This is a genomic window from Pseudomonas quebecensis (genome assembly GCF_026410085.1).
Taxonomy (GTDB): Bacteria; Pseudomonadota; Gammaproteobacteria; order Pseudomonadales; family Pseudomonadaceae; genus Aquipseudomonas; species Aquipseudomonas quebecensis.
Map to the genome: position 1 here is coordinate 4,544,650 of NZ_CP112866.1, position 229,128 is coordinate 4,773,777.

General features: G+C 60.8%; 208 protein-coding genes, 2 tRNA genes, 3 pseudogenes and 1 riboswitch (2 of these 214 cut by a window edge). Of the genes and pseudogenes, 107 read left to right on the forward strand and 106 right to left on the reverse strand.

Features of this window, described 5'->3' with window-relative positions:
- A protein-coding gene (locus OSC50_RS21225; RefSeq protein ID WP_096143229.1) for a heavy metal response regulator transcription factor crosses the window boundary here: on the reverse strand, window positions 1–94 show its 5' end (the start). 590 nt of this gene lie to the left of the window's left edge; only the first 94 of its 684 coding nucleotides appear in the window; the start codon lies at window positions 92–94; the stop codon falls past the left edge of the window.
- 257 nt (window positions 95–351) lie between these two features.
- On the opposite strand from OSC50_RS21225, the gene OSC50_RS21230 reads away from it, so the two are divergent.
- Window positions 352–798 (forward strand): DUF411 domain-containing protein, encoded by a 447-nt coding sequence (locus OSC50_RS21230; protein ID WP_103451573.1) that lies wholly within the window; start codon window positions 352–354, stop codon window positions 796–798.
- 50 nt (window positions 799–848) lie between these two features.
- Here the strand turns inward: OSC50_RS21230 and copD are convergent, their stop codons facing one another.
- From copD to OSC50_RS21255, 5 genes are all read right to left on the reverse strand, one after another.
- A complete protein-coding gene (gene copD, locus OSC50_RS21235; RefSeq protein ID WP_150688124.1) occupies window positions 849–1,784 on the reverse strand; it encodes a copper homeostasis membrane protein CopD in 936 nt (311 codons plus the stop codon).
- 2 nt (window positions 1,785–1,786) lie between these two features.
- Window positions 1,787–2,170, reverse strand: coding sequence for a copper homeostasis periplasmic binding protein CopC (copC, locus tag OSC50_RS21240; RefSeq protein ID WP_103451575.1), 384 nt, complete (start codon window positions 2,168–2,170; stop codon window positions 1,787–1,789).
- Window positions 2,171–2,239: 69 nt separating this feature from the next.
- Complete coding sequence (locus tag OSC50_RS21245) at window positions 2,240–3,187, reverse strand: copper resistance protein B (RefSeq protein WP_181004894.1); 948 nt, start codon at window positions 3,185–3,187, stop codon at window positions 2,240–2,242.
- A 10-nt stretch (window positions 3,188–3,197) separates the two neighbouring features.
- Window positions 3,198–5,060, reverse strand: a complete 1,863-nt coding sequence (locus OSC50_RS21250) for a copper resistance system multicopper oxidase (RefSeq protein ID WP_150688125.1) — start codon at window positions 5,058–5,060, stop codon at window positions 3,198–3,200.
- A gap of 148 nt (window positions 5,061–5,208) precedes the next feature.
- Window positions 5,209–5,418 (reverse strand): co-regulatory protein PtrA N-terminal domain-containing protein, encoded by a 210-nt coding sequence (locus OSC50_RS21255; protein ID WP_099455455.1) that lies wholly within the window; start codon window positions 5,416–5,418, stop codon window positions 5,209–5,211.
- Between the two features lie 285 nt (window positions 5,419–5,703).
- On the opposite strand from OSC50_RS21255, the gene OSC50_RS21260 reads away from it, so the two are divergent.
- The 6 genes and pseudogenes from OSC50_RS21260 to OSC50_RS21285 all read left to right on the forward strand — a co-directional run.
- Complete coding sequence (locus OSC50_RS21260; RefSeq protein WP_099455456.1) at window positions 5,704–6,099, forward strand: hypothetical protein; 396 nt, start codon at window positions 5,704–5,706, stop codon at window positions 6,097–6,099.
- Window positions 6,100–6,198: 99 nt separating this feature from the next.
- Complete coding sequence (locus OSC50_RS21265) at window positions 6,199–6,612, forward strand: hypothetical protein (RefSeq protein ID WP_150688126.1); 414 nt, start codon at window positions 6,199–6,201, stop codon at window positions 6,610–6,612.
- A 125-nt stretch (window positions 6,613–6,737) separates the two neighbouring features.
- Window positions 6,738–6,989 carry a DUF2933 domain-containing protein gene (locus tag OSC50_RS21270; protein WP_099455458.1) on the forward strand — a complete coding sequence of 84 codons (252 nt, stop codon included), beginning with the start codon at window positions 6,738–6,740 and terminating at the stop codon, window positions 6,987–6,989.
- 90 nt (window positions 6,990–7,079) lie between these two features.
- The gene (locus OSC50_RS21275) at window positions 7,080–9,350 is read left to right on the forward strand and encodes a heavy metal translocating P-type ATPase (RefSeq protein WP_099455908.1); all 2,271 of its coding nucleotides are present in this window, start codon (window positions 7,080–7,082) and stop codon (window positions 9,348–9,350) included.
- Between the two features lie 114 nt (window positions 9,351–9,464).
- Entirely contained in the window at window positions 9,465–9,737 is a 273-nt protein-coding gene (locus OSC50_RS21280; protein ID WP_099455459.1) for a heavy-metal-associated domain-containing protein, read from the forward strand.
- Between the two features lie 69 nt (window positions 9,738–9,806).
- Window positions 9,807–9,890: pseudogene (locus OSC50_RS21285) on the forward strand (DUF411 domain-containing protein); the annotation flags it as partial.
- A gap of 49 nt (window positions 9,891–9,939) precedes the next feature.
- Here OSC50_RS21285 and OSC50_RS21290 read toward each other — a convergent pair.
- The 4 genes from OSC50_RS21290 to OSC50_RS21305 all read right to left on the reverse strand — a co-directional run bounded on the left by OSC50_RS21290 (window position 9,940) and on the right by OSC50_RS21305 (window position 11,628).
- Window positions 9,940–10,218 carry a hypothetical protein gene (locus tag OSC50_RS21290; protein WP_099455460.1) on the reverse strand — a complete coding sequence of 93 codons (279 nt, stop codon included), beginning with the start codon at window positions 10,216–10,218 and terminating at the stop codon, window positions 9,940–9,942.
- Window positions 10,219–10,273: 55 nt separating this feature from the next.
- A complete protein-coding gene (locus tag OSC50_RS21295) occupies window positions 10,274–10,657 on the reverse strand; it encodes a hypothetical protein (RefSeq protein ID WP_099455461.1) in 384 nt (127 codons plus the stop codon).
- A gap of 90 nt (window positions 10,658–10,747) precedes the next feature.
- On the reverse strand, window positions 10,748–11,194 hold the full coding sequence (locus tag OSC50_RS21300; protein ID WP_099455462.1) for a hypothetical protein: 447 nt from the start codon (window positions 11,192–11,194) through the stop codon (window positions 10,748–10,750).
- A gap of 41 nt (window positions 11,195–11,235) precedes the next feature.
- Window positions 11,236–11,628, reverse strand: coding sequence for a DUF6957 family protein (locus tag OSC50_RS21305; RefSeq protein WP_224787153.1), 393 nt, complete (start codon window positions 11,626–11,628; stop codon window positions 11,236–11,238).
- Window positions 11,629–11,854: 226 nt separating this feature from the next.
- Here OSC50_RS21305 and OSC50_RS21310 point away from each other — a divergent pair, with 226 nt between their 5' ends.
- Window positions 11,855–12,346 carry an HTH domain-containing protein gene (locus OSC50_RS21310; protein WP_157767052.1) on the forward strand — a complete coding sequence of 164 codons (492 nt, stop codon included), beginning with the start codon at window positions 11,855–11,857 and terminating at the stop codon, window positions 12,344–12,346.
- Between the two features lie 403 nt (window positions 12,347–12,749).
- On the opposite strand, the gene OSC50_RS21315 is transcribed toward OSC50_RS21310, so the two are convergent.
- Window positions 12,750–13,217 carry a 3'-5' exonuclease family protein gene (locus OSC50_RS21315; protein WP_150688127.1) on the reverse strand — a complete coding sequence of 156 codons (468 nt, stop codon included), beginning with the start codon at window positions 13,215–13,217 and terminating at the stop codon, window positions 12,750–12,752.
- Between the two features lie 459 nt (window positions 13,218–13,676).
- Between OSC50_RS21315 and OSC50_RS21320 the strand changes: the two genes are divergently transcribed.
- From OSC50_RS21320 to OSC50_RS21365, 10 genes are all read left to right on the forward strand, one after another.
- Complete coding sequence (locus tag OSC50_RS21320) at window positions 13,677–14,009, forward strand: hypothetical protein (RefSeq protein ID WP_150688129.1); 333 nt, start codon at window positions 13,677–13,679, stop codon at window positions 14,007–14,009.
- A gap of 141 nt (window positions 14,010–14,150) precedes the next feature.
- A complete protein-coding gene (locus OSC50_RS21325) occupies window positions 14,151–15,140 on the forward strand; it encodes an aldo/keto reductase (protein ID WP_150688130.1) in 990 nt (329 codons plus the stop codon).
- On the forward strand, window positions 15,137–15,727 hold the full coding sequence (locus tag OSC50_RS21330) for a flavodoxin (protein ID WP_150688131.1): 591 nt from the start codon (window positions 15,137–15,139) through the stop codon (window positions 15,725–15,727). The genes OSC50_RS21325 and OSC50_RS21330 overlap by 4 nt, the downstream gene beginning before the upstream one ends.
- 24 nt (window positions 15,728–15,751) lie before the next feature.
- A complete protein-coding gene (locus OSC50_RS21335; RefSeq protein WP_150688132.1) occupies window positions 15,752–16,744 on the forward strand; it encodes an aldo/keto reductase in 993 nt (330 codons plus the stop codon).
- Window positions 16,745–16,803: 59 nt separating this feature from the next.
- Window positions 16,804–17,271, forward strand: a complete 468-nt coding sequence (locus tag OSC50_RS21340) for a (R)-mandelonitrile lyase (RefSeq protein ID WP_150688133.1) — start codon at window positions 16,804–16,806, stop codon at window positions 17,269–17,271.
- Window positions 17,272–17,495: 224 nt separating this feature from the next.
- A complete protein-coding gene (locus tag OSC50_RS21345) occupies window positions 17,496–18,272 on the forward strand; it encodes a carboxymuconolactone decarboxylase family protein (RefSeq protein ID WP_150688134.1) in 777 nt (258 codons plus the stop codon).
- 124 nt (window positions 18,273–18,396) lie between these two features.
- A complete protein-coding gene (locus tag OSC50_RS21350) occupies window positions 18,397–19,341 on the forward strand; it encodes an alpha/beta hydrolase (RefSeq protein ID WP_150688135.1) in 945 nt (314 codons plus the stop codon).
- 48 nt (window positions 19,342–19,389) lie between these two features.
- Window positions 19,390–20,442 carry an alpha/beta hydrolase gene (locus OSC50_RS21355; protein ID WP_266245767.1) on the forward strand — a complete coding sequence of 351 codons (1,053 nt, stop codon included), beginning with the start codon at window positions 19,390–19,392 and terminating at the stop codon, window positions 20,440–20,442.
- 81 nt (window positions 20,443–20,523) lie between these two features.
- Window positions 20,524–21,417, forward strand: a complete 894-nt coding sequence (locus OSC50_RS21360; protein ID WP_150688137.1) for a LysR family transcriptional regulator — start codon at window positions 20,524–20,526, stop codon at window positions 21,415–21,417.
- A gap of 311 nt (window positions 21,418–21,728) precedes the next feature.
- Window positions 21,729–21,800: a hypothetical protein gene (locus OSC50_RS21365; RefSeq protein ID WP_412070868.1), complete on the forward strand. Its 72-nt coding sequence runs from the start codon at window positions 21,729–21,731 to the stop codon at window positions 21,798–21,800.
- A 439-nt stretch (window positions 21,801–22,239) separates the two neighbouring features.
- On the opposite strand, the gene OSC50_RS21370 is transcribed toward OSC50_RS21365, so the two are convergent.
- From OSC50_RS21370 to OSC50_RS21380, 3 genes are read right to left on the reverse strand one after another with little or no spacing between them, the layout of a single operon-like run.
- A complete protein-coding gene (locus OSC50_RS21370; RefSeq protein ID WP_150688138.1) occupies window positions 22,240–22,695 on the reverse strand; it encodes a MaoC family dehydratase in 456 nt (151 codons plus the stop codon).
- Between the two features lie 16 nt (window positions 22,696–22,711).
- The gene (gene panB, locus OSC50_RS21375; RefSeq protein ID WP_150688139.1) at window positions 22,712–23,545 is read right to left on the reverse strand and encodes a 3-methyl-2-oxobutanoate hydroxymethyltransferase; all 834 of its coding nucleotides are present in this window, start codon (window positions 23,543–23,545) and stop codon (window positions 22,712–22,714) included.
- Window positions 23,546–23,559: 14 nt separating this feature from the next.
- Window positions 23,560–24,180 carry a LysE family translocator gene (locus OSC50_RS21380; RefSeq protein ID WP_150688140.1) on the reverse strand — a complete coding sequence of 207 codons (621 nt, stop codon included), beginning with the start codon at window positions 24,178–24,180 and terminating at the stop codon, window positions 23,560–23,562.
- A 133-nt stretch (window positions 24,181–24,313) separates the two neighbouring features.
- Between OSC50_RS21380 and OSC50_RS21385 the strand changes: the two genes are divergently transcribed.
- Window positions 24,314–24,769 (forward strand): Lrp/AsnC family transcriptional regulator, encoded by a 456-nt coding sequence (locus OSC50_RS21385; protein WP_150688141.1) that lies wholly within the window; start codon window positions 24,314–24,316, stop codon window positions 24,767–24,769.
- A gap of 145 nt (window positions 24,770–24,914) precedes the next feature.
- Here the strand turns inward: OSC50_RS21385 and OSC50_RS21390 are convergent, their stop codons facing one another.
- Window positions 24,915–25,427 (reverse strand): SRPBCC domain-containing protein, encoded by a 513-nt coding sequence (locus OSC50_RS21390; RefSeq protein WP_150688142.1) that lies wholly within the window; start codon window positions 25,425–25,427, stop codon window positions 24,915–24,917.
- An 87-nt stretch (window positions 25,428–25,514) separates the two neighbouring features.
- Here OSC50_RS21390 and OSC50_RS21395 point away from each other — a divergent pair, with 87 nt between their 5' ends.
- The 4 genes from OSC50_RS21395 to OSC50_RS21410 all read left to right on the forward strand — a co-directional run bounded on the left by OSC50_RS21395 (window position 25,515) and on the right by OSC50_RS21410 (window position 29,134).
- Window positions 25,515–26,423, forward strand: a complete 909-nt coding sequence (locus tag OSC50_RS21395) for a LysR family transcriptional regulator (protein WP_150688143.1) — start codon at window positions 25,515–25,517, stop codon at window positions 26,421–26,423.
- A 151-nt stretch (window positions 26,424–26,574) separates the two neighbouring features.
- Window positions 26,575–26,943, forward strand: a complete 369-nt coding sequence (locus OSC50_RS21400) for a hypothetical protein (protein ID WP_266245761.1) — start codon at window positions 26,575–26,577, stop codon at window positions 26,941–26,943.
- Between the two features lie 61 nt (window positions 26,944–27,004).
- On the forward strand, window positions 27,005–28,237 hold the full coding sequence (locus tag OSC50_RS21405; RefSeq protein ID WP_266245759.1) for a DUF3800 domain-containing protein: 1,233 nt from the start codon (window positions 27,005–27,007) through the stop codon (window positions 28,235–28,237).
- A gap of 27 nt (window positions 28,238–28,264) precedes the next feature.
- The gene (locus OSC50_RS21410) at window positions 28,265–29,134 is read left to right on the forward strand and encodes a hypothetical protein (RefSeq protein WP_266245757.1); all 870 of its coding nucleotides are present in this window, start codon (window positions 28,265–28,267) and stop codon (window positions 29,132–29,134) included.
- A gap of 262 nt (window positions 29,135–29,396) precedes the next feature.
- On the opposite strand, the gene OSC50_RS21415 is transcribed toward OSC50_RS21410, so the two are convergent.
- From OSC50_RS21415 to OSC50_RS21430, 4 genes are all read right to left on the reverse strand, one after another.
- On the reverse strand, window positions 29,397–30,161 hold the full coding sequence (locus tag OSC50_RS21415) for an SIR2 family NAD-dependent protein deacylase (RefSeq protein ID WP_266245756.1): 765 nt from the start codon (window positions 30,159–30,161) through the stop codon (window positions 29,397–29,399).
- 83 nt (window positions 30,162–30,244) lie between these two features.
- The gene (locus OSC50_RS21420; protein WP_266245754.1) at window positions 30,245–31,066 is read right to left on the reverse strand and encodes a site-specific integrase; all 822 of its coding nucleotides are present in this window, start codon (window positions 31,064–31,066) and stop codon (window positions 30,245–30,247) included.
- Window positions 31,067–31,433: 367 nt separating this feature from the next.
- Window positions 31,434–33,509 (reverse strand): AAA family ATPase, encoded by a 2,076-nt coding sequence (locus OSC50_RS21425; RefSeq protein ID WP_266245752.1) that lies wholly within the window; start codon window positions 33,507–33,509, stop codon window positions 31,434–31,436.
- 681 nt (window positions 33,510–34,190) lie between these two features.
- Window positions 34,191–35,111, reverse strand: a complete 921-nt coding sequence (locus OSC50_RS21430) for a DUF808 domain-containing protein (RefSeq protein WP_266245751.1) — start codon at window positions 35,109–35,111, stop codon at window positions 34,191–34,193.
- 351 nt (window positions 35,112–35,462) lie between these two features.
- On the opposite strand from OSC50_RS21430, the gene OSC50_RS21435 reads away from it, so the two are divergent.
- Window positions 35,463–37,382, forward strand: a complete 1,920-nt coding sequence (locus OSC50_RS21435) for an ATP-dependent nuclease (RefSeq protein WP_266245749.1) — start codon at window positions 35,463–35,465, stop codon at window positions 37,380–37,382.
- Complete coding sequence (locus OSC50_RS21440) at window positions 37,379–39,055, forward strand: UvrD-helicase domain-containing protein (RefSeq protein ID WP_105521879.1); 1,677 nt, start codon at window positions 37,379–37,381, stop codon at window positions 39,053–39,055. Before OSC50_RS21435 ends, OSC50_RS21440 begins: the two co-directional genes overlap by 4 nt.
- Before the next feature lie 264 nt (window positions 39,056–39,319).
- On the opposite strand, the pseudogene OSC50_RS21445 reads toward OSC50_RS21440, so the two are convergent.
- Window positions 39,320–39,643, reverse strand: a pseudogene (locus OSC50_RS21445) (calcium:proton antiporter); the annotation flags it as partial.
- Window positions 39,644–39,836: 193 nt separating this feature from the next.
- Between OSC50_RS21445 and OSC50_RS21450 the strand changes: the two are divergent.
- On the forward strand, window positions 39,837–40,790 hold the full coding sequence (locus OSC50_RS21450) for an adenosine deaminase (RefSeq protein ID WP_181080841.1): 954 nt from the start codon (window positions 39,837–39,839) through the stop codon (window positions 40,788–40,790).
- Window positions 40,791–40,839: 49 nt separating this feature from the next.
- Here the strand turns inward: OSC50_RS21450 and OSC50_RS21455 are convergent, their stop codons facing one another.
- From OSC50_RS21455 to vimR, 3 genes are all read right to left on the reverse strand, one after another.
- The gene (locus OSC50_RS21455; protein WP_181080842.1) at window positions 40,840–42,210 is read right to left on the reverse strand and encodes an MFS transporter; all 1,371 of its coding nucleotides are present in this window, start codon (window positions 42,208–42,210) and stop codon (window positions 40,840–40,842) included.
- 110 nt (window positions 42,211–42,320) lie between these two features.
- Complete coding sequence (locus OSC50_RS21460) at window positions 42,321–43,010, reverse strand: ArsR/SmtB family transcription factor (protein ID WP_266245745.1); 690 nt, start codon at window positions 43,008–43,010, stop codon at window positions 42,321–42,323.
- Between the two features lie 134 nt (window positions 43,011–43,144).
- Window positions 43,145–44,074 carry a transcription regulator VimR gene (gene vimR, locus OSC50_RS21465; protein ID WP_266245744.1) on the reverse strand — a complete coding sequence of 310 codons (930 nt, stop codon included), beginning with the start codon at window positions 44,072–44,074 and terminating at the stop codon, window positions 43,145–43,147.
- 104 nt (window positions 44,075–44,178) lie between these two features.
- On the opposite strand from vimR, the gene OSC50_RS21470 reads away from it, so the two are divergent.
- The 3 genes from OSC50_RS21470 to OSC50_RS21480 all read left to right on the forward strand — a co-directional run bounded on the left by OSC50_RS21470 (window position 44,179) and on the right by OSC50_RS21480 (window position 45,829).
- Window positions 44,179–44,472 carry a putative quinol monooxygenase gene (locus OSC50_RS21470; protein WP_253510303.1) on the forward strand — a complete coding sequence of 98 codons (294 nt, stop codon included), beginning with the start codon at window positions 44,179–44,181 and terminating at the stop codon, window positions 44,470–44,472.
- Window positions 44,473–44,496: 24 nt separating this feature from the next.
- Window positions 44,497–45,510 (forward strand): zinc-binding alcohol dehydrogenase family protein, encoded by a 1,014-nt coding sequence (locus OSC50_RS21475; RefSeq protein WP_253510301.1) that lies wholly within the window; start codon window positions 44,497–44,499, stop codon window positions 45,508–45,510.
- A 145-nt stretch (window positions 45,511–45,655) separates the two neighbouring features.
- The gene (locus OSC50_RS21480) at window positions 45,656–45,829 is read left to right on the forward strand and encodes a hypothetical protein (protein ID WP_181080847.1); all 174 of its coding nucleotides are present in this window, start codon (window positions 45,656–45,658) and stop codon (window positions 45,827–45,829) included.
- A 9-nt stretch (window positions 45,830–45,838) separates the two neighbouring features.
- On the opposite strand, the gene OSC50_RS21485 is transcribed toward OSC50_RS21480, so the two are convergent.
- Both OSC50_RS21485 and OSC50_RS21490 read right to left on the reverse strand, forming a co-directional pair.
- A complete protein-coding gene (locus tag OSC50_RS21485) occupies window positions 45,839–47,032 on the reverse strand; it encodes a multidrug effflux MFS transporter (protein ID WP_266245741.1) in 1,194 nt (397 codons plus the stop codon).
- An 85-nt stretch (window positions 47,033–47,117) separates the two neighbouring features.
- Window positions 47,118–47,309, reverse strand: coding sequence for a heavy-metal-associated domain-containing protein (locus tag OSC50_RS21490; protein ID WP_181080849.1), 192 nt, complete (start codon window positions 47,307–47,309; stop codon window positions 47,118–47,120).
- A 148-nt stretch (window positions 47,310–47,457) separates the two neighbouring features.
- Between OSC50_RS21490 and OSC50_RS21495 the strand changes: the two genes are divergently transcribed.
- The 3 genes from OSC50_RS21495 to cueR all read left to right on the forward strand — a co-directional run bounded on the left by OSC50_RS21495 (window position 47,458) and on the right by cueR (window position 50,504).
- The gene (locus tag OSC50_RS21495) at window positions 47,458–47,838 is read left to right on the forward strand and encodes a hypothetical protein (protein WP_181080850.1); all 381 of its coding nucleotides are present in this window, start codon (window positions 47,458–47,460) and stop codon (window positions 47,836–47,838) included.
- Between the two features lie 66 nt (window positions 47,839–47,904).
- A complete protein-coding gene (locus tag OSC50_RS21500; protein WP_266245739.1) occupies window positions 47,905–50,106 on the forward strand; it encodes a heavy metal translocating P-type ATPase in 2,202 nt (733 codons plus the stop codon).
- Entirely contained in the window at window positions 50,103–50,504 is a 402-nt protein-coding gene (gene cueR / locus OSC50_RS21505; protein ID WP_266245737.1) for a Cu(I)-responsive transcriptional regulator, read from the forward strand. The genes OSC50_RS21500 and cueR overlap by 4 nt, the downstream gene beginning before the upstream one ends.
- A gap of 383 nt (window positions 50,505–50,887) precedes the next feature.
- Here the strand turns inward: cueR and OSC50_RS21510 are convergent, their stop codons facing one another.
- On the reverse strand, window positions 50,888–51,787 hold the full coding sequence (locus OSC50_RS21510; protein WP_181080853.1) for a PA4780 family RIO1-like protein kinase: 900 nt from the start codon (window positions 51,785–51,787) through the stop codon (window positions 50,888–50,890).
- Window positions 51,788–51,921: 134 nt separating this feature from the next.
- The gene (locus OSC50_RS21515) at window positions 51,922–53,199 is read right to left on the reverse strand and encodes an acetyl-CoA C-acetyltransferase (protein ID WP_266245735.1); all 1,278 of its coding nucleotides are present in this window, start codon (window positions 53,197–53,199) and stop codon (window positions 51,922–51,924) included.
- Window positions 53,200–53,308: 109 nt separating this feature from the next.
- Between OSC50_RS21515 and OSC50_RS21520 the strand changes: the two genes are divergently transcribed.
- Both OSC50_RS21520 and OSC50_RS21525 read left to right on the forward strand, forming a co-directional pair.
- Entirely contained in the window at window positions 53,309–54,661 is a 1,353-nt protein-coding gene (locus tag OSC50_RS21520) for a 3-oxoacyl-ACP reductase (RefSeq protein WP_266245733.1), read from the forward strand.
- Window positions 54,662–54,663: 2 nt separating this feature from the next.
- Window positions 54,664–55,512: a MaoC family dehydratase gene (locus tag OSC50_RS21525; protein ID WP_181080856.1), complete on the forward strand. Its 849-nt coding sequence runs from the start codon at window positions 54,664–54,666 to the stop codon at window positions 55,510–55,512.
- 14 nt (window positions 55,513–55,526) lie between these two features.
- Here OSC50_RS21525 and OSC50_RS21530 read toward each other — a convergent pair whose 3' ends face one another.
- On the reverse strand, window positions 55,527–55,937 hold the full coding sequence (locus OSC50_RS21530; protein WP_181080857.1) for a response regulator: 411 nt from the start codon (window positions 55,935–55,937) through the stop codon (window positions 55,527–55,529).
- Window positions 55,938–55,997: 60 nt separating this feature from the next.
- Window positions 55,998–56,189, reverse strand: coding sequence for a Flp family type IVb pilin (locus OSC50_RS21535; protein WP_181080858.1), 192 nt, complete (start codon window positions 56,187–56,189; stop codon window positions 55,998–56,000).
- 332 nt (window positions 56,190–56,521) lie between these two features.
- Here OSC50_RS21535 and cpaB point away from each other — a divergent pair, with 332 nt between their 5' ends.
- Genes cpaB through OSC50_RS21575 form a run of 8 tightly spaced genes read left to right on the forward strand, consistent with a single transcriptional unit; the run spans window position 56,522 to window position 63,932 of the window.
- Window positions 56,522–57,454, forward strand: a complete 933-nt coding sequence (cpaB, locus tag OSC50_RS21540) for a Flp pilus assembly protein CpaB (RefSeq protein ID WP_266245731.1) — start codon at window positions 56,522–56,524, stop codon at window positions 57,452–57,454.
- Window positions 57,455–57,473: 19 nt separating this feature from the next.
- Window positions 57,474–58,691 (forward strand): type II and III secretion system protein family protein, encoded by a 1,218-nt coding sequence (locus OSC50_RS21545; protein ID WP_253510291.1) that lies wholly within the window; start codon window positions 57,474–57,476, stop codon window positions 58,689–58,691.
- Complete coding sequence (locus OSC50_RS21550) at window positions 58,688–59,881, forward strand: CpaE/TadZ family protein (protein ID WP_181080861.1); 1,194 nt, start codon at window positions 58,688–58,690, stop codon at window positions 59,879–59,881. The genes OSC50_RS21545 and OSC50_RS21550 overlap by 4 nt, the downstream gene beginning before the upstream one ends.
- Window positions 59,878–61,146 (forward strand): TadA family conjugal transfer-associated ATPase, encoded by a 1,269-nt coding sequence (locus OSC50_RS21555; RefSeq protein ID WP_266245729.1) that lies wholly within the window; start codon window positions 59,878–59,880, stop codon window positions 61,144–61,146. The genes OSC50_RS21550 and OSC50_RS21555 overlap by 4 nt, the downstream gene beginning before the upstream one ends.
- 11 nt (window positions 61,147–61,157) lie before the next feature.
- Window positions 61,158–62,039: a type II secretion system F family protein gene (locus OSC50_RS21560; protein ID WP_181080863.1), complete on the forward strand. Its 882-nt coding sequence runs from the start codon at window positions 61,158–61,160 to the stop codon at window positions 62,037–62,039.
- Window position 62,040: 1 nt separating this feature from the next.
- Window positions 62,041–62,928 (forward strand): type II secretion system F family protein, encoded by an 888-nt coding sequence (locus tag OSC50_RS21565; protein ID WP_253510285.1) that lies wholly within the window; start codon window positions 62,041–62,043, stop codon window positions 62,926–62,928.
- A gap of 12 nt (window positions 62,929–62,940) precedes the next feature.
- Window positions 62,941–63,651 carry a tetratricopeptide repeat protein gene (locus OSC50_RS21570; protein WP_253510282.1) on the forward strand — a complete coding sequence of 237 codons (711 nt, stop codon included), beginning with the start codon at window positions 62,941–62,943 and terminating at the stop codon, window positions 63,649–63,651.
- 11 nt (window positions 63,652–63,662) lie between these two features.
- Window positions 63,663–63,932, forward strand: a complete 270-nt coding sequence (locus tag OSC50_RS21575) for a DUF3613 domain-containing protein (RefSeq protein ID WP_253510280.1) — start codon at window positions 63,663–63,665, stop codon at window positions 63,930–63,932.
- A gap of 7 nt (window positions 63,933–63,939) precedes the next feature.
- On the opposite strand, the gene OSC50_RS21580 is transcribed toward OSC50_RS21575, so the two are convergent.
- Entirely contained in the window at window positions 63,940–64,716 is a 777-nt protein-coding gene (locus OSC50_RS21580) for a response regulator transcription factor (protein WP_253510278.1), read from the reverse strand.
- Window positions 64,717–64,830: 114 nt separating this feature from the next.
- Window positions 64,831–65,280, reverse strand: a complete 450-nt coding sequence (locus tag OSC50_RS21585; protein WP_181080868.1) for a prepilin peptidase — start codon at window positions 65,278–65,280, stop codon at window positions 64,831–64,833.
- Window positions 65,281–65,352: 72 nt separating this feature from the next.
- On the opposite strand from OSC50_RS21585, the gene OSC50_RS21590 reads away from it, so the two are divergent.
- A complete protein-coding gene (locus OSC50_RS21590) occupies window positions 65,353–65,796 on the forward strand; it encodes a TadE/TadG family type IV pilus assembly protein (RefSeq protein WP_181080869.1) in 444 nt (147 codons plus the stop codon).
- On the forward strand, window positions 65,793–68,528 hold the full coding sequence (locus OSC50_RS21595; protein WP_266245725.1) for a PAS domain-containing sensor histidine kinase: 2,736 nt from the start codon (window positions 65,793–65,795) through the stop codon (window positions 68,526–68,528). Before OSC50_RS21590 ends, OSC50_RS21595 begins: the two co-directional genes overlap by 4 nt.
- Here the strand turns inward: OSC50_RS21595 and OSC50_RS21600 are convergent.
- The 6 genes from OSC50_RS21600 to pbpC all read right to left on the reverse strand — a co-directional run bounded on the left by OSC50_RS21600 (window position 68,513) and on the right by pbpC (window position 75,331).
- On the reverse strand, window positions 68,513–70,459 hold the full coding sequence (locus OSC50_RS21600) for a TadG family pilus assembly protein (RefSeq protein WP_266245723.1): 1,947 nt from the start codon (window positions 70,457–70,459) through the stop codon (window positions 68,513–68,515). The genes OSC50_RS21595 and OSC50_RS21600 overlap by 16 nt on opposite strands.
- Before the next feature lie 87 nt (window positions 70,460–70,546).
- A complete protein-coding gene (locus OSC50_RS21605; RefSeq protein WP_181080872.1) occupies window positions 70,547–71,104 on the reverse strand; it encodes a DUF4136 domain-containing protein in 558 nt (185 codons plus the stop codon).
- 44 nt (window positions 71,105–71,148) lie between these two features.
- The gene (locus OSC50_RS21610) at window positions 71,149–71,751 is read right to left on the reverse strand and encodes a DUF4136 domain-containing protein (RefSeq protein WP_181080873.1); all 603 of its coding nucleotides are present in this window, start codon (window positions 71,749–71,751) and stop codon (window positions 71,149–71,151) included.
- Window positions 71,752–71,775: 24 nt separating this feature from the next.
- Window positions 71,776–72,525, reverse strand: coding sequence for a methyltransferase domain-containing protein (locus OSC50_RS21615; protein ID WP_181080874.1), 750 nt, complete (start codon window positions 72,523–72,525; stop codon window positions 71,776–71,778).
- Window positions 72,522–72,827, reverse strand: a complete 306-nt coding sequence (locus tag OSC50_RS21620) for a MazG-like family protein (protein WP_181080875.1) — start codon at window positions 72,825–72,827, stop codon at window positions 72,522–72,524. The genes OSC50_RS21615 and OSC50_RS21620 overlap by 4 nt, the downstream gene beginning before the upstream one ends.
- A gap of 161 nt (window positions 72,828–72,988) precedes the next feature.
- Window positions 72,989–75,331, reverse strand: a complete 2,343-nt coding sequence (gene pbpC, locus OSC50_RS21625) for a peptidoglycan glycosyltransferase PbpC (protein WP_266245720.1) — start codon at window positions 75,329–75,331, stop codon at window positions 72,989–72,991.
- A gap of 108 nt (window positions 75,332–75,439) precedes the next feature.
- Here pbpC and OSC50_RS21630 point away from each other — a divergent pair, with 108 nt between their 5' ends.
- Window positions 75,440–75,733 (forward strand): hypothetical protein, encoded by a 294-nt coding sequence (locus tag OSC50_RS21630; RefSeq protein ID WP_034095695.1) that lies wholly within the window; start codon window positions 75,440–75,442, stop codon window positions 75,731–75,733.
- Between the two features lie 76 nt (window positions 75,734–75,809).
- Here OSC50_RS21630 and OSC50_RS21635 read toward each other — a convergent pair whose 3' ends face one another.
- Window positions 75,810–80,711 (reverse strand): alpha-2-macroglobulin family protein, encoded by a 4,902-nt coding sequence (locus OSC50_RS21635; RefSeq protein WP_266245717.1) that lies wholly within the window; start codon window positions 80,709–80,711, stop codon window positions 75,810–75,812.
- Window positions 80,712–80,918: 207 nt separating this feature from the next.
- Here OSC50_RS21635 and OSC50_RS21640 point away from each other — a divergent pair, with 207 nt between their 5' ends.
- Both OSC50_RS21640 and OSC50_RS21645 read left to right on the forward strand, forming a co-directional pair.
- Window positions 80,919–82,265: an MATE family efflux transporter gene (locus tag OSC50_RS21640; protein WP_266245715.1), complete on the forward strand. Its 1,347-nt coding sequence runs from the start codon at window positions 80,919–80,921 to the stop codon at window positions 82,263–82,265.
- A 96-nt stretch (window positions 82,266–82,361) separates the two neighbouring features.
- A complete protein-coding gene (locus OSC50_RS21645) occupies window positions 82,362–82,685 on the forward strand; it encodes a hypothetical protein (RefSeq protein WP_266245714.1) in 324 nt (107 codons plus the stop codon).
- A gap of 115 nt (window positions 82,686–82,800) precedes the next feature.
- Here OSC50_RS21645 and speA read toward each other — a convergent pair whose 3' ends face one another.
- The 4 genes from speA to OSC50_RS21665 all read right to left on the reverse strand — a co-directional run bounded on the left by speA (window position 82,801) and on the right by OSC50_RS21665 (window position 86,924).
- Window positions 82,801–84,714, reverse strand: a complete 1,914-nt coding sequence (gene speA, locus OSC50_RS21650) for an arginine decarboxylase (protein WP_181080880.1) — start codon at window positions 84,712–84,714, stop codon at window positions 82,801–82,803.
- A 141-nt stretch (window positions 84,715–84,855) separates the two neighbouring features.
- A complete protein-coding gene (locus OSC50_RS21655) occupies window positions 84,856–85,227 on the reverse strand; it encodes a translation initiation factor Sui1 (RefSeq protein ID WP_266245712.1) in 372 nt (123 codons plus the stop codon).
- A 180-nt stretch (window positions 85,228–85,407) separates the two neighbouring features.
- The gene (locus OSC50_RS21660) at window positions 85,408–85,944 is read right to left on the reverse strand and encodes an NUDIX hydrolase (protein WP_253511980.1); all 537 of its coding nucleotides are present in this window, start codon (window positions 85,942–85,944) and stop codon (window positions 85,408–85,410) included.
- 2 nt (window positions 85,945–85,946) lie between these two features.
- On the reverse strand, window positions 85,947–86,924 hold the full coding sequence (locus OSC50_RS21665; protein WP_370694758.1) for a DUF2333 family protein: 978 nt from the start codon (window positions 86,922–86,924) through the stop codon (window positions 85,947–85,949).
- Between the two features lie 389 nt (window positions 86,925–87,313).
- On the opposite strand from OSC50_RS21665, the gene OSC50_RS21670 reads away from it, so the two are divergent.
- From OSC50_RS21670 to OSC50_RS21730, 13 genes and pseudogenes are all read left to right on the forward strand, one after another.
- Entirely contained in the window at window positions 87,314–88,984 is a 1,671-nt protein-coding gene (locus tag OSC50_RS21670; RefSeq protein WP_181080884.1) for a response regulator, read from the forward strand.
- 1,499 nt (window positions 88,985–90,483) lie between these two features.
- Window positions 90,484–90,999 (forward strand): annotated as a pseudogene (locus tag OSC50_RS26300) (methyl-accepting chemotaxis protein); the annotation flags it as partial.
- A gap of 235 nt (window positions 91,000–91,234) precedes the next feature.
- The gene (aroQ, locus tag OSC50_RS21680) at window positions 91,235–91,690 is read left to right on the forward strand and encodes a type II 3-dehydroquinate dehydratase (RefSeq protein WP_034095685.1); all 456 of its coding nucleotides are present in this window, start codon (window positions 91,235–91,237) and stop codon (window positions 91,688–91,690) included.
- 24 nt (window positions 91,691–91,714) lie between these two features.
- Window positions 91,715–92,170 carry an acetyl-CoA carboxylase biotin carboxyl carrier protein gene (gene accB / locus OSC50_RS21685; RefSeq protein WP_266245707.1) on the forward strand — a complete coding sequence of 152 codons (456 nt, stop codon included), beginning with the start codon at window positions 91,715–91,717 and terminating at the stop codon, window positions 92,168–92,170.
- Window positions 92,171–92,187: 17 nt separating this feature from the next.
- Window positions 92,188–93,549, forward strand: coding sequence for an acetyl-CoA carboxylase biotin carboxylase subunit (accC, locus tag OSC50_RS21690; protein ID WP_181080887.1), 1,362 nt, complete (start codon window positions 92,188–92,190; stop codon window positions 93,547–93,549).
- A gap of 209 nt (window positions 93,550–93,758) precedes the next feature.
- Window positions 93,759–94,637 carry a 50S ribosomal protein L11 methyltransferase gene (gene prmA, locus OSC50_RS21695; RefSeq protein WP_266245705.1) on the forward strand — a complete coding sequence of 293 codons (879 nt, stop codon included), beginning with the start codon at window positions 93,759–93,761 and terminating at the stop codon, window positions 94,635–94,637.
- A 30-nt stretch (window positions 94,638–94,667) separates the two neighbouring features.
- Window positions 94,668–95,909: a DUF3426 domain-containing protein gene (locus tag OSC50_RS21700; protein ID WP_266245703.1), complete on the forward strand. Its 1,242-nt coding sequence runs from the start codon at window positions 94,668–94,670 to the stop codon at window positions 95,907–95,909.
- Window positions 95,910–96,094: 185 nt separating this feature from the next.
- Complete coding sequence (dusB, locus tag OSC50_RS21705; RefSeq protein ID WP_034136704.1) at window positions 96,095–97,108, forward strand: tRNA dihydrouridine synthase DusB; 1,014 nt, start codon at window positions 96,095–96,097, stop codon at window positions 97,106–97,108.
- A complete protein-coding gene (gene fis / locus OSC50_RS21710; protein ID WP_003221275.1) occupies window positions 97,105–97,425 on the forward strand; it encodes a DNA-binding transcriptional regulator Fis in 321 nt (106 codons plus the stop codon). The genes dusB and fis overlap by 4 nt, the downstream gene beginning before the upstream one ends.
- An 81-nt stretch (window positions 97,426–97,506) precedes the next feature.
- The gene (gene purH / locus OSC50_RS21715) at window positions 97,507–99,114 is read left to right on the forward strand and encodes a bifunctional phosphoribosylaminoimidazolecarboxamide formyltransferase/IMP cyclohydrolase (RefSeq protein ID WP_181080891.1); all 1,608 of its coding nucleotides are present in this window, start codon (window positions 97,507–97,509) and stop codon (window positions 99,112–99,114) included.
- Window positions 99,115–99,291: 177 nt separating this feature from the next.
- Entirely contained in the window at window positions 99,292–100,584 is a 1,293-nt protein-coding gene (gene purD, locus OSC50_RS21720) for a phosphoribosylamine--glycine ligase (RefSeq protein ID WP_181080892.1), read from the forward strand.
- A 114-nt stretch (window positions 100,585–100,698) separates the two neighbouring features.
- Window positions 100,699–103,470 (forward strand): hybrid sensor histidine kinase/response regulator, encoded by a 2,772-nt coding sequence (locus OSC50_RS21725; protein WP_266245697.1) that lies wholly within the window; start codon window positions 100,699–100,701, stop codon window positions 103,468–103,470.
- Between the two features lie 99 nt (window positions 103,471–103,569).
- Window positions 103,570–104,166, forward strand: a complete 597-nt coding sequence (locus OSC50_RS21730) for a MarC family protein (RefSeq protein WP_003171467.1) — start codon at window positions 103,570–103,572, stop codon at window positions 104,164–104,166.
- Here OSC50_RS21730 and OSC50_RS21735 read toward each other — a convergent pair.
- The 5 genes from OSC50_RS21735 to cobG all read right to left on the reverse strand — a co-directional run bounded on the left by OSC50_RS21735 (window position 104,163) and on the right by cobG (window position 109,443).
- Window positions 104,163–104,942 carry a hypothetical protein gene (locus OSC50_RS21735; protein WP_253510252.1) on the reverse strand — a complete coding sequence of 260 codons (780 nt, stop codon included), beginning with the start codon at window positions 104,940–104,942 and terminating at the stop codon, window positions 104,163–104,165. The two genes, OSC50_RS21730 and OSC50_RS21735, sit on opposite strands and share 4 nt — an antisense overlap.
- A 224-nt stretch (window positions 104,943–105,166) precedes the next feature.
- Complete coding sequence (cobJ, locus tag OSC50_RS21740) at window positions 105,167–106,804, reverse strand: precorrin-3B C(17)-methyltransferase (protein ID WP_266245695.1); 1,638 nt, start codon at window positions 106,802–106,804, stop codon at window positions 105,167–105,169.
- Window positions 106,804–107,535 (reverse strand): precorrin-2 C(20)-methyltransferase, encoded by a 732-nt coding sequence (locus tag OSC50_RS21745; protein ID WP_181080896.1) that lies wholly within the window; start codon window positions 107,533–107,535, stop codon window positions 106,804–106,806. The genes cobJ and OSC50_RS21745 overlap by 1 nt, the downstream gene beginning before the upstream one ends.
- Window positions 107,535–108,161, reverse strand: coding sequence for a precorrin-8X methylmutase (locus tag OSC50_RS21750; protein ID WP_253510248.1), 627 nt, complete (start codon window positions 108,159–108,161; stop codon window positions 107,535–107,537). The genes OSC50_RS21745 and OSC50_RS21750 overlap by 1 nt, the downstream gene beginning before the upstream one ends.
- Window positions 108,154–109,443 (reverse strand): precorrin-3B synthase, encoded by a 1,290-nt coding sequence (cobG, locus tag OSC50_RS21755; RefSeq protein ID WP_286670854.1) that lies wholly within the window; start codon window positions 109,441–109,443, stop codon window positions 108,154–108,156. Before cobG ends, OSC50_RS21750 begins: the two co-directional genes overlap by 8 nt.
- Before the next feature lie 95 nt (window positions 109,444–109,538).
- On the opposite strand from cobG, the gene cbiE reads away from it, so the two are divergent.
- Window positions 109,539–110,744, forward strand: coding sequence for a precorrin-6y C5,15-methyltransferase (decarboxylating) subunit CbiE (gene cbiE / locus OSC50_RS21760; RefSeq protein ID WP_253510246.1), 1,206 nt, complete (start codon window positions 109,539–109,541; stop codon window positions 110,742–110,744).
- Window positions 110,741–111,475 (forward strand): cobalt-precorrin-6A reductase, encoded by a 735-nt coding sequence (locus OSC50_RS21765; RefSeq protein ID WP_266245692.1) that lies wholly within the window; start codon window positions 110,741–110,743, stop codon window positions 111,473–111,475. The genes cbiE and OSC50_RS21765 overlap by 4 nt, the downstream gene beginning before the upstream one ends.
- A 100-nt stretch (window positions 111,476–111,575) precedes the next feature.
- Here the strand turns inward: OSC50_RS21765 and OSC50_RS21770 are convergent, their stop codons facing one another.
- Window positions 111,576–111,827, reverse strand: a complete 252-nt coding sequence (locus tag OSC50_RS21770; protein ID WP_253510242.1) for a DUF6124 family protein — start codon at window positions 111,825–111,827, stop codon at window positions 111,576–111,578.
- Between the two features lie 1,117 nt (window positions 111,828–112,944).
- Between OSC50_RS21770 and OSC50_RS21775 the strand changes: the two genes are divergently transcribed.
- The 18 genes from OSC50_RS21775 to OSC50_RS21860 all read left to right on the forward strand — a co-directional run bounded on the left by OSC50_RS21775 (window position 112,945) and on the right by OSC50_RS21860 (window position 130,186).
- Window positions 112,945–113,232 carry an addiction module antidote protein gene (locus tag OSC50_RS21775; protein WP_253510240.1) on the forward strand — a complete coding sequence of 96 codons (288 nt, stop codon included), beginning with the start codon at window positions 112,945–112,947 and terminating at the stop codon, window positions 113,230–113,232.
- A 97-nt stretch (window positions 113,233–113,329) separates the two neighbouring features.
- Window positions 113,330–113,725 (forward strand): DUF2946 domain-containing protein, encoded by a 396-nt coding sequence (locus OSC50_RS21780; protein ID WP_253510238.1) that lies wholly within the window; start codon window positions 113,330–113,332, stop codon window positions 113,723–113,725.
- 47 nt (window positions 113,726–113,772) lie between these two features.
- The gene (locus OSC50_RS21785) at window positions 113,773–114,255 is read left to right on the forward strand and encodes a copper chaperone PCu(A)C (protein ID WP_253510236.1); all 483 of its coding nucleotides are present in this window, start codon (window positions 113,773–113,775) and stop codon (window positions 114,253–114,255) included.
- Between the two features lie 11 nt (window positions 114,256–114,266).
- Entirely contained in the window at window positions 114,267–114,668 is a 402-nt protein-coding gene (locus OSC50_RS21790) for a DUF2946 domain-containing protein (protein ID WP_181080906.1), read from the forward strand.
- Window positions 114,669–114,761: 93 nt separating this feature from the next.
- A complete protein-coding gene (locus tag OSC50_RS21795; protein WP_253510234.1) occupies window positions 114,762–116,822 on the forward strand; it encodes a TonB-dependent copper receptor in 2,061 nt (686 codons plus the stop codon).
- A 117-nt stretch (window positions 116,823–116,939) separates the two neighbouring features.
- Entirely contained in the window at window positions 116,940–118,316 is a 1,377-nt protein-coding gene (locus OSC50_RS21800) for a PepSY-associated TM helix domain-containing protein (RefSeq protein ID WP_253510232.1), read from the forward strand.
- A gap of 194 nt (window positions 118,317–118,510) precedes the next feature.
- On the forward strand, window positions 118,511–119,776 hold the full coding sequence (urtA, locus tag OSC50_RS21805; RefSeq protein ID WP_181080909.1) for an urea ABC transporter substrate-binding protein: 1,266 nt from the start codon (window positions 118,511–118,513) through the stop codon (window positions 119,774–119,776).
- Between the two features lie 75 nt (window positions 119,777–119,851).
- Window positions 119,852–121,354, forward strand: a complete 1,503-nt coding sequence (urtB, locus tag OSC50_RS21810) for an urea ABC transporter permease subunit UrtB (protein ID WP_253510230.1) — start codon at window positions 119,852–119,854, stop codon at window positions 121,352–121,354.
- On the forward strand, window positions 121,354–122,421 hold the full coding sequence (gene urtC / locus OSC50_RS21815; protein WP_253510228.1) for an urea ABC transporter permease subunit UrtC: 1,068 nt from the start codon (window positions 121,354–121,356) through the stop codon (window positions 122,419–122,421). Before urtB ends, urtC begins: the two co-directional genes overlap by 1 nt.
- On the forward strand, window positions 122,418–123,251 hold the full coding sequence (gene urtD, locus OSC50_RS21820; protein WP_253510226.1) for an urea ABC transporter ATP-binding protein UrtD: 834 nt from the start codon (window positions 122,418–122,420) through the stop codon (window positions 123,249–123,251). The genes urtC and urtD overlap by 4 nt, the downstream gene beginning before the upstream one ends.
- A 566-nt stretch (window positions 123,252–123,817) precedes the next feature.
- A complete protein-coding gene (urtE, locus tag OSC50_RS21825) occupies window positions 123,818–124,516 on the forward strand; it encodes an urea ABC transporter ATP-binding subunit UrtE (RefSeq protein WP_253510224.1) in 699 nt (232 codons plus the stop codon).
- Window positions 124,517–124,547: 31 nt separating this feature from the next.
- Complete coding sequence (locus OSC50_RS21830) at window positions 124,548–125,387, forward strand: urease accessory protein UreD (RefSeq protein ID WP_181080420.1); 840 nt, start codon at window positions 124,548–124,550, stop codon at window positions 125,385–125,387.
- Between the two features lie 85 nt (window positions 125,388–125,472).
- Window positions 125,473–125,775, forward strand: a complete 303-nt coding sequence (gene ureA, locus OSC50_RS21835; RefSeq protein ID WP_003171437.1) for an urease subunit gamma — start codon at window positions 125,473–125,475, stop codon at window positions 125,773–125,775.
- 9 nt (window positions 125,776–125,784) lie between these two features.
- On the forward strand, window positions 125,785–126,297 hold the full coding sequence (locus OSC50_RS21840) for a GNAT family N-acetyltransferase (protein WP_181080421.1): 513 nt from the start codon (window positions 125,785–125,787) through the stop codon (window positions 126,295–126,297).
- A gap of 5 nt (window positions 126,298–126,302) precedes the next feature.
- On the forward strand, window positions 126,303–126,836 hold the full coding sequence (locus OSC50_RS21845; RefSeq protein WP_253510222.1) for a GNAT family N-acetyltransferase: 534 nt from the start codon (window positions 126,303–126,305) through the stop codon (window positions 126,834–126,836).
- Complete coding sequence (locus OSC50_RS21850) at window positions 126,833–127,141, forward strand: urease subunit beta (protein WP_253510219.1); 309 nt, start codon at window positions 126,833–126,835, stop codon at window positions 127,139–127,141. Before OSC50_RS21845 ends, OSC50_RS21850 begins: the two co-directional genes overlap by 4 nt.
- Before the next feature lie 122 nt (window positions 127,142–127,263).
- Window positions 127,264–128,964 (forward strand): urease subunit alpha, encoded by a 1,701-nt coding sequence (gene ureC, locus OSC50_RS21855; RefSeq protein WP_181080424.1) that lies wholly within the window; start codon window positions 127,264–127,266, stop codon window positions 128,962–128,964.
- Between the two features lie 94 nt (window positions 128,965–129,058).
- Entirely contained in the window at window positions 129,059–130,186 is a 1,128-nt protein-coding gene (locus OSC50_RS21860) for a sensor histidine kinase (RefSeq protein ID WP_181080425.1), read from the forward strand.
- A 21-nt stretch (window positions 130,187–130,207) separates the two neighbouring features.
- Here the strand turns inward: OSC50_RS21860 and OSC50_RS21865 are convergent, their stop codons facing one another.
- Window positions 130,208–131,146, reverse strand: coding sequence for a DnaJ C-terminal domain-containing protein (locus OSC50_RS21865; RefSeq protein ID WP_181080426.1), 939 nt, complete (start codon window positions 131,144–131,146; stop codon window positions 130,208–130,210).
- A 239-nt stretch (window positions 131,147–131,385) separates the two neighbouring features.
- Between OSC50_RS21865 and OSC50_RS21870 the strand changes: the two genes are divergently transcribed.
- Window positions 131,386–132,654 carry an Hsp70 family protein gene (locus tag OSC50_RS21870; RefSeq protein WP_253510214.1) on the forward strand — a complete coding sequence of 423 codons (1,269 nt, stop codon included), beginning with the start codon at window positions 131,386–131,388 and terminating at the stop codon, window positions 132,652–132,654.
- Window positions 132,655–132,779: 125 nt separating this feature from the next.
- Here OSC50_RS21870 and OSC50_RS21875 read toward each other — a convergent pair whose 3' ends face one another.
- Window positions 132,780–133,793, reverse strand: a complete 1,014-nt coding sequence (locus tag OSC50_RS21875) for an AI-2E family transporter (protein WP_181080429.1) — start codon at window positions 133,791–133,793, stop codon at window positions 132,780–132,782.
- Window positions 133,794–133,920: 127 nt separating this feature from the next.
- Window positions 133,921–134,220, reverse strand: coding sequence for a PsiF family protein (locus OSC50_RS21880; RefSeq protein ID WP_181080430.1), 300 nt, complete (start codon window positions 134,218–134,220; stop codon window positions 133,921–133,923).
- Between the two features lie 121 nt (window positions 134,221–134,341).
- On the opposite strand from OSC50_RS21880, the gene OSC50_RS21885 reads away from it, so the two are divergent.
- Window positions 134,342–135,220, forward strand: coding sequence for a DMT family transporter (locus tag OSC50_RS21885; RefSeq protein ID WP_266245683.1), 879 nt, complete (start codon window positions 134,342–134,344; stop codon window positions 135,218–135,220).
- Here the strand turns inward: OSC50_RS21885 and OSC50_RS21890 are convergent.
- Complete coding sequence (locus OSC50_RS21890) at window positions 135,217–136,107, reverse strand: esterase/lipase family protein (protein WP_266245681.1); 891 nt, start codon at window positions 136,105–136,107, stop codon at window positions 135,217–135,219. The genes OSC50_RS21885 and OSC50_RS21890 overlap by 4 nt on opposite strands.
- 175 nt (window positions 136,108–136,282) lie before the next feature.
- Between OSC50_RS21890 and OSC50_RS21895 the strand changes: the two genes are divergently transcribed.
- Window positions 136,283–136,813 (forward strand): ferritin-like domain-containing protein, encoded by a 531-nt coding sequence (locus OSC50_RS21895; RefSeq protein ID WP_181080433.1) that lies wholly within the window; start codon window positions 136,283–136,285, stop codon window positions 136,811–136,813.
- Window positions 136,814–136,879: 66 nt separating this feature from the next.
- On the opposite strand, the gene OSC50_RS21900 is transcribed toward OSC50_RS21895, so the two are convergent.
- The 3 genes from OSC50_RS21900 to OSC50_RS21910 form a co-directional block, all read right to left on the reverse strand.
- The gene (locus tag OSC50_RS21900) at window positions 136,880–137,236 is read right to left on the reverse strand and encodes a hypothetical protein (RefSeq protein ID WP_266245679.1); all 357 of its coding nucleotides are present in this window, start codon (window positions 137,234–137,236) and stop codon (window positions 136,880–136,882) included.
- A gap of 366 nt (window positions 137,237–137,602) precedes the next feature.
- On the reverse strand, window positions 137,603–138,214 hold the full coding sequence (locus OSC50_RS21905; protein WP_266245677.1) for a hypothetical protein: 612 nt from the start codon (window positions 138,212–138,214) through the stop codon (window positions 137,603–137,605).
- 397 nt (window positions 138,215–138,611) lie between these two features.
- Window positions 138,612–140,681, reverse strand: coding sequence for an AsmA family protein (locus OSC50_RS21910; protein ID WP_266245676.1), 2,070 nt, complete (start codon window positions 140,679–140,681; stop codon window positions 138,612–138,614).
- Window positions 140,682–141,051: 370 nt separating this feature from the next.
- On the opposite strand from OSC50_RS21910, the gene OSC50_RS21915 reads away from it, so the two are divergent.
- Together OSC50_RS21915 and OSC50_RS21920 are read left to right on the forward strand one after the other, a co-directional pair.
- Window positions 141,052–141,456 (forward strand): hypothetical protein, encoded by a 405-nt coding sequence (locus OSC50_RS21915; RefSeq protein WP_181080435.1) that lies wholly within the window; start codon window positions 141,052–141,054, stop codon window positions 141,454–141,456.
- Between the two features lie 161 nt (window positions 141,457–141,617).
- Window positions 141,618–142,250: a TetR family transcriptional regulator gene (locus tag OSC50_RS21920; RefSeq protein WP_253510205.1), complete on the forward strand. Its 633-nt coding sequence runs from the start codon at window positions 141,618–141,620 to the stop codon at window positions 142,248–142,250.
- Between the two features lie 5 nt (window positions 142,251–142,255).
- On the opposite strand, the gene OSC50_RS21925 is transcribed toward OSC50_RS21920, so the two are convergent.
- Window positions 142,256–142,762, reverse strand: a complete 507-nt coding sequence (locus tag OSC50_RS21925) for a C40 family peptidase (RefSeq protein ID WP_181080436.1) — start codon at window positions 142,760–142,762, stop codon at window positions 142,256–142,258.
- 277 nt (window positions 142,763–143,039) lie between these two features.
- On the opposite strand from OSC50_RS21925, the gene ureE reads away from it, so the two are divergent.
- The 5 genes from ureE to OSC50_RS21950 all read left to right on the forward strand — a co-directional run bounded on the left by ureE (window position 143,040) and on the right by OSC50_RS21950 (window position 146,744).
- Entirely contained in the window at window positions 143,040–143,540 is a 501-nt protein-coding gene (gene ureE / locus OSC50_RS21930; protein WP_266245673.1) for an urease accessory protein UreE, read from the forward strand.
- On the forward strand, window positions 143,537–144,211 hold the full coding sequence (locus OSC50_RS21935; RefSeq protein WP_266245671.1) for an urease accessory protein UreF: 675 nt from the start codon (window positions 143,537–143,539) through the stop codon (window positions 144,209–144,211). Before ureE ends, OSC50_RS21935 begins: the two co-directional genes overlap by 4 nt.
- A 36-nt stretch (window positions 144,212–144,247) precedes the next feature.
- Complete coding sequence (ureG, locus tag OSC50_RS21940; protein ID WP_003188109.1) at window positions 144,248–144,862, forward strand: urease accessory protein UreG; 615 nt, start codon at window positions 144,248–144,250, stop codon at window positions 144,860–144,862.
- Between the two features lie 23 nt (window positions 144,863–144,885).
- Window positions 144,886–145,458 (forward strand): HupE/UreJ family protein, encoded by a 573-nt coding sequence (locus OSC50_RS21945; RefSeq protein WP_181080439.1) that lies wholly within the window; start codon window positions 144,886–144,888, stop codon window positions 145,456–145,458.
- 167 nt (window positions 145,459–145,625) lie between these two features.
- Entirely contained in the window at window positions 145,626–146,744 is a 1,119-nt protein-coding gene (locus OSC50_RS21950; RefSeq protein WP_266245668.1) for an AGE family epimerase/isomerase, read from the forward strand.
- Here the strand turns inward: OSC50_RS21950 and OSC50_RS21955 are convergent.
- The 9 genes from OSC50_RS21955 to amaB form a co-directional block, all read right to left on the reverse strand.
- Window positions 146,716–147,621 (reverse strand): cation diffusion facilitator family transporter, encoded by a 906-nt coding sequence (locus OSC50_RS21955; protein WP_266245667.1) that lies wholly within the window; start codon window positions 147,619–147,621, stop codon window positions 146,716–146,718. The two genes, OSC50_RS21950 and OSC50_RS21955, sit on opposite strands and share 29 nt — an antisense overlap.
- 203 nt (window positions 147,622–147,824) lie before the next feature.
- The gene (locus tag OSC50_RS21960) at window positions 147,825–148,589 is read right to left on the reverse strand and encodes an SDR family oxidoreductase (RefSeq protein ID WP_034095635.1); all 765 of its coding nucleotides are present in this window, start codon (window positions 148,587–148,589) and stop codon (window positions 147,825–147,827) included.
- 1,408 nt (window positions 148,590–149,997) lie between these two features.
- Entirely contained in the window at window positions 149,998–150,714 is a 717-nt protein-coding gene (locus OSC50_RS21965; protein ID WP_266245664.1) for an ABC transporter ATP-binding protein, read from the reverse strand.
- Window positions 150,711–151,586: an ABC transporter ATP-binding protein gene (locus OSC50_RS21970; protein ID WP_253510189.1), complete on the reverse strand. Its 876-nt coding sequence runs from the start codon at window positions 151,584–151,586 to the stop codon at window positions 150,711–150,713. The genes OSC50_RS21965 and OSC50_RS21970 overlap by 4 nt, the downstream gene beginning before the upstream one ends.
- Window positions 151,583–152,860 carry a high-affinity branched-chain amino acid ABC transporter permease LivM gene (gene livM / locus OSC50_RS21975; RefSeq protein ID WP_253510187.1) on the reverse strand — a complete coding sequence of 426 codons (1,278 nt, stop codon included), beginning with the start codon at window positions 152,858–152,860 and terminating at the stop codon, window positions 151,583–151,585. Before livM ends, OSC50_RS21970 begins: the two co-directional genes overlap by 4 nt.
- Before the next feature lie 3 nt (window positions 152,861–152,863).
- On the reverse strand, window positions 152,864–153,778 hold the full coding sequence (locus tag OSC50_RS21980; protein WP_003236186.1) for an ABC transporter permease subunit: 915 nt from the start codon (window positions 153,776–153,778) through the stop codon (window positions 152,864–152,866).
- Window positions 153,779–153,900: 122 nt separating this feature from the next.
- Complete coding sequence (locus OSC50_RS21985) at window positions 153,901–155,037, reverse strand: branched-chain amino acid ABC transporter substrate-binding protein (protein WP_181080445.1); 1,137 nt, start codon at window positions 155,035–155,037, stop codon at window positions 153,901–153,903.
- Window positions 155,038–155,411: 374 nt separating this feature from the next.
- Window positions 155,412–156,695, reverse strand: coding sequence for an L-pipecolate oxidase (amaA, locus tag OSC50_RS21990; RefSeq protein ID WP_181080446.1), 1,284 nt, complete (start codon window positions 156,693–156,695; stop codon window positions 155,412–155,414).
- Between the two features lie 141 nt (window positions 156,696–156,836).
- Window positions 156,837–158,327 (reverse strand): L-piperidine-6-carboxylate dehydrogenase, encoded by a 1,491-nt coding sequence (gene amaB / locus OSC50_RS21995; RefSeq protein WP_253510184.1) that lies wholly within the window; start codon window positions 158,325–158,327, stop codon window positions 156,837–156,839.
- Window positions 158,328–158,479: 152 nt separating this feature from the next.
- Between amaB and OSC50_RS22000 the strand changes: the two genes are divergently transcribed.
- From OSC50_RS22000 to nadE, 3 genes are all read left to right on the forward strand, one after another.
- The gene (locus tag OSC50_RS22000; RefSeq protein ID WP_181080448.1) at window positions 158,480–159,370 is read left to right on the forward strand and encodes a LysR family transcriptional regulator; all 891 of its coding nucleotides are present in this window, start codon (window positions 158,480–158,482) and stop codon (window positions 159,368–159,370) included.
- Between the two features lie 172 nt (window positions 159,371–159,542).
- Window positions 159,543–160,757 (forward strand): nicotinate phosphoribosyltransferase, encoded by a 1,215-nt coding sequence (gene pncB / locus OSC50_RS22005; RefSeq protein ID WP_266245660.1) that lies wholly within the window; start codon window positions 159,543–159,545, stop codon window positions 160,755–160,757.
- Between the two features lie 3 nt (window positions 160,758–160,760).
- Window positions 160,761–161,588, forward strand: a complete 828-nt coding sequence (nadE, locus tag OSC50_RS22010; RefSeq protein ID WP_266245658.1) for an NAD(+) synthase — start codon at window positions 160,761–160,763, stop codon at window positions 161,586–161,588.
- A gap of 105 nt (window positions 161,589–161,693) precedes the next feature.
- Here the strand turns inward: nadE and azu are convergent, their stop codons facing one another.
- Window positions 161,694–162,140, reverse strand: coding sequence for an azurin (azu, locus tag OSC50_RS22015; RefSeq protein WP_181080451.1), 447 nt, complete (start codon window positions 162,138–162,140; stop codon window positions 161,694–161,696).
- Window positions 162,141–162,473: 333 nt separating this feature from the next.
- Between azu and OSC50_RS22020 the strand changes: the two genes are divergently transcribed.
- Window positions 162,474–162,656: a hypothetical protein gene (locus tag OSC50_RS22020; RefSeq protein ID WP_266245656.1), complete on the forward strand. Its 183-nt coding sequence runs from the start codon at window positions 162,474–162,476 to the stop codon at window positions 162,654–162,656.
- A 45-nt stretch (window positions 162,657–162,701) separates the two neighbouring features.
- On the opposite strand, the gene OSC50_RS22025 is transcribed toward OSC50_RS22020, so the two are convergent.
- The 6 genes from OSC50_RS22025 to OSC50_RS22050 all read right to left on the reverse strand — a co-directional run bounded on the left by OSC50_RS22025 (window position 162,702) and on the right by OSC50_RS22050 (window position 173,541).
- On the reverse strand, window positions 162,702–163,592 hold the full coding sequence (locus OSC50_RS22025) for a transglutaminase family protein (protein WP_266245654.1): 891 nt from the start codon (window positions 163,590–163,592) through the stop codon (window positions 162,702–162,704).
- Window positions 163,592–166,078, reverse strand: coding sequence for a circularly permuted type 2 ATP-grasp protein (locus OSC50_RS22030; RefSeq protein WP_266245652.1), 2,487 nt, complete (start codon window positions 166,076–166,078; stop codon window positions 163,592–163,594). The genes OSC50_RS22025 and OSC50_RS22030 overlap by 1 nt, the downstream gene beginning before the upstream one ends.
- Before the next feature lie 94 nt (window positions 166,079–166,172).
- The gene (locus OSC50_RS22035; protein ID WP_266245650.1) at window positions 166,173–169,463 is read right to left on the reverse strand and encodes a transglutaminase family protein; all 3,291 of its coding nucleotides are present in this window, start codon (window positions 169,461–169,463) and stop codon (window positions 166,173–166,175) included.
- 188 nt (window positions 169,464–169,651) lie between these two features.
- Window positions 169,652–170,101, reverse strand: a complete 450-nt coding sequence (locus tag OSC50_RS22040) for a hypothetical protein (RefSeq protein WP_253510176.1) — start codon at window positions 170,099–170,101, stop codon at window positions 169,652–169,654.
- Entirely contained in the window at window positions 170,098–171,030 is a 933-nt protein-coding gene (gene ssp4, locus OSC50_RS22045) for an Ssp4 family T6SS effector (protein WP_181080457.1), read from the reverse strand. The genes OSC50_RS22040 and ssp4 overlap by 4 nt, the downstream gene beginning before the upstream one ends.
- A 207-nt stretch (window positions 171,031–171,237) precedes the next feature.
- Window positions 171,238–173,541: a YgiQ family radical SAM protein gene (locus tag OSC50_RS22050; RefSeq protein WP_181080458.1), complete on the reverse strand. Its 2,304-nt coding sequence runs from the start codon at window positions 173,539–173,541 to the stop codon at window positions 171,238–171,240.
- Window positions 173,542–173,747: 206 nt separating this feature from the next.
- On the opposite strand from OSC50_RS22050, the gene OSC50_RS22055 reads away from it, so the two are divergent.
- Window positions 173,748–177,680: a dermonecrotic toxin domain-containing protein gene (locus OSC50_RS22055; protein ID WP_266245647.1), complete on the forward strand. Its 3,933-nt coding sequence runs from the start codon at window positions 173,748–173,750 to the stop codon at window positions 177,678–177,680.
- A gap of 2 nt (window positions 177,681–177,682) precedes the next feature.
- Here OSC50_RS22055 and dnaB read toward each other — a convergent pair whose 3' ends face one another.
- The 7 genes from dnaB to rnr all read right to left on the reverse strand — a co-directional run bounded on the left by dnaB (window position 177,683) and on the right by rnr (window position 184,862).
- Window positions 177,683–179,080: a replicative DNA helicase gene (dnaB, locus tag OSC50_RS22060; protein ID WP_034095616.1), complete on the reverse strand. Its 1,398-nt coding sequence runs from the start codon at window positions 179,078–179,080 to the stop codon at window positions 177,683–177,685.
- A gap of 110 nt (window positions 179,081–179,190) precedes the next feature.
- Complete coding sequence (gene rplI, locus OSC50_RS22065; protein ID WP_003171376.1) at window positions 179,191–179,637, reverse strand: 50S ribosomal protein L9; 447 nt, start codon at window positions 179,635–179,637, stop codon at window positions 179,191–179,193.
- Between the two features lie 18 nt (window positions 179,638–179,655).
- Window positions 179,656–180,549, reverse strand: a complete 894-nt coding sequence (locus OSC50_RS22070) for a YybS family protein (RefSeq protein WP_181080460.1) — start codon at window positions 180,547–180,549, stop codon at window positions 179,656–179,658.
- Between the two features lie 36 nt (window positions 180,550–180,585).
- A complete protein-coding gene (rpsR, locus tag OSC50_RS22075) occupies window positions 180,586–180,816 on the reverse strand; it encodes a 30S ribosomal protein S18 (protein WP_002551829.1) in 231 nt (76 codons plus the stop codon).
- Between the two features lie 28 nt (window positions 180,817–180,844).
- Window positions 180,845–181,267 (reverse strand): 30S ribosomal protein S6, encoded by a 423-nt coding sequence (rpsF, locus tag OSC50_RS22080; protein WP_003236224.1) that lies wholly within the window; start codon window positions 181,265–181,267, stop codon window positions 180,845–180,847.
- Between the two features lie 200 nt (window positions 181,268–181,467).
- Window positions 181,468–182,232, reverse strand: coding sequence for a 23S rRNA (guanosine(2251)-2'-O)-methyltransferase RlmB (rlmB, locus tag OSC50_RS22085; RefSeq protein ID WP_181080461.1), 765 nt, complete (start codon window positions 182,230–182,232; stop codon window positions 181,468–181,470).
- Entirely contained in the window at window positions 182,229–184,862 is a 2,634-nt protein-coding gene (gene rnr / locus OSC50_RS22090) for a ribonuclease R (protein ID WP_266245643.1), read from the reverse strand. Before rnr ends, rlmB begins: the two co-directional genes overlap by 4 nt.
- 224 nt (window positions 184,863–185,086) lie before the next feature.
- On the opposite strand from rnr, the gene OSC50_RS22095 reads away from it, so the two are divergent.
- The 4 genes from OSC50_RS22095 to OSC50_RS22110 all read left to right on the forward strand — a co-directional run bounded on the left by OSC50_RS22095 (window position 185,087) and on the right by OSC50_RS22110 (window position 188,167).
- Window positions 185,087–185,173, forward strand: a tRNA-Leu gene (locus OSC50_RS22095).
- Window positions 185,174–185,351: 178 nt separating this feature from the next.
- Window positions 185,352–185,438, forward strand: a tRNA-Leu gene (locus tag OSC50_RS22100).
- Between the two features lie 144 nt (window positions 185,439–185,582).
- Window positions 185,583–186,608 (forward strand): extracellular solute-binding protein, encoded by a 1,026-nt coding sequence (locus tag OSC50_RS22105; RefSeq protein ID WP_266245641.1) that lies wholly within the window; start codon window positions 185,583–185,585, stop codon window positions 186,606–186,608.
- Window positions 186,608–188,167 carry an ABC transporter permease gene (locus OSC50_RS22110; protein WP_266245639.1) on the forward strand — a complete coding sequence of 520 codons (1,560 nt, stop codon included), beginning with the start codon at window positions 186,608–186,610 and terminating at the stop codon, window positions 188,165–188,167. Before OSC50_RS22105 ends, OSC50_RS22110 begins: the two co-directional genes overlap by 1 nt.
- A gap of 52 nt (window positions 188,168–188,219) precedes the next feature.
- Here the strand turns inward: OSC50_RS22110 and OSC50_RS22115 are convergent, their stop codons facing one another.
- The 12 genes from OSC50_RS22115 to OSC50_RS22170 all read right to left on the reverse strand — a co-directional run bounded on the left by OSC50_RS22115 (window position 188,220) and on the right by OSC50_RS22170 (window position 202,562).
- Entirely contained in the window at window positions 188,220–190,154 is a 1,935-nt protein-coding gene (locus tag OSC50_RS22115) for a methyl-accepting chemotaxis protein (protein WP_253510166.1), read from the reverse strand.
- Between the two features lie 140 nt (window positions 190,155–190,294).
- A complete protein-coding gene (locus OSC50_RS22120; protein WP_181080466.1) occupies window positions 190,295–191,584 on the reverse strand; it encodes an adenylosuccinate synthase in 1,290 nt (429 codons plus the stop codon).
- 54 nt (window positions 191,585–191,638) lie between these two features.
- Window positions 191,639–192,826 carry an ATP phosphoribosyltransferase regulatory subunit gene (locus OSC50_RS22125; RefSeq protein WP_181080467.1) on the reverse strand — a complete coding sequence of 396 codons (1,188 nt, stop codon included), beginning with the start codon at window positions 192,824–192,826 and terminating at the stop codon, window positions 191,639–191,641.
- Window positions 192,827–193,118: 292 nt separating this feature from the next.
- Window positions 193,119–193,985: a protease modulator HflC gene (gene hflC / locus OSC50_RS22130; protein ID WP_034095607.1), complete on the reverse strand. Its 867-nt coding sequence runs from the start codon at window positions 193,983–193,985 to the stop codon at window positions 193,119–193,121.
- Window positions 193,985–195,160, reverse strand: coding sequence for an FtsH protease activity modulator HflK (gene hflK, locus OSC50_RS22135; RefSeq protein WP_181080468.1), 1,176 nt, complete (start codon window positions 195,158–195,160; stop codon window positions 193,985–193,987). Before hflK ends, hflC begins: the two co-directional genes overlap by 1 nt.
- Before the next feature lie 96 nt (window positions 195,161–195,256).
- Window positions 195,257–196,558, reverse strand: coding sequence for a ribosome rescue GTPase HflX (hflX, locus tag OSC50_RS22140; protein WP_181080469.1), 1,302 nt, complete (start codon window positions 196,556–196,558; stop codon window positions 195,257–195,259).
- 12 nt (window positions 196,559–196,570) lie between these two features.
- On the reverse strand, window positions 196,571–196,831 hold the full coding sequence (hfq, locus tag OSC50_RS22145; RefSeq protein ID WP_003188059.1) for an RNA chaperone Hfq: 261 nt from the start codon (window positions 196,829–196,831) through the stop codon (window positions 196,571–196,573).
- Between the two features lie 91 nt (window positions 196,832–196,922).
- The gene (gene miaA, locus OSC50_RS22150) at window positions 196,923–197,894 is read right to left on the reverse strand and encodes a tRNA (adenosine(37)-N6)-dimethylallyltransferase MiaA (RefSeq protein WP_181080493.1); all 972 of its coding nucleotides are present in this window, start codon (window positions 197,892–197,894) and stop codon (window positions 196,923–196,925) included.
- Window positions 197,894–199,807, reverse strand: coding sequence for a DNA mismatch repair endonuclease MutL (mutL, locus tag OSC50_RS22155; protein WP_253510164.1), 1,914 nt, complete (start codon window positions 199,805–199,807; stop codon window positions 197,894–197,896). Before mutL ends, miaA begins: the two co-directional genes overlap by 1 nt.
- Entirely contained in the window at window positions 199,807–201,228 is a 1,422-nt protein-coding gene (locus OSC50_RS22160; RefSeq protein WP_181080471.1) for an N-acetylmuramoyl-L-alanine amidase, read from the reverse strand. Before OSC50_RS22160 ends, mutL begins: the two co-directional genes overlap by 1 nt.
- A gap of 15 nt (window positions 201,229–201,243) precedes the next feature.
- Window positions 201,244–201,714: a tRNA (adenosine(37)-N6)-threonylcarbamoyltransferase complex ATPase subunit type 1 TsaE gene (tsaE, locus tag OSC50_RS22165; protein WP_181080472.1), complete on the reverse strand. Its 471-nt coding sequence runs from the start codon at window positions 201,712–201,714 to the stop codon at window positions 201,244–201,246.
- Window positions 201,702–202,562: an NAD(P)H-hydrate dehydratase gene (locus OSC50_RS22170; RefSeq protein WP_253510162.1), complete on the reverse strand. Its 861-nt coding sequence runs from the start codon at window positions 202,560–202,562 to the stop codon at window positions 201,702–201,704. The genes tsaE and OSC50_RS22170 overlap by 13 nt, the downstream gene beginning before the upstream one ends.
- Window positions 202,563–202,625: 63 nt before the next feature.
- Here OSC50_RS22170 and queG point away from each other — a divergent pair, with 63 nt between their 5' ends.
- Window positions 202,626–203,690 carry a tRNA epoxyqueuosine(34) reductase QueG gene (gene queG / locus OSC50_RS22175; RefSeq protein WP_181080474.1) on the forward strand — a complete coding sequence of 355 codons (1,065 nt, stop codon included), beginning with the start codon at window positions 202,626–202,628 and terminating at the stop codon, window positions 203,688–203,690.
- On the opposite strand, the gene OSC50_RS22180 is transcribed toward queG, so the two are convergent.
- Together OSC50_RS22180 and orn are read right to left on the reverse strand one after the other, a co-directional pair.
- Window positions 203,687–204,304, reverse strand: a complete 618-nt coding sequence (locus OSC50_RS22180; protein ID WP_181080494.1) for a trimeric intracellular cation channel family protein — start codon at window positions 204,302–204,304, stop codon at window positions 203,687–203,689. The two genes, queG and OSC50_RS22180, sit on opposite strands and share 4 nt — an antisense overlap.
- A 180-nt stretch (window positions 204,305–204,484) precedes the next feature.
- Complete coding sequence (gene orn, locus OSC50_RS22185; RefSeq protein WP_034095596.1) at window positions 204,485–205,027, reverse strand: oligoribonuclease; 543 nt, start codon at window positions 205,025–205,027, stop codon at window positions 204,485–204,487.
- Between the two features lie 108 nt (window positions 205,028–205,135).
- Here orn and rsgA point away from each other — a divergent pair, with 108 nt between their 5' ends.
- Window positions 205,136–206,167, forward strand: coding sequence for a small ribosomal subunit biogenesis GTPase RsgA (gene rsgA, locus OSC50_RS22190; RefSeq protein WP_034111514.1), 1,032 nt, complete (start codon window positions 205,136–205,138; stop codon window positions 206,165–206,167).
- Window positions 206,168–206,233: 66 nt separating this feature from the next.
- Here rsgA and motB read toward each other — a convergent pair whose 3' ends face one another.
- Together motB and motA are read right to left on the reverse strand one after the other, a co-directional pair.
- Window positions 206,234–207,250: a flagellar motor protein MotB gene (gene motB, locus OSC50_RS22195; RefSeq protein ID WP_253510160.1), complete on the reverse strand. Its 1,017-nt coding sequence runs from the start codon at window positions 207,248–207,250 to the stop codon at window positions 206,234–206,236.
- A gap of 3 nt (window positions 207,251–207,253) precedes the next feature.
- Entirely contained in the window at window positions 207,254–208,105 is an 852-nt protein-coding gene (motA, locus tag OSC50_RS22200) for a flagellar motor stator protein MotA (RefSeq protein WP_181080476.1), read from the reverse strand.
- 167 nt (window positions 208,106–208,272) lie between these two features.
- Here motA and OSC50_RS22205 point away from each other — a divergent pair, with 167 nt between their 5' ends.
- The 3 genes from OSC50_RS22205 to asd are packed head-to-tail and all read left to right on the forward strand — an operon-like array spanning window position 208,273 to window position 211,560.
- Window positions 208,273–209,808, forward strand: a complete 1,536-nt coding sequence (locus tag OSC50_RS22205) for an HDOD domain-containing protein (RefSeq protein WP_181080477.1) — start codon at window positions 208,273–208,275, stop codon at window positions 209,806–209,808.
- A 57-nt stretch (window positions 209,809–209,865) separates the two neighbouring features.
- On the forward strand, window positions 209,866–210,684 hold the full coding sequence (locus tag OSC50_RS22210; protein ID WP_253510158.1) for a rhodanese-like domain-containing protein: 819 nt from the start codon (window positions 209,866–209,868) through the stop codon (window positions 210,682–210,684).
- 15 nt (window positions 210,685–210,699) lie between these two features.
- Window positions 210,700–211,560 (forward strand): archaetidylserine decarboxylase, encoded by an 861-nt coding sequence (gene asd / locus OSC50_RS22215; RefSeq protein WP_034095590.1) that lies wholly within the window; start codon window positions 210,700–210,702, stop codon window positions 211,558–211,560.
- 69 nt (window positions 211,561–211,629) lie between these two features.
- Here asd and serB read toward each other — a convergent pair whose 3' ends face one another.
- Window positions 211,630–212,844 carry a phosphoserine phosphatase SerB gene (gene serB, locus OSC50_RS22220; protein ID WP_181080479.1) on the reverse strand — a complete coding sequence of 405 codons (1,215 nt, stop codon included), beginning with the start codon at window positions 212,842–212,844 and terminating at the stop codon, window positions 211,630–211,632.
- Window positions 212,845–212,977: 133 nt separating this feature from the next.
- On the opposite strand from serB, the gene OSC50_RS22225 reads away from it, so the two are divergent.
- Window positions 212,978–214,510 carry an AhpA/YtjB family protein gene (locus OSC50_RS22225; RefSeq protein ID WP_253510156.1) on the forward strand — a complete coding sequence of 511 codons (1,533 nt, stop codon included), beginning with the start codon at window positions 212,978–212,980 and terminating at the stop codon, window positions 214,508–214,510.
- A 129-nt stretch (window positions 214,511–214,639) separates the two neighbouring features.
- Here OSC50_RS22225 and OSC50_RS22230 read toward each other — a convergent pair whose 3' ends face one another.
- From OSC50_RS22230 to OSC50_RS22265, 8 genes are all read right to left on the reverse strand, one after another.
- Window positions 214,640–215,350 carry a PqiC family protein gene (locus OSC50_RS22230; RefSeq protein WP_181080481.1) on the reverse strand — a complete coding sequence of 237 codons (711 nt, stop codon included), beginning with the start codon at window positions 215,348–215,350 and terminating at the stop codon, window positions 214,640–214,642.
- 177 nt (window positions 215,351–215,527) lie between these two features.
- Window positions 215,528–217,792: a DNA topoisomerase IV subunit A gene (gene parC / locus OSC50_RS22235; protein ID WP_253510154.1), complete on the reverse strand. Its 2,265-nt coding sequence runs from the start codon at window positions 217,790–217,792 to the stop codon at window positions 215,528–215,530.
- A gap of 73 nt (window positions 217,793–217,865) precedes the next feature.
- Complete coding sequence (locus OSC50_RS22240; RefSeq protein ID WP_266245627.1) at window positions 217,866–218,861, reverse strand: esterase-like activity of phytase family protein; 996 nt, start codon at window positions 218,859–218,861, stop codon at window positions 217,866–217,868.
- A complete protein-coding gene (gene parE / locus OSC50_RS22245; protein ID WP_181080484.1) occupies window positions 218,861–220,765 on the reverse strand; it encodes a DNA topoisomerase IV subunit B in 1,905 nt (634 codons plus the stop codon). The genes OSC50_RS22240 and parE overlap by 1 nt, the downstream gene beginning before the upstream one ends.
- Window positions 220,766–220,819: 54 nt before the next feature.
- The gene (locus OSC50_RS22250; protein WP_266245626.1) at window positions 220,820–221,428 is read right to left on the reverse strand and encodes a YqiA/YcfP family alpha/beta fold hydrolase; all 609 of its coding nucleotides are present in this window, start codon (window positions 221,426–221,428) and stop codon (window positions 220,820–220,822) included.
- A gap of 110 nt (window positions 221,429–221,538) precedes the next feature.
- Complete coding sequence (gene cpdA, locus OSC50_RS22255; protein ID WP_266245625.1) at window positions 221,539–222,354, reverse strand: 3',5'-cyclic-AMP phosphodiesterase; 816 nt, start codon at window positions 222,352–222,354, stop codon at window positions 221,539–221,541.
- A 97-nt stretch (window positions 222,355–222,451) separates the two neighbouring features.
- Window positions 222,452–222,901, reverse strand: a complete 450-nt coding sequence (locus OSC50_RS22260; protein ID WP_181080487.1) for a DUF1249 domain-containing protein — start codon at window positions 222,899–222,901, stop codon at window positions 222,452–222,454.
- Window positions 222,892–223,509, reverse strand: coding sequence for an NUDIX domain-containing protein (locus OSC50_RS22265; RefSeq protein ID WP_266245624.1), 618 nt, complete (start codon window positions 223,507–223,509; stop codon window positions 222,892–222,894). The genes OSC50_RS22260 and OSC50_RS22265 overlap by 10 nt, the downstream gene beginning before the upstream one ends.
- A gap of 193 nt (window positions 223,510–223,702) precedes the next feature.
- Between OSC50_RS22265 and OSC50_RS22270 the strand changes: the two genes are divergently transcribed.
- The gene (locus tag OSC50_RS22270) at window positions 223,703–224,449 is read left to right on the forward strand and encodes an RsiV family protein (RefSeq protein WP_181080489.1); all 747 of its coding nucleotides are present in this window, start codon (window positions 223,703–223,705) and stop codon (window positions 224,447–224,449) included.
- Here OSC50_RS22270 and cytX read toward each other — a convergent pair.
- Both cytX and thiC read right to left on the reverse strand, forming a co-directional pair.
- A complete protein-coding gene (gene cytX, locus OSC50_RS22275; RefSeq protein WP_266245623.1) occupies window positions 224,418–225,707 on the reverse strand; it encodes a putative hydroxymethylpyrimidine transporter CytX in 1,290 nt (429 codons plus the stop codon). The two genes, OSC50_RS22270 and cytX, sit on opposite strands and share 32 nt — an antisense overlap.
- Before the next feature lie 124 nt (window positions 225,708–225,831).
- Window positions 225,832–227,736 carry a phosphomethylpyrimidine synthase ThiC gene (gene thiC, locus OSC50_RS22280; protein WP_181080491.1) on the reverse strand — a complete coding sequence of 635 codons (1,905 nt, stop codon included), beginning with the start codon at window positions 227,734–227,736 and terminating at the stop codon, window positions 225,832–225,834.
- Between the two features lie 148 nt (window positions 227,737–227,884).
- Window positions 227,885–227,990: riboswitch (TPP riboswitch) on the reverse strand.
- A gap of 194 nt (window positions 227,991–228,184) precedes the next feature.
- Here thiC and OSC50_RS22285 point away from each other — a divergent pair.
- Window positions 228,185–229,128, forward strand: the 5' portion of a protein-coding gene (locus OSC50_RS22285) for a TolC family outer membrane protein (protein WP_181080492.1). 496 nt of this gene lie beyond the right edge of the window; only the first 944 of its 1,440 coding nucleotides appear in the window; it begins with the start codon at window positions 228,185–228,187; the stop codon falls past the right edge of the window.

Sequence of the window (229,128 nt, forward strand, 5' to 3'; positions counted from 1 at the left end):
TCACAACCCGGTCGACAGTGAAGCCAGCCTCCACCAGACCCTGCTGTAGGTATATTCCGATTTTGGGTTCGTCTTCTGCGACCAAGAGTTTCATGAGCGGGCTCCGGTTTTGCGGTGTTCTAGTGTGCTACCAATCTGACAACTGTGCGCAAGCTTACGTAAATGTAATTGCCTCAACAGCCAACGGTTAACTCCCAGTTACGACAGGCCGGCTTCCGATGACACCAGCTAGCGGGCGGCTTACAGAAATGTAATCGCGATCTGATTTTTTGCGCTTAACCTACGTGGCAGAGGGTGCGGATGCCAAAGGCATAAAGAGTGACCGCACTAAAACGTGATGAGGTGCATCGAATGTCCAAACGAAAGCTTTTGGTCGCTATGGGGTTGGTGATGTGTGGCATCGCGCAGGCCGCTGAGCCGCTCACAATTGACGTGCATCGTGACGCGAATTGCGGTTGCTGCAAGGAATGGGTCAAGCACCTTGAATCGAATGGATTCAAGGTAGTCGACCACGTAGAAAGCAATATGAGCGCTATTAAGCAAAGCTTAGGGGTGCCGCAGGAACTCGCGTCATGCCATACGGCTGTTATCGACGGCAAGTTTGTTGAGGGGCATGTCCCAGCTGATGAAATCAAGAAGCTGAGTGGTCGCTCCGAACTCGCGGGAATCGCAGTGCCAGGTATGCCCGCAGGTTCTCCCGGCATGGACTACGACCAGAACCATCAACCCTATCAAGTCCTGGGGGTTACCAAGGCGGGAGCGCAAGAAGTGGTTGCTGATTACCCCGTCAGCCGATAATCAGGCTCGGATCTGGGCGGCTTCGGGGTTGCTCAGATCTAGCTGCTAGCTCACCCTTGAGCCATATCGATTGAAGGGCTCAATGTTCCTAGCCACGCCACCAAGCAGACGATAACCACAGCACAGGTTGACTCAATAAGTACGCTTTTTCTCAAAGCAGTCGCTGCCAGGGAATACTCACCGGCCTCCACAGAGCGCTCGAGTGAAGGACTCAGGTAAAAACGATTGAGGGTAGCCAGCCCGATCATGCACCCAAAAAGCAGGATTTTTAAAAGCAGAAGGACGCCATAGGTGCTGGTTAAAACTTCTAGCAACGTCGGCCCGACAATGAAGAGATAGTTAGCGATGCCCGTGACTATGATCGTACCGACAATGAACGCGCCTGCTGTTTCGAAGCCCTTGAGCGCTCGTGACAGCACTCGTACGAGTTGCTCCGAATTAGACCTCCTAATGCTCAACATCAAGCCAAACGCCGCGAGAGCTCCGATCCAGCCGCCAGCGGCGAGAAGGTGCAGAATATCAGCCGTAAAGTGCCAGAATCGCTGAGTACCTTCGTCCATCGCCCCATGACCTGTCCACGCGAGCGTAGACAAAGCGATGCCGCCTGCCAAGGTCGCAACCCCGAGGCTCCATGTTGGCCATCGCGCGCTCTGACTTGCGACAAAAATCACCGCTGCCAGCGAGATCATGCGCGTCACCCAGCTATATCCAATCTCAGTCTCGTACAACATCATTTCCAGATGAGGTCGCAGCTCCACCCAGTCGGATGCGCCGCTCATATTTTTTGCCATGACGATGAAGGTGGCTATCGACAAAAACACACCAACAGCAGCGATGCCAGGTAGTAGCGACCCAAAATGCAACACCGCGCCTGATACGCGCTCTTTTCCCCGAAAGCTGTAAAGCCCGAAGACTGCTAGGCCGAACAGGAGCATCAGGTCTAAGTAGAGCGCGAATCGCAGTACCACATTTAATGAGTCGCTCATGCTTATTTCACTTTGAAAGTTACGGCGCCGGTGATCGGGTGGGTGTCGGATGAGACTGCTCGCCATTCCACTTTATAGGTGCCAGTTGTGAGAGGGGAGGCAGGAGTTACGACCATCGTTTTGGGATCACCGCCACCGGCCACGCTGGCTTTCACACCCATAGGTGAATTGGGCATGCCAGGCATGTCGGTCATGATCAACTTGGCTCCGGAAAACTGAGTGACCAGGTTTTCAGAAAAGTGCAGCTCAATCTTTGCCGGGGCTTGGCCGTTCTCACCTTCAGCAGGAGTTGAAGACAGCAGCTTCGGGTGGGCTTGGGCAACTGCACTGAGCAGTAAGCTGGATGAAAGAGCAACGGCCACAACACAGGATTTGAAAACAGACATGCAAGGCTCCTCACAGCGCTTAGCTGTTGTAATGAGGTTAGGTAATTATTTGGTGCCGCTAACTTCGATTTAGAACCACACTCGGACGCCGAGCACTAGGCGTGCTTCGTTATTATCTTCGCCTTCATCGCGGGCATAGTCTGCGGTTTTGCCGTAAGCCCGATTCCAAGTTACACCGACGTAAGGTGCGAATTGCGGACGGAATTCGTACCGGAGCCGCAAACCAATCTCACTTTCAGACAGCCCTGATCCAACTCCACGTTGGGGATCGTTTTTGCCATAGAAATTGAATTCTGCCGTCGGTTGCAGAATCAGCTTATTGGTAAGGAGAATGTCGTAGTCACCCTCCAACCGAGCAGCGGTCTGGCCACCTTCACCCAGATAAGCAGTAGCCTGGGCCTCGAAATTGTAGAGCGCAAGGCCCTGAATACCGAAAGCAGCCCACGTTTGTGGGTCGCCTGGTTTGAAGTCTTGACGAACCCCACCGACTAAATCCCACCAAGGGCTAATGGCGTGTCCCCATAAAGCGTGAACCTCAGCTTCTTCAGTCTTTCCATTGGTGCGCTCACCTTCGGTGCGCAACCAAAGGCGATCAACATCTCCCCCTATCCAACCTTGGGCTTCCCAGTTCAGCGCGCTTCCATCGTCAGCATCCTGCCATTCCAGCTTCTCAAATATAAAAAATGAGTTGAGAGCACTGTCATGGACTTCGTGACCACCAGGGGCGTTATAAACTGCGGCTCTGTCAGCATCGGTAAGTGGTGGTATCGGAGTCCGACTTTGAGTTTGTGGCTGCTTGGCGGGCTGCATACCCTCCATTTTGCTGTGATCCATGCCCTTCATCTGGCTGTGATCCATGCCCTGCATCTGGCCCTGATCCATACCCTGCATTTGGCTGTGATCCATGCCCTGCATCTGCCCAGTAGACTCAGCAGCTGCCGGCAAGGCAACACCAGCAGTGAGAGCGACCGTGAGCACAGCTGAGTGCATGCGAGTCCCGCTTAAGAAATTACTCATAGCCATCTCCTTATTCCTCCACGCGCACTTCACGGAACATGCCCATTTCCATGTGGTACAGGAGATGGCAGTGATAGGCCCAGCGTCCCAACGCATCAGCAGTCACTCGGTAGCTACGCTTTGATCCTGGCGGCATATCGATGGTGTGTTTGCGGACAAGGAATTGCCCGTTTTCATCTTCAAGGTCGCTCCACATCCCATGCAGGTGGATGGGGTGAGTCATCATGGTGTCGTTCACGAGAACGAACCGAACTCGCTCGCCGTACTTCAGTTTTAACGGCTCGGCGTCCGAAAACTTCACGCCGTTGAAAGACCAGGAAAACTTTTCCATGTGACCAGTCAAGTGCAGTTCGATGGTTCGACTTGGCTCACGTCCATCTGGATCTTCAAACGTGCTCTTTAGGTCAGAGTACGTCAGTACCTTTCGGCCATTTTCGCGAAGGCCCATACCGGGATCATCAAGCTTCGGCGATGTCGACATTGCTTGCATGTCGACGAGAGGATTGTTGGACTCTGTGGCTGGGTGCGACTGCATTTCTCCCATACCACTCATGCCATCCATGGACATATTGCTGTGATCCATTCCCTGCCTGCTGTCCATACCGGACATGCCTTGCACAGCGCCAGAGCTATCTTTCATGGCTCCACCGTCCATACCTGACATACCCTGCATCGAGTCGTCTCCCATACCGCCCATTTTGCTGTGATCCATTCCAGCCATATCGCCCATACCGGCCATCGCACCGTGATCCATACCGGCCATACCCATGTCGGCCATGGTTACTAGAGGTCGAGGGTCTAGCGCAGGTACTGGAGCAGTCATGCCAGACCGGACGGCCAAGGTGCCTCGGGCGTAACCCGACCGATCCATCGACTGCGCAAACAGTGTGTAGGCCTCTTGGGTGGGTTCGACGATCACGTCAAACGTCTCGGCAGTAGCGATTCTGAACTCATCCACGATTACAGGTTTGACGTACTGGCCATCAGCGGCCACAACAGTCATCTTCAAACCTGGGATACGTACATCGAAGTAGGACATGGCTGAACCATTGATGAACCTTAACCTAAGCTTTTCGCCAGGTTTGAAGGTGCCAGTCCAGTTGGAGTCTGGAGCCTGTCCGTTCATCAAGTAGGTGTACGTCGCGCCACTGACGTCCGCAATGTCAGTAGGGTTCATCTTCATCTCGGCCCACATCTTGCGATCAGCGACGGTTGCTGACCAACCTTTGTCAGCCACGTCATTGATGAAGTCACCCACTGTTCGCTTATGGGTGTTGTAGTAGTCCGCCTGTTTCTTCAGTGTTTTCATCAGCGAAGCCGGATTTTCATCCGTCCAGTCGCTAAGCATCACCACGAGGTCACGGTCATACTCAAATGGCTCGGGCTCTTTCGCGTCGATTACCAATGGGCCGTATACACCTACCTGTTCTTGGAAGCCGGAGTGACTGTGATACCAGTACGTTCCGTTCTGCTTGACCTTGAACTGATAGACGTACGTGCCATCAGGCTCAATTCCATGGAAACTAAGGCCTGGCACACCGTCCATGTTTGCCGGAAGGATAATTCCGTGCCAGTGGATAGAAGTCATATCCTTGAGGCGGTTCTTGACCCGCAAGGTCACGGTATCGCCCTCACGCCAGCGCAGCTGGGGCCCAGGAATCCCGCCATTTATGGTCATGGCCGTCCGGGAGTTCCCAGTGATATTTACCGGTGTTTCTCCGATGAAGAGGTCAAACTCTGTACCTGACAAGACATTGGCATCGCCCACTCTAGGGGCGGCCCAGATAGGGGTATGCCAGAGGCCTAAACCACCGAGAATCCCGCCTGCGGTGAGTCCTTTCACAAAGGTGCGCCGAGAGGTTTTGGCTTGCATACCGATTCATGTCCCGTCAGTCGGATGTTAGATGTGCGCACTGGGCGTGCCCCTAAGGGCTAACGCTAGACGAGCTAGTGCGCTTGATGTATCGGAAGATGCCATAAGCCAGCAAACGGGGTGATTACATTTCAGTAAGCTGGTTGGCTCAGCAATGGTGAGGCTGCTTTTCAGCCTTGAGCTTCTCTTGTGCAATATTTTCTTGCGCCTCAGCTCCGGGGGCAGACTTTCCGGTGGCCATTGCCGTCTGGCGAGCTTGTTCCATGCGCTCAACCGCACGGTCGCCGCCACCTTCGGCAAGGGCCAGGGACGATATAGCCAAACTGAGTGTAAGAATCACAACGTTGGTTGCTTTCATAGTGCATCTCCTTCAAGGAATTGACTCTCGTTGAAACCAGAGAGTTTGAGCGTCAGCTCGATGAGGATGATGAAGGGACGCACCTGTCAGCACGCTTAGCCAGTGATTACACTTTTGACAGCATACGGAGAAACTCAACATCTGAAAAATCGACTGGCGTCATGAAATTTGACCGCACCACAGAACCGACAGCCGGCTGCATAAATTGATATAGATCAACCGTGGCACTTCAATGTGGCGTATGTTGAAAAATCAAAATCCGCTAATCAGTACCGGAGATTCTCCATGTTCTGGTTTCGCCATCGTCAACCAACGTTCATACGCCTCGCCGTCGTGCTGTGGGTGTTAGCGTTTGGTCTGGCAGCGACCCAGGGATGTCTGGTACAGCCCAGCCACAATCCGGCTACAACTCATGTCTCGCTGAACACCGCGCAAGATTACGATAGCCACGACGCCCATGCCCTCGGTTGCCTTAAGCACTGCGCCGATGCGGCAATAGCCGTAAGTCCTTCGCTCCATCTTCAAATATTTGACCTGTTCAGTTGGACGTTTCTGCTCCTTATCCCAGCGTTGCTGATTTTGTATCCCGCCAATCCCTCCGCTTTTGCCTTTCATGCATTACGGCGCCCTCTACCGGCCAGACCTCCTTCCCGCCTGATTTTCGTCCGTTTCAACGATTAATCCGATCTTCTGCGCGCCAATTCTCGGCGCCCTGTCTGACTGCGCCAACCTGGCGCGGCTTGGTATTACCTGAGTTGTCCTAACCCTTTGGAGATTGCCATGCATACCACATTGAAATTTATCCTCGCCGCCCTGCTCGTGAGCAGCCCACTCATCGTCTCGGCAGTCGATGAGCATCACCCGGAGGGGCAGACCGCGCCCGCCAAGACAAGCGAAGCAGCTACGCCGATGCAAAACAATGTCATGACCGAGCAAATGCAAAAAATGCAGGCTGCACACGACAAGGCAGCCGCAGCCAAGACCCCAGCCGAGCGGCACGCCGCCATGCAGGAGAGCATGAAGACGATGAAGGACAGCATGGCCGTGATGCATAACAACTGTCATGGCAAGGGCATGGGCATGGGCATGGGCATGGACGGCAACGAAGACGGCATGGACATGGGAATGATGAACATGATGATGAAAATGATGGATCAGCAAACGAGCATGATGAACATGCCGATGAGCAAGTGACGCGCACAAGCCTGTAGGCAATGCAGCGACGGTTTTACTTTAGCCAATATGCCAAGGGTAAAACTGCCGCCCGTTGCACCTTTACGACGTATCACTAAACAGCACTCCCTCAGGAGTACAGAACCATGATGAATTCACCACATTCTGCTAACACCGCTCCAACATTTTGGAGGAGCAAACCCGGCATAGCGCTGGGCATGCTGCTGGTGATCGTGCTGTTCTATCTAGCAAGAGAACACTACGGCCATATGCTGGGCTTACTGCCTTACATGATTTTGCTGTTGTGCCCGCTGATGCATTTTTTCGGGCACCACCACGGTGGTCACAGTCATCACGGCGAAACCTCAGTCTCAACCAAAGATGCGAACAGGAGTTAGGTCATGCACACCCCTGAGGTTCGTCAAGAGCACGGCCCAATACAGAACTCAGAATCTCAACCCACCGGCTCCCATGACCCGGTATGTGGCATGACCGTCAGTAACGACAGCCAGTTCAGTACGGAATATGAGGGGCAAAACTACCGGTTCTGCAGCCAGAAATGCCAAACGACATTCAGGGCAGCGCCCGAGCGTTATCGAATATCTCAACTGAAAATCGAACAAATCCCCCAGACAACAGCAGAACCCTTAACGGGTGCCGCTGAATACACATGTCCCATGCATCCGGAAATTCGCCAGATCGGCCCCGGCGTCTGCCCTAAGTGCGGTATGACCTTAGAGGCGGTGATTCCCGACTTAGAGGAGGATGAGAATCCCGAACTTAAGGACTTCACCCGGCGCTTCTGGTGGACATTGCCACTGACAGTGATCGTCACCGTGCTGGCTATGGGTGGCCATGCCCTGGTGCTGTTCCATGGCACCACGCAAAATTGGGTCGAGCTGGGATTGGCTACACCCGTCGTGCTGTGGGCTGGCTGGCCGTTTTATGTGCGTGGTGTGCGTTCGGTGATTCAGCGAAGTCCGAACATGTGGACGCTAATCGGCCTCGGCACGGCGGCGGCCTTCCTTTACAGCGTCGTGGCCACCCTGACCCCCGATGTATTCCCCAGCAACTTCATGATGGAGGGCCGCATTGGTGTGTATTTCGAAGCGGCGGCTGTGATCATCTCACTGACCCTTCTCGGCCAGATGCTTGAACTCAAGGCTCGCTCGCAAACCTCGGCTGCCATCAAGTCGCTGCTTGGACTGGCACCCAAAACTGCCCGACGGATCAATGCCGATGGCACGGAAGAAGACATCCCTCTGACACACGTACACAGCGGCGACACGTTACGTGTGCGACCGGGCGAAAAAGTGCCTGTCGACGGTCAGGTGTTGCAAGGCGAAAGCGCTGTAGATGAGTCGATGCTCACCGGCGAACCGATACCGATCATGAAGAGAGCCGGCGACGCGCTGATTGGCGCCACTCTCAACATTCACGGCAGTCTGGTGATGCAGGCGCAGAAGATAGGGTCGGCGACCCTGCTCGCACAGATTGTGCAGATGGTTGTGCAGGCACAACGCTCAAAAGCGCCGATGCAACGGCTGGCAGATGTGATTGCCAGTTACTTCGTGATCGTTGTGATTGCTATCGCCGCGCTAACTCTACTCGGCTGGGGGCTGTGGGGGCCCGAGCCAAGTTGGGTGTTTGGACTGATCAACGCTGTCGCGGTCATGATCATTGCCTGTCCCTGTGCCCTTGGCCTAGCGACACCGATGTCAGTCATGGTTGCCACCGGCAAGGCTGCTGGCAGCGGCGTATTGTTTCGCGATGCCGCCGCCATCGAAAACCTGCGCAAGATAGACATCTTGATAGTCGACAAAACTGGCACCCTCACTGAAGGTCGACCAGCGTTCCATAGCGTCGAGGCCGTACCCGGATTTACTCAGGATGAAGTGTTGCGCCTGGCCGCAAGTCTCGATCAGGGCAGTGAGCATCCATTGGCCCACGCCATCGTCGAGCAGGCTCGTGCCGCAGGGCTAAAACTGGTGACACCTGAAACCTTCGAGTCAGCCTCAGGTATTGGTGTAAGCGGGCAGGTCGAGGGTCGCCGCCTGATGCTAGGCAATACCGCGTTGATGCAGGAGGCCGGCGTTTCCACAGAGAGCTTGCAAGAACATGCCGAGAAGCTACGCGGCGACGGTACGAGCATCATGTACCTGGCAGTCGATGGCGCCCTGGCGGGTTTGCTGGCTGTTGCCGACCCCATCAAACCCACCACGAAGCTGGCCGTCGAGCGTCTGCAGGCGGATGGCGTCAAGGTCATCATGGCCACTGGCGACGGCCTTACGACTGCTCGCTCGGTAGCTCGCCAGTTGGGCATCGAGGAGGTTCACGGCGAGGTCAAACCGCAAGATAAAGAGCGTCTGGTGGCATCTCTGCAACAAGCCGGACACCGGGTGGCGATGGCCGGCGACGGTATTAATGATGCCCCCGCACTGGCTCGCGCTGATGTAGGTATCGCCATGGGCACTGGCACTGACGTGGCAATGAACAGCGCTCAGGTCACCCTGGTCAAGGGGGATCTGCTCGGTATCCTGCGTGCTCGCAGCCTGTCAGTCGCAACGGTGAGAAATATGCACCAGAACCTGACCTTCGCCTTCCTTTACAACGCCATGGGTATCCCACTGGCTGCCGGCTTGTTCTTTCCACTTACCGGTCACCTTCTGTCACCGCTCATTGCCGCACTGGCCATGAGCGTGAGCTCGGCGTCGGTAGTATTCAACGCCTTGCGTCTGCGCCAGGCTTCCATTGATTGAGTGAAAACGACCGCTTGACCTTGCCATGGCAGCAAGGTTGAGGATAAGCCAACGCCGCAGAAAAGCCTCGTGCGTCAGTCTTTCCATGATCAATTTAGTTGTGAGGAGTCACCAATGAAAACTGTTGAACTGCAAGTCCAAGGCATGAGCTGTGGTTCGTGTGTCAAACATGTCACCGAAGCGCTGCGCCCACTTGAAGGAGTCAGTGACGTAACAGTGGATCTACAAGCCGGACGGGTGGAGGTCAGCGGCGATTCGGACAGTCAAGCGCTGCTTGCGGCCCTGGAGAACGCGGGCTATCCAGCACAGCTGGCGACAGTGGAAAGCGTAGCGAGTAAGAAAACCTCGGGCTGTGGCGGGAACGGCGGCGGTTGCTGCTGCCGGTAAGCATTATTTATAAACAGGAGAACTCCCATTAATGCCAGTCTGCGAATTGCTGCGTTCACGACACTACTCATGACCGGAGCGGCACAAGCCGCTGAAGTCATCGACGTTTACCGCGATCCTAACTGCGGCTGCTGCAAGGCAAACCATCTCCGCTCTATCGCTACCATCATGACGCTTTAGTCAAATGCTTGAAACGTCGTCATCAAAGGTCATCCTGCTCTTCCCGAATGTCGACTTCGCCCATCGCTCCTAGGTAAATCTTGCGACAAGGAAGCTTGGTGATGAGCCCGTTTTCGAAAAGCACCCTGGGAATATCCCCGAACAAGCTCGACACTTCCCATTTCTCTGTGAGCGGCTTCATTGCCTCTGCTATGAATGAATCGAGGTCGAAGTCCTGTGTTGCAACAAAGGGCCCAGCGCGGTCGTAACTCTCAAAAATGCCCGAGGCAATGCAGATGACTTCGCCTGCCTTGACGATCATGACGCCACCTCGAAGCCATTCAGGAGGCTTCGCCAGTTGAAGAAGACCACGACTATTACTGCAACCCTCGCGGGGTGAAGTGGTGCATCCCCTGTGAAAGCCGCAGAAACTCACGCAGACTTGCACGTCCATTGCCCCTCTGGAACGTGGCGATGACGTACCTAGAGTTCACTGTGGTCAGCACCCAAAATCGGCCCTCGCGCTCCGCCTTAATGACGTCAGAAGTCCGGATCGCGTGACCGTCGCCGAACCGTCCATATTGGTCTTTACGGTTGTGACCAAACACGACGCCTAATCCAGCACGAGCCTTTATGGATACTCCGCAGAGATAGGCTGTTATAGGTTTGTCGAAGCCTTGCGCTTGTGCTTTTAGGATTCGTGCGAGATCGAAATCTGTATGTCGTTTTCCATGAAAATTTACATCCAAAGTATTCAGCAAAATTGCACTCCTTTCGCAGCCCGTATGGCGTTACCAGGAAATCCACACGGAACCATCTGCGCTGATATCGTGCGGGATTTTTGGTAAATTTCAGGCTGTACGGATCATGTTCACGTGATAGACCGGACGGAGGTTGCTTAGCACATCACTGCTGAAGCCAGGTTGGTGAGAGCTGTGGTATTTGGAGCCGGTCTCCACCTCCAGCAGGCACACAGCACACTCGTTTTGGTCTTCACCAAGCGTCACTTTGGTCAGTTTCTCCATGCGCCAAACTCCCGTGCCATTCATGTGGGCAGGTGTGACTACTTGCACCTCTGTGATGACCGTCTCCGCGTCCTGGGCAATCAGCAGTTGCTGAAGCCGTGGTTCGCTGTCGATCATCAGAACCGCCTCTGAAATTCTGTCCTCGTACATGGCCTGGACAGTTACGTGATACCAGTGATTACGAAGCACTTTGGATACCTGATGCCATTGGTACTGACCCTCACCGAACATGCCCGGTAGGCCTAGCATGTCGGCGTCGTGTGTTTTAAACATCGTATGTCCTTAGCCTGAATGGGCTCCGATACAGAGCGCAGTTAGAAGAGGGAGAAAACGTCTTTCAGGCTTGCGAGCTGTTCATGACCAGGGCCAATCAACACGTAAACAGAGTTCCTGGTTTCGAACGCAACACCGTCGTGGAATCCGGTACACATGCTTGAACGAACCCAGTCGCCCCGTTCGAAACGGCCTTGGCTGTCCTCGGCCACGTTGTGAGCAAACAGGATCATCGGGAGCTGGCCAGCTGCATGGCATTTGAAGAGTTCGTCGCGAGTGACTTCAATGCGAAATATTGTCCAGTCGCGAACTAGGCAGTAAGGCTTTTTAGGGAATCGTTCAACTGCTAAAGCTCGAGCTTCAGAAGTACCCTCCAGGCCTTCAAGGGGCGTTCTTGACCCTTTCATAAAGTCGGGCTCTTGGACGCTAGCCATAGGGTTCACCTCAATTAATAACCCGGAAATTGACAATTCAATCCCGCTTGTTTGCGCTCGCCCCTCGCAAAGAGTCTCTCCGCATGCCAGTTGCGTTGGCTTGGAGACGTCAATCGGATCACGGGAAGCCAGCCTGAAAGTGCTGCTAGCACCATAATACGGATGATAGTCCGTGTTATGGTGCGACGCAATATGGCCTCATCCTCGATTTGCCTGGGGAAATGTCATGGAGGCCGCAGAAGCCCTTGCTGTAGTAGTACGAGCACTGCGTAGAAGAAAGGGTTTTGCGCAGGAAAACCTGATCACAATTGACCGTTCCTACTGGGGCCGGATAGAGCGTGGTGAAGTTAACATCACGATTGATGTGCTCATTCGTCTTGCAGCGCTAATGGAAGTTGAGCCGGCCTCACTCGTTCTCATGGCGACGTCGCTGCAATCTAATGAGCCGTTCGGGGAGGGCCTCAAACGCGTTTCCAAACAGATGAACAGAATTAGAAAAGAAAGTGTTGATCAGGAAATGGAGTCAATGGCACGAGCCGGAAAACTACCGCCTGGTCGACCCGTCCGATCCGATGCGGCGCGAAAGGCAGCGGAAGCTAATCGTTTGAGCAGCGCGGGCGTGTCTGTGTCAGAAATCGCAGAGAGACTGGAGCTGTCGAGATCGACTGTGCGCAGATATCTGAAAACAATCACGTCCAATCAAACTGATTCCGTATGATTTTCCAATGACCAGCTCCCGGCTAAAAATGTCACAGGAAGGACAGCTGTGGCGGGCTGCGGTAGCTACGTTACGCTGGGCTCGCCAAGAGCCTAGCGTCTCAGAGAATTAACTGCCGTCTTGAAGCCGAATGCAACGGACGTCTCCGTAAGATGTGCAAGGCTAATGTCCCCAATACGGCACATTAACCGTCATATTTTGGCTCAATGGCCCTATCCGGGCACATTAAGCTGAGCGAATAATGACGATGGCCTCTACTGCATGCACGGATAAGGTAGCGGAGATAACCTTCCGTGTTGTCCCCACAAATCAACTCGGAGACTTGCTCTGTCGTGCGCGCTGTTCATTTCATATTTCGCTCCACTCGATTGGCCCATCCAGACTACTGATTCACAGCCCCTTCTCAGGGTAACCCTTTCCCTGGATTGCTTTTGGTGAACATGCTAGCGATGATACGGGCATCAAGGAGAGCGTGATGCGGAAGCGGATCCCCGTCACTTGAGGCATCTAAAGTGGTTGCGTCGGAGGGGTAATTCCGGACGTTCCTTGGCCATTTACCATCGTCATATGCGAGTTCGCAGAAAAGCTCCCAGTCGTACTGTGGAGCGTCTGTGACAATCTCCAGGACTTCGTCGAACGAGGCTAGGAAATCGAGCAATGCAGTTCTTGCCCCAGTAATGGGTTGCGCATTGCCGCCTCCCCACAGCTGCGGAAGCACGATTTCCTTTACGAAATCACTGCAGTCTTCTTCTTTCCAAGCATCGAGCAATTCCACGTAGAATTCGCGCCCATCCTCAGCCACCAATGCGAGTGATATCAGCTTCGCAGCCGCTGAGAGCTTGGTAAACTCGCAATCAAGAAAGACCCTCACCTTGTTAGAACTCCGTAATGACTAGGGCTCGCTTGAATATGGCGCAGGAGGGGCAGCTATGGGAAATGGCCCTCGAGCATCTTGGCTCAGACGGACTCCTCCAAGCGGTCATAGAAATGTGGAGCCGCGCCGCCCCTCCACCCAGACCATTGGTTGAACACTTGTCCACCAATGAGGTGAGTCAGGACGTCTTGAGCATACTGAAAATTGCCCAGCAGCGGGTAGGTGCCATCGTGCCAGGTCGAACGCCTGATGCAGGCACAGTCACGCTGTACGCACGTCACGCTAGCAACTTAGTTGATGAGCTCATTACACTGCTGCCAAAGGTGAAGCTTTCGCAAGCCTTACGAGGCTCTTGTCTTGAAATCGAATTGGGGATTTGACGTCCGCGCTCGAACACCAGTCAGCAAAAATCTTATTAAAACTTGCCCAGCGAAATGCGTCCCTTTGAGATGTTTTATGAACTCTGATTTAACTGAAGAAGAAATGCGTCGTGCCCTATTCGGTACGCCTCAGCCCGAAGAGCAGTTGCCTGCTCCTCAAGTACAGGTGCATGTGCCAGAAGTAGTGCCTACAAAGCCAGCAGCTCCTCTAGTTAAGAAGAAAGCGGCAAAAGCTTTTACGCCTAGACTGAAGGTCACTCTCAGGGTTGGAAACGAATTTGAGGGGAAAATGACCGAGTTGATTCACGAGGCTGATACGTTGAGCTCGTTGCTTGCTGAACAAGAGGCCGTGAAGGTCGCTAGGAAGAAGTACAAGTATGTGGATGTTGTCTCGGTCAAGTCTATGTAGAGGCGCCAAGGCTTTCTCCCGTCAAGACAGTCTCTTTAAGACTTATGAGCAAACCTCATGAACCCTTGCTGATTTCCCCGTCTAGTCCATATTCGTAAGCTCGCTTACTGTTCTCTCAACGCAAAATGTCGGGAGATCGAAATGCACAAGCGCACGCTCGGAAACAGTTCACTTGAAGTGTCAGCTTTGGGCTTAGGCTGCATGGGCTTGAGCCATGGCTACGGCCCCGCTACGGACACCCAGCAAGCTATCTCATTGATTCGCTCGGCAGTTGATCTAGGTGTCACGTTCTTCGATACCGCCGAGTTCTACGGCCCCTATCTCAATGAGCAAGTTGTCGGCGAAGCGCTGGCGCCAGTTCGCGATCAGATCGTAATCGCCACAAAATTCGGCTTCGCCGTCGGCGCCGACAATACAAAGCAGACTTTGGACAGCCGGCCCGAACGTATTCGACTCGCCGTCGAGGGTTCGTTGCGTCGATTGAAAACCGATTATATCGATTTGCTGTATCAGCATCGGGTTGACCCAAACGTGCCCATCGAGGATGTAGCCGGTGTAGTAAAAGATCTAATTGGTGAAGGCAAGGTCAAGCACTTCGGTCTGTCGGAGGCTAGTGCGCAAACTATTCGCCGCGCCCATGCGGTACAACCGGTCACAGCGCTGCAGAGTGAATATTCCTTATGGTGGCGCGAGCCTGAGAAGGAGATTTTGCCGACACTTTGGGAGTTGGGTATTGGCTTCGTGCCGTTCAGCCCGCTAGGTAAGGGTTTTCTCACCGGCACCGTATCGGCAGAGGCCACTTACGGCAGTGACGATTTCCGCAGCATCGTCCCGCGTTTCAGCCAGTCGGCGCTGCAAGCCAACCAAGGGCTGGTGGTGTTGATCCGGCAGATCGCCGCGCACAAACAAGCCACCCCGGCGCAGATCGCGCTGGCCTGGCTACTGGCGCAGGCGCCTTGGATTGTGCCGATTCCGGGAACGACCAAACTGCATCGCCTTGAAGAAAACCTCGGCGGCGCGGACATCACGCTCGATGCGGGCGACCTCAAAGCGATTGATGTTGCATTGGCGCAGATCCGCATCGAAGGCGAGCGTTATCCCGAATCACTCAAGGAACGCGTCGGGCGATGAGCAACGATCACGACCCGCTGCGGCGTACGGTCATCGCCGCACTTGCGAGCGCGCCACTACTGTCGCTTGCTGACACGCAAACCACCAGTGAAGCACCGCGTTCAGGCTCTCGAATTCTGGTGGCGTACTTTTCTCGCTCAGGCAATACACGCGTGGTCGCCGGGCTGATTCAACGCGGCCTTGGTGCCGACCTCTTCGAGATTCGCCCGGCCCACGCATATCCCGAGGATTATCTGCAAACCGTGGAACAGGCGCGTCAGGAGCGTGACGAAGGCTTCGAACCCGAGCTGCAAGGCAAGGTTCGCGCCCTCAACGAGTACGACACGATTTATCTCGGCTTTCCGATCTGGGGTGAAACTGCGCCGCCAATCATCCGTGCTTTTTTGAGTGCTCACGACCTGACCGGCAAAATCCTCATTCCCTTCAACACCCACGGCGGTTATGGCTTGGGCAACAGCCGCAGCGTTCTCATAAAACATGCACCGAAAGCAAAAGTGCTGGACGGCTTTGTGATGGAGGGGGAGCAGGAGCGCAAGACCATGGAGCGCGTGAACGGTTGGCTGAGCGATCACCCCATCACGGGTTAATCGAATTCTTTACGGAGTGACATTATGAAAATCCGCACGCTGGGCAACGGCCTTGAAGTTTCCGCACTCGGCCTAGGCTGCATGAGCATGACCTCGGCCTACGGGCCACCAGCCGACAAAGCCACCATGATCAAGCTGATTCGTTCGGCGCACGAGCAAGGCGTCACGCTATTCGACACCGCTGAGGCGTATGGCCCTTTCGCCAATGAAGAGCTGCTGGGTGAAGCCTTACAGCCGATCCGCGAGAAAGTGGTGATCGCCACAAAGTTCGGCTTCGATATTGACTTGATCACTGGCGCACGTGGCGGCGGCACCAACAGCCGCCCGGAACACATACGCGCTGTGGCAGAGGCATCGTTGAAGCGTTTACGTACTGACTGCATCGACCTGTTTTATCAGCACCGCGTTGATCCGCAGGTGCCGATTGAAGACGTGGCCGGCGCCGTTAAGGATTTGATAGCCGAGGGAAAGGTCAAGCATTTCGGTCTATCCGAGGCGGGCGTGCAAACTATTCGCCGGGCACATGCGGTGCAGCCAGTGACGGCGGTGCAAAGCGAATATTCGCTGTTCTGGCGTGGCCCGGAACAGGAGCTCCTTGGCACACTGGAGGAACTGGGTATTGGCTTCGTTCCGTTCAGTCCACTTGGCGCAGGCTTCCTCACGGGGCAGATCGATCAGAACACCCAATTTGACGCGAGTGACTTCCGCAATTTTGTCCCCCGTTTTTCTCCTGAGGCGCGTAAGGCCAACCTGGCTTTGGTCGATGTAGTGAAAGCCGTCGCGCAACGCAAAAATGCCACGCCGGCGCAAGTGGCACTCGCATGGTTGTTGGCGCAAAAACCGTGGATTGTGCCGATCCCTGGCACAACCAAACAACATCGGCTGGAAGAGAATCTTGGCGCGGTTGAACTGCAACTGACGAATGACGATCTGCGCGTGATCAACCAGCAGATGGCCCAAATTCAAGTGCACGGTGAACGCTTGCCGGAGTCGGCGCTGAAGATGACCGGACTCTGAGTCTGCCCAACGCGGCTCCGTGTATGGAGCCGCTTCATTGCCTGACCGGAGTTGATCCAATGAACCGATTGATCGCACCACTTGTTGCTTTATCACTCATGACCGGAGAAGCCCAAGCCGCCAGCGAAATCCGCGTAACACCGAATGGCTCACAGCCCTCGATCCAGGGGGCGGCGCAAAACTTTACCGGCACGGTGCGCGTGGATGGTCTGTTCAAGGGAGAACTGCCAGCACGCATCGGCGGCGGCACGGTAACCTTCGAACCCGGCGCTCGAACTGCGTGGCACACCCATCCGCTGGGGCAAACGCTGATCGTCACTGCCGGCGTCGGCTATGTGCAACAAGAGGGTGGCGCGCGTCAGGAGATCCGTCCGGGCGACAGTGTCTGGATTCCACCGAACACCCGTCACTGGCATGGCGCCACGGCCAGCAACGGCATGACCCACATCGCCATCGCTGAAGCCGAGGACGGCAAGACCGTCACCTGGGCGGAGCAGGTCTCTGAGGCGCAATACGCTGGTAAATGAAGTTACGGAATGTGTCGAAGCTGCTCGCCCGGCATCTATGACGCAAACAGTCATTCGTCCTCTAGGCCCCGCACCAGAGGGGTCGCGCCGGGATTTCGGCGATTATCGTCACGAGGACTCATGATTTCTGCTCAGGAGTCCTTGCGCAATATCGGGGTTAATCGCCCCAAACTTCCTCCGTACGATCCAGCAACACCGCAACGACTCGCCATGGATAGAGCCTCATGATGACCAGTGACGCAAGCAAGACCAATGCCCTCTCCGCACTGTTGATGCTCTGTTTGAGCGCTGGTGCGATGTTCAGCGTGACCACTCAAGCCGCCGAGGCATCGCAAACCGTGACGATCTCATCCGCCAGCTCAGAATCACTGTCGACCCGACAGCAAGCGATTCCCCTGATTGCCGCGTTTATGGCGATTAGCGACATGCCTAGCCTCAACGCAGCCCTCAACCAAGGACTCGATGCGGGCCTGAGCATCAGCGAAACTCGGGAAATTCTGGTGCAGCTCTACGCCTACGTCGGTTTCCCACGCAGCCTTAATGCCTTGAACGAATTGATGACGGTGGTGCAGGCACGCAAACAACGCGGCATTGCAGATGCGCCGGGACGCGAACCAAGCCGGGCGATTCCGGTCGGGGCTGAGTTGTTGGCGGCGGGTACGGCGAATCAAACGAAGATCTCCGGCGCCCCGGTCAAAGGCCCGGTGTTCGAATTCGCGCCAGTGATCAACCAGTTCCTGCAAACCCACCTGTTCGGCGACATCTTCGAGCGCGACAACCTCGACTGGCAAAGCCGCGAACTGGCGACTGTCGGAGCGCTGGCGGCAACACCGGGAGTGGAATCGCAACTCCGCTCGCACATGCTGGCGAGCCTTCGTGTCGGACTCAGCGAGGCGCAGTTGCGTCAAGTGACCGATTTATTGAAAAAGCATGGTGATGCCCAGACCGCCGAGCGTGCGGGTACAGCGCTGGCTCAAGCCCTCGCAGCTTCGAGGAAATGAAATGACCGCTAAAAAATTGTTGGGTATCACACTCATTAGCCTTTTGGCAGCTTGCGCAAACCAACCCAATAGTTCCGGCCCACTGATAATTGAAAAACAAGGCAGCTTCGCCGCTGGCGGAACGATGACGACTGCACCAGGTACGTTCAACCCGCGCAAACCAATGACGCCCGACGGCCAGACCTATCACGGTGACCACGCCTACGCTTTCTACCAAATCCCGGTCGATGCGCGAAAACTGCCCATCGTCATGTGGCACGGCGCAGGTCAGTTCTCCAAAACCTGGGAAACAACCGCCGATGGCCGCGAGGGTTTTCAGAACATTTTTCTGCGGCGCCACTACGGCGTTTATCTGATCGATCAGCCACGGCGTGGTGATGCCGGGCGCAGCATGGTCGAGACCACAATCAAGCCGACGCCGGACGAACAACTGTGGTTCAACCAGTTCCGCATTGGCCTCTGGCCCAACTACTTCAACGGCGTGCAAGTGGCACAGGATGCCCAGACCCGCGAGCAGTTTTTCCGGGCAATGACGCCGAACACCGGGCCGTTCGACATGGGCGTCGTCTCTGATGGCGTCTCGGCGCTGTTCGACAAAATCGGCCCGGGGATTTTGTTCACCCATTCGCAAGGTGGCGGGCCGGGCTGGTTGACGGCGATCAAGAACGAAAAGGTCAAAGCCATTGTGGCGTTCGAGCCTGGAAGCAGCTTCGTGTTTGCTGAAGGTGAAGTGCCGGAAGCGATTCCCAGCGCATTTGACACGGTGCAAGGCGCTGCTGTGCCGATGGAGCAATTCATGGCACTGACGCGCATTCCGATTCTGATCCTTTACGGCGACAACATCCCCGAGCGGGCCGTTGATCTACCTGCTCAGGACAGTTGGCGCGCTCGCCTGAAGATGGCCAGGCTATGGCGCGACGCGGTCAATCGGCACGGTGGCGATGTACGACTGATCCACTTGCCTGAGATAGGCATCAAAGGCAATACCCACTTCCCCATGTCGGATCTGAACAACGTGCAAATCGCTGATCTGGTGTCGCAATTCCTCAAAGAAAAACAGCTGGACTGATCCGCCGCTCCTTTCGACTGCCTCCCTTTGATTGCTCAGGAGTTTCATGTGAAAAACACTCTCAAAGCCACGCTCATGTCGGCATTGGTCGGTCTATCTGCCGGTGAAGCCTTGGCCGCCGACTACAAAAAGAACCCGTTCACGCTGGCCTACGACGGCGCGATCACCAAGAACGAGCCGGGCAAGGTCAACATCCACCCAGTCAGCTACAAGCTCAATGGTTTAGCCATCGCCGCCAACGTTTACACCCCGGCCAATTACGATGCGAAGAAGACCTACCCGACCGTGGTCGTCGCGCACCCCAATGGCGGTGTGAAAGAACAAGTCGCAGGTCTGTACGCCCAGCGTCTGGCCGAACAGGGCTACATCACCATAACCGCCGACGCGGCGTACCAGGGCGCCAGCGGTGGTCAACCGCGTAGCATCGATAAACCCTCGTATCGCATTGAAGACATCCACGGCATGGCCGATTTCATCAGCCAGTTTGCCGGCGTTGATGACAACCGCCTGGGCCTGCTTGGTATTTGTGGTGGGGGCGGTTACTCATTAGCTGCGGCGCAAACCGACAAACGTTTCAAATCGCTAGCGACAGTGAGCATGTTCAACTCGGGCCTGGTGCGTCGCAACGGCTATAACGACTCGCAAAAAGATAGCATTCAACAACGTCTGCAGCAGGCGTCGGCGGCACGTGCGCAAGAAGCAGCCGGCGGTGCGGTTCTGTATTCCGGTGATGCCAACCTTACTGATGAACAGATTGCCAAGCTGCCCTTCGAGCTGTATCGCCAAGGCTACGAATACTACTGGAAGACCCATGCACACCCGAACTCGACCTTCAAATACACCACCAGCAGTCTGCTGGATCTGATGCGTTTCGACGCCACCGACCGTATCGAACTGATCAACCAACCGTTGCTGATGATCGCCGGCAGCAAAGCCGACAGCCTGTACATGACCCAGGATGCGTTCCCCAAAGCCACTGGCACCAAGGACAAGGAAATGTTCATCCTCGACGGCGCCACGCATATTGAAACCTATTGGGTGCCACGCTATGTCGACGCCGCAATTGGGAAACTGACGGCGTTTTACGCTCGCACCCTGTAATGAGTTCTCTGAGGGTCGCGCATCCGTGCGCAACCTGCTTTCATGGAATGATCACGCGTCCCTCATGAGAGGCTCTCATCAATGTCCCGCGCTAATCTCAATGATCTGCAAGCCTTCGTGGCCATCACCCGCGAGGGCAGTTTCACCCGTGCCGCTGCACAGTTGGGCGTCTCGCAGTCGGCGTTAAGTCACACCATGCGTGCACTTGAAAGCCGGCTCGGGGTACGCCTTTTGACGCGCACCACCCGCAGCGTTTCACCAACCGAGGCAGGTCAGCGGCTTTATCAATCGATGGCGCCGCGCTTTGACGAAATCGAACTGGAACTGGCCGCCGTCAGCGAGTTTCGCGTCACTCCTGCCGGCAATGTTCGCATCCAGGCGTCCGAGCATGCAGCGAACAATATTCTCTGGCCAAAGCTGTTGAAAGTGCTGCCCGACTACCCGGACATCAAGGTCGAAATCACCGTCGATTACGCTCTATCCGACATCGTCGCGCAGCGGTATGACGCGGGTGTGCGTCTGGGCGAACAGGTAGCCAAGGATATGATTGCCGTACCAATTGGGCCATCGTTGCGAATCGCAGTGGTGGGCTCGCCTGAATATTTTAAAGGGCGGCAAATTCCCAAGGAACCAGCGGATCTGTCCGCGCACAACTGCATTAATCTGCGTCTCCCGACTCATGGGAGTCTCATGCAGTGGGATTTCGAAAAGGACGGGCACGAACTCAAGGCCCGCGTAGAGGGGCAGTGGACATTCAACAGCAGCGTGCCAATTTTGCGTGCGGCTGTGGCGGGATGTGGTTTGGCGTTTCTTCCAGAAGACATGGTCGCCAACGAACTAGCGGGGGGCAGTCTCGTGCGGGTTCTGGAAGATTGGTGCCAGCCTTTCGCGGGCTACCATCTTTACTATCCGAATAGACGTGAGCATTCATCCGCATTTGGCGTTGTGGTTGACGCATTAGTTTATAAACAATGAGCCAGGGGTAGGGATTGCCTAATTATGGTGGTGTCCCTAAAGCGCAAGCGGAGCGCGCCGGCCCACGATGGGCCAAAGGCTTGAGGATGAAAGCCCGTAGGGCCAAAACTTGACGCAGTCAGGGTTTGGTTCAAGCCAGCCGCACTCCGAAGGGGGCAAGCCCAAAGCAGAAGCAATGTGAATCGCCCTCGAACTACTAGGCAGGTAGGTCGCCGAAGCTCTCGCGAAGTAAGCTCTGCATCATTACCGAGGCAGCGCCTTCGAGAAAATGTTCCTGACTAGCAAGTGTGCATGCTGCGCCTGGTTGGGCGATGCATCGAGACTTGATGAGTCAGAGCTACACTACCATGAGGGTTCAGCTGTGGACGGTCAAGGCTAGGTAGCGGGCCGGCATAAGCGGACGCTACTTTACAATGTCAGGTTATCTCGACGGACTGATAGCGGCCAAAGCGCTCATCCGCGATCCATGAAAGTGGACATTAAAGAGGGAATCACTAGCAGGCTTTTCGGTGATTGCACCAGAAGGCTACTAATCCCGTAATGTTAGGTGTCGCCACGGGCTGATTTTTGTGGCGTTCGGGGAGAGAAACCCGGCTTCCGCCAGGTGAGATGAAGCATTAAGGCTGCACAAAGCGCGAAGGGCAATCCCACCCACAGCGACACTTTGTAGGCCAGTAATACTCCCGCAGCGCCACCAACGAAAGCGGCTAGAACGAAAAAGCCGGCGTCTGCCATTTCCGTTCCCGGTCGAATAATAAATTTTAGTAAGCCATGCATCTGTAATTTCTCTACAAAAGGTGTGGTTGCATCGCCTTGATAGGACTAGGTCTCATCAATTGTCATTGATGCGAGTAGTTTTCTCTCGGCGTCATTGGGAAGGAGCCCTGTCGTTTCCGCGAGCAAGACAGCCTGACCGTTGCTGTTGTTCACGATCACCTCGGCTTGCGCTCGATTACCGGAATCGATCCCTATAATTTTCCACACGCAGGTCAACTCATCCCCAACATAAACCGGGCGCTTGAAACGCAAACTCATGGAGGAGGCCAACCACCCCAATTGCCCTCCGATCTCCGTAATCAATGTCGCAGTCAGCAAGCCATGAGCGACGACGCCATCAAAGCCTTTCGCTTCTGCGTACACAGCATCGGAATGCACTGGGTTGTGATCGCGCGATAGCGCTTCAAACTGGACGATGTCTGCGTCCGAAAAAGTGCGTTTGATTTCAAAAGTGTCGCCTTCCTTGAGGCCTTCTATCGCCTTTTGGCGCAGTGTGCTCATTGCGATCTCCGAAGCTCTAAAAAGTATGTTCTGGCCCAGGGAATGAGCCCGACTCGACATCTTTAGCAAAGGCTTGAGCAGCGTCACTCATCACCTTTCTCATATCCGCATACTGCTTGACGAATCGCGGTAACTGACTATCCCTTAGCCCCGCCATGTCCTGCCAGACAAGCACCTGTGCATCGCAGCCATTACCAGCACCAATTCCTACGGTAGGGATGGAGACTGTCTCGGTGATCTTCGTTGCTACATCGCCTGGCACCATCTCTATCAGCAGACCAAACGCCCCAGCACGCTCGAAGGCAACACTCAAATCAATCAACCGCTGTGCATCCTCGCCTTTGCCTTGGATACGGTATCCGCCTAGCTGGTGTTCTGCCTGCGGGGTAAAGCCGATATGGGCCATAACCGGTATGCCAGCGGCTACCAACATCTCTACCTGCGCAAGCATCTCGATCCCACCTTCGAGCTTTACGGCATGAGCACCGCCTTCTTTCATAAAACGCACTGCTGTATGGAAGCATTGCTCAGGCGATCCCTGGTAGGAACCAAAAGGCAAATCCGCAATGACTAACGCCCGCTCGGTAGCACTCGAAACCGCCCTGACAAGAGGAAGCATCTCGTCAACTGTTACTGCCAACGTCGAGTTATGTCCAAACACGTTGTTGGCTGCGGAGTCGCCTACGAGCAGCACCGGAATCCCTGCCGCCTCAAACACCGACGCGGCGTACATGTCATAAGCAGTTAACATGGCCCATTTCTGACCCCGTACCTTCATATCCCGTAAATGTGGAATTCGTACCCTGCCGCGACGAGGGCTGTTATAGGGGGCGTTAATTTGATCAGACATATCGCTTCCTCAATTCAAATGGCCAGCCGCTCGGCAGCTAGAACCACAGCGATTACGATCATCGCGGCTCCCGATATCCGGCTCACATTGATAGCCGCTGCTGGTCGTGAAGCAAGCACCGCACCAGCGCCGTAGCCGACCGCGAGATAGACAACGCCGCAACTGAAACCGTGGATCAGACCTAACGCGACAATCTGAGCCCCTACTGGCCATGCGGCGGAAGCATCAGTGAACTGAGGTAGCAGCGCCAGGAACAACAACAGAACTTTGGGGTTGAGACCGCTGACGCACAGTCCTTTTATCGCCCAGGCCATCCAGGCACCTTCATCGCTGGATGCCCCTTGAGCAGGCAGCGAAGGCTTGAACAACATGTTGAGGCCGAGCCATAAGAGATAGGCTGCCCCCGTCAGCGTTAACGTCAGCAATGCGTAGGGTATTTTGACCAGCACTCCGCCCACACCTGCGGCGACGATCAGCGTGGCTACAAGATGGCCGGAAAGCATGCCGACTACGGCGGGTAGGACGCGGCCTCGCAGACCCGCCGAGATTGCGTAGGCCCAGTCAACCCCAGGCGTGATAACAAACAGAAATGATACGGCCCAGAAAGCCATCATTAGAGAGACGGTCACGATCAACACCTTCCTTTTTCATCAATCCAGTGCGTTGCTTCACGCCCTGAAAAACTGTGATAGAAGGATAAAGAAAGCCAAGTGGTATTATCTTTCGAAGATTCCCGCCTAGGCGGATTGAATTAGAAGGTTTTCTTGAATGGATCGTGTTGATAAGAAAATTCTTGCGGAGCTGCAGCAGGATGGTCGCCAGTCGCTGACGGAATTGGCCGACCGAGTAGGTCTCAGCTTGTCTCCATGCCATCGACGTGTTCGGGCGATGGAGGATGCAGGAGTTATTAAAGGGTATAGGGCTCAACTATCCGCGAGTGAGATAGGGCTCAATTTCTCGTCCCTGGTATTCGTGACGCTTCGAGAGGGACACCAAAAGGCGGTAGCGGATTTTGAAGATGCTTTACCGCGTGTTCCCTACATCGTCCAAGCGCAAAGACTGTTTGGCGATCCTGATTACCTGCTGATGGTGGTGACAGCAGATCTTCCTGCATTTCAAAAACTGTACGATGACGAACTGTCGAGGTTACCCAACGTACAGCGTCTGACATCGACGTTGGTGATGAAGCACGTGATCATTGATCGTCCGCTGCCGTTGGAATGAAGTTCAAATATTGCGGATAACGTAGGGAAGCCGTCAGGCTTTTGTCGAATCACCCCAAAGCTGAGATACGGATGCCTTGGGGCCGCACTTGGAATGCCTAATCTGACCGCATCTGAAGCCCACGGCTAAAGACTAAATTCAGAGGTTACATGCCGGGAGACAAGCGTGCTGCACCCACCAAGCCGTCTAGCCAGTCCTGGTGACCGTTGATCATCGGATTGGGTTTGGCCTTGGCGAGATCCTCCGCCGGTTTCCCCTTCTGTGTTTCCTGAGTCAGGATGCGCACTCGTCCACCAGAGAGGTCTTCAATCAGCCAGGCATGGTGAACATCCAGCCGAGAATCACCCTCACCCGACCATCCATGCCACGCAATTCGTCCTGGGGAGGTTAGGGTTGGCGGCACGTACTCATTGCATAAAGCCTCGACCGGAAAGCCGAACGTTTCAAAGTAGAAAGATACCCCGTCTTGCAGATCCGGCCCGATGTGATCATGAAACTGGATGTTTGCCGAGTTGGCGTAGTACGAGGGCCATCTCTGCGCCTGGCTGAGCAGAGGCCATACCTGTGCGGCACTCAATCCCGCGATGATGACCTCGTTAGAGACAAAGTTTTCGGTAAAACCTGGCAGGTAGTCTTGGGGCCAAATGATCTCGTTCATGGTTATGCGGCGCTCAGTGGATGAATTGAGGCCATGATGGGTGTACGCTAAAAATAAGACCAATCGCTATATTTTATTCTGCGCATCATGAATCCTGATATCAGAACTCTCGATCTCAACCTACTCAAAGCACTCGATGCGTTGCTTGACGAACGTAGTGTTACGCGAGCTGCAAATCGACTATCGCTCACCCAGCCTGCTGTGAGCGGCATGCTCAACAGACTCCGAGAAAGCTTCGGCGATCCGCTGTTCGTTCGGGCACAGCGCGGCATTGTTCCGACGTTGCGCGCAGAGCAGCTTGCAGCTCCAGTTAAGAAATTGCTGGCAGATATCGAAGGTATGCTTCAGCCGCAAAGCTTTGAGCCGTTGACGGCGAGCATGACGATACGGATTGCTTCGACTGACTATGCATTGCGTGCAGTGGTCGTTCCGTTTCTCAGTGCGTTAAGGGTACAAGCGCCAAACATCCGCGTTAGTGTCCAGCCCGTTGACCATCAAGAACTTCAAAATCAGCTGGATCGAGGTGAGATTGATCTCGTATTGGTTACCCCTGAAGCGGTAACACCAGGATTGCATGCGATGGCTCTCTTTGATGAAAGCTATGTATGCGTGCTGCGCGCTGATCACCCAGATGCGCTGAATGGCAGGCTTTCACTAGATCGATTCTGCGCATTGGATCATGCCTTGGTTTCCCCGGCAGGGGGCGGTTTTCACGGAGTGACGGATGATGCTCTGGAAAAACTTGGAAGATCACGTCGAGTGACAGTGTCGGTGACCAGCTTTCTGGTACTCCCAGAGATTCTAATGTACAGCGACATGATCGCCGTCGTCCCGCGTCGATTGGTAGAACACAACATAGGGCTCAGCTCATTAAAGCCGCCAATCGAAATCCCAGGCTTCACAAAAATCCTGGCTTGGCATGAGCGAACTCAGCGTGACGCAGGTCATCGCTGGGTGCGTTCGCTAATTGTTGAAACTCTTAGGACACTCAACTGAAGCGAACATGTTGGACGAAGGCAGCCCACCTGGGAACGGTCACAGCTCCGTTGCGGGTATAAAATCCAAAGCTCCCAGGCGCTTCGAGATGCTGATGGCTTTTGGCCTCGAGGCCAGCTAGATTTGGAGCTTTCTACGATCAAGGAAGGATATGAAAAAGCTCATCGCAGTCATGGGGATCTGTGTTGCACTTGGCGGTTGCGCTACGTCCCACTACACCGCAGGACGAGACTTTCCGTCGGCCAGTGTAGCGAGCATCACCAAAGGCAAAACGACGACTACTGAGTTGAAGTCCCTGTTTGGTGAGCCCTACGCCAAGAGTGCTGTCAGCGAGACTGACGAAAAGTGGATCTACACCTACACCAATGGCTCAGCCCATGCCCAAAGCTACGTGGTCACCATGAAGGTGACGACTACTGGCACACAGAAAACGCTTGATGTCCTGATCCGCAATGACGTGGTCATCAACTACACGTTCAGCGACGGCCCCGCTCCAGGTACTACCACTGCGACGAACTGAGTTCGCCACCTTGCCATTGGGCGACCCACCGCGCTCAGTACGTTGTTGATGGAGCAAGCTCATGGACAGAACATATGCTTTCGTGGATGAGTCCGGGAACTCCGACCTTGATACGTCAAAGGGAGGAAGCTCGGGCTTTTTCATCGTGTGCTCCATTCTCGTGGCAGAGAAAGACTTGGATGCTGCCTATGCCCAAGCAGATGAACTCCGAAAGCGTCATTTTCAAACAGGCGAGATCAAATCCAGCAATCTGAAGCCGAAGGATTCAGATCGCCGTGCCCGAATCCTCAACGAGCTGGCTGAGCTGCCATTCAGGCTCTACTTCACCGTCGTTGATAAGTCCCAAATTCGCAAAGACGGTGGCCTTCGTTTCAAGACCTCATTCATAAAATACGTGAACGGGTTGCTCTATGAACGTTTGTTCCACGCATACCCTGACCTCCAGATGATCGTAGACGAGCATGGTGGCCAGGAATTTCAGGAGAGCCTCAAAAGCTACGTTGCAGAACGATTCGTGGACGACCTATTTGGCGATAAGGATGCGTTCCAGACGATGGCCAGTAAGGACAACGTTTTGGTTCAGGTTGCAGATTTCTTCGCTGGATCAGTCGCTCAGATCTACGAAGAGAAAGCATCGGAAGAAGCAGTTCTTGCCTACAAAAAGATTCTACGAAGCCTGACCCTTGGAATGCTTGAGTGGCCATCCAAGTACCAGTCTCTTCTGCCGCCGCCGACGGATGAATTTGAGTACGCTGACTACCAGGTACACCAAGAAGCTCTACGGCAGGCTGACCTTTTTAGCGAACGCGTTGGTAAGCACCCCGATGAAGATGAGCGACTACAGCTAAGCATCTTGAGGTTCTTGAGATTCCAGAGCGAATTCGTCACCAAGGATTACGTGCTGACTACGGAGATCATGGCCCATCTAAAAGATAGCGGACTGGGAGAGGTCAACGGCCAGAGAATCCGCTCCAGTGGCATTGCCAAACTCCGCGATGCGGACGTCATCATCACAAGTGCGTCGAAGGGCTACAAAATTCCCCAGACACGTGCGGACATCAACGACTTCCTAGAGCGGGCATCCGGCATCGTCGTCCCTCTTCTCGAACGCGTTAAAAAAGCGCGCGATGTGTATCGGCTGAGCAGTCGAGGAGAATATGACATCGTCACTGCCAACCTTGCTGAGCTAGCCAGGCTGCTCGCCGCACTTGAGGCATTTGCCGATGATTTAGACATGCCACCCACTCAAGTAACACTTGAGCAGCAAATGAACGCAAAATCACCATTAATGTAAAGAACCTATCTTCAAGGACTTCTGCATATGACCAAGCATTACGTCAAGACACAGCCGCTAACCGATTCACAGATTAATATCCTTACTCAAGGTGCTTCTACTTCCTATTACGGTGAAGAACTCCAGTACATGGTAAAAGCCGGATTGATGGAGATAACACTGTATGGCCAGGCAAAATTTGAAGAGCCCTTCAAAGGCCCGGGCATCAGTAGGCGGTTTCGCCCCAGTGCACGCGGTCTCGCCAGCCTTTCACTGGTGGCACCCGAGCGATTTCCTGATGCTGGTTTTCCAACTCGAGTACAAACGCCGCCTCCGAAGCAGGAGATTTCCTGCTTGGCCCTTGGGTTATTGCTGTACAGCCTAGAATCGGACTGCATGCGCTTTTCAATGACCAGTGCATGCCCAGATGGCATGTATTCTGCGAAGCATGACCTCATTCGGATGGGTTACCTCCATGACCACATCTCTAACGACCTTTCCTATGGATCTGACGTAGTTAAGTACACGCCAGAAGGCGCCGCAGTGATTACCGGTATTTTGGAGGCTGCGTCTCGCAATTACGGGGCCGATCTGGCCGAGACACGTGAAACGCTTTCGGTGCTCTTCCTTGCAACTGGCGGCTATCACCCAGACCCAGATGCCACCTTTGATACCACACGCGAGCAATGGGCAATCCTGGAAAAGTACAATTTTGCCTCCGTTTCCCGCTCAGACTCAGGGCATGACCAGAGCCTAAAAGTTCATGCTCCTTTTGTGATCACTTGGTTTGAGGGCATCAGCAAACCGTACCCCTACTCGACCTTGGGACAATTTAATCTGAAGATCACAGAGGTTCAAAAAATCTATCCAGAAGTGGTTGCCCAGTTCACAGCTAATCAGGCCTTGGGCGAACTTTGAGCACCAGATGACGGCCACTATGGTCGACTTCTGCCTGCGCTGACCAAACGCAATCAGTCGAAAGTAGCCATTGTAGGCACGCAGTGGCTCCTCCCAAGTAGTAGCATAAGCATCGAGCGCAAGCGGAGCGCGCTGGCCCTCTGGGCCCAAGACTTGAGGATGTTAGCCCGCAGGGCCGAAACCTGGCGCAGCCAGGGTTTGGTTCACGTCAGGCGTGCCCAGAGGGCCAAGCCCAAGCAAAAACGATGTGGATCGCCGGCGACTACGAATCAGGATGGTTGCCGAACGCCTCGCGAAGAAGGCTCTGCATCATCACAGAGGCAGGGCCTTCGAGAAAGTGCTCTTGGCTGCTGACATCGAAGCGCACAGGATTGATGTGTGCGACAGTCGCCCCCTGTCCCAAAGCGCGTAACGGAAGCTCTGCTGCCGGATAGACAACCCCGGACGTTCCAATCGACAGGAACACATCGCACTCCTGCGCAACTGCGAGCCCTGCGCCCCATGCATCCTCTGGCAGCATCTCACCAAACCAAACGACGCCAGGTCGAACATACCCATCACACGCACTGCATCGCGGCGGCTCAATCCGACTTCCATCTTCAGGCTGGGCGTCAGACGTAAGAGGCAAGGTATGCGCCAGGCCACAATCGATGCACCGAGGCGAATGCAGGCTGCCGTGCAGATGAATCACATCCTGGCTACCAGCGCGCTCATGGAGGTCATCAACGTTCTGGGTCACCACGGTCAGTTTGGGCACATGCATAGCTAGTTCGGCGATAGCGAGATGAGCACCGTTTGGCTGCGCCTGCAGAACTTTATGCCGGCGCCATTCGTACCATCCCCAACACAGTGATGGATCAGCTCGGAATGCTTCGCTGGTGGCGAGCTGCGCTGGATCGAAGCGCTCCGATAGTCCCGTCAATGCGTCTCTGAAAGTCGGGATGCCACTCTCAGCTGATGCACCAGCGCCTGTGAAGACAACAACGTGCTGAGCTTTCCTCAATTGCAGAGCTGGCGTACTGGTCATAATGAGCATCCTTGGAGCCGGACTTAAGTTGATCTTTGCTAACACAAGCTTCGATCTGCAGCATTGTCCGGATGAGATACGAGCTAACGAGGTTTTCGAGCTTCCCACATCTGCTGGAATGCATCACTGGTTACCCGGATGCCTCCAGGAGTGACAGCTCGATCTATGATGCCAGCATCCCGAGACCACTTAGACAGCAGTCTAGCGAGCTCAGATGAAGACATGGGATGCTCTGGGCTTCTAGCAGAAGGGAAAAGCCAGTCACCTTCTGAGAGTTTTTCGGCCTGTAGATACCGAGCGACTGACCCGTGAATTGTTGCGGGCAGAGCTACATAGCTGAAGTTTCGGCCAGCACAGCGCCAGGTTTTGTAAACCCGGTAAGCGCCGCCTCCGTTGTGACAAATCGCGCTTAGATACTCTATTGGGCGCACGCCCGCCCGCATGCATGAAAACAGCGCCTGGTCTCGCAAGCTTACGGAGGCGTTGATAGCACGCTCCAACGCCTGCAAATCCTCGCTCGTTGGAACGCCTCTAGTTGGCAGTGGCAGGCGGCCCCTCCGGTTCCGTTTGAACGCCATCAGATAGGAGAAAGCAGACGAGCCCACAAAATTTCTGAGTTGTTGTTCGTCGGTGGTCACCTCACTTGCCTCAAGCGCAGCTTGAATACTTGAGAGGATCGCGAGTTTTGCAGTATCTGGCGTAGCCATCAGCGACTCGGGCGAGCCGGACTTCGCACACTGTTCGAGATCGTGATAGTCCTGATAACCCAAGCCCCTAGCCAGAAGGCTTTGAGCGAACGCGAGTTGTACTCTCGATGGGCCGTGCAACAAATTGCGTAGCTGTTTGGCTAAGCTTTTGAAGCCTCGGTTGCTGATTAGATCGTCTGGATAAACAGGAATGCGCATGCGAATCTCCGAGCGCCAGGGTGTCGGCTGCCCGCTGACTATCGTCGAAATGCGTGCGATAAAGAGGTGTTACAACCTGTGGCACTTGAGCCTTCACGAGCCGACCGTTTGATCCAGGTTGATCAGGAGCAATAACCTACCATGGTCATGTAAGTGCTGTCCATAAACGGAGGCTAACAACTAGGGCACTCAAAGTTCCTCCCTCCTAACCTAGGCTACAAGATAGATAGTTGTATCACGACACTCGAACTGCCGCCCGAAAACGCCCTGAAGACTCCTAAGTGTGATGATCAAAACAGACCTGGTACTTTTAACGTAGCAGGTCTGTCTAAGATGGCTAGCTTAAAGCACGCATGAATCACGAGCTTCACGAACGAGATTCGATCTCCTTTTGTAATGCAAGCAGCAGTCGATCAAGCACCCGCTGCTGCAGAACAAAATACGGCTCGGTAATCTGCGAGAACTGTCGCCCCTCAAAATCAGATTGCAAACACTCAAAATAAGCGTCGGTAGTGACTTGATTTAAGTGCAGATGATCAACATCATTTCTATAGACTTTAATTCTATGGAGCACAGGCCATAAAAAGGGATAGCTATTTTTAACCTCATTCCAAAAGTACGAAGACCGTTGACTTTGGCTTCCATGACGCTCAATAGATTCTACAAAGCAGCGGTTAAGAGTATTTATAAAATTTGAAAACTCCGCTCTGTCGGCCACTGGCCGAGACTCGCTTAGCCTGACTCCCTCTGGGAAGGAGTTGGCTCCAAACAACTTGTTGGCATTGGCGACTTGGCTGACAAGCCGTTCCAAAACGCCAAAGTCAGTAGATACTTCTTCGATTCTTCGCTTTAGCCAACTAGCCCGCAATTCTATATTGACAATCGGGTATAGAAGTTCTCTCCCATCCTTTTGCTGAGCGTCCAGCGCCACCCGCTGAGCAATTACCGGTATGTTTATTTCAAATCCGGTTGATGAGGGGCGGATCAACTGGTAGTTACATAGATGCAGAATTGAAGTGTTATTTTTAGAGCGCTCCCTAAAGGGTAGTTCTTGCCCTGTAGCAAGAAGCTCGAAGGCTTCATACTCTTTAGGGTAGAAGTCCCGAATTTCGGATATCGCATGATTGCTATAAAACGTCAATTCCTGATCAATCCGACTTTTCTGAGCTTCAAACGCTGCGATATCAATCTTGAATGGGTGATCATTGTGTTCAGATAGAAAAGAATTCAAGGTGCTGCAGGCTTGTCTTATTAAGAGCGGATGGCCACCATACCAGTCACGAATCCTGTCACTGGCGTCATAATCAAATGCCATTCCCATACGTTTGCCAAGTTTTCTTAGCATCATTCGACACTCGTCCCTACTAAAACCAGTAAGGTATCGGTGAGGAACGATTCCAAACAATGGATTTTGCACGCCGCTTACCAGGTCAGTTTCAACAACGCTGGGGTTGACTCCGGCGATTATGAAGCTCAAACATTTAAACTGACTTTGGCATGACCACAAGGTCTGCCACAGCTCTAAATAATCATCATGCCAGTGAGGATCTTTCGAAGAGATAAAAGATATAAACTCAATCTCGTCAAGCATGAAGCAGACACGATGTTGATTTTGAAAACACTCTTTTATGAGTTTGACAAAGCTTTTAGACGCCTTCCTTTCCGTATATTGTTCGGCGTGTGGAATTCCGAGCCGCTCCGAAACTTCGCCTGCAATGTCTTCTAAAAGCTCATACCATCGAGACTTACGAATATGTGGCTGCTTACAGTCTATATAAAAAACAGCAGCAGACTTTTCAGACTCACAAAGCCTTTTTAGCTTGAAGAGAAAGGATGTTTTACCAGTCTTCCGGAGGCCAAATATTGCTTTATTCTCGCATGTCCTGATAGAGTCATAATATTCCATGATCGCACTCTGACGACCAAAAAAATAAGTATCTTCGACCAAAGGCAATGAATAGTTGAACAAGTCTCTACCAAAAAAATACTTATTCAATGTATTCCTAACAAACCATTCATCCCCCTTGGCTGCTTTGAGCTCCTTAGTTGAGAAGGCAACAATGATTCTAGCCTCTTGCCGTGACGATAGATATCCATCCAACCATTCGCCGACTCCTTCATCATCCGATACTAAGAAATAGTTCAGCGTTTCCACGCGCCCTTTTGCGGGCGAAGCTGAAAATATCTGCTCTACCGCTTGTAGCGTTCTCGGCTCCATGGTGGCAAATGGGGAATAAACAAGTAGCAACTCATTCTCGAAGCCAAATGTCTCTTTGAAATGATCAAGCGGAGACAAAAAATATATTGACACCTCAGTATTGAAGGCTCTAGTTCTCTTGGCCCAATTAATATCGAAACCATTTAGGAACGGGTTTAGAAAATCGTTCTCGTTAGGGTGTTTCGAAAGATGTTGAGCAGTAACGTCCGATTTAATCGTTCCCATTTTTCATCCATAAATGGTTTAGAGGCATATTGCCACGCCTGGACGATACCGCTTTTTCCGCCCTCCAGTAAAGCTTGCAAGCTGTGTAAGCTAACCACCTTTGGTCTGGAGTTTTGCTATGGCCGGTGACCATGAAAGCGTTGCTGTAGATTGCATAGATAGCAACCGGCAAAGCCCACTCTGGCATGATCCATGCCCAAACAGGAGGCCGGGCAGAAACGCAGCGGCTTCAGTGATAAGCTAATCACCATGCCCAGCCATCACCCGATCTCCGGAAGTTTCTACCAAACCCTCAGTATTCCTAGCAGCTGCAGTGCACCGACTGTAGCTCCAGCACCTTCTACTCTCCTATATTCCGAATCAGCGGCTAGCGGCTCACGTCTTGCTTGCCGGCATATGGGTTCTTCAAAAGCAGCACGCGGCTCCTAGCCCATGCCTCTAATGTGTTTGGAATCTATGGCGTATCCGTAACGAAGACTTGTTGGCGCAATGGCAAAATGCCTAGGGTGTGCCGTCTTCCGATCAGTCAGGATTGTTCGTTGCCCTGACTGTCTCGTAAGTCAGCAGCTTTTCTCTCACGAGTCATCGGCGCTTCTGCGTGTCCATTGACCGTCTGAAGCAGCAGCTCGGATTTCTGCCGAAAATGACGCCGGAGCGAGTGTATAGGCCAACTCAAGTGGCTTACGTTGATGCTTTACCAGAGATGGTGGTGATGCCTTTGACGATAAGCACAGCAACCATGCCTACGAGCGCGCCTACTAGGCAATGAATGCCTAAAGTTGCGAAGGTTTCCCACGCCCCTGCACCTTCGACCAGTCTCTCAGCAAAGTGCTGCATCGGCCCGATGCCTTCTGTAATGAACGCCCCCCCGACCAGGAACATTGCCACAGTTCCGATCCAGGATAATGCTTTCATAAGCTTCGGAGCAGCCGACAGCAGCCATCCCCCGACAGCTCGCACCACAGAACCCCATGTACCGGTAGCTTTAGACTTCTGGAGAATAAGGCCAGCATCATCCAAGCGGACGATCCCCGCAACCAATCCGTAAACGCCCACTGTCATGACCACCGCGATCAGCGCTAACGTCAAAATCTGTTGGAGCATCGGGGCATCAGTAACGATATTTAGGGTGATGACGATGATCTCGGCGCTCAGAATGAAGTCCGTTCGAACAGCCCCTGCAATCTTCCGCTTTTCATAAGCTGCAAGCTCTTCAGGCGTCTTAGGCTTCGTTTTCTTTGGCTGCCCTGTGTCATCGTCTCGACCAGCCGTGACCTTGTCCTTGATAGCCTCAAAGCCCTCATAACAGAGATATGCCCCCCCAATCATGAGCAGCCAGTGAACCGCCGTAGGCAAAAGTGCGTTCAACACCAAAGCACAAGGCACAAGGATGGCTTTGTTTCTCAACGAGCCCTTGAATACAGCCCATACCACCGGTAGCTCTCGGTCGGCTTTCATGCCGGTAACCTGCTCAGCATTCACAGCAAGGTCGTCGCTCAGGACACTAGCTGATTTCTTTGCAGCGACTTTACTCATGAGTGAGATGTCGTCTAGCAGTGTGGCAATGTCATCCAATAGTGCGAACAAGCTACTGCCGGCCATCTAAGGCTCCTTGCGTTGATTTATTCTGTTCCCCCACCAACCAATGCATACCGATGCTAATGCCCCGCATACGCTCCCTCCGTAGGCTCAGGATTACCCTGTCGTCACCGGGTTACGGAGAGCACCTTTCTAGACAATGGGCACGCCATGCCGTTCATCAATAGCTAGGCGATCTGCAACAGAGCCTTCAAGATCGCACCAAATAATCTTTACTGAATGCTGGCCTACTAACATCTTTTAAATCAAACCGCCTATTCTAAGTCAGCGATATCCGACCCGTTCGGCTGTCGGCGACGCGAACCGAGTCAGCAGACGCAGTACGTACACATCCTGGACGATGGGCGGTGAGCAATGAAGCTGCAGAGTATTCGGCTATGTAATTTTCAATCCTTCGGCAATGAACCTACGGTAATCACATTCGAGGATGTCACCTACCTTATCGGCCCCAATGGCTCTGGAAAGACAGCAGTCCTGCAGGCGCTCTGCAGGTTGTTTGCCTTTGATCCAAGCCTGCGTCGGATCAAGCGATCTGACTTCCATGTGCCTGCTGATGAGGATTTGGTACCTGAGGAGCGCAGCCTATGGCTGGAAGCGGATTTCGAATTCCCAGAGCTTCTGGAGGATGAAGACAACTCGACCGTGGCCCCGCATTTCGCTCATATGCGATTGGATACAGCCGACGGCATCCCGCGTGTTAGATATCGATTGAGCGCGACCATCGGGATTGATGGAGACATTGAAGAGAACCTAGTTTATGTCCTTGATGTTGATAGAAACGCCAACCCACTATCGACCGCAGTCGTCACTCGGGCGCATCGCAATACCATTCAAATGCATTACCTCCCCGCCAGACGAGACCCTGCCGACCACATAACCTATGGAGCTAACGCCCTGCTCGGACGCTTGCTACGAGCAGTCAATTGGGAAGATGACCGCGCAAGAATTAAAGGACTCACTGACGAAATCAGCGAATGTTTGTCAGGAAACCAGTCGGTAAGTGCATTCAGTGAAAGCCTGAATGGGATGTGGAAGCGACTTCACAGAGGCACCTTTTTCACCGATCCCAAGCTCACTTTCGTCACATCCGAAATTGAGTCGCTTCTAAGACACATGTCAGTGTCGTTCTCCCCAGGGCACGACGAGAATCTAGTCGACTTCTCTCGCCTCAGCGATGGACAGAAGTCGATGCTTTACCTATCACTGGTGTTGTCCTCTCACGCCATCGGGCGTGCAGTCCTAACCGGTAAGGACGTTTCTTTCGACGCTGACAAACTGAAGCCACCGTCATTCACACTGATCGCAGTGGAGGAGCCAGAAAACAGCCTCTCTCCTCATTACCTCGGGCGCATCGTGAACGCCCTCAATAGCTCAATTGGAGGGGCTGACTCTCAGGCAATCATTGCGACCCATGCCCCGTCCATGCTCCGCCGCGTGGATCCCGAGAACATCCGCTATCTACGCTTGGCTGCGAGCCGTGCAACTAAGGTCACCTGCATAGCACTACCCGACAAAGAGGATGAGGCTCATAAGTTTGTCCGAGAGGCTGTGCAGGCTTTTCCTGAAGTTTATTTCTCTAGGCTGGTTGTACTAGGCGAAGGTGACAGTGAGGAAATTGTCCTTCCAAGAATACTTCAAGCGAAAGGCGCACCTGTTGATGAGTCAGCGGTGACAATAGCTCCACTGGGGGGACGCCACGTCAATCATTTCTGGCGCTTGCTGGCTGCATTAGAAACGCCTTTTGTGACCCTCTTGGATCTCGATGTCGCACGACATCAAGGTGGGTGGGGGCGGATTAGCAACGTCAATAATCAGTTGGCAAAGTTCTCTCCAGATAAAAAACTACCTAACTGGGAAATAGCTAAGTGGAACGAAGATCTTCCAGTTCGAACCGACCACTGGTTTAAGGAAGGAACAATAAGCATTTTTTCCGAGCTTGAAAAACGGGGCGTTTATTTTTCGGATCCTATGGATCTAGATTTCTCCATGCTTCTAGCCTACCCAAAAGCGTACGGTGTTTCCCGAAGCCCTCCTGACGAATCAACTCTTAAGGCAGTGCTCGGAAAGAGTCACTATAACGCCGGTCAATATGATGCAAATGAGCAGGAACTGTTTGGAACCTATCACTCAAAATTCAAATTAGGTAGCAAGCCCGCAGCACACATCTCCGCCCTTGCGAAGCTGACTGACGAAGATCTGCTAAAAAGCCTTCCTCCATCGCTAGATCGTTTAGCCAACGCAATCATCGCGGCGCTGGAGGACATCCCAGAATGATCAGCGCGGATGTATGGAAAGTCGCCGATGGCTTGACCTTGGAAACAAACGCCCTTCTCGCTGTGAGGGAGCTTGGAAAGTCGCTCGCGCTCACCGCAGGCCCAGGCGCAGGCAAAACGGAGGTTCTGGCGCAGCGTGCAGACTTTTTGCTACGCACCGGAAACTGCCGATACCCAAAGCGAATACTGGCGATCTCCTTCAAGGTCGATGCGAGCATAAACCTCAAGGAACGGATTCGTCGCAGATGCGGACTTGATCTGGCTGCACGCTTCGACAGCTACACCTTTCACGGCTTCGCCAAGCGCATCATTGATAGGTTTAGACCCGTGCTCACGGGCGGGGACTCTCTTGAGCCAAACTACTCCATAGGCGACGAACCAATTCAAGGCAAGCAAATTAAGTTCGCGCAGCTCATACCTCTCGCAACGAAGATCTTGAGCAATTCAGTGGTTGCAAGAAATGCAATTTGTCAGACCTACGCTGATGTATTCCTTGATGAGTTTCAAGACTGCACTACTGAGCAGTACGCACTGCTGAAGCTTGTCTTCATGAATAAGCCAATTCGATTGACCGCCGTCGGTGACACCAAACAGAAAATTATGGGCTGGGCGGGAGCACTGGATGGCATATTTATAGACTACGCAAAGGACTTCGACGCCCGACCACTCAATCTATATCGAAACTTCCGATCTAAGCCTCGGCTTTTGCGGATGCAGAACGAGATCATTCGAACACTTGATCCTGCTGCGGTGATGGCAGATGACCTGATCATTGGAAACGACGGCGAACTCCTCGCTCGAAACTACGACAACAGTCACAGCGAAGCAGCCGCGTTGGCCAACATCATCCAGAAGTGGATAGATGTAGAGAAAATACCCCTACCAGAAATAGCGATTCTTTTTCCCAGGCAGATAGACCTCTACGGCACCCTCCTCATGGAGCAACTGGCAGCCAGAGGAATTCCCTTTCGCAACGAGCATGAGTCTCAAGATCTAGTTAATGAGCCCGCCGCTCGCCTAATTATTGACTACCTATCATGCCTGTATCGGGAGCGAGAACCGAAGGCGTGGATCAATTTGATGGAGCAACTGGTTTCATTTAATGACGAGGACGGTGAATCTGAGATCCAGAGAAACTTCGAGCGCCTCTATCTTGCCCAGCGCAAGGAAGTGAAAAAATTGGCCCGATCTGACGCGCCTTATTCAGGATGGTGGGAGCTAACTATGAAGTTCCTAAAGAACATCGGCCTACCCGTGCTGACCACCCTTTCTTCTGACTACGAAGCAAAAGCCAGATTGAACGAGGTTATCAAGAACACGAGACAGCAAATTGAGAAACTGCTCGAGCAAGAACCGGATTTGCTCAAAGCACTTGATCTGTTCTCCAACGATCAAGCAGTCCGTTTTCTGACGATTCATAAAAGTAAAGGATTGGAATTCCACTCTGTAATTATGATCGGTGTAGAAACACAGACATTTTGGGGCAAAGTCCAAGAGGAGCGTTGCGGCTTCTTTGTGGGTGTTTCACGTGCCAAGGAGCGGTTGATGATCACGACATGCGACTTACGCTATCGACCGGCCTCAAACCCTCCAAGGTGGAATGAGCATCGCACTCCTCATGCTGAGTTCGTCACATACGTAACGCCATTTCTCTCCGCCCAGCCAAATGCCTGACAGATAGCCGCGTGTCGCTAATCTTGTATGAACTCGCGGCAAGGATGCTCCCCACACAGCAAGTCATCCTTAGACCTCAAGCAGAGTCACAAACACGGGCTGAGGAAAATCTCCGGGCTTCCGGGGTATGCCATAGATAGAGGTGTGTCAGGAAGGACAAGGCAAGAGCACTCCCAATCAAATACACATCTTAATCTTCCCCATTAAGAGCAAGAGCAGGTCAAAGCCTAAGGGCTTTGACACCAAAGCGGAGTGTGTCTAGAAAATCACCGCCGAGTAAATGGTGTCGCGCACCAGGGTCGGTGACGGTTCGTTACTCATCATGATCGCCAGGATCACCACCTCCACCAGCACGGCAGCGAGTGTCAGGATCATGGTGCCGTAGGGGTCGCCGACTTTTTCCGCCAGTTGCTCGGCATGGTGCGCCACGCGCATCGACGCCATCACGATAAACGCAATCAACGCCAACCCCGCGAGCAACGCCACCATTTGCCCGCTGTGCAGCATCCAATGCTCCAGCGGATAGGCGGCGATGGCGGCAATCAGCGCCAGCAGCATGAATTTTTCTTGCTTGAGGGATGTGAGCATTCCGGGCCTTTTAGTGCGGCAAATCAGTCATTGATGGGGTACAGACTGCGCCACGCCGCTAACGTTTCGTTACACCTTAGTTCACGTCGCCCTTGCGCGAGTTAAACCAATACTCTCCTGCTGGTCAGGTTTTGCCGATTATTTCAGCCATGGCCTGTAGAATGCGGCGATTGCACCTGATGAGAATTTAGACATGTACGATTGGCTCAACGCCCTGCCCAAGGCCGAACTGCACCTGCACCTGGAGGGCTCGCTGGAGCCTGAGCTGCTGTTTGCCCTGGCCGAGCGCAATAAAATCGCGCTGCCGTGGAACGACGTCGACACCCTGCGCAAGGCCTACGCCTTCAACAACCTGCAAGAATTTCTCGACCTGTACTACCAGGGCGCCGATGTACTGCGCACCTCCCAGGACTTCTATGACCTGACCTGGGCCTACCTGCTGCGTTGCAAAGCCCAGAATGTGATCCACACCGAACCATTCTTCGATCCGCAAACCCACACCGATCGTGGCATCCCCTTCGAAGTGGTGCTGAACGGCATCGCCGCCGCGCTCAAAGATGGCGAACAGCAATTGGGTATCACCAGCGGTTTGATCCTCAGCTTCCTGCGCCACCTGAGCGAAGCAGAAGCCGAGAAAACCCTGGACCAGGCCCTGCCGTTCCGCGATGCGTTCGTGGCCGTTGGCCTGGACAGCTCGGAAATGGGCCACCCGCCAAGCAAGTTCCAGCGCGTGTTCGATCGCGCACGGCATGAAGGCTTCCTCACCGTGGCCCACGCCGGCGAAGAAGGCCCACCGGAATACATCTGGGAAGCCCTCGACCTGCTGAAAATCGAGCGTATCGACCACGGCGTGCGCGCTATCGAAGACGAGCGCCTGATGCAACGCATTATCGACGAACAGATCCCGCTCACCGTGTGCCCGTTGTCCAACACCAAGCTCTGCGTGTTCGACGACATGGCCCAGCACAACATCCTCGACATGCTCGAACGGGGCGTGAAAGTGACGGTGAACTCGGACGACCCGGCGTATTTCGGCGGCTATGTCACCGAAAACTTCCACGCGCTGTATGAATCCTTGGGCATGACCCAGGACCAGGCCAAACGCCTGGCGCAGAACAGCCTGGATGCGCGGTTGATCAAGCCGTAACGAAAAAGGGAGGGCGCCTGCACCCTCCCTTCTTTTTTGGCCACGGTTTTCAGGCTTCGGCCAATTCTTCGAGGGTCTTGCCCTTCGTCTCCATCCCGAACACCCACACCACCAGCGCCGCCACCGCAAAACACAACGCGCCCAGGGCAAACACCCCACCCTGCCCGGTCACCGGAAATACCAGTCCGGTCACCAGCGGCCCGAGCAATGAGCCGACCCGACCGATCGCCGAGGCGAACCCGGACCCGGTCGCTCGCGCCGAGGTGGGGTACAACTCCGGCGTGTAGGTATAGAGCACCGCCCACATGCCAAACAAAAAGAACTGCATCAACAGTCCGGTGGTGATCAGCAAACCGACATTGCCGCCAAACACCGCACTCTGCCCATACAGAAACGCCATCACACCGCCGCCCAGCAGCGTCACCACGCACACCGGCTTACGCCCCCAGCGCTCGACCAACCAGGCCGCCATCAAAAAGCCGGGAATCCCGCCCAGGGAAATGATCACCGTGTAATACACCGATTGGGTCACCGCAAAACCGGACTGCTGCAACAGCGCGCTCAGCCATGAGGTCAGCCCGTAGAAACCGAGCAAGGCAAAGAACCAGACGCTCCAGATCATCAGCGTGCGCCGGCGATACTGCGCCGACCACAATTGCTGGAATGCCGAAAAGAAATTCCCCGGCACGCTCTGCACCCGTGGCAGGCCAATCGGTTCCGGCAAGTCGGCGCGGCCCAGGGAGGTGCGCACTTTGTGCTCGATCCCCAGCAACACTTTGTCCGCCGCGTCATGGCGTCCAGCCTGTTCCAACCAGCGCGGCGACTCAGGGATGAAAAAGCGAATCGCCAGCACAAACACCGCCGGTACCGCCAGCACCAGGAAGATGTCGCGCCAGCCGATCACCGGCAGCAGGAAATACGAGAGCACCCCCGCCGCGACAAAGCCCAACGGCCAGAAACCGTCCATCAACGCGATATAACGCCCGCGTGCCTTGGCCGGGATCAGCTCGGACAGCATCGACTGCGCAATCGGAAACTCCATGCCCATGCCGATCCCCAGCAGGATACGAAACAGCGTCAACATCTCCACGGATTGCGCCGTCGAACACAGGTAGCTGGCAATCCCCCACAACACAATGCTCCACTGGAACACCGGCTTACGCCCGAAACGATCGGCAAGCATCCCGGACAAAGACGCGCCCACCACCATGCCGAAAAAACTCGAACTGGCGAGCAGACCTGCCTGGGCGGTGCTCAAGCCGAATTCGGCTTTGATCGAACCCAGCAGGAACGTCATCATCGCCAGGTCCATGGAGTCGAAGAAAAACGCCAAGGCGATGATGATAAAAATCACCCGGTGATAACCGCTGATGGGTAACCGTTCGAGCCGTTCCGCCGCACTGAAACCTTGCATACCCATGCCGCACCCCCTGTTGAAAAAAACCCTCGGCGAGTGTGCGGCATGCTTTTTCCGGGTTATTGCTGGATGCGACCTGATTGAAACTCTAAGCGACGACCGTGCGGCCAGCCTTACTCGTTCGCGGCCAGGCGAGCGATCTCCGCGTGCCCCACGGCATTGATCTGCAGGGCCTGGGACTCGTTGACCAGGCTGACCCAATTGGACTGCAGGAACAGCTGCAACAACCCCGCACCCAATGTACCGCCCAGATGCGGATGCTGTTGGCTCCAGTCAAAACAATCGCACGCCAGGGGCGAGGCCAGCGCCTGGGTAAAAATACCCAGGCTCGCCAACCGATGCGCGCCTTTGACGGTGATATCCAGGCGCTGTTCATAACGCTCGATCCACCCCGCCGCCCTCATGCGCGCGTACAACCCCGCCGCCAGCTCGCCCCCCAGGTGGCCATGGCACAGCCGCGCTTGGCGCAATGCCGGCGGTGCCGCCAGGACCGGCAACGGAGCATCCGGCGAGGCGCGGGCCGCACTGGCCAGGGTAGTGCTGGCCAAGGCATCGATGGCATGGCTGACATCGGCGGCCGCCACACGGAACAGGCGCCGGCCACGTCGAGCCTCGGCGCGCAGCAGCCCACTGCCGATGAGCCGCGCCAAATGCGCATTGGCCGACGCCGGCGTCAGCCCGGCCAGCCTCGCCAACTCCTCCGACGACTTGGCGGAACCGTCCATCAAGGCCCAGAGCATGGCAATGCGTTTTGGCTCGGCCAGCAAGCCAGCGATCTGGCTGATACAAGGTGCTGCTTCCATCTGTTCACTCCCTGTCGAATCACGTTTCTGCTGCGGTTGGCGGCAAAGTATAGGTGCGCCAACCGCCGGTTCCGCGCGGTCTTACAGCGTGGATAGGGACGGAACCTGAGTGAAATTTCCTGCTGTGATGGAGTCTATTGGTCGGTGCCTGCCGGCTCCGGCATCTGCGCGGTCAGGATCGCACAGCGGGACACAAGCATTTCCCGCAACAGGTTGATCGGTTTGCTCAAGTGCGTCCGGTGCGCACACAACAGATTGAGCGGCGTTGCCTGGCCGCGCAGTTGCGGCAGGACCAGGCGCAGACGCCCGGCGAGCACGTCGGTGCTTACATCCAGCCAGGATTTATAGGCGATGCCCACACCGGCCACGGCCCAGCGCCGCACCACATCGGCGTCATCGCTGAAACGGTTGCCGCTGACCGTCAGACTGATATCGCGCTTGCCGTCGTGAAAAACCCAATGGTCATGCACGCGGCCGCCGAGCCTATACAACAGGCAATTGTGCTGGGCCAGTTGCTCCAGGTGCCGGGGTTCGCCGTGACGCGCCAGGTAGCTGGGGGCGGCACACAGCACGCGAACATTGTTCGGCGCCACCGGCAACGCCACCAGGCTGGAGTCCTCGGGTTCGCCGTAGCGCAGGGCGATATCCACCGGCTGGCGAAACAGGTCGGCGATCCGATCGCCCAGCAACAGGCGCACATTGAGTTGCGGGTGTTCACGCTGGAAGTCATCCAGCCACGGCAATAACTGGTTACGGCCGAAGTCCGACGGTGCCGACAGTTGCAGGACTCCGCTGACATGGTCCTGCCCGCTGGCCAACAAGCGCCGCCCCTCATCCAGGGAACCCAGCGCCGCGCGGGCATACTCAAGAAACCCCTCGCCTTCGGCGGTCAAGCGCAGGCTACGGGTGGAGCGCGCCAGCAAACGCGCGCCCAGCTGCTGCTCGATGCGCTTGAGCGCCGCACTGGCCACGGCCGGCGACAAGTCCATCACCCGCGCCGCCGCCGACAGGCTGCCCAAATCCGCCGCACGTACAAACAGTTGCAAATCGTCAAAGCGCAGCATTATCAAAATTCCATTGAAACAGCCCGCTGTTTTAGCCGCTTTTATGTTGCCTGGAAATAGCCAATCATCTGCCCATCCCATTGCCAACGTGCCAGGAGTCGCTTATGTCCGCTGCCTTTAACGTTATCGCCACACTGATCGCCAAACCCGGCCAACAGGCCACCCTGGAAACCCTGCTGCGCGGCCTGCTGGCACCCACGCGCCATGAAGCCGGCTGCGAGCAATACGACCTGCACCAGGACCAGCAGCACCCCGAAACCTTCTACATGCTCGAACGCTGGCGCGACGATGCTGCGTTGGCCGCCCACGACCAGAGCGCGCATATCCAGGACTTCCGCGCCCAAGCGGCGGATGTACTCGAACATTTCGAACTCAAGCGCCTGAATTTTCTGGCCTGATCACTGCCCTTTTCCGGAGCCCCCATGAAAGCCATTGCCTACTACGCGTCATTGCCCATCAACGACCCACAGTCCCTGCAAGACATCGAACTGCCGGCCCCCGTCGCCGGCCCGCGCGACCTGCTGGTGGAAGTCAAAGCCATCTCGGTCAACCCGGTGGACACCAAGGTGCGCCAGAACGTCGCCCCGGAACCCGGTACCGCCAAGGTGCTGGGCTGGGATGTCGCCGGCGTGGTCAAGGCGGTCGGCAGCGACGTGAGCCTGTTCAAGGCTGGCGACAAAGTGTTCTACGCCGGTTCCCTGACGCGCCCGGGCGGCAACAGCGAGTTGCACACGGTGGACGAACGCATCGTCGGGCATATGCCCAAAAGCCTGGGCTTTGCCGAAGCCGCCGCGCTGCCGCTGACCGCTATCACGGCCTGGGAGCTGCTGTTCGAGCGCCTGCAGATCCGCGAGGGCAAGGAGGATCAAGGCCAGAGTCTGCTGATCGTGGGTGCCGCCGGCGGTGTGGGTTCGATCCTGACCCAATTGGCCCGCCAACTGACAGCGTTAAAGGTGATCGGCACCGCCTCGCGCCCGGAAACCCAGGCATGGGCCAAAGCACTGGGCGCCCATCGGGTGATCGACCACAGCCAGCCGCTGAGCGAAGCCTTGCACCAGGCGGGCGAGGCGCAAGTGACTCATGTCGCCAGCCTGACCCAGACCGAGCACCACTTGGACCAACTGGTCGAAGCGCTGCAACCTCAGGGCAAGCTCGCGCTGATCGACGACCCCAAGGCGCTGGACGTGAGCAAGCTCAAGCGCAAGAGCCTGTCGCTGCACTGGGAATTCATGTACACGCGCTCGATGTTTGAGACGCCGGACATGATCGAACAGCACCACCTGCTCAATCGCGTGGCTGAACTGATCGACGCCGGCACGCTGGAAACCACGGTGGGCGAGCACTTCGGTGCGATCAACGCAGCGAACCTGCGTCGGGCCCACGCGTTGCTGGAGAGCGGCAAGGCCAAGGGCAAGATCGTGCTGGAAGGTTTCTGACAGCCGTCTGTGGGCGCCGTCTGTTATTCGTGTGAGTGATAGACGGCGCCACTAGTCAGAGAGTTGACCTTTGTCATATTTGCGAGCGCATTCGGGTTTATATTGGCCGCCTTTGCCACGATTCTTTTACGTGAGGAAGTCAGCAATGAAGATCCTGATAAAAGCGTTAGCAAAATCCCAGTGGGAGGTCCGCCTGGACCACAAAGCCATTACCTTTCGCAGTGAAGCCGAGGCCCGTGCCTTTGCCGAGACCCTGCAAGCGCGCATCCAGGCGCCGCACGCTTTCCCGATCAGCCAGCAACGCGCCGCCGCTGGCTGAAACCGTCCGTCAGCCCTGCGCCTGCAAGGCCCTGGCCCGTTGCAGGCGCAAGGTCGACATGGCCACCGTCACCGCCAATAACCCGCACAAGCTGATGACCATCGCCATCGGCAAGGCCGTCCCATCGTGTAACACCCCGACCAGCGACGCCGCTCCCGCGGCCACGCCGAACTGAATGCAACCGAGCAACGCCGACGCGCTGCCGGCCCGAGCGCCTTGGCCGGCCATGGCGCACGCCGAGGTATTGGGCAGGATGCAGCCCAGACTGGCGATGCAAATAAACAGCGGCACCAGCAACGGCCACAACGCGTCGGTGCGCAACGCGGCCACACCCAGCAGCGTCAGCGCTGCCGCCACATACACCCACACCGTGCGCGACAGCAGGAACGCAGGGCCACGCTTGGCCAACAGACGCGCATTGAGCTGGGCCACCAGGATAAAACCCGCAGCGTTGGAGCCGAACACCCAGCCGTAGTGCTCGGCGGGTACGCCGTAGAGTTTGATAAATACGAAAGGTGAGCCTGCGATGTAGGCAAACATCCCGGCAATCGACAATGCGCCGGTGAGGGCATAGCCGAGGTAGACACGGTCCGAGGCCAACTGAAGGTAACGACGCAACGAGCCGGACAACGGCTGGCGCGGTTGATGGGCCGGGAAGGTTTCCGGCAGTCCCACCGCTACGGCGACGGCGGCCATCACACTGAAGATCGACAGCGCCAGAAAGATCGACTGCCAGCCCCACAAGCCCACCATCAAACCGCCGGCCAGCGGCGCAAGGATCGGCGCCAGGCCAGTCACCAGCATCAGTTGGGAGAACACTTTGGCCGAGCCCACGGGGTCGCACTTGTCGCTGACCACCGCGCGGGAAATCACCATCCCCGCACAGCCGCCCAGGGCCTGCACGAAGCGCGCGCCGATCAGCCATTCCAGGGACGGCGCAAAGGCACAGGCGAAAGAGGCCAGGGTAAACAGGGTCACGCCGCTGAGCAGCGGCCCACGCCGACCGAAACGGTCCGCCAGCGGGCCGTAGATCAATTGGCCGATGGCCAGGCCGGCAAAATACACCGCCAGGGTCAGCTGGATATGTTTTTCATCGGTGGCGAAGGCCGTGGCCATCGATGGAAAACCAGGCAGGTAAAAATCGATCGCCAGCGGCGCGAAGGCGCTCAAGGCGCCCAGGATCAGAATGATGCGAAGGTTCATCGGGCACCCAAGTGAGTCGGCAGCCCGACAGTCTAGCCGCGCTTGGGTGCCTTGAACATTACGATAGCTCGCTAACTATTAAAAATCAGACGACGGTGTAGCCTTCTTCCTTGATCAGCCCGGCGATCGTTTCGCGGCTCAGTTGGCTCTGCACGCTGACCTGCTTGGCCGCCAGGTCTACCGTCACTTCGGCTGCCGGATCCCGGCTCTTCACCGCCTGGGTCACCGCTTTAACGCAATGGCCGCAGGTCATTCCTTCCACAGTGAACACTTGCATGACATGACTCCTTTGATGAGGTTGAACCCAGTCTCGACCTTGCCACGATGGCAAGGTCAAGTTCCTGAGAAATCGGCCGGGCTGGTATTCGGGAGCGACGTCGGCCAAGCTTGAACTTTCCCAAGCTGTGAACCACGGAGTACTCGCCATGCGCTGGTCGTTTTTTGGCCTTGTGGGCCTGATGAGCTTGTCTGCCGCCGCGCCCCAGGCCCTGGCCGCTGAAGACTATGCGGTACTGATCATTTCCAGGGAGCGCCTGGAAGTGCCGACCAACTGCGAGATCGGCCTGTACCTCAACGATCAGTTGGCGGGTCGGCTGTTCCAGGAGCAGTCCACCTCGTTCAACTTGCCGGCGGGCAATCTGTCGCTGCGTCTCAAGCTGCTGCCGGGTCAGTCACCGGGCTGCCTGCCAGGCCTGCTGGCACCGCCGGCGCAGAACATTACGTTGAAGGTCGGCGACGTACGCAAGCTGCGTATCGCCCAAGGCCCGGACGGCATGTACCTCAAGCCCGCCGCACTGGAATACTGAAGGCGCTTGACCTTACCCACAGGTCAAGGTTGATCCTGGGGGCTACTTCTCCTGGAGGACTGCCCCATGAATGGAACCACCACCTTTGACCTGCCCATCGGCGGCATGACCTGCGCCAGCTGCGCCGGCCGTGTCGAGCGCGCGCTGGGCAAGGTGCCGGGGGTGCAGAGCGTCAGCGTCAATCTGGCCAATGAGCGTGCTCACGTCGAAGTCCTCGGCCAGATAGACCCCAGCGTGCTGATCGCCGCCGTCGACAAAGCCGGCTACAGCGCCAGCCTGCCGCAGACCGAAACCCGCACCGCCGCCGATCAAGCCCAGCGCCTGCGCCGCGAGCGCTGGGCCTTGCTGCTGGCCATGGTTCTGGCATTGCCCCTGGTGCTGCCGATGCTGGTGCAGCCGTTCGGCCTGCATTGGATGCTGCCGGCCTGGGTGCAATTCGCCCTGGCCACCCCGGTGCAATTTATCCTCGGCGCGCGTTTTTACGTGGCCGCCTGGAAAGCCGTGCGCGCCGGAGCGGGCAATATGGATTTGCTGGTCGCCATCGGCACCAGCGCCGGTTACGGCCTGAGTGTGTACGAATGGCTCACCGCTCCGGCCGGCAGCATGCCGCATCTGTATTTTGAAGCTTCTGCGGTGGTGATCGCCCTGATCCTGCTGGGCAAATACCTGGAAAGCCGCGCCAAGCGCCAGACCGCCAGCGCCATCCGCGCCCTGGAAGCCTTGCGCCCCGAACGGGCGACCCGCGTGCGCGATGGCCATGAGCAAGAGGTGGCAATCACCGCCCTGTCGCTCAACGACGTGGTCAGCGTCAAACCCGGCGAGCGTTTCCCGGTGGACGGTGAGGTGATCGAAGGTCAGAGCCATGCCGACGAAGCCTTGATCAGCGGCGAGAGTTTGCCGGTGCCCAAACAGCCCGGCGACAAGGTCACCGGCGGCGCCATCAACGGTGAAGGTCGCTTGCTGGTGCGCACCACCGCGCTGGGCGCCGAAAGCGTCCTGGCGCGGATCATCCGCCTGGTGGAAGACGCCCAGGCCGCCAAGGCGCCGATCCAGAAACTGGTGGATAAAGTCAGCCGCGTGTTTGTACCGGCCGTACTGGTGCTGGCGCTGATTACGCTGCTGGGCTGGTGGCTGTACGGTGCGCCGCTGGAAACCGCCATTATCAATGCGGTCGCGGTGCTGGTGATCGCCTGCCCTTGCGCCCTGGGCCTGGCCACACCCACCGCGATCATGGCCGGCACCGGCGTGGCGGCGCGTCATGGCATTCTGATCAAGGACGCCGAAGCCTTGGAGCGCGCCCATGAAGTGAGCGCCGTGGTGTTCGACAAGACCGGTACCCTCACCTCCGGCGCGCCCAGGATCGCGCACCTGATCGCGGTAAATGGCGATCAAGCCCAACTGTTGCAACAGGCTGGTGCCCTGCAACGCGGCAGTGAACACCCCTTGGCCAATGCGGTGCTGCAGGCCTGCCAAGAACAGCAGTTGAGCATCGCCGATGTCAGCGCCAGCCAATCCCTGACTGGGCGCGGTATCGCCGGCACCCTCGATGGTCGGCCACTGGCCTTGGGCAATCGTCGGCTGCTCGAAGACAGCGGCCTCACCCCCGGCGACCTGGCGGATACCGCCCAGGCCTGGGAGGCCGAAGGTCGCACGTTGTCCTGGTTGATCGAGCAAGGCGCGCAACCCCGGGTGCTGGGGCTGTTCGCGTTTGGCGATACCCTCAAGCCCGGTGCGCTGCAGGCCGTGGGGCAACTCAAGGCCCAGGGCATCAGCAGCCATCTGCTCACCGGTGACAACCGTGGCAGCGCGCGGGTGGTGGCGCAGGCGCTGGGCATCGATGATGTGCATGCCGAAGTGCTGCCCGCCGACAAAGCCGCCACCGTTACCACGCTGAAAAAAACCAATGTGGTGGCGATGGTCGGCGATGGTATCAATGACGCCCCGGCGCTGGCGGCCGCCGATATCGGCATCGCCATGGGCGGTGGCACCGATGTGGCCATGCACGCCGCCGGCATTACCCTGATGCGCGGCGACCCGCGCCTGGTTCCGGCCGCGCTGGAGATCAGCCGCAAGACCTACGCCAAGATCCGGCAGAACCTATTCTGGGCCTTTGTGTATAACTTGATTGGCATTCCCCTGGCGGCGTTCGGCCTGCTCAACCCGGTGCTGGCGGGCGCGGCGATGGCGTTGTCCAGCGTCAGCGTAGTGAGCAATGCCTTGCTGTTGAAAACCTGGAAACCCAAGGATGTGGAGGATCAACACCCATGAACATCGGCCAAGCCGCCCGGCAAAGCGGCCTCAGCGCCAAGATGATTCGCTACTACGAATCCATCGGCCTGTTGAAAGCAGCTCACCGCACTGACAGCGGCTACCGCGTCTACGGCGCGGATGACCTGCACACATTGGCGTTTATCAAACGCGCGCGGGATCTGGGGTTTTCCCTGGAGGAAGTCGGCAAGCTGCTGACCTTGTGGCAGGACCGCAATCGCGCCAGCGCCGACGTAAAAGCCCTGGCGCGCCAGCACATCGACGCACTCAACCAGAAAATCCTGGAACTGGGCCAACTGCGCGACACCTTGCAGGACCTGGTGGAACACTGTCAGGGCGATGACCGGCCCGATTGCCCGATTCTTAAGGAGTTGGCGTCCGGCTCTTGCTGCTCCTAAGGGCATACGCAAAACCAATGTGGGAGAGAGCTTGCCCGATAGCGGTGGATCAGCCAGCCGTTGCGGTAACTGAAACGCTGCCATCGGGGCATAGGTATCTTCACAAGTCTTAAAGGCGGACACATAACGCTGTGGTGAGCAGGCTTGCCCTGCGCTGGGGCGCGAAGCGGCCCCTCTCCGCACACTGTGGCGTATCAGGCCAAACCGGTTGTCAGGTTTTAGGGCCGCTTCGCAGCCCACCGCAGGGCAAGCCTGCTCACCACAAAAACCTCACTTTCTCAGGTTATGTTTTCTACCGAAGCTGTGTAGATACCTGTGCCACCGGGGGCAAGTCGAATCGTCGCACCGCCCCTCCCACCTGTTGATCTGCATGCAGCCGAAGACTATTGCATCCAGGGCGGCGGCGGTGGCTCGTCGGGGGTTTTGCTCGACGGCGCATCATCCGCCGCTCGAATCGCCTGGCGGCGCTCTTCATCCAGCCGCGCCGCTTCGATCTCACGGATCACGCCGCCGACATCCGCCAGCTCTTCGGGCTCGTCGAACTCGCCGGTCAAGACGCTGCCCGGGTGCAAGGTACCGGCTTCGTACAAGGCCCACATTTCCTTGGCGTACTTGGTCTTTTTCAACTCCGGGGCAAAGCGCCCGAAGTAGGAAGCCATGTTGCCCACGTCGCGTTCCAGCATGCTGAATGCATGGTTGTTGCCCGCCGCATCCACTGCCTGGGGCAAGTCGATGATCACCGGGCCGGTCGGCGTGAGCAGCACGTTGAATTCGGACAGGTCACCGTGCACCAGACCGGTACACAGCATCAGCACGATCTGTGAAATCAGAAAGGCGTGGTACTCGCGGGCCTGATCCGGCTCCAGCACCACGTCGTTCAGACGCGGCGCGGCATCGCCATACTCATCGGCCACCAGTTCCATCAACAGCACGCCTTCGAGAAAGTCGTACGGCTGCGGCACGCGTACACCGGCGCCGGCCAAGCGGAACAACGCCGCGACTTCGGCGTTCTGCCAGGCGTCCTCGGTTTCTTTCTTGCCGAACTTGGAACCCTTGGCCATGGCCCGGGCCTGACGGCTGTTACGGACCTTACGGCCTTCCTGGTATTCGGATGCCTGACGAAAACTTCGTTTATTCGCCTCCTTGTAAACCTTGGCGCAACGCAATTCGTTGCCGCAGCGCACCACATAAACAGCTGCTTCTTTACCACTCATGAGTGGGCGCAGCACTTCGTCGACCAGACCGTCTTCGATCAGGGGTTCAATGCGTTTAGGAGTCTTCATCAGCTTTTATTGTGGGTCCTTTGTTACCAAATACGCGTATGGCACTCGTTATACGGCAATCGGCTCGCTGGTGGGAGAGGCGACTGATCTTTGCCCGTTGAAGAATGCAACCAATAGGCCAATTAAGGGCGCCCTCAGCGCTCGATGATCGCCGTCACACCTTGCCCACCCGCGGCGCAGATCGAGATCAGCCCACGGCCCTTGCCCGCCGTCGCCAGCAATTTGGCCAGGTTCGCGACAATGCGCCCGCCGGTAGCGGCAAACGGATGCCCCGCCGCCAGGGAACTGCCCTTGACGTTGAGACGGCTGCGGTCAATCGCGCCCAATGGCGCGTCCAGCGCCAGGCGAGTCTTGCAGTAATCGGCATCTTCCCAGGCCTTGAGCGTGCACAACACTTGGGCGGCGAAGGCTTCGTGGATCTCGTAGTAATCGAAGTCCTGCAATGTAAGACCATTCCTGGCCAGCAAGCGCGGCACCGCATACACCGGCGCCATCAGCAGGCCTTCGGCACCGTTGACGAAATCCACCGCCGCCGCTTCGCCATCGCGCAGATAGGCCAGGATCGGCAAGCCGCGCTCCTGGGCCCACGCCTCGCTGCCCAGTAACACCAGGGATGCGCCGTCCGTCAACGGGGTGGAATTGCCGGCGGTGAGCGTGCCCATCTCGCTGCGTTCAAACGCCGGCTTGAGGGCGGCGAGTTTCTCCAGCGTCAGGTCGGGGCGCAGGTTGTTGTCGCGGGTCAGGCCCAAAAACGGGGTGGTCAGGTCGTCGTGCCAGCCTTCGGCGTAAGCGGCGGCCATTTTCCGGTGGCTCTCCAGGGCGAGTTGGTCCTGCTCGTCGCGGGGGATCTGCCAGGTCTGCGCCATCAACTCGCAATGCTGGCCCATGGACAAACCGGTGCGCGGTTCGCCATTGCGCGGCAGCTCGGGCTTGAGGTGATGGGGACGAAGTTGTAACAGGACTTTCAGTTTATCCGCCACGGACTTGCTGCGATTGGCCTGCAGCAGAATCCTGCGCAGGCCTTCGTTCACGCCGATGGGCGCGTCGGAGGTGGTGTCCACGCCGCCGGCAATGCCGCATTCGATCTGGCCCAGGGCAATTTTGTTGGCCACCAGCAGCGCCGCCTCCAGCCCGGTGCCGCAGGCCTGCTGAATGTCGTAGGCGGGGGTTTGCGGGGACAGGCGCGAGCCGAGTACGCATTCGCGGGTCAGGTTGAAATCCCGCGAATGCTTGAGCACCGCCCCGGCGGCCACTTCACCCAGACGCAGGCCGTGCAGGTTGTAGCGCTCGATCAAGCCTTCCAGGGCGGCCGTCAGCATCGCCTGGTTGCTCGCCGTGGCGTAAGGGCCATTGGAGCGGGCGAAAGGAATGCGGTTACCGCCAATGATCGCTACACGCCGCAATTGAGTCATGGAAAGCTCCCTGTGTGTGATGGGCCGGGGTGGGACCGTTAAGCCTAGTCGAACGACTGCTACCCTGGGATGGTCAACCCTTTGAACCCCAGCCTTCGGAGAGCGTTCCATGTCTGACCGTTATATCGACTTCGCCAACTCCAGCCTCGGCCAGCGCCTGGTCGCCGCCATTGGCCTGCCGTCGCCGGGACGCCTGGAACGCTGGCAGGCCGGGCGCCTGCGTCCCGTCGAGGGCGCCTTGCTGCTCGGTGGCGGCGCGTTGGCGGCCCAGGTGCTGCCGTTCGCCAACAAACTCACCGACGCCGTCTACAGCTACGGCGCCGAATCGCTGGGCGCCCCTGCGTGGATCCCCGGCCACGGGCCCAAGCTCAAGGCGGTGGTGTTCGACGCCAGTGGCCTGCAGCACACCGATTCGCTCAAGCAACTGCGCGAATTCTTTCAGCCGCTGCTGAAAAATCTCGACCATAGCGCCCACTTGGTGATCCTCGGTCGCGCCCCGGAAAGCCTCAGCGATCCGTTCGCCGCCAGCGCCCAGCGCGCCCTGGAAGGCTTCAGCCGCTCCTTGGCCAAGGAACTGCGTAACGGCGGCGTGCTGCAGTTGCTGTATGTCGGCGACGGTGCCGAGGCGCAACTGGAAGGTGCGCTGCGTTTCTTCCTGTCGCCGAAAAGCGCCTACATCTCAGGCCAGGTGATTCGTCTGCAGGCCTGCGACACCCCGGTGGAGGACTGGACACGTCCGTTGGCGCGGCGCAAGGCTTTGGTCACCGGCGCCGCCCGTGGCATCGGCGCGGCCATCGCCGAAACCCTGGCCCGTGACGGCGCGCAGGTGATCCTGCTCGACGTGCCCCAGGCCAAGGCCGATCTGGAAGCCCTCGCCGCTCGCCTGGGCGCCCGCACCGTCGTATTGGATATCTGCGCCGAGGACGCCGCCACGCAGTTGATTGAACACCTGCCCGACGGCCTCGACATTCTGGTGCATAACGCCGGCATCACCCGCGACAAGACCCTGGCCAATATGACCCCGGAATATTGGGATGCGGTATTGGCGGTCAACCTGGATGCGCCGCAGGTACTGACCAAAGCCCTGCTCGACAGCGGCACCCTGCACGACAACGCCCGCGTGGTGCTGCTGGCCTCCATCAGCGGCATCGCCGGCAACCGCGGGCAAACCAATTACGCCGCGAGCAAGGCCGGCTTGATTGGCCTGGCCGAAGCCTGGGCGCCATCGCTCAAACCTCGGGGCATCAGCATCAATGCCGTCGCCCCCGGGTTTATCGAAACCCAGATGACCGCGCATATTCCGTTCGCCCTGCGTGAAGCCGGGCGGCGCATGAGTTCGCTGGGCCAGGGCGGTTTGCCTCAGGATGTCGCCGAGGCCGTGGCGTGGCTGGGCCAGCCCGGCTCCGGCGCGGTCAGCGGGCAAGCGCTGCGGGTGTGCGGGCAAAGTCTATTGGGAGCGTGAACATGCAGTGGCAGACCTTAAACAACCGACCGTTCCTGCCGCCACTGTATTGGCGCGCGGCGCTCAAGCGCAGGATCAGCGGCAGCATGCTGCCCGACCGGGGGCTGCGCTGCCGGGTCAGCGTCGATCCCAAGGCGGTGGCGGCGTATCGCAAGGTATGCGGCTTTGCCGACAGCCCGATGTTGCCCGCCACCTACCCGCATATCCTCGCTTTCGGCGTGCAGATGCAGTTACTCACCGACACCTCGTTCCCGTTCCCTCTGCTGGGGCTGATCCATCTGAGCAACCGTATCCGCGTCCACCGCCCACTGGGAGGCGTGGGCGAACTGTGGGTCGGCGTGCATGCGCAGAACCTCAAGCCACACGCCAAAGGCGCGACTTTTGACCTGATCACCACCGTCGAAGACGCCCTCGGCCTGCTCTGGGAAGGCGAGAGCCGCATGCTGTGCCGGGGCGTGAAGCTGCCAGGCGAAGCCACGGATGAGCCGTTGCCCACGCCCATCCAGGTCAGCGAACTGACGCGCTGGAACGCCCCCGCCGATATCGGCCGCCGCTACGCGCGGGTGTCCGGCGACTACAACCCGATCCACCTCAGCGCCCTCACCGCCAGGCTGTTCGGTTTTCCCCAGGCCATTGCCCACGGCTTGTGGAACAAGGCGCACAGCCTGGCCGCCTTGGGTGAGCACTTGCCCGCGGCCAATATCGAGTTGTACGTGGAGTTCCGCAAACCGGTGCGATTGCCCAGCGACCTGCGGTTATCGGCCAGCGCGGCCGGTTCCAGTGGCGAGTGGGTACTGAACGGGAGCGGCGGGATCGAGCATATGGTCGGCAAGTGGCAGCCGATCGGCTGAAAGGCAACCGATGCTCATGGCTTTAGTCGTGTGGGCCGCACGGGAAACAGGTTATTCAACGTATCGATCAACCGCACCAGGTAGATCGGTTTGCGAAACAGGTCCAGCACCTGCAGGCGCAGCAGGTCGCTGACATCATCCATCTCGGCATGGCCGGTCATGACGATCACCGGCAGGTGCGAGCGCTCGGTATGTTCGCGCAGGCGCTTGATCAGGGAGATGCCGCTTTCCTCGGGCATGCGCAGGTCGGTGATCACCAGTGCGATGTCCGGGTGCAGCGTGAGTTCCTGCAGGGCAAAGGTGACCGAGGTGGCGGTGTAGCATTCGAACCCTTCGTTCTCAAGGGACTCAGCAAGCTCAACCAGCGCGTCCTCTTCGTCGTCCACCAAAAGAATTTGCTGGCGGGTTGGCGAAGAGGCGCTCATAGACATTCCCTAATTGAAAAAATACTTAAAGGAAGATGGCCACGCGTGATACCGACGGTCTCAGGTGGTCATCTTCGTCGCAATACTGTCGAAGATCGATTTGATCTTGTCGCCAAGCCCTGCCCCGGCGCCAACAATTACTAATGCAACCAGCGCCACGATAATGGCGTATTCGATACCTGACGCCCCTTCGTCGCGCTTGAAAAACAGTTGCGCCTGCACGTAAAGCTTCAACATCTGGTCAAGGAACATAAGACTTCTCCCTAATACGACACAGCAAGCCGTTATGGCTCTAGCGCGGATCATCGCGGCGTGCCTTTAGAGCATTGTCAACAAACCCCAGCCTCACAACTGTAATAACGGATTAATCACAAAGTATTAGTCGTAAAGTTCGCGCCGCGCCAGCGCGCACCTGGTGCAGATGCAGTTTACGAGGCGGATTAATTTTCCCGAGGTTAATGGCGTTTCGTCCTACCTGAGCTACCGTCAAATAGCCAAATCGTTACATGTTCATCACAGCCAGGTTGCGAATTAACTCGTTTGGATAGACGGGTAGGCAGTGCAACGCAAGGAGGAGAGCCGTCATGAACAGTCGCATCAGCATGGCGCTGGCCGGCTTGCTGCTCATCGGGGCATTGATCGCGGGGTATTGGGGGCTGGTGTTAAGTCGCACGCCCGAACCTGTCGCCGCCCCCGTCGTTTCCGTGGAAAGCACCGCTGCCGCCGTCGAAGACCAGACCCGGCGCCCCGTGGTGGTGCTGGTACATGACGTGCCCGCGTTCGTCCCTCTCACCGCTGCCGACCTGGCGCTGGAAAACCTGCGCACCGTGCCCGCCGGTAGCCTCACGGAACTCGACCAGGCCATCGGCCGCCGGCCGTTGCGCGCCTTGGGCGCGGGCACCTGGCTCAATGATCAAAGCTTCAGCGAAGGCGGTCCGCTGGCGCGCATGATTCGCCCGGACGAACGCGCGCTGGCCGTCGCGGTGGACGAAGTGATCGGCGCCGCCGGGCAACTGAGCCCCGGTGATTACGTGGATGTGCTGCTGTTTCTGGCGCGGGACACCGATAATGCGCAACAGTCGGCACAGATCATCATTCCCGCGCTGCGCCTGCTCAGCGTCGGCGATCAACTGGGCCTGGCCAACGACGGCCAGCCCGCCGTGCCGCCGCCGGTCACCGTGGAAGAACGCGCCCAGGCTGCCCAACGCCGGGCGGGCGCACGCACCGTGGTGCTGGCAGTGCCGGAGCCTTTGTTGAGTCGCCTGATGCTTGCGGCGCAAGCAGGTACGTTGCGCCTGGCCGTGCGCAGCGCCGATGAACAGTTGCTTGGCAGGTACTGGGCCGGCGAAAGCGATCCCACGAGCACACTCGCCGAGGCCAACCGCGACCTCTACCAATTTACCCAACTGGCTCTGATCGGCCCGCCCAAAAGCCCCGCGCAGAGCGACACCGCCCCAGCCGTCCGCCGAGGTATCGAAGTGATACGCGGCGCCCAGGCCGCTCAACAAACCCCATGACCGCGCAAGGATGCCGTGAATGAGCCATCGCTACGCCCGCCCCTTCGCGCCCCTGGCCTGGGCCTTGCTGCTGATATGCCTGCCGGTGGATAGGGCGTTGGCGGCGTCGAGTAATTGCAGCGCCCTGGGCCCCTTGCCGGCGGTGCTCGAAGTCGGCGAGGGCCTGCAACAGGAAGTGCAATCGCCGGTCGCCATCACCCGTCTGGCGATCGGCGACCCGAAAATCGCCGATGTGCGGGTCAACGGCGATCGTCACTTCCTGCTCACCGGCGTCGGCAGTGGCGCCACCAGCCTGATGGTCTGGACCGCCTGCGCCAGCGTGCCCCGCCAAAGCATGGTGTTCGTCAAGGGCAAGGCCACGGCGGCGCTCACCAGCCTGTCATTGTCGCCATCCCAGGATCCGCTGCTGCCCAGCCAGGTGCAGACCGACATCCGCTTCGTCGAAGTCAGTCGCAGCAAACTCAAGGAAGCCAGCACCCGCTTGCTCGGCAACGGCAGCAACTTTTTCTTCGGCAGTCCCAATCTGCTGTCCCCGTCGGAAGGCGTGTTCAAGCTGCCGGTGAGCGCCGACAGTTTCAACATCGGTTTTGGCGGCGGGCGGGTCAAGGCCATGATCAACGCGTTGGAGCGCAGCGGTTTTGCCTATACCCTCGCACGCCCCAGCCTGGTGGCCATGAGCGGCCAGAGCGCCAGTTTCCTCGCCGGCGGTGAAGTGCCCGTGCCGGTGCCGAGCGCCGGCAGCGACAGCATCTCCATCGAATACAAAGAGTTCGGCATCCGCCTGACGCTCACGCCCACGGTGATCGACCGCACCCGCATCACCCTTAAGGTCGCGCCGGAAGTCAGCGAACTGGACTACAGCAACGCCGTGCAGATCCAGGGCATCCAAGTGCCGGCGCTGACCGTGCGCCGCACCGACACCAGCGTGTCCCTGGCCGATGGCGAAAGTTTTGTGATCAGCGGGCTGATCAGCACCAATGCACGCTCCACTATTAACAAATTTCCGGGACTGGGGGATATCCCGATTCTCGGCGCGTTTTTTCGCGACGCCAACAGCAGCCGCGAAGAAAAAGAGTTGCTGATGATCGTCACCCCGCACCTGGTGCAGCCACTGGCTGCCAACGCGCAATTGCCATCGCTGCCCGGTGAAAAACTGCGCAGCTACGATCCGAATTGGTACCGCTTGTTCTTCCTCGAAAACGGCGACTTCGACCGTCGCAGTGGACTGTCCCAATGAGCAATAGCCTGAGCCAGACCTTCCTGGCCATTACCCGCAACAGCGTCGACCTGGAGTGGCTGCAGGGCGCCCTTGCGCCCCTCGGCCAAGTGGTCGGTGCCGGGGGTGGCAGCCTGGACGAACTGCTTGCCCTGGTGGACGTGACCTTCGCCAACCTGGTGTTCATCGGGCTAGACCGCGACAACGTGGTGGCCCAGAGCGCACTGATCGAAGGTGCCCTGGAAGCCAAGCCGATGCTGGCGATCGTCGCCCTCGGCGACGGCATGGACAACCAGTTGGTGCTCAATGCGATGCGGGCCGGCGCGCGGGATTTTGTCGCCTACGGCTCACGCTCAAGCGAAGTGGCCGGGCTGGTACGCCGCCTGAGCAAACGTCTGCCGCCCAGCGCGCCGAATGCGCACCTGGGCGGGCTTACCGTGCTCTACGGCACCCAGGGCAATGGCGACGGTGCCCTGCTGGCCAGCCACCTGGCCATGGTGGTGCAAAAGAGCGGGCAGCAGACCCTGTTGCTCGACCTGGGCCTGCCGCGCGGCGACAGCCTGGCGCTGCTGGGCCTGGAAAGCACCTTCAACTTCGGCGATGCCCTGCGCCATCTGCGGCGCCTGGACACTACGTTGATCGACAGCGCCTTCGCCCGCGCCGATGACAACCTGCGCATCCTGGCCTATGCCGGCCACGACGAGCCCCTGGAACTGACCAGCGCCGCCGAGGTGTACATGCTGCTCAGCGCCCTGCGCCAGCACTTCCAGCACATCGTCGTGAACCTCACCGGGCAGACCGACAGCGAAGCCCTGCGCACCTTCGTCAGCCACTGCGACAAGCTGCTGTGGTGCACCGACCAGAGTGTGCTCGATTGCCGGCGCAACCTGGCGGTGCTCAACCTGTGGCGGGAAAAAGGCATGAAACTCGAACACGCCAAGCTGCTGATCGACCGCCACCTCAAAAGCTGCGCGCCGGACATCGACACCTTGGAAAAGACCTACGGCCTGGAATGCGTCGCGGTGCTGCCCCTGAGCGCGGAATTGCGCATGAATGCCAAAAACCAGGGGCAAAGCCTGTTCAGCCTGGCCCCCCGAGAGACCTTGACCCAAGGCCTGCGCACCCTCGGCGAACGCCTGGCCAGACGCTCCGAAGGCATGCAGAAACCGTCGGCGCGCTGGTTCGAACGTCTGCGCAGGTCGCAACGATGAACGGCGAGAAACTGTTCGGCGGCCCGGCCCGCGCCCCCGGGCACAACGACCATGACGGGCTGAAACTGGTGTTGCACCGCTACATCATCGATGCCATCGAGGAGTCGGGCAAAAACCTGCTGGAAGGCACGCGCCAATCCCTGGCGCAGTTGGTGATCGATAAAGTGTCGGAATACATCACGCGCATGCACCTGGCGGTTTCCCGTTACGAGATGGAGCGTCTGGCCGAAGAAATCGTCGACGAACTGACCGGTTTCGGCCCACTGGAAGTGCTGCTGCGCGACCCGGCGGTGACCGAGATACTGGTCAACGGCCCGCACCGGGTGTTTATCGAGCGCGAAGGCCTGCTGCACCAGAGCGACCTGCGTTTTATCGATGCGCACCATGTGGAGCGGGTGATGCAGCGAATCCTCGCACCGTTGGGCCGGCGCCTGGACGAATCGTCACCCATGGTCGATGCGCGGTTGCCGGACGGCAGCCGGGTCAACGCGATTATCCCGCCGATTGCGCTGGATGGGCCCTGCCTGTCGATACGCAAGTTCCGCAAAGACATGCTCAAGAGCAGCGACCTGGTGGCGATGCAAACCATCGACCACAGCATCTTCGAGTTTTTTCAGGACGCGGTGGGCAAGCGTTGCAACATCCTGATCAGCGGCGGCACCGGCACCGGCAAGACCACGCTGCTCAATATCCTCAGCCAATTGATCAACCCCCACGAACGCCTGGTCACCATCGAAGACGTCGCCGAACTGCAATTGGGCCACCCACACGTGGTGCGCCTGGAAACCCGCCCGCCGAATGCCGAGGGGCATGGCGAGGTCAAGGCCAGCGACCTGATCCGCAACGCCCTGAGGATGCGCCCGGACCGCATCATCCTCGGTGAAATCCGCGGCGTGGAAGTGCTCGATGTACTCACCGCGATGAACACCGGTCACGACGGTTCCATGAGCACCGTGCATGCCAACAACGCCCAGGATGCGCTGCTGCGCCTGGAAACCCTGGTGGACCTCACCGGCCGTGTGGTCGCGGAAAAAACCCTGCGCCAGATGATCTGCGCGGCGCTGGACGTAGTGATCCAACTCACCCGCCTGCCCGATGGCCGGCGCTGCGTGAGCGAGGTGGTGGAAGTGGTGGGCGTGCGCGATGACATTTACGTCACCAACACGCTGTTTCGCCTGGACCGACGCACTGCCGTCGGGTTCGTGCGCGAAGCGCTCAACCCGGCGGGCGACAAACTGCGCCGCGAAAGCGCGCTGCCGCAGTAAGGAGAAGCACGGTGTCCGGAACCTTCCTGCTGCTGATCTGCATCATCCTGGTGGCGCTGTCTTTCAGCCTGTTCCAGAGCGGCGTGCGCCGAGCCAGCAGCGAACGTGTGCTGGAGCGGCTCGCCGAAGGCCAGCCTGCGAAGGCACCGACCCGCGCTGCGTGGGCCGGCCTGGAACGCATGTTCCAACGCGCCGGCCTGGGCAAGCCCACCGAGCGCCTGGGCCTGTGGCTTTTCGGCTGGGCGCTGGGTGCATTGCTCGGGCTGCTGGTAGCCCAATGGCCAGGCCTGCTGCTGATGCTTGTGCTGCCACCACTGATCGCACGCGCCTACATCGCCTGGCGCTATCAACACCGCGTACGCCGAATGATCGAACAACTGCCGTCGCTGCTGGACTACACCGTGCGCAGTCTGAAGTCGGGACGCACCCTCGCCGACGCGGTGCTTGGCGGTATCGACGCGGCCGACGAACCGCTCAAGCAAGCCATGGGGCGCATCCAGCGTAACGTGCAACTGGGGGTGAGCCTGCCGGATTCGGTGCATGACTTCGCGGAGTTCTACGAGCGCGATGAGTTTCGCCTGTTTGCCCTGGGTCTCAAGGTCAACCACCGCTACGGCGGCAACGCCAGCGAGTTGCTGGAAAACCTGATCAAGATGATCCGCGAAAAAGAACAGGGCGCGCGCCAGCTCAAGGCCATGACTGGGGAAACGCGCATGACCGCTTACGTGCTGGCCGGCCTGCCGGTGTGCATGGTCGGGTACTTCATGTTCGCCAACCCGCACTATCTGATGACCATGTGGAACGACGAAACCGGGCGCTGGATGCTGTTCGGCGCCCTGGCCATGGAGCTGACCGGCAGCTTCGTGATGTGGCGCATGTTGCGGAGTATCTGAGATGGCCCTGCTGGCGAGCGCGCTGATGTTTCTTGCGGCCTTGGTGCTGGTGGCCGGCCATTGGCTGGAACAGCGCCGCCGCCGGCGCCTGATCAACCTGCGCCTGCAGGGGCAGATCACCCGCCAGGCGCGGCTCGGCAGCCTGATGCGGCATCTGGGCGCCAGCACACTGGCCCAGCGCTCCGTTACTCTGGACACCGAAACCCAGACCCTGCTCAACCGTGTCGGCTGGCGCAAGGCCAATCAGCGCTCGATGTTTGCCGCGTGCCAGGTCGGTACACCGCTGGTGCTGCTCGGCCTGACCCTGGTGGGCCAGCAACTGCTGTACCCGCACACGCCGTCGCCGTGGATCGCCCCGCTGGTGGCGCTGGGCCTGGGCTATCTGTTGCCCAAGCGCATCCTGGCATCCACGGCCAAACGCCGGCAGCAACGCATTGCCATCGAGATAGCCACCTTTATCCCGCTGCTGCGCATCATGTTCGAATCGGGCATGGCGGTTGAGCAGGCCCTGCGCGTGCTGAGCAGCGAGGGCCAGCGCCTGCTGCCGGAGTTGACCCAGGAGCTGCGGCTGGTCCTGGCCCGCGTCGATTCGGGCCTGGAGCTGGGCGAAGAATTAGGCAAGACCGCACGCGTGCTGGCCGTGGATGAGTTCAACGACACCTGCACCATCCTCCAGCAACTGATCCTGCAGGGCGGCGGTGCGATGAAATCGCTGCTGGCCCTCAAGCAGTTGCTCGACGACCGACGCCTGACCCATTTGCAGGAATACATCTCCAAGATGTCGGCAAAAATGTCGGTGGTGATGATGGTGTTCCTGTTCCCGGCCTTGCTGATCGTGCTGGGCGGTCCGGCCTTTATCGGTATCGCCCGTGCACTCAGCCACTTTTGAGGAAAGCCCCCGATGAAAATACTGATTGCCGGACTGGCTCTGATGATGCTCGGCGGCTGCGCTGCCAATGGCCAGTCACCGTGGGCGACGTTGACCACGCCCGGCAATTGCGCCAAGCCAGGTTCGGAACAGGAACTGGCGCTGAACCTGGCCGACGACCTCGCCAACGAGGGCAAGCTGCACGCCAGCCTGGCCAACCTGCAAAGTCTGCCCGATGCGCTGCCCCAGGTGCGCCAGCGCAAGGCCCGGGCTTATCGCTTGCTCGGACGCAGTGAGGCCGAGCCGTTGTATCGCAGCCTGCTCGGCACCTGTATGACCGCCGAAGGCGAACATGGCCTGGGCCAACTGGCCGCCGCCAAGGGCGACAATGCCCAGGCCATGACCCATCTTCAACGGGCGGCGCGGCTGGCGCCCACCGACGAGAAAATCCGCAATGATCTGGGCGTGGTTTACCTCAAGCAACGGCGCCTGGAGGACGCGCGTTTCGAGTTCCTGACCGCCATCGAACTCAAGCAAGGCGACCCATTGGCCGCCGTCAACCTGATAACGCTGTTGATTTACCAGGACGACTGGGGGCAAGCGGCAAAAGTGGTCAGCCAACTGGGACTGAGCCCTGAACAGGTCACCGAAGCCCAGGAACGTGCCGAGGCACTCAAGGCCGCCGGCGCAACGGCGCACAACGTCGCGACGGGCGGCGCCGCGCCACCTGTGACCGTGCAATAGGAGTCGACACAATGAAAGCCCATTACCTGGTTTTTCTAGGACTGCTGCCTCTGGTGGCCTGCGCCATCGAACCTGGACCATCCTCACCGCAGCAAGCCGAAACGGAGCAGTGGCTGACGTTGCAGGTCAACGGCCAGGCCGCCTCGCCGACGCCGCAAACCGGCAGCCCCGCCGAGCGCGAGCAGGCGTTGCAGCGTTGGCTGGACAGCAATAAGCATCCCATCCCGGAGTTCTTCGAACAGGGCGCCGACGGTGCATCGTCCGGCGGCGCGCGCCGATAAGCGCCCGTCAGTGCTCCGGGATGCGCTGACGCGCCATCGCACTGGGCGACAGGGCCAGCGCCAGTTGGGTGCGGTTGTGCATCTGAGTCAGGCGCAGCACCTGGGACACGTACAGCTTGACTGTGTTCTCGGTAATGCCCAGCTCGCAGGCGATCTGGTAGTTGGTCTGGCCCTTGCCCACCAGGCGCGCCACGTCCAGCTGGCGCGGTGACAGCTGCATGAAGATCGGCGCAACGTCCGCCGGCAGCGCGGCATCGCTGGGCGCAGCGTCGTCGGACGACACCGGCGCTCGGCGCACCTTATCGAGGTCCTGGTAAAGGTCATTGATGGAGTCGGAGAGGTCCTGCAACTTCTGGTTCAGGTGCCCCAGCTGCAGCTTTTTTTGCCGCTCGTCCAACGCTGCTTCCTGGCGCTGGATACCTTCGAGCAGCTCATGCAGATCGACAGGCTTCTGGTAGTAATCCGAAATCCCCGCGCGCAGCGCTTTGATCACATCCTGCTTGTCGGCGCGACCCGTGAGCATGATCGCCTCGAAGGCGCGTTGCTTGCCGGCAAGCGTCTGCATCGCCTGCACCAGTTGGATGCCATCCATGTCCGGCATATGCAGGTCGCACAGCACCAGACCGATTTCAGCGTCTTCAGCAAAACGCTGCAACGCATGATGGCTGGATTCACAGGGCACGCAGCGGTAGCCACTGTCTTCCAGAAACTCACACAGTTCTTCCACGATCAGGGGTTGATCGTCGACCACAAGCACTTTTACTGCCGGTATCAGCTTATTCACGCGCGACTCCATGCCTGGCAGCCCAAAGGCGACCTATCCATTCGGACGACTGATTGACGGGGCGTTCCCCTAAACCTAGACGCAGTTTGTAACTCTGTACATAACGTACGCCCGCTATTGAACCCACAGCCAGTAGAGGGTGAAGCCCACCAGCACACAGGGCGCGAACGGCTGTTTTTTTGACGCCCTCAAGCCCGTTTTCGAAAGACGCACCGCAAGCCGTTGACCCGCAAGCACCCAGCCCCCTTGCGCCACAACCGCGACGATCAGCGACCACAGCAGGCAATCCACCGTGCCGGCCAGGCCCAGAGCGGCGAGCAGTTTCACATCTCCCGCGCCGAAACGACCGAGGGCATAACCTGGCAAGGACAACGCCAGCGCCACTGCCAATGCCCAGCCACCTTCGACGGCGGCCCCACCGAGCCAGGTAGTGCCCGTGCACGCCAGGTAGATCAAGGCTGACAGCGCCGCGCCCAGAGTCAGGCGATTGGCAATCCGCCGCTGTCGCCCGTCCTGTAACGCGCAAAGCCCCAGCCACACCAGCACCACCACGCCGTGAATCACGTAAAAAAAGTCCCTTTCCGCTGATTGATTCTATGCTGATATCAAGTAGTAGCCGTCAGGGTAGACGCAGTCATGAAAACCGGCCTCCCCCGCCAGCAGAAAGGCGCCGCCGCCATCGAGTTCGCCTTGGTCTTCGGAATGTTCTTTGCGGTGTTCTACGGCTTGATCAGCTACAGCCTGCCCTTGCTGCTGATGCAATCGTTCAACCAGGCCGCGGCCGAGGCGGTGCGTCAAGCCATGGCCGTGGACCCCGCGACCGCCGGGACGGCCTACGGCGCGCAACTGACTCAACGCGCCAAGGACACAGCGGTGGGCCAATTGAGCTGGATCCCGGCCAGTTTCCAGTTCCAGCGTGATGATGTGAGCGCCACCTATACCGGCAACACCTTGACCGTCACGATCAGCTACCCCTCCTCCCGACTCTATGCCGTGTTCCCGGCACTGGTCCTGCCGGGCGTAGGCACCGTGCCCAGGCTGCCGGCCAATCTGGCGGCACGTTCGAGCCTGCAGTTTTGAAGGCCGGAGAGCACCTGTTCGGGCGCTTGCTCGGCCGTACCGCTGGCGCCGATCACACGCCCACCGCCAGCGGCTTGCAGGTGCAGTTGGATTCGCGCGGCCAGGTCATGGGCCTGAGCGCGGCGCTGCGCGCGCAATTGGGCCCGAGCACCGTGGGCGGGACGCGCCCGCACCTGCGCCAATTACTGTGTGCCGGCAGCACCCTGAGTATCGAAGGCAACCCGGCCGAGTGGCAGCACCAGAGCCTGGACCTGGATTTTCAGGGGGCGGCCGGTCAGGTGCTGCACACCCGAGGGTGGGTCGAGCCCGATGCCGACGGCTGGGTCTTGCGCCTGCTGGATGTGGGCGATTTGCTCGAAGGTCGGCAACTGGCTCAGGACCGCGAACAGAACCATCAACTGGCCTGCCGAATGAGCCAGCAATTGCGCGTGTGCAGCCTTGGCCGCTTGCCCGAGGTGTTCAACGAGCACTTGCGCAGCCTGTCGCAACGCTGGCGCATCCCGTGTGTCGCCGTGGCATTGCTGGATGAAGAAGATCAGGGATGGCGAATCTACAGCCAATATGCGGCCCACGATGCACCAGCGTTGTGGCAGACCGGCCAGCGCCTGGGCACGCGTCTGGACAGCCTTAACGGCAACGCACCGTTGCGCCTGGACACGGCCCGGGGGCGCAGCGACAACCCACGCCTGCACAGCGTGTTCGGCGATGCCGACGGGGTGCTGGTGCCGTATCGGGACGGCCAGGGTGTCGCCGCCTGGCTGCTCTGCGGTTTCTACCGCGGCCAACCGCACACCCATGACCAGGATTGGCTGGACCTTGCCGCCGCGCTCGCCGGCCCGTTGCTCAGCCGCCTGCGCGAGCAACACCATCATCAGCAACTGGAGCGGGTCGAAGCCTTGCAAGGCCTGCTTGGCACCGGCTGGTGGGAACTGCTGCCCGCCACCGATGAAATCCAGCTGGCGCCGCAGTTGCTGCACAGCCTCAGCCTGGAGGACGGCCCGACCCGCCAGCCGCTGGCGCTGTGGCTGGAGCTGATCCACCCCGCCGACCGCCAGGAACTGCACAGCCGCCTGCACGACCTGCAGACCCTGGGCAGGCCGCTGCTGACCGGTGTGCGCCTGCAACGCAGCGACACCGCGCAGAATCCGATCTGGTATCGCGTGCAAGGCCAAGTGCTGGGCGAGGGCCGGCAGCGGCGCTGGGTCGGCTTCATGCTCGACATCAGCGACATCAAGAACCAGCAAGTGCAGGCCGCCGCCGCCCATGCGCGCCTGGACAACCTGATCGCCAGCGCCCCGGCGGTGATTTATGTGCAGCGCTACGTGAGCGGCGCGCTGCACCCCGTGTTCTTCAGCGACAGTTTGCTGCCCCTGCTCGGCTGGACCCTGGCCGACTGCGACCACGAGCACCTGCCCGCACTGATCCACGCCGACGACCGCGACCTTTACTTCGAGCGCACGCGCCAGTTGCTACGCGAGGGCAGCGTGCGCAGCCGCTACCGTGTGCGCGACAGCCAGGGCCATTACCACTGGCTGCTCGACGAGGCCAAACTTTTGCGCGACGACCTTGGCATACCGGTGGAGGCGGTGGGCCTGTGGCTGGACGTGACCGAAGCGACACTGGCCGCCGAGCGCATTCAGCAAAGCGAAGAGCGCTACCGCATCCTGGTGGAAGACTCGCCGGCGATGATCTGCCGTTACCGCCCGGACTTGACGCTGACCTTCGGCAACACGCCGTTGGCCCACTACCTCGAATGCCAACCCGCTCAATTACCGGGGCTGAACCTCGGCCATTGGCTGTCGGACGAACAGCGCCGAGCCTTTGTGCAGCGTATCGGCCGATTGACCCCGGAGTTTCCAGTGAGCACGGCGGAAATCAGCCTGGCGCTGCCGGGGCGCGAACATGCCTGGTGGGTGTGGTCCGACCGTGGCGTGTTCGATGCGCACGGCACGCTGCTGGAGGTACAGGCCGTGGGCCGCGACAACACCGAAGTGCGGCGCTCCCAGCAGCAACTGACCCAGAGCGCCAAGATGGCCACCCTCGGCGAAATGGCCACCGGCCTGGCCCACGAAATCAACCAGCCGCTGAATGTGATGCGCATGGCTATCGTCAACGTGCTCAAGCGCCTGGGCGACGGTAACGCCGAGGTGGCTTACCTCACCGAAAAACTGCAGCGCATCGACGCCCAGGTGCAACGCGCCACCCGCGTGGTGGACCACATGCGCGTATTCGGCCGCCGCTCGGAAATCGAACAGCGGCCCTTCGACCCGGCCCAGGCGGTGGAGGGCACCCTGGCGCTGCTCAGCGAAGGGCTGCGCGGCAAAGGCGTGGAACTGCGCGTCACCGCGCCGGACGTCGCGGTGCAGGTCAACGGTCATGTCGACCAGTTGGAGCAAGTGTTGATCAACCTGATGGTCAATGCCCGCGACGCGCTGTCGAGCCAGCGCGAAAAGAACCCGCAACTGCGCCCTTGGATCGCGCTGCATTGTGAGCACGACAGCCGACATGTGTGCCTCTGGGTGGAAGACAACGCCGGCGGTATCGACCCGCGTCTGCTGGAGCGGATTTTCGAACCGTTTTTCACCACCAAGCCGATCGGCGTGGGCACCGGGCTGGGCTTGTCGGTGAGCTACGGCATTGTGGAAAACATGGGCGGACGCCTGAGCGTGGTCAACGGCGAACAGGGCGCGCGGTTCTGCGTGGAATTGCCGGTGGCTCAGATCACCAGGTAAGCGCGGCCCATCTGGCAACTGAGGTTGGCGCCGACTTCGGCGTTGCCCAGGCTGATGCCCAGGGACTTGAGCAGGCTGTTGACGACAGGGTCAAGCAGCGGCGACAGCACGCCCTGAACCAGCGAGATCACCGAGTTGGCAATGGTGTTCATCGTGCTGGCCACGCTCGCCAGCGCGCCGCTGGACACGCTGCCGCTGGGAGGCACATAGGTGACCTGCAGAGCGCTCAATGTCGCGCTCAGGCTGCCGATGATATTGCTCGTGCCCGCCGCGGGGAGGTAGGTGGGCGTGGCGTTCATCTCCGCCACGGGGGCAAATACCAGCGGGCCGGACTGGGCACCCACGGTGGACAGCGCTTTGACCGTCAGGCCACCGCCCACATTCGGTGTGCGGTTGGGGCTGCAGAGCAAGTTCAATACCGCACACGAACGCTTGCCGAAATCCACCAGCCTCAGCGGTTGCACGACCACCGGCGCGGTGGAGGAAAACGCCGTCGAACTGATGGTGCCGATGCCTAACGTTGCTGCGGAGGTGCTGGTCTGCGTGGTCAGAGACTTACTGGCCGGCGTGGCGCAGGCGTAATCCGTGACATGGCTTTCAGCACTGCCGGCCTCGATGTAGATCGACAGCGTATCGCTGATCGCCACATCGGTGATTTCGCAGGAGACCAGACAAAGGAGCCCACCCACCGCCGCTGGAATATTCAAATTCAACAGGCCCTTCACCAGGTTCGAAACCGGTGTACGCAGCCCGCTCAGTACCGTCGCGACTGAAGACACTCCATTCAAGACAGGTGCCTGCACCGTTATCAGCGTGCGCACCTGCGCCGTACGCACGGCTATCTGATCCGTCGGCGGCACATTATTAAGCCCCGCCTTGGCCTTCGCCGGGTTGCCGATCGCCGACAGTTGCGGCGGCTCCATGATTTTGGTCTGCACCGATACATTGCCTACCAGTGGAATATTCAACTGCACCGCTGCGCTCACCGGGTTCTTGCTGCTGGACAATTGCGCGGTGGTTTGCAGCAGTTGGAACAGTTGAAGGTTGCTGTTCAAAGCGGCAGCCGACGTACCGGTGGCGATTTGGAGCAACTGCCCGACCGTCAACTGCCGGGTGCTGGGGGCAATCGCCTGAACCTTGATCACATCATTGATAACGGCGGTGGCCACGGCGCCGTTTTTTTGCAGGACCTTCACCGACGCGTCGATCAACTCATTGGCGGACACCGCCGTACTGAGCAACGCATCGTAGTCGCCCGCCTTCACGTTCAAGGTAAGCGCCAACTGATCAAGGTAACCGAGCAGGTTGACGTTGGTGTTCAGCAGCCCGTTCCAGCCTGCCGCGGTCAGCGACAGGCTGCCGCCCAGCAGGCGCCCCATCGCCAGGTTCAAAACATCTGACTTTGCCGAATCGACGGTGCCCAGGTTGCTGCGGATGCTCAGTTGCGCCACGGGCGGCGCGTAGGCGGCCACGGCGGTGGCGCTGAGTTGGGTCTGGGTGGATGCCGAACCGCCGCTGAACAGGCTCCAGAGGCCGCTGACAACGCTGGTCATCACGCTGCGGGTCGCCACCACGCGTACGGCCTCGTTCTTGGTGGCATCCGGGTTGAAGACGCGGATATTACCGGCATTGGTGACCAGCGTACCGCACGTCACTGTCAGGCCACGGCTGCTGTCGCCAGTCACCGTGAAACCGTTGCGCGCGGCATTTTCCCTGGCGAAGTCGTTGGCTGTGGTGGTGGGGCTGCACAGGCCGCCGCGCCCGGCGGCTTCCAGGGCCGAGGTGTCGGCGATGGATTGTAATTTGCGCTTGTCCAGGTACAGGCGGCCGCTGTCTACCGCCAGCAATAAAAAGACCAGGGCTACCGCGAGGGTACCCGCCGCCATCAAGCTGATGGCACCACGCTGCCTGCAACCGATTCGGGGAGACATCAGGCACTCCTTCGCGCTTACTCTCCGTAGGTTCGAAGGAGTGTAGACAAGGATGGCGGGGGCTGCCGCGCCGGCGGCGGTCAGCGATCAATGGGGTGGATAACTGGAGAGGATACGAGTGACCGTGGTGCGGATCGCGTTGTTGCGATCCTGTGGGTTCGGGGTGCTGCTCATCAGTTGTTCGTCGCTGCCGCGCCACACCAGTTTGCCGTCCTTGCCATCGAGCAGGTCGATCTGGATGGTTGCCACCTTGTAGGTGATGTTGCGGGTTTCGTTGTACATCGGCGCGCCCCAGTAGCCGTTCCATGGGCCGCCCCAGGCGCCGCCATAGTTGGTGGTGACTTGTTGCTGGCGGTCTTCGACGATCAGGTAGGCCTGCACGTTCACGTCCGCCTTGGTACCGGCGGCGGCCGGGCGCAGACCGCGCTGATCAAGTTGTTCGCCGACGGCCTGGCGGATGCGCTGTTCGGTGAGGTCGCTCTGGATGCGCGGGTCATCGGGGCGGTACTGCAGGGCAGGGTCTTTCCAGGCCCAACTGCGGTACGCGCCGAAGTCGCGGCTGGCATCGAAGTCGTGGTTGACCTGACTGGTCTGGCAACCGCCCAGCAGCATGGCAAACGCAAGCGTAGCGAGACGACGGAACATGGTGATTCTCCAAAAGCGACCGGTGCGTTAAATGAGAATAGCGGTTAACGGGGAGGGTACGCGGCCATGGCCTTTTGTACGGCCTGGCGCAATGCTTCGGCCCGCTCGCCGAGGCTGCCCTGGCTGCCGGTTTCCGCGCTGGCGCTCCATACCGGCTGGCCGCTGCGGGCATCGAACAGGTTGATGCGAACCACCACCACCTGCACCTCATAGGTGCGTACCACCGGCACCGTGTTGTACATGCCGTAGCCCGGGCCATAGCGGTTGTAGCCGCTGTAACCGTAGCCGTAATCGTCCTGGACCTGGCGCAGGCGTTTCTCCTGGCGCACGTCGGCGCTGACCAGCAAGTCCGCCGGGCGATTGTCGTGCAGAGGGCGCAGGCCGCGCTGGTCGAGCGCGCCGCTGACCGCTTCGGCGATTTGTGCCGAGTCGGCCCAGGCCGTACCCGCCGGGAGCCGGCCGTTGCGCCAGGCCCAATTGCGATAGGCGCCGTAGTCCCGCACCGGCGCCGGGTAGGCGCTGGCATCGAAGGTGCCGGCAGCCTGCGGCGGTGCCGGCGGGATCGGCGCCGAAGCGGCCACATAAGGGTTGGGGCTGGAGCATGCGCCCAGCCCGAGAGACAGCAGGATCAAACACAGACGACGCATTTCGACCTCCCCGGACTGGGCCGCTTAAACCGGACGGCAGATCCAGTGCAAATAACGCCCAAGTCCGGCAAAGCTTGGGTGACGACGGTGAATGAGCTCCATCTCGATAAGGTCCTGCAATGCGGCGCGAGCCTGGAACTCCACCGGCATGTAGTCGTGGAAGACCCGCACCCCGCTTTGGCTTTCGACCTGCCACAGCCCTTCGAGTTGCGCCGCCAGCTCTCGCGGGTCGAGGGGCTGTTGCGGCGTGAGGCTTTGCTTTTCGCCGGCCATGTCGTTCTTGCGCATCTTGCGGAAGTGGCCTTTGAGCAGGTTGCGGTAGATCAGCGCATCGCGGTTGTAGAACGCCAGGGACAACCAGCCGCCCGGCGCGGTCAGCTGATGCAGCACCGGCAGGATGGCGTGGGGTTCGGCCAGCCACTCCAGCACGGCGTGGCACAGCACCAGGTCATAGGGTTGCGTGAGTTGGCCGAGCAGCTCCTGCCAGGGCGCGTGGATAAAGGTCGCATGCTGCCCGGCTTCGGCGAAGCGTTGGCGCGCGCCCTCGAGCATCGGCGCGGCGGGTTCGGCCAGGGTTACCTGGTGACCACGCTCGGCCAGCCAAAGCGACATATGCCCCAGGCCCGCGCCAATATCGAGCACGCGCAATGGGCGATCAGGCAGCGCTTCGGCCAGGTCGGCCTGCAACACCGCCAGGCGGATCGCGCCTTTGGCCCCGCCGTAGATTTTTTCGGCGAAGCGCGTGGCCAGTTGATCGAAGTGACGATCACTCATGGGGCGAACCGCCGTTCGCTGTCGGCCAGTTTGGCACGCACCACCTCGTTCATGTCCAGGCCCAACTCACTGCACAGCAACAACAGGTACAACACGATATCGCCGACTTCCTGCCCGGCGTGGGCAAGTGTGTCGGCGGGTAATTGGCGGGATTGATCTTCGGTGAGCCATTGGAAGATTTCCACCAGTTCGGCCATTTCCACACTGGCAGCCATGGCCAGGTTTTTCGGGCTGTGAAACGGTTTCCAGTCGTTGGTATCGCGGATGCGATGCAGGCGTTCGGTGAGGTGTTCGAGGTTCATGGGGCGGGCTCCTGAAGGTGTATAGCTTCGGGGGGATGAGCGTTGAAGGCAAGTGAATCACCTGGGTTGGTCTTCAGGCCGCCATTGAGGGCAAGCCCCCTCCCACATTTGAATGCATTTACATATCAAAAAGTGGGAGGGGGCTTGCCCCCGATGAGGCCCTAATCCACCACGCTGAATTCAAGCCTGGCGGTTTGACCGGCCTCATCCAACACACTGAGCTGGTAGCGGCCCAAGCGCTCGAAACTGGCATTGACGCTGTCCTGGTTGGCACTGTCGCCCAGGGGCGCGCCGTTGAGGAACCACCAGCGCCGGCCGCTGCCGCCCAGGGCGGATAGTTTTAGCTGTAAAGCCTGCTGGCTGCCGGCGGGCAGGCGCAGTTGGTCGCCTTCGCGCACACCGACAATCGACAACGGTGAAGATGCCGCCAAGGCCGGTGGCGGGCAGTCCGGGTCGGCCGCCGGAATGCGCGCTTCACGGCGTTCAGCCCTGGGCAGCCATGGCTCCAGCGGCGCGGGCCACAGGGCGATATTCCTGGCAACCGCGCCGGGACAGTGGGCGTCCACACGCAAACCCTTGGCATTGACCCAAACGCTCTCCATCAAGCCCACGCTCAACGGCTGATCCAACGCCTGTAAAGTCGGCGGCGTAGTGTTGTCCAGCGTCCAGGCAAAGCGCTGGCGTCGGCAATTGGGGTCGGTGCGGCTCATGGGCTGGCCCAGCGGCCAACAGATCGCCGCCACGCCGACATTGGCCGGCACCGCTTTGACTGGCGCGCTGATGCCGCGCTGGCTGTCGCGGTTGGTCAGCACATCGTGCACCTGCAGCATCAGCGGCGCCGCCGACGCCAGTCCGAACTGGCCAGGCACGGGCGTGCCGTCCGGGCGGCCGATCCAGATGCCGATCAAGTAGCGCGGCCCCACACCAATTGCCCAGGCATCACGGAAGCCGTAGCTGGTGCCGGTTTTCCAGGCCAGCACCGGACGCTGCACCAACTCGGCACGCGGGTCGCGATCCGGTCGAGCCTGGCCGCTGAGGATGCGCCGCACAATCCAGGCAGCCCCTGGCGACAGCAGCGGCCGTTCTCTGAGCGTATCGTCCGGCTGAAATCGCAGGGTGGCGCTTTTGCCGTCGCGGGCAAAGGCACTGTAGCCGCTGACCAGATCCTCCAGGCGGCTGCCCGCGCCGCCCAGGATCAGCGCCAGACTCGGTTCGGCCAGCGCCGGCAGCGCCAGGGGCACGCCGCCGATGCGCATCTGCGCGGCGAAGCGCTTGGGCCCGTAGGCTTCCAGCAATTGCACCGCCGGCAGGTTAAGCGAACTGGACAGCGCAGTGCTCGCCGGCACCGCGCCGGTAAAGCCCATGGAAAAATTGCCCGGGCGGTAATCGCCATAGCGCCGGGGCACGTCCTGCAGCAGCGACTCGGAATGAATCAAGCCGTCATCCAGCGCCATGCCATACAGGAAAGGTTTCAGGGTGGAACCCGGCGAGCGTAAGGCATTGACCATGTCCACATGCCCGAAGCGCTTGGCATCGTTGATGTCAACCGAGCCCAGGTAAGCGCGTACCGCCATGCTTTCTTCCTCCACCACCAGGATCGCGGCCGAAGTGTGCTCCGGCAGGCGCGCACGCCAGCCCAGCAACAGGTCTTCGAGGCGACGTTGCAGAGTGGCGTCGAGGGTGGTGCGGATCAGCGGCGGGCTGTCGGGACGGTTCAGGCGGCGCGCGAGCAACGGCGCCAGGCTGGGCTCCAGGCGCGGGGCGAGCAGCAGCGGTTCCTCCAGGGCTTCATCGACTGCGGCCTGCGGCCACTCCTTGAATTCGGCGAGACGCCGCAGCACTTTGTCGCGGGCCTGCTGCGCGCGTTGCGGATGGCGATCCGGGCGCAGGCGGCTCGGTGCCTGGGGCAATACCGCCAGCAACGCGGCCTCGGCATGGGTCAACTGCGCCGGGGACTTTCCCAGGTAAGCCCAACTGGCCGCCGCCACGCCCTGCAAGGTGCCACCAAAGGGCGCGCGGTTGAGGTACAGGTTGAGGATCTCGGCCTTGGACAGGTGCCACTCCAATTGGGCCGTGCGCCACAGCTGGCGCAACTTGCCGTGAAAGGTACGCGAATGCGGGTCCAGCAGACGCGCCACCTGCATCGACAGGGTACTGCCACCCGACACCACCCGCTCCCCGGCCAGGTTCTGCCAGGTCGCCCGCACCAACGCCAGCGGGTTCACGCCAGGATGCTGATAAAACCAGCGGTCTTCGTAGGTGAGCAGCGCGTCGAGGTAGTACGGCGACACCTCACGGGTCTGCACCGGGTAGCGCCACACACCATTGGCATCGGCAAACCGCCATAACGGCGTGCCATCCTCGGCCAGCACCACCCGCGCCAGGCCGTCCTTGGGCAGCGGCAGGGGCCAGAGGCGGTCCGCCAGCCAGAGCAGCGCGATCACTACCAGCACAACACCCAAAACCCAGCGCAGTAACTGTGACAGCCGAGCGCATCCAGCCATGATTAAACGAAACCTCAAACCGGCAAACCTCTATGCTTGTGGGGAACTAGCCCGCTGCAATTACAACCAAAGGCACACACACGCCCACCTTCTGATCAGGACACTCACATGCAGGTAGAAAGCTTCTTCGAATGGCTGGGCCAGGCGCTCGGTTCCGTCATCCGCTTTATCGTCGATGGCCTCAGCGGACTGTTCGGTGCCCTGACCCACGCCGGCAGTAACTTTGTCGAGGGTCTGTCCCGCACCTTGGGCATGGACACGTCGATCATCAGCATCATCACCCTGATCATCGGCCTGATGCTGCTCTACTCGGCCGTTCGCGCCTTTATGCGGGCGTCAATCATCATGGGCATCATCTGGCTGATGCTCGGCCTGTGGCTGCTCAGTTGGGTCGTGCACTGACCCCCAAGACTGTCACCGCCGCTGTGGGAGGAGGGCTTGCCACCTCCCACATCAGTTCCGATCCCACGTTGAGAAATCAGCGCCCCTTGATCACCAGGTCCGCCGGGGTGTCACCCACCGCCTGCCAATTCGGCCGATACATCGACTCCACCTGCGGCGGCGGCACGCGATAGGTGCCCGGCGTCACGGCACGCGCCAGATACAGCAGGTGCGTGGTGACATCGCTGTCCAGGTTCAGTGCCGCCACATAGCGATCATCGCGGAACTCCTGATGCTTGAGCGATGCGTTCTGCATCGACTCACGCCATTCCTTCACTTGGCTGCTGGCGTTTTCCAGGCTGGCGGCGCTTTGCGCCAGGTTCTGGTTTTCCAGTTCCAGGCCCGCCGGCAGCAGGTCTACCACCAGTGCGTCCGGCACCCGCTGCTTGGCGCTGACCGCCACATGCACCAGCACCAGGTCGCCGCTGTTGAGGTTGCGCAGGTTCAACGGCTGGCCGTTCATGCCCAGGTATTCGCGCCGGATACTGAGGTTGTCGCCCCCCGCTGTCGGCGGCACTTGTGGATAACCCGAGAGGGTCAACTGCTGGTACACCGGCGTGTCGCCTTGATTACTCAGGGCCAGATCGCCGGACAATAGTTTGCCTTCGAGCGCCAGCGTCGGCTGCTGATTATTCAATTCATGCTCCCCGCCACTGCCGGTAAGCGACACCTGCCAGTTCGCCTCAGGTTGCGCGAACCCCAGGCGGCCGGCGAGGAACAGCGAATTGCGCTCCTGGGTCGACAGGTACGGGCTGGCCGCCAGTTGATCGGACAAGGTGAACAACCGCTCCTCACGCTTGCCCTTGGCCAGGTCATTTTCCTCAAGCAACGCCAGAATCATCGCTTGGTCGCGCAGCGGGCTGCCGTAGTCGGCCAGCCACTCCTTGGTATTGCGTTGTGCGGCCAGGCCGGCGAGCAAAGCTTGGTCGGCACGCGGTTGGTCGCCCATCTTTTGCAGGGCAATCGCCAATTGCACCAGCGGCAGCCCGGAACGCGCGTCGCTGCGCCGTTCGAAAATACTGCGCAAGGCCCCCAACGGCGCCTGCTGGCTGCGCGCCAGGACCATGCCGGCGTAGGCCTGCACGGCGAAGCGGGTGTGGTCGGCGTTGTCGCTGTAGTCGACGTCGATCAGGTTACGCTCCTGCACGTAACGCAGCAGGCGCTCGCTGGCTTTTTTCAGGGCTTCGGCCGGTACGGCAAAACCCTGGTCACGGGCGCGCAACAGGAAGTCGGTGACGTAAGCGGTCAGCCAATATTCCTCTTCGCCGTCGGCGCCCCACAGGCCAAAGCTGCCGTTGTAGCGTTGCATGCCCAGCAGGCGCTCGATGCCCAGCTCGATCTTGCGCTTGCGCTCGGCATCCGGCTCACCCTTGACGCCCAGGCGCTTGAGCAACGCGTCGTCGGCATACAGCGAGGGGTACAAGCCGCTGGCGGTTTGTTCCAGGCAACCATACGGATAGGCCTTGAGCGCACTGATCTGCGCGCCCAGGTTCAGCGGCGGCCGGCTCGACAGGCTCAACAAGGCCTCACGCCCCGAGGCATCGAACTGGTCCAGCGTGCCGACGGGCAGGCTCCACGGCTCGTTCTTGAGCACCGCGCGGTAATGCTTGAGCAGCGCCGGATAAGCCGGGCGCACGCCCAGGGTCCATTCGCGGCTGAACGGCGGCAATTGTTCGCCCGGCAGGTCCAGCCCGTTGACCGTCACCTTGAGCTTGCCCTGTCCCAGCCCGCCCCAGGCTTTGACCGGGATGCGCAGCGTGGTGCGCTGGCCTTGTTTCAGTTCCACCGATTGCGCGCCGGCATTGACCAGTTCCAGTTGGCCTTCGGCACTCAGTTGCACATCGAGTTTCTGCGCCTTGCCCGACAGGTTGGACAGGTCCAGCGCCAGGGTCGTCTGATCGCCGCCGGCCAGGAAGCGCGGCGCCGACAGTTCGGCCACCAGCGGCGCGGCGATCACCGTCCTGGCTTCGGCCATGCCGTAGCGGTCATCGCTCCAGGCCTGGGCCATCAGGCGCAGTTCGCCGTTGAAGTCGGGAATATTGACGCTGACTTCACCCTCGCCCTTGTCATTCAAAGTCACCGGCGCGCTTTGCAGGGCGACGATGGTCACGCTGGTGTCCGGGCGCTTGCCCCCCTTGGCCAACGCCGCGTCACCGCCGAACGCCAGGCTGGCCAGACGGCCTTGCCCGGCTTCGATCAACTGGCCGTAGATATCGAACTGATCCACGCCATAGGCCTTGCGGCCGAACAGGCTGGCGTACGGGTCCGGCGTCGGGTATTCGGTAATGTTGAGGATGCCCACGTCCACTGCCGCCACCAGTACATGCACCTGTTTCGGCACGCTGCCATCGGCATTCCGGGCGGCGACTTTCACTTTCAGCGGTTGCTTGGGACGCATTTTTTCCGGTGCGGTGAGGGTCACGCCGAGCTTGCGCTGGGTGCGGTCCAGCGGCAGGTGCAGCAGGCCCACCGCACGTTTGGGGGTGATATTGGCTTTGCGTTCGCCGGGACGAATCACCAGGGCGCTGACGTACAGGTCATGACGCGACCATTTCGGATCAAGCTTCACGGCAAAGCTTTTGCCTTCGGCCGGCACGTCGATTTCCTGCCACCACAGCGGCCCTTCGGCGGATTCCACCAGCAGGTAGCCCTTGCCCGCGGCCGGCGGCGTGACTGTGATGTTAGCGGTGTCGCCATCGCCATAGGCCGGTTTGTCCAGCGCCAGCTTGACCTGGTCGGGGCGCACCGCGCCGCCTTCGGTATTGTCCTGGGCCTGGTAGCCGGCCCAGAAACGCAGGCTGCTGACCAGGCCGGTCTGCGGGTCTTCGACCTCGACGCGGTACGGGCCCCATTCCACCTGGAAGCTGACCTTGGCGGTGTCGCCGGCCTTGATGTTCAAGGTTTGCTCGTCGAGGTTGAGGAATTTCTCGTTGTAGTGATAGCTCCAGCCGTCGCTGTCGGAGTAGTTCCAGTAGTAGTCACGGCGCTCGCGCACCAGGCGTACCTTGAGGTTGGGCGCGGCGAGCTTCTGGCCTTCCTGGTTGGCGAGCAGCACTTCGAATTCCGCCGGGCCGTCGCCATTGGTTTCCTTGCCGTCAAACAGCCCACGCAGGCCCGGCAGTTGCTTGGCTGGCCAGATCGGCTGCACCAGGCGCCGAGTGATCGGCCGCCCGCCCGACTCATGCAGACTGGCCTGCACAATCAATTGCAGCGGCGACTTGGCCTCGGCCCATTTGCTCTCCATGCTCAGGACTTCATGGCCCTTGGCGTCAAGCACGCTTTCGTCGATCTCAAAGTCCTGGCTCAGATCCTCCTCGGTGACGGAGCCGAACTCGTAGCCCGGCAGCGATTTGACCGCCTCGCGCAGCGGCCGCACATACACCTGTCCGCTGATGCGGTTGCCCGAGGCCGGCGCGCCGTAGAGATAGCGCCCCGTGAGCTGGATCTGCGGGCTGTCCGCCGGGCTCAGCGGCGTGTCGCTGCCCTTGAGTTCCAGGGCCAGGCGTTCGGGCAGGAAGTCTTCGACCAGGAATTCGTAAAGCTGCGGCTTGCCGTCGCCCAGGTCGAACACCAGTTGCCAGCGCCCGGTCGGCGCTTCACCGGCCAATTGCAGGGCGTATTGATAGAGGCCGGATGCGTCGGCATCCCAGACGAATTTGCGGCTGACCTGTTCATCCGGGCGCCGCACTTCGACGCTCACCGGCTGCGGCTTGACCGCGTTGCCGTCCTTGTCGCGCAGCAAGGCGTTGAGCAGCACGGTTTCGCCGGGGCGATACAGGTCGCGCGGGCCGAACACAAAGAATTGCAAGGGATGGGACGGTTGGCCGCCGATGTCGAACTCGGCCAGGTCGAGGGCGGCGCTGTCCAGGCGCAGCAGGCTGGTCTGCTCACCTTGCTTGGCCAGCAACACCTGGGCTTTTTTCGGCAGCGGCAATTGCGCATGGCCGCCCTTTTCGGTCTTGCCCTGGGCCAGCACGCGGCCATCGGCGTCCAGCACTTCCAGGTCCACGTCGTTCAGGGCCTTGCCGCCTTCCAGGGCCTGGGTAAAGACGTCGAGACGATTGCTGTAGCGATGCACGGAAAGGCCGATGTCACTCAAGGTGAACAGCGTGGCCGGCTGAGAATAGTTGTAAGTGCCCGATGCTCGCATCACCGCCAGATACACCCCCGGCTGCTGCAATTGCTTGAGGCCAGCAATCGGCAGCAGCAGGGTTTCGCGCGTGTTGCGCGCCGGATTGAGGTCGAAACGCCCGCCATAGACCAGGTCGGCCATGGGCAGCAACTCACGGGACTCATAGCTTTGCAGGCTGGTATTGCGCCCCCACTGAGCCAGGAACGACGGCAGGGACTCGGGCTTGATGCGGAAGAATTCGACGTCGATCTTGTCGACGTTCAGCGCGATCACCGGCAGGCCTTCTGCCAGGCGCGTCGGCAGCAGGGTGCCGCGACTGGCGAAGCCGACGGTGGCTTGCAGGTCGCGGGTTTCCAGGCGGGCGCTGTATTCGGCGGCGAGCTTATTGTCATTGACCGCCTTGACCCCGGCGTCGACGGTGAGCACCAGTTTGCGCTGCGGCTCGAGGTGGCGCAGGCGCAGTTCCATGAGGTTGTCGGACAGCTCCCAGGCGCCGTCGACCTTGCCGGACTTGCTGTCGACCAGATGCAGTTTGTCGGCGAACTTCTGCTCCGGGTCCAGAGGAATGGAGAAGCTCACCGATAACGTGCTGGCACCGTCCAGCTGCACCTCGGACACGTCCACCACGCTCAACTCACGCCCAGCGTACCGTTGCTTCAGCGCCGCCACATCCACTGCCGCCTTGACCGGCTTGGGCGCGGTGCTGGTGGCGGCTGCGGGGGCAGTCGGCGCAGCAGGTTTGTCGGAGGAATCGCAGGCACTCAGCAGGGCCAGCGCGCAAGCCAGGAACAGTCCTTTGTTAAGCATTGGGGCACTCGTTGTCAGAGGAAACCGGGGCGTGAACTATATATCAGCCCGAGCGGGGCTGGTGTGGCACTGGTCACATTGACCGACGGAGGGTGGGTTGGTTCGCAGCCGTTTGAAACCCCCAGCCAAATCCCACAGCCGCCTCCCACATTGGCTCTGCTGCAGGGCTAATGGATGGTTACAATGTCGTTCCCCCAAGGAGCCTGAATGTCCACCTTACTGACCGATTGGCGCGACCGCCCCACCCACCGCCGTGTATGGGCCCTGGCTGCGCCGATGATTCTTTCGAACATATCCGTGCCGTTGGTAGCCCTGGTCGACAGCATGGTCATCGGCCACCTGCCCCATGCCCACCAACTGGGCGCCGTGGCCGTCGGGGCCAGCCTGTATACCTTCCTGGCCTGGGCCATGGGGTTTCTGCGCATGGGCTCCACCGGTTTTGCCGCCCAGGCCGCCGGGCGCAAGGATGGTGCGGCACTGCGGCAAATCCTGCTGCAAGGTTTGCTGCTGGCGCTGGGCCTGGCAATGCTGCTCGGCACCGTGGGCATTCCCCTGAGCCACCTGGCCCTGGAATGGATGCAGCCCTCGCCCGAACTGAACCAACTGACCCGCGATTTCTTCCACACTCGCCTGTTCGGTCTGCCCGCCGCGCTGGCCAGCTATGCCCTGGTCGGCTGGTTCCTCGGCACACAGAACGCTCGCGCGCCGCTGGCGATTCTGCTGACCACCAACTTGGTGAACATCGCCTTGAACCTGTGGTTTGTGCTGGGTTTGGATTGGGGCGTGGTCGGCTCCGCCCGCGCCTCGGTGATCGCCGAATGGACCGGTGCCCTGCTCGGCCTGGCCCTTACGCAAAAGGCCCTGCGCGCCTACCCCGGGCATATCGCCTGGGCCGCATTGAAACGATGGGAGAGCTGGCGCCCGTTGCTGGCGGTGAACCGCGACATTTTTATCCGCAGCCTGGCGTTGCAGTCGGTGTTTTTCATGATCACCGTGCAAGGCGCACGCCTGGGCGACGCCACCGTGGCGGCCAACGCGCTGCTGCTCAACGGCCTGCTGCTGACCGCCCACGCCTTGGACGGCCTGGCCCACGCCGTCGAAGCCCTGTGCGGCCACGCCATCGGCGCCCGCGACCGGCAATCCCTGCGCCGTTCGCTGGTGGTGGCCGGTGGGTGGTCACTGATCGCCAGCCTTGGATTTGCATTGTTGTTCACCGTCGCCGGCCATCTGTTTATCGCCATGCAGACCGATATCCCCAGCGTGCGCGAAACGGCTGATATCTACCTGCCTTACCTGGCGGTATTGCCGTTGATTGCGGTGTGGAGTTATTTGCTGGATGGGCTGTTTATTGGTGCAACGCGGGCTCGGGAGATGCGCAACGCAATGCTGCTGACGGTGCTGATGGTGTCGCCGTTTGCCTGGGCGTTGCAGGGGCTGGGCAATCACGGCTTGTGGATAACCTTCCTGCTGTTCATGGCGATACGCAGCCTGACGCTGTGGGCGATCGCCTGGCGGCTGAACCGGCAGGAACAATGGATCGGCACCCGTCATTAATCCCCTACCTGTTACTTCTGACAGGTTACAAACCGACGACCCGGGGGTTGAATAGCCAGGGAGGTATCCACCCCCTACCTTCCTGGAGAGTCGAATATGAACATCACAAAATACACAAGCGTTACCGCACTATGGATCGTCACAGCGTGCACCCTGGCAACGATCGCCGGATGCACCGCTGGAGGCCCCAACAGCGTTGAGGGAACCATGCGGGTAAGCAATGCCGGCAGTTCCAATGTACGCGTCAGCCAGAATTCTGACGTCCACCCCCTCGCGCCAAACGCAACAATCGACCTACCCATCAATAGCTTCGGATTAACCGTAATGCCGGAAGATAGCAACCGCGACAAGATTGACCGATTCAATCTCAAGTTCAATCCCGGCGGCTGTTCGGTCAACTTGTGCGTCGTCGTATATTGACCGTTTACTTATCGCTGCGCAGATGAAAGGTGCCTTGGAACCGGCACTTGACCGCCAACTCCATAAAAAAGGGCCGCAGTGTTAACTGCAGCCCTTGTTAAACGCTGAACCGATATCAGGAAGACAGGTACGAAGACCGCGTCAGCCCCAGACGCAACGCGTCGAGGAACTGGGTACGCTCCGATGCGCTGATCTTGGCGCTGGCGCACTTGTCACGGTAATGCGTCATCAACTCCTCCGGCGACAAATGCACATAGCGCAGCATGTCTTCGATGGTGTCGTGGGTTTCGATCCCGGCGCTGTACACCGAGCCGTCTTCACGCTGGTAGATGTTCACCGAGTCGGTATCGCCGAACAGGTTGTGCATGTCGCCGAGGATTTCCTGGTAGGCGCCGACCAGGAAGATACCCAGCAGGTAGTCCTCGCCTTCGTTCAGGGCATGTACCGGCAGGCTGGTTTCGATACTCTGTTCGTCGACGTATTGTTTGATCTTGCCGTCGGAGTCGCAGGTCAGGTCTTGCAACACGGCGCGGCGCAGCGGCTCCTCGTCCAGACGGTGCAGCGGCAGGATCGGCAGCACCTGGCCGATGGCCCAGGTGTCCGGCAGGCTCTGGAACACCGAGAAGTTGCAGATGTACTTGTCGGCCAGCTTGTCGTTGAGTTCGTCCAGCACCTGGCGGTGCGAGCGTTGACGGGCTTTCAACGAGTTGTGCAGGCGACGGCACACGGCGAAGTAGCATTGTTCGGCCAGGGCCTTTTCTGCCAGGGTCAGTTTGCCGTCGGCGTACTGGGCGGCCACGTCGCTCATGTAGTGGGTGGCGCGCCAGTAGGTTTCGGTGACCATCTCAATGTCGGTCGGGCCCAGCAGATCCACCAGCCATTGCACGGTTTCCGGCAGGCTTTCCTTGTTTTCGATCAGCGGGATTTCGTCGTTGTGTTTTTCGACGTCGGTTACCTGCACCACCAGCATGGCGTGGTGGGCGGTCAGCGAGCGACCGCTTTCGGAGAAGATGTGCGGATGCGGCAGGCTCTGCGCGTCGCAGAATTCCTTGAGCATGCCCACGACCACGCCGGCGTAGTCGTCCATGTCGTAGTTGATGGAGCTGGCGTTACGCGAGTGGGTACCGTCGTAATCCACACCCAGGCCCCCGCCGACGTCGATGTGATCCACCGGCAAACCGAGGTTGCGCAGCTCGCCGTAGTACCGGATGGCTTCCTTGAAACCGTGCTGGTAGTCCGCCAGGTTGGCGATCTGCGAGCCCATGTGAAAGTGCAGCAGGCGAATGCCCTGGTCCAGCCCGGCGGCGCGGAAGCGCTCGACCACGGAGAGCAGTTGCGCGGCCGACAAACCGAACTTGGACTTCTCGCCACCGGTGTCCGCCCATTTGCTCGACGCCAGGGACGACAAGCGCACGCGCAGGCCAACCTGAGGCTTGACCTTGAGGCTCGCCGCCTCTTCGATCACCAGGCCGACTTCGGATTCTTTTTCGATCACGATAAATACGTTGTGGCCCAACTTCTGGCCCATCAGCGCCAGGCGGATGAACTCACGGTCCTTGTAACCGTTGCAGACGATGGTGCCGCCTTTCGGTGCCAGCGCCAGCACGGCCAGCAGCTCGGGTTTGGAGCCGGCTTCCAGGCCGATGGAGACGTTCTGCGTGGCGATGATGTTTTCGATCACTGCTTCCTGCTGGTTGACCTTGATCGGGTACAGCGCGGTGTACTGGCTCTGGTATTCCAAGCGCGCAATGTTAGCGTCGAATGCACCGGTCAGTTGGCGCACGCGGTCTTGCAGGATATCGGGAAAACGCACCAGCAGCGGCAGCGACAGGCCGCTCTTGCGCAACTCGTCGACCTGCTCGTAGAGATCGACGGGCGTGCTGTCGGGACCGTTCGGACGGACTTCAACGCGACCGGCATCATTGATCGCGAAATACCCGGCCCCCCAATGGCGAATCCCGTAAACACTGCGGCTGTCCGCAACTGTCCATTGGCTGCCATCGTCTTTGCGTGTGCGTCGTACGGACATCGAAGTCCCCTATAAATGAAGTCGAAGACACCGCCTCGGGTTCGAGGCCGGCGCAGTCTAAAGAATGAAAATGACGATTTGCCTGTAAGAGAGGTAGACCCCACTCGCAGGACAGAGTTTAGACACAGGTCGGGAAGAGGCTCAGCCGCCGGACTTCTTGGCCTTGTAACCAAGCTTGATCAGCTCGGCCAACAGCAGTTCGACGTGATCGCCCTGAATCTCGATGATCCCCTCTTTCAAGGCGCCACCGGTGCCACAGCGCTTTTTCAGCGTGGTGGCCAGCTCCTTGAGCGGCTCCGCGGCCAACGGCACGCCGGTGATGGTGGTCACCGTCTTGCCGCCACGGCCCTTGCTCTCGCGGCGCACGCGGGCGATACCGTCGCCTTCCGGGATCAGAGTCTGTTTGCAGATGCAGGCGTCCACGGGCTGACGACAGTCCGGGCAGTGGCGACCTGCGTCGGTGGAAAATACCAGGCCACCAAGGGCGGCGAAGGATGCGGCTTTTTTGGCCACCGGCAATCCTCTTGGGAGGACAAAGACTGATCGGCCCTCGTAACGGACGACCGACCGCGAAACCCCACTCAGGCAGGGGCAGCGCTACCGACACGCCAAGGCGGTTCGGGTGAAAAGTCGCGCAGTGTAACGGCAAAAAGCACGCTTGCTAAGAGCCAAATAGCGCCAATTCATGCAAGTTTAGCGACGCAAGGCCAGATAGCGGCGCAGGCCCTCCTGGGCATCCGGGCAATACGGTTTTTGCTCAGCTTCCTTCAAGACCGTCTCGACGGGCAAAAAACGCGCTTCCATGACTTCTTCAGGCTGCAGGCGCAGGGGCCCATCCCACACGGCGGAGTAGGACGTGCACCAGAGCCGGCTGCCGTCCTGCTCGAAATAGAAATGGTCATGCTCGGTCAACGCCACGCCACTGACTCCGAGTTCCTCCTCCAGCTCGCGGGCCGCCGATTCACCATAAGTCTCACCGGCCGCGACCATCCCACCGGCCGCAGTGTCCCAGAATCCTGGATACAGGGCTTTGCTCAGAGTGCGGCGGTGCACGCAGAGCTCACCGGCGCGGTTGAACAGGAAGATAAAGGTGCAACGGCCGATAAGGCCGCGCTTGCGCAAGTCTGACCTGACCAGATGGCCGAGCAGGTTGTCCTGCTCATCCACCCAACAGATCAGTTCAGCATCGGAGGCCACCCGGTGAGCGGCCTCCCGTGGAGTAACGTCCATCATCAACCCTGATTGAGGAGCTGACGCAAATCGATCACTGCAGCGTTTGCCCGGGAAATGTAATTGGCCATCACCAGCGAATGGTTCGCCAGTACGCCGAAGCCACTGCCGTTAAGAATCATAGGACTCCAAACCGGTTCCTGCGAGGCTTCCAGCTCACGAATGATCTGGCGCACGCTGACCGTGGCGTTCTTCTTGGCCAGTACGTCGGCGAAGTCGACTTCAATCGCACGCAGCAGGTGAGACAAGGCCCAGGCCTGACCACGGGCCTCATAGAACACGTTGTCGATCTGCATCCATGGGGTTTCCACCACTTCTTCATCGACCTGCGGTACTTCACCCGGTGCCAGGGCTTCGGTTTTCAGCGCGGTATTGAGCTTGACCCGGCCGACGCTGGCCGACAGGCGCTGCGACAACGAACCCAGGCGAGTAGCCACATCCCCCAGCCAGTTGTTCAGGTTGTCGGCACGGGCGTAGAACAAGGCGCCGCGCTGGTTGGGGTCGGACAGACGCGCTTCATAACGGCTGAGGGAATTGATCCCTTCCTGGTACTCGGACTCACTGGATGGCAGTACCCAGCTTTTGTTATCGAAATTGAAACGCGGCTCGGCCTTGGCCAGATCGGCGTCTTCGGCGGACTGCGACTGAGAGCGGGCGAAGTCTTTACGCAGGGCGCGGGTCAGGTCCCGCACCTGCACCAGCACGCCGTACTCCCAGCTGGGCATGTTGTCCATCCACAGACCAGGCGGGAAACGATCGTTGGAAATATAACCGCCGGGCTTGTTAAGCAGCGTGCCGACCACGCTCTTGAGGGTTTCGACGGTGGTGAAGCCCACCACCATCTGCTTGCCGTCCTTTTCGGCGGCGATCTGCGCATTTTGCTGCACCGGAAACAGCGCAGGCTCTTCGCTCCAGTACCAACCCAGAGCGCCGGTGACCAGCAGGTACACGCCGAGCAGGCTGAGTACCGCACGGCTCATCAGCAGCGTACGAAAATAGCCGCGGTTGGTTGACTTGGGCTCAGGCACAGGGCCTTTGGCACTGCCTGCACGGTTTTTCCAGTCCAGCATGGCGATATCCTTTCAATCACTTGAGTTCATGCACTTGAATTGATGGCGTGCGTTCAAACACTCCGACCACAACCCTACCCCATCGTGCCCGTCGGCGCGGCGCTTTTATCCAAACTGGCGCACCGGCCGTGTTCGACTATAAAGGATGCACGCTTTTGCACCCACGCGACCAGCCAGTCATTAACTGAATAGCAAAGACACGCAGTTAATTGACGTATGACACTCATCCGCTTGATCAAGAGGTGCTAGCATAGAGCCATCAGTCGCCCTCAGCATGCACCCTCACCAGTAGTCAGGATATGACCGAGCCAGAAGACCCCAGCCGTGAGCGCCTCAAGCAGCACTTTGCCCAGCGGGTAATTCATCAGGCACGTCAAATTCTTGAGATCTGGCAGCGCCTGCAACGCAGCGAATGGTCGAATGCAGACCTCTCCGAGCTCAACGACGCGAACCTGCGCCTGCTGCGCTTTGCCGAGCGTTTCGAACAGCCCGAGCACGGTCAGTTGGCGCACCGTATCGGCGAATCCCTCAGGGCTGTGGATGAAAACCGCGGCCGTCTGAGCAGTCAGTTGATCACTGAGCTCAACCGACTGATGCAGCGCCTGTCGCGCACCGGCCTGCGCCAGGGCGACCAGTTGGAGCAAACCTTACTGCCGCCGATGCGCAAGCCGATCTACGTGATGCTGGCCGATCACGACCGCGCCGAACGCCTGGCCAAGCAATTGGAATTCTTTGGCTTGAGCGCTCAGTCGTTGGACAGCGTGGCGGCGTTTCGCGCGTCGATGGCCGAGCGCCTGCCGTCGGCGATTGTGATGGATGTGGATTTCTGCGGCGCCGGCCTGGGCCTTACGCTCGCCGCCGAAGCCCAGGAAGGCCTGGAGCACAAGCTGCCGCTGCTGTTTTTCAGCCTGCACGAAACCGACACGCCCACGCGCCTGGCCGCCGTACGCGCCGGCGGCCAGGAGTTCCTGACCGGCACGCTGGAAGCGTCCAGCCTGCTGGAAAAGATTGAAGTGCTGACCTGCGTCGCTCAGTACGACCCTTATAAAGTGCTGATTATCGACGACTCGCGGGCCCAGGCCCTGCACACCGAGCGCCTGCTCAACAGTGCCGGTATCGTCACCCGCACATTGATCGAGCCGATCCAGGCCATGGCCGAACTGGCGGACTTCCAGCCTGACCTGATCATCCTCGACATGTACATGCCCGCCTGCACCGGCACCGAGCTGGCCAAGGTGATCCGCCATAACGACCGTTATGTGAGCGTGCCGATCATCTACCTGTCGGCCGAAGATGACCTGGACAAACAACTGGACGCCATGAGTGAGGGCGGCGACGACTTCCTCACCAAACCGATCAAGCCGCGCCACCTGATCACCACCGTGCGCAATCGCGCAGCCCGCGCCCGGCACCTCAAGGCGCGAATGGTGCGCGACAGCCTGACCGGCCTGTACAACCACACCCATATCCTGCAACTGCTTGAAGACTGCAGCTTCCGCGCGCGCCGCGAGAACAAGCCGTTGAGCTTTGCGATGCTCGATATCGACCATTTCAAGCGCGTCAATGACAGCCATGGCCACCCGATGGGCGACCGCGTAATCAAGAGCCTGGCGCTGTTTCTCAAGCAACGTTTGCGCAAGACCGATTTTATCGGGCGCTACGGCGGCGAGGAGTTCGCCATCGTGATGCCCGATACCGACCTGGAATCGGCCTGCAAGGTGCTGGATGAAATTCGCGAACGTTTTGCCGAAATCCACTACCCGGCTCAGCCTCAGGATTTGTGGTGCACCTTCAGCGCCGGCCTGGTTGAGCTGTGCGACGGTTCCGACAGCCTGATGATGGCCGCCCAGGCCGACGAGGCGCTGTACCGCGCCAAGGACGGCGGACGCAACCGCGTACAGGCGGCGCGCACATCAAAGCAAAGTGCCATCTTTTCATCGGAATCCACCGACTCCGTCATAACGCTGTAATAGAAACGCAATAACTTCAGGCACTTATCTTTTGTTGCCGGCTGAAACCTCGCATGCGCCTGAAGCTGCTGACCAATCTCAACACCCTCCTGTTAGTGGCCGTGTGCCTGGCCCTCGGGGCGACCCTGTGGTGGTCGCAACGCGCCCTGGAGCGCCCTTATCTGCTGATGGAACGCTACCTGAGCCTGTCGCAGACCTTTCAGAACCAGGCGGCACGCAATATCGAGGACTATCTGGCCAATGGCGATGCGCTGCGTTTGAGCGGCGCCAGCCAAAGCCTGGAAGGCTTGCTGCAACAATTGCACGAACTGCCGGCCGAACTGGCGCAGAGCCTGCGCCCCAGCCTGGTGGAACTGGACGCCTTCAGCAAAACCGACCTGCTTGCCGCCGGCAAGTTGGCTGGCGACCCGCAAGCCTTGTTGGTGCAGGCCGAGCGTGAGCTGGGTGCGAACCTGGAACAGCTGAGCCAGTACGCCACCGGCGTGAACTCGCCGGAAGCTGCACGCTACCTGCCAGCGCTGCTGGCCGCTTCCCAGCACTTGGGCAAACTCTCACTGGCCCGCGACAAACTGGTCAGCAGCGGACGCGCCGAGCTGGCCGATGATGTGGAGCGCGAACTGGGCCAGATCCGTGGCCAGGCCGACCTGCTGGAACAGTTGCCATTACTGGGTGTGAAAGCCAGCACCGAATCCAACACCGATGATTTCTCCGCGCTGATGGGCCTGGAAAACACCGAAAAAACCGAAGCTCAGGACACCGGCGTCGACCTCAAGCGCGAACTCAACAGCCTGTTGACCCGCTATCCCGCTGAACTCAAGCGCACCCGTACCCAGATCCAGCAGCGCGCCGACCTGGCCGCCGCCACGCACCTGAAAATCAACGCCGTACAGCAAGCCATTGCCGGGCTGGAGCCGGTGGTGCGCGCGCAGCATGGCAAAATCCAGGCCGAAGTGCGCCTGATGCAAGGCATGATGATTGGCCTGATCCTGCTGATCGCGCTGCTGATCGACACCCTGCAGCGGCGCCTGGCCCGGGTATTGACCAGCCTGGCGCCCGCTCTGTCGACCTGGGCCGAGGGCGACTTCAGCCAGCCGATTGCCCTGGGCAAGACCAACCGCGAACTGCACGATATCGAAGCCTCCCTGAACCGCTTGCGCGCTTATCTGGTGGACCTGGTGGGCACTATTCGCGGGAATGCCGAGGAAGTCGCCGGCAGCAGCCGCACGCTCGCCGAACTGAGCAGCGGCCTGCATGACGGCGCCGAGCGCCAGGCCGGCGACACCGCGCAGATCCGCGATTCCCTGGGTGAACTGGAAGCGACCATTCAGCAAGTGGCCGGCGACGCCAGCCAGGCCGCCGGCGCCAGCCGCAGCGCGGGCCAGGCGGTGGAACAAGGCCAGCGGGTGATCGGCCTGAGCTTGACCGGGCTGCATGCCCTCGTCGGTGAAGTGCAGCAAAACGCGCAGATGATCGAAAAACTCGCTGAAGAATCCGCCACTATCGGCGGCGTACTTACGGTGATCCGCTCGATCGCCGACCAGACCAACCTGCTGGCGCTGAACGCAGCCATCGAAGCCGCCCGCGCCGGTGAAGCCGGACGTGGTTTTGCGGTGGTCGCGGACGAAGTGCGCTCCCTGGCCCAGCGCACCGCCGGCGCCACCGCCGAAATCCAGGGCCTGATCGCCGGTCTGCAAAGCGCCGCTCACCAATCGGTGGAAGGCATGCGCGCCCAGGTCGAGCACGCCGAAGCCACCGCCCAGCAGGCCCAGGCGGCCGACGGCGCACTGGATGAAATCGTCGGCGCGATCCAGACCATTTCCGATACCGCCGTGCGCATCGCCGATGTCACCGCGCAGCAACGTGATGCGGTAAGCGAAATCCGCGATAACAGCGAGCGGATTCATCAGTTGGGTGAGGATAATCTGCTGCGCATCGGCCAGGGCCGCAGCCAGGGCGAGCACCTGCTGGTGCTGGGTGGGCAGCTCAATACCGCCGTACAGGCATTCCGCGTCTAACCGGATCCAGCGTCATATCAAGAACTAATGTGGAAGGGGGCAAGCCCCCTCCCACACTTGATCTCCATAGGGTTCAAGGACGTGTCGCCTATGACCGGATACTGGCCCACAGTCACAAATTTCGCGCTATCCTCGCTAATCGTGCCGCCTACTGCATAGAACTGGACAGTCACAAAGGCTTTACGGCATAGTCGCCGGGTTCTGACGTACCCACCTCCATAACAAGGAACAGCCGATGGCGACCTTACTGGTTCTTCACGGACCCAACCTGAACCTGCTTGGCACCCGTGAACCGGGCGTCTACGGGGCAGTGACCCTCGATCAGATCAACCTCGATCTGGAACAGAGAGCCCGTGATGCCGGCCACCATCTGCAATACCTGCAAAGCAACGCCGAGTACGAATTGATTGATCGAATCCATGCCGCGCGCGGCGAAGGCGTGGACTTTATCCTGATCAATCCCGCCGCTTTTACGCACACAAGCGTTGCATTACGTGACGCGCTGCTGGCGGTGAGCATCCCATTCATCGAAGTGCATCTGTCGAACGTGCACAAACGCGAACCTTTCCGCCATCACTCTTACTTCTCCGACGTAGCGGTAGGAGTGATCTGCGGCCTTGGCGCCAGCGGTTACCGACTGGCCCTGGAGGCCGCCCTGGAACAGCTTGAACAACCGGCCAAGCGCCCCTGACCGACCCTTGGGAGTTGATGATTCATGGATATCCGTAAAGTTAAGAAGTTGATCGAACTGCTGGAAGAATCCGGTATCGACGAGCTGGAAATCAAGGAAGGCGAAGAGTCCGTACGGATCAGCCGCCACAGCAAGACCCCGGCTCAACAATTCTATGCCCCGCAGATGCAAGCGCCGGCTCCGGCCGCTGCTGCACCAGCCGCTGCACCGGCTGCTCCTGCCGCACCGGCAGCTCCTGTGCTGAACGGTTTCGTGGTCAAGTCGCCAATGGTCGGTACTTTCTACCGCACCCCGGCACCGACCTCGCCAGCCTTCGTTGAAGTGGGCAAGACCGTGAAAGTGGGCGACACCATCTGCATCGTCGAAGCGATGAAAATGATGAACCACATCACCGCTGAAAAAGCCGGCGTGATCGAATCCATCCTGGTAGAAAACGGTCAGCCGGTTGAGTACGACCAGCCGCTGTTCACCATCGTTTGAACCGCGGAGCACCTTCGATGTTGAAACCTGCGAAGAAACTGCAAAAAGTCCTGATCGCCAACCGCGGCGAGATCGCGCTGCGTATCCTGCGCGCCTGTAAGGAAGAGGGCATCAAGACCGTCGCTGTTTACTCGACGGCCGATACCGAACTGATGCACGTGAAACTGGCGGACGAGAGCATCTGCATCGGCCCGCCACTGGCCACGAACTCGTACCTGAAAGTCTCGAACATCATCGCTGCCGCGGAAGTGACCGGCGCTGACGGCATCCATCCAGGCTACGGCTTCCTCGCGGAAAACGCCGATTTCGCCGAACAGGTGGAAAAGTCCGGGTTTGCCTTCATCGGCCCGAAAGCCGAAACCATTCGCCTGATGGGCGACAAGGTATCGGCCAAGGACGCCATGATCGCCGCCGGCGTGCCAACCGTTCCAGGTTCCGATGGCCCATTGCCTGAGGACGAGGAAACCGCACTGCGCATTGGTCGCGAAGTCGGCTACCCGGTGATCATCAAGGCCGCCGGTGGCGGTGGTGGTCGCGGCATGCGCGTGGTGCACAAGGAAGAAGACCTGATCGAAGCGGCCAAGCAGACTCGCTCCGAAGCGGCTGCCTGGTTCGGCAACCCGATGGTCTACCTGGAGAAGTACCTGACCAATCCACGTCACGTGGAAGTGCAGGTATTGTCCGACGGCCAGGGCCACGCCATCCACCTGGGCGACCGCGATTGCTCGCTGCAACGCCGTCACCAGAAGGTATTGGAAGAAGCCCCGGCACCGGGCCTGGACGAGAAAGCACGCCAGGAAGTGCTGGCACGCTGCGTCAAAGCGTGCATCGACATCAACTACCGTGGCGCCGGTACGTTCGAGTTCCTCTATGAAGCAGGTCGTTTCTACTTCATCGAGATGAACACGCGCGTTCAGGTAGAGCACCCGGTGTCGGAAATGGTTACCGGTATCGACATCGTCAAGGAGATGCTCAGCATCGCCGCCGGCAACCCACTGTCCTACACCCAGGACGACGTGAAGTTGCACGGCCACTCCCTGGAGTGCCGAATCAACGCCGAAGACCCGAAAACCTTTATTCCGAGTCCAGGCCTGGTCAAGCATTTCCATGCACCGGGCGGCAACGGCGTTCGCGTCGATTCGCACCTGTACAGCGGCTACAAGGTTCCGTCCAACTACGACTCGCTGATCGGCAAGCTGATCACCTGGGGCGCCACCCGCGATGAGGCCATGGCCCGCATGCGCAACGCTCTGGACGAAATCGTGGTCGATGGGATCAAGACCAACATCCCGCTGCACCGGGACCTGGTCCGCGATGAAGGCTTCTGCGAAGGTGGTGTGAACATTCACTACCTGGAACACAAGCTGGCCAACCAGTAAGTGCTCCACCCAACAAAACCGCCTTCGGGCGGTTTTGTTGTTTGTGGGCCCTCTATTTTGAAAAAGTACACACTCCAAAGGTGGCAGGGGCAGCCCCACATTTGACCGGCGTGCAGTCAGCAGTGTCGTCTTCTGCCCGCCGCTCGCGTAAACTTGCGCGCTTTCGCGACCCCGCCGTCGCACACTCATTATTTTCAAAGGTGCCCGCCATGCCTTGGCTGCAAGTCCGTCTCGCCATCAGCCCAGAACAAGCCGAAACCTACGAAGACGCATTCCTCGAAGTGGGCGCCGTGTCGGTGACCTTCATGGACGCCGAAGACCAGCCGATCTTCGAGCCCGAGCTGAACACCACCCCGCTGTGGTCCCACACCCATTTGCTGGCGCTGTTTGAAGGCGGCACCGAAGCCGCCAGCGTACTGGCCCATCTGGAACTGCTCACCGGCAGCCCGCTGCCGGAGCATCACAGCGAAGTGATCGAAGACCAGGACTGGGAACGCAGCTGGATGGACAACTTCCAGCCCATGCGTTTCGGCCAACGCCTGTGGATCGTGCCGAGCTGGCACGCGGCCCCGAAGCCGGACGCGGTGAACCTGCTGCTCGACCCGGGCCTGGCCTTCGGCACCGGCACCCACCCCACCACTGCCCTGTGCCTGGAGTGGCTCGACGGCCAGGAGCTGCGCGACAGCAACGTGCTGGACTTCGGCTGCGGCTCGGGCATCCTGGCCATTGCCGCCCTGCTGCTGGGCGCCAAGCAAGCCGTCGGCACCGATATCGACGTGCAGGCGCTGGAAGCGTCGCGCGATAACGCCGGGCGCAACAACATTCCTGAAGGCAAATTCCCGCTTTACCTACCGCAGGATTTGCCCCAGGTGCAGGCCGATGTACTGGTGGCCAATATCCTCGCCGGGCCGCTGGTGTCCCTGGCGCAGCAGCTGTCGAGCCTGGTCAGGTCGGGCGGCCGCCTGGCGCTGTCGGGCATCCTGGCCGAACAGGGTGAGGAAGTCGCCGCCGCTTACGCCCAGGACTTTGACCTGGACCCGATCGCTGAACGCGACGGCTGGGTACGCATCAGCGGTCGTCGGCGCTAGAATGAGCGCTTGCCTGAATCGGATGGCCGCATGACCGACAGTTTCGTCACCCAGTGCCCGCATTGCCAGACCCGCTTTCGCGTCAACCATGCTCAATTGAGCGTGGCCCGCGGCGTAGTTCGCTGCGGCTCGTGCCTGCAAGTGTTCAACGCTGCCCGCCAATTGCTGGAGCAGCGCGCCACCCAGGCCCCTGCGCCGACATCCGAAGTACCGACGGTCGCGCAAGCCGCCCCCGAGGCGCCGCGCGCGATCAGCCAGAAGCAGTGGAACGCCGAAGAGCTGGACCTGGACAATCTGGACCTGGACGAAGAACTGGCCAAGCTGGAGCGGCGCGCCCCGCAGCCCGCCCTGCCGGTGAGCGCAGACCGCCGCCAGCCGGGCGACCGTCGGCACAAGGAAGAACCGCTCAGCGCCAGTCGCGATAGCCTCAAGGCCGATGAGGAAAAGTGGGCCGCCAGCCTGTTCAGCGAACCTTCTGAAGCGCGCAGCCAACCCGACGAAGACGAATACGAAGCGAAAAAAACGGCTGCCACCCGAGCACGCACCGAACCGTCGATGTCACCTCACGCCGACGACATCGAAGATGGGCCGCCGCTGGGCACGCCCCGCGACGATGACGAGCTCGACCCACCCTTGACTCCCGTCCTCCACGAAGCCTCCGAGCCGGAGCCCGAAGAGCGCCCTCAACCGCGCCGCAGGCGCACCCGCGCGTCGACCGGTGCCCACGACGACGTGCTCCAGGACCTGGAAGACGACCCGCTGCACCTCTACGCACAAAAACGCCCGTCAAGCCTGGGCCGCCGCCTGGTCTGGATACTGCTGGTACTGATCGCCGCCGCCGGCCTGGTCGGCCAGTACATCGCTTATCAATTCGACGACCTGGCCCGCCAGGACGCTTATCGCCCGTGGTTCCAGCAACTGTGCCCCACATTGGGCTGCACGGTGCCGTCGCGGGTCGATATCGCCCATATCAAGAGCAGCAATCTGGTGGTGCGCAGCCACCCGGAATTCGCCGGGGCGTTGGTGGTGGACGCGATCATCTATAACCGCGCGACCTTCTCCCAGCCCTTCCCGCTGCTGGAGCTGCGTTTCGCCGACCTCAACGGTGGCCTGATCGCCAGTCGTCGGTTCAAGCCCGCCGAATACCTCAGTGGTGAACTGGCCGGCGTCAGCGAAATGCCATCACAGACCCCGATCCATATCTCCCTCGATATCCTTGATCCGGGCAATAAAGCTGTGAATTACAGCCTGAGCTTCCACTCGCCCGAGTAAATCGGCTCGGCCATCGAAACCTGACGGTGGAATATTGACTGCGCGCCGGCCAACCAAACCGGCGGCGATAAAGAAATAACTGTTCAGATTTTATCCAATTCAGCCTTTATCCAGTCATCGAGAGCGGGTATCATGCCAACCCTTTTTCGAACTCTAATGATCCGGCCCCACAACAGGGAAGTCCTATGTCGGCGGTACGCATCGGCCCATATACATTGCAGAACGGCTTGATTCTCGCCCCCATGGCGGGCGTCACCGACCAGCCCTTTCGTCAGCTGTGCAAACGATTGGGCGCCGGGCTGGTCGTGTCGGAAATGGTCACCAGCGACATGAGTCTGTGGAACACCCGCAAGTCGCGGATGCGCATGATCCACGAAGGTGATCCCGAGCCGCGCTCGGTGCAGATCGCCGGGGGTGATGCGCAGATGCTGGCGGATGCGGCCAGAGCCAATGTGGAGCTGGGTGCGCAGATCATCGATATCAACATGGGCTGCCCGGCCAAGAAGGTCTGCAACAAGGCCGCCGGTTCCGCGTTGTTGAAGGATGAGCAGTTGGTTGCCGAGATCCTGCAGGCCGTTGTCGCCGCAGTCGATGTGCCGGTGACCCTAAAGATTCGCACCGGCTGGGACCGGGACAACAAAAACGGCCTGACGGTGGCGAAGATCGCCGAACAGGCAGGCATTACAGCGCTGGCGGTGCATGGCCGCACCCGCGCCGACCTTTACACCGGTGAAGCCGAGTACGACACCATCGCCGCGATCAAGCAGGCGGTGTCGATGCCGGTGTTTGCCAATGGCGACATCGACTCCGCCGAGAAAGCCCGGCGCGTACTTCACGCGACCGGTGCCGATGGCCTGTTGATTGGCCGTGCCGCCCAGGGGCGGCCGTGGATTTTTCGTGAGATCGAGCACTTCCTGCGTACCGGCGAAACCTTGCCGGCACCGGAGCTGATCGAGGTGGAACGCATTCTGCTAGAGCATCTGGCCGCCCTGCACGCCTTCTATGGAGACGTGATGGGAGTACGCATTGCTCGCAAGCATGTCGGCTGGTATCTCGCAACCTTGCCGGGCGCCAAGGAGTTTCGCGCCCACTTCAATCGTTTGGATGATACGGAAGCACAGTGCGCCAACGTTCGTGAGTTCTTCGCCGGACGTTACAAGAGCCTGGTGACAGGGGACGGAGAGGGGGTGGCCGCATGACGATGATGACCGAGACTTTAGTGAGTGGAACAGCACCCGTGAGCGACAACGTCAATTTGAAACAGCACCTCAACACGCCGAGCGAAGAAGGCCAGACCCTTCGCGGGAGTGTCGAGAAGGCGCTGCACAATTATTTCGCCCACCTGGAAGGCGCTTCCGTCACGGACGTCTACAACCTGGTGCTCTCCGAAGTCGAGGCGCCCTTGCTCGAAAGCGTGATGAACTACGTCAAGGGCAACCAGACCAAAGCCAGCGAGCTGCTGGGCCTCAACCGTGGGACCCTGCGCAAAAAGCTCAAGCAGTACGATTTGCTGTAAGCATTCAATCCAACCAGAAAGGCGCCCGCGTAAAAACGGTCGCCTTTTTTGCTGACTCCCTTGCTTTTGATGGAAATTGAAATGACCGACCAGACCACCCGCCTGCCGATCCGCCGCGCCTTGATCAGTGTCTCCGACAAGACCGGGATCCTCGAATTTGCCCGGGAGCTGGAAGCCCTGGGTGTGGAAATCCTCTCCACGGGCGGGACCTTCAAACTGCTGCAGGACAACGGCGTGGCCGCAGTGGAAGTGGCGGACTACACCGGATTCGCAGAAATGATGGATGGCCGGGTCAAGACCCTGCACCCGAAAATCCACGGTGGCATCCTCGGCCGTCGCGGCATCGACGACGCCATCATGAGCGAGCACGGTATCAAGCCGATCGACCTGGTGGCCGTTAACCTCTACCCGTTCGAAGCCACCATCAACAAACCAGGCTGCGACTTGCCGACCGCCATCGAAAACATCGATATCGGCGGCCCGACCATGGTCCGCTCGGCGGCCAAGAACCACAAAGACGTGGCCATCGTGGTCAATGCCAGTGACTACGCCCAGGTACTCGAAAGCCTGAAAGCCGGGGGCCTGACCTACGCCCAGCGTTTCGACCTGATGCTCAAGGCGTTCGAACACACCGCCGCCTACGACGGCATGATCGCCAACTACATGGGCACCGTGAACCAGGCCGCCGAAACCCTCAGCACGGAAGGCCGCAGCCAGTTCCCGCGCACCTTCAACAGCCAGTTCATCAAGGCCCAGGAAATGCGCTACGGCGAGAACCCGCACCAGAGCGCGGCGTTCTACGTGGAAGCCAAGCCGGCCGAAGTGGGCATCGCCACCGCGACCCAACTGCAAGGCAAGGAGCTGTCCTACAACAACGTGGCCGACACCGACGCTGCGCTCGAATGCGTCAAGAGCTTCGTCAAGCCGGCCTGCGTCATCGTCAAACACGCCAACCCGTGCGGCGTGGCCGTCAGCCCGGATGCCGAAGGCGGCATTCGCCAGGCCTACGAACTGGCCTACGCCACCGACACCGAGTCGGCCTTCGGCGGGATCATCGCCTTCAACCGTGAACTGGACGCTGAGACCGCCAAGGCCATCGTCGACCGTCAGTTCGTTGAAGTGATCATCGCCCCAAGCGTCAGTGAAGAAGCTCGCGCCATCGTTGCAGCGAAAGCCAATGTGCGCCTGCTGGCCTGCGGCGAGTGGTCGGCTGACCGCGCAGCGGCCTGGGACTACAAGCGTGTCAATGGCGGCCTGCTGGTCCAGAGCCGCGACATCGGCATGATCGGCGCCGACGACCTGAAAGTGGTAACCCGGCGGGCACCGACCGAGCAGGAGATCCACGACCTGATCTTCGCCTGGAAAGTGGCCAAGTACGTTAAATCCAACGCCATCGTCTACGCCAAGAACCGTCAGACCATCGGTGTCGGCGCCGGCCAGATGAGCCGTGTGAACTCGGCGCGTATCGCCGCGATCAAGGCTGAACACGCCGGTTTGCAGGTAGCGGGTTCGGTGATGGCTTCCGATGCGTTCTTCCCGTTCCGCGACGGTCTGGACAACGCCGCCAAGGCAGGCGTCACCGCCGTGATCCAACCGGGCGGCTCGATGCGCGACGCCGAAGTGATTGCCGCGGCCGACGAAGCTGGCATTGCCATGGTCTTCACCGGCATGCGCCACTTCCGCCACTGATCCACTGCGTGAAGTAGCGAGCTTATAGCTGCAAGCGGCAAGTAAGAGTAGACCGGGATCGCTTTTACTTTCGCTTGCAGCCTCATTCATTAAAGGCTGCGCAACGTAGGGTGAGGCAATGCAGATTGCTTTTAACTTGCCGCTTGCAGCTTTTAACTTCCTTTGAAGGAGTCTGACTTGAATGTTTTGATCATCGGCAGCGGCGGCCGTGAACACGCCCTGGCCTGGAAAGTTGCCCAGGACCCTCGCGTCCAGACAGTTTTCGTCGCCCCCGGCAACGCCGGCACCGCTATCGAAGCCAAGTGTGAAAACGTCGCGATCGACGTACTGGCCCTTGAGCAACTGGCCGACTTCGCCGAAAAAAACGTGTCCCTGACCATCGTCGGCCCGGAAGTACCGCTGGTAGCCGGTGTGGTGGACCTGTTCCGCAGCCGTGGCCTGGACTGCTTCGGCCCCACCGCCGGTGCCGCGCAATTGGAAGGTTCGAAAGCCTTTACCAAGGATTTCCTGGCCCGCCACAAGATCCCGACCGCCGATTACCAGAACTTCACCGAGATCGAGCCGGCCCTGGCTTACCTGCGTGAAAAAGGTGCGCCAATCGTGATCAAGGCCGACGGCCTGGCCGCCGGTAAAGGCGTGATCGTCGCGATGACCCTGCAGGAAGCCGAAGACGCCGTGCGCGACATGCTTGCCGGCAACGCCTTCGGGGAGGCGGGTTCGCGTGTCGTCATCGAAGAATTCCTCGACGGCGAAGAAGCCAGCTTCATCGTGATGGTCGACGGCAAGAACGTGCTGCCAATGGCCACCAGCCAGGACCACAAGCGCGTCGGCGACGGCGATACCGGCCCGAATACCGGCGGCATGGGCGCCTACTCCCCGGCACCGGTGGTCACCGCCGACGTGCACCAGCGCGTCATGGATCTGGTGATCTGGCCGACCGTGCGCGGCATGGCCGACGAAGGCAACGTGTACACCGGTTTTCTCTACGCCGGCCTGATGATCGATAAAGCCGGTAACCCCAAAGTCATCGAGTTCAACTGCCGCTTCGGCGACCCGGAAACCCAACCGGTGATGCTGCGCCTGCAATCGAGCCTGGTACTGCTGGTGGAGGCCGCCCTGGCCCAGGCCCTGGACAAGGTTGAAGCTCAGTGGGACCCACGTCCGAGTGTCGGCATTGTGCTGGCGGCCGGCGGCTACCCTGCCGACTACGCCAAGGGCGACGTGATCGAAGGCCTGGATGCGGCGGCTACGCTGGAAGGCAAGGTGTTCCACGCAGGCACGGCGCTCAAGGATGGCCAGGTCGTCACTGCCGGCGGCCGTGTGTTGTGTGCCACCGCCATGGGCGCCAGTGTCGATGCCGCCCAACAGCAGGCGTATAAACTGGCCGCCAGGATCAACTGGAACGGCTGTTTCTACCGCAAGGACATCGGCTACCGCGCCATTGCCCGCGAACGTGGCCAGAACAGCTGAACAGCGACTACCCAGTAGCTATCCGTTCGGTTAGGCAAGGGCCCAAGGCCCTTGCCGTATACAGGCCTGCCGCGCATAGTTAACCCGTGCATCAACCTACGAAGGGATTTCGCCGTGCGCTGGCTCAGGATCGCCATAGGTTTCACTGTCAGTCTGCTGACGCTGCTCTGCCTGCTCCCGGCCCAGGCCGCCGCGCAAGGCAGTGGCTGGGCAGTATTGCTTGATGAACAGGCCGATCTGCAGTTGAGCGACATCCGCTCCTCTCGCTACACCAATCAATTCAGCCCCATCGAACTGGACCGCATTACCGCTGCGGAACCGGACGGTGCGTTGTGGGTGCGTTTCAGGCTGCAACCCGGCAAGCACGAGCAGGTGCTGCGGGTATTCGCCCCGGACCTGTCGCAACTGAGCCTCTACGTGCTCGACGGCGACACCCTGGTGGAACAACAGAACACCGGCACCCGCCAGCCCCAGGCGCAGCGCCCGCTGCCCAGCAGTGACTTCATGCTGCCGCTGCCGCAGAGCCAGAGACCGCTCGAGGTCTACCTGCGCCTGGTCTCGGAACATGAGCTGCGCCCTTACATCACCCTGGAACCGGCCGTACTGGCGGCCGCCGACCAGACCCAGACGCTGATCTACGGCCTGTTGTTCGGCTGCCTGCTGATGCTGATCCTGCACAACCTCACGCGCTTCGCCTACCACCGCTCGCGCAGCAGCCTGTGGCTGGCGGCCTGCGAAACGTTACTGATGCTCAGCCTGGCGCTGCTGCTCAACCTGGTCGGCCCGTGGCTGCCCAATTGGCATGCGATCCAAACCCCTGGCGCCTACCTGGCCCTGCTGCTGACGGCGCCGTGCGGCCTGATGTTTGCCTATCGCTTCTTCATGCCGCTGGGCCCTCACATGCTGAACCGGCTGTTGATGGCCGACATCCTGCTGATCGTGCTGTGCGGCCTGCTGCTGTTGTTCGTCAACACCTTGCCGCTGAATATCATCACCTACGTCCTGGTGGCCCTGGCGGGCCTGAGCATGTTGTTCGTCTCGGCCTACCATTGGCAGCAAGGCTACCGTCCGGCGCGCCTGTTCGTGGCCGGCATGGTGGTTTTCAATATCGGCACCCTGATCATCCTGCCGGCACTGCTGGGCCTGACGATGGTATCGCCCCAGGGCCTGATCGTGACGCTGCTCGCCTTTATCTGCATCAGCGGCCTGCTGATGAGCCTGGCCTTGGGCGAACGTCAGCGTGCCATTGTCGAGGCACGTTTCAGCCTCAGCCGCGACCTGGCCGCCAGCAATGCCGAAATCGCCGCCAAGGCCGAGTTCCTGGCGAAGATCAGCCACGAAATCCGCACACCGATGAACGGCGTACTGGGCATGACCGAACTGCTGCTCGGCACGCCGCTGTCGGTGAAACAGCGCGACTACGTACAAACCATCCACAGTGCGGGCAACGAACTGCTGACGCTGATTAACGAGATTCTCGACATTTCCAAGCTCGAGTCCGGCCAGATCGAACTGGACGACGTGCAGTTCGACCTCAACGCGCTGATCGACGATTGCCTGAGTATCTTCCGCGCCAAGGCCGAGCAGCAGAACGTCGAGCTGATCAGCTTTATCCAGCCCCAGGTACCCCGCGTCATCAGCGGCGATCCGACGCGCCTGCGCCAGGCCATGTTGAGCCTGCTGGAAAACGCCCTGCATAAAACCGATGAAGGCGAAGTGCTGATCGTGGTGGCCCTGGACGACCGCAGCACCAAGCCTCGCCTGCGCATCGCCGTGCAGGACAGCGGCGTACCGATGGATGCCGCCGAGCGTGACGCCCTGCTGCACAGCGAACTGCACAGCAAGAACTTCCTCTCGGCCACGCGCCTGAGCGGCCACCTGGGGCTGGTGATCGCTCGCCAGCTGATCCTGTTGATGAACGGCGAATTCGGCATCAAGAGCGGCAGCCATCAGGGCAGCACCTTATGGTTGACCCTGCCCCTGGACCCCGAGCGCCTGGAGCACCCGACTTCCGACCTCGACGGCCCGCTCAAAGGCGCCCGCGTGCTGGTGGTGGACGACAACGACACCTGTCGCAAAGTGCTGGTGCAACAATGCTCGGCCTGGGGCCTCAACGTCAGCGCCGTGCCCTCGGGCAAGGAAGCGCTGGCGCTGCTGCGCACCAAGGCGCACTTGCGTGATTACTTCGATGTGGTGCTGCTGGACCAGAACATGCCCGGCATGACCGGCATGCAGTTGGCGGCCAAGATCAAGGAAGACCCGAGCCTGAACCACGACATTCTGTTGATCATGCTCACCGGCATCAGCAATGCGCCCAGCAAGATCATCGCGCGTAACTGCGGGATCAAGCGCATCCTGGCCAAACCGGTGGCCGGCTATACCTTAAAGACGACCCTGGCCGACGAACTGACCCAGCGCAGCAAAGGCAACATTGCGCCGCGCCCCGCCCCCAACGCGCCGGAAGCAGTCACGGTGCCCAGCGACTTCCGCATCCTGGTGGCGGAAGACAACAGCATCTCCACCAAGGTAATTCGCGGCATGCTCGGCAAACTCAACCTCAACCCGGACACCGCCAGCAACGGCGAGGAAGCGCTGGAGGCGATGAAAGCCCAGCGCTATGACCTGGTGTTGATGGACTGCGAAATGCCGATCCTTGATGGCTTCTCAGCCACCCAGCAACTGCGTGCGTGGGAAGTCAGCCACCAACGCATCCGCACGCCGGTGGTGGCGCTCACTGCGCATATCCTCTCGGAGCACAAAGAGCGTGCACGCCAGGCCGGTATGGACGGGCACATGGCCAAGCCGGTGGAGTTGTCGCAGTTGCGCGAGTTGGTGGAGTTCTGGGTGGCGCAGCGCCAACAGCGGCCCGAACACGCCCCGTCCTGACTTGAAATGCAATTGCAATGCGGGAGGGGCTTGCCCCTCCCACATTGCTCTGTGTCGCCTGTTAGACTCTCCCCACTTTTACTGTCGCGAGCCACCCCCATGCTCCACGTGTTATTCAGCGTTTACCTGAAGATGCTGGTGCTCTACAGCCCGTTCTTCGTGTTGTCCTGCTTTATCAGCCTGACCCGTGGTTATTCCAGCAAAGAACGGCGGCGCCTGGCCTGGAAAGTGGCGTTGGCGACCCTGGTTTCCAGCGTATTGCTCTACTTGTTCGGCCGGGTGATTTTCAGTGTGTTCGGTATTACCGTGGACGCGTTTCGCATCGGCGCCGGCAGCGTGTTGTTCATCTCCGCCCTGGGCATGGCCCAGGGCAAGTCGGCGGTGCAGACCGACAACGTGCAGCAGGACGTCACCATTGTGCCGCTGACCATCCCGCTCACCGTCGGCCCCGGCACCATCGGTGCGCTGCTGGTGATGGGCGTCAGCCAGCCGCACTGGGACGACAAACTCACTGCCATCCTCAGCATCGCCCTGGCCAGCCTCACGGTGGGTGTGGTGCTGTATCTGTCCAACCGTATCGAACGCATTCTCGGTGACCAGGGCCTGCAGATTGTCAGCCGCCTCATGGGCCTGTTTGTGTGCGCCCTCGCCGCGCAAATCATCTTCACCGGCGTGCGCGGTTATCTGGTGCCTTAGATCCGGTACTTGGCAATCGCCAAGTGCACCTTGTCGCCGGCGCTCTCGCGCATCAACCGGATGGTTTTTTCGTTGACCACCGAGGTACTCAACACCAGGCAGGTCTGCCCGCTGAAGGCCTCGAACGACGAGCTGTCCCATTCCAGGAACGGCAGCCCCACCTGTTTGCTCGCGCCCTGGGTGCTGTAGGTCACCAGCACCATGGTCAATTCACCGTCCGACTCGGCACAGGACGCCAGGCCAAAATCACCGCCCTGATGCACCATGCTGTTGCGTTTGAACAGCTCGAAAGACGCCGGTTGCTGCTTCAAGGCCTCCAGTGCATCAGCGGCCAGCTTCGGCAGCGCGGCCAGCAGCGGCCCGGACAGCGATGTCGACGCCAGCAACGTGGCGATGAGATTCAGTGCCGCCAGTTGCACCGTCAGGCCCCTGCCGGAACTCGAGACGCGCTCGAAGCGGCTGCGCACCGGCAGCCAGCCCAGGCTGATCATCACCTTGATAAATTCGTCATACCAGGCTTCGCTGCCGCGCTGGATATTCAACACATCGCTGACGTAACTGCTGGCCAGCAGGTAGCTTTTGCGAATGTACTCGCGGTTAAGCCCCGACAGGCCCTCGGCAAACGAAATCACGCCGTTGTTGACCACCGCCGCATTGCTGTCTTCGTCGGTGTCCAACACCTGCGTGACAGGCGCTCCCGGTGCGCCGGGCAGTTTGTAGGCGGCAATCAACTTGCGCCGCTTTGCCGTATTGATCCTTCTGTGATGTCGCTCCATTTCAGTTCTCCACAAGCACCCCACATGGGGCTTGCTTTCACCCTAGTCCAGGGCTCGGCGGCGCTGCCATACGACAAACAACGCTTGCGCACAGCCAGCGTAAAACACTGCCCCGCAATTACGGGGCAGCTCACTGGACGTTCCGGTTTTCGTTGTGCAAAAAAGAAAAAAGCGCCGAAAACACCAGGCGATCACCCAGGGTTTATCGGAGTTTTCATGCAGCCTCAGGCGCCGGGCTTTTCGCCATACCAGCGCGGTGTGTACACCCAGGTACCGCCATCGGCCCGCGCGAATGTGCAGGTGGTGGACGAGCCGATCAGCACCATGGTGCGCATGTCCACCTGGTCCGGGGTGAGTTGACCCAGAGTGGTGACGCGCAGCGTCTGGCCGGGCCGCCCGATATCGCGACCCAGCACTACCGGCGTCTGCGGCGTACGGTGCAGCGCAACGATTTCCAGGGCGCGGCCCAATTGCCACGGGCGCGACCGCGAGATCGGGTTGTAGAACGCCAGCGCCAGGTCGGCCTGGGAGGCGAGGTCCAGGCGCTTTTCAATGATCGACCACGGCTTGAGGTTGTCCGACAGCGACATCACGCAGAAGTCATGGCCCAGCGGCGCGCCGGCCTGGGCGGCGGTGGCCAGGGACGCAGAGACGCCCGGCAGAATTTCCAGCTCGACCTGATGCCAGGCCGGGTCGCTGGAGTCATGCAACGCCTCGATCACCGCAGCCGCCATGGCGAACACACCCGGGTCGCCGGACGACACCACCACCACCGAACGGCCACTGGCGGCCAATTCGAACGCATGGCGTGCGCGCTGCATTTCTTCACGGTTATCGGTGCAGTGCTGCACTTGGTCGTCACGGAACGGCCCGGCCATGCGCACGTAGGTTTCATAACCCAACACGTCGGTGCAGCGCGCCAATTCAGCCTTGACCGCCGGCACCATCAGCTCGGCCGCACCGGGGCCCAGGCCGATCACGGCGAGACGGCCACGCGGGCGCCCTACCTCGGACAGGTCCAGAGGATGCTCGGCAACCTGAATCACGAGGTCGGCGTCCTGCCGGATGCTGGCGAAACGCAGCGGCACAGCCAGTGCCGATGCCGCTTCATGCAACGTCGCCTCGGCCATGTGCGTTTCGCTGGCGAGCAGGCACGCCAGCGATTGCACGGCAATGCCCGCGTCATGCAACGCAGCACGCACACGCTCGGCCAACTGCGCGCCGGGCTTGCAGGTCACGCTCACGTTTTTCGGATAGATCAGCAATTCGTTGGCAACGGCGGCGCGCGCGGCACTGCCCACATGGATCGCCAACCGCGCTTGCGGGTCCTGCGCCAGATTCGCTTGATCCAACCACGGCGCCGCGCCTTCGATACGCACGCTTTGGCCCGCCAGCAAGTCGGACACGAAGCGCTTGCCCAACTCCAGGTCCGCCAGTTCGTAACCTGCGGGTGGGTTGAGCAGGCAGGTGCCGAAGCGCAGCTCACCGCTGGTGGTAATCGCCGCGGCCACGTTCAACGCCGCCGCGATCTCGCGCGCCATGCCGTTGACGCCGCCCAGGCCGCCCAGCAGCGGTACCACTGCGCTGCCATCCTCCGCCACCGCCAGCACGGCGGGCTCTTCGCCTTTTTCCAGCAGTAACGGCGCCAGGGTGCGGATCACGATGCCGGCCGCGCACAAGGCAATCAGCGGCGTGCCTTGCCGGTAAAGCTCGCGCAGTGTGGCGCCGAATTCGTTGTAGGCCTGGTCCGCACCTGCAACGCGCCCCGACAGGCCGTGGATCAGCGCCCCAGGGTAAACCTGCTGGATCCTGCGCGCCGTGGCCAGGCTGCCCTGGCCCAGGATGACAATCGCTGGAGTCATCACCCTTGCCACCGTTCACCGGGCACGATGATCAGCGAGAAGTACGGCGACGACATCGGCTCCACCTGATCCAGCGGCACGATCTTCTGGTTGGCCATGGTGGCGCGCTCCACGTACAGCGCACGCCCGGCCAGGCCGAGTTCTTCGAGTACCTGGCGCACCTTGGGGAAGTTGCGGCCCAGCTTCATGATCACCGCCGCGTCGGCATCGGCCAGGCGACGCTTGAGGTCGTCATGGGGCAACACGCCCGAGAGCACCGACAGGCTCTGGTTGCGATACACCAGCGGCGCGCCAAGTACCGAAGCGCCGCCGAGCATCGAGCACACGCCCGGAATGACCTGCGCTTCGTAGCGCTCGGCCAGACGGTCGTGCAGGTACATATAGGAGCCGTAGAAGAACGGGTCGCCTTCGCAGATCACCGCGACATCGCGGCCGGCGTCCAGGTGCGCGGCCACCTCGACACTGGCGGTGTCGTAGAAATCGCTGATCACCTGCTCGTAGGACAGCGGCGCCGGCAGCGCTTCGGTGGTCACCGGGTACACCAGCGGCATCAGGGTCTGCTGCGCCACCAGGTGGTCTTCGATGATGCCGAAGGCGTTGCCCTTTTTGCCCTTGGCCACGAAGTACGCCACCACCGGCGACTCCCGCAGCAGGCGCAAAGCCTTGACGGTGATCAGCTCCGGGTCGCCGGGGCCGACGCCCAGGCCGAGCAAACGTCCGCGTGCCGGCATTATTCGACCTCCGTGGCGAGTGCATTGACCGCGGCGGCGGCCATGGCGCTGCCGCCCAGGCGGCCTTGCATGATCACAAACGGCACGCCACGGCTGTCGGCCGCGAGCATCGCCTTGGATTCGGCGGCGCCGACGAAACCCACCGGGAAGCCCAGGATCAACGCGGGTTTCGGTGCGCCGGCATCGAGCATTTCCAGCAGGTAGAACAGCGCCGTCGGTGCGTTGCCGATCACTACCACACTGCCCGCCAGATGCGGGCGCCACAGCTCCAGGGCGGCAGCGGAGCGGGTGTTGCCCAACTCTCGCGCCAGCTCGGGAACGCTGTCGTCGCGCAGGGTGCAGATCACGGGGTTGTTGGCCGGCAGGCGCGTGCGGGTCACGCCTTCGGAGACCATCCGCGCATCGCACAGGATCGGCGCGCCGGCGGCCAGCGCATCGCGTCCGGCCTTGCCGGCGCCGTCGGAGAACTGCAGGCCGTCAATGGCATCGACCATGCCGCACGCATGGATCACCCGCACCGCGAGTTTTTCCAGGTCCGCCGGGATCCGCTCCAACCGGGCTTCCGCGCGAATAATGGCGAAGGAGTTGCGATAGATCTCCTGACCGTCGCGGATGTAATCAATCATCGGTGTTGCTCCGTGGACGAGCGCGCAGCACGGCGCCCGCCGCTTCAATGGAAAGGTTGCGCGCGTGCAGCCGGCCGAAACCTGGGTGGGCTGCATCGCGAAAATAGAGGTCGTAGTGGCCGGGGCTCACGGCCAACAAGGTCGCCGGTGCGATATGCGCGGCGGCGCAGGAACGTGGGCAGCCGGACAGGTGCGCCTCCACGCCGGGTGCCTGCGCGGCCAGTTGCATGGCATCGGCCTTGGTGTCGGCCAGGGCTTTGCCGCAGCCGCTGGAACCGGTGCAGGCCACCATGCGGGCCAGCGGTTGATCGGCGCAGCCGAGGAAACCCAATTGCGCCAGGCGTTCGGTCACGGCATGAGGCTTTTCGACATTGGGCAACAGCACGCCTTGCCAGGGGGTGAACCGCAAGGTGCCGTCACCATAGTCACCGGCCAGTTGTGCGGCGCCCTTGAGCATCGTCGAATCCAGGCGGCCCAAGGGGGCGACGGCGGCGACATAAAACTGATTTTTTTGAGGCTGTGGATAAGTGCCAAGGTGCAACAAGGCGCCGCTGGCTGGGCGTTTGAAGTTGTCGATCGGCAGCAGTGGCAGGCGCAGACGGCTCAGCAGGTGGTCCACCCGCACATGGCGCATGCGGGTTTGCTCTGGGGTCGCGAGGTCAAGGAACGCGTCGAGGACGGCCACTACCAACGCGTGCGCTTGGTCCAATCGCACGGCGGCCAGGGGTGCGTCCAGGCCCGGACAACCTGCCAGGCCAAACGCGAGCAACGTCTCGCCCTCGCGCACGAATGCCGATAACCACAGGTCGTGGTGATGTTCGAGCATCGCCAGGGCCTCGCCGCCATCCAGTTGCACGGCGAACTTGGCCGACAGCGCATGAAAGCGCGGATTATTCTCCAGCGTGGCGAGGATCTGCCCCGCCAGTGGGCGGGTGTCGAACAGCATCTGCGGGTCGATACCGGCGCTGGGGCTGAGCATCAGGTTGCGCACGTCGTCACCGGCGGCGTTGCTCGGGCCCAGGCCCGCAGCCAGCAACATCGCGATCAGGGCATCCTGCTCGGCGCCGATCCCGCGAATCTGCAGGTTGGCGCGGTTGGTCGCCTCGATCACCCCGCCGGCATAGGCCTGGGCCGCGTCAGCCACGGCGTGGGCCTGGGCCGCGCTGATCGAACCGCCGGCCAGCTTGATCCGGCAAATGCCGCCATCCAGCGCCTGGACAATACGCAGCAACCCCGGACAAGCCGAGGGGCGCAAGGTGTTCAGGGCGGGCGTTGGGTTCACGGGGCTACCGGTTCACGGGTAAAGGCGCGGTATTATGCCTGCTTTGTCCGGCGGCATGAAAAGCCTGCCCGTCGGATGTCGTTCAAGGAATCAATATGTCGCCCTGGCTGACGGTAGTAGGCATCGGTGAAGACGGCTTCAAGGGGCTGGGCAGGAATGCCCGGCATGCCTTGTTGCGCGCCACGCGGATCATAGGGGGTCAGCGCCAGTTGGACCTGTTGCCGGTGTGCATTCGCGGTGAGCGCCAGTTGTGGCCGAGCCCGTTCTCCCTGGAGCCGGTACTGGCGCGGCGCGGTACGCCTGTGTGTGTGCTGGCCAGTGGCGATCCGATGTTCTATGGCGTAGGCGCGAGCCTGGCGCGACAGATCGCGGCTGAAGAGTTGCTGATTGTGCCCGCGCCGTCGTCGGTGTCCCTTGCCGCCGCGCGTTTGGGCTGGCCGTTACAGGACGTGGTGACATTATCGGTAGTGGCGCGGCCCGTCGCGGCCATCAACGCGCATCTGGCCAGTGGGGTGCGCCTGTTAGTGCTGAGTAATGACGGTGGCAGCCCCGCATTGATCGCTGCGGTGTTGACCGAGGCCGGGTTCGGGCCCAGCCGATTGAGCGTGTTTGAACACTTGGGCGGGACGAATGAGCAACGTATCGACGGCCTGGCCGCGGATTGGCAGCACCAGTCGGCTGCGGATCTGAACCTGGTCGCCATCGAGTGCCTGGCGTCTCCCGACACGCCGTGCCTGTCGCGTCTGGCAGGCCTGCCGGATAGCGCCTTCAAGCACGACGGCCAACTGACCAAGCGCGATGTGCGCGCCATGACCCTCGCGCGCCTGGCCCCCATGCCGGGCGAGCTGCTGTGGGATGTGGGCGCGGGCAGCGGTTCCATCGGTATCGAATGGATGCGCACTCATCCCAGTTGCCGTGCCCTGGCGATTGAAGCCGACGCAGGCCGCCAGGACTTGATCGAACACAATCGCGACGCCCTCGGCGTGCCCGGCCTGCACCTGGTACGCGGCACCGCCCCGGACGCCTTGCATGGCCTGCCGACGCCCGACGCCATCTTCATCGGCGGCGGCGTCACCCGCGACGGCGTACTCGACAGCTGCTGGCAACAGCTGCGCCCCGGTGGTCGCTTGGTTGCCAATGCCGTGACCCTGCAAAGCGAAATGACCCTGATGAACTGGCGCGCGGAGCACGGCGGCGAACTGACGCGCATCCACGTGGCCCAGGCGCAGCCGTTGGGCGAGTTCGATACGTGGCGCCAGGCGCTGCCGATCACCTTGCTTGAAGTGACCAAGCCGCTATGAAACGGATTCTGCTGCTGGGCGGCGTGACCGAAGCGTTGGCCATCGCGCGAACCTTGGGGCCGGAGCATATCTACAGCCTGGCGGGCGTGGGACGTGTGTCGACCGACCTCACCTGCCAAGTGCGCGTTGGCGGCTACGGTGGAGCCGAAGGCTTGGCCCGGTTCGTTCGCGCTGAACGGATCAGCCTGATCCTCGACGCGACCCATCCGTATGCGGCGCAGATCAGCCGCAATGCCGCCGAGGCTGCACGGTTGAGTCACATCCCCTGCTGGGCGCTGCGGCGTCCGGCGTGGAAGCCGCAGGCCGGGGATGATTGGCGCGAAGTGAGTGATTGGGCCGAGTTGATCGAAGCATTGAAACCGTTCAAGCGGCCGCTGTTCACCTTGGGTCGCGAACCGTTGCAGCACCTCGACGAAATCCCCGCCGGGCAATTCTGGACACTGCGCGCGCTGGATATGTACCCCGGCAATGAGCGCTGTGAAGTGATCGGCGCACGCGGACCGTTTCTGCTCGAAGATGAACGCGCGTTGTTTGAACGGCGTGGGATTGATGTGCTGATCAGCAAGAACAGTGGCAGCACGGCCACCGAGCCGAAGCTGGAAGTGGCGCGGGAACGTGGGGTGCCGGTGTTGGTGTTGAAGCGGCCGGTGTTGGCGGCGGTGGAACGGGAATTCACAACGGTGTCAGCGCTGCTACAGGCAATACACACTCGTGGAGCACCACAAACCTAATGTGGGAGGGGGCTTGCCCCCGATGGCGGTGGTTCAGCCAGCAAATCAGCGACTGACACTGTGCTATCGGGGCAAGCCCCCCACCTTGTTTGCGGTGGTGCTAGCGGCTTGTGGCTGTCGCTTGCCCGACACCACTGTGCACACGATCTGCCAGTAACTGCGCCAGCTCGATCAACTGCGCAACGCCCAGTAATTCCTCGCGTTTCATGCCCTCCAGATCAAAAGCCAGATCGCAACTCAGCGCATTGGCCGAGGCGAGTGTTTCGCTGAGGTTGACCAGCAGGTCTTCGGTGCTGATGCCATCGGCCACGGTGAACAGCCGGACGGGGGGATTGGGGGTGGGTTTGATCATTGTGAAGCTCCTTAATCTAAGTGGAGCTGCCATTGATCGCCGCGACGCGATGGGGGTGGCAGCTGTGCGCAGGTTCGCGGACCGGAGATTAAGGAAGCCGGCATACCCGAAGGTATCCCGCGCACAGCCACCATAGCGCCACACAGTAGACGATAAAAAAGCGTCAACTGAAAGGAGGCAATGCTTAATCAATCCGGGCCGCGACGCCCGTCCGCTGCGTTTGCAGCGGTGTACGGAGACTAGAGACCGAGTGTCCTAGGGACAACCTCAAATCCTTGTCGGAAATTTCTGCTTGTACGAATAACCAGCCAAACGGCCAGCGACCAAGATCGTTCCCACGCTCCCGCGTGGGAATGCAGCCCGTGACGCTCCGCGTCACCTGTGCGCAGTAGTCGAAACTTGCAGCGCTTGGCGGGACGCGGAGCGTCCCAGGCGGCATTCCCACGCAGAGCGTGGGAACGAGGTTCATCGGCTTCTGAGCGTCGATCGTTCCCACGCTCCCGCGTGGGAATGCAGCCCGTGACGCTCCGCGTCACCTGTGCCCCGTAGCCGAAACTTGCAGCGCTTGGCGGGACGCGGAGCGTCCCAGGAGGCATTCCCACGCGGAGCGTGGGAACGAGGTTCATCGGCTTCTGAGCGTCGATCGTTCCCACGCTCCCGCGTGGGAATGCAGCCCGTGACGCTCCGCGTCACCTGTGCGCAGTAGTCGAAACTTGCAGCGCTTGGCGGGACGCGGAGCGTCCCAGGCGGCATTCCCACGCAGAGCGTGGGAACGAGGTTCATCGGCTTCTGAGCGTCGATCGTTCCCACGCACCCGCGTGGGAATGCAGCCCGTGACGCTCTGCGTCACCTGTGCCCAGTAGCCGAAACTTGCAGCGCTTGGCGGGACGCGGAGCGTCCCAGGAGTCATTCCCACGCAGAGCGTGGGAACGAGGTTCATCGGCTTCTGAGCGTCGATCGTTCCCACGCTCCGCGTGGGAATGCAGCCCGTGACGCTCCGCGTCACCTGTGCGCAGTAGTCGAAACTCGCAGCGCTTGGCGGGACGCGGAGCGTCCCAGGAGGCACTCCCACGCAGAGCGTGGGAACGATCACAACTTTGAAAAAAAGGAGTAGCTCATGAATGAATTCACTGACTTCGACGTCGCAGAGCACCTAAAAACCCCCGAGGATATGGCCGAATATCTTGAAGCGTGCTTCGAAGAAGATACGGGTGACGGCCTGCTGATCCGTTCAGCACTCAACAACATCGCCCGCGCCCAAGGCATGACCCAAGTAGCCCGCGACGCCGGCCTCGGCAGAGAAAGTCTGTACAAAGCCCTCTCCAGCACTGGCAATCCCGAGTTCGCGACTATCATGAAAGTCATGAAAGCGCTGGGCCTCAAGCTTCACGCCACGGCGATCTGATGGCACTGCGACACCAAACCACACCACGGTTTTTTACTTATCCCCGCCGATCAGGCTAAATACCCGCCTGATCGTTTAACCCTACGGATTGTCCGCCATGGCCCGTCAACGCTTTGCAATTGCCTGGATCGCCTGCCTTGCAGTGCTGTTCAATGCGTTTGCCATGCCGCTGGCCGGAGCGATGCAACAGTCCAAGGACCCCGTACAGCAAATGCTGTGGGGCAGTTTCTGTTCGTCCAATGGCGCCAGCCTGAAGACCATCGCCCTGGGCAAGCTGGAGATTCCGTCGCCGCAGCAGGACGATCACTCCACCATGCAGCATTGCTGGTGTTGCTCGGGCTCACCTTCGTTGGTGGCGTTGCCGGGGCACGCGCCGCAGTTGTACCTCACGCAATTCACTGCATCACAGCACCTGCCACCACCCCAGTTGCAAAACCCAACCCCGCGCCAGCAATGGCCGAGCCTCAACCCCCGCGCCTCTCCAACGGTCTGATCTTCTTCGCAAGTGAACTGCGTTTAGAACCGTTCTGGAGAACTGCCATGCTTAAATCTTCCCTGCTTCTGGCCGCGTTGCTGCTGCCGGTGTTCAGTGCTGCCAATGCCGAAGACTACAAGGCCGGCGACTTGTTGGTCAGCGATCCCTGGTCCCAGGAGTTGCCGCCCAACGCGCCCACCGTCGCCGCGTATTTCGTGGTGCATAACACCGCCGAATCGCCGGACCGCCTGCTCAGCGCCGAGACGCCAGTGGCGGAAAAGGCCGAGCTGCATGAGCACGTCATGCAAGGCGCCCTGATGAAAATGCAACAGGTGCGCACCGTGGCCGTACCGGCTAAAGGCGACCTGACTTTCGCCCCGATGGCCTACCACGTGATGTTGCTTGGCCTCAAGGATCGCAGCCTGTTGGCCGATGGCAAACAGTTCCCGCTGACCCTGACCTTCGAAAAGGCAGGCAAGGTCGAGGTGCAAGTGTCAGTGCAGAAAATGCCGCCCATGGCCAGTCACGAGCACCAGCACCCGCAATAGGCTGAAGCTCGATGGGCGCCCCCCGCGCCAGGCTATCTCCACACCGCCGCATGATGCGCGGCAGTTGGATCAGCCTGTTCGCCATGCTGATGATCTTTATCGGTCCGCTGATTTCCCAAGCGATGCCGATGGATCATCACGCCGGTATGTCCATGGAAATGCCCATGGAGATGCCCGCTGACCACGGCGACTCCCATCACCCCAAAGCCCCCGACGAGCATCACGCGCTGTGGGCCAAATGCGGCTATTGCGACCTGCTGTTCAGTTGCCCGGCGCTGCCCGGCAGCGTGTCATTCGTGGCCCTCGGTACCCCGCCGCCGGCCAACGCCCTCACCCCCGCCACACGCCTGGGCCATGCCCGGCAGAGCATCTTCCCCGGCGCCCGCAGCCGTGCGCCACCCATCGCAACGTAAGCACTTAACCGCGTTACTTCACCCCGGCCGACTTTAGACAGACAGCCGCAGGCTGCTGGCCGTGTTGTTTACGATTGATTGATGGAATTTGTCATGTCCAGGTTTTCTGCTGACTCCCGTTTGGGAAGTACCCCCCTGCTCGCCGCCTTATGCGGTGCACTGCTGGCGCCCCATGTCCATGCCGACGAGCATGAACTGAGCCCTACCGTAATCACCGCGATCGCCCCCAGCTCGCCGCTGACCGTGGTCACCAACCCAAAAGATCCACGCCAACCGGTGCCCGCCAGTGACGGCGGTGACTACCTCAAGACCATTCCCGGCTTCGCCCTGGTGCGCAATGGCGGCACCAATGGCGACCCGGTGCTGCGCGGCATGTTCGGCTCACGCCTGAATATCCTCACCAACGGAAGCATGATGCTCGGTGCCTGCCCCGGCCGTATGGATGCGCCCACCTCCTACATCTCGCCGGAAACCTACGACACTCTCACCGTGATCAAAGGCCCGCAAACCGTACTCTGGGGCCCGGGCGCTTCGGCCGGCACGATCCTGTTCGACCGTGAGCCGGAGCATTTCGGCGAACTGGGCACGCGGCTCAACGCCAGTGTGCTGGCCGGTTCCAACGGGCGCTTCGACAAGGTCGTCGATGCCGCCGCCGGCGGGCCGTTGGGCTACGTGCGAGTGATCGGCAACCAGGCTCACGCCGATGACTACAAGGACGGCAATAACGACACGGTCGCCTCGCGCTATGACAAGTGGAACGGTGACGTTGCGGTGGGTTTCACCCCCGACGCCGACACTTTGCTGGAACTCACCGCCGGCCGTGGCGACGGGCAAGCGCGCTACGCCGGGCGCGGCATGGACGGTTCGCAGTTCCTGCGCGAAAGCCTGGGCCTGCGCTTCGAGAAATCGAACATCGGCGAGGTGCTGGACAAGGTCGAAGCCCAGGTCTACTACAACTACGCCGACCACGTGATGGACAACTACAGCCTGCGCACGCCGTCGGGCACCGGGATGATGGCCGGGCCTATGGCCTCCAACGTCGACCGGCGCACCCTCGGCGCCCGCATCAAGGCCACCTGGCGCTGGGCCGATGTGCAGTTGATCGGCGGCCTGGACGCGCAGACCAACGAACACCGCCAGCGCAGCAGCATGGGCATCGACACTTACAAGGATCTGCCACGCGAAAAGGACGCCGACTTTCACAACTACGGGGTGTTCGGCGAACTCACCTGGTACGCCGCCGACCGCGATCGCCTGGTCAGCGGCGCGCGCCTGGACCGCGCCTCGGCCAGGGATTTTCGCCAGACCACGGGGTCGGGCATGAGCAAACGGCCCAACCCCACCGCCGATGACACCCGTGCCGACACATTGCCCTCGGGCTTTATGCGCTACGAGCACGACCTGGAGGACAGCCCCACTACTGTCTACGCCGGGCTCGGCCACTCGCAGCGGTTCCCGGATTACTGGGAGCTGTTTTCGCCCAACACCGGCGCGGTCGGTTCGGTGAATGCATTCGAGGGCGTAAAGCCGGAGAAAACCACCCAGCTCGACGTCGGCGCGCAGTACAAAGCTGACAACCTGGAAGCCTGGGCATCGGGCTACGTCGGCCAGGTGCGCGACTTCATCCTGTTCGATTACAAGCCCGGCATGATGGGCACCACCTCCCAGGCGCGCAATGTGGACGCGCGCATCATGGGCGGTGAACTGGGCGCGGCTTACAAATTGACCCAGCACTGGAAAGCCGATGCGACCCTGGCCTACGCCTGGGGCAAAAACAGCAGCGACGGCAAGGCCCTGCCGCAAATGCCGCCGTTGGATACACGCCTGGGCCTCACCTACAGCGAAGACGACTGGAGCGCCGGCGCCCTGTGGCGGGTGGTGGCGGCGCAAAACCGCATCGACCCGAACAAGGGCAACGTGGTCGGCAAGGACTACGACAGGAGCGGCGGTTTCGGCGTGTTCTCTTTGAACGCGGCTTATCGCATCAACAAGAACTTCAAGGTCAGCACTGGCGTCGACAACCTGTTCGGCAAAGCCTACGCCGAGCACCTGAACCTGGCCGGCAACGCCGGGTTCGGCTACCCGGCGAGCGATCCGCAGGCCATCAAGGAGCCGGGGCGCACGCTTTGGACCAAGGTGGACATGAGCTTCTAAAAGCATCGGGGGCAAGCCCCCTCCCACATTTTGGAATGCATTCCAATGTGGGAGGGGGCTTGCCCCCGATGGCGGTGTATCTGACACAAAAAAATCAAAGCCTTTGCGGAGCCCCCAATGACCACTCAAAAAGTTTCCTTCTACAACCTGGCCTGGCGCTGGCACTTCTACGCGGGCCTCTTCGTCGCCCCCTTCATGGTGCTGCTGGCCCTGACCGGCATCATCTACCTGTTCAAACCCCAGCTCGACCCGCTGATGTACGGCGACCTGCTCAAGGTGCAAAGCGCCGAGCACGCGCTGAGTGCCGACGAGCAACTGCAACGCGCTCAAGCCGCCTTTCCCCAGGGCAAGATCAGCAAATACCTACCGCCGGCCACCGCCACCAGCAGCGCACAGTTTGTGATGCACAACGATGGCCGCGAAGTGACGGTGTTTGTCGACCCCTATCGCGGCACCGTGCTCGGCGAGCAGGACGCCCAATACAATCTGCAAGCCATCGCCCGCGCGCTGCATGGTGAATTGATGATCGGCACCACCGGCGATCGCTTGGTAGAACTCGCCGCCGGTTGGGGCGTGATGCTGGTGGTGTCCGGCCTGTACCTGTGGTGGCCGCGCGGCAAGTCTTCAGCCGGCGTGCTGTGGCCACGTCTCGGCAGTCGCGGGCGGCTGTTCTGGCGCGACCTGCATGCGTTGGTCGGCTTTTGGGGCGCGGCATTCCTGCTGGTGATGCTGCTCAGCGGCATGACGTGGACCGGCTTCTGGGGCAAGCAATACGCCGACCTGTGGAACCGCTTCCCGGCAGCGATGTGGAACAGCGTGCCGCAGTCCGATCAGCAAGCACGGGTACTCAACACCGCGACGCAACAGACCGTGCCCTGGGCCATGGAAAACACGCCGATGCCAATGTCCGGCGACCACGCCGAACACATGAACCACGGCGCCATGCACGCCGCCCCCGCAGCGCCGGCCATCAGCCTGCAACAAGTGGTCGACCTGGCCACCGCGCGCCAAGTCGAGCCCGGCTACAGCATCACCTTCCCCACCACCGCCGAGGGCGTATTCACCATTGCGGTGTTCGCCGACGACCCGCGCAACGACGCGACCCTGCATGTGGACCAATACACCGGCAAGGTCCTGGCCGACGTACGCTGGGCGCATTACAACCTGGTCGCACGGGCCACCGAGACCGGAGTGATGCTGCACGAAGGCAAGATGTTCGGCTGGGTCAACCAACTGATCGTGCTGCTGATCTGCCTGATGATTCTGCTCAGCGCCGTCAGTGGCGTGGTGATCTGGTGGAAGCGCCGGCCCCAGGGCGGGCTCGGGGTGCCGCCGCTGCGTCATGACCTGCCGAGGTGGAAAACCGCGATGGGCATCATGCTGGCGCTGGCGATTATCTTCCCCTTGGTCGGCGCCTCGTTGATTGCGGTGTGGCTGCTGGATCGCCTGGTGCTGTCGCGGTGGTTCGGGCAACGGGGATCGGCGCGCGCATGACGTAGGAAGGGCCGACGCACCAGTGCAGTGCCGGCCCCGCACCACGGCCGGGTTCAGGCGCCGATTCGGTGCAGGGCCTGGCCGCGGACGCGGTGCAGAGCGCCGTATTCACGCCTTGGCCCAAGCGGGCACAGCCCTTGCAATCACCGGAGTATCTGTCCAACAACAACACTTGGGTACTCGGAGATCGCACCATGAAGCGTCGCAGCTTGATCAAGGCTTTCACACTGTCGGCATCCATTGCCGCCATGGGCATGACCTGGACCGTCCAGGCCGCCGAGACCATCAAGGTCGGCATCCTGCACTCGCTGTCCGGCACCATGGCCATCTCTGAAACGTCCCTCAAGGACATGGCGCTGATGACCATCGACGAGATCAACGCCAAGGGCGGCGTGAACGGCAAGATGCTTGAGCCAGTGGTCGTGGACCCGGCGTCGAACTGGCCGCTGTTCGCCGAAAAAGGCCGGCAGTTGCTGACCCAGGATAAAGTCGCCGTGGTGTTCGGCTGCTGGACCTCGGTGTCGCGCAAATCCGTGTTGCCGGTGTTCGAAGAACTTAACGGCCTGCTGTTCTACCCGGTGCAATACGAAGGCGAAGAGATGTCGCCGAACGTGTTCTACACCGGTGCCGCGCCGAACCAGCAAGCCATTCCGGCGGTGGAATACCTGATGAGCGAAGAAGGCGGCGGCGCCAAGCGCTTCTTCCTGCTCGGCACCGACTACGTGTACCCGCGCACCACCAACAAGATCCTGCGTTCGTTCCTGCATTCCAAAGGCGTGGCGGACAAGGACATCGAAGAGGTCTACACCCCGTTCGGCCACGCCGATTACCAGACCATCGTCGCCAACATCAAAAAATTCTCCGCCGGCGGCAAGACCGCAGTGATTTCTACCGTGAACGGCGACTCCAACGTGCCGTTCTACAAAGAGCTGGCCAACCAGGGCCTGAAAGCCACCGAGGTACCCGTGGTGGCGTTCTCCGTGGGCGAAGAAGAACTGCGCGGTATCGACACCAAACCGCTGGTGGGCAACCTCGCCGCCTGGAACTACTTCCAGTCGGTGGAGAACCCGGTGAACCAGAAATTCGTCGCCGACTGGAAAGCCTACGCCAAGAAACACAACCTGCCGGGCGCCGACAAAGCCGTGACCAACGACCCGATGGAAGCCACCTACGTGGGCATCCATATGTGGGCGCAGGCGGCGGAGAAAGCCAAGTCCACCGACGTCGACAAAGTGCGTGAAGCCCTGGCCGGCCAGACCTTCGCCGCGCCGTCGGGCTTTACCCTGACCATGGACAAGACCAACCACCACCTGCACAAGCCGGTGATGATCGGCGAGATCCAGGCCGACGGGCAGTTCTCGGTGGTGTGGCAGACCCAGGAGCCGATCCGCGCGCAGCCGTGGAGCCCGTACATTCCTGGCAATGACAAGAAGCCGGACTATGCGGTGAAGAGCAACTAAGCCCCACCACAGGCCAAATGTGGGAGGGGGCTTGCCCCCCTCCCACACTGTCCCCGCAAGATCAGGACATTTTGTATGCCCACTGCCCTGCACCGTTTCATAGTCACAGTCCTGCTGTTGCTGCCTTTGGCGGCAAACGCTGGCGACGCCGAAGACTTCCTGGCCGCCAACCCGACGCAGCAAGCCAAGCTGTTGCAGGACTGGGCTGCCCAGCCCGACCCGGCGCGCATCGAGTTGGTGGACGCTCTGCAACAAGGCCAACTCACCCTCAATGGCGAAACCAAAACCGTGCGCCTGAACAACCGCCTGCGTGGCTTGATCGACAACGTGCAAGCCAGCCAGCAACTGCTCGCCGCCGACCCCAAGGTGCGCCTGGCTGCGGCACGCACCCTGCAAAAAAGCGCGCAACCTGCGCAACTCAAATTCCTCGACCAGCAGGTCGCCGCCGAGACCAACGAGGATGTGCACACCGCCCTCAGCCTGGCCCTGGCCAACCTGAAATTGGTCGACCCCGATCCGGTAGTGCGCCTGGCCGCCGTGCGCCTGCTCGGCAGCACCGGCGACCCGCTGGCGCGCACGCGCCTCGAAGCGCTGCTGGCGCCGGGCGTCGAAACCGATGCCGGCGTGCACACCGCCGCCGAAACCAGCCTGGCCCAGGTCAAACGCAAACTGATGCTGGGCGAGATCCTCGGCCAGGCCTTCAGCGGCATGTCCCTGGGCTCGATCCTGCTGCTGGCGGCCCTGGGGCTGGCGATCACCTTCGGCCTGCTCGGCGTGATCAACATGGCCCACGGCGAGATGCTGATGCTTGGCGCCTACTCCACCTATGGGGTGCAACTGCTGATGCAGCGCTACGTGCCCGCAGCCATCGAGTTCTACCCGCTGATCGCGCTGCCGGTGGCGTTTTTTGTCACCGCCGCCATCGGCATGGCGCTGGAGCGCACGGTGATCCGTCACCTGTACGGCCGCCCATTGGAAACCCTGCTGGCTACCTGGGGCATCAGCCTGATGCTGATCCAACTGGTGCGCCTGGTGTTCGGCGCGCAGAACGTTGAAGTGTCCAACCCGCAATGGCTGTCGGGCGGCATCCAGGTACTGCCCAACCTGGTGCTGCCGTACAACCGCATCGTGATCATTGCCTTCGCGCTGTTTGTGGTCGTGCTCACCTGGTTGCTGCTGAACAGGACGCGCCTGGGCCTCAACGTGCGCGCGGTCACCCAGAACCGCAACATGGCCGCCTGCTGCGGCGTGCCCACCGGGCGCGTGGACATGCTCGCATTCGGCCTCGGCTCCGGCATCGCCGGCCTGGGCGGCGTGGCGCTGAGCCAGATCGGCAACGTCGGCCCGGACCTGGGCCAGAGCTACATCATCGACTCGTTCCTGGTGGTGGTGCTCGGCGGTGTCGGCCAGTTGGCCGGCAGCGTCACGGCGGCCTTCGGTTTGGGCATCGCCAACAAGATTCTTGAGCCGCAGATCGGTGCCGTGCTCGGCAAGATCCTGATCCTCGCGCTGATCATTCTGTTTATCCAGAAACGCCCGCAGGGACTCTTCGCACTGAAAGGACGGGTGATCGACTGATGAACCAGCCATTGATGCTCACGGCCACGCAAAAGGCCGGCCCCAAGGTGACGATTGCCGTCGGCGCGCTCATCCTGATCCTGCTGCTGGCCTTACCGTTGTGCTCCCTGCTCGCGCCGGAAAACCCGCTGCACGTTTCGGCCTACACCCTGACATTGGTGGGCAAGATCCTCTGCTATGCGATTGTCGCCCTGGCCCTGGACTTGGTATGGGGCTACGCCGGAATGCTGTCCCTCGGCCACGGGTTGTTTTTTGCCCTGGGCGGTTATGCGATGGGCATGTACCTGATGCGCCAGGCGGCCGGCAGCGAACTGCCGGCGTTCATGACCTTTTTGTCGTGGACCGAATTGCCCTGGTATTGGGCCGGCACCGATCACTTCCTCTGGGCACTGTGCCTGGTGGTGCTGGCGCCGGGGTTGCTGGCGCTGGTGTTCGGCTTCTTTGCCTTCCGCTCGCGAATCAAGGGCGTGTATTTCTCGATCATGACCCAGGCCCTGACCTTTGCCGGGATGCTGTTGTTCTTTCGCAACGAGACCGGGTTTGGCGGCAATAACGGCTTTACCAACTTTCGCAGCATCCTGGGCTTTGGCATCACTGAACCGGGTACCCGCGCCGTGCTGTTCAGCGCCACGGTGTTGCTGTTGGTGGCGAGCCTGTACATCGGTTGGCGCCTGGCGCAAAGCAAGTTCGGCCGTGTGCTGACCGCGCTGCGCGATGCCGAGAATCGCCTGATGTTCTGCGGCTACGACCCGCGTGGTTTCAAGCTGTTTGTATGGGTGCTGAGCGCGGTGTTGTGCGGCTTGGCCGGCGCCTTGTATGTGCCGCAGGTGGGCATCATCAACCCCAGCGAAATGTCGCCGACCAACTCCATCGAAGCCGCCGTGTGGGTGGCCCTGGGCGGGCGCGGCACGCTGATCGGCCCGCTGCTCGGCGCTGGCGTGGTCAACGGCATGAAGAGCTGGTTCACCGTGGCCTTCCCGGAGTACTGGCTGTTCTTCCTCGGGGCGCTGTTCATCATCGTTACCCTGTACCTGCCCAAGGGCGTGATCGGGCTGCTGAAGAAATGAGGAACGTCATGCTTGAACCTATTTTCGATGCGGGCAGTGGCCGCGATGCGATCGGCATCGGCCAGGCCGCCGGCAAGGGCCTGAACACCCGCCATGGCACCATCCTGACCCTGGAAGACATCAGCGTCAGCTTCGACGGTTTCAAGGCGCTCAACGACCTCAACCTGTACATCGGCGTCGGCGAGTTGCGCTGCATCATCGGCCCCAACGGCGCGGGCAAGACCACGCTGATGGACGTGATCACCGGCAAGACCCGGCCCAGCCACGGCAGCGCCTGGTTCGGCGAAACCCTGGACCTGACCAGCCTGAGCGAAGTACAGATCGCCCAGGCCGGCATCGGCCGCAAATTCCAGAAACCCACGGTGTTCGAAGCCCTCAGCGTGTTCGAAAACCTGGAGCTGGCGCAGAAGACCGACAAGTCGGTATGGGCCAGCCTGCGAGCGCGCCTGAGCGGCGAGCAGAAAGACCGTATCGATGAAGTGCTCGAGACCATCCGCCTCAGCGCGTCAGTGCAGCGCCCGGCCGGGCTGCTGTCCCACGGCCAGAAGCAGTTTCTGGAGATCGGCATGCTGCTGATGCAGGACCCGCAATTGTTATTGCTCGACGAACCGGTGGCGGGCATGACCGACGCCGAAACCGAATTCACCGCCGAATTGTTCAAGGGCCTGGCGGGCAAGCATTCGCTGATGGTGGTGGAACACGACATGGGCTTTGTCGGCTCGATTGCCGACCACGTGACCGTGTTGCACCAGGGCAGTGTGCTGGCCGAAGGGTCGCTGGAGCAGGTGCAGGCCGATGAGCGGGTTATTGAAGTGTATTTGGGACGGTGATACATCGGCCAGCTTCGAGCCTAAAGCTTCAAGCGGCAAGTTAAAGCAAAGCAGGCATGCCCCGCTCTTACTTGCAGCTTGAAGCTTGCCGCTTGACGCCAACTAACGGAGTTCGTTGATCGTTCCCACGCTCCGCGTGGGAATGCCGCCAGGGACGCTCCGCGTCCCGCTGCCAACGCACGGCTCAAGCCCTGCGCAATGGTGACGCAGAGCGTCACGGGATGCATTCCCACGCGGAGCATGGGAACGATCATGGGGAGAATTGAACATGCTGCAAGTCGACAAGCTGCAACAGTACTACATCGGCCAGCTTCGAGCCTAAAGCTTCAAGCGGCAAGTTAAAGCAAAGCAGGCATCCCCCGCTCTTACTTGAAGCTTGAAGCTTGCCGCTTGACGCCAACTAACGGAGTTCGTTGATCGTTCCCACGCTCCGCGTGGGAATGCCGCCAGGGACGCTCCGCGTCCCGCTGCCAACGCACGGCTCAAGCCCTGCGCAATGGTGACGCAGAGCGTCACGGGATGCATTCCCACGCGGAGCATGGGAACGATCATGGGGAGAATTGAACATGCTGCAAGTCGACAAGTTGCACCAGTACTACGGCGGTAGCCACATCCTGCGCGGGCTTTCGTTTGACGTGAAGATCGGCGAAGTGACCTGCCTGCTCGGCCGTAACGGCGTGGGCAAGACCACCCTGCTCAAGTGCCTGATGGGCCTGCTGCCGGCCAAAGAAGGCGCGGTGAATTGGGAAGGCAAGCCGATCACCGGCTTCAAGCCGCACCAGCGCGTGCATGCCGGAATCGCCTACGTGCCCCAGGGCCGGGAGATTTTCGGGCGGCTGACGGTGGAGGAAAACCTGCTGATGGGTTTGTCGCGCTTCCCCGGCGCCGAAGCCAAGGAAGTACCGGCGTTTATCTATGAACTGTTCCCGGTGTTGCTGCAGATGAAGCATCGGCGCGGCGGCGACTTGTCCGGCGGCCAGCAGCAACAGTTGGCCATCGGCCGCGCCCTGGCCAGCCGACCGCGCCTGCTGATCCTGGATGAGCCCACCGAAGGCATCCAGCCCTCGGTGATCAAGGAGATCGGCGCGGTCATCAAGAAGCTTGCCGCGCGTGGTGATATGGCGATTCTGCTGGTAGAGCAGTTCTACGACTTTGCCGCCGAGCTGGCGGACCAGTACCTGGTGATGTCCCGGGGTGAAATCGTGCAGCAAGGCCGTGGAGAAAATATGGAAAGCGACGGTGTGCGCGGTCTCGTAACGATCTAATCTGTAGCGTCCTAACGATAAGCACATAAAGATGAACCTGCCCGTTTCCCCTGCCCTGTTCACCCCCAGCTGGCACGCCGCGCTGGAGCTCGGCTATGCGCGCGTGGGCGACACCACGCGCCCGGTGATGCGCCGCCACCTCGGCCCGCTGCGCGTGCAAAAGCACCTGTATGCCGAAGGCCCCGAGGTGTGCCAGCACATCATCGTGCACCCGCCCGGCGGGATTGCCGGCGGGGATCGCCTGGATATAACGGCCCATGTCGCCGCAGGTGCCTGGGCGCAATTGACCAGCCCCGGCGCGGCCAAGTGGTACCGCGCCGGCGGCCCGGCGTATCAGCAACTCGCGCTGACCGTCGAAGCCGGCGCCACCCTCGAGTGGCTGCCCCAGGAAACCATCGTGTTCAGCGCCGCCCAGGCCGAACTCACCACGCGCATCGACCTGCACGGCGATGCCCGCCTGTTCTATTGGGACGTGGTTGCGCTGGGCCGCCCGGCCAGTGGTGAACGTTTCGACCTTGGGCACTTTCAATCGCACCTGGATATCCGCCGCGACGGGCAATTGCTCTGGCACGAACGCCAGCGCATCGTCGGCGGCGATGGGTTGCTGGAATCGCCGATCGGGCTGGATGGGCAACCGGTGTTCGCCACGTTGCTTGTTACCGGCGAAATAACCGCTGAGCTGCTTGAACAATGCCGCTCTCTGCCCAACGCAGTGCGCGGCGACCTGACCCAATTGCCCGGCTTGCTGGTGGCCCGTTGCCTGGCCAGCGAGGCGTTGCTGGCGCGGGGATGGTTGATTGATGTGTGGCGACTGTTGCGCCCGGCCATATTGGGCCGAGAAGCGGTATCACCGAGAATCTGGAGCACATGAAGATCAAAAATGTGGGAGAGGGCAAGCCCCCTCTCACACTTAATCTCCATTGTATTTACGAATGTATTTCACGACGGACTGAACCATGGACCTGACCCCACGGGAAAAAGACAAACTGCTGATCTTCACCGCCGGCCTGGTGGCCGAACGGCGCCTGGCGCGCGGTGTGAAGCTCAATTACCCGGAAACCATTGCCTACATCTCCGCCGCCTTGATGGAGGGCGCACGCGACGGGCGCACGGTGGCCGACCTGATGCACTACGGCACCACCCTGCTCAGCCGTGAACAGGTGATGGAAGGCATCCCGGAGATGATCCCGGATATCCAGGTGGAAGCCACCTTCCCGGACGGCACCAAGTTGGTCACCGTTCACCAACCGATAGCCTGAGGCCCAGCCATGATTCGTGATGCAACCGAAAAGGACCTTCCCGCCATTCGCGATATCTACAACGACGCGGTGCGCAACACCACGGCTATCTGGAATGAACAGCCGGTGGACCTGGCCAACCGCCTGGCGTGGTTCAACGCGCGCCAGGCCCTGGGTTATCCGATCCTGGTGGCGGTGGAAAACGATGAAGTCACCGGCTACGCCTCGTTCGGCGATTGGCGGCCATTCGAGGGTTTTCGCTACAGCGTCGAGCATTCGGTGTACGTGCGTCATGACCAGCGCGGCAAAGGCCTCGGCCCGCGCCTGATGCAAGCGCTGATCGAACGGGCGCGCAGTGCCGGTAAGTACGTGATGGTCGCGGCCATCGAAAGCGGCAACCAGTCCTCGATCCGCCTGCATGAGCGCCTGGGTTTCGTCACCACCGGGCAAATGCCGCAGGTGGGCATCAAGTTCGGCCGCTGGCTGGACCTGACCTTTATGCAACTGGCCCTGAACCCCGGCGCCGAACCGCCCAAGGAGTGAGACCGATGAATGCTGCGCAACTGCGTCGAGTCAACGCGGAGAGTTTCGCCCATTACCGCCAGGGCTTGAGTGACCTGCTGCTGGACGCCGTCAGGCATGGCGCGTCGGTGGGCTTCATGGCCGATTTCGACGATGCCCAGGCGCGCGCCTACCTGAACGGCGTGCAGGCGAGTATCCAGGAGGGCAGCCTGCTGCTCTGGGTGGTGGTGCGCGAAGAGCAGGTGATCGCCAGTGTGCAGTTGGCGTTGTGCCAGAAAGCCAACGGTCTCAACCGCGCCGAAGTGCAGAAGTTGCTGGTGCACAGCAGCGCGCGCCGCCACGGCCTGGGCCAGCAACTGATGCACGCCCTGGAACTCGCCGCGCGCCAGCACAAACGCGGGCTGCTGTACCTGGACACTGAAGCCGGCTCCGGTGCCGAAGCCTTCTACCAGGCGCTGCGCTACACCAAGATCGGTGAACTGCCCGATTACTGCCAAAGCCCGGACGGGCGCTACAGCCCGACCGCCATCTACTTCAAGACCCTGGGGCAACCTGCATGATTCCTGGTGAATTTCAGATCCAGCCCGGCGAGATCGAACTCAACGTCGGCCGCCGCACCCTCACCCTGAGCGTGGCCAACAGCGGCGACCGGCCGATCCAGGTGGGTTCGCACTACCATTTTTTCGAGACCAACGACGCGCTGACGTTTGATCGTGCCGCCAGCCGTGGCATGCGCCTGAATATTCCGGCGGGCACGGCGGTGCGGTTCGAGCCGGGGCAGAGCCGTGAGGTCGAGCTGGTGGATCTGGCCGGCGGGCGGCGGGTATTCGGGTTTGCCGGGCGGATCATGGGCGACCTCGACTGATCGCTCCCACGCTCCGCGTGGGATGCCGCCATGGACGCTCCGCGTCCGCTCTTACCATCGTGACGCAGAGCGTCACAGGATGCATTCCCACGCAAAGCGTGGGAACGATCGAGGACACACACATGAAGATTTCCAGACAAGCCTACGCCGACATGTACGGCCCCACCGTCGGCGATAAGGTCCGCCTGGCCGACACCGAGCTGTTCGTCGAAGTCGAGCAGGACTTCACTGTTTATGGCGAAGAAGTGAAATTCGGCGGCGGCAAGGTGATCCGCGACGGCCAGGGCCAGAGCCAGTTGCTCGCCGCCGAGGTGGTCGACACGCTGATCACCAACGCGCTGATCATCGACCACTGGGGCATCGTCAAAGCCGATGTGGGCCTCAAGAACGGGCGCATTCATGCGATCGGCAAGGCCGGCAACCCGGACATTCAACCCGGCGTGACCATGGCCATCGGCGCCAGCACCGAGGTGATCGCCGGCGAAGGCATGATCCTCACCGCCGGCGGTATCGACTCCCATGTGCATTTCATCTGCCCGCAACAGATCGAAGAGGCCCTGACCAGCGGCGTCACCACCATGATCGGCGGCGGTACCGGGCCGGCCACCGGCACCAACGCCACCACCTGCACCTCAGGCCCGTGGCACCTGGCGCGCATGCTGCAGGCCAGCGATTCGTTCCCGATGAACATCGGCTTTACCGGCAAAGGCAACGCCAGCCTGCCGGGGCCGCTGATCGAACAGGTCAAGGCCGGCGCCATCGGTTTGAAGCTGCATGAAGACTGGGGCACCACCCCGGCGAGCATCGACAACTGCCTGAGCGTGGCGGACGACTACGACGTGCAGGTAGCGATCCACAGCGACACCCTCAACGAGTCCGGCTTTGTCGAAACCACCCTCGCCGCGCTCAAGGGCCGCACCATCCACACCTACCACACCGAAGGCGCCGGCGGCGGCCACGCGCCGGACATTATCAAGGCCTGCGGTTTCCCTAACGTGCTGCCCAGCTCCACCAACCCGACGCGGCCGTTCACGCGCAACACCATCGACGAACACCTGGACATGTTGATGGTCTGCCATCACCTGGACCCCAGCATCGCCGAAGATGTGGCTTTCGCCGAAAGCCGCATCCGCCGCGAAACCATCGCCGCCGAAGACATCCTGCACGACCTCGGCGCGTTCTCGATGATCAGCTCCGACAGCCAGGCCATGGGGCGTGTCGGCGAAGTCATCACACGCACCTGGCAGACCGCCGACAAGATGAAGAAACAGCGCGGCGCCCTGCCCGGCGACGGCGTGGGTAACGACAATTTCCGCGCCAAACGCTATATCGCCAAGTACACCATCAACCCGGCGATCACCCACGGCATCAGCCATGAGGTGGGCTCCATCGAGGTCGGCAAATGGGCCGACCTGGTGCTGTGGCGCCCGGCATTCTTTGGTATCAAGCCGACGCTGATCCTCAAGGGCGGCGCCATTGCCTCCAGCCTGATGGGCGACGCCAACGCTTCGATCCCCACGCCGCAGCCGGTGCATTACCGCCCGATGTTCGCCAGCTTCGGCGGTTCGTTGCACGCCACCAGCCTGACGTTTATCAGCCAGGCGGCGCTGGACGAGGGTCTGCCCGAAGCGCTGGGTTTGAAGAAACGCATCGGCGTGGTCAAGGGCTGCCGTGATGTGCAGAAAACCGACCTGATCCACAACGATTACCTGCCGGCCATCGAAGTGGATCCGCAGACTTACCAGGTCAAGGCGGACGGGCAACTGCTCTGGTGCGAACCGGCGGACGTGCTGCCGATGGCCCAGCGTTATTTTCTGTTCTGACCGTTCATCGGCATTCACCTGCAGGGCCAGTGAATGAAGCACGCGTATGGCGCTACGATGCGCCACGCGCTTTCACCGTTCTGGAAACCTGGCCATGCGTTTATCCGAATTCATCGTGTTACACGCCGAGCAGATCGTTGATGAATGGGAGCTTTTCGCCCAGACCCTGACCCCCGCCGCCGACACCCTCAACCGCACACAATTGCGCGACCACGCCCATTCGATCCTGCTGGCCGCCGCCCGTGACATGAACACCCGCCAAAGCGCCAGCGAACAAGCCGCCAAGGCCAAGGGCGCAGGCCCGGAGAACACCCCCAGCCTGGACCAGGCCGCCGCCAGCCATGGCGAACTGCGCCACACCGTGGGCTTTGACCTGGTGCAGATGACTTCCGAGTTCCGGCATTTGCGCGCGTGCGTGATCCGCCTGTGGGTCGACAGCGTGCACACCCCGCAACGAGCAGACCTGCAGGACATGATCCGCTTCAATGAAGCCATCGACGAAGCCCTGGCCGAATCCACCGCCGCTTACGCCGAACAGGTGGCGCGCTCGCGGGACATCTTTCTGGCGATTCTTGGCCACGACCTGCGCGCGCCGCTGCAGGCAGTGAACATGTCGACCGAGATGCTGCTGCGCAAGGCACAGTTGGACAGCCAGGGGGTGAGCCTGTTGGGCAATATCCGCAACGGCGCGCGTCACATGGGCGCGATGGTCAGCGACTTGCTGGAGTTCGTGCGCAGCCGTCTGGGCAGCAGCCTGCCCATCGAGCCCAAACCCATGAACCTGGCGGACGCGGCGCGCGAGGCCATTGCCGAGGCGTGCGCAGGTCGCCCGGAATGCAACCCGGCCCTGATCATCCATGGGGACACCCACGGCCAATGGGACCGTGGACGCATCGACCAGCTCCTGCAGAACCTGATCGGCAACGCCTTGCAGCATGGCGCCAACAGCCAGGCGGTAACCCTGACCCTCAAGGGCCTGGCCGACGGCGTGGAGCTGCGCATGCACAACTATGGCGCGCCGATTCCGGAAGCGGCCTTGGGCACGGTATTCGACCCACTGGTGCGCAGCGTCCACGAGGAACCGGGAAGCACCTCCACCAGCCTCGGGTTGGGGTTGTTTATCGTCAAGGAAGTGGTGCTGGCCCATCGGGGCAGCATCGAAGTAACGTCCAGCGAGGCGGACGGCACCACCTTCACGGTGGTGCTGCCGCGCTCGCTGTAACGGCCTCGCGTCGGGGCGGGCTTAGAAGTTTTCGCGCGGGTTGAAGTTGGCTTTCCTGGCCAGTTCCTGCCACAGCGCGATGGTTTCGTCGTCGGCCTGCTTGGGCATCACGGCCTTGAGCTGCACATACAGGAACCCGCGTTGCCCGGCCTTGTTCAGCAAGCCGTGGCCCTTGGCGCGCATGCGCTGACCGTTCTGGCTGCCCGCCGGCACCTTGAGGTTGATCTTGCCGGTCAAGGTCGGCACCGCGACTTCGGTGCCCAACGCCAGCTCCCACGGCGCCAGCGGCAGGTTGATGATCAGGTTTTCGCCATCCACTTCGAATTTGGGGTGCGGCGCAAACTTGACGATCAGGTACAGGTCGCCATTGGGCCCACCGCCGATGCCCGGCGCGCCCTGCCCCTTGAGGCGGATACGCTCGCCGTCGGTTACACCGGCGGGGATCTTCACGTTCAGGCTCTTGGTGGTGTTGCTGACATGCCGGCCCGAGGCGTCGTATTGCGGCACCTGGAAGCTGATCTGCTTGGACTCGGTGGACAGCGTCTCCTCAAGGAACACCGAGAGTTGCATCTCCACATCCTGGCCCTTGCGCCCGGCGGAACGGCGCTGGCCGCCACCAAAGGCGTCGCCGCGCGCGCCGAAGATCGAACTGAAAAAGTCCGAAAAGTCGCCCGCGTCCTGGCCACCGCCAAAGCCGCCGCGGCTCTGCCAGCCCGGCGGCCCCTGGAACGGCTGACCATGCTGGCCGTACTTGCGCAGCTCGTCGTACTCGGCGCGCTTGTCCGCGCTTTTGAGCGCTTCATAGGCTTCGGACGCGTCCTTGAACTTGGCTTCGGCGTCTTTTTCCTTGCTCACATCGGGGTGGTACTTGCGAGCCAGCTTGCGATAGGCGGTCTTGATTTCCTTGTCATCGGCCGTCGGCTCGACACCCAGAATCTTGTAGTAGTCTTTGAAATCCATCGGCGGTTCACCATCCTTTAATCGAGATCGCACAGCCTGGGGCACAAGGTGCGCTGCTCTGCACTTGTTGAGTCTTGTGGCCTGGGGGTGCGTCAAAGTGTTATCGGCGCTAGCCGTATGCACCAGATGTGGGGGCAAATCGGTGACTTTCAAGCATGATTTAACGGATGGTCGGCCTACGCATCCGTCCGCGACTGGCATACACTGCGCGGCCGTTTTCCGACCGGAACCCGATAGACATGAAAAACCCATCCCCGGCCCGTGCCTGCGGCATCGACTTTGGCACGTCCAACTCCACCGTCGGCTGGATCCGCCCGGGCGCGCAGACACTTATTGCGCTGGAGGACGACAAAATCACGCTGCCGTCGGTGGTGTTCTTCAACTTCGAGGAGCGCCGCCCGGTGTACGGTCGCCTGGCGCTGCACGAGTACCTGGAAAACTACGAAGGCCGCTTGATGCGCTCGCTCAAGAGCCTGCTGGGCTCCAAGCTGATCAAGCACGACACCAGCGTGTTGGGCACGGCAATGCCTTTCACCGATCTGCTGGCGCTGTTTATCGGCCAACTCAAGAGCCGCGCCGAAGCCAACGCCGGCCGCGAGTTCGAAGAAGTGGTGCTGGGCCGTCCGGTGTTCTTTGTCGATGACGACCCGATGGCCGACCAGGAAGCGGAAAATACCCTGGTCGACGTAGCGCGCAAGATCGGCTTCAAGGACATCTCGTTCCAGTACGAACCGATTGCCGCGGCCTTCGACTACGAGTCCACCATCGAAAAGGAAGAGCTGGTGCTGATCGTCGACATCGGCGGCGGTACTTCGGACTTCTCGCTGGTGCGCCTGTCGCCGGACCGTCGGCACAACGACAACCGCCACGATGACATTCTCGCCACCGGCGGCGTACACATCGGCGGTACCGACTTCGACAAGCAACTGTCGCTGGCCGGCATGATGCCGCTGTTCGGCTACGGCAGCCGCATGAAGAGCGGCGCCTACATGCCCACCAGCCACCACATGAACCTGGCGACCTGGCACACCATCAACTCGGTGTACTCGCAGAAATCCCAGCTGGCCCTGGGCAGCATGCGCTACGACATCGAAGACACCGGTGGCATCGACCGCCTGTTCAAGCTGATCGAACAGCGCGCCGGGCACTGGTTGGCGATGGAAGTGGAAGAAACCAAGATCCAGCTGACCCACGACGACAATCGCCATGTGCCGCTCGACCGCATCGAGCGCGGCTTGAGCGTGGACCTGAGCCGCACCTTGTTCGAGTCAGCCATCGACGGCCTGCTCGAACGCGTACGTGGCAGCGTGACTCAACTGCTCAACGATGCCTCGGTCAGCGTGGCGCAGGTAGACACCGTGTTCTTCACCGGCGGCTCCAGCGGCATCCCGGCGCTGCGCCACAGCATCTCGGCGATGCTGCCGAATGCGCGGCATGTGGAAGGGAATATCTTCGGCAGTATCGGCAGCGGGTTGGCGATTGAGGCGAGTAAGCGCTACGGTTGCTGAGTTTCACCTGAAATACCGTGGTGAGTTCATCGGGGGCAAGCCCCCTCCCACATTTTGATTTGTGAACGCATTCAAAGGTGGGAGGGGGCTTGCCCTCGATGGCGTCAGCCCAGACAACACAAAGCCTAAACCATCCCTCCCAGCTTCAACTCACTCTTCAAATACGCATAGTAAATCGGCCCCGCCACCACCCCCGGCAAACCGAATGCCGCTTCAAACACCAGCATCGCCAGCAGTAATTCCCACGACTTGGCACTGATCTGCCCACCCACGATGCGGGCGTTGAGGAAGTACTCGACCTTGTGAATCACGATCAGATAGCCCAGCGCCGCCACGGCCACCCAGATCGACAGCGACAGCGCGACGATGGTGATCAAGGTGTTGGACATCAGGTTGCCGATCACCGGCAGCAGGCCGAGCAGGAAGGTCAGCACGATGAGGGTTTTGGTCAGCGGCAGGTGGATGCCACACAACGGCAGCACCACGGCCAGGAACACGGCGGTGAAGGCGGTGTTGAGCGCGGCGATCTTGATTTGTGCGAAGACGATGTTGCGAAACGCCTGGACCAGCAGGTGCAGGCGGTCGAACAGCGCCGCGGCCAGGGGCTTGCGCTTGGTCAGGTCAGGGATGCGCTGCAGCGCGATGATCGCGCCGAGCACCATGCCGATCAGCAGCGTCACGAACATATGCGCCGCGTCTTTGCCCACCAGTTGCAGTTCGCTCAGGTGCTTGCTCAGCCAGTCGCCGATGGCCACACGGAACTCGGCGGCGCTGGCGGGCAGGTAGGCGTCGAGAAACGGCGGCAATTGGCCGCGCGCGCGGTCGACCACGCCCATGAACTTGTCGAGGGAGGCGCCAGGATTTTCCGCCTCGTGGAGCAGGAAGCTGATAGCACCGGCAAAGATCAGGGCCAGGACGCTGACGATTACAGTGCCCAGCAAGGCTACCGCCAGCCAGCGCGCGCGTCGGCCTTCGATCAGCCGTTGCAGTTGAGGGGTGAGCATGTTGACCAGCTCGTAAACCAACAGGCCGGCCAGCAGGCTGGGTAGCAATTTGAGCGGCAATACCAGCAGCAATCCGCCAAAAATAATGATGTAGCTGGCCAGCAACAACATATGACGCTGAGAAAACGTTGGCATACAGCCTCAAAACGAACGGCGTTAAAGGATGGGCAGTCTGCCAGCCTTGAGGGAATCAAGCGAGTGGGTAGGTTGTGAATGTGCTGGGAGGAGGCTCGCCACCTCCCACACCTGATCGCCTGCGCGGTCAGCCTTTGAGGCAGCTGCTCATGAAGGTCTTGCGCGCGTCCCCGGTCAGCGCCTTGGTTTTCGCCGACGCGTTGCAATCCTTCATTTTTTGCTGCTGCGGCGTCAGCGTCTTCGCATCATTGGCGGCCGGAGCCGACAGGCAGGTTTTCATGAACGCCTTGCGCTCGTCGCCCTTGAGCGTCTTGGTGGTGGCTTCGGCGTTACAGGTGGTCATCTTGGTTTGCTGGGCGGTGGCGGCAAAGCCCTGGGAGCACAACAGCAGGCCCATCATCAACAACGGTATACGCAGCATCTTCATGGAGTTTTCTCCCTGTTACCGGGCCGGGGGGCGCGGTCTTTCGAGAGTGTAGTCAAACCCTGTTACACCTTCCTGCGCAGAGAGAGGATAATCCCCGCTCATTCATCCATGCGGCGCTGTCATGCAATACCCTTATCCCCTGCTGGCCATCTTCATTTGGGCCGGCAATACCGTGGTCAACAAATTGGCCGTGGGTTCGATCTTCCCTGCCGAAATCGGCTTCTACCGCTGGCTGCTCGCGGCCCTGCTGTTTACCCCGTTCATGCTCAAGCCGGTGCTCGCTCATTGGGCGACCATCCGGCCCAACCTAGGCAAGGTCTGCATCCTCGGCGTGCTGGGCATGGCGGTGTACCAGAGCCTGGCGTACTACGCAGCCTCCCTGACCAGTGCCACCAACATGGGCATCATTCTGTCGCTGATGCCGTTGATGGCGTTGACCGCCGCCATTATCAGCCTCGGCCAGCGCCTGACCTTTGGCGCGCTCACGGGGGCGATACTGTCGTTTGCCGGGGTGGCGGTGGTGGTGTCGGCCGGCAGCCTCGGCGCGCTGCTGCAACACGGGGTCAACCTGGGTGACGCGATGATGCTGGTGGCCACCCTGGCCTACGCGGTCTACAGCACCCTGCTGAAAAAATGGCAACTGCGCCTGCCGCCGCTGGTGCTGCTGTACCTGCAGATCCTGGTGGCAGTGGTGGTGCTGTTCCCGCTGTACTTGTTGTCGGCGAAGGCCGGCCTGGGCTGGGCAAATATTCCGCTGGTGCTGTACGCGTGCCTGCTGGCGTCCATGCTTGCGCCACTGGCCTGGATGCATTCGGTGAAAACTCTCGGACCGAGTCGCACCACGCTGTTTTTCAACCTGCTGCCGTTGATCACCGCGCTGATCGCGGCGGTGGTGCTCAAGGAGGAACTGGCGCTGTATCACCTGGTGGGCGGGTTGCTGACCCTGGGCGGGGTGATTCTGTCGGAGCGCTGGACCACACCGGTGCGTCGACCCGCTTAAACCCCGGCGTCCTTCAAGCGTCGTGCGTGTTCGACAAACAGGCGGATCGGCTCGGCGCCCTTGCCCACCAGGCCCAGAGACTGATTGACGATGTCGAAGTGATCCAGCGCAAAGTCGTCGCCGATCACCACACCCAGGTGTGAACTGTAGCGCCCGACCATGCCGTCGCATTGGCCCTTCTCGCGTAGGAAGCTGCGGGCGAACAGCCGGCAACTGCGGTGGGTACCATCCAGCAGGTTGCGCCCACGGTCAGTCTTGCCCGGCTGCAAGGTGCCGGACCACGAGTAGTAGCGCACGCCATTGACCTCCTCGGCGCCCTGCCCGCCCCAGCTGTCGGGTAAACCCTGAGGATAGTGGCGATTGAACAGCGCCACGCCGGCGCTGGTCAGGGACTGGTGCGAGGCCCGCAGGTCCGCCTTGAAGCGCGGGCCGCGATAGCCGGTTTCCAGCAGGCCCATCATCCAGGCAACCAGGTGAAACACTGCGCTGACCAACCGCCCTTTGACGCTGTCGGTGGGGTAATGCGTGTGGAAATGGTCCGCCAGCTCCGAGCCGTGATTGGGCCCGGCCACCGACGTGACCGACGCCACCCATTCCGGCCGTGTGGCCGCCGCGTAGCGTGCGGTGAGCGCACCCTGGCTGTGGCCGATCAGGTTGACCTTGTCGGCCCCGGTTTCGCGACGGATTCGCTCGATCTGCAGCAGCAACTGCTCGCCGCGCACCTCGCTGGAATCCAGCGGCGCCACCTGCACCGGGAATACCACCGCCCCGCCCGCCTGCAGAGCCGGGACGATGCCGTACCAGTAAGGGAAGAACCCAATACGCACGAACGCCAGCATGCCGGGCACCAGCACCAGTGGATAACGTGTAGCCAACGACTTCGGCATGAAGCGAACATCCTCGAAAACCGCGTGATGCCTTGCAGACTAGCCCAGCCGCAAGTCTGCCTCATGACGTCGCGGGCAAATCCGATAAAACTTTTTGCCCGGCCCGGTACTCACAACTTGGAGCGATCACACCGACAGAGCGTGACGTAACCCGGATTAGCCCCAGGAGATTGAGATGACTGAAGCAAACTTGACCGACGTTGCGACCCTGCGCAGCCGCGCCCGCCAGAACGTCGAAAACGGTGCCGTAACCCAGGGCTATGACGCCGACCGCGAAGAAATCATTCGCCTGCTCAACGCCTCACTGGCCACTGAACTGGTGTGCGTGCTGCGCTACAAGCGCCACTACTTCATGGCCAGCGGCGTCAAAGCCGCCGTCGCCGCGCAGGAATTCCTCGAGCACGCCACCCAGGAAGCCGAGCACGCCGACAAACTTGCCGAGCGCATCGTGCAATTGGGCGGCGAGCCGGAGTTCAACCCCGACCTGCTGTCGAAGAACTCCCATGCTCAATATGTAGCCGGCAACACGCTTAAAGAAATGGTCTACGAAGACCTGGTGGCCGAGCGGATCGCGGTGGACAGCTACCGCGAGATCATCCAGTACATCGGCGACAAAGACCCGACCACCCGCCGCATCTTCGAAGAAATCCTGGCCCAGGAAGAAGAACACGCGGACGATATGGCGGACATTCTCGAAAGCCTGTAATTCGAAGTATAAAAAAGAGGGGGAGCCGGTTAACCGGCTCCCCCTCTTTTTTACTTGCTATGACCATTACTCAGTCAGAAACCATGACAAGGCCATTCCGGCGAAGGAAGACATAGTGAGCAGGAAGGGCAGGACCATCCATAGTTTGAGCCTTTTCGGCATACGCCTTACGTCCTCGGTAAGCACCAAGTGGCGCCATTGAAAAAGCTTTGGGATGAGGATAACGATCGCGATAACGAAGAGACGTTTCAGTTTCCCTCCAAACAGACCGAACCCAAATCTGTATTTGACCGTCACTATAAATGTGCTGAGTTTTAAATAGTCCTCGGCTTCTTCAAGTTTTGTATAGATGGCATAAATACATATGGGGTAACTCAACATCATAATAATGGCCGATATCATCCCAAGGGGCTCAAGCGTCATTCGCTACCCCCTGAAGTCTCATAAAGACTCGTACCAACCTGTTCTCCATACTTGTTTCCTAGCGAGCCTCCGGCTGCACCTACAATAATCCCGCCAACAACTGCACAGCCTAGCGCTCCTGCTCCGGCGGTAGGGGTGCCAAAGACTACTCTGCACAGGCGACCATTCCGACAGCAGCACCAACCTCTGCGCCGAACGCTGCCCCACCAACCCCGAACGCCAGTTTTCCTCCCTCTACAAACTTCGCCCGCGTACATTCCTGTTCGCGTCCGGTGGAACATGCCTCCGTTATTTCCAACGCGGTCACTCCGACATCCAGCGCGATCCCAATATACGTTCCTTTTTTCAACATCTCTGAAGCCTTGGCTACGCGCTTGACCGTCTCCTCATACCCACGAATTTCTCCGTGATGCCAATAGCTCTTACTGGAAATACCCAGCATTTTTTAATAGAGCCCTCATTTTTCAACCCCGTACCAAAACGCGCCATACCAGAGAGCTGAAGATCCAGCCTCGCAAATAGCGTCCTGCGATTAGCCAGAAACTCACTCCTCGCCCCCATAGTCCCGTTCTTCAAGTACTGCTTATGCAACTCGTCGATGTCCTTAAGGGTCTTTTCGATTTGCGCCAAGTGCTTGCTCCATGCACCGGTGCCGCTTCCGATGGTGAGCGAGGCGTGGGACATGATTGCCTGTAGCTGATCGTAGTTTTTGATCAAAAACTGATCAGCAGCAGAATGCGCCAGCAACGCCTGTTTTATGTTCTGCGCTGAGCGCATCAGTTGCGCTTCTTCAGCATTGCAAGACGCCGTGCGCGCATCAGGAATAATCACCAACTGCCCTGGCAGTACCACGACACTGCGGATGTGGTGGTTGACGGTGTCGAACTTTGTTTGCGCATGGGGGTTAAGAGAAAGGCTGAGCTTGAGCAGTGGATAAGGCTGCGGTCGCTCATTGATAAATGCGTAGGCTCCCTGCAAGGATTACACCTCCAAGTGACTGTGGCGGCCAACTATAGGAAGGCAACCCAGGAGACGTAAGGGGAATCAGGGGCGGTTTTAGCGCTTCAGAAATGAGCTACACAAGTCCAGGATCATACTGACGGCGCCGTGATAAAAGAGGCGGCCCAAGGGTCAAATGCCAGTCAGTTAAGGAGGAACACTGTAACTGTGGTGAGCGGGCTTGCCCCGCGTTGGGCTGCGCAGCAGCCCCAATAGGAGCGTCGCAGTATGCCAGGCTGCTCCGGGACTATGTTTTGGGGCTGCTTCGCAGCCCAACGCGGGGCAAGCCCGCTCGCCACAGGTTACTGGTTGCCCGTTCCGTCTCTTAACTGATTGGCATTGACCCAAGGGTCGCTCTTTCTGACATTTTCGACGATCACCCCTTCACCGTCTTCGGCGCTTTACCTTCCTTCATCTGCTGCAGCAACGGCGCACACTCGTTCGGCTCACCACCACTGGGCGCCACCAGCGCCAGCAGGCCGGCCGCCGGGCCGGCGATCACGCCCAGTGCCACCATGCCCGCGCCGCGCAGGGCCAGAGGAATGGCTTTGACACCCGCATTCGGCTTGATGAACGGCCCATTGACGTACAGCGGCGAGCGCAGGGAGAACATCCGAAAGCCTTTGGATTCGGGGGTGATGGTCAGGTCCAACTGTTCACTCGCCATATTGGCCGTACCGTCGACATAGATGATCGCGTTCTCGGTATCGAACACAAACAGCCGCGTAGTGGCCAGGCCACTCTTGACGCCGAAGTTCGCGGCGGCGCAGTTGATCTTCACTTCTTTGTCGCCGAACAGGCGACCCACCACGTAGTTGCCCACGTTGAGGCCGGCGATCTCCATCAGGCCACGGCTGATGGCGCCATCGTTGATCAACATCTTCAGGTCACCGTTGGAGGTGCCCAGCAGCGCGGCGACGGAGTTGCCGCGCCCGGAAATATCCGCATCGCCGTTGAGTTCGCCGAAGCTGGTTTTCATCGGTTCAAAGCTTGGGAACAGCTGCTTGAGTTTGAAATTGCGCGCGGTCAGCCGGGCACGCCCTTCCATCGGCGTGGTGCGACCGTTCAAGCGAATCTGCGCGTCGAGCTTGCCGCCGGCCACCCCGAAGCGCAGCGGTTCCAGGCTCAGTTCGCCGTCGTTGAGCACCAGGTGGGTGTAGAGGTCGGTAAAGGGCAGGTCGGCGCTGTGCACGATACGCTTACCGGTGAATTCCACATCGGCGTCCATGTCGCGCCAACGCTCGGTGCGAAACTCCTGCACCGGCAGCACCTTGGTGGCGGGCTGCTTGCTCTCGCCGCCACGGGCTTTCTGCTTGGCGTTGGAATCGGCGCCAATCAGGGGCGCGAGGTCGGTCATCAGCAACTGGTTGGACACCAGCGTTCCGCTGAGCCTGGGGCGTGGCTGGCTGGCGACATAGGCCAGGTCGCCATGGATATCACTGTCGCCGATCTTGCCATTGAAGTTTTCGTAGCGGAACGACGCGCCGCTGGCCTCATGCAGCTTGGCGATCAAATGACCGTCGGTGGCGTACGCCGGCGAATCCGGCAAGGTAACGCCGGTCAGCGGATACAGCTTGCTCAGGCTGGCGCCGGCGAGCTTCAGGCGCAGGTCGAGAGCCCCCAGGTTCAGCGGATCGGTCAGCGTGCCGGCCAGGGCGATGCGGGTGTCGGCGATCTTGACCTGCGCTTGCAACGGGAACGGCTTGGCCGCGTCCCGCAAGGCCAACAGGCCGCCGATCTTGCCGTCGCCGTCGAGTTTCTGGCCGTGGTATTGGCCTTTGACCTTGAGGGCGAACACGTAGTCCTGGGGCGCGGAGCCTTTCTCCAGCGCCTTTTTGGCATCGGCATCGCCGACGATTTCGCCGAAGGGAATGGGCTTGCCCAGCAGGTCGATGATCACATCGAGCTGGGTTTTGAGGGTTTGATCGTCAAGCGTCACGTGGCCCTTGTCGAAACCGATGGCACCGATGTCCACCTCCCAATTGGAAGGCTCGGCGTCGGGATCTTTAGGGTCGAACGTGAACGTCCAGTTAGCGCGGCCGTCGGCCAGGCGCTGCAACTCGGCGCTCGGTTCGGTGAGGTCGATACGCGGGATAACCACACGCTGCGCCAGCAAAGCCAGGGGCGATATGCGCAATTCCACTTTTTTGAGCGTGACCATCTGCGGTTGCTTCGACCAGTCCGGGTTGCCCAGGGTCAGGTCTTCGGCAATCACGTGGGGCCAGGGCACCCAGGCTCGCCAGCCGCGTTCATCGGGCTCGCGCTGCCACTTCACGGCGAGGTTGCCATTGATCGCAAACGCGCGATGCAGCTCTTCGGAGACTTTGGCGTTGAGGGGCGGCTTGATGCGGTTCCAGTCAAAGAACACCAGGATCAGGACCACTGCAGCGATTAATACAACGAAGCTGGCGCAGCTCCAAACCACAATTTTACGAGTGCGCGTCATTGCACAGGACTCCTGAATACGACCGGCTGAAGGGCAGCCTTTAGGACAGCTTACAAGACTACGACTGGCAAACCGCGTGCGGGTTTAACCCAAACCCGTTTCAGCGGGAAAAAAAGCCGCTCAATCGGCATTTTCCTGACCGACTCGACAGATTTCACAGCTTGTCGCGCACCAATGTTACCCGCATGCGTGTCGAAAATACCCACTGCGGTGCAAAACCGCGTGCTTGAGAGCCGCGTTCTAGAGCCCTCGGCGAGAACAATCAATTCTGTTGATTATTACCATTGTGTTTATGAACTTTTATATCGACTTATCGAGAGTAGCATTAGCCCTGTACCCACTTTATCGCCCTCCCAAGGAGCAACTGATCATGAAACGCCAACTACTCGCTACCGTCCTGTTATCTGTCCTGGCTTCGAGCGCTTTTGCTCTGCCAGCCGCCGAACAAGCGACCCCACAAAACAAAGCCCAAGCCGTGCAGTCCAGCCAGACCCTGGCACGCAGCGGTTCGCAGGAAGAAGAGAACCGCGACTACGCCAAAGGCGCCGTGGCTGAAAACGGCTTCAACCGTCTGCAAGAGAAAGGTCTGGTTGAAGGTGGCGCTGATCGCTTGATGGAGCGTAATGCAGTGGCTGAAGGTGGTTCCGACCGTGCCAACAAACGTGGCTACGCCGACGGCGTTGCTGAAGGTGGTGCTGACCGTCTGATGGAACGCAACGCAGTGGCCGAGGGTGGTGCCGACCGCCTGGAAGCAATGCATCAAGCTCAGAGCTGAGCCTGTGATGGCCCGAAAAAAAGCCCGATCCACCGATCGGGCTTTTGACTTTCTGCAAGACCTGTCACGTCCTTAACCGCCCCACCCGCGTCAAGTTCGACGCCGCTCGAGCGGTTTTGCTAGAGTGCGTCGCTGTACTTGTCCACAAAGCTCGCCCGCCCATGCTGCCCCGTGCCGAACAAAAGCAACAGACCCGCCTCGCCCTGATGGACGCAGCCCGCCATCTGATGGAGTGCGGCCGTGGGTTCGGCAGCTTGAGCCTGCGCGAAGTGGCCAAGACGGCCGGCATTGTCCCCACCGGTTTCTATCGGCACTTTGCCGATATGGATCAATTGGGCCTGGTGCTGGTGAGCGAAGTCGGCCAGACCTTCCGCGCCACCATTCGCTTGGTGCGCCACAACGAATTCGTCATGGGCGGCATCATCGACGCGTCCGTGCGGATCTTTCTCGATGTGGTATCGGCCAATCGCTCGCAATTCCTGTTCCTGGCCCGCGAGCAATATGGTGGCTGCCTGGCCGTGCGCCAAGCCATCGCCGCCTTGCGCGAAGACATCACCCGCGACCTGGCCGCCGACCTGACACTGATGCCCAAGCTGCAGCATCTGGATGCCGATGGGCTGCACGTGATGGCCGACCTGATCGTCAAGAGCGTGTTCGCCACCCTGCCCGATATCATCGATCCACCGCCTCACGCCCTGCCGGCCCACCTCACACCCCAGGCGAAAATCACCCAGCAGTTACGCTTTATCTTTATCGGCCTCAAACATTGGCAAGGCCTGGGCAGCACCGAATAAGCCGATCAACCGGCGTTGTGGAAACGCTTGGCGGTGGTGTAATGCTTGTTCCAGTAGCGGTTACTCAACGAGTCGATACGGACGTTCTTGCCAGTACGCGGCGAGTGAATGAATTTGCCCTCGCCGATATAAAGCCCTACATGGCTTACCCGCCCACGCCCATTCCCCTTGAAAAACACCGCATCGCCGGGCTTGAGCGCGTTGCGCTGGATGGTCGCGGCCGTCGAGCGGTGCATTGCCGCGGTGGTGCGGGGAATCTGGATATTGGCCTGGGTCTTGAACAGGTAGACCAGCAGGCTGCTGCAGTCGAACCCCTGGTCAATCGATGTGCCCCCCCATTTATAGGGGGTGCCGAGCAATTGGTGGGCGCGGTCGACCACATTCTCGATGGAGGCCGACGGCACGTTGTGAAGTGAAGAACCAAAGGTTGAACGCGGTTGGTAATTGGCTGACGCCGTTGAAACGACAAACGCCAGGCCGATAACAACGGCAGTTAAAAATGACTTGATCATGATAAACGTCGCAGGGGATTAAACACGCCGCAAAGCCTAATTACTGTGCGCGTACCTCGATGAGCGTGAATTCCTGAGTCCTTGTAGGAAAATTCCCAAACCGCTCTCAAGGAGTGCAATACATTTCCCGGCGCACACTTTTGGGGCGATTCGGTTTTGCCCGACCGCCCTATTACGTGGCACACGCACGCCTACCTACAGGTAATTCCTACGCTTACTCAGGGTTGGCAAGGCCCTTGCTCTAGCTGGTTTATCGCCCCTCGCTGGAAGCTTTCTGATGCTGGTGATCCACCGCCGAATCGCCCCCCAAGCCCTCTGGGCCGCCGAGTTGCAGCTCAACTTCGAAGCGCGCAGCAAAAGCCGTCTGCGCTGTTTCAGTGCCGATGGCGAAGACGTCGGCCTGTTTCTGGAGCGCGGCCTGCCGCCGCTGCACGACGGCGAATGCCTGCAGGCCGAAGACGGACGTGTCGTACGCGTCACTGCGCGCCCTGAACAGTTGCTGCACGTCACCTGCCGCAGCGCTTATGAACTGACGCGCGCCGCCTATCACCTGGGCAACCGCCATGTGGCGCTGCAGGTCGGGGATGGCTGGCTGCGCCTGCTTGACGACTACGTGCTCAAGGCCATGCTCGAACAACTGGGTGCCCACATCGACACCCTCGAGGCGCCGTTCCATCCGGAACACGGCGCTTACGGCGGCGGTCATCATCACTCGCGCCATGGCGATGAAGATTTCAACTACCCACCCAAGCTGCATCAGTTCGGCGTGCGTCCATGAACCCAGCCTGGGCGCTGTTGCGTCTGGCCAGTCCGCAATTGCCGATTGGCGGCTACAGCTATTCCCAGGGCCTGGAGATGGCCGTGGAGAACGGCCGGGTCCACGATGCGACGAGCGCCAGACGCTGGATCGGCGATCAGTTGCTGCTCAACCTGGCACGCTTCGAGGCACCGCTGCTGCTTGCGCATTGCCGGGCCGCGGCTGCCCGGGATTGGCCACGGTTGTCGCAGTTATGCGAAGAACACCGCGCCAGCCGTGAAGCCCGAGAGCTGTATCAAGAAAGCCGGCAGATGGGCTATTCCCTGCAACAACTGCTCAACGGTTTGCCCGAGCTGGACGACGCCGCGCGCCGCTTTCTCGAGCACCTCAGCGAACCGCACCTGGCCCTCGGCTGGGCGCTGGCCGCGCGCGCCTGGGGCATCAGCGCCGACGACGCCCTCGCCGCGTGGCTGTGGAGCTGGCTGGAAAACCAACTGGCCGTGCTGATGAAAACCCTGCCTCTGGGCCAGCAAGCGGCCCAGCGCCTGACCAGCGAACTGTTGCCGCTGCTGCAGAGCGCCCAGCAGGAGGCCAGCCGCCTCGATCCCGACCATTACGGCAGCGCCGCGTTTGGCCTGTCCCTGGCGTGCATGGCCCATGAGCGCCAGTACAGCCGGCTGTTTCGTTCATAGGTTCTTTTTTTGGCGCCCCTTACTTCGGAGAAACACATGAACACACAACCCTTGCGCGTCGGCATCGGCGGCCCGGTGGGCTCCGGCAAGACCGCCCTGACCCTGGCCCTGTGCCTGGCGCTGCGCGATCGCTACAACCTGGCGGTGGTCACCAACGATATCTATACCCGCGAAGACGCCGACTTCCTGGTGCGCAACCAGGCCCTGGCGCCCGAGCGCATCATCGGCGTGGAAACCGGCGGCTGCCCGCACACCGCGATCCGGGAAGACGCCTCGATCAACCTGGAAGCGGTGGATCAACTCAACCGCCGCTTCCCCGGCCTGGACCTGATCCTGGTGGAATCCGGCGGCGACAACCTCTCGGCGACGTTCAGCCCGGAGCTGTCGGACCTGACCATCTACGTGATCGATGTGTCCGCCGGCGACAAACTGCCGCGCAAAGGTGGCCCGGGTATCTGCAAATCCGACCTGCTGGTGATCAACAAGATCGACCTGGCGCCTCTGGTCGGTGCTTCGCTGGAGCTGATGAACAGCGACACCCAGCGCATGCGCAACGGTAAACCCTTTGTGTTCAGCAACCAGAAAACCGGCGTTGGCCTGGATGACATCGTGGCCTTTATCGAACGCCAGGGTCTGCTGACCGCCGCCTGATCCCTCTTCTAAGGAAGCTAGTTATGAGCCTCAACAAACTCTTTGCCACCGCAGCCCTGCTCATCGCTCCGGCGTTGGCCTTTGCCCACCCCGGCCACGGCGACAACGGCCTGGTGGCCGGCATCAGTCACCCTTTGGGCGGTCTCGATCATTTGCTGGCCATGCTGGCGGTGGGCTTGTGGGCCGCCCAGCAAAAAGGCGCCGCGCGCTGGGCGCTGCCGTGCACGTTTGTCGGCACGATGCTGATTGGCGGCCTGCTGGGTTTCGAGGGCCTGGCGCTGCCGGCGCTGGAAAACGGAATTGCCGCCTCGGTTCTGGCGCTGGGCCTGGCCGTGGCGCTGGCGGTACGGCCGCCGCTGTTCGTGGCGATTGGCGCCACGGCGTTGTTTGCGCTGTTCCACGGTGTGGCCCATGGCCTGGAACTGCCGGATATGTCCAGCCCTTGGGCGTACGCTGCTGGTTTTGTCGGTGCGACGGCGGCACTGCACGCGGCCGGTTATGCACTGGTGCGCTTCCTGCCGACGGCGGCTGCGCCAATGGTGCGAGTAGCCGGGGCGGCTTCGGCGGCGACTGGAGTCTGGTTGCTGGCGGGCTGATTTGCAGCACGGCTGAAGGCCTCATCGGGGCAGGCCCCCTCCCACATTTGGCTGCATCGCTATCAAAAGGTGGGAGGGGCTTGCCCCCGATAGCTCTGCCACAGACACCACAGAACCCAAGCCTGCTACCATGCGCGCCTACACCCCTGCCGTGACGACGCCAGCCAATGCCCAGCGCTTCCCAACCCTCTTTGAACACCGTGCTCACCCACTTCCATGACCTGATCGTGCCACTGTGGCAAGGCCCGGGCTGGAATGCCGAGCTGGCGTTGCCCTACGAGGCGCTGGACGCCGACCACCACCCCTTGCCGCCGCAGCGTTACCGCTCCATGGCTTGCGCACGACAGTTGTATCTGTTCGCCAGCCTGATCGGCCAGGCCGATGCCGAATATGCCGAAGCGCGGGCGGCGGCGTTGTTCCGTTCCCTGCAGCGGCACTTTCACGACGCCGAGCACGGCGGCTGGTTCTACAGCATCGACCCCGCCGGCCAGCCGCTGGACACGCGCAAAGACCTCTACACCCACGCCTTCATCATCTTCGCCTGCGCCCATTACTGGGCCAAGGTGCGCGAACCGTTGGTGGAATCGGTGCTCAATGTCGCTCTGGAAGTGGTTGCACAACGTTTCGCCAGCGATGACGGCCTGTACGACGCCGTCCTGCAACGCGACTGGTCATCGCTCGATTCCGGCCCATTGCAGAACCCGTTGATGCATCTGGCCGAAGGCTTTCTCGCCACCCTCGCGGTGCGCGAAGACGCCGCCGTGCAAGCCGCCCTGCTCAACCTGGCAACGGCCATGCAGCAACGTTTCATCGACCGCCGGCACGGCGTGATGATGGAAAAGCCGCTGGGCGCTGTGGATAACTGGTTTGAGCCGGGCCACCAGTTCGAATGGTTCTTTTTGCTGGAGTCATCGGACGTGCTGCGGGGCACGCCGCTGCATGCCTCACTGACGCGGGCGTTTGCCTATGCCGAACTCACGGGTGTGGATAAGTTAACCGGCGCGGTCAGCGGCATGCTCGCCCTGGACGGCAGCGTGCGCGACGGCACCCAGCGTATCTGGGCCCAGGCCGAATACCTGCGCGCGCTGACCTTGCGCCCCAACAGCCAGGCCGTGTTGCAACGCCAATTGCTGGCGCTGCAGCAGCACTTCCTGCACGACAAAGGCTGGCACGAATGCCTGGATGCCAACGGCGCCGTGAGCCGACGGGACATGCCGTCGACCACGCCGTATCACTTGGCCACCTGTTACCAGGGCCTTACGCAATCCACTTACGATCTGCGGTAAAGCTGATCGTTAACCAGCGCGCCGCATCCGGCGTGCCCAGCCCTGTGGATATCTCCTCACGCAATGCGTCGAGAGTCGCAACGTTGTTCACCGGGTAATCCACCGGCAATACCACATGGATTTCGATGAACCGCGCGCGCCCGTGCTTTTGCACATACGACACGTAGTCCTCGAAACCATGGCGGGCTTTCAACGCGTCCATCACCTCGCGCACTGTGTCGTCCAGATGATCCGGCGCAATCCCCAACACGTCGCGCAACGCCGGACGCAGGATCTTGAACGCCGGCGCCAGCATGCTCAATGCCAGCAGGATCAGGATCAGCGGGTCGACATACACCGCCCACTCGGCATAGCCCTGGGACTTGAGCAACAGTGCGGCCAGGAAGCTGATCAGCAGCCCCACCGACAGCATCGCGTCCACCAGCCAACTGATGTTATCGAACTGGATCAACGACGATTTCAGTGCGCGGTTGCGATAACGCACATAGAAGAAATAGCCGAACTCGACGACGGTAAACACCGCCGCGTAGATAATCACCAGGCCCAATTCGACCTCGCGCCCGCCATTGATAATGCCGAACACGCCGTTGAGGAATGCATAGATGGCGATCAGCAGCAGGAAACTGCCTTCGATCAGCAGCACCATCGGCTCCAGGTGCCAGTAGCCAAATTGGAAACGCTCGTTGCTTTTCTTGGCGATCAGCTTGGCGGTGATCAGCATCAGCACCTTGATGGCGGTGGCGATCAGCGAGAAGAAGCCGTCGAACAGAATGGATTGGGCGCCGGATACCACGCCCGTGACAATCCCGGCGATCGCGACCGCTAACATCAGAATCGTCGATTGTTTGAGCAGTGACTGCTCACCTCGGTTACTCACATTGCCTCCCGTCAAAACCCTAAATCCGCACGATGCGGAGGGGCTTTCAGGCGGCGAGTATACCTTATGCCGTGTTTTGGCCGATTTGACGCCATCGGGGGCAAGCCCCCTCCCACAGTTGACCGGTGCACATATCAGGTTTGTGAACACGGTCGAGTGTGGCAGGGAGCTTGCCCCCGATGGCAGCGACTCGGTCTAAAGCCTTACTTCGCACCCCGCTCAATCGCAAACCCCGCCCAGCTCTGGCTCACCGGCATCAGCTCCAGGCGGTTGATGTTGACGTGCGCCGGGGTGTTGAGCACCCAGAAGATAGTGTCGGCGATGTCCTGCGGCTGGATCGGTTCGGCGCCGGCGTAGGTGGCGTCGTAACGCGCCTGGTCACCGCCGAAACGCACCAGGGAGAATTCGCTTTCACACAGGCCCGGCTCGATGTTGGTCACCCGCACTCCGGTGCCTTGCAGGTCGCAACGCAGGTTCAGGGAGAACTGTTTGACGAACGCCTTGGAGCCGCCGTACACATGGCTGCCGGGGTACGGGTAGCTGCCGGCGATGGAGCCCAGGTTGATGATGCCCGCGCCACGGCCATGGGCGATCAGGCGCGGCAGCAGCAGATGGGTGGTGGTCAGCAGGCCTTTGATATTGGTGTCGACCATCGTTTCCCAGTCGTCCAGGTTGCACTTGGGCGCGGGGTCGGTGCCCACCGCCAGGCCGGCATTGTTGATCAGCCCGCGCAGGGTGGCGAACGACGGCGGCAGGTTAGCGATGGCGTCTTCCATGCCCTTGCGGTCACGCACGTCCACTACCAGGCCGTGCACTTCGGTCTGCTTGGAAAGCTCTTCAACCAGGGCATTCAACCGCTCGGCACGGCGGCCGGTGAGCACCAGTTTCCAGCCGGCCTGGGCGAAACGACGAGCACAGGCTTCGCCGAAACCAGAGGTGGCGCCAGTAATAAACAGCGTGTCGGACATGGTGTTCTCCTTGCGAGCGACGGGAAAAAATCAGCCAGCAGGATGCCCGTCCCTTGTCGTCGCGGCAACCGCTACGCATCACAACCGCCGCACACCTGATCAAATTATGACCAACTCGCGCATAGCCCCATAAACCGTGGTCTGCAGCCAGATGCACGCAGGTTATCCACAACTGCGCCCACAGTCTTTGGGGGCAAGTGGTAAACCTTCAAAGCCGCTGTATATAAGGCCTGCAGCCGGTTTTAGAAAGTATTTTGCTTGACCTTCACTGGCACCTATGTAGCTCAGGGCGACGGCGAAAATCTTGAACGATGGCTCCAGGCCAGTCATTTCGGCCTCTGCGGAGGTCTTTCCAGAGTTTAGTCACAGACTTATCCACAGGCCTGGAGGACATAATTCAGTCATATACCTGTGTCTTTAAACAGGTTGACAAACCCCTCGATCCCTCACGAAAAAGACACTGATCAAAAAACGATCATGCAGCTGAAAGCCACGGTTTTAAAGGCTTTCAGCGAGCTACTCCCACGTTACCCACAGCCGGTTCCACAGTGGATGGGGACAAGTCAAAAGTGTGACAAAACAGCGATTTGCGGCGGCTATATGTCGCGCTTTGGAGCTGGGCTGGATTTGTTTTCCACAATTTGGGATAAGCCTTGTGGATCGACAAATCTTCGACATGGCGCTGGCGCGCACTGATCGTTCCCACGCTCTGCGTGGGAATGCCGCTTGGGACGCTCCGCGTCCCGCCAAGCGCCGCAGGTTTTGGCTATTGCGCACAGGCGCCGCAGGTTTCGGCCACCGTGCACGGGCGACGCGGAGCGTCGCGGGCTGCATTCCCACGCGGGAGCGTGGGAACGATCTTGATGCCTGATTGAATGACGCCCACTGATCGTCCCCACGCTCTGCGTGGGAATGCCGCCTGGGACGCTCCGCGTCCCGCCAAGCGCCGCAGGTTTTGGCCACTGTGCACGGGCGACGCGGAGCATCACCGGCTGCATTCCCACGCGGGAGCGTGGGAACGATCTTGATGCCTGATTGAATGACGCCCACTGATCGTCCCCACGCTCTGCGTGGGAATGCCGCCTGGGACGCTCCGCGTCCCCCCAGGCGCCGCAGGTTTTGGCCACTGTGCACGGGCGACGCGGAGCGTCACGGGCTGCATTCCCACGCGGGAGCGTGGGAACGATCTTGATGCCTGGTTGAATGGCGCGCGCTGATCGTCCCCACGCTCTGCGTGGGAATGCCGCCTGGGACGCTCCGCGTCCCGCCAGGCGCCGCAGGTTCTGGCCACTGTGCACGGGTGACGCGGAGCGTCGCGGGCTGCATTCCCACGCGGGAGCGTGGGAACGATGCCCCCGGTTTGTACCGGGGCTTGCCCCCTCCCCAGGGTACTGCGTCGTGATTCAGATCAGTGGCCGCCGAGGTAGGCGTTGCGCACTTCCTCATTGACCAGCAGTTCCTTGCCGGTGCCAGTCAGGCGAATCTCACCGTTGACCATCACATACGCGCGGTCCGACAAACGCAGTGCGTGGTTGGCGTTCTGTTCCACCAGAAAAATCGTCATCCCGGTAGCCGCCAACTCGCGCAGGGTGGAAAAGATCTGCTTCACCACAATCGGCGCCAGGCCCAGGCTCGGCTCATCCAACAGCAACAGCTTGGGCCGGCTCATCAGTGCGCGGGCGATGGCGAGCATTTGCTGTTCGCCGCCGGACATGGTCATGGCGCGCTGGTTACGCCGCTCCTTAAGGCGCGGGAACAGCTCGAACATGCGCTGCATATCTTCACCGGCGAACTTGTCACCGATCGGAATGGTGCCCATCAGCAGGTTTTCCTCGACGGTCATGTCGGGGAATACCCGCCGCCCTTCCGGCGACTGCGCGATGCCGTTGGAGGCAATGTAGTGGGACGACTTGTGGGTAATGTCGACGCCGTTGTAGAGAATCTGCCCCGACTCGGCCCGTGGCTGGCCGAAGATCGACATCAGCAATGTGGACTTACCCGCACCGTTGGAGCCGATCAGGCTGACGGTTTCGCCTTCGTTAATGTGCAGCGAGACTTTTTTCAGGGCCTGGATCGGGCCGTAGAACACGTCCAATTCCTTCATTTCGAGGATAGGTGCACTCATACCAGTTCCTCTTCGTCGGCGCCCAGGTAGGCGGCGATCACTTTGGGGTCGTTGCGGATCGCGTCCGGCCCGCCCTCGGCGATCACGTTGCCGTGGTCCAGCACCACGATATGATCGGAAATACTCATCACCATGCCCATGTCATGTTCAATCAACACCACCGTAAGGTCGTGTTCGTCGCGCAACAGGCGAATCATCGCGCTGAGGGCTTCGGTTTCCTGGGGGTTGAGGCCCGCCGCCGGCTCGTCCAGGCAGATGATCTGCGGCCGGGTGCACATGGCGCGGGCAATTTCCAGGCGCCGCTGCTGGCCGTAGGAAAGCTCACCGGCCAGCCGGTTGGCGCAGTCCACCAGGTCCACCACTTCCAGCCAGTAGAACGCATGGTCAAGGGCGTCACTCTCGGCCTTGCGGTAACCCTTGGTGTTGAGGATGCCCGCCAGCATGTTGCGGTTGACCCACATGTGCTGCGCCACCAGCAGGTTTTCCACCACGGACATTTCCTTGAACAGGCGGATATTCTGGAACGTACGCGCCAGCCCCGCGCGGTTCACCAAGTGGGTGCCGCCGAACATTTTGTAGTACACGCGGCTGAGGAAGCTTTTCGGCGACACGAAATCGGTGGCCTGGAAGCGCTCGCCCAGCAGCTGGATCACGTTGGTCTGCTTGCCACGCACATTGAGCTGGATCTTGCCGCCACTGGCTTTGTAGAAACCGGTAAGGCAGTTGAACACCGTGGTCTTGCCGGCGCCGTTGGGGCCGATCAGGGCGAAGATCGAGTTGCGTTCGACCTTGAGGCTCACATCGCTCAGGGCCTTGATGCCACCGAAGTGCATCATCAGGTGTTCCACGGAAAGCACGACTTCCTTATTCATGGCGCCACTCCCTTGCGTGGTGTCACACCGGTGCGGCTGATGCGGATCAAACCGCGCGGTCGCCAGATCATCATCACCACCATCAACACCCCGAACAGCAGCACGCGGTATTCCGAGAAGCTGCGCAGCAGTTCCGGTGCGACGGTCAATACGAACGCGGCAATCACCACGCCCACCGTCGAGCCCATGCCGCCCAACACCACGATGGCCAGGATCAATGCCGATTCGAAGAAGGTGAACGACGACGGGTTGACGAAACCTTGGTAACTGGCGAAGAACACACCGGCCAGGCCGGCCGTGGAAGCGCCGATGGTGAACGCCGAGAGCTTGACCAGTACATGGTTCAGGCCCATGGAGCGGCAGGCGATCTCATCCTCGCGCAGAGCTTCCCAGGCACGACCGACCGGCATGCGCGTGAGGCGATGCTTGATGTACAGCACGGCCAGCACCACCAGGAACAGCACGATGTAGATGAACATGAACTTGATATTGGCGTTGTACTCGATGCCGAAGAACTCGTGGAACGGAATCCCACCCTCCTTGGCCTTGCGCCCGAACTCAAGGCCCAGGAAGGTCGGCGAAGGCACCGGCATACCGTTCGGGCCGCCGGTGAACGACAACCAGTTGTTGAGGACCAGGCGAATGATTTCACCAAAGCCCAGAGTCACGATGGCCAGGTAGTCACCGTGCATTCGCAGCACCGGGAAGCCGAGTATGCAGCCCGCCAGCGCCGCTGCGATGGCTGCCAGTGGCAGCACGCTCCAGAAGCCCAGGCCCAGGTATTGATAACCCAGCGCCAAGCCGTAGGCACCGATGGCGTAGAACGCCACGTAACCCAGGTCGAGCAGCCCGGCCAGGCCGACCACGATGTTCAGGCCCAGGCCCAGCAACACGTAGATCAGGCCGAGGATCACCACGGTCAGCAGGTATTTGTTGGCGAAGATGGGAAACACGATGGCGATCACAATCAGCGCCGGGATGATCCAGCGCAGCCGCGACTTGTAGTCAGGCGCCAGCACATGCACACCCGAGCCGCTGCTTTCAAAACCCTGCAGGATCTTCACGCCCTTGGGGGTTTGCAGGAACAGGCTCATGGCGAAGCGGCCGACCATCACGATGGCGACCAACAGGCCCACACGCGCCGGTTCCAGGTTGAAGCTATAGCCGTCGAGGACCACGCCGACGATCGGGCCGAACACGATCAGCGAAATCAGCCCGGCAAGGACCGTATCGACGACACTTTTCTTGATATCGATGGGTTTGGCAGCAGACATGTTTTACACCTTAGCCACGAGCGGACGACCCAGCAGGCCCTGAGGACGGAAAATCAGGATCACCACCAGCAGGGAGAAACTGAATACGTCTTTGTAGTCAGAGTTGATCAACCCCGAGAACAGCGATTCGGAAATCCCGAGGATGATCCCGCCGAGCATCGCCCCAGGCAGGGAACCGATGCCGCCGAGAACCGCGGCGGTGAAGGCCTTGATGCCAATGATGAAACCGGCATAGAAATCGAACGTGCCGTAGTTGAGGGTGATCAATACGCCGGCCAGCGCGGCCATGGCGGCACCGATCACAAACACGTAGGAAATCACGCGGTCGGTGTTGATCCCCAGGATCGAGGCCATCTTGCGGTCTTGCTGGGTAGCGCGGCACATGCGGCCGAGCTTGGTGTACTTGATGATGTAGGTGAGCAACGCCATGCCGGCAAACGCCGCCACGAGGATGAAGACCTTGGTGTACGTCAGTTGGACGAACCCGCTGCCGATGTCGACGCGCCAGGCGCCGGCCAGCAGGGTGGGGATGCCTTGTTGTTTCGCGCCCTGGGCGATCTGCGCGTAGTTCTGCAGGATCAGGGAGATGCCGATGGCGCTGATCAGCGGGGCCAATCGGGTGGAGTTGCGCAGCGGTTTGTAGGCGACACGCTCGATGACCCAGCCGTACACGCCGGTGACGACTACGGTGAAGATCAAAGTGCCGAGAATGAGCAGCGGGAAGGATTCGATGCCGAAGTAAGCCAGCAGTGCCAGACTGATCGCCGCGAGGTAAGCGGAAATCATATAAACCTCGCCGTGGGCGAAGTTGATCATGCCAATGATGCCGTAGACCATTGTGTAGCCGATGGCGATCAGGCCATAGACCGACCCGAGGGTCAGCCCATTGACCAGTTGCTGCAGGAAAATACCATCCATAACGCAATCTCACGCGGTGAGCACCTGCACACCCTGAGGTGCGCGGCGCTTCTGGAGGAAAAGTCAGATCTCAAACACAACACTGTCCCACTGTGGGAGGGGCTTGCCCCCTCCCACATGGATTACTTCTGCTTTTCCAGCTGGTGGTATTTGCCGTCTTTATCCCACTGGTAAACCACGTAGTCGGAGATTTTCAGGTCGCCCTTGGCGTCCCAGGTCTTCTCGCCCATCACGGTCTTGACCGGATTGGCTTTGAGCCATTTGGCGGCGTCTTCGCCTTTGTTGGATTTGGCGCCATTGAAGCCGGCGGCCAGGGCCTGGATCGAGGCATAGGCGTACAAGGTGTAGCCTTCGGGCTCGGTGCCGTTTTTGCGGAACTCTTCCACGACGGTCTTGCTGTCCGGCAGCAGGCGCGGGTCGGCGCCGAAGGTCATGTAGACGCCATCCACGTACTGCGCACCACCGGCGGTAGCCACCAATTCGTCAGTCACGATGCCGTCATCGGACATGAACTTGACGTCCTTGAGGCCCGCTTCACGAATCTGGCGAACCAGGGGACCGGCTTCCGGGTGCAGGCCACCGAAGTACACGACGTCGGCGCCCAGGGAGCGGATCTTGGTGACCAGGGCGCTGAAGTCTTTCTCGCCGCGGGTCAGGCCTTCTTCCAGCACCGGCTTGACGCCACGCTTGGTCAACTGCGCAGCGGTGGCGTCGGCCAGGCCCTTGCCGTAGGTGTCCTTATCGTTGATGACCGCGATTTTCTTGCCCTTGAGCACATCGACGATGTAGTCGCCGGCGACGATGCCCTGCTGGTCGTCACGCCCGCACATGCGGAACATGGCGCCCAGGCCGCGCTCGGTGACCTGCGGGTTGGTAGAGCCTGGGGTGATCGCGATGATGCCCGCTTCGTCATACACCTCGGACGCCGGGATGGTGTTCGACGAGCAGAAGTGCCCGACCACGCCGATGACTTTGTCCTGGTCCGCCAGGCGGTTGGCGACGGCCACGGCCTGCTTGGGTTCGCAGGCGTCGTCACCGGCCACCAGCTTGATCTGTTCGCCGTTGATGCCGCCAGCCTTGTTGATCACATCGGCTGCCGCCTGGGCACCCTTCATGTATTGCTCACCGAAAGCGGCGTTGGCGCCGGTCATCGGCCCCGCTACGCCAATCTTCACATCAGCTTGAACAAACGCAGAAACACCCAGCGCCGCTGCCACGGCGAGAGCAAGAAAGCCTTTCTTGTAAAACGTCTGGGACATGAGTGGTGCTCCGATATTTTTGATTTTAGGCACGACAACTTGCATTCAAACTTTTCACCGAAAGCTCAGAGCAAGCCGCGTGCCATTACGTTTTTATTCTTCAAAAAGACACGGTGTCATTGTTATTGCAGGCGTTTCGTCTCCGCATGCCAGCACGTGCAACCCTCTGGCACGCCCAGGTGCAACCTAAAGCTGTAAAAGGTACAACCATTACCGGTCGCACCTGCAACCAGAGCGATAAACACCACTTCCTACAGCGGTAACCGTAGGCGTAACGGAACTGCACATTTACAGTGCGCGTTTGCTACGACTTGCACCAATACAGATGAGTAGCCTGCTAAGAAAATGCGCGGCTTTGGGGGGTATTTCGCTGATCAGATAACGATCCTCAGGCATTGCCCCGCGTGATACAGCGAAAACCCGGCTTCATACAGGCAGCTGCGCAGGCCCACCGCCGCCAGTGGTTGCATCGGCGCAAACGGGATCGGCAGCGCCTGGGGATTCTGGTGACATAGATAGTCGGCAAACGCCTTACCCACCACACTGCCGGTGGTCACGCCGCGCCCGTTGTAGCCGGTAACCGCCACCAGCCCCGGGGCCGGCTCGAACAAGCGCATCAAGTGGTCGGGAGTAAAGGCGATGCAGCCGGTCCAGGTATATTCCCACTGCACCGATTTGAGGTACGGAAAGTAGTGCTGCTGCACCCGGTCGGCCCACGCCTTGAGGAACCACGTCGGTTTCTGGTTGCCATTGCCCAGGCTGCCGAGCAGCAGCCGGCCATCGGCATCGCGGCGGATGCTGCTCAAGACTTGGCGGGTGTCCCAGGAGCCCTGTCCACCGGGCAGGATTTGCTCGGCGGCGGCGTCTGCCAACGGGGCCGACGCGACTTGGTAGTAATAACCGGGGAAGAAGTTTCGTCGCAGCGCGGTCCATTCGCCTTCGGTGTAGGCGTTGGAGGCGATAACCACTTGGGCGGCACGCACCGCACCGTCGGCGGTCTGGACCGACCAGTCCGAGCCTTGGCGCTCCAGCCGCGTAACAGGGGAATGATCGAACAGTTGCCCACCCAGCCCTGCCGCCGCATTTGCCAGGCCGGTGGTGTAGGCCATGGGGTTGAGCGTGCCCGCGCGCCGGTCCAGCAAGGCGGCAGCGATCTTTTTGGTTCCGGTGGCGTGCTCGCAGGCTTGGCCGGTGAGTAATTCGACAGGCGCGCCACGGCGCTTCCATTGTTCCTCACGGCTGCGCAAATCCGCCTCGCCACGGGCGTTGTGCGCCATGTGCAACGTGCCTTCGCGACGCAATTGGCAATCGATGGCGTATTTGTCGATCAGGCTGAACACCAGCGCCGGCGCCGCGCCGAGCATGCGGTTGAGCTGGCTGCCCACCGCTTCGCCGAAACCGGCTTCAATCTCGTCCGGCGGGATCCACAAGCCGGCATTCACCAACCCGACATTGCGCCCGGAACCGCCATGCCCGCTGCGATGGGCTTCGAGCACGGCGACGCTTTTACCCTGTTCCAGCAAATGGATCGCCGCCGATAGGCCGGTGATCCCGGCGCCGATCACGCACACATCCACCTTGACCTCACCGTTGAGCGCGGCACGATCCGGCCGGCTGGGGGTAAGGTGTTCCCACAAACATGCTTCGCGTAGTGCCATTGCCAGACTCCGGGATGAACTCACAACCGATCGTTCCCACGCGGAGCGTGGGAATGTAGCCCTGGACGCTCCGCGTCCGCCTTCAGGTCGTGACGCGGAGCGTCACAGGATGCATTCCCACGCGGAGCGTGGGAACGATCATCAGTCGAAGGTGATGCCTTGCGCTAACGGCAGCTCCAGCGAGTAGTTCACGGTGTTGGTCTGGCGGCGCATGTACCCGCGCCACGCATCGGAACCGGATTCACGCCCGCCGCCGGTCTCTTTCTCGCCACCGAACGCGCCGCCGATTTCCGCGCCGCTCGGGCCGATGTTGACGTTGGCGATGCCACAGTCGCTGCCCACCGCCGACATGAACTGCTCAGCCTCGCGCACATCGGTGGTGAAGATGCACGAGGACAGGCCTTGGGGCACGGCGTTGTTCAGGCGCAGGGCTTCGGCGAAGTCGGTGTAGCCGACCACATACAGGATCGGCGCGAAGGTTTCGGTGCACACCACGTCGCTCTGCTCGGGCATTTCCACGATGGCCGGGGATACGTAGTAGGCGTCGGGGAAGGTGTCTTCCAGCTGGCGCTTGCCGCCGAACACCTTGCCGCCTTCGCTCAAGGCTTGCTCTAGGGCGTCCTGCATGTTGTCGAAGCCGTGCTTGTCGATCAGCGGGCCGACCAGGTTGCCTTCCAGCGGGTGGCCGATGCGTACTTTCGAATACGCGGCCTTGAGACGGGTGACGATTTCGTCCTTGACCGACTCGTGGGCGATCAGCCGACGCAGGGTGGTGCATCGCTGACCAGCGGTGCCGACCGCGCTGAACAAGATGGCGCGCACGGCCATGTCCAGGTCGGCGCTCGGGCCGAGGATCATGGCGTTGTTGCCGCCCAATTCGAGGATGCTGCGGGCGAAACGCGCCGCGACTTTGGGCGCCACTTCGCGGCCCATGCGGGTGCTGCCGGTGGCGCTGATCAGAGCCACGCGCGGATCGTCCACCAACGCGGCGCCGGCATCGCGACCGCCGATGATCACCTGGCTCAGGTACTCGGGGGCATCGCTGAAGGTTTTCGCGACGCGCTCGAACAGCGCCTGGCAGGCCAACGCGGTGAGCGGGGTCTTTTCCGACGGTTTCCAGATCACGGCATTGCCGCACACCAGCGCCAGGGCGGTGTTCCAGGCCCACACCGCGACCGGAAAGTTGAACGCGCTGATCACGCCGACCACGCCCAGCGGGTGCCAGGTTTCACGCATATGATGGCCAGGGCGCTCAGAGGCGATGGTCAAGCCGTACAGCTGACGGGACAGGCCGACGGCGAAGTCGCAGATGTCGATCATTTCCTGCACTTCACCCAAGCCCTCCTGGGTGATCTTGCCGGCTTCCCAGGACACCAGCTCGCCCAGGTCGGCCTTGTACTGGCGCAGGACATCGCCGAACTGGCGCACCAACTCACCGCGACGCGGCGCCGGCACCTTGCGCCAGGCCTCGAATGCATGCTCGGCGCGACTGACCTGTTGCTCCACCTCGGCGGCGCCTTCCCAGTGCACGCTGCCGATACGGCTGCCATCGATCGGCGAGTGCACGGGGTGTTTACCCGACTGGTACAACGCCGGGTTCACCCCGAGACGATCAAGCAATGCGGCAACCATGGGTCACTCCTTCAATCTGTGTAGAAAAAAAGCGCCGCGGCCCGCACGACGATCCAAGGCTTATTTGTAGCTGGCCCAAGACTTGCCAACAAACGACGATTAGGCGAGATATCATTCCGTTTATTCATGCCAGGAATAAAAAGAGGCACGCCGTGCTGAATAAAAGACATTTGCCCTCGATCACCGCCCTGCAGTGTTTCGAAGCGGCCACCCGTCACCTGAGTTTTACCCGCGCCGCGGAGGAGCTGAACCTCACCCAGAGCGCGGTGAGCAAACAGGTGGCGCAATTGGAAGAGTTGCTGCAGCACCTGCTGTTCCGCCGCGTGCGGCGCCGCCTGCAGATGACGCCGGCGGGCGATTTGTACCTGGTGGAGGTGCGCAAGATCCTTACGCAGGTAGAGATGTCCACCCACTACCTGCGCTCCTACGGCGGTGAGACCGAAGTACTGCGCGTGTCCACGCCCTACACCTTCGGCGCGCGCTGGTTGGTGCCGCGCCTGAAGGGCTGGCGCCTGCGTCACCCGCAGATCCATCTGGACCTGTGCAACGAGCAGGAGCCGGACGAGCTGCTGCAAGGCAAGGCCGACATGGCGTTCTACTTCGGCCAGGGTGCGCGGCCGGGCACCGAGAGCCTGAAACTGTTCAGCGAAGAGCTGGTGCCGGTGTGCGCCCCGGAGAGCCTGCCGGCGCAGCCCTTCACCGATCCCACGCAGTTGAGCAACCTGGTGCTGCTGCAAAACGCTTCGCGCCCCCAGGGCTGGCACGACTGGTTTGCCGACCAGGGTTATCACACCGAGCACAGCTACCATGGCCCGCGTTTCGACACTTTCTATATGTGCATCCGCGCGGCGCAGGTGGGGTGCGGCGTGGCGTTATTGCCACGCTTTCTGGTGGAAGAAGAATTGGCCGACGGCAAGCTCGTGATCCCTTGGCAGCATGCGATGCCCAGCCAGGACGCGTATTACCTGGCCTACCCGGAGCACGCAGCCGAAGTGCCCAAGGTACGCGAATTTGTGAAGTGGATGATGGAGCAAGTGATTTAGTGCCTGGAGTGGAATGCATTTCAAATGTGGGAGGGGGCTTGCCCCCGATGAGGCCAGTGGCCTCCCCGAAAAAATGTCTGGCAAAACCCCTCAGGTCTATGCGCCACTAGCCCCCTTTTAAATTCGTGAGTAAAGGTCGGCCCCCGCGCCGATCCATCTGGAGATTCCCGTTATGAGCGAGAGCGTGTTTGCCGATCGCATCGTGCAGAACCTGCTCGACACCGACTTCTACAAACTGACCATGATGCAGGCGGTGCTGCACAACTATCCCAACGTGGAAGTTGAATGGGAATTTCGTTGCCGTAACAGCGAAGACCTGCGGCCCTACCTGGCGGAGATCCGCTACCAGATCGAGCGCCTCGCCGAGCTGAGCCTGAGCCCGGACCAACTGGGGTTCCTGGAACGCATCAGCTTTATGAAGCCGGACTTTTTGCGCTTCCTCGGGCTGTTTCGCTTCAACCTGCGCTATGTGCAGACCGGTATCGAAAACGGCGAGCTGTTCATCCGCCTGCGCGGGCCCTGGTTGCATGTGATCCTGTTCGAAGTGCCGTTGCTGGCCATTGTCAGCGAAGTGCGCAACCGCTACCGCTACCAGACCGTAATCCTCGAACAGGCCCGCGAGCAGTTGTACCGCAAGTTCGATTGGCTGACGGCCAACGCCGGCAGCGATGAGCTGTCGGAGCTGCAAGTGGCCGACTTCGGCACGCGTCGGCGTTTCTCATACCGGGTGCAGGAAGAAGTGGTCAGTGTGCTCAAGCATGACTTCCCCGGGCGGTTCGTCGGCACCAGCAACGTGCACCTGGCCCGCGAGTTCGACATGAAACCCCTGGGCACCATGGCCCATGAATGGATCATGGCCCATCAGCAACTCGGCCCGCGCCTGATCGACAGCCAGATCGCCGCGCTCGATTGCTGGGTGCGCGAATACCGTGGCCTGTTGGGCATCGCCCTGACCGATTGCATCACCACCGATGCGTTCCTCGGCGACTTCGACCTGTACTTCGCCAAGCTCTTCGACGGCCTGCGCCACGACTCCGGCGACCCGGTGCAATGGGCGGAAAAAGCCATCGCGCATTATCACAAGCTGGGCATCGAGCCGATGAGCAAGACGCTGGTGTTCTCCGATAGCTTGTCGCTGCCCAAGGCCCTGGAGATCTTCCGCGCGCTGCGAGGCCGCATTAATGTGAGCTTCGGCATCGGCACCAACCTGACCTGTGACATTCCAGGGGTGGAGCCCATGAGCATTGTGCTTAAAATGACCGCCTGCAATGGCCAGCCCGTGGCGAAGATCTCCGATGAACCGGGCAAGACCCAATGCACCGACCCGAATTTTGTCGCCTATCTGCGTCACGTTTTCAAAGTACCTGCCCTATCCAACAAGGAGTGAAGCATGCAAGCCGTACAGCGTGAGATCGCGCAGCAGCTCAAGGTCCAAGCGCCATTCAACGACCAGGCCGCGCTTGAGGCCGAAGTAGCGCGGCGCGTGGCGTTTATTCAGGACTGCCTGCGCAATTCCGGGCTCAAGGCCCTGGTGTTGGGCATCAGCGGCGGCGTCGACTCCCTGACCGCCGGCCTGCTGGCCCAACGGGCGATGCAGGAGCTGCGCGCCAGCACCGGTGACCAGGCGTATCGCTTCATCGCCGTGCGCCTGCCTTACGAAACCCAGTTCGATGAAATCGATGCCCAGGCGTCGGTAGACTTTATCGAGCCGGACGAGCGTCACACCGTCAACATTGGCCCGGCGGTCAAAGCCCTGGCCAGTGAAGTGGCGGCGTTTGAAGGCAAGGCGGCGGTGTCCCGTGATTTCGTGCTGGGCAACACCAAGGCGCGCATGCGCATGGTGGCGCAATACACCATCGCCGGCACGGCCGGCGGCCTGGTGATCGGTACCGACCATGCGGCGGAAGCGGTGATGGGCTTTTTTACCAAATTCGGGGATGGGGCGTGCGACCTGGCGCCGTTGAGCGGGTTGGTGAAAAACCAGGTGCGTGCGATTGCGCGGCATTTTGGCGCGCCGGAATCCTTGGTTGAGAAGGTGCCGACCGCCGACCTGGAAGACTTGTCGCCAGGCAAGCCGGATGAGGCGTCACATGGTGTGACTTACGCTGAGATCGATGCATTCCTGCACGGCGAGCCGGTGCGGGAAGAGGCGTTCAGGATTATGTGCGAGACGTATCGCAAGACCGAGCACAAGCGGGTCATGCCGTTTGCGCCGTGAGGTGAACCAGGCAGAAAGTCATCGGGGGCAAGCCCCCTCCCACAGTTGACTGTATTCACAATCCAAGGTGGGAGGGGGCTTGCCCCCGATGAACGATTACGCGCCTTACTTGACGACCACAGTGCCTTTCATCATCGAGATGTGGCCTGGGAACGAGCAGAAGAACGCGTAATCGGTACCCGCTGCCAGTTTCGACACGTCGAAGGTCACGGAATCTTTCTCGCCGGCACCGATAATCTTGGTGTGGGCGATGATGCGGCTGTCGCCTTCTTTCAGGTAGTTTTTGTCGATACCGGCGGCCATGCCATCGGTAGCGACCGGCTGCATGTCAGCGGCGCTGGTGAGCACCCAGTTATGACCCATGACGTTCTTCGGCAGGCTGCCGGAATGAGTCAGCTCGACGGTGAATGTCTTGCAGCTCTTGTCGATCGTGATTTCCTTGGTGTTGAAGGACATCTGGTCAGTGGAGTCGACGGTGACCTTGCACTCTGCAGCCAGCAACTGGCCGCTGGCCAATGTCAGCAGGGAAACAGCAACGATTTTGGCAAACATGTGAATCTCCAAGGCAGGGTTAAAAACGCATGATGCGGCAAGGGTGCCTGAGACAGGCACGATTTCCTATGATCTGAATCAACAGATTGTATACAACTTTAGGCTATCAGACCTATCGACACAATCAACCGGCCAAAGTGCCGCAGGCTGCCTATGATCGGCTCCATCACCTATCTGGAGCCCGCGCCATGTACCTCAACCAATTGTTCAACGGCCTGCTGGCCGCTTACGCCTGCGGTAAGTGAAGGCCAAGCGCGCTGCTAAGCTGCTACCATGGCGACCCGAGGCAGCCGCGCGCCGCCCACCCTCACCTTCGACCCTAGAGGATTGCCCATGGCCAAACCTAATTACTCCTTCGCCAAACGTCAGAGAGACTTGGCCAAGGAACAGAAGAAAGAGGAAAAGCTGCAACGCAAGAAAGCCGCTGCCGATGAAGAGGCCGGCGCCCTCAACCCGGAAGTTGACGGTGAAGTAACGAGCGACGACACCGAAACACCAAAAGATCCTGCCGAATAATTCCTTTGTGGTGAACAGGCCCGCCCCGTTCACCACAATCCACCATTACTCCAGCGGCATTACCGTCACCCGCACTTCCGGGTCATGGCTGCCTCCCCCCAGAATCACCCCACGCAACGGCGACACATCGGAAAAATCCCGGCCCCAGGCCAGGGTGATGTGCTCCAGTGCCGGCTGCACATTATTCGTCGGATCGAAATCTACCCAGCCTGACACCGGGCAATACACCGAGACCCACGCATGGGACGCATCGGCGCCGATCAGCCGTGGCTGGCCGGGTGGCGGCTGCGTGAGCAGATAACCGCTGATGTAACGCGCCGCCAGACCGCGCGAGCGCAGACACGCAAGCATCAAGTGGGCGAAGTCCTGGCATACGCCGCGACGGCGTTCCAGCACCTCCACCAGCGGTGTAGCGACCTGGGTGGCTTCGGCATCGAAGGTGAATTCGCTGAAGATCTTCTCCATCAACGCCTGCACGCCCAGCAGCAATGGCCGCCCCGGCGCGAAACAGCTTTGCGAGAAGTCGACGAAGGTTTGCTTCAAATGCACATAGGGCGACTCGAAGCGATAGCGGCAGGCTTCGATCGCCTCGGGCGACATCGGCCGGCTGCTGTAGGTCAGGCTGTCGCGGGTCTGGTCCCACGCCGGCGACCGAGCGAAATCCGGCGCCGGCCGCGCCAGCACTTCCACGGTCAGGCCGGCATTGACCAGCAGTTCATCGTGGGGCCGCTCGAAGGCCAGGCGGGTGATGGGGTTGCCGAACACATCCAGCTCGTCGCGGCGTGAGGACGGCTGCGGGCTGATATCCAACTGTTGCGCGCTGCAGCGCTGCCACTCACACGCACGCGGCCACAGATGCGCCAACTGCTGGGCCAGGGACACCGGGCTGTCGTAGTGGTAATGGGTATCGTGGAAAATCTGGTAGCGCGCACTCATCACAGCGACACCGTTTGCTGGCTTACATCATCCACATGAGCGAAGTGGCGCAGCGCCAGGCGATCCGACACTTGCCCACTCTCCTCGGCCACCGCTTGCAGCAGGTCGGCCAGGCCATCCAACGCGGCGCGTACGCCGGACTCGCCGAACAGCGGGTTCTCCAGGCAACTCAGGTCGAAGCGCGTAAGGCGCTCCACCAACGGTCCCAGACCGGTTTCCCGCGGCACACCGAAGTCATCGTTGAGCCGTCGCAACGTGCGACTCACCAGTTTGAGCTGGAACAACACCGCATGAGGGTTCTGCTCGTCCAGCAACAACAGGTCGAGCACCGGGATCAGTTGCGGCACCGCCAGGTAGCGCGAGCGGTAGGTGATGCTGCTGTTGCCCAATTCCAGCAACCATTCCAGCCCCGCCTGATCGAACACCGCCACGCCGCGCAGGAACGCCGCAAGGCTGCTGCTGAGAAACTGCAGACGCTCGATGCGCCGCCCCATCATCAAGAAGCGCCAGCCCTCATCGCGGGTCATGTCGTCCAGGGCGAACCCGGACAGCGCCGCGAGGGACATCACCAGGCGGTTGAGAAAGTCCAGCAGCTCGCCGAAGTCCGCCGTCTCGCGCGCAAGCTCCAAGGCTTCGCGTTGCAGCTCCACCAGGGCCTGCCAGTTTTCCCGGGACAACTTGCCCCGCACCTGAGACGCCGCCCACTGCAAGCGTTGCAGGTTGGCGCGCAGGCTCGACGGCCAATCGTCACCGAGCAACGCGGCCAGCAGGCGCTCGGGCAGCTCGCCCTCCTCCGGCAACAAGCGCAAGTTTTCGCCCAGCGCCACCGCCGCCTGCAACGCTAGCGGGTCGTCGCCGTCGACGTAGCGCGCCAACACGACCCGCAGCCAGCGCGCGCTGTCATCGCAGCGTTCGCAATAACGGCCAAACCAGAACAGGTTTTCCACTACCCGCGAGGGCAGATAGGGGTCGCGGCGCACCAGGTCATGGGCGCCGATGGGGCGTTGCGCGCGCCACTGTTCGCCGCCAGGTGTGCGCTCACCGAGGACCCAGGTGTCTTTGCTCGCGCCGCCGCGTTGCATCGACACCACCTCGGCATCGGCTTCGGCGGCCACACGCGTCAGCCCGCCGGGCAACACACGATAGCCGTCGTCGCTGGCCACGGCGTACACGCGCATGCCGATGGCACGGTGTTGCAGGTGATCCTCTTCGGTGTGCCACACCGGCGCCTGGGACAGTTGCGCCAGCTCCTGGGCCACGTACGCGTAAGGGCGCGCGCGCATGCGTTGGGTCAGGGCCTGGCGCTGCGCATCGTCCAGATCGCGGCCAAACACGGGGGTAAAACTCTGCGACGCAAATGCCGGTTTGATCAGCAGTTCCGGCAGTTTGTGCAACGCTTCGGCAAGCACCGGCGCCTCGCCGCACCACCAGGTGGCGATGGACGGCAGGATCAGTTCTTCGCCAAACAAAAACTGGTTGATCTTCGGCAGAAAGCCCAGCAAACCCGGAGACTCCAGCACACCGCTGCCCAGGGCATTGGCCACCAGCACATGGCCCTGGCGCACCGCGTCGAGCAGGCCCGGCACGCCCAGGGCCGAGTCGGTGCGCAGCTCCAACGGGTCGCAGAAGTCGTCGTCGAGGCGGCGCATGATCGCGTGCACCCGGCGCAGGCCGCTGAGGGTCTTGAGAAATACACGGCTGTCGCGCACGGTGAGATCGCCGCCTTCCACCAGCGGGTAACCGAGCTGGCGCGCGAGGTAGAGATGTTCGAAATAGCTCTCGTTGAAACGCCCAGGGGTAAGCAGCACAATCAGCGGTGTCTGATCATCGCCGGGGGCCTGACGCGCCAGGGTTTCCTGCAATGTGCGGAAGAAACCGGTGAGATGCTGCACCTGCAGATCGCGATACAAGTCCGGGAAGGCGCGAGACACGATGGTGCGGTTTTCCAAGGCGTAGCCTGCGCCCGACGGCGCCTGGGTGCGGTCGGCGGTGACCCACCAGCGGCCATCCGGGGTGCGCGCCAGGTCTACCGCATACAGGTGCAAAAACGCGCCGTCGGGCGGCTGGATGCCCTGGCACGGCCATAGGAAGTTGTTATGCCCGAACACCAGTTCCGCCGGCAGCAGGCCTTCCTTGATCAAGCGCTGCGGGCCATACAGATCGGCCAGCACCGCGTTGAGCAAGCGCGCGCGCTGGGCGATACCGGCCGCCAGGTGCTGCCACTCGTCAAAGGCCAGCACATGGGGCAGCAGGTCCAATTCCCATGGGCGGTCGGCGCCTTTAGGGTCGGCGTAGACGTTGTAGGTCACGCCGTTTTCCTGGATCTGCCGGGTCAACAGCGCCTGACGCTGGGCCAACTGCGCCGGGGTGCTGCGTTGCAGGTGATCGAGCAGGCGTCGCCAATGGGCACGCACTACGCCGCTGTCGTCCAGCAATTCGTGATAAGTGCCCGCGGTCAGCGGGTAACGGTCGAGCAAGTCGGACATGGAACGCTCGGCAGAGGCAAAGGGGCTCAGATTAACTCAGATTCATTGCAATCAACGGTGGGCGGGAGTTGGCCCTCCCACCTTTCAATCGCAGTCAGTCATTCTTATTGGCAAAGCGTCGTAGATCCAGGGTCATCGGTAATTCATCGTTGATCACGATGGTCGGTACGGGGAGCTTTCCGGGTGTATGGCCGAGCCGGAAAAACCGCGCCATGCGCCGGCTCTCCGCCTCGTTGGCATTCACCGGCAAGCTGTCGTAATTGCGCCCGCCCGGATGCGCAACATGGTACTGGCAGCCGCCCAGCGAGCGCTGCATCCAGGTGTCGAGCAGGTCGAACACCAGCGGCGCATGCACCGGGATGGTCGGTTGCAGGCAGTTGGCCGGTTGCCAGGCGCGATAACGCACACCCGCGACGAACTCACCGACACGACCAGTGGGTTGCAGCGGCACCGGGATGCCGTTGCAGGTCAGCAGATAACGTTGTGGCGGCAGACCGGTGAGCTTCACCTGCAGGCGCTCCAGGGACGAATCCACATACCGCACCGTGCCGCCCGCCGCGCCCTCTTCGCCCAGTACATGCCAGGGTTCCAGGGCCTGACGCAATTCCAACTCGATACCGCTGACGGCATAGTCGCCGACCTTGGGAAAACGAAACTCCAGGTGCGCGGCGAACCATTCGGCGCGCAACGGATACCCGGCGGCGTTGAGTTCGACGATCACGTCGGCAAAATCCTGCTCGATAAAGTGCGGCAACAGGAAGCGGTCATGCAGCTCGGTGCCCCAGCGCGCCAGTTTGGCCGGTGCGTAGGGCTCACGCCAGAACCGCGCGACCAAGGCGCGCAACAGCAGTTGTTGGGTCAGACTCATGCGCGCGTGGGGCGGCATTTCAAAGGCACGCAGCTCCAACAGCCCCAGGCGGCCGGTGGCGCCATCGGGGGAATAGAGTTTGTCGATGCAGAATTCGGCGCGGTGGGTATTGCCCGTCACATCGATCAGCAGATTGCGCAGCAGGCGGTCGACCCGCCACGGCGGGCATTCCTCACCGGGTTCCGGCATTTGCGCAAAGGCGATTTCCAACTCATACAGCGCATCGTTGCGCGCTTCATCCACACGGGGCGCCTGGGACGTGGGGCCGATAAACAGCCCGGAAAACAGGTAGGACAGCGACGGGTGGTTATGCCAGTAACTGATCAGGCTGCGCAGCAGGTCCGGGCGGCGCAGAAACGGCGAATCCTTGGGCGTGGCGCCGCCAAGCACGAAGTGGTTACCGCCGCCGGTGCCGGTGTGGCGCCCGTCGATCATGAATTTCTCCGTGGTCAGTCGGGTTTGCCGTGCCTCTTCGTAGAGAAACTCGGTGCGTTCCACCAATTCGTCCCAGGTGGCGGACGGTTGCACGTTGACCTCGATCACGCCCGGGTCCGGCGTGACCCGCAAGTTGCTCAGCCGCGTATCGGCCGGTGGCTCATAGCCTTCCAGCAGCAGCGGGCAATGCAGCTCTTGCGCGGTTGCTTCAATGGCGGCGACCAGTTCCAGATAGTCTTCCACGCGCTCCAGCGGCGGCATGAACACGTACAGCCGCCCTTCGCGAGCCTCGGCGCACAGCGCGGTGCGGGTCAGCCAGTCGGCGGACTCGTCCACCTGCGGCACACGTTCGTCGCTGGGGGCCGGCTCGGCATGGTTGTGCAACTGCGCATTGCCCGGCAGCTGCGGCAGGTCCTGGTTCGGGTCGGTGGGGTGCACAAACGGGTACTCCGCCGCCGTCACCCAGGGTTGCGACGCCAATGGCAGGCGGTAGCCCAGCGGTGAGTCCCCCGGCACCAGCCGGCAATGCGTGTCGCGCAGGTACCAGCGCCCGCTCTGCCAGCGGTCGTTGGCCGCCGTGCGCGCCAGCGGCAGCACATGGCCGATGACTTTATCCAGGCCCTGGCTGAACACTTTGCGCAGGCGCTCGCGTTCCAGTTCGTCGCTGAGCCGCGGGTCTTGGGCCGTGACGTTCTGCGGCAGTGCACCTTCGCGCCACAGGTAATAAAAATGCTCCTCGAAGGCCGGGAACACGAAACGCGCCGGCAACTTGAGGCGCTCAGCGACGCTGGCCAGGAAGCGCCCAGCCAACTCGTCATTGGCGCCGTAGTCCTGCTGCTCGTCGGCGATCAGCGCGCGGTTGTGCCAGATCGGCACACCGTCGCGACGCCAGTAGCAATTGAGCGACCAACGCGGCAGTTGTTCGCCGGGGTACCACTTGCCCTGGCCGAAATGCACCAGGCCCTGGGGCGCGTAGTGCTGGCGCAGGCGCTGGAACAATTGGGCGGACAGGCGCCGCTTGTCCGGCCCCAGCGCGGCGGTGTTCCACTCGGCGCCGTCGGGGTCGTCGATGGACACGAAGGTCGGCTCGCCGCCCATGGTCAGGCGCACGTCGTGCTTGAGCAGGTCGCCGTCGATCTGCCGACCCAGCGCCTGGATTGCACGCCACTGCTCGTCGGTGTAAGGCTTGGTAACGCGCGGCGCCTCCCAAATCCGCTCCACCGACATTTCATGAGTGAATTCGCACGCGCAGGGCTCCACCAGCCCACTGATCGGTGCGGCAGAGGATGGATCGGGACTGCAGGCCAATGGGATATGCCCTTCACCGGCGAACAGACCGGAGGTGGCATCCAGGCCGATCCAGCCGGCACCGGGCAGGTACACCTCACACCAGGCGTGCAGGTCGGTGAAGTCCACATCGGTGCCGGACGGGCCATCCAGGGCCTTGACGTCGGCGGTGAGCTGGATCAGGTAACCGGACACAAACCGCGCCGCCAGCCCCAGGTTGCGCAGTAATTGCACCAGCAGCCAGGCCGAATCGCGGCACGAGCCCGAGGCGTTTTCCAGGGTGAATTCCGGCGTCTGCACACCGGGTTCCATGCGGATCAGGTAACCGATGTCCGCCGCCAGGCGCTGATTGAGGCCCACCAGAAAGTCCACCGCCGGCAGTGGCGTGCGGTCGATCCCGGCCAGGTAGGCGGCGAACCTGGGCGTCAGCGGCAGCGTCTCCAGGTACGGCGCCAGCTCACGCTGCTCGTCGGCGGCGTAGGCAAAGGGGATGTGTTCAGCGTAGGGCTCGAGGAAAAAGTCGAACGGGTTGAACACCGCCATCTCGGCTACCAGGTCAACTTCAATGCGCAGTTCAGCGGTTTTTTCCGGAAACACCAGCCGCGCCAGGTAATTGCCTTGGGGATCTTGTTGCCAATTGATGAAGTGTTGCTCGGGCAGCACTTTCAGCGCGTAGGACAAAATCCGCGTACGGCTGTGGGCCGCCGGACGCAAACGCACGATCTGCGGGCCGAGTTCGACAGCACGGTCGTAGCGGTAATGCGTAACGTGGTGCAACGCGACATGAATCGACACGGCGGCCTCCTGCGAGCCAGGGCATGGGCACAACGCGCGCAAGACTTATGCCAGGGCGGCGGTCATTGCGCTTTATCGTACGGCCCGGTGCAGTACAGCACCAAAACGGCGCCATCGTAGGGGGCAATGGTGCAAGCGTTGCACCTATTTGTGACGCGAGTACGCGAATGAAGGGCAAATCCAGCCAATCAACGGGCTTTTCGCTGCGCAACGACGGCTTGGCGCAGACGACGTATTTCGAGGAGTCTGTGGCGCATTTCGCGGTGGCGCTTGCTGTTGAGCAGTAGCAACCCCAGCAACGGAAACAGCACTGCCGAGCCGTATACCAGCAAGTGAAGGTCGTATTGAATCATCGGCACGACGAATAACAGGCAGCACACCAGGTAGCCTGCCACCAGCCTGGTCGCCCAGGGATAGCCTCGAGCGATCATCACGTTGCCAAACACCAGCACCGCCACCAATACCAGGATCGCAGCCCCTGAATAGCTGGACTTGAGCGCGGGATCAACTCCGCGCAGGTACGTCACGCCCGCCATGGACACTGCGGCCGAGCCGGAAAAGATCGCCATGAACACGGTGCCAATGAATACGGGAAAATAACGCGCCAGGAAGCTGCCCATGTCGGGAAAGCCCTTCATTCCGTCAGATCCTCGTACAGGCCGATCGCAATGGTTTCGGCCGAGCCCACATGGCCGGTTCGATAGCTGCCCCAGATCCCCAACAGCCCACCCAAGGCATCCTTGATCTGAGTCAGGGTGGCATGGCGGATTTCCGTGGAGCTGTAACTTTTGGTCAGCTTGCCGGCACGCTGCTGCAATTTGATCAACTTGGGTGTCAGGCTCGGGTCTCTCAGGCTGAGCAACTCCTTGGTCAACTTCTTACGCTCCTGGCGCGTCAGGCCTTTGAGCAACTCGTACCAGCTCTTGCCCAGTGCGGCGGCTTTCTTGGCCTTGAGCAGCCTGAACGTAGTCAGGGCGCCGGTGCCGATGCCCACCAGCGAGGCGGCATCGAGGACCGGGGAAACGGCGCCATACCATTCGGCATCGTCCATACGGTCGTTGGCGTCAGGATCAAGCACTTCGTTGTACGTGCGCGCCACGCCAAACCCGCACTGAGCACTGCTGGCCAATGCCGCCGTGACGCCGATGCCCACCACAAACGCACTGGCACCGGCGGTGAACGGTACAGCGACGCTGCCGCTGAACACCACAATCCAGCCAATCACCGCCGCGCCACAGGAAAGCCCCATATCGAACGCTTCCTTCTGGAGGCGACCTTCACGGGGGTCGGTCTTCACCTGCTCCACAAACTGTGCAGGCGAAATGTACTTCTGCGCCTCGCGCAAGATGATGCGCTTGGGCTTGATGCTGCAGATCGGCTTGAACTCGCGCAGGGTGACGACATTCAAGTCGGCGTCGATGTACACAACGCCAGCGCCGACGATGCCGGGGTCGGCATCAATGGCCGCGAACAGGCGTGGCAGGTTGATCTGGCTTTCGATGCGCTGGCGGGCCATGAACTGGGAGCGGTTGGAGTCCATGCCGATGCCGGCCAGGGGGTTGCCCATGAGGTGTTCTTCCTTGAAAGGTGGAGACTGGACTGACGCTATCGGGGGCAAGCCCCCTCCCACAATTGGAGCGTGAACGCGATCAAGTGTGGGAGGGGCTTGCCCCCGATAGCGATTTAATGAGCGCCACCTTACCAAACAGCCTCACCCCCGACCAGAAAGCAAAACGCCAGCACAAGGCTGGCGTTTTGCATTTTCAAACGACGATCAACGCGGCACCACCGGCTTGCGGGCTGGCTTGCCGCCCTTGCCCTTGGCCGCATCGCTACGTTCCTTAGCCGCCTGCTTGTTACGTGCCTGCGCCGCCGCCTTGGCTTGTTCGCGCTTGTCCCACGGGTTGCTGCCGTCGCTGCCACGGGGTGGCAGACCGGTGTGCTGGGTGAGGATTTTGGTGGTGGTTTCCTTGGCGACCTTATGACTGCCGGCCGGCGTCGAGTTTTTGCGACGGGCACTCTGGTAGCTGTCGGTGCTCGGCTGGTGCAGCGGGATCAACTGGTCCTTGCCCGGCCCGATCAAGTCGGCGCGGCCCATGCGGGTCAGCGCTTCGCGCAGCATCGGCCAGCCTTTCGGGTCGTGGTAGCGCAGGAACGCCTTGTGCAGACGGCGCTGTTCCTCGCTCTTGACGATGGTCACCGCGTCGCTCTTGTAGGTGACCTTGCGCAGCGGGTTCTTGCCCGAGTGGTACATCGCGGTGGCAGTCGCCATCGGCGACGGGTAGAACGCCTGCACCTGGTCGGCACGGAAGCCATTACCCTTGAGCCACAGGGCCAGGTTCATCATGTCTTCATCGGTAGTGCCAGGGTGGGCGGCGATGAAGTACGGGATCAGGTACTGCTCCTTGCCCGCTTCCTTGGTGTACTTCTCGAACATGCGCTTGAACTTGTCATAGCTGCCGATGCCCGGTTTCATCATCTGGTTGAGCGGACCTTCCTCGGTGTGTTCCGGGGCGATCTTGAGGTAACCACCGACGTGGTGGGTGACCAGCTCTTTCACGTATTCCGGCGATTCCACGGCGAGGTCGTAGCGCAGGCCGGACGCGATCAGGATCTTCTTCACACCCGGCAACGCACGGGCACTGCGATACAGTTGGATCAACGACGAGTGGTCGGTGTTCAGGTTCGGGCAGATGCCGGGGAACACGCACGATGGCTTGCGGCAGGCGGATTCGATTTCCGGGCTCTTGCAGGCGATGCGGTACATGTTCGCGGTCGGGCCGCCGAGGTCGGAGATCACCCCGGTGAAGCCTGGGACTTTGTCGCGGATTTCTTCGATTTCGCGAATGATCGACTCTTCGGAACGGTTCTGGATGATGCGACCTTCGTGCTCGGTGATCGAGCAGAAGGTGCAGCCACCGAAGCAGCCACGCATGATGTTCACCGAGAAGCGGATCATGTCGTAGGCCGGGATCTTCTCCTTGCCGTACGCAGGGTGCGGGACGCGTGCGTAAGGCATGCCGAACACGTAGTCCATTTCTTCGGTGGTCATCGGGATGGGCGGTGGGTTGAACCACACGTCCACTTCGCCATGCTTCTGCACCAGGGCGCGGGCGTTGCCTGGGTTGGTTTCCAGGTGCAGCACGCGGTTGGCGTGGGCGTAGAGCACCGCGTCGTTGCGCACTTTTTCCACCGACGGCAGGCGGATCACGGTCTTGTCGCGGGTCATCTTCGGGCTGGCCAGGATCTGCACGACCTTGGCTTCGCTCGGGTCTTCGACCGGGCCTTTTTCCTGCTCGATGGCGCAGGCCTGGGTGTCCTGGGTGTTCACGTACGGGTTGATGATCTTGTCGATCTTGCCCGGACGGTCGATGCGGGTGGAGTCCACTTCGTACCAGCCCACCGGCGTGTCGCGGCGGATAAACGCGGTGCCGCGCACATCGGTGATGTCTTCGATCTTGTGGCCCCACGACAGGCGCTGGGCGACTTCGACGATGGCCCGCTCGGCGTTGCCGTACAACAGGATATCGGCGGTGGCGTCGATCAGGATCGAGTTGCGCACGCGATCCTGCCAGTAATCGTAATGGGCGATGCGGCGCAGGGAGGCTTCGATGCCGCCGAGTACGATCGGCACGTTCTTGTAGGCTTCCTTGCAGCGCTGGCTGTACACCAGGCTGGCGCGGTCCGGGCGTTTGCCGGCCATGCCGCCGGGCGTATAGGCGTCGTCGGAACGGATTTTCTTGTCGGCGGTGTAGCGGTTGATCATCGAGTCCATGTTGCCGGCCGCGACACCGAAAAACAGGTTCGGCTCGCCGAGCTTCATGAAGTCGTCTTTGGACTGCCAGTTCGGCTGCGCAATGATCCCGACGCGAAAGCCCTGGGACTCCAGCAGCCGGCCGATGATCGCCATGCCGAACGACGGATGGTCAACGTAGGCATCACCGGTGACGATGATGATGTCGCACGAATCCCAGCCAAGCTGATCCATCTCCTCCCTGCTCATGGGCAGGAATGGCGCAGGACCGAAACATTCGGCCCAGTACTTGGGATAGTCAAATAACGGCTTGGCTGTTTGCATGACGGTGACCGGTGTTGAGATGAAAAATCGCGGGCGCGGAATATAGCACAAAATTTGACCAATTCCGACGACAGTGGTCGGCTTTTAAGTCCGGCCGTTTAGGATTCATTTTTGTCCCGGCGACGGGGGCTATTCCACTGACGACGATTCGAAAAGTTAATGGGTAGCCTGAGGCAGATCAACCACTGCCCTCCAGGATCGGATCTATGCACACCCTCTCGCCTCACCATGAATTCATCACATCTGAACTGCCCGCCTGGCTTCATCAGGCGCCGCCCGAAGTGCGCGCCGATTTTCGCGACAGCCTGCTCGGCAGCAACCAGGCCCGACATGACCTGCAGGCGCTTTTCAATACGCTGCAAAGCCCGGCGGCATTTGCCGCCCCCCTGCTGCGTGAAGCGCTGAAGACATGGTTCTTCGGCATGCTGAAGGACGAAAACGCGCTGTTGGTGCGGGAATGGAAGCATCACCACCTGTTAGGCCTGATCAGAAACCACGAGAAAACCACCCGCCAAACACTGCTGGAAGCGGCCCTGCAAAACTTCGAAGCCGAGGAAGCCGCAGAGGACGGCATGGAAAAAGGCACCGGGCTTTACAACATCAACGATAAAGTCGAAACGCTTTCGCCTGCATCTCCCGCCACATTCGCCACTATGTGCCGCAGCCTCGACCTTGGGGCGCACTATCTCAAGCACATCAAAGATGTACTTGAGCCAACGGCCAACACCACGCGCACCGCCGCCCAAGTCCTCGCACTGTTCGATGCCTGTGAACGGCACGCCTTCGGCGTCGCCTTGCACATCGCCTACATGCAGCGGCAATTCACTCCCCGACAATATCTGCAACTGCACAGCCTCCAGCGCACGGGCAATCACATGGACATTACGTGTGGCCACCTGACCCTCAATGGTGTTGTATTGCCCAATGTGCTGATCATTGAGGCATCGGCGATCTGTCTTCCGTTTATCCTCTACACTCCCCATGACCCCCTGGCGATCTTTCGCCAACATGCCACCCAGGAAGACCTGCAGCACAGTCTCGCCGAGCGCCTGGAAGACAATACTTATCGGGTTTTCTTCAACCGCCTCGTGCCCTTGCAACACCAGCAAACCCTGCTCGGCGTAACCCCTGCTTCGGTCACGGCCGGCAGGCAGCAGCGTGCCAGCCTGCAACAGCGGGTCAGCCTGACACCGATCCGCACACGCCTGTTCCTGGCCATGGCCAAGCGACGCATCGCGCAAATCAAGGGTGACGCCCGCATCCTGGCGGTCCCCACGGCCGACGCCGACCTGATGAGCCGGCAGAAACGCCTGCAGGGCTATATAGACTTGGGCAAATCACTGCTGTTCTTTGCCGCGTCGTTCATTCCGATTGTGGGTGAGGTGATGTTGGTGGTGGCGGCCGGTGAACTGATTCATACCGTCTATAACGGGTTCGCCGCCTGGAGCCGGGGTGACAGCGACGAAGCCTTGAACGACTTTCTCGATGTAGCCGACAACATCGCCCTGGCGGCAGCCACCGCCGGTGCGATCAAAACCGCCGGCGTTGCCACCCGCCTGGTGAAAGTGCAAGTGCGCAACCAGGGCTGGCGGCTGTGGCACAGCGACATTGCCCCCTACCGTCACACAACGGCGCTGCCGGACAGCCTGGTGCCGGATCCCCAAGGTATGTACCAGCACGAGCAGCAACACTTTGTGAAGCTGGATGACCAGGCGTATGCCGTGGAACGCACCCCTGACGCCAAGCACTGGCAATTGTCGCACCCCAACGACCCTCAAGCGTATTCACCGCCCTTGTTGAGTAATGGTGTGGGCAACTGGCGCACCGCGCATGAATCACCGCACGACTGGAACGATCTCAAACTGATCAAGCGTATGGGCCCCGATGCCGCCAACCTCACACAGCCGGTCGTGGAACCTATTTTGCTGCTCAGCGGTGCCGATACCGGCGCACTGCGCCAGAGCCATCTGGACAACGTACGGCCGCCGCCCTTGCTGCGTGACACCGTCAAGCACTTCAATCTGGAACAAGAAATCAACGACTTCGACATTGACCGTGCAGAAGGCAAAAGCGTCACGCCGTACTCGCCCTTCATACAGTTTCATCTGGCGTGCGGACTGCCGGAGTGGCCCTCCAACTATGCGCTGAAGGTCGTTGACGAACAGCAGAGCGTTTTACTCAGTCACGGCACAGGCCCCAACGAAATCAAGGTACCCGCCTCGCGCTTCAGAAAGGGAGAGCTGTTGCATGTGCTGGAACAGCAAATGCCGCAGACACACTTCAATAAACTCATGCCGAAGCTCTATATCGACTACCTCAGCAAAACAGAAAACCTGGCCATGCATCTTCAGGAGCAGGTGCCGCAGCAAAAGCAGCGGCTATTTTCCCTACTCATCCAATCGGGTGAAAAACCACTCACTCCGGTTGAGGAGGACATACACGCAGTCATGCCTGAGCTGACGAAAAGCCATCGCGAAGAGATCGGGGCTACGCTCAATCATGACGAGCAGCAAAGCCTGCGCCAGAACCAGCGCCTGCCGCCGGAACAACAGTGGGAGGCCGAGCAATACCTCAAGTCGATACGCACAGCCAATGTGCAAAAAGGCATTTACCTCGACTCGATGCAAACCCCTGAAAGCGTACCGCTGATCCTCCATGCCCTTGAGCAGACGCCGGGTTGGCCGGGATCGCGAAAAATAGAGGTATACGATGCCAGTAACAGCGGGCCGTTGCTGGGCAGCATCGGCAGTGGCGAGGGCAGCGCACGACACATCCTGATCCGCCAGGGCGAACAGTACGCGGTTCAAAACAGCCAGGGCACGCAACTGCAACCACCTGACACTCTGTTCAGCGCCTTGGAACACACGCTGTCCAAGGCTGAACTTGAAACGCTTCTGAGCCAGTCCGGGGCCGGTAGCCTGAAGCAGGCGATCCGCAAAAACAGCCTGACGTTGACGGCCAGGCAAACGTCTCACTACGCCAGGCTTTCAAGCCAGGCGATGGCCGACGCCCCAAGACGACCACTGAACCCGCAGTTCGCCGAAACGGCTCCGCCGGCGGGCATGACCGTGCGTACCGACGGTATCTACCAAACGCCTGCCCGTGCGGACGGCAGCCATGACCATTACATCCTGGAGAGCGAAAAATACTACCGCGTCAAACCCGGTGGCGACGGCTGGCAGCTGGTCGATGCCCGCAGCCCATTCAGAGGCTACAAACCCTATGTACACAGAACCCCTGACGGCACTTGGGCGATCAATCCAGCCAAGGGCGGACTGCCGGGTGGCATGCAAAACTCGCAGGTCCCTTTGCTTATCAAAATGGAATCCAGTGACGGGTTTGAGTCGGCACGCTCATCCAGCGACTACGAGTCGGCCGAGGAAGGCACAGTGACGACGCGCTTCACACAACAGGAACTGCGGCAGATGCGTTCCGATGGCAGCTATCAACACAGTCAGAATTATCGACGCATTTACGATCGGGCGAACAATGGCAGGTACCCGCTGCGTAACCTCCTCGGCCAGCCGATGCGCATCCGAAGCCTGCAAACCCGCAGCAAGTCGCTCACGTCAAATGCAACATTTTCGAGCGACCTGATAAAGCCCTATATTCGATGGGAAGGCTACGAACAGGTAGCACGGCTTTATGAAGATAAACTTGAAGTAACGCCCTTTACTGCCGCACATCAGAAGGCCCCTGAGGAGTCGGTGATGATCGGCGAATCCACCGTGATCACCAGGAAGCCCATCAAAAAAGGCGAGACGCTCGGCGTCTATGGCGGGGAGCAAGTACCTGACGTTGTAGCGGGTTATCGAAGGGATCCATATTTGTTGGATATCCGGGCGCCCACCTCGCCCCCAACCGCCGACGTGCCGAACCTGTCGGGGGATAACGTGCTTTCGAGGATCAACACGATTTTCGAGTACGAGGCGGGTCAACCGATCAGACAAGCTGCGACGGGATACAACGTTGAAGTTGCACGGTTTACCGTAGAGACCCAAGTCGGCGACGAGCCGCGGCAGGAGTTCGCATTGTCGGCATTTTTTGCCAGCGAGGATATTCCAGCCACCGCTGAGTTGCGCTGGAACTACCAATACAACGAAGCCACGATCAACGCACTGTTCGGCCCGCTGGCCTGAGATTACTCGTCGTCGTCGAAGTTATAGCTACCCGGCGCGAGGTTCTCGAAGCGCGTGTACTTGCCGATGAACGCCAAGCGGATAAAGCCGATCGGGCCGTTACGCTGCTTGCCGATGATGATCTCGGCAATGCCTTTGTGTTCCGTTTCGGGGTGATACACCTCGTCGCGGTACACGAACATGATCACGTCGGCGTCCTGCTCGATCGCTCCGGATTCCCGCAAGTCGGAGTTCACCGGACGTTTGTTGGGGCGTTGTTCCAGGGAGCGGTTGAGCTGGGACAGCGCCACCACCGGGCAGTTGAATTCCTTGGCCAGGGCTTTCAAGGAACGGGAGATCTCGGAAATTTCGTTGGTGCGGTTATCGCCGCTGGACCCTGGAATCTGCATCAACTGCAGGTAGTCGATCATGATCAGCGCGATATCGCCATGCTCGCGGACCAGGCGTCGGGTACGCGCCCGCATCTCGGAAGGGCTGATGCCCGCCGTGTCATCGATAAACAGCTTGCGGTCGTTGAGCAGGTTGACCGCCGAGGTCAGGCGCGGCCAGTCGTCGTCTTCCAATTGGCCGGAACGTACCTTGGTCTGGTCGATGCGGCCCAGGGACGAGAGCATACGCATGATCAGCGATTCGCCTGGCATCTCAAGGGAGTACACCAGCACCGTTTTATCGCTGCGCAACACGGCGTTTTCCACCAGGTTCATCGCAAAGGTGGTCTTACCCATCGAAGGACGGCCGGCCACGATGATCAAGTCGGCCGGTTGCAGGCCGCTGGTTTTCTCGTCAAGGTCGGTGTAGCCGGTGGAAATACCGGTGATGGCCGCATCGGTGTTGAACAAGGTGTCGATCCGGTCGATGGCCTTGGTCAACAGCTCGTTGACGCCTACCGGGCCGCCGGTTTTCGGCCGGGCTTCGGCGATCTGGAAGATCTGGCGCTCGGCCTCATCGAGAATTTCTTCGGCGGTGCGGCCTTCGGGGTTGAAGGCGCTGTCGGCAATTTCGGTGCTGATGCCGATCAACTGACGCAGCGTGGCGCGCTGGCGAACGATCTGCGCATAGGCCTTGATGTTGGCGACCGACGGCGTGTTCTTGGCCAACTCGCCCAGGTAACCGAGGCCGCCGACCTGGGAGGTCTGGCCTTCCTTGTCCAATTGCTCGGCCAGGGTCACCACGTCGATCGGTGAGTTCTGGTCGGCCAGCTTGGCGATGGCGCGGAAGATCAGGCGGTGGTCATGACGATAGAAATCACCGTCCGAGACTTGATCCAGCACGCGTTCCCAGGCGTTGTTATCCAGCATCAAGCCACCGAGCACGGCCTGTTCGGCCTCGATGGAATGCGGCGGCACCTTCAGGGCAGCGGTTTGCAGATCGTATTGCTCAGGAGCGGAAATATCGTTCATGGCCACTTGGAATTCGGGGTGTGTAGAAAAACAAAAGGCACGACCTGTAAACAGGATCGTGCCCGATGTTAACCGCCTGGCACGCGAGGTGCCAGCCGATTAGGTGCTGCTTAAGCTGCTACCACGACAACGCGTACGGTGGCTTCAACTTCGGCGTGCAGGTGCACGGCTACGTCGAATTCGCCTACGTTGCGGATGGTGCCGTTCGGCAGACGAACTTCGCTCTTCTGCACTTCAACGCCGGAGGCGGTCAGTGCATCAGCGATGTCGTGGGTGCCGATCGAACCGAACAGCTTGCCTTCATCACCGGCGGTGGCAGTGATGGTCACTTCCAGCTCAGCCAGTTGGGCAGCGCGAGTTTCGGCCGAAGCTTTTTTGTCTGCTGCGGCTTTTTCCAGCTCAGCGCGACGCTCTTCAAACGCCGCCAGGTTGGCAGCGGTTGCAGCGGTGGCTTTGCCGTATGGCAGCAGGTAGTTACGACCGTAGCCGGCCTTAACGTTCACTTTGTCGCCCAGGTTGCCCAGGTTGGCGACTTTTTCCAGAAGGATCAGTTGCATGTGAAAATCCTCTAACTTTTAACCTTCACCGTTCGCGTTATCGGCGTCTTTCGGCGCCAGACGACCGCGAAAATCAATCAGGCCGTCGACAATGGCCAGGACCACGAGTAACGGATAAATCAGCTGCATGAACAGCAACAGCGTGACGTACAACCCCACCAGCCAAAACTTGGCCAGGCGCTTCTGCGCGGCGAGCCCATGGATCAGGGCCAGCCCGGCAAACACCAGCGGTACACTGCAAATCGGCGCCAGCAGGGCCATCTGTGGACCGAAGTTCGGTCCGACAACCATGCACGCCAGCAGCAACATCGCCGGTCCCGCGGGGATTCTGATACTGCGAAACTCGCGACCAAAACCACCCGGGTTGTACAACAACGCCTGCCAATAACGCCCAAGAATCAGGCTCAGCACGCTGACGACCTGCAACAGTGCCGCAATCAGGCCGGTCAGGACCGGGGCAATCAGTGACGCGAACCGCGCTCGCTCTTCTACCGACAATTGCTGGTAGAGATCCCCGAGGGCCAGCGGCAGGATCTTGACGATCTCCTGCGCCAGCGCCTCGATTTGCGGGCGGAAAGCCGCGCCAAGCATCACTGAGTACACCAACCCCACTGCCACGCTGACCAGCAGCGTACGGACCCAGGACTCACTTGCGCGCAAAACCAACGCAAGGCTCGATGACCCCAGCAGTACCAGAAGTACTCGTGGATCACCCATTTGCAGCCACCAGATCAAGGCCGGCAACAAACCCAGGGCAAGAACGCCGAGGGCGTCCTTCAAACCGCGCCGCAGGAGCACAAGGCAACCCGCGGCAGCACCCAACCAATAAAGCAACGGCAATGCCGCACAGCCAGCCACTACAAGAGTGGCCTGCATACGACCGCGCATGATGAACTCAGCTAAGGCGCGCATGCATTCAATCCCTTACTACTTGTCGACTGCCCGGTCTCAGCGGCCGTGGCTGTCGGTGTAGGCCAGCAGGGCCAGGAAGCGGGCGCGCTTGATAGCGGTGGCCAGCTGACGCTGATAACGTGCTTTGGTACCGGTGATACGGCTTGGAACGATTTTGCCGGTCTCGGATACGTAGGCTTTCAGAGTGTTGAGATCTTTGTAATCGATCTCTTTCACGTCTTCAGCGGTGAAGCGGCAGAATTTACGACGACGGAAGAAACGTGCCATTTGATAGGCTCCTTAAAAGGTCCGTGGATTACTCGTCAGCGTTATCGCTGTTGTCGCTGTCATCACTGTCAGCGCTATCAGCGCCTTCGTGCTCAGGACGGTCGCGACGCTCACGGCGCTCACTGCGGTTTTCTTCAGCCTTGAGCATCTCGGATTGGCCGGTGACGGCTTCTTCGCGACGGATGACCAGGTTACGGATCACTGCATCGTTGTAGCGGAAGTTGTCTTCCAGCTCGGCCAGGGCCTTGCCAGTGCACTCAACGTTCAGCATCACGTAGTGAGCCTTGTGAACATTGTTGATTGCGTAGGCCAGTTGACGACGGCCCCAATCTTCCAGACGGTGGATTTTGCCGCCGTCTTCTTCGATCAGCTTGGTGTAACGCTCAACCATGCCGCCGACTTGCTCGCTTTGATCCGGGTGGACCAAAAAGATGATTTCGTAATGACGCATGAATGCTCCTTACGGGTTGTAGCCTGCCGCTCAAAAACGGTCAGACAAGGAGTGAATGACACTTATGGATCTTGCCGCAGAGAGGCACATCGGTGCCTGCCAGGAAGGCAAGGGGCGCAATAGTAGAGGAGCAGGGGGGAAGCTGCAAGCTACAAGCTACAAGTGGTCAACCACCGTGCTGTTAACTTGCAGCTTGAAGCTTACGACTTGCGCGAAGCGACTGCCTTTTTGGCCCCACGCTGACGCTGGGCTTCGAACAAGCACACGCCGGTCGCGACCGATACGTTGAGGCTGCTGACGCTGCCGGCCATCGGCAGATGCACCAGGTAATCGCAATGCTCACGGGTCAGGCGGCGCATGCCTTTGCCTTCGGCGCCCATGATCAGGATGGTCGGGCCGGTGAGGTCCTGGTCATAAATGCTGACTTCGGCCTCCCCTGCCGTACCCACGACCCAAAGGCCGCGCTGCTGGAGTTTCTCCAGGGTGCGCGCCAGGTTGGTCACGGCCACCAGTGGAATCACTTCCGCCGCGCCGCAGGCCACTTTACGCACCACCGGCGTCAGGGTTGCCGACTTGTCCTTAGGCACAATCACCGCCAACGCGCCGGCGGCGTCCGCCGAACGCAGGCAGGCGCCGAGGTTGTGCGGGTCGGTCACGCCGTCCAGCACCAGAAGCAGCGGTGCACCTTCGGTACGATCGAGCAACTCGTCAAGCATTGCCTCGCCCCAAACCTGGCTTGGGCTGACATCCGCAACTACACCCTGATGAACACCTTCGACCCACGCATCCATCTCGCGGCGTTCGGCCTGGCCGATAGCGACGCGGTTTTCATTGGCCAACTCGACCAGTGCCTGTACGCGCGGTTCGCTGCGACCTTCCGCCAGCCATACCTGTTTGACGCGCTTTGGATGGTGCCGCAGCAGTGCTTCTACGGCGTGGACGCCGTAGATTTTTTCCAGACTCATGACTTGGCCTTAGGTTTGCGCGACCCGCCGCTTTTCGCGGGGGCCGAACCCGCCTTGGGCGGGCCTTTACGGTGTTTACTCGGCTTGCTCGACGGCTTTTCGGCCCCTTGGGACTTTCCCCCAGACGCCGCTTTACCACCGCTTTTGGCTTCGTTAAGCAACTGCTGCTTCAACTCACGGCTCTTGCGCAGCTCGGCGTTTTTCGCTGCTGCATCGCTTGGGCGGTAGGCTTCGGGCGCTTTGTCCTTGGTGGAGGAGCGACGACCAGCCTTGGCTGGCGCAGGCTCGGTGGCCACGGCTTTCGCTGGCGCCCCTTTGCCTTTGGAAGCAGGTGCAGCGGTTTCAATGCCACGCTTTTTGCGACCCGCCGGTTCGGCCGGTTTGTCAGGCATGCCGAAGTCGATCTTGCGCTCATCGAGATCGACGCGCATGACCTGCACTTCCACGGTGTCGCCCAGGCGGAAACTGCGACCGCTGCGCTCGCCCGCCAGGCGGTGATGCACAGGATCGAAGTGGTAATAATCGCCCGGCAAGGCAGTGACGTGCACCAGGCCCTCGACATAGATGTCCGTCAGCTCGACGAACAGACCAAAACCGGTCACGGCGGTGATCACGCCCGGGAACGATTCGCCCACGCGGTCTTTCATGAACTCGCACTTGAGCCAGTTCACCACGTCGCGCGTGGCTTCGTCGGCGCGGCGCTCACTCATGGAACACTGCTCGCCCAGCTGTTCCAGGGTCGCTTCGTCGTACGGATAGATCCGTGCCTTTGGAATGCTCATGGCACCGGCGCGCTTGACGTGCGGGGTGTTCATCTTCGAATGGATCACGCTGCGGATAGCGCGGTGCGTGAGCAGATCCGGGTAACGACGGATCGGCGAAGTGAAGTGGGTGTACGCCTCGTAATTCAGGCCGAAGTGGCCCTGGTTGTCGGCGCTGTATACCGCCTGGCTCAGGGAGCGCAGCATCACGGTCTGGATCACATGGTAATCCGGACGGTCCTTGATGCTGGCCAGCAAGGCCTGGTAGTCCTTCGGCGTCGGCCCCTCCTTGCCTTTGTGCAAGGACAGGCCGAGCTCGCCGAGGAACGCGCGCAGTTTTTCCAGGCGCTCCGGCGGCGGGCCATCGTGCACACGGTACAGCGCAGGAATCTCGTGCTTTTTCAGGAACTCAGCGGTGGCCACGTTAGCGGCCAGCATGCATTCTTCAATCAGCTTGTGTGCGTCATTACGGGTCGTCGGTGTGATCGCCGCAATCTTGCGCTCGGAACCGAAGATGATCCGGGTTTCCTGGGTTTCAAAGTCGATCGCGCCACGCACATGACGTGCGCCCAAGAGCACCTTGTACAGCGCATACAGCTGCTTGAGGTGCGGGACCACGCCGGCGTACTCGGTACGCAGGGCTTTGGCTTCGCTGGTCTTCGGCGTCTCCAGGATGGTGCTGACCTTGTTATAGGTCAGTCGGGCCTGGGAATGGATGACCGCCTCGTAGAACTGGTAGTCGGTCATTTCGCCGGTTTTCGAGATAGTCATCTCGCACACCATGGCCAAACGATCGACTTTCGGGTTCAGCGAACACAGGCCGTTGGACAATTCCTCCGGCAGCATCGGGATCACGCGCTCAGGGAAGTACACCGAGTTGCCGCGCACCTGGGCTTCGTTGTCCAGGGCCGAGCCGATCTTCACGTAGCTGGAAACGTCGGCGATCGCCACGTACAGCTTCCAGCCACCGGAGAACAAACGCAGCTTGCCGGGCTTGGCTTCGCAGTAGACCGCATCGTCGAAGTCGCGGGCATCTTCACCATCGATGGTGACGAACGGCAGATGGCGCAGGTCGATGCGCTTCTCTTTGTCCTTCTCTTCCACTTCCGGCTTGAGCTTGCGTGCTTCCTTCACCACGGCCTCAGGCCAGACGTGAGGAATGTCGTAGGTCCGCAGCGCGACGTCGATTTCCATGCCAGGAGCCATGTAGTTGCCGACCACTTCGATGACATCACCCTGAGGCTGGAAGCGCGGGGTTGGCCAGTGGGTGATTTTCACCTCGACGAACTGACCGACCTTGGCGCTGGCATTACGGCCAGGGGTGATCAGCACTTCCTGCTGCACCTTGGGGTTGTCCGGCACAACAAAGCCGATGCCGCCTTCTTCGAAGTAACGCCCAACGATGGTCTCGTGACCACGGGACACCACTTCGACAATCACGCCTTCACGGCGACCGCGACGGTCAAGGCCGGAGACGCGCGCCAGGGCACGGTCGCCATCGAACACCAGGCGCATTTGCGCCGGGCTCATGAACAGGTCGTCACTGCCGTCGTCGGGGATCAGGAAGCCGAAACCGTCACGGTGGCCGGCAATGCGGCCGAGGATGAGGTCGAGCTTGTCCACCGGCGCATAAGTGCCGCGGCGGGTGTAGATCAGTTGAGCGTCGCGCTCCATGGCGCGCAGGCGGCGGCGCAGGGCTTCGAGCTGGTCTTCGGTGGTCAGACCGAACTCTTCAACCAACTGCTCGCGGCTAGCAGGCGAACCTCGATCGGCGAGATGCGCCAGGATCAGTTCGCGGCTAGGAATAGGGTTTTCATATTTTTCCGCTTCACGAGCGGCCTCGGGATCGAGGGACTGCCAATCGGCCATTAGAGAGTTTTCACCTTGTCTATATGCGGGTTAGTTTGGCATACGCGTATTGAAACGGGAAATTTCAGGCGTCAACAAGCGTTTAAAAGCCTTTTAAAGCCGCCGACGAGCACCTTGCACAACCACTGGCGAAATTTTCCAGGCTTTTTTCATGGCGGGGGTTTACAGCTCAAAATCCGCTCCGTATAGTGCGCGCCATCGACGACGGCAACGTTGAAGATACTGCCCAGATGGTGAAATTGGTAGACACGCCAGCTTCAGGTGCTGGTGGCCGCAAGGCCGTGGAAGTTCGAGTCTTCTTCTGGGCACCAATTCAAAACTTGAGGTTTACCTTGAGTTTATCCAGAAACCCGCGAAAGCGGGTTTTTGCGTTATAGGCCTTTGTTTTTCAAAGGAAAACTTGATTTATATTTTTGAATCAGGGGTTTACAGATCAAAAAGCGCTCCGTATAGTTCGCTCCATCAACAGCGGCAATGCTGCTTGAGATTGCCCAGGTGGTGAAATTGGTAGACACGCCAGCTTCAGGTGCTGGTGACCTTACGGTCGTGGAAGTTCGAGTCTTCTCCTGGGCACCATATTCAGATCAAACCCGCGAAAGCGGGTTTTTTCGTTTCTGCGGTTTGAAAACTTCATCTGCGTTCATCCTCTCACCCGCACTTGAGAAGTTTTATCGTTTATCCTTGCAATGATTTGTTGCACTCAAGTGAGGAAAACCCCGGATGATGATCCGCGATACCCGTCCCAAGACATCCCTTCTGCGTGGCCTGACCATCACTCTGCTCGGCCTGACCCTGCTCTCCCCCACCGCCTTCGCCGCCGACAAGGTTTCCCTGACCCTGTACAACGGCCAACACAAAGAAGTCGGCGACGAACTCGCCAAGGCCTTCGAAGCCAAGACCGGCATCCACGTCAATGTCCGCAAAGGCAGCAGCAACCAACTGGCCAGCCAGGTGGTTGAGGAAGGCGAGCGTTCGCCGGCCGACGTGATCTACACCGAAGAATCGCCCCCTCTGAATAAACTGGGCGAACAAGGCCTGCTGGCCAAGATTGACGCCAGCACGCTGGATGTATTGCCCAAGGATTACGTGGGCGGCAACGGCGACTGGATGGGCGTGACAGCACGCACTCGCGTCGTAGCCTTCAACCCCAAGCTGATCGCCGAGAAAGACCTGCCCAAGTCAGTGCTGGATTTCGCCGGCCCAGAATGGCAAGGCAAAGTCGGCTTCGTCCCCACCAGCGGTGCGTTCCAGGAACAAGCCGTGGCAATCATCAAGCTGCACGGTCACGAGGCTGCCGAAGAATGGCTCACCGGCCTGCGCGCGTTCGGCAAGGTGTACAGCAACAACATGGTGGCACTGAAGGCTGTAGAGAATGGCGAAGTGGCCACCGTGCTGGTGAACAACTATTACTGGTTCGCCTTGAAGAAGGAAAAAACTCACCTCGACTCCCAGCTGCACTATTTCACTGATGGCGACGCTGGCGGCTTGATCACCGTGTCCTCCGCAGCGGCGTTGAAGTCGAGCAAACACCCCAAAGAAGCCCAGCAATTGCTGGCTTTCATGGCCAGCGAAGAAGGCCAGCGCGTGATCACCAACACGTCCGCTGAATACCCACTGCGCAAAGGCATGCAGTCCAACCGTGGACTCAAACCGTTCAGCGAACTGCAACCGCCGAAAGTCACGCCTGCCGACCTGGGCAATGCTGAAGAGGCCCTGGACCTGGAACGTGAAGTTGGCTTGAACTGATGAACCCTTCGCTCCCCGCCGCGCGCGGGTTTTTGCGCCCTCGGCGCAAGCGCCCTTCGATCTGGTTGCTGCTGCCCGTGCTGCTACTGGTCGGCCTGAGCCTGCTGCCACTGGCGTATGTCGGACTGAAGGCCTGGCAAGCAGGCTGGGCGCAAGCGGTGCATCTGCTGTGGCGGCCCTACGTGTTCGGGCTGCTGCGCAATACCCTGGCACTGATGGTCGGGGTGACCGTCGCCTGCGGCCTGATCGGCCTGTCGCTGGCCTGGCTGCTGGAGCGCAGCAACCTGCCCGGACGACGCCTCTGGGGCGTGATCCTGTGCCTGCCGTTTGCTGTCCCGGCGTTCGTCAGCAGCTTCACGTGGGTGTCGTTGAGCGCCGACTTCGAAGGCCTGGGCGGGGCGATCCTGGTGATGAGCCTGTCCAAATATCCGCTGGTGTTCCTGCCGGTGGCGGCGACCCTGCGCAACCTTGACCCGTCGCTGGAAGAATCGGCGCGCACCCTGGGAATGAATCGCTGGGGCGTGTTCGTGCGCGTCACACTGCCGTTGTTATGGCCTTCGCTGCTGGCCGGGGCGCTGCTGATCGCACTGCATATGCTGGTAGAGTTCGGTGCCTTGTCGATCATCGGCCTGCAGACATTTACCACCGCGATCTATCAGCAATTCGAACTGGAATTCAGCAATGCCAACGCCGCGATGCTCTCGGCGGTGCTGCTGGTGATGTGCCTGACCCTGCTGTGGCTGGAGCTGCGCGTGCGCGGCAAAGGCCGACATGTGCGCATCGGTCAAGGCGCGGCGCGCCACGCCGAACCGGTCAAACTGGGCAAGTGGGCGCCGCTGGGCCAGGTGTATTGCCTGGCGCTGGCGATCATTGGCAGCGGCATTCCGTTGGGGATGCTCGGCTATTGGCTGGCCGTGGGCTCGTCGGCGGCATTTCCGGTGGCCGAAATCAGCGAAGCGCTGCTGTCCTCCCTGGCGCTGTCGCTGGGCGGTGCGGCGCTGTGCCTGGTGCTCGCGGTGCCGGTCGGACTGCTGGTGGTGCGCTATAAAGGCCAACTGGCGATCTGGGCGGAACGCTTGCCCTACCTGCTGCACGCCCTACCTGGGCTGGTGATTGCGCTGACGCTGGTGTACTTCGCTCTGCACTATGTACCAGTGCTGTACCAGACCTCGGCGTTGTTGCTGATCGCGTATGCGCTGCTGTTCCTGCCGCTGGCCCAGGCGCCGATCCGCACCGCGCTGAACAAGGCGGCACCGCAACTGGAAGAGGCCGCTCGCACGCTGGGGGCATCGTCATTCGGCGCATTTTGCCGGGTGACCCTGCCGATCATCTTCCCGGCATTGGGCGCAGCGTTCGCACTGGTATTTCTCGACGCCATGAAAGAACTGACCGCGACGCTGCTGCTCAGCCCAACCGGGTTGAACACATTGGCGACAGCCGTATGGGCGCATACCTCGAATGTGGAATTCGCGGCGGCGGCGCCTTATGCAGCGCTATTGATCGTGGTGTCGGGACTGCCGGTCTATTTGCTCACGACGCGGATGTATTTGAGTCGCTGAAAGCGTTATCGGGGGGCAAGCCCCCCTCCCACAGGTTGTAGTGCAGGCAACGCTAAGCCCGAAACTGCCCCAGACTCGCCTTCAACTGCGCCGCCAACCCATCCAGCACCTTGCCGCTGGCAGTGGTTTCCACCACCGCCTGGGCGGCACGCTCGGCCTGGGCATGAATCACCTCGACCCGCCCGCGGACCGCATGGGCGCCCTGGGCCTGATGCTCGGCGGCCCGGGTGGCCAGTCCGATTGCCGCGTGCACCTGTTCCACCGAAGCCTGCACCGTTTGCTGCAGACGCATGCTGTCGCGCAGCACCAGCAAGCCTTCGCTGGCTTGACGGCCGGCCTTGCCGATCGTTTCCACCGCCTCGCGGGCACCCTGTTGCAGCGCCACGATATGAGCCTGAATATCACCGGTCGAGCTTTGGGTTTTGCTGGCCAGGGCACGCACCTCGTCCGCCACTACCGCAAACCCGCGCCCGGTCTCGCCGGCACGCGCCGCCTCGATGGCCGCATTAAGCGCCAGCAGGTTGGTCTGCTCGGCAATGCCATGAATCACCGTCAACACCACCTCGATCTGCTCGCTCTGCTGCGCCAGGCGCTCGATCACGTGCGAACCGGCCTCGACCTGACCTGCCAGCGCCTCAATCAAACTGCCGACCTCGGCAGAGGTGCGCGAGTTCTGCTCGGTGGCCTGGCGAATGTCCACCACCTGTTGCAGTGCTGCCTGCATCGCGTGGCTTTCCGCCTGGGCTTCGTCAGCCATCTGCGACAGTGCGCGCAGACTCTCGGCCACTTCGTCACGCTGCAAGCCCGCCGCCGCATCGGCACCGGCATTGCGCAAGCTCATGGCGCCGATTTCCACGCCGGTACGTTGAGCCACATCACCCGCCTCGCGCACGATCGGCTGTAACTTATCCACAAAGCGATTGACCGCCGAAGCCATGGCGCCGATTTCGTCCTTGCTGTTGATCTGCACTCGCTTGGTCAGATCACCCTCGCCTGCGGCCAGATCGTCCATGGCGGCGATCAACAGCTTGAGGCGATTGACCACGCGTCGCCCGAGCACCACGGCAATCAGCAACAGAACCGCAAGCCCTACCAGCGCCAGGCCCATGCCGATGCGCCAACGCAACGTCCCGGCCGCTTCCTGCACGACACTGGAGGTATTGGCCGTCATCTGGGTGGCGGTAGCCTGCGCCGATTGCAGCCTGGCGCCCATCGCGGCCGCACTGTCAGCCGCGGCGCCCTTGAGACTGTCACCCACCAGCTGGTCACCGCTGGCGATCAGGGCGGCAAAACGCTTATCCAGCGCCTGCAAGTCGGCTTCCACCGAAGCGGTGGACACCCCCATGAGCACCTTGCCGATTTCTACACCATTAGGGCTGATGGACGCCTCGACGTAGTACACCGACGGATCATTCCTGGCGGCGTTGAGGACCTTGTCCAAGGCGCGATCGCCCTGGCCTTTTTCCAGCAACGCCTTGTTGATCGGATTTTCGCGATTCAGGTACCGCGTCAAATGCTCGCCGGCCGCGTCGTCATAGACCACGAACAATACATTGGGATTGCGCTGGGCCCGACGGGCAAACTCGGACAGCGTAGGCACATCGCTGTCCCACATGGCGCGTGGGGCGACCGATGCCAGCAACTGCGCCATATCATTGGCGGAATCCTGCAGGTCTTTTTCCAGGGTCGCACGCAGTTGCTTCTGTTCTGCCTGCAAGCGCGAAGACAAACCGCTGGTAAGGCGCTGGCGCGTACTGGACGACAGACTGTCGAGACTGGAGGTGACTTCCTTGCCGGCCTGCGCCAGCTCGTTCGACAATTTTTGACTGTCGATCCCCAGGCGACTGCCTAGATCGGCCTCCAACGCTGTGACGGTGCTCCGCGTCAGCGCGACGGCCACCAACACTTGCACCAAAAGAGCGATACCTAGGGTAACGAACACCGGCCGCAACAAACGGCTTTGTAACAATGAAAGAACGGCAGACATCGGAAAATCCCTCCACCACGGGTGCCATTAAATTGATAGCACCGCGAAAGAAGGAAATACAGCAAGGGTCATGCCGTTTGGCCGATAGAAACGACAAAGGGCTCCCGAAGAAGCCCTTTGTTTTTCAGATCAACAGCTTATCAAGCGAACGGATGACGCAGGACGATGGTTTCGTTGCGGTCAGGGCCCGTCGAAATAATGTCAATCGGTGCGCCGATCAGTTCTTCGACGCGTTTGATGTAAGCCCGGGCGTTGGCCGGCAATTCTTCCAGGGACTTGGCGCCCACGGTCGACTCGGTCCAACCTGGCACTTCTTCGTACACCGGCTGCAGGCCTACGTAGCTGTCAGCGTCGGTCGGTGCAACATCGTTACCGTTTGCATCTTTATAGCCGGTGCAAATGTTGATGGTTTCCAGACCGTCGAGTACGTCCAGCTTGGTCAGGCAGATGCCCGAGATGCTGTTCACATCGATAGCGCGGCGCAGGATAACGGCATCGAACCAGCCGCAACGGCGCGCACGGCCGGTGGTGGCGCCGAATTCGTGACCTTGCTTGGCCAGGTGGGCGCCCACTGCGTCGAACAGCTCAGTCGGGAATGGCCCCGAACCGACGCGCGTGGTGTAGGCCTTGGTGATGCCCAGGATGTAGTCCAGGAACATCGGGCCAACGCCCGAACCGGTAGCGACGCCACCTGCGGTGGTGTTGGAGCTGGTCACGTACGGGTAGGTGCCGTGGTCGATGTCCAGCAGCGAACCCTGGGCGCCTTCGAACATGATGTCCTTGCCGGCGCGACGCAGGTCGTGCAGCTCAGCGGTCACATCCAGCATCAGCGGCTTGAGCAGCTCAGCGTATTCCTTGCACTCGGCCAGGGTCTTGTCGAATTCGATGGCCGGCTCTTTGTAGTAACCGACCAACATGAAGTTGTGGTAATCCACCAGTTCACGCAGCTTGTCTTCGAAGCGCGGCATGTTGAGCAGGTCACCCACACGCAGGCCACGACGTGCAACCTTGTCTTCGTAGGCCGGGCCGATGCCGCGACCGGTGGTGCCGATCTTCAGCTCGCCACGGGCCTTTTCACGGGCCTGGTCCAGCGCGACGTGGAAGGACAGGATCAGCGGGCAGGACGGGCTGATACGCAGGCGCTCGCGCACCGGTACGCCTTTCTCTTCCAGCTTGGTGATTTCCCGCAGCAGGGCGTCCGGTGCAACCACCACGCCGTTACCGATCAGACACTGCACGCCTTCGCGCAGTACGCCCGACGGGATCAGGTGCAAAACGGTTTTTTCGCCATCGATGACCAGGGTGTGGCCAGCGTTGTGACCCCCTTGGTAGCGCACTACGGCGGCAGCATGTTCGGTCAGCAGATCAACGATCTTGCCTTTGCCCTCATCACCCCATTGGGTGCCCAGGACTACGACATTCTTACCCATAACACTTGTCCTCATTCGCGCAAACTTGGTGCCGGCGATGGCCGGCAGGAAAACTCAAGAAGCCAGTGGCGATACTTGCCAAAGCCCGTTCTGCAGAATCAATTGCCGGTCGCAGTCCGCTTCACGGGCGGCGGCCAATGGCTGCCCAGGCAACGCCTGGACGACACGCTGACCCTCACTGCGCAACTGGCAGACCTGCTGCCAGAGTGCCGCGTCCGTACTGTCGGGCATCCAGATGCCACCAGACGGCAGCTCGACCTCAGCACGCCCCAGGGTCACCAGGGTTTTCAAATCGGTGGAAAAACCGGTGGCCGGACGCGCACGACCGAAGTCGGCGCCGATATCGTCGTAACGACCGCCTTGGGCGATGGCCTGGCCAACACCCGGAACAAACACCGCGAACACTACGCCAGTATGGTAGTGATAACCGCGCAGCTCGCCCAAATCGAAGTACAGCGGCAACTGCGGGAAACGTGCCGACAACTGCTCGGCAATCGCCAGCACGTCATCCAATGCCGCCAGGACCGCCGCCGGCGCGCTCGCCAGTTGCTCACGGGCGGCGGCGAGCACTTCGCGGCCGCCGCACAAGTTCACCAGCGCACGCAGCATGCGGGCCAGGTCGGCCGGCACACCTTCGGTCAGTGCGATCACTTCATCGATGGCCTTGCGCTGCAACGCATCGAACAATTGTTGCTCCACTTCACCGGACAAACCGGCCGCACGGGCCAGACCGCGGTAGATACCGACGTGGCCCAGGTCCATGTGTACATCCGGCACGTCGGCCAGTTGCAGCATGGCCAGCATCAAGCTGATGACTTCCACATCGCTGCTCGGGCTGGCGTCGCCGTACAGCTCAGCGCCAAGCTGGATCGGGCTGCGAGAGGAAGACAACGCACGTGGCTGCGCATGCAGCACGCTGCCGGCGTAGCACAGACGGTTCGGACCTTCGCGACGCAGGGTGTGCGCATCGATACGCGCCACTTGTGGCGTGATGTCGGCTCGAAAACCCATCTGCCGGCCGGACTGCGGATCGATAACCTTGAAGGTGCGCAGATCCAGGTCCTGGCCCGCGCCGGTCAGCAGGGATTCGAGGTACTCGATATGAGGGGTCACGACAAAGTCATAACCCCAGCTCTGGAACAGATCCAACACCTGGCGACGCGCTACTTCAATGCGCGCAGCTTCTGGTGGCAGTACTTCTTCGATGCCATCTGGCAGCAGCCAGCGGTCTACCGTTGCCATTACGCCATTCCCCTTTGATCCGGGCGGCCAGCCCTCGGCCGAGCCTTGAGTGAAGCAGAAAGTGCCCGCCGCCTGCATAAACCACGCGCAAGAGCGACGTGACGAACGGCCTGCCAGCGGCCTCGTCGGGCACTTTCCTCGAAAAACCTGTCACGCCTGCCGAATCAAACATGCAGACGCAAAAAAGCCGGGAATTTCCCGGCTGCCGCATCATACACCCGTTTTCTGAAAGGATCACCCCGCCAGGCGTTTTACCCGCCCGACGGAGTGCGTCCTACTTAGTCACAGGCGCTTACTTGGCTTTTTCCAGGTAGCGAAAGAAATCGCTGCTTGGGTCCAGCACCATGACATCGGTTTTATTGGCGAAGCTTTCACGGTAGGCGCGCAGGCTACGGTAGAACGCGTAGAACTCCTGGTCCTGTCCGTAGGCCTTGGCGTAGATCGCCGCGGCTTGAGCGTCGCCATCACCACGGGCCTCTTCAGACTCGCGATAGGCTTCGGCCAGCAGTACACGACGCTGACGATCGGCATCCGCACGGATACCCTCAGCCAACTCGTTACCCTTGGCGCGATGCTCACGGGCTTCACGCTCACGCTCGGTGCTCATACGTTCGAACACGCTGCGGTTCACTTCCTTGGGCAGGTCGATGGCCTTGACCCGAACATCGATCACCTCGATACCCAGCTCCTTTTCCGCCATCTTGTTCAGCGAGGCCGTGATATCCGCCATCAAGGCATCACGCTCACCGGACACCACCTCGTGCAGGGTGCGCTTACCAAACTGGTCACGCAGGCCCGATTCCAGACGACGCGACAAACGTTCGTCGGCAATCTGCTTGAGGCCGGAGGTTGCGGTGTAGAAGCGCTCGGCATCCTTGACGCGCCACTTGGCGTAGGCGTCAACCATCACGGCTTTCTTTTCAAGGGTCAGGAAGCGCTGCGTCGGTGCATCCAGGGTCATGAGGCGTGCGTCGAACTTGCGCACCTGATTGACGTAGGGGACTTTCACATGCAGGCCCGGCTGGACATCCGCCTGGACCACGCGACCGAATTGCAGCAGCACCGCACGCTCGGTCTGAGCCACGATGTAGAAGCAGTTCCAGGCAGCGATGACCACGACGACGCCCACAATCAGGGCGGTCAGCGATTTATTGCTCATCAACGACTCTCCCTGGTACGTGTTTGCTGTTGCAGCAAGTCAGCGGCCGCACGGGCGCTCGCTTCGTTGGCAGCGGCAGTGGAGCCGGTGGACGGCGCGCTGGTGTTGCTACGACCACCCTCGATCATCTTGTCCAGCGGCAGGTACAGCAGGTTGTTCTGCCCACCCTTGCTGCCGGTCACGAGAACCTTGCTGGTGTTGCTGAAGACTTCCTGCATGGTGTCCAGGTACAGACGCTCGCGGGTCACTTCAGGCGCCTTGCGATACTCGGCCACCAGCTTGGTGAAGCGGTCAGCCTCACCCTTGGCGCGGGACACCACTTCGTCGCGATACCCGTTGGCGTCTTCGATGATGCGCTGGGCCTGACCACGGGCTTCCGGCACGACACCGTTGGCGTAAGTTTCAGCCTGGTTGCGCGAACGCTGCTCGTCTTCACGGGCACGGATCACGTCGTCGAAGGCTTCCTGCACTTCACGCGGTGCCGCCGCGCTCTGTACGTTCACCTGGGTGACGGTGATACCGGTGCGATAGGTATCGAGGAACCGTTGCAGGCGCTCCTTGATTTCGCTGGCCATCAATTCACGACCTTCGGTCAACACCTGGTCCATCGCGGTGGAACCCACCACATGGCGCAGGGCGCTTTCGGTCGCGTGCTGCAGACTGATTTCCGGCTGATCAACGTTCAGCACGAAGTCCTGAAGGTTGCTGATCTTGTACTGCACGGTCAGCGGCACTTCGACGATATTCTCGTCTTCGGTCAGCATCTGCCCCTGCTTGGTATAGGCACGCTCACGCGTGACGTTTTCCATGTACTTCTTGTCGATAGGCGGGAAATAGATATTCAGGCCCGGGCCGACGGTCTCGTAGTACTTGCCGAAGCGCAGCACCACGGCCTGCTCCTGCTCGTCCACGACATAGACCGCGCTGTACAGCCAGACAGCCGCCAGCACCACAAGGCCCAGGCCCAGCAGGCCATAGCCACCGCCCTTGCTCGTGCGACCGCCGTCGTCACCACCACGTTTTTTTCCACCACCGAACAACCCATTCAGGCTTTCCTGCAGCTTTCGGAAGGCCTCGTCGAGATCCGGTGGCCCCTTGCGGTCGCCATTATTGCGGCGCTTACCACCCCAAGGATCCTGATTATTCGAGTTGCCACCCGGCTCATTCCAAGCCATAGCGCTCTCCATCTGATAAAGCAAAGACGCACCCACGGCGCGCCGACCAATGCTACAGAATGCCTGCTACTGCGGCACAACCGCTTTCGGAGGCTTTTATTGCAAAGTGTGTTGTTCGATGAACTCTGTCGGTACGACACCTTCACGGCTGACCAGCCGATTCAGCTCCGAGCGCGGCAATCGAACGGCCAGCAAGCTGACACCTTCTTCGTCGTGTTCTTCTTTCTGTACCGCGCCCAGCTCGAAAAACTGTGCACGCAATCGAGCAAAACGCTGGGGCAAGCGCAAGGTGCCGACAAACAAATCACTGCCGAGCAACTCGGCAATCGCCTGTTCAAGCAGCTCCAGGCCACTGCCATCGCGCGCCGACAGCCAGACCCGCTGGGGCCTGCCGTTCTCATCGCGCTGAATCTGCGGCTCTACACCTTCAAGCAAATCGAGTTTGTTATAGACCTCGAGGATCGGCAAGTCCTGGGCACCAATCTCGCCCAGCACCAGCATCACCTGCTCGATCTGCAGCATGCGATCCGGTTCGGCTGCATCGATCACATGCAACAGCAAGTCGGAATTGCTCGACTCTTCGAGCGTAGACCGAAATGCTTCGACCAGCTTGTGCGGCAAGTGACGAATGAAACCCACGGTATCGGCCAGCACGATCGGCCCCAGGTCGGCCAGATCCAACCGACGCAAAGTGGGATCGAGCGTCGCAAACAATTGGTCGGCCGCATACACATCGGACTTCGTCACGTTGTTGAACAGCGTGGACTTGCCGGCGTTGGTATAGCCCACCAGGGACACCGTAGGAATGTCCGCGCGTGAACGGCCACGGCGCGACTGCTCGCGCTGGCTGCGGACTTTCTCGAGCCGTCCCTTGATCTGACGCAGGCGAACCCGCAGCAGACGGCGGTCGGTTTCCAGTTGGGTTTCACCCGGGCCGCGCATGCCGATACCACCACCCTGGCGCTCAAGGTGAGTCCAGCCACGCACCAGGCGCGTGCTCATGTGATCAAGCTGGGCCAGTTCGACCTGGAGCTTGCCTTCATGGGTACGGGCGCGTTGGGCGAAGATATCGAGAATCAGGCCGGTGCGGTCGATCACCCGACACTCGAAAACACGTTCGAGGTTACGTTCCTGACTGGGCGTGAGGGTGTGATTGAAGATCACCAGATCGGCTTCTTCGGCGTGGACCAGGTCGCGTAGTTCCTCGACCTTGCCGCTGCCGATCAGGTATTTGGCGGTTGGCCGATGACGCGGCACGTTAAAAAACGCAACGGTCTCGGCGCCGGCCGAATTTGCCAACTCCTGAAACTCCTGCGGATCTTCGCGCGCCTCAGGGTCCTGTCCATCCAAGTGAACGAGGATCACTCGCTCACCACCACCGTGGCGCTCAAAGAACAAAGGAGACTCCTATCAGGCGTTACCTGGCTCAGCGTCGCCTTGTTCGTCGCCGGCTGCGCTAGGCAGGCGGATCGGGCGAACGGGAACGACTGTCGAGATAGCGTGTTTGTAAACCATCTGGCTGACGGTGTTTTTCAGCAGGATCACGAACTGGTCGAACGACTCGATCGTACCTTGCAACTTGATACCGTTGACCAGATAAATGGAAACCCCCACTTTCTCTTTACGTAAGGTATTCAAGTAAGGGTCTTGTAGCGAATGCCCTTTTGACATGTGCCGCACTCCTTTAAGGATCAATAATAAAAATCGGAAAAAATAGCTTAAGACCGTCACACCCCCAAGGATAGACGGCAATTGCAAGGACTCAGCTCAATATGGAGACCGTTCCCAAGTATTTCAAGGCGCGTGACAGATTGTCGCTGTCCAGGCTGTCCAGCCAGTGCAAATCGCTCCAACTGCGCAACCAGGTGAACTGGCGCTTTGCCAATTGGCGCGTGGCGATGATGCCGCGCTCCTGCATTTCGGCTGACGTCAGCTTGCCATCCAGATGATCCCAGACTTGGCGATAGCCTACAGCACGTATCGAAGGCAACCCTGGATGCAGGTCACCTCTGGAACGCAGTGCTACGACCTCCTCTACAAACCCCTGTTCCAACATAATTGTGAATCTTTGTGCAATTCGTTCATGCAGCACCTGGCGATTTGCAGGAGCGATGGCCAGATTGGCCACAGTATAGGGCAATTGTGACTGTCCAGAAGCGCCTGCATCAGCACTTTGCGCAGATTGACGCTGCCGGTGCTCGGTCATGGTCGACCCGCTGACGCGCCAGACTTCCAGGGCCCGCGTGAGGCGCTGAGGGTCGTTGGGATGAATACGCGCCGCAGACACCGGATCTATCGTCGCCAATTGATCATGCAGGGCTTGCCAGCCAAGGCGCGCAGCCTCGTCTTCAAGCTCGGCGCGCACCTGGGCGTCGGCCGGCGGCATATCCGCCAGACCTTCCTGTAAAGCCTTGTAGTAGAGCATCGTGCCGCCCACGAGCAGGGGAATATTGCCCCGTGCGGTGATCTCGGCCATGGCGGCCAGGGCGTCGGTACGGAAATCCGCCGCCGAGTAGCTTTGCGCGGGGTCAATGATGTCGATCAGCCGATGCGGATAGTCCGCGAGTAACGCCTTGGATGGCTTGGCCGTGCCGATATCCATGTCCCGGTAAACCAGGGCAGAGTCGACACTGATCAGCTCGCATGGCAGCACTTTGCTCAGCTCAATGGCCAGGTCGGTCTTGCCGGCGGCCGTGGGGCCCATCAGGAAGATTGCGGGGGGCAAGGCACTCATCAACGACCGCGCAGGAACAGTTTGTCCAGATCGTCCAGGCCCATCTGGGTCCAGGTCGGTCGGCCGTGGTTGCACTGCCCGCTGCGCTCGGTGTTTTCCATGTCGCGCAGCAGCCCGTTCATTTCCGGCAACGCCAGCCGACGGTTGGCGCGGATGGCGCCGTGGCAGGCCATGGTGCCGAGCAGTTCGTTGATATGCGCCTGGATGCGGTCGCTGGTGCCGTATTCCATCAGGTCCGCCAGCACATCGGCTACGAGTCGATTGGCTTCCGCCTGCTTAAGCAGCGCCGGGATCTGACGGATCGCCAGGGTTTCCGGCCCCAGGCGCTGCAGCTCAAAGCCCAGTTTTTGAAAAACCCCGTGGTGTTCTTCGGCGCAATCGGCCTCGCGCTGGCTGACCGCCAGCGATTCCGGCACGAGCAACGGCTGGCCGCTGAGACCTTCGCTGGCCATGGCGATCTTCAACCGCTCGTACATGATTCGCTCGTGGGCGGCATGCATGTCGACCAGCACGAGGCCATGGGCGTTTTCCGCCAGGATGTAAATGCCCTTGAGCTGCGCCAACGCATAACCCAAAGGCGGGATATCACCGCCACCTTCGGGCAGAGCCACTGCGCTCGGCTCAGCACCCGGCAGCGGCGCGTAGAATTCGCGATAGGCTGCCTGAGCCTCGGCCACCGGCACCGTCGATTGTGGACGTGGCGTGTACTGGTACTGATAACCCGCCCCCGCGCCGCCGCCCGGTGCCGTGTAGGCTGGCTGCGGCTGTGGCGATTGCAGCAGGTTGCCCGCCAGGCTCATCTCACCCTGGGGACCGAACTCACCGGCCTCGGGGCCGCTTGGGCGCACCACTGCCGTCACGATCGGCGCCGCCAGTTGGTCGTCCGGGCGCACGTCGCCCAGCGCGCGGTGCAGGGTGCCATAAAGGAAGTCATGCACCATGCGCCCATCACGGAAGCGCACCTCGTGCTTGGTCGGGTGGACGTTAACGTCCACCACCGCCGGGTCGACCTCGAAAAACAGCACAAAGGTCGGATGCCGTCCATTGAACAGCACATCGCGATAGGCCTGGCGCACCGCGTGGGCAACGAGTTTGTCGCGCACTGCGCGGCCATTCACAAAGAAGTACTGCAAGTCCGCCTGGCTGCGAGAGAAGGTCGGCAAACCTACCCAGCCCCACAGGCGCAGGCCGTTGCGCTCGATTTCAATCGGCAGTGCCTGCTCCAGGAACCCCGCACCGCACACCGCCGCCACCCGACGGGCGCGCGCGGCGTCGTCATTGGCTTCGTGCAGGCTGAGGATGGTCTTGCCGTTGTGGCGCAAGTGAAACGCCACGTCGAAACGCGCCAGGGCGAGGCGTTTGATGACTTCCTGCAGGTGGTCGAACTCGGTTTTCTCGGCCTTGAGGAACTTACGCCGCGCCGGCGTATTGAAGAACAGGTCGCGCACCTCAACCGAGGTGCCCACCGGATGCGCGGCCGGCTGGACCCGAGGCGCCATGTCGCGCCCCTCGGTTTCCACTTGCCAGGCCTGGTCGGCGCCGCGGGTGCGCGAGGTCAGGGTCAGGCGTGCCACGGAACTGATGGAGGCCAGGGCCTCGCCGCGAAAACCCAGGCTCATCACGCGCTCAAGGTCTTCCAGGTCGCGAATCTTACTGGTGGCGTGACGGGCCAGCGCCAACGGCAGGTCGTCGGAGGAGATGCCGCTGCCGTCGTCGCGCACCCGCAAGAGCTTCACCCCCCCCTGCTCCACGTCGACATCAATACGTTTGGCGCCGGAGTCGATGCTGTTTTCCAGCAGTTCCTTGATCACCGACGCGGGCCGCTCCACCACCTCGCCCGCAGCGATCTGGTTGGCCAGGCGCGGGCTGAGCAATTCAATGCGCGAGCCGCTGCCGAGAACTGTTTCGCTCATTACTGTGCCGCCAATTCTGTGCCGGGGATGGTCAATACCTGGCCGACCTTCAATTCATCGGTTTTCAGGTTGTTCGCAGTGCGCAAGGTCGCGGGCGATACCTGGAAGCGCACCGCCAGCATGGCCAGGGTGTCACCGGGCTGTACGCGATGGTCACGCGTGCCTTGGGCGATTTTCCCGGAGTCGCGCAACCAGGCGATATACGTGCCGGGAGGCGGATTCTGCTGGAAGAACTGACGTACGCCGGCACTGATGGACCGCGCCAATGCCTGTTGGTGGCTGGCGCTGGCCAATTTGGACGCCTCGTTGGCGTTGGAGATAAAGCCGGTTTCCACCAGGATCGATGGGATATCCGGCGACTTCAACACCATGAACCCGGCCTGCTCAACGCGCTGTTTGTGCAACGACGTGACACGACCGATATTGCTCAACACCTTCTGGCCGACGTTCAGGCTGGAAGTCAGCGAGGCGGTCATCGACAGGTCCAGCAGTACGCCGGCGAGCATCTTGTCCTTGTCATCCAGGGAAACGTTGCCGGCCCCGCCGATCAGATCGGAGCGGTTTTCGCTGTCGGCCAGCCAGCGCGCGGTTTCGGACGTGGCGCCTCGATCCGAGAGGGCAAATACCGATGCTCCGAAGGCCGCAGACGACGGCGCGGCGTCGGCGTGGATCGACACAAACAGGTCGGCCCCCTTCTTACGCGCGATTTCGGTACGGCCGCGCAACGGAATGAAATAGTCGCCGGTGCGGGTCAGCTCGGCACGGTAGCCTTTCATGCCATTGACCTGGCGCTGCAGCTCGCGAGCGATGGCCAGCACCACGTCTTTTTCATGCTGGCCGCGTGAACCGGAGGCACCCGGGTCTTCACCGCCGTGACCGGCATCAATGACCACGATAATGTCACGCTTGCCGGCCGGTGCCGGCGGCGGCGGTGGCAGCTTGACCTGAGGCTGCGACGGGTTTACCGGCACCGCCGGTACGGTCGCCACGCTCGGCGTCGGCGCGGGCGGCGGAGCGGCATCCGCGGCGTTGTCGAACAGGTCGACCACCAGCCGGTTACCGTACTGGGCATTCGGCGCCAGCGAGAAGCTCTTGGGCGTCACGGCTTTTTTCAGGTCAATGACCACGCGCAGGTCGGTCGGCGTACGCTGCGCCGAGCGCATGGCGGTGATCGGCGTGTTGGCGGTAGAAACTTTAAGTGGCGCGGCCAGGGTCGCGCCGTTGATATCGATCACCAGGCGATCGGGCGCCGCCAGGGTAAAGACACTGTGCTGGACCGGCCCGGACAGGTCGAACACCAGTCGCGTGTTATCCGGCGCTCGCCACAGGCGCACACTCTTTACCTGTGAAGCAGCCAGAGCATTGACAGTCATTGCCGCAAGCAACACCCCTACGACAGCAACCAACGCGCGAAAGCGCATACCTAACCCCACCAATTATTTGAATTCCAAAGCCAGAGCGGCACACCACGACTCGGCGCGCGTGCTCTGGGGCAACAACTTCAGCTGACGTCCATGCTCATGCGGCGTAATGGTAATGGTCAGGTCAGGCTTTGGCAAAAAGCCTGTACCTTTATCTGGCCATTCGATCAGGCACAGCGCCTCTGCATCGAAGTAATCACGGATGCCCATAAACTCCAATTCCTCGGGGTCCACCAGGCGGTAGAGGTCGAAGTGAAAGGCGCGCATCGTGCCGATCTCGTAAGGTTCGACCAACGTGAACGTCGGGCTTTTTACCGCGCCCTCATGACCCAGCCCGCGAATAATCCCACGGGACAACGTGGTCTTACCTGCTCCCAGGTCGCCTTCCAGGAAAATCAGCCCGTTACCGGCCGTCAGTTGCGCCAGGCGATGGCCCAACGCAACCATGGCGTCTTCATCGGCCAGGAAGAGAATTACTTCAGGCATGGCGACTGCTCCTCCAGCAATTGACGAATGGCCGGGATCAGGTCACTGGCGGCAAGCCCACGCCCCAAGGTGCCCTGTCGATCCCCAGCCGTGGCGTGCAGCCAAACGGCCAGGCAACTGGCCTCGTACGCAGGCATTCCCTGGGCCAGCAAAGCGCCGACCAGACCGGCCAATACATCGCCCAGCCCTGCGGTAGCCATCGCCGGATGGCCTTGATCGCAGCGGGAAACCCGTCCATCCGGGCTGGCAATCAAACTACCCGCGCCTTTGAGAATGGCGACGGCGTTGAATGTCCGGCTCAACGCGCGCGCCACCTTAAGACGGTCCGCCTGAACCTCGGCTGTCGACAAGCCCAACAGACGCGCCGCTTCGCCCGGGTGCGGGGTGATTACGCAGTTGGCCGGCAGGCTCACACCGCCGGCAGCCAGTTGGTTCAACGCGTCGGCGTCCCATACTTGCGGCTGGCGGGCATTGGCCGCGACCGATAACAAGCTTTTGCCCCAGGCGGCAGCGCCCAGGCCGGGGCCGATAACGATCACCGAGATTTTTTCCAGCAAGCCCATCAACTGGTTGGCAGAACTCACGCCCACGCTCATGACTTCCGGCAAACGGGCCAATGCAGCCGGCACATGCTCAAGGCGCGTCGCCAGGGACACCATGCCCGCACCACTGCGCAAGGCGCTTTCGGCACTCAACAGCGCAGCGCCGCCGAAGCCCAGGTCACCGCCGATGACCAGCAGGTGGCCGAACTGGCCTTTATGGGCATCCGCAGAGCGCGCAGCCAGGTGCGGCAATTGGCCGGGTAATAGTGGCTGAACGTCGGTTATTTCGTGTTTTGTCTGAGGCATGCGTCTTCAAGCTCCGATGTCTGGCAGAATTATACGCATCTAACCTGTGGTTTCCCGTGTCTCATGCCCGCTATTACCTCCGATCTGCCCGCCCTCGCCCAATCGATCAAAGACTGGGGCCGCGAGCTGGGCTTTCAGCAAGTCGGCATCAGTGGCCTGGACCTGGCCGAGCATGAGCAGCACCTGCAACGCTGGCTCGACGCCGGCTACCACGGCGAGATGGATTACATGGGCGCCCACGGCAGCAAACGCTCCCACCCCGAAGAACTGGTACCCGGCACCCTGCGCGTGGTGTCGCTGCGCATGGATTACCTGCCCGGCGACACCCATATGGCGCACATGCTGGCCCAGCCGGAAAAAGCCTACATCTCCCGCTACGCCCTCGGCCGCGACTACCACAAGCTGATCCGCAAACGCGTGCAGCAACTGGCCGACCGTATCCAGGCCCAGATCGGCCCTTTTGGCTTTCGGGCCTTTGTCGACAGCGCGCCAGTGCTCGAAAAGGCCATCGCCGAGCAAGCCGGCCTGGGCTGGATCGGCAAGAACACCCTGGTACTCAATCGCAAGGCCGGCAGTTATTTTTTCCTCAGTGAGCTGTTCGTCGACCTGCCCTTACCGGTCGACCCGCCCCATAGCACCGAGCACTGCGGACGCTGCACCGCTTGCCTGGATATCTGCCCGACCAATGCCTTCGTCGGCCCCTATGTGCTGGACGCCCGGCGCTGTATCTCGTACCTGACCATTGAGCTCAAAAGCGCGATTCCGGAGGACCTGCGCCCACTGATCGGCAATCGCGTATTCGGCTGCGATGACTGTCAGATCGTTTGTCCGTGGAATCGTTTCGCTCGTGCCACTGGCGAAGGCGATTTCCAGCCACGGCATAACCTGGATAACGCAGAACTGGCCGAACTGTTTATGTGGGACGAGGATAAATTCCTCAGCAGCACCGAAGGCTCGCCCCTGCGCCGCGCCGGCTATGAGCGCTGGTTGCGTAACCTGGCAGTAGGCTTGGGCAATGCGCCATCAAGCATTCCGGTGCTGGAAGCCTTGAAGGCGCGCCGTGAGCACCCCTCGGCGCTGGTGCGTGAGCATGTGGAATGGGCACTCAAGCAGCACGCGCAACGCTAGTGCACATCGTCGTTGTAGACGAACTTGGGCATTTCCCAGTGAAAGCGGATCGCCAGCAGGCGCAATAGAAAGCCACTGAACAGCGTCAGCAGGATGGCTTGCTCGCCGGGCAGTTCCAGATGCAGACACAGCAGGTAGAACCAGGCGGCGAGGAACGACACGCTGGCATACAACTCGCGGCGGAAGATCAGCGGGATATCGTTGCAGAAGATATCCCGCAGAATGCCGCCGAACACCCCGGTGATCACACCACTGACCGACGCCACCAGCATGCCGTGGCCCATTTCCAGGGCAGTCATGCAGCCGATCAAAGTGAATGCCACCAGGCCCACGGCGTCCAGCGCCAGGAAGACCGAGCGCAGACGTCGCATCAGCGGCGCGATAAAGATCGTCACCAGCGCAGCCACGGAGGTCAGCACCAGGTACTCCGGGTGCTTGACCCACGTCAGCGGGTAATGCCCCAGCAATACATCACGCACCGAACCGCCCCCCAGCGCCGTCACGCAGGCGATCAGCACCACGCCGAACCAGTCCATGCCGCGCCGACCGGCGGACAGGGCGCCGGTCATGGCTTCGGCGGTGATGGCGATGAGGTAAAGCATCAGCAGCATGATGGCGATCCTTGCAAAGAGGCCGGCAGTCTAATCATTTGCTGATGGCACCAAAAGGGGGCGCTGGGCGATAAAACGAGTGGCCTGCATCGGGGGCAAGCCCCCTCCCACACTTGGACTTGGGAATACATTCAAGTGTGGGAGCTGGCTTGCCTGCAAGGGCGCTGTTCGGCCGCCCTAGCTTCAAGCCTTGATGAAATGCTTGCGGTAATGCTGCAGCTCGGCAATCGACTCGCGAATGTCATCCAGCGCCAGGTGAGTGCTGCCTTTGTGGAAACTGTCTTTGACTTCCGGCGCCCAGCGCGCGGCCAGTTCCTTGAGCGTGGACACGTCCAGGTTGCGGTAATGGAAATAGCTTTCCAGGGCCTTCATGTGGGTATAAAGGAAGCGACGATCCTGGCAGATGCTGTTGCCACAGATCGGCGATTTGCCTTTGGGCACCCACTGTTCCAGGAAGGCGATGGTCTGGGCCTCGGCCTCGGCCATGCTGATACGGCTGTCGCGCACACGCTGGGTCAGGCCGGAGTTACCGTGGGTGCGGGTATTCCACTCATCCATAGTGGCGAGCACCGCGTCGCTGTGATGGATGGCGATCACCGGACCTTCGGCCAAGGTGTTGAGGTTGCTGTCGGTGACAATCGTCGCCATCTCGATGATGACGTCGGTGTCAGGGTTCAGACCGGTCATTTCCAGATCGATCCAAATCAGGTTCTGTGGGTTTTGCATGGCTCGTTTCTCTTGGCACCTTGGCGTAGCTGCGCAGTTTAGCAGGCGGGGCCGTGCTAGACTCGCGACCGTTTTACCCAACCTTTGCATTATCGACACGGAACACCAATGGCCAAACGCCAGCTCAACCGTCGCCAGAACTGGCGCATCGAAAAGATTCAAGGTGAACGCGCCGCCCGCGCCGCCAAACGTGAATCCTCCGCCGTGGAAGCGCTCGAGGGCGGCGACCTGGGCCCCGAACAAACGGGCCTGGTGATCGCGCACTTTGGCGTGCAGGTCGAAGTCGAGGCGCTGGAAGGCGAACTCGCCGGCCAGGTGTTCCGTTGTCACTTGCGCGCCAACCTGCCGGCGCTGGTGACCGGCGACCGTGTGGTATGGCGGGCCGGCAACCAGGGGATCGGCGTGATCGTCGCCCAGTTGCCACGCAGCACCGAATTGCGCCGCCCCGACAGTCGCGGCCAGCTCAAGCCGGTGGCGGCCAACGTCGACATGATCGTGATTGTCTTCGCTCCGTTGCCCGAGCCCCATGCCAACCTGATCGACCGCTACCTGGTGGCGGCCGAGCACGCCGGCATTCGCCCACTGCTGCTGTTGAACAAATTCGATTTGATCGACGAGCAGAACGCCCCGGCGCTCAATGCGTTGCTGGCGGTCTACCGCACCCTGGGCTACCCGGTGCTGGAAGTCTCGGCCCATCACGGCAATGGCATGGAACAACTGCAACAACAGTTGGACGGGCGCATCAGCGTGTTCGTAGGCCAGTCCGGCGTCGGCAAGTCGTCGCTGGTCAACAGCCTGCTGCCGGAAGTGGACACCCGCGTGGGGCCGCTGTCGGAGCTGTCCGGCCAGGGCACCCACACCACCACCACCGCGCGACTGTTCCACTTCCCCGGCGGTGGCGAGCTGATCGACTCTCCGGGTATCCGCGAATTCGGCCTCGGCCACGTCAGCCGCAGCGATGTGGAAGCCGGCTTCATCGAATTCAACGACCTGATCGGCACCTGCCGCTTCCGCGACTGCAAGCACGACCGCGAACCGGGCTGCGCCTTGCTCAAGGCCCTGGAAGATGGCCGTGTGCAACAGCAGCGGATGAATAGCTATCGGTCGATCATTGCAAGCTTGCCTGAAAGCAGTTACTGACCGACACCCTGCCCGCCGAGGCAGATGTGAAAAGGCCGCGATGATCGCGGCCTTTTCATATGCAGGTTAAGAGCCCGTTCTGGGCACCGTCGGGTCTTTCACACCGCCATCGTCAAACAGATTCAACCTCTGCCGCAGTTCATGGGCCGGCAATGGCTCCTTTCCTGGCGGGATCGCGTTCGGGTCGGTCGGCACTTCCCCTGGCGCCCCGGCGCCCGGCGTGGGTGCCGGAGGGGGTTGATCGCCCTCGATCGCGCGCTGGGCCTTTTTAGTCAGCACGACGATGTCGATGCGCCGATTGATCGGGTTGAACGGGTCCTTCCCATCAAACAGCTGCGAGGAGGCAAAACCCACCACCCGCGCCACTTGCGAATCCGGGTAGCTGCCGGCCACCAGGGCACGACGGGCCGCGTTGGCGCGGTTGGCCGAAAGCTCCCAGTTGCCGAAGTCGCCTTGGCCCGCATAGGGCTTGGCGTCCGTATGGCCACTGATGCTGATTTTGTTCGGCACCGCTTTGATGGTGTCGGCCATGGCCAGCAGGATATCTTCGAAGTACGGCTTCAACCGCGCACTGCCGGAATCGAACATCGGCCGGTTGGCGGCGTCGGTGATCTGGATGCGCAGACCGTCCGGCGTGATCTCGAAGGAAATCTGATCCTTGAACTTCAGCAACTGCGGGTTTTCCTCAACCTTGTTTTGCAGTTCCTGCAGCAACAGCTCAAGACGCTCCTGCTCGACCTGCTCGGCCATGGCCTCGACCGTGTCGCGCTCCACCGGGATTTTCTCCTGGGGTGCCTCGGTCTTCACTTCCGGGTTGATCGTGCGCTCAGGCGCCAGCTGCGGCGAACCGCCCAGGTCGATCACGAAGGGCGTGCCGCTTTCCGAGAAACCGATAGGGTCTTTGAAGTAGCCGGCGATGGCGATCTTCTGCTCCGGCGTGGCGGTAGACATCAGCCACAGCACCAGAAAGAACGCCATCATCGCCGTCGCAAAGTCGGCGAAGGCGATTTTCCAGGCGCCACCATGGTGCCCCGCAGCGAAGCGCTTGACGCGCTTGATGATTATCGGCTGGTTGTTTTCCATGGCTTAGCGACCGCGAACCGCTTGTTCCAGCTCGGCGAAGCTTGGGCGATGCTTGGGGTACAACACCTTGCGACCGAACTCCACCGCCAGCGAAGGCGGCATGCCGGAGGCAGACGCCACCAGGCTGGCCTTGATCGATTCGTACAGGTTGATTTCTTCCTTGGCGTCATGGGCCAGGGAGGTCGCCAGCGGGCCGAAGAAACCGTAGGCCGCGAGAATACCGAAGAACGTGCCCACCAATGCCGCACCTACGTGCATGCCGATGGCCGCCTGGTCACCTTCGCCCAGCGAGGCCATGGTCACCACAATACCGAGTACCGCCGCCACGATACCGAAGCCGGGCATGCCGTCGGCGACGCCGGTCACCGCGTGCGATGGGTGCTCCAGCTCTTCTTTAAGGCTGAACAATTCCATGTCGAACAGGCCTTCCAGCTCATGGGGCGCCATGTTGCCGGAAGACATGATGCGCAGGTAATCGCAGATATAGGCGGTCATGCGCTCGTCTTTGAGCACGGCCGGGTACTTGGCGAAAATCGGGCTGGCTGCGGCGTCTTCGATATCGGCCTCAATGGCCATCATGCCTTCGCGGCGGCTCTTGTTGAGGATCTCGTAGACCAGGCCCAGCACTTCCAGATAGAAAGTATGGGAGAAGCGCGAACCGAACATGCTCAGGGATTTTTTGACCACGTGCATGGTCATGTACCCAGGGTTGGCTTGCAGGAATGCACCAAATGCCGCCCCGCCGATGATCATCACTTCGAAAGGCTGGATCAACGCGGCGATTTTACCGTGGGAAAGGACGTAACCGCCGAGCACGCTCGCGAGGACGACGATGATGCCGATAATTTTAGCCATAGGAGATGAGTACTTGCGCCGTCAGGTTCATGGACATATTTGGGGGAACTGGAAAACTCTTGTTCTACTTATCGGCAAAACTGCGCCAGACTATAGCCCGTTAAGGCGAAAAGCCAGTTCGGCCCGCTCCGGGCGTGTTGACCGCAAGTGATGATCGCGCCCCTACCATGGCTAAACAAAAAACCGACCCAACTGCAAAACCTGCCTCCCTCCCCGACTGGATCAAGCGTCTGGACGAGGTGCACTTGCCTGTTCCACAGGCCAGCCATGACCGCGTATGCAAAGCCATTCGCGACAGCCGCAGTTCGTTGCGAGATATTGCCGAGCTGATGCAAAACAGCCCGGCCCTGGTACTCAGCGTGATGCGCGAGGCCAACAGCCATACCCATGGCAGCCTGGCCGAGCCGGCGGAAAACCTCGAGGTGGCGCTCAACCGCCTGGGCCTCAAGCGCGCCGAGGAATTACTGGCGCGCTTGCCGTCAGTGCCCGCCCAGGACATTCCAGCGGCGCTGCGCCAGCTGTTACTGGTCAGTCAACACGCCTCGCAGCAGGCCAACGGCCTGTTCGGCAGCCGCCTGGCGCGGCTGTGGCAAGACATTCATTGGGGCAGCCTGCTGTTTCTGTCGCCGCTGTGGCCGATGGCAGTGGCCTATCCCAAGCTGCTGGAAGAATGGGAACTGCGGGTTATCCACAAGGGCGAGTCGGCGCGCGTGGTCGAGCAGCAATTATTCGGCGTGCGCCTGCTGGACCTGTGCATCGGCCTGACCGAAGCCTGGCATTTGCCGATGTGGGTCTCCCAGGGTTACACCCTGCTGCTGAACGAGCAACGCATGCTGGTCAAGTCGCTGCGTGTCGCCCGCGACGAAGATCCTCTGCACCAACAGCAATTGCTCGACGCCGACCCCGGCTTGCGCCGCTGGCTGAACCAGCCGGCCAATACCGTACTGCTGGCCAATGGCTTGGCAATGTCCGCCCAGGAATCCTGGACCTGCCCGCACACGCAGCGCTGGCAATTGCTCACCGCCCTGTACCTGCAACAACCGTTGGGCGAGGTGCAGCAGCAAGTCCACCAACAAGCCGTAACCAGCGCCCGCACCGCGCTGATGCCCGATCTCTGGCATCCGGCGCTGTCGCTGATCTGGCCGTGGCATGTGCAGAAGATCCATCGCGGCTTGCTGCCCGCTCCGCCCCCTACCGCCGAAGCCCTGGCCGTATGGCGAAGCCGCTGCACCGAACTGCTGATGGAACCGAGCCGGTTTGCCAACGCCATGCACCTGACCACCTGCGCCAAAGAGGCGCTGGTCGCCAGCGGTATGCAACGGGTGATGCTGCTGATGACCGACCGCGCCCAAAGCACCTTGCGCGTACACCAGGTCGACGGCTTGCCCAAGGACGCCGCCAACCTGAGCCTGGACGTGGTGCACAGTACGATGCTGCAGCGCCTGCTGGAAAAGTCCGCCCAGGTCCGCTTCACGCCGGACAACCACGCCCAGTTCTCCGCGCTGCTGCCGCCAATCCTGAGTCGCCTGTTCAGTGGCGAACACTTGCTGCTGCGTTCCTTGAGCTGCAATGGCAAGGTCGTGATGCTGATGGTGGCCGACCAGGGCGGTGGGCCATTCTCGGAAACCACCGTGCAAGCCTTTGGCAAAACCGCCCAATGCATCGAAAAGGCCCTGCACGGCTTTACCAACCGCGGCGCCTGATGCTTGCGCTACAATCGCCGTCCCTTATCGCCGACCTTTATGCCCAGGAGACCTCACATGCCTGACTTCTCTGGCTTGCCGCTGGTGATCGAATCCGCCGACCTACACAGTCGCCTGGGTGCCGAACACCTGATTGTGGTGGACCTCACCAGTGCCGCCCGCTACGCCGAAGGGCATATCCCCGGCGCACATTTCGTTGACCCGAAGCGCACTCAACTGGGCCAACCGCCAGCTCCCGGCCTGCTGCCGAACAAGGCGGACCTGGAAAAGCTGTTTGGCGAACTCGGCCACACGCCGGACGCTACCTATGTGGTGTACGACGACGAAGGCGGCGGCTGGGCCGGGCGTTTTATCTGGTTGCTCGACGTGATCGGCCACCAGAAATACCACTATCTCGACGGCGGCCTGCTGGCATGGTTAGCAGAGGGCCAGCCCGTGTCCACCGACGCTCCCCCGTCGGCCGGCGGCCCGGTCAGCCTCACACTGCACGATGGCCCTACTGCGACGCGCGAATACCTGCAAAGCCGTCTCGGCGCTGCCGACCTGGGGATCTGGGACGCGCGCGGCCCGCTGGAGTATTCCGGCGAGAAGGTGCTCGCGGCCAAGGGCGGGCACATCCCCGGCGCGGTCAACTTCGAATGGACTGAAGGCATGGATAAGGCGCGCAACCTGCGAATCCGCCGCGATATGCCCCAGATTCTTGAAAACCTGGGCCTGACGCCCGACAAAGAAATCATCACCCATTGCCAGACTCACCACCGCTCTGGCTTCACCTATCTGGTGGCCAAGGCGCTCGGTTATCCGCGAGTCAAAGGTTATGCCGGTTCCTGGGGCGAATGGGGCAATCACCCCGATACGCCCGTTGAAAAGACTTAAGGTTTAAGGACAGTTATGAAAAAGCAGTTGTTTATCCTCAGCCAGTATTTGCTGCCGCACCACTTGCTGTCGCGCCTGGCCGGCTGCGTGGCCGAGTGCCGCGTGCGCTGGTTCAAGAATGCGTTCACCACTTGGTTCGCCAAGCGCTATCAAGTGGACATGTCCCAGGCACTGGTCGAGGACGTGACCGCTTACGAGCACTTCAATGCATTCTTCACCCGCGCCTTGAAAGACGGCGCGCGGCCTCTGGACCCGACCCCCGGCGCCGTGCTGAGCCCCGCCGACGGCGCGGTCAGCCAGCTCGGTCCGATCGAACATGGCCGCGTGTTCCAGGCCAAAGGCCACAGCTTCAGCGTGCTGGAACTGCTGGGCGGCGATGCAGCCATGGCCGCGCCGTTCATGGGCGGCGATTTCGCCACTATTTACCTGTCGCCGAAAGACTATCACCGCGTGCACATGCCGCTGGCCGGTACCCTGCGCGAGATGGTCTATGTGCCGGGGCGGATTTTCTCGGTCAACCAGACCACCGCCGAAAACGTGCCGGAGCTGTTCGCGCGCAACGAGCGGGTGGTTTGCCTGTTCGACACCGAACGCGGCCCGATGGCTGTGGTGCTGGTGGGCGCGATGATCGTGGCGTCGATTGAAACCGTATGGGCCGGCCTGGTTACGCCACCCAAGCGCGAGCTGAAAACCTTCCGCTATGACGAAGCCGCCCGCGCGCCGATCCACCTGGAAAAAGGTGCGGAGCTGGGACGCTTCAAGTTGGGCTCCACCGCGATCGTGCTGTTCGGGCCGGATCAGGTGCAGTGGTCAGAAGCGCTGCTGGCCGGTTCGCCGGTGCAGATGGGTCAGGGGATCGGCCTGCCGAAAGCCTGATCCGATATTTGCAGAGATCTAATGTGAGAGGGGGGTTGCCCCCTCCTACATTTCTGACCGCATTGAGTCTCAGAGCTGGCCGTCGCGGTCGCGAAAGCCCAGCAGGTACAGCACACCGTCCAACCCCAAGGTCGAAATTGCCTGCTTGGCTGACTGTTTGACCAGTGGCTTGGCCCGGAACGCCACGCCCAACCCGGCAATCGCCAGCATCGGCAAATCGTTGGCACCGTCGCCGACCGCGATGGTCTGCTCCAGACGCAACCCTTCCTTGTGGGCCAGCTCCTTGAGCAAGTCGGCCTTGCGCTGCGCATCGACAATCGGCTCGACCGCTACGCCAGTCACTTTGCCGTCGACCACTTCAAGCTCGTTGGCAAAGACGTAGTCGATGCCCAGCTTGGCCTGCAACTGCTTGGCGAAATAGGTAAAGCCGCCGGACAGGATCGCAGTCTTGTAGCCCAGGCGCTTGAGTTCGGCGAACAGGGTTTCGGCGCCCTCGGTCAGGCGCAGGGAGGCGCCGATGGAATCCAGCACGCTCACATCCAGGCCTTTGAGCAGTGCCAGACGCTCCTTGAAGCTGGCGCGGAAGTCCAACTCACCGGCCATGGCACGTTCGGTGATGGCACTGACCTGCTCACCCACGCCGGCGGCCTTGGCCAGCTCGTCGATGACTTCGGCCTCGATCAGTGTGGAGTCCATATCGAACACCGCCAGGCGACGGTTGCGTCGGAACAGCGAATCTTCCTGGAAGGCGATATCGACGTTCAGTTCCTGGGCCACACTGAGGAATTCAGCCCGCAGGGCCTGCGGATCGGCCGGTTCGCCGCGCACGGAGAACTCAATGCAGCCCTTGCCCTGGTCGGCTGGCGTGTCCAACGGCATGCGCCCCGACAGACGGTCGATATGGTCGATATTCAACCCATAGTGCGCGGTAATGGAACTGACGCGCTGCAGCTGTTCGGCGGTGACCTTGCGGGTCAACAGCGTGACGATATGGCGCTTCTTGCCTTGGCCGGCCACCCACTGCCGGTAGTCCGCTTCGGAGACCGGCGTGAAACGCACCTGCTGGTCCAGCTTATACGCGGTAAACAGAATGTCCTTGAGCACGGATGATGACTGTTCGTTGCTCGGGATTTCCACCAGGATGCCGAACGACAGGGTGTCGTGGATCACTGCCTGGCCGATGTCGAGAATGTTTACACCACCCTGGGCCAGAACACCGGTAATGGCGGCAGTAAGACCCGGGCGGTCTTCCCCAGTGATGTTAATCAGGACAATTTCGCGCAAGGCGCACCCCCAGGCTGGAAAAAAACCGCATTCTACCCACTTTCAGTGACCATCGGGCACAGCCAACGCTTTGCCGGTCATGGGCCTGTCGCTATACTGCGCGTCAACTTCACGGACCAAGAGCCGAGCTCAAGTGAACCGGCCCACGCCAGTAAAAACCGACAACTTCTTCCTGCTGATCTTCCGGGCACTGCGCCACCGCCGTGTACCGATCGCATTACGCATCGCCAGCCATAACGTGATCCTGGTCGCCCTGGCCCTGGTGATCTACGCCTGCGTGATGGGTTTGCAGTTCAAACAGGCCATGCACGAGCAAGCCGACGCCCTGGGCGAAAGCTTGACCACCCAGACCGCCACCTCGGCGACCGAGCTGCTGGTGTCCAACGACATCCTCAGTCTCAACGTGCTGCTCAATAACCTCACCAAGAATCCGCTGGTGGCTCACGCCGCCATCTACAGCGTCGACAACCGGATCATGGCCGAAGCCGGTCAGCGCCCGAAAAACGGCCTGTTGGGTGAGGCCGAAGGCCTGTACCAGAGCAATATCACCTTTCAGGATGTGAAGGCCGGCCAATTGCGCATCAGCCTGGACATGCAGCAATTCCAGCAGCCGATGACCATCAGCCTGCAAAGCATGGGCATCCTGAGCGCGATTCTGCTGGCATTGGCGCTGGCCTTGAGCCTGCGCCTGGGTCGGCACATCTCCACGCCGCTGATGCAACTGCGCATCTGGCTGCGGGACATCGACGAACACACTCCGGCCACTGACCGCCAGGACGAAATCGGCGACTTGGCGCGCCAGCTCCACGCCAGCTTCGCCCCGGAGCCGGTGGTCCGAGAAATTGAGCCGGAACCCGAGCTCGAAGACACCGATTACGACGACGAACCCGAGTTCGAAGTGCGCGACCTGCGCGACCCCGGCTTCGACGAAAAGCCGCCGGTGGCGGGCCTCAAGCCCGTAACGCGCAAGGCTCTCATCGCCGAAGAGGACGAACTGGACGACGAAGACCCGTTCGCCGACCTGCGCGATACCTCGGCCGGCACCCCGGCCGTCGTGCCGAAGGCAGCGCCGATGAAGAACGCCGAACCGCAGCACAGTGCCGTGCTGGCCGTGCAACTGGGTGCCCAGGACCAACTGCGTCGCCTGCCCCGCGCGCGCCTCACGGAATTGCTGGAACGCTACCGCGACTGCCTCGACCAGGCCGCCTCGCTGTACCAGAGCGAACTGCATACCCTGAACGATGGCAGCACGTTGATGCTGTTCCACAGCGAAGACAGCGGCGAAGACTACCTGACCAACGCCATCTGCTGCGGCGAGCTGCTGCGCGCCTTGGGCCACGCCTTGCAGATCGAGGTGGCCGACAGCGGCATCACCTTGCAACTGCAGTTGGGGCTGACCGTGGGTGACGATCTGTTCGGCATGAGTCAGATCGACCTGCTGCTCACTGAAATCGCCCAGGATGCGCTGGCCTTGTCCCAGCACAGCCGCAACCTGCTGCTGGTGGAGCGCAAGATCAGTGAAGACGCGCTGATTCGCCAGCGCGCCCGCATCCGCCCGATTGCCAGCCCCGAGGGCGCCAGCTGCGTGGAGCGCCTGATGGAACCGTATCCGTCGATGCTGGAACGTCAGTTAGCGCGTATGCACGAGACCCGCGCAAAACCCTGAAGAGCACGGCAAGAATAATGTGGAGGGGCAAGCCCCTCCCACATTGGGACTGCTAAAAACTTCAAGTAAATCGCACACAAACAAAAGGCCCGCTGAATCAGCGGGCCTTTTGTTTGTGTGGCATTCAGATCAAAACCTGAACACTTCCATATCGGTACGAATCGGTGTGGCCATGGGCATCTTGGGCTTTTCCGGAGCAACCGGCTTGGCCTGGGCCGGCGCTTGTTTGCGCGGGGCTTCGGCGGCGATCGGCGGCTGGTTGGCCAACGGCTTGAGTGCCACCGACAATTGCTGGGCCAAGTGCTGCAACAACACGCCCTGGGCCTGGACCTGGGACGCGGTGGTGCCGGTGTGCTGTTCCTGCAAGTGCACGATGCGGTTGTCGCGTACCTGGCCACGACGGTCGATCAGACGCCACTGTGCATCAAGGATGGCCGGCTGCGAGCTGCCCGAGTCCAAACGTGTGATCGTCAGCAATACCTGCACATCCGGGGTGAACCCGGTCGGTGCGGGCGCGAGGACCACCCGCTGGCTGTCCAGTTGACCTGCCACCTGGCGCAGCATCAGTTGGTTGATGTCGGACGATAAACTGCCCGCCCATCGACCATCGGTGGAACCTTGCAGGCTGCCGTCGTTCTGACGTTGCAGCAGGGTTTCACGCTGCAGGTAGTCCGCGACGATTACCGGCCCCAGCAAAACCGCCATGCCGGCGGTTTGAGCTGGTTGAGCCGGACTTCCGCTGTCCAGCTGATACAGCGACACGGGTTGATGTGTGCTGCAACCCGCCAGCCCCAAAAGGCCAGCGAGCATGAAAATAAAAGGAAGGCGTGGAGCAGTCATCATCCCATCCAGGTGGCTGCCACAAGGCGAACCACAATGTAATACTAAAAAATAACCTGTACACGCTCGGCCACGCCGGCGCTGAAGAGGCCATATCATCCGTGAATATGCGCCATGACTCCAGCGCCAAAGCGTCGATCTACGCGTTAAATCGTAGATCGAGGGCTCTAATCCGCCTTAAACGGACGTTTCCACCAACAAAGCATCCACTCGCTGGAAACCACGAGGCAATTTATTGCCGCGTCGACCACGCTCGCCCTTATAGTGCTCCAGGTCATCAGGGCGCAGCGACAGTGTGCGTTTGCCCGCCTGGAGTACCAGCGTAGCGCCTTCCGGGATCACTGCTATGTCAGTTACGTACTCTTCACGACTGGCCACCCGCTCCCCGGGAATGCCAATAATCTTGTTGCCTTTACCTTTGCCCAACTGCGGCAAATCACTGATCTTGAATACCAGCAGGCGCCCTTCGGTGGTCACCGACGCCAGCCAGTTGCTCTCGCGATCCGCCACCGGGCGCGGCAGAATCACCTTGGCGTTGTTCGGCAGGCTCAACAATGCCTTGCCCGCCTTGTTCTTGGCCTGCAGGTCTTCACCCTTGACCACGAAGCCATACCCGGCGTCGGAAGCGATCACATACAGCGCATCATCGTCCGGCAACAGTACACATTCGAAATTCGCCCCAGGCGGCGGTGTCAGGCGCCCGGTAAGTGGTTCGCCCTGCCCCCGTGCCGATGGCAACGTATGGGCCGGCACCGAGTAACTGCGCCCGGTCGAGTCAATAAACACCGCAAACTGATTGGAACGCCCGGCGGCTGCGGTCTTGAACCCATCACCGGCCTTATAGGACAAGCCGGTAGCGTCAATATCATGCCCTTTGGCGGAGCGAACCCAACCCTTTTCCGACAGAACGACGGTAATTTTCTCATTGGGCAGCAGCTCTGTTTCTGTCAGAGCCTTGGCCTCGGCGCGCTGGACAATGGGCGAACGGCGGTCATCGCCGTAGGTCTCGGCGTCTTTGATCAGCTCGCTGCGCACCAGCTTTTTCAGTTTGGCTTCGCTGCCCAGCAGGGCTTGCAGCTTGGCCTGCTCCTTGAGCAATGCATCCTGCTCATCGCGCAACTTCATCTCTTCCAGGCGCGCCAACTGGCGCAGACGGGTGTCGAGAATGTAATCGGCCTGGATCTCGCTCAGCTCGAAACGGGCGATCAGCTCGGCTTTCGGGTGCTCGGCGGTACGGATGATATGAATCACTTCATCCAGGTTGAGGTAGGCAATCAACAAACCGTCCAACAGGTGCAGGCGACGCTCGACCTTATCGAGGCGGAATTGCAGGCGGCGACGAACGGTACGCACGCGGAACTCCAGCCACTCCACCAGCAGGTTGCGCAGGTTCTTCAACTGCGGCTTGCCATCCAGGCCAATAATGTTGACGTTGACCCGGTAGCTGGACTCCAGGTCGGTGCTCGCGAACAAATGCTGCATCAGCACTTCGTGATCGACCCGGCTGTTGCTCGGGATGATCACGATACGGCAGGGGTTCTCATGATCGGACTCGTCACGCAGGTCGGCGACCTGGGGCAGTTTCGACGGTTTGGCCTGCATCAATGCGGCGATCTGCTCCAGCACCTTGGCGCCGGACACCTGGTGCGGCAGCGCGGTGACGATAATGTCGCCGTCCTCGATGTGGTACACGGCGCGCATGCGCACCGAGCCTTTGCCGGTTTCGTACATCTTCAGCAAATCGGCGCGCGGCGTGATGATCTCCGCTTCGGTCGGGTAGTCCGGGCCCTGGATATGTTCGCAGAGCTGCTCCACGGTGGCCTTGGGTTCATCCAGCAGGCGCACGCAGGCGGTGGCCACTTCGCGCAGGTTGTGCGGCGGCACGTCAGTGGCCATGCCCACCGCAATGCCGGTAGTGCCATTGAGCAGGATATTGGGCAAACGTGCCGGCAGCACCAGGGGTTCGTCGAGGGTGCCGTCGAAGTTCGGCCCCCAGTCCGCCGTGCCCTGCCCCAGCTCGCTGAGCAGCACTTCGGAGTAACGCGACAGGCGCGCTTCGGTGTAACGCATGGCGGCGAAGGACTTGGGATCATCCGGCGCACCCCAGTTACCCTGGCCATCCACCAGTGTGTAGCGATAGCTGAACGGCTGCGCCATCAGCACCATGGCTTCGTAGCAGGCCGAGTCGCCGTGGGGGTGGAACTTACCGAGCACGTCACCGACGGTACGCGCCGACTTCTTGTGCTTGGAATCGGCGTCCAGACCCAACTCACTCATGGCGTAGATAATGCGCCGTTGCACGGGTTTCAGGCCGTCGCCGATATGCGGCAAGGCACGGTCCATGATCACGTACATGGAGTAGTTGAGGTAGGCATTTTCGGTGAAGTCAGCCAGCGAGCGGCGTTCTACGCCGTCTAAGCTGTCTGCGAGGATGTCACTCATGCGGGCCTCATCATGGTCGGGTAAGGCGCAGCGGAACGGCCGCGGCGCTGAATCAATTCAAAAAATGCAGGGTTCACGGCTGGGCGCTCCAGCCACCGGCCGGGGCGGCAAAACGATAGACCACCGGACGCTTCTCACCATCGGCGCGGGGGCCGAAGTTATTGTCCAGCCCGATCCAGGCGCCCTCGGCGTCGATCACCAGCGCCTCGGCCAGCCCATAGGGTTGGTCATACCGGCGTTGCGGCGCCAGCATGCCTTCGGCAAACGACCAGCACCGTTCGACCGCGGCCGTAACGGCATCGCGGCGACAGATCTGGTACTGGCTGCTTTCAAGGGTAAATAACTTGCCGTCGAACAACGCCAGGTCAGAAAAATTCCTCGATACCGCCTTGGCGTTGGGCACCTGGGCCGGCTGCATCTCTGTGCCGGCCTCACTCAGCAGTACGCAGCGACCGTCACAGTCCCACAAGCTCTGCGGGCGCTTGATGGACACCAGCCCGCGCCGCTCACGCTCGGCCGCGAGCCAGAGCTGATTGCCCTGCGGATTCACCGCCAGGCCCTCGAACAGCGCATTGAAGTGCAGCAACATGCCACTGGCGCGGGCTTCGCGCACCATGCCGGGGGCGATCTTCAACCACTGCGGCGCACCGGCCACCGGTACTTGCAGCACCGCCGCATGAGCCTCGCTGACAATGTAGCGGTTACCCATGGCGTCACAGGTGATGCCTTCAAAATCCAGGTCCCCACCGCGAATGAACGACGCCGCCTTGGTGCGCGAGCGCAACCCCCAGGGCAGACCGGACTCGGGTACCGGCGGCACATCGATCTGTACGGTTTCGGCCTGCCAGGTCGGCGCGCTGATATCGAGGCGGTAGATCCGGTCGTCGTCGCGGTCGGACACCGTCCACAATTCATTGGCGCACACCGCAAGGCCCGACAGGTTGCCGCCGCGCATGCCTTCCACCGGGTGCTCGGACAACAGCACCAGCTCAGCCACGGGCGCGGCGGCCACCTGGGCGCTCCCCAACCCGCTCAATATCAGGATCGCCAGGGCGAAACCTGTGCGCATCAGCCCAGTACCTCAGCCAGATTGCCCTTCGTCTCCAGCCAGGACTTGCGGTCGCCGGCACGTTTTTTCGCCAGCAGCATGTCCATCATTTCGCTGGTGGCGGCGAAATCGTCGAGGGTCAACTGCACCAGGCGCCGGGTATTGGGGTCCATGGTGGTTTCACGCAATTGCGGCGGGTTCATTTCGCCCAGGCCCTTGAATCGTGTGACCTGGGGCTTGCCACGTTTCTTCTCGGCCACCAGGCGGTCGAGGATGCCATCACGCTCGGCTTCATCCAGAGCGTAGAAAATCTCTTTGCCCAGGTCGATCCGATACAGCGGCGGCATGGCGACGTAGACGTGGCCGGCATCCACCAGCGGGCGGAAGTGCTGCACAAACAGTGCACACAGCAGCGTAGCGATGTGCAGGCCGTCGGAGTCGGCGTCGGCAAGAATGCAGATCTTGCCGTAACGCAGCTGGCTCATATCGGCCGCGCCGGGATCGACGCCGATGGCCACGGCAATATTGTGCACTTCCTGGCTGGCCAGCACTTCGCTGCCATCGACTTCCCACGTGTTAAGGATCTTGCCGCGCAACGGCAGGATCGCCTGGAATTCTTTGTCCCGCGCCTGCTTGGCGGAGCCGCCGGCGGAATCGCCTTCGACCAGGAACAGTTCCGAGCGCATCGGGTCCTGCCCGGCGCAATCGGCCAGCTTGCCAGGCAGTGCCGGCCCCTGGGTAATGCGCTTGCGCTCGACTTTCTTGCTGGCCTTGAGGCGGCGACCGGCGTTGTTGATCGCCAGCTCGGCCAGGGCCAGGCCCAGTTCCGGGTGCTCGTTGAGCCACAGGCTGAAGGCGTCCTTGACCACACCGGAAACAAACGCCGCCGCTTCACGTGACGACAGGCGCTCCTTGGTCTGGCCGGAGAACTGAGGCTCCTGCATCTTCATCGACAGCACGAACGCGATGCGCTCCCACACGTCTTCCGGCGCCAGCTTCACTCCACGCGGCAACAGGCTGCGGTATTCGCAGAATTCGCGCATGGCATCCAGCAAACCCTGGCGCAGGCCATTGACGTGAGTACCGCCCTGGGCGGTGGGGATCAGGTTGACGTAGCTTTCCTGCACGCTGTCGCCGCCCTCGGGCAACCATAGCAGTGCCCAGTCGACGGCTTCCTTGTTGCCGGCCAGGCTGCCGCAGAACGGCTCGTTGGGCAGGCGTTCGAAGTCGCTGACGGAATCTTCCAGGTAGGAACGCAGGCCGTCTTCATAATGCCATTCGACCTTCTCGCCGGTGCCTTTGTCTTCAAAGGTGACCAGCAGGCCCGGACACAACACCGCCTTGGCCTTGAGCACGTGCTTGAGGCGGCTGATGGAGAATTTCGGCGAATCGAAGTATTTCGGGTCCGGCGCAAAGTAAACGCTGGTGCCGGTGTTGCGCTTGCCAACGCTGCCGATCACTTCCAGATCGGTGGCTTTGTAGCCATCGGCGAAGGTCATCTGGTACTCATTGCCGTCGCGCTTGACCTTGACCCGCACCAGGGTAGACAAGGCGTTGACCACGGAGATACCCACGCCGTGCAAGCCACCGGAGAACTGGTAGTTCTTGTTGGAAAACTTGCCGCCGGCGTGAAGCTTGGTGAGGATCAGCTCGACGCCCGACACGCCTTCTTCGGGGTGGATGTCCACGGGCATGCCGCGACCATCGTCGGACACTTCCAGGGAATGGTCCGCGTGGAGAATGACGTGCACCGACTTGGCATGGCCAGCCAGGGCTTCGTCGACACTGTTGTCGATGACTTCCTGGGCAAGGTGGTTAGGCCGGCTGGTGTCGGTGTACATGCCGGGGCGTTTGCGCACCGGGTCGAGGCCCGAGAGGACTTCGATGGCGTCGGCGTTATAAGAGCTAGCGCTGGGAGTGGCCATGGGGTCTCATCGTGAGTCGTTCGATTAAAAAGTAACCTGCGATTGGCAAGGCGCTTACAGTGCCGAGAAATCGAAGGATTGATACTGATCTGCGCCAATGCCGGCAAAACCGAGCAACGCCGGCAGTTGCCGGGCAAACCCCTGGTAACCATGGTCGCCGCCCGCCTGGATGCGCAGGGCGCAGGCCCGGTAGTACTGCTGGGCTAGACGGTAATCCAGGGTTTCATCGCCGGTCTGCAACCACACCTGGTAACGCGTGGGGTCCTGGGGCGCGGGCACTTCCAGCTCGGACAGCGCCGTTACATGATCGTGGGTCAGCTCCCAGGTTTCATCGGTATAGAGGTTCTTCTGGGTGCCCAGGTAACCGTCGAACATTCGATGCGGGCTGACCGCCGGATTGACCAGCAGCGCCTTGAGGCCATGGCGTTCGGCAAGATGGGTTGCATAGTAGCCGCCGAGCGAGCTGCCGACCAGCAGTGGGCTGCCCAGTTCTGCGATGGCTGCCTCCAATTGAGGAATCGCCTGACGCGGGTGGTGATGCAGCGCCGGGACACGCAACCGGTCGGACAGGCCGAGGTTATCCATCACGGTTATCAACTGGCTGGCCTTGTTGGAGGCCGGCGCGCTGTTGAAACCGTGGATATACAGGATCGAAGCCGACATGCCGGGCTCTCCGTGCTTGCGCTAAAACGCGCAGTTTACAGGGATCGGGGCGGTGTGAGCACCCGATCATCCAACCACCTCCCACAGTTTCTGTTCAGTGTTTGCAGCCGTTAATAGCCGTTGCTGCCGTAATCGACGCTGAAGGCGAATCCCTTGACCCGCTCCACGCCGGTCTCCAACCGTCCGTCGGCATGCAAACGCAACCAGCGATAGCCCGGTGCCTGTTCGCTGACCTTGAAATCCTCGCTATCGGGCGCGAATTGAATACACGTGGAAGGCGACGCCAGCAGGCGCACGCCGTTGCGCTCGCGATCGATTTCCTGATGCACATGACCCCAGAGCAGCGCCTTGACCTGGGGGAAGCGGTCCAGCACGGCGAACAACGCCTCGGGATTGCGCAGGCCGATGGGGTCCATCCATGCACAGCCGATCGACACCGGATGGTGGTGGAAGCACACCAGGTGATGACGGTTCGGTGTCTCGCTCAGGGCCTGAGCGAGCAATTGCAGCTGTTGGTCCTGCAGGTAGCCGGGCACGGAACCGGGAACGGCAGAGTCAAGCAGGGTAATGCGCCAGTTGCCAACATCCACCACCGGCTCGAGCAAATCGCTGTGCACGGCAGCCTGAACCATGATCTGCGGCTCGTCGTGGTTGCCGGGAATCCAGCGCGTGGGAGCGCCGATGCTCGCGGTCAGGGCACGAAACTGTTGATACGACTCCAGCGTACCGTCTTGGGACAAATCCCCCGTGGCCAGCACCAGGTCGATAGTCGGCTGCTGCTCGCGCACCAATTCAATCACCCGTTGCAGGCTCTGGCGGGTATTCATACCCAGCAGCGTCGTGTCGCCTTCGGCAAACAGGTGGCTGTCGGATAGTTGTACCAGCAACGCCGAAGCGTCGGGGCTCACGGTGGATACGCTCGGCAAGGCGCTCTCCCAAGGCAATCACAGGAATGGACGGTTGACGCGATTATGCTGGGCAGGCCACAAAGAGGAAACCTGGGGAAGCAGACACAGTTCACATCTATCGCACGACTTCGAACTCGTGCCCCAGGGCCAGGCAATGGCTCAACCACTCACCCAGGAACACATTGAGCTGGGCTTTTTCATCAGGCTGGTGCATGAACACGTTCGGGTAAGGATAGATGCTGCGAAAGCGCCGCGCATGTTCGGCGCTGATGACTTCGGCCATACGCGCGTCGTGGTACACCTGCACTTCCAGTTGCGGCACCGGCAACCACGGCAGGCTGTGCTCCTGGCGTATGCGCAGGGTGGTGGTGTACGGGCAGTTGACGATGACTTCCAGGGCCAGCACACCGAGCATCTGGTCACCATGGGTCACGCCGATGCGCCGCGCCTCGGGGGCGTGGCGCATGTCGGGGAGCAAGCGCATCAGCCGCGCATAATTGGCCTCGCAGGCGGCTTGCAGCCCGATCAGGTCGACGCGATAACGTTCCCGTGCCTTTACTGCCATAACCCCCTCACTTGCGCGCGGTTAAGCGCTAGCCATTGCAGGGCGATAATGCTGGCTGCGTTGGAAATTTTGCCGTCGCGCACCGCTTGCAGGGCGTCTTCGAAGGCCCAGGTGGTGACGCGGATGTCTTCTGCTTCTTCTTCCAGGCCGTGAACGCCGCCTGCGCCCGTGCTGTCGCAACGACCCAGGTACAAGTGTACGAATTCGGTGCTGCCGCCGGGCGACGGGAAATACTTGGTGATCGGCCACAGCGCGGAGAAGGTCAGCCCAGCTTCCTCCTCGGCTTCGCGGTGCGCAACCTCCTCAGGTTGCTCATCCTTGTCGATCAGGCCGGCGACCATTTCGATCAACCAGGGGTTGTCGGTACGGCCCATGGCGCCCACGCGAAACTGCTCGATCAACACCACTTCATCACGCTGCGGGTCGTAGGGCAGCACGCACACGGCGTCGTGACGGACGAAGACTTCGCGGTTGATCACCCGGCTCATGCCGCCGTCGAATTTCTCGTGGCGCAATTGCACGCGATCAAGCTTGTAGAAGCCTTTGTAGGCATTGTCGCGCTGCAAGATTTCAATCGCTCTCGGCTTCGATTTTGCTGTGTCCGTCATATCCCTTCCTCGTTATGCCTGGGCAATTCGCGCCATCCTAACGCGCTCAAGCCCGTCGGCGCAGCCCCTTTCCGGTTGCCGGGATAGACGGCGAGCGTCAAACTCACTCTAATGAGCTTAGTGGCGAACTGACTGCCTTGCCGGGAGTCGAAGCTGCACAAATCTGGCTCTTATCGTTAGACGAAGGACATCCATGTCGCTTTTAAAGATTGCCTCCGTGGCCTGCATCGCATTGACCCTCGGTGCCTGCCAAAGCCTGTTTCAACCGAGCTATCGCACCCCGCTGGAAGCCACCCGTGACGCCACCGAGCAGAGCAGGCCGGGCTGCGCCAGCGCCGACTGCCCGCTGGTGAACATCGACACCGTGCACTTTGCCAAGGAGCCCAAGCTGGACGCCTTGATCGAGCAGCGCCTGCTGGAGATGACCCGCACCGCCCCGAACGAGCCGCTGCCCTCGAGCCTGGAAACCTATCGCGAGCAGTTTCTGAAGACCGCCGCGCCACGCAACAGCATGTACTTGCAGGCCAAGGTACGCGAGCAGCATGACGGCTTGGTGATTATCGAGTTGTCCAGCTACCTGGATCAGGGCGCCACCCATGGCGAGCCCGGCCGCGCATTCATCAACTATTCGCGTCAACAGCAAAAGGCCCTGTCGCTGGCCGACATGCTGCTGCCGGGCAAGGAAGACGCCTTCTGGAAAGCCGCCCAGGTCGCCCACAACAGCTGGCTGATCAGCACACGCTTGAGCCTGGAACAGGAGTTCGTGAAAACCTACCCCTTCCAGAAAACCCCGAACGTGGCGCTGACCTACGGCGGCGTGATTCTCAAGTACCCCACCTCTACCATCGCGCCGTACGCCCTGGGCCACGTCGAGTTGCAGATCCCCTACTCGCGCCTGGATGGCATCCTCAAGCCTGAGCTGGTGCCTGCGCGCCGCTGAAAACGCGTGCGAAGATAAACTGCAGCACCCCTGCCAGCATCAGCGCCGGCAGGGTCGCGCCGACATCCGGGTAGAGGTTGGCCAGCAGGTGATAGGTGGCGATCCCGCCTACCCAGGCCAACAGCGCCGGCCAGCGCACATTGCCGGGTACGCCCTGGCCACGACGGCGCAGGATAAAGTGATCCACCAGCACCACGCCGAAAAGCGGCGCGAACACCGAACCGATCAACAGCAGGAAGTTCTGGTACTGCGCCAGCGGTGCCAGGCAGGCGATCAGGGTACAGATCACGCCAATAGCCAATGCCAGGTGCTCGACTTTCATGCGCAGCAATATCCCGCTGGACACCGCCGCCGAGTGAATATCGGCGAAGGCGTTCTCCGACTCGTCCAACAGGATCAGCAACAGCGGAATTCCCAAGCCGGCGCCGGCCAACGCCAGCAGCAGTGCATTTACCTCACCGCTCGGTGCAAACGCCAGGGTATAGGCCACGCCCAGGCTCATCAGCCAGAAATTACCGATAAAAAAGCCCAGTGCGGTGCCGCCGAATACGCTTTTGGCGCGTTTGCCGAAGCGCGAGTAGTCGGCGATCAGCGGCAGCCAGGACAACGGCATGGCGATGGCGATATCGAACCCCACCGCAAAGGGCATCGACCCGTCGCCGGCCTGGGCCCAGAGTGCGCCGAGATCGGCCTTGGCGAACAGGTTCCAGGTCAGCCACAGGCAGGCCGCCAACAGCAACCAGATGCCCCACTTGCGCAGGATCTGCCGCACGAACGTCAGTGGCCCGCTGACCGCCAGCAAGGTGGCCAAACCACCGAAAAACAGCGTCCACAACCAGGGGCTGGCCATCAAGCTGCCCGCGCTGAACGCCCGCGCGCCCAACAGGCTGGCGGCATCACGCATCACGATGATTTCGAACGCGCCCCAGCCGACCAACTGCAGCAGGTTGAGCAGCGCCGGAAGGCCGGCGCCCTTGGCACCGAGGCTGAGCTTGAGGGCGGCCATGGCGGACAGGCCGGTGTCGCTGCCGATTACGCCGACGGCAGCCAGCAACATCACGCCAACCAGGGTGCCGAGGAAAATCGCCAGCAGTGCACCGGACAAGCCCAGGCCGGGCGCGAGCAATGCGCCGGTCTGCAGGACCATCAGGCCGATGCCGAGGGAGAACCACAGGGAAAACAGGTCGCGGGCGCCAAATACTCTTTTGTCAGCAGGCACTGCGAGGTCAGGAGAATAGGTACTCGGTTGAATGCTCAAGGTGGGTATCTCTTGGGGACTTTTTTGTTTGGGAGATTGCAATCGGGGGCAAGCCCCCTCCCACATTCAGGTGCGGGAGGGAGCTTGCCCCCGATGACGGCGGTACAGACACCGCCGTCTGCGGTCAGACCTTCTTGTACAACTGACTGCCTTCCTGCTTGAACCGCTCCGCCTGCTCCGCCAACCCTTTCGCCACATCCACATCCACCGCGTCGATGCGCTGGTTGGCCGCGTACTCACGCACCTCGTGGGTCACTTTCATCGAGCAGAATTTCGGCCCGCACATGGAGCAGAAGTGGGCAACCTTGGCCGACTCCTTGGGCAGCGTCTCGTCGTGGAAGGCGCGGGCGGTGTCCGGGTCCAGGCCGAGGTTGAACTGGTCCTCCCAGCGGAACTCGAAGCGCGCCTTGCTCAAGGCGTTGTCACGGATCTGCGCGCCCGGATGCCCCTTGGCCAGGTCGGCCGCGTGGGCGGCAATCTTGTAGGTAATGATGCCGGTCTTCACGTCATCCTTGTTCGGCAGGCCCAGGTGTTCCTTGGGCGTGACATAGCAGAGCATGGCGCAGCCGAACCAGCCGATCATCGCCGCACCGATGCCGGAGGTAATGTGGTCATAGCCCGGTGCAATGTCGGTGGTCAGCGGGCCAAGGGTATAGAACGGCGCCTCGTCGCAGCATTCGAGCTGCTTGTCCATGTTCTCCTTGATCAACTGCATAGGCACATGGCCGGGCCCTTCGATCATGGTTTGCACGTCGTGCTTCCAGGCGATCTTGGTCAGCTCGCCCAAGGTCTCCAACTCGCCGAACTGGGCCGCGTCGTTGGCGTCGGCCACCGAGCCGGGGCGCAGGCCATCGCCGAGGGAGAAACTCACGTCGTACGCCTTCATGATTTCGCAGATTTCTTCGAAATGGGTGTAGGCGAAGTTCTCCTTGTGATGGGCCAGGCACCACTTGGCCATGATCGCGCCTCCACGACTGACGATCCCGGTCACGCGATTGGCGGTCAGCGGCACATAGCGCAGTAACACGCCGGCGTGGATGGTGAAGTAGTCGACGCCCTGCTCGGCCTGTTCGATCAGGGTGTCGCGGAACAGCTCCCAGGTCAGGTCCTCGGCGACACCATCGACTTTCTCCAGGGCCTGGTAGATGGGTACGGTACCGATCGGCACCGGCGAGTTGCGGATGATCCATTCACGGGTTTCGTGAATGTGCTTGCCGGTGGACAGGTCCATGATGTTGTCCGAGCCCCAGCGAATGCCCCAGGTCATCTTCGCCACTTCTTCTTCGATGGACGACCCCAGGGCGCTGTTGCCGATATTGCCGTTGATTTTCACCAGGAAATTGCGGCCGATGATCATCGGCTCAAGCTCGGTGTGGTTGATGTTGGCGGGGATGATCGCGCGACCGCGGGCAACTTCTTCGCGTACGAACTCCGGGGTAATGATCTTTGGAATACTCGCGCCGAAACTGTGCCCGGCGTGCTGCTGCTTGAGCAGGCCGGTGGCACGGGCTTCCTCCAGCTTCATGTTCTCGCGGATGGCGACGTATTCCATCTCCGGCGTGATGATGCCCTTGCGCGCATAGTGCATCTGCGAGACGTTCGCCCCGGCCTTGGCGCGGCGCGGGTTCTGCAGGTGCGCAAAGCGCAGGTGAGCAAGATCGGGATTATCCAGCCGTTCCTGGCCATAGCGGGAACTCAGGCAGGCCAGGCGCTCGGTGTCACCGCGCGCTTCGATCCAAGGTGAACGCACATCGGCCAGGCCCTTGCGCACATCAATGATGACGTTGGGGTCGGTGTAGGGACCGGACGTGTCGTAGACCACCACGGGCGCGTTGATTTCACCACCAAACTCGGTAGGCGTGACATCCAGGCTGATTTCACGCATCGGCACACGGATATCGGGGCGAGAGCCCTGCACATAAATCTTCTGTGAGCGGGTAAACGGCTGCACGGAGCCGGAATCGACCTTGGCCGAATCACTCAAGTGCACGGTGTTTTTTGCTTTTTGGCTTTTTAATTCAGTGCTCATCACGGGCTCTCCAACTCTCCAGGCGGTGGATGTTTGTCGGAGCGAACCTGTGACGGATGGACGCACTGGAACCAGTGCTGTGCTTGGCGCACGAGGGCTGCTCGATAAACGAACAGCATCCCGGACGAAGCACAAGAGGACTCGCCGGGTGACGAGAAATCTTGTTCCCTACGCAGGCGCTAACCTGATCAGGTTCAACGGGATCCGGTATTTACCGATCTCAGCCTTCCAACAAGGCACCCCGACAAGAACGTCGCCAGTCTAGACCAGGGTGTGGGCAAATTGCCAATGGCGCTGCATTCAGCGTGATGAATGGCGTGAATGCAGGATTGTTGCGCCGGGTCAGCACCACTACACTCGGCTACTGCCCGAGGCTTGACGCTCTGAACCAGTCGCCGTAGCCTTGGCCATCGAATTATCACCATAATATTTATTCAGGGATCGCCTCATGCTGCGCAAACTCTCACTGGCCTTTGCCGTGTCTTGTGCGACCAACGGAATGGTCTGGGCAGCTGAAGCGCCCTTGTCCGCCAGAACCGACCTGGTCAGCGTTTATCAGGAAGCGGTGGATAACAACGCCGACCTGGCTGCCGCCCGCGCCCAGTACGGCGCGCAGAAAGAGGTGGTGCCACAGGCCCGCGCCGGCTTGCTGCCGAACCTCTCGGGCGGTGCCGATATCAACAATGTGCGCACCCAGATCGATACCCCGGCCGCCACCGCCAACCGCGATGCCCACTCCTGGCGCGCCACCCTCAGCCAGCCGCTGTTCCGCGCCGATCGCTGGTTCCAGCTGCAGGCTGCCGAAGCCACCAATGAACAGGCGGCCCTGCAACTGTCGGCCACCGAACAGAACATGATCCTGCAGAGCGCCGAGAACTATTTCGCCGTGCTGCGCGCCCAGGACAACCTGGCCTCGACCAAGGCCGAAGAGAACGCCTTCAAGCGCCAACTGGACCAGTCCAACGAACGCTTCGACGTGGGCCTGTCGGACAAGACCGATGTGCTGCAATCCCAGGCCAGCTACGACACCGCGCGGGCCAACCGAATCCTCGCGCAGCGCCAGGTGGAGGACGCATTTGAAGCGCTGATCACCCTGACCAACCGTCAGTACAACTCGATCCAGGGCATTGTCCACACGCTACCGGTGTTGCCGCCGCTGCCGAACGACGCCAAAGCCTGGGTCGAAACCGCCGGGCGCCAGAACCTCAACCTGCTGGCCAGCAACTATGCCGTCACCGCCGCCGAAGAAGTCCTCAAGCAGCGCAAGGCCGGCCACGCGCCGACCCTGGACGCGGTGGCGCAATATGAAAAAGGCGATAACGACGCCCTCGGTTTCAGCAACCCGAATGCCTTCGGCACGCCCTATCGCGGTGATGTGGAACAGCGCACCAT

What these genes read in the sequence shown, in the direction of transcription:
- OSC50_RS21230 (WP_103451573.1), top strand. Translation starts at nt 352, where the DNA reads ATGTCCAAACGAAAGCTTTTGGTCGCTATGGGGTTGGTGATGTGTGGC.
- copD (WP_150688124.1), bottom strand. Translation starts at nt 1,784, where the DNA reads ATGAGCGACTCATTAAATGTGGTACTGCGATTCGCGCTCTACTTAGAC.
- copC (WP_103451575.1), bottom strand. Translation starts at nt 2,170, where the DNA reads ATGTCTGTTTTCAAATCCTGTGTTGTGGCCGTTGCTCTTTCATCCAGC.
- OSC50_RS21245 (WP_181004894.1), bottom strand. Translation starts at nt 3,187, where the DNA reads ATGAGTAATTTCTTAAGCGGGACTCGCATGCACTCAGCTGTGCTCACG.
- OSC50_RS21250 (WP_150688125.1), bottom strand. Translation starts at nt 5,060, where the DNA reads ATGCAAGCCAAAACCTCTCGGCGCACCTTTGTGAAAGGACTCACCGCA.
- OSC50_RS21255 (WP_099455455.1), bottom strand. Translation starts at nt 5,418, where the DNA reads ATGAAAGCAACCAACGTTGTGATTCTTACACTCAGTTTGGCTATATCG.
- OSC50_RS21260 (WP_099455456.1), top strand. Translation starts at nt 5,704, where the DNA reads ATGTTCTGGTTTCGCCATCGTCAACCAACGTTCATACGCCTCGCCGTC.
- OSC50_RS21265 (WP_150688126.1), top strand. Translation starts at nt 6,199, where the DNA reads ATGCATACCACATTGAAATTTATCCTCGCCGCCCTGCTCGTGAGCAGC.
- OSC50_RS21270 (WP_099455458.1), top strand. Translation starts at nt 6,738, where the DNA reads ATGATGAATTCACCACATTCTGCTAACACCGCTCCAACATTTTGGAGG.
- OSC50_RS21275 (WP_099455908.1), top strand. Translation starts at nt 7,080, where the DNA reads ATGACCGTCAGTAACGACAGCCAGTTCAGTACGGAATATGAGGGGCAA.
- OSC50_RS21280 (WP_099455459.1), top strand. Translation starts at nt 9,465, where the DNA reads ATGAAAACTGTTGAACTGCAAGTCCAAGGCATGAGCTGTGGTTCGTGT.
- OSC50_RS21290 (WP_099455460.1), bottom strand. Translation starts at nt 10,218, where the DNA reads ATGATCGTCAAGGCAGGCGAAGTCATCTGCATTGCCTCGGGCATTTTT.
- OSC50_RS21300 (WP_099455462.1), bottom strand. Translation starts at nt 11,194, where the DNA reads ATGTTTAAAACACACGACGCCGACATGCTAGGCCTACCGGGCATGTTC.
- OSC50_RS21305 (WP_224787153.1), bottom strand. Translation starts at nt 11,628, where the DNA reads ATGGCTAGCGTCCAAGAGCCCGACTTTATGAAAGGGTCAAGAACGCCC.
- OSC50_RS21310 (WP_157767052.1), top strand. Translation starts at nt 11,855, where the DNA reads ATGGAGGCCGCAGAAGCCCTTGCTGTAGTAGTACGAGCACTGCGTAGA.
- OSC50_RS21320 (WP_150688129.1), top strand. Translation starts at nt 13,677, where the DNA reads ATGAACTCTGATTTAACTGAAGAAGAAATGCGTCGTGCCCTATTCGGT.
- OSC50_RS21325 (WP_150688130.1), top strand. Translation starts at nt 14,151, where the DNA reads ATGCACAAGCGCACGCTCGGAAACAGTTCACTTGAAGTGTCAGCTTTG.
- OSC50_RS21330 (WP_150688131.1), top strand. Translation starts at nt 15,137, where the DNA reads ATGAGCAACGATCACGACCCGCTGCGGCGTACGGTCATCGCCGCACTT.
- OSC50_RS21335 (WP_150688132.1), top strand. Translation starts at nt 15,752, where the DNA reads ATGAAAATCCGCACGCTGGGCAACGGCCTTGAAGTTTCCGCACTCGGC.
- OSC50_RS21340 (WP_150688133.1), top strand. Translation starts at nt 16,804, where the DNA reads ATGAACCGATTGATCGCACCACTTGTTGCTTTATCACTCATGACCGGA.
- OSC50_RS21345 (WP_150688134.1), top strand. Translation starts at nt 17,496, where the DNA reads ATGATGACCAGTGACGCAAGCAAGACCAATGCCCTCTCCGCACTGTTG.
- OSC50_RS21350 (WP_150688135.1), top strand. Translation starts at nt 18,397, where the DNA reads ATGACGACTGCACCAGGTACGTTCAACCCGCGCAAACCAATGACGCCC.
- OSC50_RS21360 (WP_150688137.1), top strand. Translation starts at nt 20,524, where the DNA reads ATGTCCCGCGCTAATCTCAATGATCTGCAAGCCTTCGTGGCCATCACC.
- OSC50_RS21370 (WP_150688138.1), bottom strand. Translation starts at nt 22,695, where the DNA reads ATGAGCACACTGCGCCAAAAGGCGATAGAAGGCCTCAAGGAAGGCGAC.
- panB (WP_150688139.1), bottom strand. Translation starts at nt 23,545, where the DNA reads ATGTCTGATCAAATTAACGCCCCCTATAACAGCCCTCGTCGCGGCAGG.
- OSC50_RS21385 (WP_150688141.1), top strand. Translation starts at nt 24,314, where the DNA reads ATGGATCGTGTTGATAAGAAAATTCTTGCGGAGCTGCAGCAGGATGGT.
- OSC50_RS21390 (WP_150688142.1), bottom strand. Translation starts at nt 25,427, where the DNA reads ATGAACGAGATCATTTGGCCCCAAGACTACCTGCCAGGTTTTACCGAA.
- OSC50_RS21395 (WP_150688143.1), top strand. Translation starts at nt 25,515, where the DNA reads ATGAATCCTGATATCAGAACTCTCGATCTCAACCTACTCAAAGCACTC.
- OSC50_RS21400 (WP_266245761.1), top strand. Translation starts at nt 26,575, where the DNA reads ATGAAAAAGCTCATCGCAGTCATGGGGATCTGTGTTGCACTTGGCGGT.
- OSC50_RS21405 (WP_266245759.1), top strand. Translation starts at nt 27,005, where the DNA reads ATGGACAGAACATATGCTTTCGTGGATGAGTCCGGGAACTCCGACCTT.
- OSC50_RS21410 (WP_266245757.1), top strand. Translation starts at nt 28,265, where the DNA reads ATGACCAAGCATTACGTCAAGACACAGCCGCTAACCGATTCACAGATT.
- OSC50_RS21415 (WP_266245756.1), bottom strand. Translation starts at nt 30,161, where the DNA reads ATGACCAGTACGCCAGCTCTGCAATTGAGGAAAGCTCAGCACGTTGTT.
- OSC50_RS21420 (WP_266245754.1), bottom strand. Translation starts at nt 31,066, where the DNA reads ATGCGCATTCCTGTTTATCCAGACGATCTAATCAGCAACCGAGGCTTC.
- OSC50_RS21425 (WP_266245752.1), bottom strand. Translation starts at nt 33,509, where the DNA reads ATGGGAACGATTAAATCGGACGTTACTGCTCAACATCTTTCGAAACAC.
- OSC50_RS21430 (WP_266245751.1), bottom strand. Translation starts at nt 35,111, where the DNA reads ATGGCCGGCAGTAGCTTGTTCGCACTATTGGATGACATTGCCACACTG.
- OSC50_RS21435 (WP_266245749.1), top strand. Translation starts at nt 35,463, where the DNA reads ATGAAGCTGCAGAGTATTCGGCTATGTAATTTTCAATCCTTCGGCAAT.
- OSC50_RS21440 (WP_105521879.1), top strand. Translation starts at nt 37,379, where the DNA reads ATGATCAGCGCGGATGTATGGAAAGTCGCCGATGGCTTGACCTTGGAA.
- OSC50_RS21450 (WP_181080841.1), top strand. Translation starts at nt 39,837, where the DNA reads ATGTACGATTGGCTCAACGCCCTGCCCAAGGCCGAACTGCACCTGCAC.
- OSC50_RS21455 (WP_181080842.1), bottom strand. Translation starts at nt 42,210, where the DNA reads ATGGGTATGCAAGGTTTCAGTGCGGCGGAACGGCTCGAACGGTTACCC.
- OSC50_RS21460 (WP_266245745.1), bottom strand. Translation starts at nt 43,010, where the DNA reads ATGGAAGCAGCACCTTGTATCAGCCAGATCGCTGGCTTGCTGGCCGAG.
- vimR (WP_266245744.1), bottom strand. Translation starts at nt 44,074, where the DNA reads ATGCTGCGCTTTGACGATTTGCAACTGTTTGTACGTGCGGCGGATTTG.
- OSC50_RS21470 (WP_253510303.1), top strand. Translation starts at nt 44,179, where the DNA reads ATGTCCGCTGCCTTTAACGTTATCGCCACACTGATCGCCAAACCCGGC.
- OSC50_RS21475 (WP_253510301.1), top strand. Translation starts at nt 44,497, where the DNA reads ATGAAAGCCATTGCCTACTACGCGTCATTGCCCATCAACGACCCACAG.
- OSC50_RS21480 (WP_181080847.1), top strand. Translation starts at nt 45,656, where the DNA reads ATGAAGATCCTGATAAAAGCGTTAGCAAAATCCCAGTGGGAGGTCCGC.
- OSC50_RS21485 (WP_266245741.1), bottom strand. Translation starts at nt 47,032, where the DNA reads ATGAACCTTCGCATCATTCTGATCCTGGGCGCCTTGAGCGCCTTCGCG.
- OSC50_RS21490 (WP_181080849.1), bottom strand. Translation starts at nt 47,309, where the DNA reads ATGCAAGTGTTCACTGTGGAAGGAATGACCTGCGGCCATTGCGTTAAA.
- OSC50_RS21495 (WP_181080850.1), top strand. Translation starts at nt 47,458, where the DNA reads ATGCGCTGGTCGTTTTTTGGCCTTGTGGGCCTGATGAGCTTGTCTGCC.
- OSC50_RS21500 (WP_266245739.1), top strand. Translation starts at nt 47,905, where the DNA reads ATGAATGGAACCACCACCTTTGACCTGCCCATCGGCGGCATGACCTGC.
- cueR (WP_266245737.1), top strand. Translation starts at nt 50,103, where the DNA reads ATGAACATCGGCCAAGCCGCCCGGCAAAGCGGCCTCAGCGCCAAGATG.
- OSC50_RS21510 (WP_181080853.1), bottom strand. Translation starts at nt 51,787, where the DNA reads ATGAAGACTCCTAAACGCATTGAACCCCTGATCGAAGACGGTCTGGTC.
- OSC50_RS21515 (WP_266245735.1), bottom strand. Translation starts at nt 53,199, where the DNA reads ATGACTCAATTGCGGCGTGTAGCGATCATTGGCGGTAACCGCATTCCT.
- OSC50_RS21520 (WP_266245733.1), top strand. Translation starts at nt 53,309, where the DNA reads ATGTCTGACCGTTATATCGACTTCGCCAACTCCAGCCTCGGCCAGCGC.
- OSC50_RS21525 (WP_181080856.1), top strand. Translation starts at nt 54,664, where the DNA reads ATGCAGTGGCAGACCTTAAACAACCGACCGTTCCTGCCGCCACTGTAT.
- OSC50_RS21530 (WP_181080857.1), bottom strand. Translation starts at nt 55,937, where the DNA reads ATGAGCGCCTCTTCGCCAACCCGCCAGCAAATTCTTTTGGTGGACGAC.
- OSC50_RS21535 (WP_181080858.1), bottom strand. Translation starts at nt 56,189, where the DNA reads ATGTTCCTTGACCAGATGTTGAAGCTTTACGTGCAGGCGCAACTGTTT.
- cpaB (WP_266245731.1), top strand. Translation starts at nt 56,522, where the DNA reads ATGAACAGTCGCATCAGCATGGCGCTGGCCGGCTTGCTGCTCATCGGG.
- OSC50_RS21545 (WP_253510291.1), top strand. Translation starts at nt 57,474, where the DNA reads ATGAGCCATCGCTACGCCCGCCCCTTCGCGCCCCTGGCCTGGGCCTTG.
- OSC50_RS21550 (WP_181080861.1), top strand. Translation starts at nt 58,688, where the DNA reads ATGAGCAATAGCCTGAGCCAGACCTTCCTGGCCATTACCCGCAACAGC.
- OSC50_RS21555 (WP_266245729.1), top strand. Translation starts at nt 59,878, where the DNA reads ATGAACGGCGAGAAACTGTTCGGCGGCCCGGCCCGCGCCCCCGGGCAC.
- OSC50_RS21565 (WP_253510285.1), top strand. Translation starts at nt 62,041, where the DNA reads ATGGCCCTGCTGGCGAGCGCGCTGATGTTTCTTGCGGCCTTGGTGCTG.
- OSC50_RS21570 (WP_253510282.1), top strand. Translation starts at nt 62,941, where the DNA reads ATGAAAATACTGATTGCCGGACTGGCTCTGATGATGCTCGGCGGCTGC.
- OSC50_RS21575 (WP_253510280.1), top strand. Translation starts at nt 63,663, where the DNA reads ATGAAAGCCCATTACCTGGTTTTTCTAGGACTGCTGCCTCTGGTGGCC.
- OSC50_RS21590 (WP_181080869.1), top strand. Translation starts at nt 65,353, where the DNA reads ATGAAAACCGGCCTCCCCCGCCAGCAGAAAGGCGCCGCCGCCATCGAG.
- OSC50_RS21600 (WP_266245723.1), bottom strand. Translation starts at nt 70,459, where the DNA reads ATGTCTCCCCGAATCGGTTGCAGGCAGCGTGGTGCCATCAGCTTGATG.
- OSC50_RS21605 (WP_181080872.1), bottom strand. Translation starts at nt 71,104, where the DNA reads ATGTTCCGTCGTCTCGCTACGCTTGCGTTTGCCATGCTGCTGGGCGGT.
- OSC50_RS21610 (WP_181080873.1), bottom strand. Translation starts at nt 71,751, where the DNA reads ATGCGTCGTCTGTGTTTGATCCTGCTGTCTCTCGGGCTGGGCGCATGC.
- OSC50_RS21615 (WP_181080874.1), bottom strand. Translation starts at nt 72,525, where the DNA reads ATGAGTGATCGTCACTTCGATCAACTGGCCACGCGCTTCGCCGAAAAA.
- OSC50_RS21620 (WP_181080875.1), bottom strand. Translation starts at nt 72,827, where the DNA reads ATGAACCTCGAACACCTCACCGAACGCCTGCATCGCATCCGCGATACC.
- pbpC (WP_266245720.1), bottom strand. Translation starts at nt 75,331, where the DNA reads ATGGCTGGATGCGCTCGGCTGTCACAGTTACTGCGCTGGGTTTTGGGT.
- OSC50_RS21630 (WP_034095695.1), top strand. Translation starts at nt 75,440, where the DNA reads ATGCAGGTAGAAAGCTTCTTCGAATGGCTGGGCCAGGCGCTCGGTTCC.
- OSC50_RS21635 (WP_266245717.1), bottom strand. Translation starts at nt 80,711, where the DNA reads ATGCTTAACAAAGGACTGTTCCTGGCTTGCGCGCTGGCCCTGCTGAGT.
- OSC50_RS21640 (WP_266245715.1), top strand. Translation starts at nt 80,919, where the DNA reads ATGTCCACCTTACTGACCGATTGGCGCGACCGCCCCACCCACCGCCGT.
- OSC50_RS21645 (WP_266245714.1), top strand. Translation starts at nt 82,362, where the DNA reads ATGAACATCACAAAATACACAAGCGTTACCGCACTATGGATCGTCACA.
- speA (WP_181080880.1), bottom strand. Translation starts at nt 84,714, where the DNA reads ATGTCCGTACGACGCACACGCAAAGACGATGGCAGCCAATGGACAGTT.
- OSC50_RS21660 (WP_253511980.1), bottom strand. Translation starts at nt 85,944, where the DNA reads ATGGACGTTACTCCACGGGAGGCCGCTCACCGGGTGGCCTCCGATGCT.
- OSC50_RS21665 (WP_370694758.1), bottom strand. Translation starts at nt 86,924, where the DNA reads ATGAGCCGTGCGGTACTCAGCCTGCTCGGCGTGTACCTGCTGGTCACC.
- OSC50_RS21670 (WP_181080884.1), top strand. Translation starts at nt 87,314, where the DNA reads ATGACCGAGCCAGAAGACCCCAGCCGTGAGCGCCTCAAGCAGCACTTT.
- aroQ (WP_034095685.1), top strand. Translation starts at nt 91,235, where the DNA reads ATGGCGACCTTACTGGTTCTTCACGGACCCAACCTGAACCTGCTTGGC.
- accB (WP_266245707.1), top strand. Translation starts at nt 91,715, where the DNA reads ATGGATATCCGTAAAGTTAAGAAGTTGATCGAACTGCTGGAAGAATCC.
- accC (WP_181080887.1), top strand. Translation starts at nt 92,188, where the DNA reads ATGTTGAAACCTGCGAAGAAACTGCAAAAAGTCCTGATCGCCAACCGC.
- prmA (WP_266245705.1), top strand. Translation starts at nt 93,759, where the DNA reads ATGCCTTGGCTGCAAGTCCGTCTCGCCATCAGCCCAGAACAAGCCGAA.
- OSC50_RS21700 (WP_266245703.1), top strand. Translation starts at nt 94,668, where the DNA reads ATGACCGACAGTTTCGTCACCCAGTGCCCGCATTGCCAGACCCGCTTT.
- dusB (WP_034136704.1), top strand. Translation starts at nt 96,095, where the DNA reads ATGTCGGCGGTACGCATCGGCCCATATACATTGCAGAACGGCTTGATT.
- fis (WP_003221275.1), top strand. Translation starts at nt 97,105, where the DNA reads ATGACGATGATGACCGAGACTTTAGTGAGTGGAACAGCACCCGTGAGC.
- purH (WP_181080891.1), top strand. Translation starts at nt 97,507, where the DNA reads ATGACCGACCAGACCACCCGCCTGCCGATCCGCCGCGCCTTGATCAGT.
- OSC50_RS21730 (WP_003171467.1), top strand. Translation starts at nt 103,570, where the DNA reads ATGCTCCACGTGTTATTCAGCGTTTACCTGAAGATGCTGGTGCTCTAC.
- OSC50_RS21735 (WP_253510252.1), bottom strand. Translation starts at nt 104,942, where the DNA reads ATGGAGCGACATCACAGAAGGATCAATACGGCAAAGCGGCGCAAGTTG.
- cobJ (WP_266245695.1), bottom strand. Translation starts at nt 106,804, where the DNA reads ATGACTCCAGCGATTGTCATCCTGGGCCAGGGCAGCCTGGCCACGGCG.
- OSC50_RS21745 (WP_181080896.1), bottom strand. Translation starts at nt 107,535, where the DNA reads ATGCCGGCACGCGGACGTTTGCTCGGCCTGGGCGTCGGCCCCGGCGAC.
- OSC50_RS21750 (WP_253510248.1), bottom strand. Translation starts at nt 108,161, where the DNA reads ATGATTGATTACATCCGCGACGGTCAGGAGATCTATCGCAACTCCTTC.
- cbiE (WP_253510246.1), top strand. Translation starts at nt 109,539, where the DNA reads ATGTCGCCCTGGCTGACGGTAGTAGGCATCGGTGAAGACGGCTTCAAG.
- OSC50_RS21765 (WP_266245692.1), top strand. Translation starts at nt 110,741, where the DNA reads ATGAAACGGATTCTGCTGCTGGGCGGCGTGACCGAAGCGTTGGCCATC.
- OSC50_RS21770 (WP_253510242.1), bottom strand. Translation starts at nt 111,827, where the DNA reads ATGATCAAACCCACCCCCAATCCCCCCGTCCGGCTGTTCACCGTGGCC.
- OSC50_RS21775 (WP_253510240.1), top strand. Translation starts at nt 112,945, where the DNA reads ATGAATGAATTCACTGACTTCGACGTCGCAGAGCACCTAAAAACCCCC.
- OSC50_RS21780 (WP_253510238.1), top strand. Translation starts at nt 113,330, where the DNA reads ATGGCCCGTCAACGCTTTGCAATTGCCTGGATCGCCTGCCTTGCAGTG.
- OSC50_RS21785 (WP_253510236.1), top strand. Translation starts at nt 113,773, where the DNA reads ATGCTTAAATCTTCCCTGCTTCTGGCCGCGTTGCTGCTGCCGGTGTTC.
- OSC50_RS21790 (WP_181080906.1), top strand. Translation starts at nt 114,267, where the DNA reads ATGGGCGCCCCCCGCGCCAGGCTATCTCCACACCGCCGCATGATGCGC.
- OSC50_RS21795 (WP_253510234.1), top strand. Translation starts at nt 114,762, where the DNA reads ATGTCCAGGTTTTCTGCTGACTCCCGTTTGGGAAGTACCCCCCTGCTC.
- OSC50_RS21800 (WP_253510232.1), top strand. Translation starts at nt 116,940, where the DNA reads ATGACCACTCAAAAAGTTTCCTTCTACAACCTGGCCTGGCGCTGGCAC.
- urtA (WP_181080909.1), top strand. Translation starts at nt 118,511, where the DNA reads ATGAAGCGTCGCAGCTTGATCAAGGCTTTCACACTGTCGGCATCCATT.
- urtB (WP_253510230.1), top strand. Translation starts at nt 119,852, where the DNA reads ATGCCCACTGCCCTGCACCGTTTCATAGTCACAGTCCTGCTGTTGCTG.
- urtC (WP_253510228.1), top strand. Translation starts at nt 121,354, where the DNA reads ATGAACCAGCCATTGATGCTCACGGCCACGCAAAAGGCCGGCCCCAAG.
- urtD (WP_253510226.1), top strand. Translation starts at nt 122,418, where the DNA reads ATGAGGAACGTCATGCTTGAACCTATTTTCGATGCGGGCAGTGGCCGC.
- urtE (WP_253510224.1), top strand. Translation starts at nt 123,818, where the DNA reads ATGCTGCAAGTCGACAAGTTGCACCAGTACTACGGCGGTAGCCACATC.
- OSC50_RS21830 (WP_181080420.1), top strand. Translation starts at nt 124,548, where the DNA reads ATGAACCTGCCCGTTTCCCCTGCCCTGTTCACCCCCAGCTGGCACGCC.
- ureA (WP_003171437.1), top strand. Translation starts at nt 125,473, where the DNA reads ATGGACCTGACCCCACGGGAAAAAGACAAACTGCTGATCTTCACCGCC.
- OSC50_RS21840 (WP_181080421.1), top strand. Translation starts at nt 125,785, where the DNA reads ATGATTCGTGATGCAACCGAAAAGGACCTTCCCGCCATTCGCGATATC.
- OSC50_RS21845 (WP_253510222.1), top strand. Translation starts at nt 126,303, where the DNA reads ATGAATGCTGCGCAACTGCGTCGAGTCAACGCGGAGAGTTTCGCCCAT.
- OSC50_RS21850 (WP_253510219.1), top strand. Translation starts at nt 126,833, where the DNA reads ATGATTCCTGGTGAATTTCAGATCCAGCCCGGCGAGATCGAACTCAAC.
- ureC (WP_181080424.1), top strand. Translation starts at nt 127,264, where the DNA reads ATGAAGATTTCCAGACAAGCCTACGCCGACATGTACGGCCCCACCGTC.
- OSC50_RS21860 (WP_181080425.1), top strand. Translation starts at nt 129,059, where the DNA reads ATGCGTTTATCCGAATTCATCGTGTTACACGCCGAGCAGATCGTTGAT.
- OSC50_RS21865 (WP_181080426.1), bottom strand. Translation starts at nt 131,146, where the DNA reads ATGGATTTCAAAGACTACTACAAGATTCTGGGTGTCGAGCCGACGGCC.
- OSC50_RS21870 (WP_253510214.1), top strand. Translation starts at nt 131,386, where the DNA reads ATGAAAAACCCATCCCCGGCCCGTGCCTGCGGCATCGACTTTGGCACG.
- OSC50_RS21875 (WP_181080429.1), bottom strand. Translation starts at nt 133,793, where the DNA reads ATGCCAACGTTTTCTCAGCGTCATATGTTGTTGCTGGCCAGCTACATC.
- OSC50_RS21880 (WP_181080430.1), bottom strand. Translation starts at nt 134,220, where the DNA reads ATGAAGATGCTGCGTATACCGTTGTTGATGATGGGCCTGCTGTTGTGC.
- OSC50_RS21885 (WP_266245683.1), top strand. Translation starts at nt 134,342, where the DNA reads ATGCAATACCCTTATCCCCTGCTGGCCATCTTCATTTGGGCCGGCAAT.
- OSC50_RS21890 (WP_266245681.1), bottom strand. Translation starts at nt 136,107, where the DNA reads ATGCCGAAGTCGTTGGCTACACGTTATCCACTGGTGCTGGTGCCCGGC.
- OSC50_RS21895 (WP_181080433.1), top strand. Translation starts at nt 136,283, where the DNA reads ATGACTGAAGCAAACTTGACCGACGTTGCGACCCTGCGCAGCCGCGCC.
- OSC50_RS21900 (WP_266245679.1), bottom strand. Translation starts at nt 137,236, where the DNA reads ATGACGCTTGAGCCCCTTGGGATGATATCGGCCATTATTATGATGTTG.
- OSC50_RS21910 (WP_266245676.1), bottom strand. Translation starts at nt 140,681, where the DNA reads ATGACGCGCACTCGTAAAATTGTGGTTTGGAGCTGCGCCAGCTTCGTT.
- OSC50_RS21915 (WP_181080435.1), top strand. Translation starts at nt 141,052, where the DNA reads ATGAAACGCCAACTACTCGCTACCGTCCTGTTATCTGTCCTGGCTTCG.
- OSC50_RS21920 (WP_253510205.1), top strand. Translation starts at nt 141,618, where the DNA reads ATGCTGCCCCGTGCCGAACAAAAGCAACAGACCCGCCTCGCCCTGATG.
- OSC50_RS21925 (WP_181080436.1), bottom strand. Translation starts at nt 142,762, where the DNA reads ATGATCAAGTCATTTTTAACTGCCGTTGTTATCGGCCTGGCGTTTGTC.
- ureE (WP_266245673.1), top strand. Translation starts at nt 143,040, where the DNA reads ATGCTGGTGATCCACCGCCGAATCGCCCCCCAAGCCCTCTGGGCCGCC.
- OSC50_RS21935 (WP_266245671.1), top strand. Translation starts at nt 143,537, where the DNA reads ATGAACCCAGCCTGGGCGCTGTTGCGTCTGGCCAGTCCGCAATTGCCG.
- ureG (WP_003188109.1), top strand. Translation starts at nt 144,248, where the DNA reads ATGAACACACAACCCTTGCGCGTCGGCATCGGCGGCCCGGTGGGCTCC.
- OSC50_RS21945 (WP_181080439.1), top strand. Translation starts at nt 144,886, where the DNA reads ATGAGCCTCAACAAACTCTTTGCCACCGCAGCCCTGCTCATCGCTCCG.
- OSC50_RS21950 (WP_266245668.1), top strand. Translation starts at nt 145,626, where the DNA reads ATGCCCAGCGCTTCCCAACCCTCTTTGAACACCGTGCTCACCCACTTC.
- OSC50_RS21960 (WP_034095635.1), bottom strand. Translation starts at nt 148,589, where the DNA reads ATGTCCGACACGCTGTTTATTACTGGCGCCACCTCTGGTTTCGGCGAA.
- OSC50_RS21965 (WP_266245664.1), bottom strand. Translation starts at nt 150,714, where the DNA reads ATGAGTGCACCTATCCTCGAAATGAAGGAATTGGACGTGTTCTACGGC.
- OSC50_RS21970 (WP_253510189.1), bottom strand. Translation starts at nt 151,586, where the DNA reads ATGAATAAGGAAGTCGTGCTTTCCGTGGAACACCTGATGATGCACTTC.
- livM (WP_253510187.1), bottom strand. Translation starts at nt 152,860, where the DNA reads ATGTCTGCTGCCAAACCCATCGATATCAAGAAAAGTGTCGTCGATACG.
- OSC50_RS21980 (WP_003236186.1), bottom strand. Translation starts at nt 153,778, where the DNA reads ATGGATGGTATTTTCCTGCAGCAACTGGTCAATGGGCTGACCCTCGGG.
- OSC50_RS21985 (WP_181080445.1), bottom strand. Translation starts at nt 155,037, where the DNA reads ATGTCCCAGACGTTTTACAAGAAAGGCTTTCTTGCTCTCGCCGTGGCA.
- amaA (WP_181080446.1), bottom strand. Translation starts at nt 156,695, where the DNA reads ATGGCACTACGCGAAGCATGTTTGTGGGAACACCTTACCCCCAGCCGG.
- amaB (WP_253510184.1), bottom strand. Translation starts at nt 158,327, where the DNA reads ATGGTTGCCGCATTGCTTGATCGTCTCGGGGTGAACCCGGCGTTGTAC.
- pncB (WP_266245660.1), top strand. Translation starts at nt 159,543, where the DNA reads ATGAGCGAGAGCGTGTTTGCCGATCGCATCGTGCAGAACCTGCTCGAC.
- nadE (WP_266245658.1), top strand. Translation starts at nt 160,761, where the DNA reads ATGCAAGCCGTACAGCGTGAGATCGCGCAGCAGCTCAAGGTCCAAGCG.
- azu (WP_181080451.1), bottom strand. Translation starts at nt 162,140, where the DNA reads ATGTTTGCCAAAATCGTTGCTGTTTCCCTGCTGACATTGGCCAGCGGC.
- OSC50_RS22020 (WP_266245656.1), top strand. Translation starts at nt 162,474, where the DNA reads ATGGCCAAACCTAATTACTCCTTCGCCAAACGTCAGAGAGACTTGGCC.
- OSC50_RS22025 (WP_266245654.1), bottom strand. Translation starts at nt 163,592, where the DNA reads ATGAGTGCGCGCTACCAGATTTTCCACGATACCCATTACCACTACGAC.
- OSC50_RS22030 (WP_266245652.1), bottom strand. Translation starts at nt 166,078, where the DNA reads ATGTCCGACTTGCTCGACCGTTACCCGCTGACCGCGGGCACTTATCAC.
- OSC50_RS22040 (WP_253510176.1), bottom strand. Translation starts at nt 170,101, where the DNA reads ATGAAGGGCTTTCCCGACATGGGCAGCTTCCTGGCGCGTTATTTTCCC.
- ssp4 (WP_181080457.1), bottom strand. Translation starts at nt 171,030, where the DNA reads ATGGGCAACCCCCTGGCCGGCATCGGCATGGACTCCAACCGCTCCCAG.
- OSC50_RS22050 (WP_181080458.1), bottom strand. Translation starts at nt 173,541, where the DNA reads ATGCAAACAGCCAAGCCGTTATTTGACTATCCCAAGTACTGGGCCGAA.
- OSC50_RS22055 (WP_266245647.1), top strand. Translation starts at nt 173,748, where the DNA reads ATGCACACCCTCTCGCCTCACCATGAATTCATCACATCTGAACTGCCC.
- dnaB (WP_034095616.1), bottom strand. Translation starts at nt 179,080, where the DNA reads ATGAACGATATTTCCGCTCCTGAGCAATACGATCTGCAAACCGCTGCC.
- rplI (WP_003171376.1), bottom strand. Translation starts at nt 179,637, where the DNA reads ATGCAACTGATCCTTCTGGAAAAAGTCGCCAACCTGGGCAACCTGGGC.
- OSC50_RS22070 (WP_181080460.1), bottom strand. Translation starts at nt 180,549, where the DNA reads ATGCGCGCCTTAGCTGAGTTCATCATGCGCGGTCGTATGCAGGCCACT.
- rpsR (WP_002551829.1), bottom strand. Translation starts at nt 180,816, where the DNA reads ATGGCACGTTTCTTCCGTCGTCGTAAATTCTGCCGCTTCACCGCTGAA.
- rpsF (WP_003236224.1), bottom strand. Translation starts at nt 181,267, where the DNA reads ATGCGTCATTACGAAATCATCTTTTTGGTCCACCCGGATCAAAGCGAG.
- rlmB (WP_181080461.1), bottom strand. Translation starts at nt 182,232, where the DNA reads ATGAGTCTGGAAAAAATCTACGGCGTCCACGCCGTAGAAGCACTGCTG.
- rnr (WP_266245643.1), bottom strand. Translation starts at nt 184,862, where the DNA reads ATGGCCGATTGGCAGTCCCTCGATCCCGAGGCCGCTCGTGAAGCGGAA.
- OSC50_RS22105 (WP_266245641.1), top strand. Translation starts at nt 185,583, where the DNA reads ATGATGATCCGCGATACCCGTCCCAAGACATCCCTTCTGCGTGGCCTG.
- OSC50_RS22110 (WP_266245639.1), top strand. Translation starts at nt 186,608, where the DNA reads ATGAACCCTTCGCTCCCCGCCGCGCGCGGGTTTTTGCGCCCTCGGCGC.
- OSC50_RS22115 (WP_253510166.1), bottom strand. Translation starts at nt 190,154, where the DNA reads ATGTCTGCCGTTCTTTCATTGTTACAAAGCCGTTTGTTGCGGCCGGTG.
- OSC50_RS22120 (WP_181080466.1), bottom strand. Translation starts at nt 191,584, where the DNA reads ATGGGTAAGAATGTCGTAGTCCTGGGCACCCAATGGGGTGATGAGGGC.
- OSC50_RS22125 (WP_181080467.1), bottom strand. Translation starts at nt 192,826, where the DNA reads ATGGCAACGGTAGACCGCTGGCTGCTGCCAGATGGCATCGAAGAAGTA.
- hflC (WP_034095607.1), bottom strand. Translation starts at nt 193,985, where the DNA reads ATGAGCAATAAATCGCTGACCGCCCTGATTGTGGGCGTCGTCGTGGTC.
- hflK (WP_181080468.1), bottom strand. Translation starts at nt 195,160, where the DNA reads ATGGCTTGGAATGAGCCGGGTGGCAACTCGAATAATCAGGATCCTTGG.
- hfq (WP_003188059.1), bottom strand. Translation starts at nt 196,831, where the DNA reads ATGTCAAAAGGGCATTCGCTACAAGACCCTTACTTGAATACCTTACGT.
- miaA (WP_181080493.1), bottom strand. Translation starts at nt 197,894, where the DNA reads ATGAGTGCCTTGCCCCCCGCAATCTTCCTGATGGGCCCCACGGCCGCC.
- mutL (WP_253510164.1), bottom strand. Translation starts at nt 199,807, where the DNA reads ATGAGCGAAACAGTTCTCGGCAGCGGCTCGCGCATTGAATTGCTCAGC.
- OSC50_RS22160 (WP_181080471.1), bottom strand. Translation starts at nt 201,228, where the DNA reads ATGCGCTTTCGCGCGTTGGTTGCTGTCGTAGGGGTGTTGCTTGCGGCA.
- tsaE (WP_181080472.1), bottom strand. Translation starts at nt 201,714, where the DNA reads ATGCCTGAAGTAATTCTCTTCCTGGCCGATGAAGACGCCATGGTTGCG.
- OSC50_RS22170 (WP_253510162.1), bottom strand. Translation starts at nt 202,562, where the DNA reads ATGCCTCAGACAAAACACGAAATAACCGACGTTCAGCCACTATTACCC.
- queG (WP_181080474.1), top strand. Translation starts at nt 202,626, where the DNA reads ATGCCCGCTATTACCTCCGATCTGCCCGCCCTCGCCCAATCGATCAAA.
- orn (WP_034095596.1), bottom strand. Translation starts at nt 205,027, where the DNA reads ATGCAAAACCCACAGAACCTGATTTGGATCGATCTGGAAATGACCGGT.
- rsgA (WP_034111514.1), top strand. Translation starts at nt 205,136, where the DNA reads ATGGCCAAACGCCAGCTCAACCGTCGCCAGAACTGGCGCATCGAAAAG.
- motB (WP_253510160.1), bottom strand. Translation starts at nt 207,250, where the DNA reads ATGGAAAACAACCAGCCGATAATCATCAAGCGCGTCAAGCGCTTCGCT.
- motA (WP_181080476.1), bottom strand. Translation starts at nt 208,105, where the DNA reads ATGGCTAAAATTATCGGCATCATCGTCGTCCTCGCGAGCGTGCTCGGC.
- OSC50_RS22205 (WP_181080477.1), top strand. Translation starts at nt 208,273, where the DNA reads ATGGCTAAACAAAAAACCGACCCAACTGCAAAACCTGCCTCCCTCCCC.
- OSC50_RS22210 (WP_253510158.1), top strand. Translation starts at nt 209,866, where the DNA reads ATGCCTGACTTCTCTGGCTTGCCGCTGGTGATCGAATCCGCCGACCTA.
- asd (WP_034095590.1), top strand. Translation starts at nt 210,700, where the DNA reads ATGAAAAAGCAGTTGTTTATCCTCAGCCAGTATTTGCTGCCGCACCAC.
- OSC50_RS22230 (WP_181080481.1), bottom strand. Translation starts at nt 215,350, where the DNA reads ATGACTGCTCCACGCCTTCCTTTTATTTTCATGCTCGCTGGCCTTTTG.
- parC (WP_253510154.1), bottom strand. Translation starts at nt 217,792, where the DNA reads ATGAGTGACATCCTCGCAGACAGCTTAGACGGCGTAGAACGCCGCTCG.
- OSC50_RS22240 (WP_266245627.1), bottom strand. Translation starts at nt 218,861, where the DNA reads ATGCGCACAGGTTTCGCCCTGGCGATCCTGATATTGAGCGGGTTGGGG.
- parE (WP_181080484.1), bottom strand. Translation starts at nt 220,765, where the DNA reads ATGGCCACTCCCAGCGCTAGCTCTTATAACGCCGACGCCATCGAAGTC.
- OSC50_RS22250 (WP_266245626.1), bottom strand. Translation starts at nt 221,428, where the DNA reads ATGTCGGCTTCGATCCTGTATATCCACGGTTTCAACAGCGCGCCGGCC.
- OSC50_RS22260 (WP_181080487.1), bottom strand. Translation starts at nt 222,901, where the DNA reads ATGGCAGTAAAGGCACGGGAACGTTATCGCGTCGACCTGATCGGGCTG.
- OSC50_RS22265 (WP_266245624.1), bottom strand. Translation starts at nt 223,509, where the DNA reads ATGACGGACACAGCAAAATCGAAGCCGAGAGCGATTGAAATCTTGCAG.
- OSC50_RS22270 (WP_181080489.1), top strand. Translation starts at nt 223,703, where the DNA reads ATGTCGCTTTTAAAGATTGCCTCCGTGGCCTGCATCGCATTGACCCTC.
- thiC (WP_181080491.1), bottom strand. Translation starts at nt 227,736, where the DNA reads ATGAGCACTGAATTAAAAAGCCAAAAAGCAAAAAACACCGTGCACTTG.